This window comes from Nocardia asteroides (assembly GCA_019930625.1).
Lineage (GTDB): Bacteria > Actinomycetota > Actinomycetes > Mycobacteriales > Mycobacteriaceae > Nocardia > Nocardia sputi.
Map to the genome: position 1 here is coordinate 1,607,959 of CP082844.1, position 230,686 is coordinate 1,838,644.

Consider the following 230,686-nt stretch of genomic DNA (forward strand, 5'->3'; position numbering starts at 1 on the left):
AACCGTGACCGATCCCACGCGGGGAGAATCGAGAGGAGGGACGACCCGCCGCAAGACTTCGCATACAAGGGAGATGGATGGCATGCAGTTGGGAATGATCGGCCTCGGCCGGATGGGCGCCAACATCGTGCGTCGCATCGTCAGGGACGGACACACCGCCGTCGGGTACGAACGTCACTCCGCTCACATCGACGAACTGCGCGCCGAGCTCGGGGACAACTTCCGCGGCAGCACCGATCTCGCCGAATTCGTCGGCATGCTCGAGACCCCACGCGTGGTGTGGGTGATGATTCCCGCCGGCGCGACCGGTGCGGTGATCGAACAGGTCGCCGAACTACTCGAGCCGGACGACATCGTCATCGACGGCGGCAACAGCCGCTATCACGAGGACATCCGGCGCGCCGAGCAGCTGAAACCCAAGGGCATCCACTACGTGGACATCGGCACCTCGGGCGGGGTGTTCGGCCTGGCCCGCGGCTTCTGCCTGATGATCGGCGGAGAGACCGAGCCGGTGAAGTACCTGGACCCGCTGCTGAAGTCCATCGCACCGGGCCTCGAGGCGGCCGAACGGACCGCTGGACGCACCGGCGAGCCGTCCACCGCCGAACTGGGCTACCTGCACTGCGGGCCCGCGGGTGCGGGTCACTTCGTGAAGATGGTGCACAACGGCATCGAGTACGGGGCGATGGCCGCCTACGCCGAGGGGTTGAACATCCTCCAGAAGGCCAACTACGGAGCCGAGCACCCCGGCGAGTTCTCCGCGGAGGAGACACCGCTGGAGCACCCCGAGTACTACCGGTACGACATCAACGTGCCCGAGGTCACCGAGTTGTGGCGGCGAGGCTCGGTGGTCGCCTCCTGGTTGCTGGACCTCACCGCGGCCGCGCTGCACGCGGACCCGAACCTCGATTCCTACAGTGGCCGGGTCTCCGATTCCGGAGAGGGCCGCTGGACCGTCGATGCCGCCATCGACACCGGCGTACCCGTACCCGTCCTGGCCTCGGCCCTCTTCGCGCGCTTCTCCTCCCGAGGCGATGCCCAATACGCGGACAAAGTGCTCTCGGCGATGCGCAAAGCTTTCGGAGGGCACATCGAACTGCCCGGGAAATGAGGCGGTTTCCGCTCCGCGCATGAGCCCGAGAGCGGCGGACTACGGCCCGGTCCGCGAAATCGGCGGATTACTGCCGCCAACAACCTCTTGCCCGGCCTATGGGAGCCCGCCCCGCAGCGATCGGCGAAATACCGCTCACCGTTCTCACAGCTTACAGACGGCAAGGCGGTATGGGTCCGCTTCTTCGAACCCATACCGCCTTCGATGCCTACCTGCGAGGAGTGGTCTAGCGCTCGAGGATGGCGACGACGCCCTGGCCGCCCGCGGCGCAGATGGAGATCAGGGCTCGGCCGGAGCCCCTTTCGGCGAGCATCTTCGCGGTGGCGGCGACGATGCGGCCGCCGGTGGCGGCGAAGGGGTGGCCCGCGGCCAGCGACGAGCCGTTGACGTTGAGCTTGCTGCGGTCGATCGAGCCGAGCGCGCCGTCGAGGCCGAGGCGCTCCTTGCAGTAGGCGTCGGACTCCCACGCGGCCAGGGTGGCCAGGACCACCGAGGCGAAGGCCTCGTGGATCTCGTAGTAGTCGAAGTCCTGCAGGGTCAGGCCGTTGCGGGCGAGCAGGCGCGGCACCGCGTAGGTCGGCGCCATCAGCAGGCCGTCGGGACCGTGGATGTAGTCGACCGCGGCGACCTCGCTGTCGACCAGGTGGGCCAGCACCGGCAGCTTGCGCTCGGCCGCCCACTCCTCGCTGGACAGCAGCACCGCGGAGGCGCCGTCGGTCAGCGGAGTGGAGTTGCCCGCGGTCATGGTCGCGTCGCCCGCCTTGACGCCGAAGACCGGCTTCAGAGTGGCCAGCTTCTCGATCGAGGAGTTCGGCCGCAGGTTGTCGTCGCGGGTGAGACCGAGGAACGGCGTGATCAGGTCGTCGAAGAAACCGCGGTCGTAGGCGGCCGCCATGTTCTTGTGCGACAGGTAGGCCAGCTCGTCCTGCGCCTCGCGCGGGATGCCGAACTCCTTGGCGGTGATGGCGGCGTGCTCACCCATGGACAACCCGGTGCGCGGCTCGGCGTTGCGGGGGATCTCGATGCCCAGCATGCTCGGGCGCAGCTGGCCGACCAGTTTGAGGCGGTCTTTGTTGGTCTTGGCGCGGTTGGCGTCGAGCATCCACTCCCGCATGCCCTCGCTCACGCCGATCGGAGCGTCCGAGGTGGTGTCGGTGCCGCCGCCGACGCCGGCCTCGATGCGGCCCGCGGCGATCGCGTCACCGACGGTGACGATCGCCTGGAGCCCGGTGCCGCAGGCCAGCTGCAGGTCGTGCGCCGGGGTGTACGGGCTGAGCTTGCTGCCGAGCACGCTCTCCCGGATCAGCCCGTGCTCGCCGACCCGCTTCAGTACGGCGCCGCCGACGACCATGCCGAGCCGATCGCCCTGCAGGCCGAAGCGGCTGACGAGACCGTCCAGCGCGGCGGTGAACATGTCCTGGTTGGAGGCGTGCGCGTACGCCTTGTCCGAGCGAGCGAACGGAATCCGGTTGCCGCCCACGATCGCGACCGGGCGGGTGGTCTTACCGGTATTGGCGGTGCTCTTCGCCGAACGGGCTTTGCTAGTCACTCGAGTCTCCAAGGTCTCGTGGATGGATGTCCCGGTGGCCCGGTCCGGCGCGGACATTCCGCGCTGATCGGCGCCCCGTCGCGGTTGTTTACATTAAACTTACTCTGGAGTAAGTTTAATGTCGACACGTACCCCGCAAATGTGCGCCAGCAAACCACGCCGGGGCTACCCCAGACCCGAGAGACTGAACTCAGAAAAGGTAGGAATAGTGGCAGCCAGCAAGAGCAAGGGTGCTCCCAACCTCTACGGATCGTTCGTACACTCCGCACCTGGCGCGTTCCTGGCCAGCAAGCTCAACCTTCCGAAGCCGGAGGCATTGCGCCGCTACGTCAAGGGCGAGCCCGCGCTGCCGGGCCCGGTGCTGATCGGCGGCAAGGGCCGGGTCGCCGAGCCGGTGCGCGCGCTGCTGTCGGACTACACCTTCGCCGACGCGCTCAGCCCCGAAACCAAATACGGCGCATTGGTGTTCGACGCCACCGGCATCGGCACCATCGAGGACCTCTCGCAGCTGTTCGAATTCTTCCAGCCCGCCCTGCGCAGCCTCACCCCGTCCGGGCGCATCGTGGTCATCGGCACCACGCCCGAACTGGCGTCCGGCGTGGACCAGCAGATCGCGCAGCGCGCGCTGGAGGGCTTCACCCGCTCGGTGGCCAAGGAACTGCTGCGCGGCTCGACCGCTCAGCTGGTCTACCTGCACCCGGATGCGTCCGCCGCGGCGACCGGCTTGGAGTCGACCCTGCGCTTCCTGCTCTCGGCCAAGTCGGCGTTCGTCGACGGCCAGGTGATCCGGGTCGGCAAGGACGACGCGAGCGCGCCCGCCGACTGGGACCGCCCGCTGGACGGCAAGGTCGCCGTGGTCACCGGCGCGGCGCGCGGCATCGGCGCGACCATCGCCGAGGTGTTCGCCCGCGACGGGGCCCAGGTGATCGTGGCCGACATCCCAGCAGCGGGTGAAGCGCTGTCGGAGACCGCGAACAAAGTGGGCGGCACCGCGCTCGCGCTCGACGTGACCGCGCCCGACGCGGCGGAGAAGCTGGCCGAGTTCGCCACCGAGCGTTTCGGCGGCATCGACATCATCGTGCACAACGCGGGCATCACCCGCGACAAACTGCTGGCGAACATGGACGAGGGCCGCTGGAACGCGGTCATCAACGTCAATCTCGCCGCGCCGCACCGGATCACCGAGGGCCTGGTGGCCAGGGGCGCGCTGAAGGAGGGCGGTCGCGTGATCGACGTGTCCTCGATCGCGGGCATCGCGGGCAACCGCGGCCAGACCAACTACGGCGCCTCCAAGGCGGGCGTCATCGGTATGGTCGACGCCGAGGCGCCGAAGCTGGCGGAGAAGAACATCACCATCAACGCCGTCGCGCCCGGGTTCATCGAGACCGCGATGACCGCAGCCATCCCGCTGGCCACCCGGGAGGCGGGCCGGCTGATGAGTTCGCTGCTGCAGGGCGGTCAGACCGTCGACGTCGCCGAGACCATCGCCTACTTCGCGAGCCCGGCTTCCAACGCGGTGACCGGCAACGTGGTGCGGGTCTGCGGGCAGAGCCTGATCGGAGCATGATGACCCAGGCGCAGGCAGGCCGAGAGAAGACGCAGGTGATCGCCCTCACCGAACCGCCGAAGAACAGCCGCCTGTTCGCGAAGGCCGCACTCGGTGCGGTGCCGCTGCTCTCGGCGCGCAAGCCGACGCTGCCGGACCGGGCCGTGCAGCTCGAGGGCCTGCGGGTGGATCCGGATCATCTGGCCGCCTATTGCCGGGCTACCGGTCTTCGGTTCGGCGACGCGCTGCCGCTGACCTATCCGTTCATCCTGACCTTCCCGCTGGCGATGCAGCTGGTGGTGGCGCGGGATTTCCCGTTCGTGGCGGTGGGCGCGGTGCACGCGCAGAACGTCATCGAGCGCACCCGGGACATCTCGGTGAGCGAGCCGCTGGACATCCGCACGCACATCGAGAACCTTCGCGAGCACCCGAAGGGGCTGCTCGTCGACGCGATCAGCGATGTGAAGGTGGGGCGGGAACTGGTGTGGCACCAGGTCACCACGTTCCTGCACCAGCAGCGCACCTCGCTGTCGGGCGGGCCGAAGCAGGAGCCGAAGCCCGACGAGGTCCCGCCGCCGCCGCTGCGCACGTTGCGGGTGGATCAGAAGACGATCACCCGCTACGCCGCCGCGTCCGGTGACCACAACCCGATCCACACCTCGGCGTTGGGCGCCAAGGCGTTCGGCTTCCCGAGGTCGATCGCCCACGGCATGTGGTCGGCCGCGGCCATCCTCGGCGCCGTCGAGGGGCGCATCCCGGAACACACCACGTACTCGGTCAAGTTCGGTAAGCCGATTCTGCTGCCTTCCACCGTCAACGTGTATGCCGACCAGGCCGAAGGTGGTTGGGATCTGGCACTGCGCCACCCGAAGAAGGGATACCCGCATCTGACGGCGACCCTGCGCTGAACGATCCGCTGAGCCGCATCCCGATCTGGGTGAATCGGGATGCGGCTCAGTGCGTTCGGCGAGCTCTGCGGGTGCGGATCAGCAGTCGCAATTGCAGTTGCAGCAGCCGCAGTCACCGCAATTGCAGCAGCCGCAGTCACATTCGCCGCAATCGCCGCAGTCGCAATTCTTGATCCAGGCGTCCTTGCGTTCGCCGGTGCACGGCTGAGTGTGGTCGGCGCAGCACGCGTACCCGGTGCAGTAGCCGCCCAGGATGAGCGCGAGGGATTCGCCGACGCCCGGACGACGGGTCGGCGGACGGCTCCCGGTTCCCGGTACGCGGGCGCGAACCTCGGCGCGCGGCGAGCCTTCGGTATCGGGCGACGCCGAGCAGGTGTGGGCGGCGAAGGTCCCCAGACCGTGACCGAGCCGCCGCAGCACCGCGGTCAGCGGGTCCAGCAGCATCCAGCGGACGGTGGGCACCCGGCTCAGCTCGGCCGCCGCGACGGCCGCGCGCAGGCGCGAATTCGATTGCCGCAGCAGGTCGTAGGCCTCGGGCACGGTGATGCCGGTGATCGCGAGGGGGTTGAAGCGATCATGGGTGGCGTCGTCGTCGTAGTCGGCGACGGCATCGGCCAGATGCGCGATCCGGCCGAACTCCCACCCTGCCTGCCGCAACGCATCGATATTGCCCGGGCGGTCGGCCAGCACGGCGGTGTGCGCGAAGAACGACGAGGCGCACAGCTGGGTCGGCGCGGTCAAGCGGTCGAGCGGATCGGCCGACGGCCCCATCGCCGAGCGCCAATGCGGCGAAGCGGCAAGCGATTCCGGCTCGAACCCGGCCGACCCCGCCCTGCCCGAACCGCCCACCGCGACTTTCGCCTCCTGCTCCAGTCGCACCTGCGCGTTCAGCGCCGCGACGAGCGGTTCGACGTCGAGACCGATCCGCTCCGCGCCCGCGCGGGCCTCCCGGTCCCAGCGCGTCGCGGCTTTCGCCAGCGGCGCGCGGGCGAGCGCGGCAACCTCGCCGTCGTCCACGTGGTCGCGAATCTTGGCCGCCGCCAACAGTAGTGAGGCGGTGGTGGCGAGCTGAACGCCGGGCGAATCGGCGGTGGCCACCGACGCGCGGCGCATTCCCCGCAGCGGACACGGCGCCGCGGTGGTGCGTGCCGACGAACCGGACTGCGCCTCGGTGAGCATGCTCAGCACCAGCGCGTCCTTGTTGGTGGTGGCGCGGGCGAGCTGACCGTGCCCGTCCCGCAGCCCGAGACACAAACCGCACAGATGCGCACGCCACTCGGCCGCATCGATTCCGTACTTCTGAGCGCCGTGCGCACACGGCCTGAGCAACCCGAACACTTCCGCCCCGTTTCTCCCGGCTCGATCGAATGAGCCGGTCCGCGTTTTGCGAACTCACGCACTGTGGCAGGAGGGAGGCGCGGAAGCAACCAGGGTGGGAAAAAGGCGGGCTACTCGGTCTTCTTCCGGCCCGCCAGGCCGCGCCAGGCCAAGTCGTCCAGCAGGTCGACCGCCTCGGCGACTTCGATGCGGCCACTGGCCAGCCGGTCGGCGATGGCCTCGCCCGCGCCGATCACCGCGACCGCGACAACGTCGAAGTTCGTCCCCGGTTCGGCGTGCTTGGCGCTGGACTCCAGCAGTTTGGCGGTCAGCTCGATGACGCGTTCGCGCGCGTTCTCGATCTCCGAGGCGAACGCCTGCTGGCCGATGGCCTGCCGGTAGAGCACCTGCCAGGAGCGCCGGTTGCGGTCGACGAAACCGAGGAAGCCCTCCAGCGCGGTGCGCACCTGCTCGTGTGGTGTCAACAACGGGTTGCCCGCGGGCGCGACCGATTCGATGAACCGCAGCCCCTCCCGCTGGATGCAGGCACGGAATAGCTCGTCCTTGGAGCCGTAGTACAGATAGAGCATCGGCTTGGAGATCTTCGCCTCGGCGGCGATCGCGTCCATCGACGTGTCGTGGAAGCCTTTACGCGAGAAGACCTCCACGGCGGCGTCGAGCATCTGCTGCTCGCGTACAGCCCGCGGAAGTCGCTTCGTACCGCCCGCCATCAACACTCCTACCACAGGTGAATCTCATATATTACTCCAAGGTAAGTTCCGGCGGTCCGATTTGCTCACCAGTCGCCCGACTCGGCCGTGCGGCGCGCTCAGCAGCGCGGCAGCGCACCCTTGAACGCGGCCATGCGCAACACCGAGGCATCCACCTGCGCCATCGGCAGGCGCCCGCTCGACACGGCCTGCTCCAGCCGGTCGAGCACCTGAGGCACCGCATCGGTGGTGATCCACAGGGCATTGTCCGCGCCGGCGAGCAGCGCGGCTTCGACGGCGTCTTCGATCGACATCCGGCTGGTGATCGCCGCCATGCCGCCGAGATCGTCGGTGAAGATCGGTCCCTGGAACGCGGCGGCGCCGTAACCGGTGCCCTCGCGCAGCAAACGCATCGTTTCCGGGCTGATGCTGGCGGGGACGTCCGGTGTGGTCAGTCCGGGCACGTCCAAGTGACCGACCATGACGGCGGCGCCCGAACCGACCAGGTCGCGGAACGGCGCCAAGTCCACCGTCTGCATCTGCTCCAGCGGCGGGGTGCGCACCGCGCCGGTGTGCGAGTCGCCCGAGGCGGAACCGTGGCCGGGGAAGTGCTTCATCACCGTGCCGACGCCGACCTCGCGCATAGCCCGGACGTAGGCGTCCGCGTAGCGGGTGACCACCGCCGGATCGTCGGAGAAGGAGCGGTCGCCGATGACCGTGTCGTCGGGCTGGGAGCTGACGTCGACATCGGGGGCGAAGTTCACCGTCACGCCGAGGTCCTTCAGCGCCCGACCCCTGGCCAGCGTCGCGCTGTAGTACTGCTCGGGACTCATGGTCTGGGCCGTCTCCCGCGCCGACGGAGCCGGGCCGATCAGGTCGCGCACCCGCGAGACGCGGCCGCCTTCCTCATCGATGGTGACCATCAGCGGTACCTTGGCGGCCTGTGTCACCTGCGTGATCTGCCCGGAACCGAGCAGCGCCTCGTCGGTCCAGCCGCCCACGAAGATGCCGCCGATCTGCTCATCGCGCACCACGCCGGTGGCATCGGCGGCGCCGGTGACGCCGACGGTCAGCAACTGGGCGAGTTTCCCGCGGGTGGTGAACTGCGCGAGGTATCCGGCGTTGCAGTCCGGGGGCGCCGAGCCGGTGGCCGGGATCGCTGCGGTGGTCGCTTCCGGCGTGGTGGTGCTCGACGAGGCCGACTCGGTGGAGCCGCCGTTCGAGCAGGCGGTCGCGACGGCGGCGAGAACGGCGAGGACGAGCAGAGGCGTCTTCCGCATAGAGGCCAACCGTACTCGTCGCGAGGTGCGCGACCGCAGTCGCTCCAGCCCTACCGGGCAGGTAACTCGCGCGCGGCACCGAATGGCCGTCCCGGCGCGGGGCCGCCTCGGAGCGATTTCGTGTCGCCGCCCTCCGGCAGCGCGCCGGCGCCGGCCGCGCGCCGCCTGCCGTCGCTCACGCCCGGACGGGATACACCGGACATCACCGCGGCCGGGTTGGTCGCGGCCCGCGTTCTCGCAGGTGGAAGCCGGAAAACGAGCCGGTTGACGCGCGCCGCCGAGGGTAACCTCATGGTGTCGGCATGCGCCTGCCCAGGAGGTCATCGTGCCCTGCGATCTGATGCTCATCGCCTACGACGGCTCGGAGAACGCCAAACGCGCCGTCCAATACGCCGGGCGATTCCTCAGCGCGAATAGAGCCATCGTGCTGACCGCCTGGGAGCCCATGGTGCGTCAAGCCGCTCGCCTGTCCGGGCTTTCGGGCGTCATGCAACCGGAATGGGTGCCCGACGACCAGCTCGAGGACATCGCCTACGTCGACGCGCGCGCCACCAACGCCGAGGGCGTGCGGCTGGCCGAGTCGGCGGGACTGAACGCCGAGGCGCGCACCGCCGAATGCACCACGACCATCTGGAACGCCATCGTCGATTGCGCCGACGAGCTGGACGTCGACATCATCGTCGCAGGCACCCGTGGCGCCACCGGGATTCGCGCGCTCCTGCACAGCAGCGTCGCCGACGCCGTCCTCAAGCACTGCCACCGCCCCGTTCTACTGGTCCCACCGGGCAAGAACTCCCCGGCCGCGCACGCGTGAGATCTGGATCGCTCCAGCGCGATGGGGCGCGTCGACGGGGTTAGGTTGGGGTCATGGATGGGTTCCTGCTTGCTCGGGCCGACGGAGTTGTTCGGGGTCATGGGAGCCGCGTCTTCTTCGACGACGCGCGAAAAGCGCGGGCAGCGCTGCGGGAGGGCCGCGCGGAGCTGGTCGTCGGTGCGTTGCCCTTCGATCCACGCAAGCCCGCCGCGCTGTGTGTGCCGGAGCACGCCGAGCACACGGCGGGTCCCTGGCGGCCCGCCGCGCTGCCGGATCTGCCCGACGTGCGAGTGGTGGCCGAGATACCGAGCCCGGCCGAGCACGTGGCGCGCGTGACGAAGCTGGTCGAGCAGCTCAACGATCCCGCGCAACCACTCCGCAAAGTGGTCGCGGCGCGTTCGGTGCTGGCCGAGGCGCGTTCGGCGCTCGACCCGGAAGTCGTCGCCGGGCACCTGCTGACCAGGCATCCGCACGCGAACGTCTTCGCGGTCGACCTGACGCCCGCCGGACGCCCCGGCGCCACCCTGGTGGGGGCGACGCCGGAGGTGCTGATCGCTCGGCAGGGCGACATCGTGACGCTGCGCCCGCTCGCGGGCACCTCGCCGCGGCTGCCCGACCCGGATGCCGATGCCGCCCAGGCCCGGGAATTGCTGACCAGCACCAAGAATCGCGACGAGCACGCGTTCGTGATCGACTGGATCCGGGCGCGGCTCGGCCCGATCTGCGCCGAACTGTCGATTCCCGACACACCGGAGCTGGTCAGCACCCATGAGGTGTGGCACTTGGCGACGCCGATCACCGGCCGCCTGAGCGACGCCACGATCACCGCACTCGAGTTGGCGCTGCTGCTGCACCCGACGCCCGCGGTCTGCGGCACCCCCACCGATCTGGCTCTGGACACAATCACGCAGATCGAGGAAGACCGCGGGTTCTACGGCGGCGCTGTCGGCTGGTGCGACGCGGACGGCGACGGCGCCTGGGTGGTCGCGATCCGCTGTGCGGAACTCTCGGCCGACGGCCGTACCGTGCGGGCGCACGCGGGCGGCGGCATCGTCGCGGCCTCCGACCCGCAGGCGGAACTCGACGAGACGACCGCGAAACTGCGCACCCTCCTCGACGCGCTGCACTGCGCTCTGCCCTCGCGCTGAAGCGCCCGATCGGGACCGTCCGGCAGCAGCGTGCCGAGCTGCTCGGTGCGCTCCAGGCGGCGGTCCGCCGGACAAGCCGCCGGAGATTCGGCGGCCTGAACGCATACAAATACCGGACGCCCTGCTAGGTTGACCGGGAACGTGCCTGCATCGACGTATTGGAGTGCCGCGATGAAGTTTGCTGTCCCTGGTGTTGCGAGTGCCGTCGCGGGCGCCGTGCTGGGCGTTATCGGTGTCTTCCTGATCACCATGGCGATCCAGCAGAACACGCGACCGGACATCGACCGCAGCGGCGACAAGGACTCCTCGCTGCTGAACAACGTTGAGTACGGCAGCCGCTGACCCGCTGACCTCCGCTTCACCCGCCGACTCGCTCGGATCGCCCGTGGCGCCGGGGCAGCACAGCACCGCGCCGCTGGGCAGACGTTGGTTCGCCGCGACCGTCGTCGCGGCGTTCCTGCTGACCTTCGCGCAGGCGCCCGGCCTCACGGTCGCCGACACGAAATACGACCTGGCGCAGAATCCGCTCGGCTTTCTCGCACGCGCGAGCCATCTGTGGAGTAGCCAGGCGCCGATGGGCCAGGTGCAGAACCAGGCCTACGGATACTTCTTCCCGCACGGTGCGTTCTTCTCGCTCGGCCATGTGCTGAACGTGCCCGCCTGGGTGACGCAGCGGATCTGGTGGGCGCTGCTGCTGCTCGCTGGATTCTGGGGGATCGTCCGCCTCTGCGAAACGCTGGGCATCGGGACGCGCGGGTCGCGCGTCGTCGCCGCGCTCGCCTTCGCGATGTCGCCACGGGTACTGACCACCATCGGGTCGATCTCCTCGGAGACGCTGCCGATGATGCTGGCGCCGTGGGTGCTGCTGGCGCCCGCCGCGCTCGGCGTCGCCCGGCGCGACCGGCGGCGGGGCGGAGCCGCCTCGCCCGCCGGAAGCGCGCTGGCGCTGGCCTTGATGGGCTCGGTCAACGCGGTCGCGACGGTGGCCGCCTTCCTGCCCGCTCTGCTGTGGTGGGCGTCCTACCGGCCGAACCGGCGGTGGTGGCGTTTCACCGCGGCGTGGATCCCGTTGCTGGTGCTGGCCACGTTCTGGTGGGTGGTGCCGCTGCTGCTGCTCGGCAAGGTGAGCCCCCCGTTCCTGGACTACATCGAGTCCTCGGGCGTGACCACACAGTGGGCGTCGCTGGGCGAAGTGCTGCGCGGCACCGACAGTTGGACGCCGTTCGTCTCGCCGGAGCGTATCGCGGGCGCGGTGCTGGTGACCCAGCCTGCGGCGGTGCTGGCGACCGGGTTGGTCGCGGCGGCGGGCATGGCGGGCCTGGCTCTGCGGTCCATGCCGTATCGCGGCAGGCTCGTGCTGATCCTGTGTGTCGGGCTGGTCGGTATCTGCGCCGGATTCGTCGGTGAGCTGGGTGGACCGTTCGCGGAGTCGGTGCGCGTCTTCCTGGACTCCGGCGGCGCCCCGCTGCGCAACGTGCACAAGCTGGAGCCGCTGATCCGTATCCCGCTCGTGCTCGGGCTGGCTCAGCTGCTCGCCCGGGTTCCGCTGCCCGCCTCCGCGCCGCTGCCGGTCTGGCGCGGCGCGTTCGCGCACCCGGAACGGGACCGCGCGGTCGCGGTCGCGGCACTGATCCTCACCGCGCTCGCCCTGTCCACCTCACTGGCCTGGACCGGCAGACTCGCGCCGCGCGGCGCCTACGACCACGTGCCCGCGTACTGGCAGCAGACCGCCGACTGGCTGGCGGACAACGCCGTCGACACCCGCGCTCTGGTGGTGCCCGGCGCTCCCTTCGGCAGCCAGGTCTGGGGACTCACCCGCGACGAACCGCTGCAAGCGCTGGCCGAAACCCCCTGGGCGGTCCGCGACGCGGTGCCGCTGAACCCGCCCGGCACCATTCGCGCGATGGATTCGGTGCAGCGGCTCATCGCCGACGGCAGGCCCTCGGCGGGGCTCGCCGCGACACTGACGGCCCAGGGCATCGGCGTCGTCGTCCTGCGTAACGACCTCGACCCGGAGACTTCCCGCTCGACCCGGCCGATACTCGCCCACCAGGCGCTCGACGGCTCGCCCGGCCTGCGCAAGGTGGCCGAGTTCGGCGATCCGATCGAATCCGTGGTGATCGCCGACGACCTGGTGGCCGACGGCGACCTGCGCCCGCCGTACCCGGCCATCGAGATCTACCGGGTGGACGCGCCGGGACCGGGCACGCCCGCCGAGGTACGAGGCGGAACCGGCGCACCGGAGGCGTTCCCCGGCGCGTACACCGTTCCGCTGGGGGACGTTCCGGTCGTCCAGGGTGGACCGGAAGTGCTCGAGCGAATGCATCGTGACCCGGGCGCCAACCGGACCCCCACCTTGCTCGCCGCCGACGCGGCCGAGGCCGGGTTGCCGATCGGCCCGGTGACCGTCACGGACACGCCGATGGATCGCGAAGCCGATTTCGGCCGGGTGGACAATCACAACTCGGCGCTGCGCGCCCCCGACGACGCGCGCCGCACGCACAACCTGGTGCCCGATTATCCGGTGCCCGGCGCGGAACTGGTGCGCGGTGAATGGTCCGGCGCCACGATCACCGCGTCGAGTTCGGCCGCGGACGCCACCCAGCTCGGCGGAGCGGCGCCGGGCAGTTCGACCGCGGCCGTCGTCGACGGCGACCCGGCCACCGCGTGGATCAGCAACGGCATCGAACGCGCCCTCGGCCAGTGGCTCCGGCTCGATCTCGATCGCCCCATCCGAGCCGGGCAGCTCAGCATGACGACCAGTTCGGCCGCCATCGGCGACCCGATCAAGTGGATCGAAGTGCGCACCGCGAACGGCACCGTCTCGGTCCGGGTCTCCGAACCCGGTGTGCCGGTCTCGGTTTCACTGCCCGCGGGCCGCACCGAGTGGCTGACCATCACCGCCATTCGAACCGAAGGCGGCTCCGGCGGCGGGCAATTCGGCCTCAGCGAACTCGCGCTGGACGACTATTCGCAGCGCGACGCGCCCGTGCGGGTAGACATCCGGCACCGGACCGTGGTGCCGTCGGGTCCAGCCGACGCTCGCGTGCGGGCGTGGGATCTCGGCCAGGAATTCCCCGGCCGCAGCGCGTGTTTCGACGCGCCCGACCGGGTGCGTTGCAGCAAAGGTCTGGCCCTGGCGCCGGAGGAGCCCGGCACGTTCCAGCGCACGCTGACCGTTCCGGAGCCGATGGCGGTCTTCCCGGAACTGACCGTCCGCACCAGGCAGGGTCCGGCCCTGGAGGCGCTGCTCACCGACCGCGCCCGCCCGGTGGCCAGGGGCAAAGCCGACGTGGGCGATTTGCGCGGCGCCGCCTTCGCCGCGACCGACGGCGATCCGCGTACCAGCTGGACCGCACCGGAGGACTCGGTCCGCGAACTGACCGGCGGCAGGCCGACCCTCACGATCGAGCTGCCCGAGCCCGCGCTGGTGACCGGCCTGGAACTGACCCCATCGCTCGGCGGCCTGCCCGCGGCGCCCACCTCGGTGACGGTGAATCTCGGTGACGGTCCGCAAGTGCGCGAGCTGGACGACGGCGATCCGGGCGCGCCGACGCGAATCTCCCTGCACCCCACCGTGACCGATCGCATCGAGCTCAGCATGCGGACCTGGCGGCCGGTACTGGACAAGACCGCGCTCGGCTTCGTGCAGACCCAGCCGTCCGGCCTGGCGGAGGTGACGGTCCTGGGGCCGGACTACCCCACGGCCGCGCCACTGGACCGCGAGATCACCGTCCCGTGTGCGCTGGGCCCGACGATCGACGCCGGCGGGCGCACTTTGCGCACCACGGTCACCGCCACCGTCGGCGAATTGCGTTCCGGCGCACCGGTTCCCGCCCGGGTGTGCACCGACGACGCGGCCGAGCCGGAGTCCGGGGCACCGGGCGAGCTCGCGCTGCCGCAGGGCCGGGCCGACGTGGCGGTCGGGCCGACGGACCTGTTCTTCGTGGATCGGCTGCGCTTGAACCGCTCCGGGACGGAAACCTCCGCTCCGCCGGTGTCCGACGCCCGAACCCGCCTGCTCGTGCTGCCGCTGAGCACCAACGTCGGATGGCGCGCGACCAGCGCGGACGGGCGCGCGCTCGAACCGGTGGTGGTCGACGGCTGGCGGCAGGCCTGGCTGCTGCCTGCCGATGCCACCGGCCCGGTGACGGTCGCTTTCCCGGTCGATCGCTGGTATCGCCTCGGCATCTTCGGCGGCCTGCTGCTGCTCCTGCCGCTCGCTGTCCTGGCCGTCCCCCGTCGCGGCCGCGGATCGACCCGCACCGATGCGGTCGAATCCGAGCAGGTCCGCGCCGACACGCACTCCCCTGCCCCCGACGCGCGCGGCGAAGTGCCGGATACCTGGGGCCGCCGCTGGCTGGGCGCGGTGGGACTCGCCGGTGCGACCACCGTGATCGCCGGTCCGGTGGGCGCGGGCGTCACAGTGATCGCCTTGGCCGCGCATCGTTGGACGTCGTATCTCCCCGCCCGGGCCCTCGTCGTCGTCGCGGGTGTGGGCACGATGCTCTCGGCCGCCGTGCTGTCCACCGGTCCATGGCGCTCGTCCGAGGGTTATATGGGCGGGTCCTTGCTGGTGCAACTGCCCGCCCTGGTCGCGATCGTCGCGGTGGGAGTCGCGGCGCTGCCCCGGCCGAAACGCGCCGAACGAGCCGGTGGCGGCCGGTCGGAGGATGCCGAGCCTTCGGCGCCACCGCGCTGACCGCTCACCGGTCGTCGTCACGCGCCGACGCGCCGACCGGAACGCACGAACGGTCTCGGGTCGCCGAGGCGCCCATTCGCAATGCGACGCAACGGCACTGGTTGCTAACGTGACCACGCGTGAACACCTGTGCCGAATGCGGTTTCGTCTACGACTTGGCTTCGGCGGCCGACGTGCCGTCGCTGGCACGGGAGCACGCCGTGGAATACGCCGATCTGCTCGGTAGCGACAGCGGCAGACTACGACAGCGCGGCAAGCCCGATGTCTGGTCGCCCCTGGAATACGCCTGCCACATGCGCGATGTCCTGCTGGCCCAGCGCGAGCGCGTGCTGGAGGCCCGCCGCTCGGACAACCCGACCGTCACGCCGATGGGCCGGGACGAGCGCGTCGAGTACGACGGCTACGCCGAGCAGAATCCCGCGGACGTGGCCCGCCAGATCCGCGACGCCGCGCTGCTGTTCGCCAACGTGCTGGAGCGGCTCGGCGACGACGACTGGGAGCGCACGCTGCGTTTTCCCTACCCGGAGCCCGACGAGCGTTCGCTGCGCTGGCTCGCGGTGCACACCCTGCACGAGCTGCGCCACCACCTGGTGGACATGCACCGGCAACTGGACGGCTGACCGCGACGATCAGGGCGCGGGCTCGGGTTCCGCGGTTCGCCGGACCCGGTCCCGGCTGCGGACCCAGCGCCGCACCGGCTCCTCCACCAGCGCGTAACTGGCCGCGGCGACCGGAAGGGTGATGGCGACCGTGAGCACCAGGACGTAACCGAAGTCGCCTTGGAAGGGCAGGATGCCGAACACCGGGAACACGATCGACAGCACCGCGAGGTGCCAGATGAAGATGCCGTAGGACCAGCGCCCGAGCGCAGCGGCCACCGGCGACTCGAGCCAGCGGTGCCCGCGCGCCGCCGGATCCCGCAACACCAATGGCGCGAGCAAGGCGAACCCGATGACCGCGCCGAGTCCCATCTTCACCACGTACTGCCAAGGCTCGGCCCGAGTGAGCCCGGCGGGACCGGCCACATCGGTTGCCGCGAGCAGAAAGGCGGCCGTCGCGACCGTCCACATCAGGGGCTGATTCGCCCCGATTTTCCACCAGCGTGATAGCCGAACGCTATGTTCGGCGAGCTCCGCCAGGAGCATGCCCGCGGCGAACCAGGGCAGATAGCCGGGCAACCAGTTGTCCGCGTGGATCGCGTCCGGAGTCGGCACCGGAATGAAGTTCCAGCCGAGGCTGACGACGGCCACGGCGAGCAGCACCGGCACCCGCAGGCGCGCCGCTGACCCGCGCAGGCGCACCAGCGCGAACGCCAGCACGGGCAGCACCAAGTAGAAGGCCACCTCCACCGACAGACTCCACATCTGCGTGAGACCGTCGGTCAGCGTCAAGGGCACGTAGATCTGCAGCAGCGCCAGGTTCGACACCCACACCCGCAGGCCCGCGGTCCCGGCGGCGCTGGGCAGCAACACCAGGACCGCGCACACCACCACCCAGTAGGCGGGCAGGATGCGTGCGGCACGATGCCGCAGGTAGTAGCCGACGGGCGGCGCGGAGTCGAGTCCGCGCGCGGCCGCGGCGTGCGGCCGCCAGAGCAGGAACCCCGACAGCGCGAAGAACACCGCCACCGCCATGTCGAACCGTCCCCACACCCGGCCGACGACCGGCGTGCCGGATTCTCCGGTCTGGAAGGCGACGTGGGTCAGCAGCACGCCGAGCGCGGCCATCCCGCGCATGCCTTCCAGCGCGGGCACGAACGCGCGCGGGCGCACCCGTTCTCCGGCGGGCGTGGGGGTAGGCAGGGTCGCTGTCATCGGCTCCAGTCTGCCTTGCGAATCCACAGTTGATAACCCGACGTTTCAGATTTCGCGTTAGACTCGGGCGATTTCTCGGCCGTTTCCGGCCTCGACGCGGCATAGTACGACATCGGACTGTTAGTGTCGGGGCTCACGAGTGCCGCGGCCTGCCCGCAGTGCTCGCCGGAGCGACCTGTGTTCTACGACGAGGAGAGTTTGCATGGCACTGAGTGCCGGTACCAGAAGGACGGTGGCCTGCCTGCTCGTGGGTCTCGGCGCGTTGCTGATCGTCGCCGCAATCATGATCCCGACCTACACCGTCGACAAACTGGCGAAGACTCCCCTCGATCTGGAGATCACCACGATCGCGACGAATCAGCAGGGGGAGGACAGCCTCGTGCTCGACTCCAAGTCGCTGACCGCGCCGGAGGGCTCGGCCAAGGTCGATACCAACGTCCCGCTGGTCTCGCAGCGCTTCCTCACCGTCGAGGAGCCCGCCGACGCCCAGCAGATGACCGTGCAGGCGGGCCAGACGCTGCGGCGCATCGACAAGCAGGGCGACACCGGACTGCTGACCGCGACCATCGACCGGGTCACCATCGACCGCGTAACCGGCATGCCGGTCGACACGGACCCGAACGGCTCCATCGCGGTGACGACGAACCCCCAGGGCGAGAGCATCGCCGAGCCGGTGCAGCACACAGGTCTGCAGTACCGGTTCCCGATCGGCACCGAGAAGAAGAGCTACCCGTACTTCGACCTCAACACGCGTAAGACCTACGACGTGAACTTCATGGGCGAGACCGAGGTCAACAACACGAAGGTCTACCACTTCCAGATGTCGGTGCCCGCCACCAGCCTCTGGGACGTCGTGCAGGCGCCGACCAACCGGCTGAGCCTGCCCGCTGCCAAGTGGGGCGTCGAGGGCGGCGAGGCCCCGGTGACCATGACGCGCTACTACACCAACACCCGTGACCTGTGGGTCGAGCCGGAGACCGGCACCGTGGTCAAGGGCGGCGAGGCACTGCACCTGTACTACTCGCGCACCGCGGACAAGCCCGAGGTCACCGCGCTGAAGTCGCACCTGGTGTTCGACGAGAACACGATCGAGTCGCAGATCTCGGTGGCCAAGGAGAACATCGACAAGCTGTCGCTGTACGGCCGCGTCATGCCGATCGTCCTCGGCGTCCTCGGCGTGATCGCGCTGATCGCCGGTGTGGTTCTCGGTCTGCGCGGCGGCTCGGCTGCGCGGCCTGTACGGGCGGGCGGCGCCCCTGGCCAGCGTCCGAGCGGCGCGGCTTCATCCGGTCCCGCTCCGCGTGGTAACCGTGGCGCCGACGATGCGCCGACCGAGCAGATCCGGATCAACAAACAACCCTGATCCGGCTGACCGCCTCTGAATTCGGCTCCCCCGCCCTGCGGCTGGGGAGCCGAACTCGTTTCGGTGTCCGCGCGCTTCGGCGACACGAGCGTGCCTCGATTGATCGGCAGCATCGCGCCCGCACGCCGGGACGCGAGGCGGCCGAAGCCCGCTCGGCTATCTCGCCCTCGGGGTGGGATGGACACCCCCAACTCACTCGGCCCGGTGGCGAAACAGGCAGCCAACCGTCGTGGCGTCCTCCTTCGGGCATCACCAGACGGGGCGGAAGAATGCGCGGGCAGCGCCGTGATCGTCCGCGCTCGAAATGTCGACCGCGAACGATCTCCGGTCAGCCGACCGGGCGCAGCGGCTCCGGACGTGTGGTGTGATCGGCCGCGCGCAGGACGATGACGGCGACCACGAGGGTGGTGGTGGCCGCGACCGATACGGCCGTGATGATCAGCGCCGGTGTCGAGCGGGCCAGCGTGAGCATCAACGTGACTTCGACGACCAGGCCCAGCCAGGTGACCAGCGCGAGCGAAGTGCGGTCGACGGCGATGGCCGACAGCACCGCGCCTTGCAGCACGGCCAGCAGCGCGCCGTGCAGCGCGAACACCCACAGCAGATCCTGGATCGGGGCGTAGTCCTCGCCCGCCAGCAGCGGAGCGAGCGGCGCGGCGAGCACGGCGCCGAGCACCGCGATCAAGCCGATCCCGCTGAGCACCGCGAGCGCCGCCCGGATAGCGCCCGCCGAGTGCGTCGGCTGCGCCATCCGCGGATAGAGCACGACACCGACCGCTTGCGGCAACCAGAAGGCGATCTTGGTGGCGATGGTGCCGAGCGCGTAGCGGCTGGCGTCCACGTCGTCGAGCACCATCCGGACCACGATCAGGTCCGCCGACGACAGCGCCATCAGCGCCGCCTGCACCTGGGCGGCCCGCAGCACCGGCAACACGCCCGGGGCGGCGGCGACCGCGTCGGCTCTGACTCCGCCGGGGACGCGCGCGGACGCCACACCGGCGACGATCCTGGCGAGCAGAGCCGCCGCGGCGACCCCGCAGGCCGCCGCCCACAGCGCGAGCGTCGCGCCGCCGCCCAGCGCGAGGACGACCAGGGCGGGCGAAACCCGGGCGATCCCGGCGGCGCCGAGCACCATGCCCAAGGCGCGAAACCGCCTGCCGCCTTGCAGCACTCCCTGCTCGCCGGACAACAGCACCAGCGCAGGCGCCGCACCCAGCGCGGCCGCGGTGGCGGCCACCCCGACGTTCAACGCGACGGCGACCAGCGGCACCAGCACCGCGGCCACCGCGGCCACGATCACCGCGCACCGCCACTGGAGCCCCCGCAGCGCCGCCATTCCCGCCCCGCGCACGAGTTCCCGGGCGACCACGTTCTGCAACGCCAGCGCGGGCACCGCACACAGCAGCTGCACCGCGAGCAGACTCGCGAATTCGCTGTATCCGGTGACCCCGAGCCACCGCCCGGCCAGCAGCTGCAGCAGATACCCGGCGACGTTGGCGGTCATCGCACCCGCCGTCACCCACGTCAGATCCGCCACCACAGGAAACCGATGGACAGCAGACACGCCGCCCATCGTCCCACCCGCACACCCGGTCCCGCGTCCCGCCCCGCCGGACCACGCGACCTGCTCGCGGCGGACGCGACAGTTTCGGAGCGCGGTTCGGGCGCTCGCACACGGCAGGGCCGGTAACGCCAACGGCACGGCCCACGCGCGCTCGGCCCTGCGGCGGCGGTGATGGGGACGTACAGTGCTCAGGCGTGAGCGGGAGCGGTCGGGATCGAGCGGTGGCTGCGGTGTACAGCGCGGCCGGGGCTCTGCTCGTGACCGGGCCGTTGGCCGCGCCGGGGTATCTGCTGTTGCGGGACGCGGTGAGCACGCCGCGCAGCTATCCGACCGACTCGGCGCTCGGTCTCGGCGACGCGGCGCCGCGGGCGGTGCCGCAGGACGCGCTGCTCGCCGTGCTGTCGGCGTTCGTCGACGGTGGGGTGCTGGTGAAGGCGATCCTGATCGTCGCCCTGTGGGCCGCGGCGTACGGGGCGGCGACGCTCGCTCGCGTACTGCTGCGCGCGTCGCTCGGGCCACAACTGGTCGCCGCGACGGTGGCGCTGTGGAACCCGTACGTGGCCGAGCGCCTGCTACAGGGGCATTGGAGCCTGCTGGCCGGTTATGCCGCTCTGCCGTGGACAGCCCTGGCCGCCTACCGCCTCCGATCGACGGCCACCGCGAAGAAACGCGAGGGATTTCTGTCGCATCCACCGGCCCAGCCCGAGAACGACCTGGTAGCAGACCGCCCACCGCATGAAGCCGAGCACGTCGACAAAGCCCCGATCTCGGATACGACCGAGACCGGCGGGCAGACCGATGAAGCCCAACCGGTGGACGCACCGACAACCGGTTCGTCCGAACGCCTCGGCGCGGCCACAGCAGCCGACTCGACGGCACGTTTCCGCAACGGCGCGCGATCCGACGCGGCGCGCAGAGACCGGAGGAAACTGCCCATCGAGGCGGCGCAGCGCGGGAGTGCGCGAACGGCGACCGCCTGGGCGGCCCTGGCCGGATTCCTCGCCGCCGCGGGGCTCACACCGACCGGTGCGCTGTTGGCGGGCGCGACCGCGTTCGCCCTGGTCCATCGACGCCAACTGCCCGCTACGTTCGTCCTGTGGCTGGTCGGCTCGGCGCCATGGCTCGCCGCGACGGTGCTGTCGGGCGCGGGCAGTGAGCCGTCCGATCCCGCGGGCATCGCGGCCTTCGCCGCTCGTGCCGAACCCGGCCTCGGCACGCTCGGCAGCCTGGCCGGCCTCGGCGGGATCTGGAACTCCGAAGCGGTACCGGATTCGCGCGCCACGCCGCTGGCCACGATCGCGACGCTGCTGTTGCTGGTGATAGTCGCGCTGGGCGTGCGCTCCGTCGCCAAGGGCGGCGCCGACCCGGACAACCGCCATGTCCGCCGCGCGCTGCTCCTGCTCGCGGCGGTCGCGGTCCTGTTTCCCGCGCTCGGCGCGACGGCGTGGGGAATGCACGCACTGGAGTGGCTGGTCACCCACGTGCCCGGCGCGGGACTGCTGCGGGACACCCAGAAGTACGTGGCCCTCGCCATGCCCGCCTATGCCTTGTGCGCGGCGGCGGGATGCGCGGTGGCGGCCCGGCGCCTTTCGTCCGCACAGCGGTTCACGACAACAGATCGGCCTGCGGCGGCGCCTCCGGCCGTGACGTCCACGGTCGCGGCGGTATTCGTCGTCCTTCTCGTGTTGCCGTTCTACGACCTCGCGTGGGGCGTCGGCGGCGCCGTGCGGGCGGTGCACTATCCCGCCGGTTGGCAGCAGGTCGCCGAACGTATGGACGGCCCCGGCGACGTCGCGGTGCTGCCGGGCGGGATGTTCCGCAAGTTCCGCTACAGCGGACCGGCGCCCGTGCTCGACCCGGCGCCGCGCATGTTGCCCAACGACGTCCTGCAGACCGGTGAGCTTCCGGTGCGCGGGCGTACGGTGTCCGGCGAAGGTTCTCGCGCGCGAGAAACGGAAACACGTCTGCTCCACGGCGCCTCGGCTGCGGACTTGGCCGGCCTCGGAGTCGGCTGGGTCCTCGTCGAACGGACCACCCCCGGGCCGCTCGGCGCATCGGCGACGACTCTCGCCCAACTGGAGCGGATCTACGAGGACGCCGACCTGGCGCTGTATCGCGTGCCCGGTGTCATCGAGCGCGGTGGATCGACGACCGCGCAACGCTCCGTCACCGCCGCCGCCCATATGCTGTGGGCCGCGCTACTCGTCGCGGGCCCGCTGGTCGCTCTGAGTACGCGCGCCCGCGCCCGCGCCAGAACGCAGCGCTAGGACCGACCCGCACGCGACTGCCCGAGCAACGGCTCCCCGTGAGCACCGGCCTCCGCGACGAACACACCCGCGCTTCTCGGCGCGCTGGGTTCAGTCGACCGTCCGGGGCGCGATCAATCCGGTGACATGCTCACCGCGGGCAGCGGCGACCAGGACCTCGTACACGCCCTTTCCGGTTTGCTCCCAAGAGAATTCGCGAGCGCGGGCGCGGGCCTTCTCACCCATGACGGTGCGCGCTCCCGGATCGTCCAGCAGATCGCCGACGGCGTCGGCCAACTGGGCGACGTCGTCGACCAGGATGCCGGTGGCGCCGTCGACGATGGAATCGGTGAGCCCGCGCGAACTCCGGTATCCGACCGTCGGCACACCGTGCTGAGCGGCTTCGATCACCGCCAGGCCCCACCCTTCCTTCCGGGAAGGCAGCACGTGCACCCAGGCGCGGGCGAGCAGTTCGTGCTTGCGGCGCTCGTCCACGTGCCCGTGGAAGGTGACGGCGTCGGCGATGCCGAGTTCACGGGCGTTGTCACGCAGGTTGTCCGCCCACCAGCCGCCGCCGATCACGTCGAGACGCAGACCGGGAATACGGTCACGCAGCCGGGCCACGGCCGCGAGCGCGTCCTCGATCTGCTTGTGCGGCACCAGCCGGGACAACACCACGACAGTGGGTGCGGCAGTGCGGGTTTCCGCGGCGCCCGTCGGCGCGTCGATTGGAACCGGTTCGGCTCCGTTGCGGACCACCGCGATTCGCGCACGGTCCACACCGAGCGTGGCGAGTTCTTCCGCCGAGGGCAGCGAAACGGTCAGGTATTGGTTGCGCCGGTGCACGCGGGGCGACAGCCGCGACTCGATCCACCAGCCGATGCGACCGACCACCCGGCCCGCCACCGGCCACTGCTCGCGGTGTCCGTGGTGCACCAGCACCACCGACGGGGCCGTGGTGGCGGCGGCTGCGAAGAAGGGGATGCCGTTCTGGGTGTCGATCACCGCGTCGGGCCGCACGCCGCGCAACGAGCCGAGGCCGATTCTGGCGAGCAGGAGCGCGGCGAGCGCCCGCGGGTACACCGTGTAGCGTCCCCCCGCCCGGCTGATGTCGATGCCGTCGACACGTTCCCGCCGCGGCGCCCCGGGGTAGCGGGCGGTGCGCAGGGTGACTTTGACCCCGCGTGCCGCGAGCTGCGCGCCGACCTGCTCGAGGTACCGCTCGCTGCCGCCGCCCTGCGGGTGCCCGGTGTCACGCCAGCAGAGCAGGAGGACTTCGCGCACGGTGGAGCTTCTCTCGGTCAGTAGGTCCCGGTTGGGAACGTCGGATGTCGCGCTACACCCTAACCCGAGCACCCGCCCGAGAGGCCCACCATCGGGGTTGTGCGAGACTCGGCGCCGTGCTCAAAGCCGAAAAAACGCCGACGCGCGGCAGCTCGCCCCGGTTCGCCCGCCGGGCGACCCTGCGCCGGTCGCTGCGGCTGCTCGGTAGTTTCCGGTTCGAGCAGACCGACCCGGCGCTGTTCTACGGAGGTCTGGCGGCCGACACCGCGGCGATGATCGCCGACTTCTACGCCGACCTCACCGGCCGGTCGCTGGACGGCGCGACGATCCTCGACGTGGGCGGCGGACCGGGTTACTTCGCCGACGAGTTCGCCCACACGGGGGCCCGCTACATACCGGTGGAACCCGACCCGTCGGAGATGCACGCCGCCGGGCTCTCGGTGGCGGGCGCGGTGCGCGGGTCCGGGATGGCGCTGCCGTTCCGCGACGACGCGCTCGACATCTGTTTCTCGTCGAACGTCGCCGAGCACGTCTCGAAGCCGTGGGTGATGGCCGAGGAGATGGTGCGGGTGACCAGGCCCGGCGGGTTGATCGTGCTCTCCTACACGGTGTGGCACGGCCCGTTCGGCGGGCACGAGACCGGGCCGTGGCACTATCTCGGTGGCGAGTACGCCGCGCGCCGCTACCGGCGCAAGCACGGACGCGAACCCAAGAACAGGTTCGGCAGGTCGCTGTTCGCGGTGCGGGCCGCGGACGGATTGCGCTGGGCAGCAGGCACTCCGGCCGAGGTGCACACCGTCTTTCCGCGCTACCACCCCCACTGGGCGTGGTGGTTGGTCCGGGTACCCATGATGCGAGAGTTACTTGTGAGCAATCTGGTCGTTGTGGCAACTAAAAGTTAGCCGAGGTAAGGCTCCAGCCATCCTCGACGCCAGTGCCGCTTCCCGCACGGCGCGTGCACGGGCTCGCTCCACGGCGATTCCCGCATAGCCAACCCGACGGTCTCGAGCGTGGTCAGACCGACCATGTCGGCCAGCATCCCGACGGCGGCGACCGCCTCGGCTGCCTGCATAGCCGCAGTCGCCTGCTCGATCGTCAGGGTGCGGCCGGGTAGGAAGGAGACCACCCACCCACCGCTGCCGACACACTTAGCCTGATGCTCGGTTTGATCACTGGTCATCAGCGACCGGCCGATCACTTGCACCGCCATGACTCGGACTCCCCAGTTTGCGGTAACGGTTCGGTAATGGAGCAAGCCGATATGTCGCTACAGCATCCCCTTTCCAGCAACAGAACGCAATAGTGCGTTCTGCGAAAAGCGAACCGAGAGGTCGGGATTCACACCGGTCAGGGCCTCGCGATCGGCCAAAATTAGAACAGGTTACAGACAGAGGAGGGGGCAAAACTGTAACGTGTTCTCATGCATTACGACAGCTTGTTCATCGGCGGCCGCTGGACCGCTCCAGCCACCGCCGAGCGCATCCAGGTCATCTCGCCGGTCACGGTCGAGCCGGTGGGCAGCGTGCCCGCGGTGAGCCGGGCCGATGTGGACGCCGCGGTCGCCGCGGCCAGGCACGCCTTCGACCACGGCCCCTGGCCTGCCACGCCGCCGAAGGAGCGCGCCGCGGTGCTCACCCGCGTGGCCCGGCTGATCGAACAGCGCTCCGCCGATCTGCTCGCCGCGCTGACCGCCGAGGTCGGCGCACCGCAAATGATCGCGATGACGCTGAATCAGATCCCGGCGGTCGCCGCATTGGACGCCTACGCGGCTTTGGCCGAGTCCTTCCCCTGGCAGGAGACCCGGGTCGGCGGGTTCGGCACCACACGGGTCACCCGCGAGCCGCGCGGCGTCGTCGCGGCGGTCACCGCCTGGAACGTTCCACTGTTCCTCGCGGCCAACAAGCTCGCCCCCGCCCTGCTGGCCGGTTGCACCGTCGTACTGAAGCCGTCCCCGCTGACGCCGATCACGGCCAATATGCTCGCCGACATCTGCACCGAGGCCGGGCTGCCCGAAGGCGTGCTCTCGGTGCTGCCCGCCGAGCCCGACGCGGCCGAGTACCTCGTCTCCCATCCCGGTGTGGACAAGGTGACCTTCACCGGGAGCACTGCGGTCGGCCGCAAGATCGGCGCGATCGCCACCGGTCAGCTCAAGAGTGTCTCGCTCGAACTCGGTGGCAAGTCGGCGGCGATCCTGCTGCCGGACATGGACGTCGCGACAGGCATCCCGATGCTCGCGTTCTCCGGCCTGATGAACAGCGGTCAGGGCTGTGTCGCGCAGACCCGCATCCTCGTTCCGCGCAGCCGGTACGACGAAATACTCGACGCGCTGGTCGGACACGTGAAGACGATGAAGGTGGGCGACCCCAGCGATCCGAGCGTGCAACTGGGTCCGCTGATCTCCGAGCGACAGCGGGACCGGGTCGAGGGTTACATCGCCAAGGGAAAGGCGGAGGGCGCACGACTGGTGCTCGGGGGCGGCCGCCCGGAGGGCTTGGACCGCGGCTGGTTCATCGAGCCGACGATCTTCGCGGACGTGGACAACAAGTCGACCATCGCCCAGGAGGAGATCTTCGGGCCGGTGCTGTCGGTCATCCCGTACGAGACCGAGGACGAGGCCGTCGCCATCGCCAACGACTCGGTCTACGGCCTCGCCGGTTCGGTGTGGACGGCCGACGTCGAGCACGGCGCCGAGATCGCGGCGCGGGTGCGTACCGGCACCTACGCGATCAATTGGTATGCGTTCGACCCGACTTCGCCGTTCGGCGGCTACAAGGCCTCCGGGCTGGGACGCGAGAACGGCCCAGAGGGCTTGGATTCGTTCTGCGAGCAGAAGTCGCTGCTCATGCCGCTCGGCTGGACCGGATGATCAGTCGGGTGGCATGACCACCCGCAGGAGTGGGGCGCGGTTGCCGTAACGCGGGGGTGGGGCGTCGACGATCTCGACGCGCCACCCGGGGGGCAACACCGCGCGCAGCCGCTCCGCGACCCGGCGCAGCGGCGTGCTCGCGGTCGCCGAATCGAATTCGGCAACCATTGGGGCAAGGGACGTCGCCGTCTCCAGATCGGCCATGCTCCAACCACCTCTCGCGCGTCGATCTCGCCGTACGCCGCGGGCACCGCGGGTCCGACGTCGGAAGGGAAGTCGTTCAGTCGATCAGTTAACCGTCAGTAATCCGACTGTGTGATGCGGAAGGAAGAACACGCCAAGCATAAGTTACAACTACACGAAATCTCTTACCAAGATCATTACCCCATTCCATGCACTGGTAAACCCGTCGATCCGTGGAAATTTCGGGAATCCGCGCGCGACGGCACGACGCGACATGACACCGGCCACCGGACACCAACTGGTCGGATCGTTCGAAACGGTTCCCCGATAACGGCATTCGCCGAATCGTTCGGTTGCGTCGCCGCGCTCACCTGGCCAGTGATCGGCGGTACGCGGCCGGCGTGGCACCCGTGGCCGCGCGTAGGTGCACCCGCAGTGCGGTGACACTGCCGAAACCGGACTTCGCCGCAACGACTTCCACCGGCAAACGCGTGGTTTCCAGCAGTTCCCGGGCCCGAGCGGTGCGCTGCGCGTCCAGCCACCGCCGCGGCGTCGTGCCCACTTCCGCCTTGAACCGGCGGATGAAAGTGCGCTCGCTCATCAACGCGTGCGCGGCCAGCGCCGAAACGTCCACCGCTGCAGCGGGTTCGGCGATTGCCCAGGCCAGGGTGGCGGCGAGACCGCCGTCGACGGCTCGCACGCCCGGCCTGTCCGGAATGTACTGCGCCTGACCGCCCTCCCGGTGCGGAGCGGTGACGTTCCACCTGGCCAGCTCGGCCGCCGCGTGCGCGCCCAACTCCCTGCGGACCAGGTGCAGGCACAGGTCCAAGCCCGCCGACAGCCCAGCCGAGGTGAGTACGTCGCCGTCGTCGACATACAGCGCCGTCGGGTCCAGTTTCACCGCGGGATACAGCTGCGCGAACTCACCGCAGTAAGCCCAATGGGTGGTCGCGGGGCGTCCGTCCAGCAGACCCGCTTCGGCCAGGATGAACGCGCCGACGCAGATGCTCACCATGGTCGCGCCCTGTCTCGCGGCGTCGCGCAGTGCGTCCAGCGCCGCACGCGGCGTGGGCAGGGTGGGAATGCCGATCCCGGGCACGACGACGACGTCCGCCTCCGCGAGCGCCTCGAGCCCGTGCTCCACCCGCAGTTCGAAGCCGTTGGGCGTCCACACCGGACCCGGGCGCAACCCGCAGGTCCGCATCTCGAACCCGGACGGCTCGCCGGTCTTACCGGGACCGTGCCGGAACGCCTGGACGGCACACGCCAGGTCGAATGCCATGACGCCGTCCAGCGCCAGCGCCACGACCTGCTTCATCGCCTACCAGTTTGGCACGAATCCGAGTATTACTGTCAATCCCGCCACTCGTCGTGGATGTTGACACAGGCTTGACTTCAGTGCACACCGAGTTTCGAGGAAAAGGAGGGCAAAGTGGCCGGACCGACGGGCCTCGATTGGGCATGGGCCACCCGCACCGGTGGCGCGTTGTCGACCGAACAACGACTCAGGCTGGCGGTCGCGGCCGCCCGTTCGCTGCCCGCCATGGTGCCCAACCGGGTCCGGCTCGCGCTGGGCAGGCGGGGGCGCGGAAAGCTGGAGTTCGCCGGCCTACGGTTGCCCGACTCCAAGCTCGCCGTCGCGGCGGAGACGGAGGCGAGCGAGGCGCTTACTCCCCCCGTGCTCAATCACTCGCTGCGGACCTACTACTTCGGACGGGTCCTGGCCGATCTCGACGGCGCAGCCTATGACGACGAGCTGGTCTACGTCTCATGTCTGCTGCACGACCTGCAACTCGAACATCCCGCGCCGGGACGCTGTTTCGCGGTGACGGGCGGCGAACGGGCTGCCGCCCTCGCGCTCGATGCGGGCGCAGCCCAGGAACGCGCCACCGCTATCGGCGCGGCCATCGCCGCCCACGTCACACCCGGGGTCGCCGACGATCTCAGCGACCCCGGCGGGTTCGTCTCCGCGGGAGCGTCGGCGGACGTGCTCGGAACACGGCTGGCGGAGCTGGACGGGGATTGGGTCGACGAACTGCTGCGGCGTCATCCGCGACTGGGCTTCAAGCGGCACGTGGTCGCGGCGTTCCGAGCGGAAGCGAAAGCTGTGCCGAAGGGTCGGATCCATTGGCTCAACAGCGCGGGCTTCCTGGCCATGATCCGCCTGGCGCCGTTCACCGAATAACGCTGCGACTGTGACCGATTGCCGGACGAGGCAGGCAAATCCTCTGTCGCGCAGAACAAATCGCCCGCACCATCCTGCCGGATGGTGCGGGCGATGCTACTTTGGGTGGAGTGTCAGCCCAGACGCTGCTTGAGCGCCTCGAACTCGTCGCGCACGCCGGAAGGCAGCTTGTCACCGACGAACTCGAACCACTCTTCGATCAGCGGTATCTCCCTACGCCATTCCCCGGCGTCCACGGAAAGCGCCTCGTCGACATCCGCGGCGTCGACGTCCAGCCCGTCCAAGTCGAGATGCGCGGCGGTCGGCACGTTACCGATCGCGGTCGCCTCGGCATCGGCGGAACCCTCGATGCGGCCGATGATCCACTCGAGCACGCGGGAGTTCTCACCGAAGCCCGGCCACAGGAAGCGCCCGTCCTCGCCACGGCGGAACCAGTTGACGTAGAAGATCTTCGGGAGCTTGGCGGCGTCGGCGTTCTTGCCGACGTTGATCCAGTGCCCCAGGTAGTCGCCGACGTGGTAGCCCAGGAACGGCAGCATGGCCATCGGGTCGCGGCGCACGGTGCCGACCTTGCCCTCGGCGGCCGCGGTCTGCTCGGAGGACAGCGTCGCGCCCATGAACACGCCGTGCTGCCAGTCGAAGGACTCGGTGACCAGCGGGACGGTGGTCTTGCGGCGGCCACCGAAAAGGATCGCCGAGATCGGCACGCCCTGGGGGTCGTCCCACTCGGGCGCCAGGATCGGGCACTGCGCCATCGGCGTGCAGTAGCGGGAGTTGGGGTGAGCGGCCAGCGTCTCGGTCTCCCGCTGGTACCAGTCGTTGCCCTTCCAGTCGATCAGGTGATCGGGCTCGCCCTCCAAGCCCTCCCACCAGACGTCGTTGTTGTCGGTCAGCGCGACGTTGGTGTAGACGGTGTTGCCCGCCTCCAAAGTGGCCATGGCGTTCGGGTTCGAGCTGCGGTTGGTACCCGGCGCGACGCCGAAGAACCCGTACTCGGGGTTCACGGCATAGAGACGGCCGTCCTTGCCGAAGCGCATCCAGGCGATGTCGTCACCGAGGGTCTCCGCGCGCCAGCCCGGCACGGTCGGCTGGATCATGGCGAGGTTGGTCTTGCCGCAGGCGCTCGGGAACGCGGCGGCGATGTAGTACGCCTTGTTCTCGGGGGAGATCAGCTTGAGGATCAGCATGTGCTCGGCCAGCCAGCCCTCGTCGTGGGCCATCGCCGAGGCGATTCGCAGCGAGTAGCACTTCTTGCCCAGCAGCGCGTTGCCGCCGTAGCCGGAGCCGTAGCTCCAGATCTCGCGGTCCTCGGGGAAGTGGGTGATGTATTTGGTGTCGTTGCACGGCCACGGCACGTCGGCCTGGCCGTCGGCCAGCGGCGCGCCCACGGAGTGCAGCGCCTTCACGAACGGGCGGTCGGCGCCCAGCTTCTCCAGGGCGGCGGCGCCCATGCGGGTCATAACGCGCATCGACACCACGACGTACTCGGAGTCGGTGATCTCGACACCCAGCTTCGGATCCTCGGCGCCGAGCGGACCCATGCAGAACGGCACCACGTACATGGTGCGGCCCTTCATCGAGCCGCGGTAGAGCTCGGTCATCGTGGCACGCATCTGGGTCGGGTCGACCCAGTTGTTGGTCGGGCCGGCGTCGGCCTCGGACTTCGAACAGATGAATGTGCGGGATTCCACCCGGGCCACGTCGGAGGGGTCCGACAGGGCGAGGAAAGAGTTCGGCTTCTTCTTCTCGTCCAGCCGCTTGAACGTCCCCGCCGCGACGAGCTGGTCGGTCAGCCGCTCCCATTCCTCGTCGGAGCCGTCCGCCCACACCACTCGGTCCGGCTGGGTCAGTTCGGCGACTTCTTGTACCCAGGCGAGTAGTTCGCTGTGCTCGGTCGGCGCCTTGCCGTCGGATCCACGAAGACCAGGAATGGTCGCTGACGTCATGAAAACTCTCCTGAGATGGGCGACTACTCGCTGCTTCGCCGCCTGGCCCTAGGCCCATGACCAGCGCGAATGCACCGAGCGCCACCGTTGGCGGGAAGGCGCCCGCTCCGACCGGTCGAACGCGCACCCCAGGAGGGCGGCAGATCAGGACTTAGCGGACGCCTAAGTTCCTGAATAGAGGTTAACGCCATGTGACGACCGGTACGGTATCGGGTTCCTCACTGTGTACCCAATTGGTCGCTCGTTTCAACAGGCGAGATCCAGCGGTCGAGGATCCGGATGTCGCGCTCGCATGCGGCGAGTTGTCCCGGCTGCTCGGCCGCCAACCTGCGTAAATCGGCCTCCAGCCGGGCCACCCTGCGATCGGCCTCGATCATTCGCGCGGTGCTTGCTTGGACCACGTGGTCGGCCAGAACGGTCTCGGCTTCCACAAGCGCGGTCGCCACCCGCTGCTCTAGCTGCGCTTTTACATTGACCAGCGCGTCGGCCACCCATTGCCGGATGTGCGCTCGATCCGCCAGCTGGCCGCGAGCCCGCATCACCCACGCCGCCGCACCGCCGCCGAGCAGCAAAGTCACCGGCACGGTCGCCACGTCGAGGGCGGGTACGAGCGAGAACGGAGCAACCAGCAGGCGACCCAGCCCGACACCCGCCGACGCGCCGAGCGCGATCATAAGGTGATCTTCGACACCCCGATGGCGCGGATCCGGATCGGGGCCCACCCGCGGGGCCGGGTCACGCCGTCGCGGCGGCACACCCGCGTCCGCGCTCTCGACCCGGGCGCCCATTTCGGCGATCCGCAGATCGATGACGTGGTCGAGTTCACCGGTCAGTTCGGTGACGGCGTGTTGCAGCCGAGCGGGGTAGCCGGCGAGGTCGGCCGGGCGCAGCCGATCCAGTTCGGCGCGGGCGGCGGTGTGCAGCGCCCGGATTCTCGCGCCGATTTCGGTCATCAGGTCCACCCGCGCCAGGTGCAGCTGCCCGCGCAGGGCGGACATCGCCGTGGCTCGTCCGCCGTCGCGGCCGGCCAGTAGCACGGCACGTTGCTCACGCAGCCGCGCCACTTCGGCGCCCGAGCGCAAGGCGGCCACTTGCTCGACCACCCGGTGGCGCGTGTCGGCCAAGACTCTTCCGATGACCGCGTCCGACCGGCCCCCACCGGCGGCCGCCGCCGCGGTGAGCTGCGCGTGCAGGGCGCCGAGACCGGAGCGATCGAGCAATCCCGCGTCGCCCGCGGTTCGCGCGGCGGCCGCGAGCCGCGCCGAGACCGGCACGATGTCCAAGTCCGCGGCGCCTCGCTCGGCGAGCAGCTCCAGGTCACGCGCGCGTACCGCCTGCCAGTCCCGGTAGGCGTGGATGCCGTTCATGGCCAGCAGCAGGCGAGTGCCGTTCGCACGCAACCGGTCGATCACCCCCAGCATGTCCGCGCCGATGGTGGTGCCCGCGTCGAGCAGGATCAAAATGATCGCCGGTACGGCGGGCGAGGTGGTCTCCACCGCCGCGTTCCCGTCGGCGAGCGGCTCGGACAGCGTGACGCGCGGTTCGAACCGGGCCAGTTCGGTGCGCAACAAGGTCGTGTTGACATCGGGAGGACCGATCACAGTGACAACGCCCGCCTCGCCGGACCCGCGCACCGCGCGCAGCAGCGCCATACCCTGGGGATTCCATCGCTCGACCACGGCCGCGAGCTCGGGCGATGCGGCGAGGGCGGTCACCGGGGCCGGGCGACCGGACTCGCCATCGGCGGGCGAATCTCGATCGGCCCCGTCGCGACCGGCGCCCGAGACCGGATCCGTCCCGGGACCTGTGGTCGCCGCCGACGATTCCGGTGGTTCAGAGACCGGCACTGCTCATCCGTTCCCATAGTCGGACGTACCCGTTGTGCACCCGCAACGCGGCGCGGCGCGCGGCGGGGGGCATGTCGCTGGTGACGACGGCGCGCCAGCGGGTCGCGCGGGCAAGCGCATCGTCGGCGTCCGACGGCGCGGGTGCCGGATACCCCGCCGCGAGGTGGGCCACCTCGGGTCCGGCCAGGCCCGCGCAGAGTCCGAGCCAGAGAGCGTCGTCGCTGTAGAGATAGGACTCCAGGAGATCGCGCGCGCGGCCGCCCTCCTCCGGGACCGCGCGAGCGGCGAGGCGGGCCAGCTCGTCGAGCAGTTCACCGCCGCGCAACGCGGACACCTGCTCGTAGCGGCGGTGCAGCAGCCGGTGCAGCGCGTCGACGCCGCTGGCGGCGTGCAGAATCTGCAGCAGCGTCTGTGGAGCGAGGTCCGGATCGTGGCGCAGGGCGGCGCACGCGCAGGCCACGCCGTACAGGTCCCAGCGACGCAGCAGTTGCTCCCGCTCGGCGGCATCCGGTCCCGGCGCGACGAACAGTTCCGGCGAGAGGATCAGCGCGGGGTCGGCTTCGGCGGCGAGCTTGCGCAGCAGGTCCAGATCAGCGTCGGTCAGCACGCCGGCACGAGTGCGCACAGCCAGCGACGCGACCACCGGAACCACCGGAATCCGCAGTTGTGTGCCGTACTGCTCGGCCGCGGCCACCGCGTCGCCCCAGCGGGAGCCGATCGCGTCCGCCTTGTTCAATACCGCGATGGTGCGCTGCGGCGGCAGCGTAGCCAGCACCCTACGATCGGCGGGTGTCGGCGCCGCCGACAACACGTAGACGACGATGTCGGCGTCGAGTTCCGGATCGGGCGCCCCTGGCCGGTCCACCGGGTCGGTCTCCACCGCGGACATGAGCGCGAGCGCGTGCAGCACGGTGGTCCGCCCCGCGTGCGCGCGCCCGGTCACCTGGATGCGCGGCGGTTTGCGCCATGCGCTGACGGCCGCGGCGGCGGCATACCCGATCTGCGGGTCGCGCCCCGTCCCGAAGCGCAATTCGGCGAGCAGCTTATCGAGCTGATCGTGATCGGACGTGGGAACGCCCCGCTCCCGCAGCGGCCCATCGGAATCAGTGGCTGTCGGCATGCTGCACACCCCCTTTTACGGTGCGCAATTCTGTCAGAAGTCAGGCCATGGGACAGGCTGGACCGCTCAGCTGCCGCTGAAGTACTTGTTCGCGGTCCGCACCGCCCAGTTCGGCGCGTATTTCGCCACCGTCGCCAGTAGCTTCGCCTGCGTGCCGATCTCGTAGTGCACCTTCGGCAGCCGGGCGCGCTTGCGGGTGGCCTCCCAGATTCCGGCGGCCACGTCGTCGGCGCTCAGCCGCACCCCCAGCGACTTCGTCGTCCCCGTCGTCACGCCGTCCACCATGGCGGTGGCCACGAACAGCGGCCAGATCGCGAGCGCCCGGATGTCGTAGCGCTCCCATTCGAGGTCCAGTGCCTCGGTGAAACTCTTGACAGCCGCCTTGGTCGCACCGTAGCTGGCGAGTTCGGCTTGGCCGTAGATCGCCGAAGCCGAGCAGAGGTTGACCACCTGGGCGCCCGGGGTGTCTCGCAGGTAGCGGAACGCGCTGTGCGTTCCGGTGAGCACACCGACCAAGTTGACCTCGACGATCGCCCGGTGGGCGGACAGCTCGATCGACTCGAACCCCCCTGCGCACAGGATGCCCGCGTTGTTGACCAGGATGTCCAACCGTCCGGTCGCGGCGTGGAACTCCGCGAGCCGCTCCGCCCACTGGGTGTCGTTCGTCACATCGAGAACACCGGTGTGCACCGCGCCACCCTTGGCGGTGATGTCCCCGGAAAGCCTGGTCAGCCCCACTTCATCGATGTCATAAGCCCCGACATGGTATCCCTGCGCAGCGAAAAGCAAGGCCGTCGCCCGCCCGATACCGGCCGCCGCGCCGGTGATGAATACAGTCGGTCTGCTCATGCCGGGGAGTCTAGTGCCGCGGACGCCGTGTACTCCGGGGTTCCCAGACGCCCGGTCGGTCACTTACCCTGCTGAAGTGGTCGGCACCACAACCGGTGCGCAGCTTGGCCTTTCGCATGCGGCAACCGACCTCGACGATGAGGAGGTCGCGATGACCGCGGATGTCATCGGCGCTGTCGGCTCGCAGCCCGCTTGTCCCACCGAACGCAAGCCGTTGCTGCCCAGCGCGGACCCGTTCCATCGACCGCCGAAAGGCTTCGCGGCCAAGGCGCCCGGCGCCATCCTGCGCAGCAGGAAGATCGAGATCGCGCTGTTCGGGATCGTGCCGCAACAGGTGTCGGCCTGGCAGTTACTGTACCGCAGCTGTGATCTGCACGGGGCTCCCGAAGCGGCGATCACCACGGTCCTGCTGCCCGTCGACGCGGAACCGGACGAGGATCGTCCGCTGCTGGCCTTCCAGACCGCGATGGACGCGGTGAGCGAGAAGTGCTCCCCGTCCTACGCCCTGCGCTCCGGCGCGCGTGCGCTCGGCTCGATCACCCAGTTGGAATGGCTGCTGGTGGCGAACGCGCTGCGGCGCGGCTGGGCGGTGAGCATCGCCGATCACGAGGGTCCGCACGGTAATTTCGGTGCGCCGCGTGAGCCCGGTTACCGCGCGCTCGACGGCATCCGCGCCGCGCTGCGGTTCGGTCCGCTCGGTCTCGGCCCGCGAACCCGCGTCGCGGTGTGGGGCTACTCCGGCGGTGGCATGGCCAGCTCCTGGACGGTAGAGATGGCGCCGACGTACGCCCCCGAACTGGACATCGTCGGCGCGGTGCTCGGCGCCCCGGTCGGCGACCCGCGCCAGGTCTTCGACCGGTTGAACGGCACCCCCTACGCGGGACTGCCCGCCATCGTCATCGCCGCACTGCGCAGGCTGTACCCCGCGTTGAGCTCGCTGATCGACAACGAGCTGAGCCCGGACGGCCACCGGTTCGTCGTCCGCGCGGAGAACGCGACGCCGCTCGGCGCGATCCTCGGGCTGGCCAACAAGAAGGTGGACGACTTCTTGGACCGCCCGCTCGCCGAGGTGCTCGACACCCCGGAACTGAACGCGATGTTCGACGATCTGCGGCTCGGCAACACGACGCCGTCCTGCCCGCTGCTGGTTGTGCAACCCATCCACGACCAGATCATCCACATCTCGGGCGTCGACGAACAGGTGGCGCGCTACCGCCGCGGCGGCGCCGCGGTGACCTACGTGCGCGACCGGCTCAGCGAGCATTTCTCGCTGCTGCCGCTGTCCACCCCGATCAGCCTCGACTGGCTGGCCGACCGGTTCGCCGGGCAACCGGTGAGCGACGTCGGCGACACCACCGTATGGTCGGTCGCGGCCTCGCCGTCGGGGGTGCGCGGCCTGCTGGAAATGGCGGTCACAGCGGCCAAGGTCGCGCTGGGCAGGCCCCTGCGCCAGCAACAGCCGACCGCGCCCAGGATCGCCCCCGCGCGCGCCGCCTGACCTCCCGCTCAGCGAGCCGTGCACGACCGCTTACCGCACTGATCGCGGGATGCTGGACAATGGACGTCGTGAACGACGCCGCGAACCATACTGCCGAGTCAGTTCCGGGCCCGCCGTCCACAGCTTCGGCTCCGGCCGAGGGCGGGCCCCGGCACAAGACCGGCTCCCGCCTGTACCCCCGAGTCACCAGCTTCCGGTCGCGCAGGGGCGCGCTGACCGCGACCCAGCAGCAATCCTGGGACCGGATGTGGCCCTCGATCGGCCGCGAGGTCGCCGACGAGCCACTGGACGCGGCCGCGTGGTTCGGCCGCGACGCGCCGCTTGTCGTCGAGATCGGCTGCGGCACGGGCACCGCGACGGCCGCCATGGCGCAGGCCGAACCACACCTGAACCTGATCGGCATCGAGGTCTACCAGCCCGGCCTCGCGCAGTTGGTGCAGCGCATCGAGCGCGAAGGGATCGGCAATATCCGCCTGCTACGCGGAGACGCGGTCGACGTGCTGGAGAACATGATTGCCCCAGAGTCGCTCACCGGCGTCCGAGTGTTCTTTCCCGACCCGTGGCCGAAGGCGCGCCACCACAAGCGGCGGCTGCTGCAGCCCGCGACGGTCGCGTTGATCGCCGACCGCCTGAAGCCGGGGGGTGTGTTGCACGTCGCCACCGACCATGCCGGCTACGCCGAGCACATCCACGAGGTCGGCATGGCAGAGCCCCTGCTCAAAGGATTGAACGAGACCACGGGCGGGGTCAGCGAGGAGCATCGGGCCACGGCGCCCATCGGTTTCGAGCGTCCGGTCACCAAGTTCGAAGGCAAGGCACATCGCGCCGGTAGCGCCATCACCGAGCTCATATGGGGGAAGATCGACCGATGAGCGTCAGTGAGATGGCCCACGAAGTGGTCGATGTTGCCGGGGAGGTGCACGGGGGCGGAGCGGAAGGTCTGGGCGGCTCGACGCCGGACGTGCGCAGGGTCCTGTTGGTGTGGGACGCCCCGAACCTCGACATGGGCCTCGGCGCCATCCTCGGCGGTCGTCCGACCGCCGCCTATCGTCCGCGGTTCGACGCGCTCGGCCGCTGGCTGCTGGCCCGGACCGCCGAACTCTCGGTGGGCGCCGTGCATCGCGTGGAACCCGAGGCCACCGTCTTCACCAACATCGCGCCCGGCACCGCCGACGTCGTGCGGCCCTGGGTGGAAGCCCTGCGCAACGTGGGCTACGCGGTCTTCGCCAAACCCAAGATCGACGAGGATTCCGACGTCGACGCCGACATGCTGGCGCACATCGCGTTACGCAGTCGCGGCGCCGGTTTGGCGGGCATCATGGTGGCCTCGGCCGACGGCCAGGCGTTCCGCGAACCGCTGGAGGAACTCGCCGCCAAAGGCGTGCCGGTCCAGGTACTCGGCTTCCGTGAGCACGCGAGTTGGGCCGTCACATCCGATACTCTCGAATTCATCGACCTCGAGGACATTCCGGGCGTGTTCCGCGAACCGCTGCCCCGAGTTAGCCTCGACTCGCTGCCCGACGAGGGTGCCTGGCTGCAGCCGTTCCGGCCGCTGTCGGCACTGCTCACCTCTCGCCCCGCCCAAGGAGTCGCTTAGTGTTCACACGCTGGGGCGATCTGGTATACCGCCTGCGTTTTGCCGTCATCGGCGTCGTCGTGGCGGCCCTCCTGGCTTTGGGCGGTTACGGCCTCGGCTTGGAACACCATCTCAGCTCCAGCGGGTGGGACGATCCGACCTCGGAGTCCGCGCAGGCCGCGCGGATCGCCGACGCGGCGTTCGGCCGTGATCACAACAGCGACGTGATCCTGCTCTACACCGCGCCCGAGGGCAGAACGATCGATGACCCCGAATTCAGCGGCAAGGTCGTCGCCAATCTCGCGAGCCTGCCGCGCGAGCACCCGGACGAGATCACCAAGATCAACGGAACGTACTGGCGCAACGACGCCGGTATCCCCGCGCAGCCCAGCGTCTTCGGTGCGAAGGACAAGAAGCACGCCTTCGCCTCGGTGGCCATCAACGGCAACAACGACACCGAGATGGTGCGCAACTACCGCAAGGTGAAGGACGTCTTCTACATTCCGGGCGTCGATGTTCAAGTCACCGGGTTGCAGGCGGTGGCGGGCACGCTCAACGACACCATGGCTTCCGACCAGAAGCGCATGGAGATGCTGGCCATCCCCGCGGTGGCGGTGCTGTTGTTCTTCATCTTCGGCGGCCTGGTTGCCGCGGGCCTGCCGCTGGTGGTCGGCGGTCTCACCGTCATCGGCGCCAACGGCATCATCATGGTGCTGACGAAGTTCACGGAGGTGAACTCGTTCGTCTCGGGCGTGGTGTCGATGATCGGTCTCGGCCTCGCCATCGACTACGGGTTGTTCATCGTCAGTCGCTTCCGGGAGGAACTCGCCGAAGGTTACGACACCCGTGCGGCGGTGCGGCGGTCGGTGATGACGGCGGGACGCACGGTCGTGTTCTCCGCGACCATGATCATCGCCAGTCTCGGCGGCATGCTGCTGTTCCCGCAGGGCTTCTTGAAATCGGTGGCCTACGGCACGATCGCCACGGTCTCGCTGGCCGCGCTGACCGCCATCACGATCCTGCCCGCCATGCTCGGTGTACTCGGCCCGCGCGTGGACATGCTGGGCTTCAAGCGCTTCCGCCAGACGAAGACGGCCGAAGAGATCGAGCACGGTTTCTGGGGAAAGATCACTCAGTGGGTGATGAAGCATCCGCTGAAGATCGCCGTGCCGATCTGCATCGTCCTGCTGCTGCTGATCATCCCGGTGAAGAACCTCGCCTTCGGCGGCATCAACGAGCGATACCTGCCGCCGGACAACGCGACCCGCGTCGCGCTCGAGGACTTCTACCAGGTCTTCCCGCTGAAGAAGACCGACCCGGTGCAATTGGTGATGGTGTCCGAGGACAGCAACGCCGTCGGCAAGGTGTGGAAGGAGGCGGGACAGGCGCCCGGCCTCGCCAGCGCTTTCGACGTGCCGAGCCGCTCCACTACCGATCCGAACGTCTATCGCACCAGCGCGACACTCGCGGATTCGGAGAACGCCGACCCCACCATCGAGTACCTGCGGTCGATAGCGGTGCCCGACAGCGTCGATCTCTACGTGGGCGGCCAGCCGACCATCCAGAAGGACAGCATCGACGCGCTGCTGAACCGCATGCCCGCGATGATCGCGCTGGTGCTGTTCGTCACGACGCTGCTGATGTTCCTGACGTTCGGCTCGCTGGTGCTGCCCATCAAAGCCGCGCTGATGAGCGCGCTCGGCCTCGGCAGCACGCTGGGCATCCTGACGTGGATCTTCGTCGACGGGAACGGCGCGACGCCGCTGAACTTCACCCCCCAGCCGATCATGTCGCCGGTGCTGGTGCTGATCATCGCCGTGATCTACGGCTTGTCCACCGACTACGAGGTCTTCCTGCTCTCGCGCATGGTCGAGGCGCGCACCCAAGGCGCATCCACCACCGAGGCGGTGCGCGCGGGAACCGCGCACACCGGCCGCATCATCACCGCGGCCGCGCTCATCCTGCTCGTCGTGGTCGGCGCCTTCGCGTTCTCGGACCTGGTGATGATGCAGTACATCGCCTACGGCCTCATCGCGGCGCTGTTCATCGACGCGACCATCCTGCGGATGCTGCTGGTGCCCGCCACCATGAAGCTGCTCGGCGACGACTGCTGGTGGGCGCCCACCTGGATGAAGCGCATCCAGCAGAAGATCGGCCTCGGCGAGCCGATTCTCGACGACGAACGTCCCGGTGGCGGCGAGGTCGTCGACCTGGTCAAGACGACGCCGATCACCGACCCGGTGACGATGCAGATCCCCGCGGTCGCCGACGCCAACAAGGTGCCGCGCAGGCGCAAGCCGCGGACGGTCGCCGAGATCGAGGCGGAGGCGCCCACCAGGCGACTGGACCGCGTCCCGCCGCCGCCCGCACCGCAGGCGACGCCCGCGCCCGCGCCACTCGATCCGACCAGGAAGCGCCCGGAATCTCCGCGCAACGCCACGCCACCGCAGGGTGAGCCGATTCGCCCGCGGCGGATTCCGCAGGTCCCGAACCCCCCGCGCTACACGCCGGACCAGGCGGAGCGGCGACCGCAGTCGCCTCCGGCCGGCCCGCAAGGCCCCGCGGGGCCGCGACCGGCGCCGCCCACCGGCCTGCGGCAGGACCAGCACGGGCCGCACGCCGGTGTGCCATCGGTGATCTTCCCCGAGCACAGCGCGGAAGCGGTCGTCTCGCCGGTCACGCCGCCCGCGCCGCGCCCGACCCACGTGGCGGAATCGCTTCCGCTGTCCGGCCTCTCGCAGGAGCCGGCCGTCGACCTTCCCGGTGCGCCCCGTGCGGCGCGGTATCTCCCGCCCGACGCCGGGGCCGCTCTCGACGGTCCTGCCCACCGCGCACCCGAGCCCGAGGCGCCCGCGGAGCCGAACAATGGGCCCGACACCACCAATCGCAGCAGCATCGAGAGCTGGATGGCCGAACTACGCTCCTCGCGCCGCCACATCGGCAGGCCGGAGCAGGGGCGGCACCACGGCGGCGACGGCCGCACGGTGAGCGTCAACGAACTGCTGCGCCGCCGCGACCGCGAGTGAGCGGGTAGCCGCCGCGAAGAAGGTCGCCACGCCTGGTCGGGTGGTTCGGCCAGGAGGGAACGCGGCGGCCTTCTCGGCGGACGGTCCCGTGGTCAGGGTTGCCGCTGCGTTCCCGCATCGGCGAAGGCGCGGGCGTAGCGGGTACCGGCCAACAGCAGCAGGATGCCGACGATGAGGAAGGCAGCGACGCGGACCAGGCCGTCCAGGGTGGCCAGGTCGAAAAGGAACAGCTTGGCCAGAGCCGCTGCCGTGACCGGCAATCCGGAGCCCAAGGCGAGTTTGGCGACAGCGGGTTCGGTGGCGAGCTTGCGCAGGCCGAACAGCAGAGCGCCGGTCGCGCCTGCCATCCACAGGATGGTCGCGGCGCTGTGGCCGACGAGGAACCCGTTCGGGGTCCCGGCCGCGACGCCGATAGAGACCGTCACCGCGGTCACCGCGTAGAGCCCGGCGACGCTCGCGGTAATCCATTGCCACTCATTGCCCGTCGCCGAGCCGCGCAACCGCCGCGCGCTCCACAGCGCGACCGCGACCACCCCGAGGGCGAGTACCGCGCCGAGCACCGTCGCCACACCCAGATTCGCCTCCGAGCGATGCTGCGAGGCAAGCACTTCCGGTCCCGCGATATTCAGCAACCCGAAGCCGCCGAGCACCGCGAACGCCGCGCCGATGCCCGCCGCCGGGCGGGACATCCGCTGGCCCGCCACGGCGAGGAAGCCCAGCGCCACCACGAGCAGCGCCGTGGGCAGTGTCCGGGGCTGGGTCGCGCCGACGCACGCCTCGAGCAAGGCGATCGATCCCGCCACGGCCGCGACGAGCGCGGTATGTCCCGGAATGCGCACGTGCGCGTCCAGTTTCGGTACCGTGCTCACCGCGGCGACGAGCAATAGCAGCGCGGCGGCGGACGAGGCCACCACAACCGAAACGAGCCGTTGCTCGTACATCCCCGGGGCGATCAGCACCGGCACCAGCGCCGCCGCCATCGTCAGCGAGGCGGTGAGATCGGCGGGCCGACGACGGACGACGACGATCGTCCCGGCCAGCCCGACCAGCGCGACCGCCGCCGCGGCCACGAGCAGCCAGGTGCGTTCCTGCGCCGTAGGAGTTCCCACGGCCGCGCCCGCGACGAACACGAACGTCGCCAGTACGGCGGGCAATGTCCGCGCCACGTGCAGGTACGGCCAATCTCGCGTCCATTGCACCGGCACGCAGGCCAGTTGCAACACGATCAAGAACGCCAGCAGCACCAGCCGAGTGGTCAACACCGGTGACAGCACCGCGGCGGCCAGCACCACCAGCACCGCCAACGGCTGTGACCGCCACTGCATCGCCAGGGCGACGCCGCAGGCCGCGACGCCGAACGCGACCGCGAGCCCGAGCACCGGATGCAGCCAGTGATAAAGGGCGGTCACCGCCACCACGTCGAGATAAGCGCCCGCGATGCCGGTGGCGGCCAGCGCGATAGCGCCGACTCGTCCGCCGGTCCGCCCGAAGACCCGCACGCCCGCACCCACCAGCGCCGCCGAGAACACCGCTCCGGCGACCACTCTCGGCACCGGCCCGAAGAAACCCGCCTGAGCGGCCAACACCAGGAGCATCGCGACGCCGATCAACGTCACCGCGACACCAGCCAGCGCCAGGATCCGGCTGATCACCCCGTCACGCTGCCACCACGGAGTGTGCGGCACTCGCGGTTGGGCACGCGGCGGGACGGGCGGACGCGGCGGCACAGCTCCCGGCATCGGCCACGGTGCGTTCTGCGGCCACGGAGCTCCTCCGCCGGAAGCGCTGCCAGGCGGCGGTGCGAAACGTGGTGCGTATGCGGGTTGCGGCGGCGGAACCGGCATACCGGCTGTCGGCGAATGACCGGGCCAAGGCGGGATCATCGGCGGTACCGCTGCGGGCGCGGGCTCTGATCCCGCGAATCCCCCGCTCGCGGAGGCTTCCGTCGCACTCGACGACCCACCCGCAACTGGACGACCGGGCGCATCGGGTGCCGTTCCCCCGGGCATCCGGTCACCGGTCCCGCCCGGTACCGAGCCCTTCGGAGCCCCAGCGCCCGGCATCGACCCGGTCAGGGGCGCTTCCGTTGCGGCTGCGCCGGACTCCGCCTCGGCACCCGCCGAATCCGCGGCGATTTGCTCGCGCAGCAACCGCAGGTCCCGCCCGAGCACGCCCAGCTGCGTCCCCAGCGTGGTGAACTCGCTGGAGAGCCGGGCGAGCAGCGCCGGATCGATAGAGGTAGTCATGACTTCATGCTCGTCGCCGCGAAGCGAGCGAGCATGAGTAGTAACCCCTGTAGACAGCCGAGTTCTACCCGTACCGTGCGGGTACCCCGCCCGACCGACCCGCACCCGGGCAGTCGAGTGCGGGCCGGTCGCGCCGGATGGTCAGTGGGCGCGCAAGCCGATGACCTCGTGCACGGCGTCGATCACCGCCGAGCGAGGCGGCATGCGCAAGACGCCCGGCGCGGGTTCGCCCGCCCAGTGCCAGCCGAGGGCCGAGTCGGAACTGGGCAGCAGGACGATACGACCGCCGGGCACCACGGTGACCCCGTGTCCGGCGAGGCAGCGCCGGACCGGGACCTCGACCGGCCGAGCGGGGCTCGGCGGCGCGACGAGAAAGGTCCACGTGCGCTCGCCCGGGTCGGCGATCACCGGTGCGGCGTGGTTACGGTTCAACTGGGACAAGACCTTCCGGCCCAATTCCGGCGGCATGACGATAGCCCCGATAATAGAGCCGGTGGTGATGGTCGGGCGTCCGGCGAGAAGCTGAACCGGCAGCCCGTACCTATGCCGCAGCAGACGCGCGACTTCATGCGGAGAATGACAGCCCTCGAACATTCGCCTACCCCCGATCGATGACGTCGAATCCGATGGTGACGAGGGACTTTCGGGGTAGCGGCCCGTGCTGTTCGCGCATCCGCGTTCTGGCGTTCGCCGGTAGGGCGCTGACGTGGCGTACCGATCGAAATGTGCTGTGGCGCGCCGGTCGCGTGGTCTGTGCGGCGGGCCGGCACGCGCGATCGGCACGCCCGGCCTGCACGGTGGTATTCGGCATGATTTTCATCGCCGCCGCCCTTTGCAGTCAAAGTTGCAGAAAGGCAACGGTATTCCAACTCGGAGCCGACGAGTCGTACGCAATGTCCCACTTCGGTGGTCCCAGATAACATAGCGTCGTACTCTGAAACCCAGATTTAACAAAAGGACTTGGGTATGGACGAATCGTCGATCGGAGTTCGGATCCGCCAGTTCCGCGGCAAGGCGCTGACCCAGCGCCAGCTCGCCGACCAGGCGGGAGTGAGCGTGGATCTGGTGCGCAAACTCGAGCAGGGCGGTCGCCAGACCGCGTCCATCGCCAGCTTGCAGAAGATCGCGCGGGCCCTGGACGTGGACATCGCCGACCTGATCGGCAAGCGCCAGGGCGTGCCGTCCGCCAACCCGGACGCGGGCATCGTCGCTATCCGCCGAGCTTTGACACCGGTCGACGACCTGCTCGGCGAGACCGAAGAGGAGGCGGCGGTCAGCCTCGACGACGGGCGCAGGGCGGTCGACTACGCCTGGGGCGCTTACTGGTCGGGCCGTTACGAACTGCTGACCTCGATCCTGCCGCCCGGATTGACCCAGCTGCGTGCCACCGTGCACGCCGCCCGCAACGGTTCGGTAGCGCCCGCCAACGAGTTGCTGGCCAGGATGTATTGGGTAACCGGATGCACGCTGGTACATCTCGGCCAGACCGATCCGGCGTTCCTGGCGATCCGGCAGGCGCTCTCCGCCGCCGAGCTGGGCAACGACCCGCTGCTACTGGCCACCATCCGCGGTTCGGTTGCCTGGCAGCTGCTGGTGCAGGGCCGCTACGACGAGTCGCGCGGCGTCGCGCTGAACGCGGCGGCGACCCTGGAGCCCTCCGGCGAGGTCACGCCTGCGCACCTGTCCGCCTACGGATCGCTGGTGTTGCAGGGTGCGACCGCGGCGGGCCGGGCGCAGGACGTTCACGAAGCGTTGTCGCTGGTGGAGGCCGCGAGCGAGGTCGCGGTGCGGATCGGTCAGGATCGGCAGGACTACGAGACCTATTTCGGCCCTTCGCAGGTCGTCATGCAGACCGTCGATGTCAACGTCTCCTCCGAGCGTTACCCCGAGGCGCTGGCCGCCGCCAAGGACATGCCTGCCAACGGCAGTCTCCCGCAGGCGTCCCGGGCTCGGCACCTGGCCGACACGGCGGTCGCGCTGACCCGCACCGGCAGGCACCAGCGCGCGCTGGACGCCTTGCTGACCGCGGAGCGGGTGGGCGGCGCGGATTGGCTGAAGTACCAGACGCTGCCCCGCCATATCGTGTCCGAACTGCTCGACCACGACCGGAAGGTGCCCCTACGCGCGTTCGCCCGCCGGATCGGGGTCAACACCTAGCTCACCGACCGTTCCCCGGCTCGCTCGATCACCTCGTCCAGCACCTCCCGCGAGCGCAGGAGATCATCGATGGTACGGGTGATCCGCTCCCGCTCGGTCCGCAACTCGGCGACCAGCGCGGGAGTGGCGTGCTCGTTGGGACCACCGTCCGTATCGCGCATGCAGGGCAGGATCCGCGCGATCTTCTTGCTGGTGAGCCCCGCCGCGAGCAGTTCCTGAATGTGGATGACCCGGTCCACCGCCCGCTCCGGATAGTCTCGATGACCGCCGGGCGTGCGATCGGACGCCAGTATGCCTTGCTGCTCGTAGTAGCGCAGCGACCGCTCACTCACGCCGGTGCGCTCCGCGAGTTCCCCGATACGCATCCGCCATCCGGCCTTTCACGTTCCCCTTGAATCTCACATCTGTGTCAAGTTCTACCATCTCGCGCATGTGCGTCCCCCTCCCCGAGGACGGTGGCAGGCAAGCCGGGGTAAGGCGCAGCTACCGCGCGAGAAGTTGGTCGATCAGCGCCAGGTCGGCCTCGAGATGGGCGCGGCCGTTCGTCAGCAGCAGGGCGATGAGGTCGGCTTCGGCGAGGCCGCTTTTGGCGTCGGTGGCGGTGGACCACACTTCGAGTTCGGACCGGAGTCGGTCACGAAGACCGAGCAGTTCGTCACGTGGGAGCGGCTCGGCGAAAGTAAGCATCGTATAGAGGTCACGCGGGTAGCTGCCGCGGATCCGCCCCCAGCCCACCCTGAGCAGATCGGTCAACTCCGCCCGGCCGGCGGCGGTGATGCGGTAGACCTTGCGGGCTGTCGAGTCGCGGACAGACTCGGGCGTCTCGACCACCTCTGCCGTGCCGGCACGCTCGAGACTGGCCAGCGCGTGATACACCGAACCGCGTTTGACATCGGTCCACCGCTCGGCGTGGCTGGACTCCAACCAGCGCCGGATCTCGTATCCGTGCTTGGGTCCCTGCGCAAGCAGGCCGAGCACGAGAATCCGGGTAGCGGCACTCATGATCGGACGGTGTCGGCGAGTTCGGTCATCACGAACCAGCAGGAGGGGCCGCCATACCCGAAGGTCGTCGGGCGCTCGACCCGGATGCCGTGACGCTCCTCGGAAGCGGCGTCCATCCAGGACGTGTCGAAATCGCAGAACGTCGGCAATAGTTCCTCGGCGTCGGTGGCGATCAAGATCTGCTGGTAGTAGCACTTTCGGACGACCGCTATGTAGCCGTTCGCGTCGTCCTGGGGATGGTCGAAGCGGAAGGCGCCGCCGAAGAAGTCACGTTCGCGCTGTTTGGAACCTTCGCGCAGCACATCGAGCGGATTGCCCGAGGCGTCGAGCGCGGTCTCGGTATCGCGGCGGATCCAGTCGTAGAACGGGCCGAGGAATGCCGCGCGGAACTGCTCGATCGCTTCTTGCTGGGTGTTGCGGTGCCGCAAGCACCGATAGGCGGCGACCGACAGGGCGGTAAACCAGAGAATGTCGAGGGCCGGTTTGTCCACGGCGGTGTGTCGTTGTTCGTCGACGATACCTGCGGCATCGGCCACCACAGCGGCTTCATCGAGTGGGGCGAGGGCGGCGAGGAACGGCGTGCTGAACCAAGTGACATCAGTAGGAATCACGACACAAGGTTAGTCAAATTTGACCTATAGTCAAATTTGACTCATTGCTCCGTCATCCAGGGGTTCCGGTAGTGCAGCGCGGGAAACAACAGGTTTGGTGTAATCCGTTGATGGGGCACCCAGCACCCACGGCGTATCCGCCCGATTTTTCGGCCGACGCTACGGCTTCTCCAAGCCAGTTCGGCGGCGGCGCGGATTTGATCTCGCTGGGGCCGAGATCTTCCTTGCCGATCCGATCTGGTGGAACGGTTCCGCACGGGGGCGCCGCGGAACCCGGTGCGCGACGCGCACCGGATGTACGTGGGCTACACCGACCACCCGACGCCGTGGCCCCTGCGGCGGACTGACCCGGTCGGCTCAGCGCCCCATCAACTTGCGCCACTGCGCGATGAACGGGTGCTTCGCCGTAACCGATCCGAATCGCATCTTGCCGTGCACCACCAGATGCAGCGGGCCGAGCGGCGGGCCGGTGCGGACCTTGTTGTTCACGCTGGAACCGATCAGCTCCAGCCCGTTCAAGTCGACGGTGGCCTCCGCGGGCACGATCAGGGTGACCGAACCGCAGAAGTCGTCGACGCGCACCTCCACGACCTGGGTCGACATGATCGCCTCGGTGAAATCCAATGTGACGCCGGACATCCAGTTGTTCAGATACAGCGTGGGCGGCACCTGCCACGGACCACGGCGGTTCACCCCGGCCATGCGCGAACGGATCACGTTGCCCGCGGAGTTCGAGCCCGGCGCCGGATGGGCCCGCCCGGCGAAGGCGGGCGAGGAGTTCACGAACGTCGACGACGGCGCCGCGGGCTGCCCGACCAGACGGACACCGGGCAGATCGATCAGCACGGCGTTCAGTTCCCCGCGCGTCTTGGCGGCCAGCGCGGTGTCCATCCGCTCGGTGAACTCACCGAGCGAGAGCATGCCGAGGCCGACCGCGCGCTGCAACAGCTGACCGACATGTTCGCGCTCGGCATCCGACACGCGCAGTTCCCGGTCGCCCACCGCGCCGCCGGAGCCGACCGCATTGGATACCGATTCGGGCCCGCCCATGCGATCGAGGTTACCGAGCCCGCGCGCGGGGCCGCATCAGGGCGATCCCTGATTCGCGACCATCCGCCGGGACTACTCGAGCCCCTGTTCGATGGCGTAGCGAGTCAACTCGACCCGATTGGCCAGCTGCAGTTTGCGCAGCGTCGCCTGCACATGGTTCTCCACCGTGCGATGACTGAGTCCCAGCCGCGCAGCGATCTGTTTGGCCGACAGGCCCTTCGCCACCATCCGGAGTACCTCGGTCTCGCGCTCGGTGAGCGCGGGCCGGTGTGGCTCGTCGGGCCGTGTGGGCGCGGTCGCCATCCGCCGGTATTCGCCGAGCACCAGTCCCGCCAGCCCCGGTGTGAACACCGCTTGACCGGAGGCGGTGGCGCGCACGGCGTCGACCAGCTCGGCCGCCGACGCGCTCTTGACCAGGTAGCCCGATGCGCCCGCTTTGATCGCGTCGAGCACGTCGTCGCGTTCGGCCGACGCCGAGAGCACCAGCACCCGGCTCCGCGGCGACACCCGCAGCACCTCGGCGGTAGCCTGCGCTCCGTTCCCGTCGGGCAGTTGCATGTCCATCAGCACCACGTCCGGGCGCACCGCCGCGGCCCGCCTGGCCGCCGCGCCGACACCGTCGGCCGTCGCCGTCACCTGGAACCCGGCCTCGGTGAGATCGCGGGAGACTCCGTCCCGCCACATCGGGTGGTCGTCCACCACCATCACCGAAATCGGCTCTGCCGCCTGGTCTGTCATCCCCGCCTCCCATCTCTCATCTCGGCACCCGGAATTCCCATTCGGTGCCGAATCCGACGCCGCCGTCGATCTCGGTGAGCAGGTCCGCGCTGCCGCCGAGAGCCGCGATCCGCCCGACGATCGACCGGGAAACTCCCATCCGTCCCTCGGCTTCGGCCTCGGCCAGCCGGCCCGGCGGGATGCCGACGCCGTCGTCGCGCACGCTGATCACCAGTTCGTCACCGGTGTCCTCCAGTAGGACATAGGCTCGAGCATCCGGCCCGGCGTGCAATTCCACATTGGACAGCGCCGTGGCCACGGCCGAGGCGATCTCGTTCGCCACCCAGCGACCGATCCGTACCGGGTCGCCCGGCGTGGACACCGACACCGTGGGAGTGGATTGCGCGGTCAGCAGCGGCCGCAGGTCGACCTCGGCTCCGCCCACGTCCCGGTGATCGGCCTGCTCGGTGATCAGCACGCGCAGCGCCACCTCCTGCTCGCCGGCTCGCAGGGCCAACTCCTCGGTGGGGCCCCCGATCTCGCTGCCGCGGCGCTTGATGTAGCTGAGCACCTGCAACACCCCGTCGTGCACCTCGCGGGACAGTCGTTCGCGCTCTTCGGCCGCCGCGGTCAAGCGCACCGCCTGCTCCAGCTGGTCTTGGGCACGCCGCGCGGTGTTGGCGGCCAGGCCGAGCGCGAGGCCCACCGAGACCAGCACCGGCACCGTCGCATCCGTCCACACGTCCTCACCCCACTGATCGCGCACCGTCAGCGACACCGCGGCGATCAGGGCTCCCGACAGCACACCCGCGAACGGTCCGCGCAGGATCGCCGCGCCGATCACGGCGTTGGTGGCCCACAGCGTGGTCGGCAGCGTCTGATGTCCGTGGTACCAGCCGTAGTCGGCGACCAAGCGCGTCGCGGCCATCAACCCGATCACGACCACGTGGTCGCCGATCACCACCCACGTGCGCAGTCGGGCCACCTCGGGGACGCTCCACTGCGACAGCATGATCGCCGAGGCGCCCGACCACACCGCCATCAGCGCGATGAGCACCCAGCTCAACCGCTGGTTGGTGTAGTACGGCACCGAGGCGACCTGCTGGCCCACCGCGTACAGCAGCGTGACCAGGCGCAGCGCCTGCGCGGCCCGCCACAGCGGGGTGGTCGCCACGTCGGCCGAGCGCAGCTCAGTCCTTCGCCGTGCCGTCGTCGGCTTGCGCGCCGTCATCGGATTCCGCCTTCTGCTGCGCCGCTTTCCGCTCCACCGCCCGCTTCTTGGTCGCCTCCAGCAGTGTGGCGGCCACGTCGAACCGGCCGGGATCGGCTCGATCCGGATCGGCCGAATACAGCCCGCGATGCTCGTCACCGGTCTGCAGTTCCTCGTACAACTCCTCGGGACCTTCCAGCAACGACCGGATCGCGGTGTTCATCACCGCGACGAACGGCACCGCGAGCAGACCGCCCGCGATCCCGCCGAGCACCACGCCCGCCGTGATCGCCAGCACCACGGCGAGCGGATGGATGCTGACCGCCCGCCCGAGCAGCAACGGTTGCAGCACATGGCCCTCGAGCTGCATCACCGCGATGATGATGCCCAGCACGATCAAGGCGGTGACGAGGCCTTTGGTCACCAGCGCGATGAACACCGCGATGAACCCGGCGAGAAACGCGCCGATGATCGGGATGAACGCGCCGATGAACACCAGCGAGGCCAGCGGAAGCGCCAAGGGAACACCGAGAATGGCCAGCCCGGCTCCGATGCCGATGGCGTCCACGGCGGCGACCACGACCGTCGCGCGGACGAAACCGACCAGGGTGCCGAACCCGAGCCGCCCGGCGGTGCGCACCCGCTCACGGTGGTCGCTGGGCACGATCCTGGTGACGAACGCCCAGATCTGGTCGCCGCCGTAGAGGAAGAAGATGAGGATGAACAGCGTCAGGAACGCGCCCGTCAGCAGTTCGCCGATCACGGTCGCGGTGGTCAGCGCCCCGCTGGTCAGGCTGTCCTGATTGGACTGGATGGCCTTGACGATGGCGTCGCCGGCGTTGCGGATCTGCTCGTTGCTCAGATGCAGCCTGCCGTTGATCAGCCAATCCTGGATCTGATGGATGCTGTCGGTGAACTTGTCGGTCAGCTGCGGCACACCGGCGACGAACTGTTCGACGACGAAGGTCATGATGCCCGCGACCACACCGATCGAACCGACCAGCGCCACGAAGACACCGACCGCGCGCGGCACGCCCATTCGCTGGATCCAGTCCACCAGCGGCGCCAGCAGAGCCGCCGCCAGCAGCGCGATCGCCAGTGGGATGACCACGGTCGCCAGTTTCTGCACGATCGCCGTGATCGCGATCGCCAGGGCGAACAACACCAGCAGCCGCCAGCCCCACTCCGCCGATACCCGGACGACCGGGTGCACCGTGTCCGCGGCAGGCCGTGACAGCGTGATTTTCCGGTCTGGACTTGACTTCGGGTCGGTCACCTCCGTGAGCCTAACGGGCTCGGCCGACCCCTGTCCGCGATCGGCGCCGCAGCGTCGGCCGCCAGCGCCCGCACTGGCTGTGGGAGCGAAACGCTAGATTGGTCCTCGTGTCGGCGCCCTTGGAAGCGGTCAAACAGACCATGCGAACGCGCTGGCCGCTGTACCTGACATCGATGCTGCTGGCGAACGCTTTCGGCGCGGTTCTGGTGTGGGCGTTCATCCAATACGGGTTACCCGTTCCCGAGGGCGAGCCCTCCGGTGCCAGGCGCACCGGCCTGCTCATCCCGGGCGTCGTCTTCGTGGCGGGCGGCCTGCTCAGCATGGCCGCGTCCGCGCTGATGCTGCGCCCGGTCATGCGCTGGCAGATGCGCGGCGGACCTCCCAGTCGCCAGGAGCAGATGGCCGCGCTGCACGCACCGCTGCGCCAGGCGATCCTGCATCTCGCGCTGTGGCTGATCGGCGGAGCCGTGCTGGCCGCGCTGATCATCAGGGACACTCCCGCGCTGGCCGGTGCGGTCATCGTCACCGAGTGCATGGCCGCGACCATCGTGTTCGGCTTCACCTACATGCTGGGCGAGCGCATCCTGCGCCCGGTCGCGGCGCAGGCGCTGACCGAAGGCACCTTCGATCACACCCTCACCCCGGGCGTCGGCACCAGGATGGCGATGACCTGGGGCATGGGCACCTTCGCCCCCACCATCGCCATCGTGCTGCTGTGCGTCACCCAGATCTCCTCGGACGTGAAGTTCTCCGCGCAGTCGCTGGCCATCTCCATCCTGCTGCTGTGCGGCGTGGTGATCATGCAGGCCCTCGCGCTGTCCATGCTCACCGGATCGAGCATCTCCGATCCGGTGCGCCAGCTCAGCCAAGCCATCGACCGGGTCCAGGCCGGGGCGCGCGACGTGCAGGTCGAAGTCTTCGACGGCAGCGAGATCGGTCTGCTGCAAGTCGGCTTCAACCGGATGATGGAGGAGGCCGCCAAGCGCCGCCAGCTGCAGGAGTTGTTCGGTCAGCACGTCGGCGAGGAGGTGGCGCAGCGGGCGCTGGACTATGGCACCGAACTCGGCGGTGAGACGCGGTTCGTGGCGGTGCTGTTCGTCGACATGGTCGGCTCCACCGCCACCGCGGCCGAGCGCCCGCCCACCGAGGTGGTGAGCCTGCTCAACGAGTTCTTCCGCATCGTGGTCGACGTCATCGACCGCCATCACGGCTTCGTCAACAAATTCGTCGGCGACGCGGCGCTGGCCATCTTCGGCGCGCCGCTGGACCGCCCGGACGCGCCGACCGCAGCGCTCGCCGCCGCGCGCGAATTGCGTGAAACCCTTCGGGAAGTGCCCGGACTCGACATCGGGATCGGCGTTTCGGCCGGTTTGGCCGTCGCGGGAAACATCGGCGCGGCCAATCGATTCGAATACACCGTGATCGGAGATCCCGTCAACGAGGCGTCCCGGCTCACCGAACTGGCCAAAGAACGTCCCGGCCGGACGCTGGCCTCGGGCAGCGCGCTGTATTTCGCCGAGGAAAGCGAGCAGGACCAGTGGGAAACCGGCGACGAGGTACAGCTGCGCGGCAGGCGCAGGAAAACGCTCTTGGCCTGGCCACGAGAACGGGCCGACGCGCCCGGCGATACCGATGTCGAAACGGCGCGTTCGTTAGGCTGACCGCGTGACGGCCGACGGGGAACTGGCAGGAGATCCTGCGCCGCCGCCCACGGCGGGTTCCCGCCGTGGCAAATTTCGCTGGCTGAAATGGGTGCTCGGCGCCGCCCTGCTGGCCCTGCTGATCGCCGAGGGCGTGTATCTCTGGCCGCGCCTGCACGAATCCTGGCGCAAACTCACCGAAATCCACTGGGGCTGGGTGGCGGCCGCGATCTGGCTACAGGCATTGTCCATGAGCGGATTCGCCAGGGTGCAGAAACAACTGCTCAACGCGGGCGGCGTCGCGGTCAGTCAGCGAAAATCCGTCGCGGTGGTCTACGGTGCGACGGCGATGTCGGTGACCCTGCCCGCTGGTCAGGTGTTCTCCACCGCGTTCACCTATCGGCAGACCAGGCGCTGGGGCGCGAGTCCGATCGTCGCCTCCTGGCAGCTGGTGTTCTCCGGCGTGGTCGCCGCGGTGGGGCTGGCGCTGCTCGGTGTCGGCGGCACGCTGCTGGCGGGCGGGCGAGTCGGCCCGCTGCAGCTGATCCTCGCGCCTGCCGCCGTCGTCGCGCTGGTGTGGGCGGGCAATTACGTCTCACGCAATCCCGGTTCGCTGGCGGCGCTGCTGCGCCAACTGCTCGCGCTGGCCAACCGGCTGCGCAAACGCCCGCCCGACCACGGCGCGAACAAGATCGCCGACGTGCTCGATCAGCTGGAATCGGTGCAGCTCGGTAAGCGCGACGGCGTCTTGGTCGCGCTGTGGGCGCTGGTCCACCGCTTCGCCGACGTGGCCTGTCTCGGCGCGGCCTGCTACGCGGTCGGCGCCGACCCGCGCGTCGCCGGTCTGCTGCTCGCGTTCGCCGTCGGCAAGGCGGTGGGGTCCATCCCCTTCGCGCCCGGCGGCATCGTCTATGTCGACGCGACGCTGATCTACGGTCTCACCGCCGCCGCGGGCCTGCCCGCGGCGCAGGCGGTCGCCGCGGCGTTCGTCTATCGGATGGTGAGCTTCATCCTGGTCGCTGTCGTCGGCTGGATCGTCTTCTTGTTCATGTTCCGCACACGGCAGGCCGACGACGCGGAGTTCGAGAAGGAATTCGAGCAGCGGCGGCTGTGACCGTTCGCCGCGCGCCGGGGGCGCGACCTGGTCCGCAGCTACCCCGTTACGCTGGCTCGCGTGAGGAAACTGCTGCCCTTCGTCGCGGATGCGCTGCTCGTCGTCGTCTTCTGCGCGATCGGCAGGCGCAGCCACGACGAAGCGGTGCTCGCGGGCTTGCTGCGCACCCTGTGGCCGTTCGCGGCCGGGCTCGCCGCGGGCTGGGTCGTCGCCGCGGCGCTCGGGTCACGCGCCTCCGATGCCGCCGCACGATTCGACGCCACCGCGCTGTGGCCGACGGGCGTCGTGGTCTGGGCCTGCACCCTGGCCGGGGGCATGCTGCTGCGCGTGGTGAGCGGTCAGGGCACGGCGGTCAGCTTCGTGCTGGTGGCCGGTGTGGTGCTCGCCGTGTTCCTGCTCGGCTGGCGCGCGGTGTACAAAGCCGTGCGGTGATCACGGTTCCGGAGTAGCCAGCGCCTGCAGCATCCTGGCCGCCATCCGCGGGGTCGCGTCCTTGCTGTCCACATCGTTGATGTGGATCGCGAAGACCAGATCGCCCATCGACCCGATCAGCCATCCATCGCCGCCCGCGGTCGCGGCGAAGGCGTCCACGTCCCGGTAGCGCCGCACGCTCGCCAGCTCGGGCGCGTTCGTGGCGTCGCGCAGCATGGCACGCAGCCGGTCGGCGGTCTGCTGCGGCAGCGGCTCGAGCCGGGCGTCGGTGGCGCTGAGCCGTCCGGCCTCGATCATCGGCGGCGGCACCGTACCGCGCACGATCGTCGCCGCGGCGATGGCCATACCGAAGGGACTGGCCAGCACCGCGTCCGAACCACCGCCCTGGAGTACCTGCTCGGCGCTGCGTCCCGCGATGGCCAGGCGTCCGGTCACCTCATCGAGGCCCGGCACCTTGAAGTCGATGCCGACGCCCAGCGCGGTCGCCGCCTCGGCCGCGTCCTGTACGGGGATGTCCTGCGGCGCCTTGCCCTTCGCCGACGCCGCGACGGCGCGGAACAGCTCCATATTGCCGCCCACCGGGTACAGCCCGGTGAACGCCACCGGGCCGTGCTCGCTGGCCTGGCTGTTCTGCGCGACCGCCACCACCGCCCCGCTGGACGGCTGGATCGCCACGATCGAGGCGGGCGTGCCCACACTGACCACCGCGTCCTCGGCGGCGCGTTGCAAGCGCTGGTCCATCGTGCCCGCGATGTCCGGTCCGGGCGGACCCTGCTGACCGGCGAGCTGGGTGATGAAGCGCCCGTCCTGCTCGAACAGCTGGACGCCCCACCCGGAATGCGCCTCCTGGCTCTCCTGCTGCACCTTGCGCAACGCGTCCAGCATCGGCGACCAGACCCGGCGGTCGGCGGAGATCAACCGAGGCTGCTTCTCCATCACCACACCGGGGATCGGAGCCATCCGCGGTTCCAGGATCGCGAAGTCACCCTCGCGCAGGTTCACCGCGACGACCGGCTTGCCCTGCGAGGTGGCCAGCTGCTGCATCAGCGACGGCCCGGTGATCAGCGGCGCGACCGGTTCGATGGCCTCGGCCAGCGCGTTGGTCGACGCGACCGGATCGGGCATCTTGGTGGGATCGAGCTTGACGACATTGATGATCTGCTCGGTCATCAACGGCTCACCGGCGATGTCGTTGACCCGCGGCGCCGGCGTCGGATAGGTGCGCACCAGCCGCACGCTCCGGTTGTGCGCGAGCTGCGGCATCACTACCGCGGGCTCCCAGGAGACCCGCCAGCCGATGGCCAGCTTGCGGACATTGCCCTGCACGCTGTAGTTCCAGTTCTTGCGCTCGCCGAAGCTCCACTCGACGTCCATGCTGAAGATCCCCGACTCCGCGTCCAGCCCGATGAACTGGGTCTTGCGGTAGTCGACCTTGCCGCCCTGAAGCCCGTTGAACATTTGCTTCAAGGTTGCCGAAGCCGCAGTGGGGTACGACGTCAGGTCCGCCGCTTTGGTGTAGTCCTGATCGTCGAGCAGATCCGTGAAGCGCTCCACGACCGCTTCGGCTTCATTCTGCTTCTCGTGTATCCCGCACGACCCGATCCCGAGCGCGAGCGCCGCCACCCCCATGAGTGCCATTGCGCCGCGAACACGAAAGCGGCGGGATCCCCACACGTCCATGTCGCCCACTCTTCACTCTTGTCACTCCAGTAACAAGACCACCGTACCCGAAAAAGACCAGACCGCGATGCCTCCGTAGCGCGGACGTTACCCATGCTCAGCATCCCAATTGTGCCCCGAGATCTCGCACCTCGGGAGGTCTTTCATGATCATCGTCCAGCCGGTCGGGGGCAACCGGCGCCGTTACCGTACCGGCCTTCCGGAAAAGTCGCGCGGTTACCCCCGGACTGGACGTTTCGAATCAATAAATACCCCAAACGGTGCAGAACGAAGCAACCGGATCCGGGGTTCGCACAGAGCGGAACTCTTTGGCCTGTTTGCGCAGTAATCTTGTAATCACTGAAAGCACCACACCACAGTAAGTAGGTGACCCGTCATGAGAAACGCACACCGCGGCCGGGGTTTCGGACGGACAGGCGGTTGGCAGCAAGCCGACCTGCCGGACCCCTCGGACGTTCCCGACTGGTTCGCCGGGAGGTTGCCCAGTGAGTGGTTCACCGGTCCGCCGGTGATCGAGGTGGATCGCGACGAGATCGTCGTCATCGGTGAGCTGCCGATCCCGCGACCGGAGAAACCGGACACCACCAACGACCCTGCCGACCCTGCCGACGCTGCCGACGACGACAACGCTTCCGCCGACGACAACGCAGCCCCGACAGGGGAGGTACCGCGCGCGACCAAGGAGGGCGCGATCGCCCGCTTCCGCGAATCCACCCGGCCTGCCCGCATGCAGATCGCGAACGAAGCGCAGCACCGCTATCGGCGCAATGTGGCCTGGGGCGTCTCGGTGGACGGGGAACGCATCCTGTTCACCCACTTGGCCGTCCCCGTGATGACGCGGCTGCGCCAGCCGGAACGCAAGGTTCTCGACACCTTGGTCGACGCCGGTGTCGCCCGTTCCCGTGCCGACGCGCTGGCCTGGACGGTGAAGCTGGCGGGCAAGCACGCGGAGGCGTGGCTGGAGGAATTGCGCGAGGCCATGCGCAAGGTCGATGACCTGCGCTCGGAAGGTCCGCAGGGGCTGTAGGCGGTCGGGTCTAGTGTTGCGTGCATGGCTGTGACCGCTGACGCGACACCGGGCCCGATCCTCGTTCTGAACGGTCCGAACCTGAACATGCTCGGCATCCGGCAACCGGAGGTCTACGGGTCGGCGACGCTGGAGGATGTCGTGGAGTTGTGCAAGCGGACCGCGACGAAGTTCGATCGGGAGATCGTCGCCTTCCAGTCCAATTCCGAAGGCGCGCTCATCGACCGGATCCATCAGGCGCGGGGCGTGGAGTCGGGCATCGTGATCAATCCCGGCGGCCTGACCCACACCTCGGTGGCGCTACGGGACGCGCTGGTGATTCCGGAACTCCCCATCGTCGAGGTGCACATCAGCAATGTGCACGCACGTGAAGAGTTCCGGCACCACTCCTACATCTCTCCGATCGCGACCGCGGTGGTCGCGGGAATGGGCATACAGGGTTACGCCGCCGCTATCGAATTCCTGGCCCGCTCGGCCTGAGTTCACTTCAGCTGGAATACCGGAAACCCGGGCGCGATGGCGGCGAGTTCCTCGTCGGTGGCGTCCTTGGTCACGCCCTCGAAGAATCTGCCGACCTCCCAGCCCCACTTCCGCAGGTAGAGCCGCAGCAGGGGCACCTTGTCGGCATCGGCCACCTCGGCGGCGGTGAACGCTTCGACCTTGCGGCCGAGCCGCAGCTCGCCCCCGCCCGCCACGCGAAGGTTGCGCACCCACTGCGTGTGCCCACGGGGTGCGACGAGGAAGCGCTCGCCGTCCTCCCGCACCATGAGGTTGACCATCGTGGTGCGCCACTCGCCGCTCTTGCGCCCACGCACCGCGAGCAGTCGCGAACCCATGACACTGATGCCCAGCTTGGGCAGCAGATTGAAGATCCGGCTGAAGAACGCCTCGAGTCCGGCGGGGCCGATGTAGCGGGTGCTGTGGTCCATGACTACTCCTCTTTGTGAGCACTGCTCTCTATGGAGAGAAGTGTTCCACGATGGGCGCCACGGAGTCAAGAGCACTGCTCTCTATTGCTTCGGCATCGCCGCTCCACGCACGAGGCCTACTGCGACTGCGCGGCAGTCTCCGGCTCCGGCAGAACGTCTCCCGTCTCCAACAACGTCTTGAGGTTGGACAAAATGCTCGGCCAGCCGCCGCGGATCGCTTCCAGGACCGCACTGCCCGGTTCGAAGCCGTCGTGCACGACGGTCAGCTTGACGACCTCGCCCTTGGGCTCTATCTCGAACGCCACCTTGGAACGGGGCTCACGCGCCCACGCGGCGACATCGTCCGGGTTCAGCTCGAAGGCCTCGGCCAAGGCGGGGTCGAACGTGTGCCAGGTGTAGGACAGGCGGCGGTACGGCTCGGATTCGAGCACCACTTGCTCGGGGTCCTTGTGGGCCCAGCCCCGCTGCCGCCACTCCATCACCGAGCCCGGACGCCAATCCGTGTCGAAGCCGGTGCCCCAGTAACGATCGGTGAACACCGGGTCGGTGAGCGCCTGCCACAGCTTTTCGGGAGTGGTCTTGATGTAGGTCGTGTAGACGAATGCGTTGTCGCCCATGGGTTGTTCCTCCAGTGCTCTCTTCAGGTCGGCGAGGATGCCGACCCGCGCGCGGTCGTACCGGTTGATCCAGCGTTCGGCGATGGCGTTGATGGGCTCGGCATTGAGGTAGTGCAATTTCTCCCGGCCGCTGCGCCGGGTCGTGATGAGGTTGGCCGCCTCCAGCATCGCGAGATGCTTGCTCACCGACTGGCGGGCCGTCGCCAGTCCTGCGCACAACTCCCGCAGCGTCTGCCCGTTGCGGGCATTCAGGCTGTCGAGCAGCCGCCGCCGACTCGGATCGGCCAACGCCCGGAACACCTCGTCCATCGTCCACCTTCCCAACATGCAGCCGGTAGGCTGCCCATTTACTATAGGCAGCCTTATGGCTGCATATCAAGCCACGAAAAACCTCGCAGAGTCGGTCGGGTTTCTCGCCCGGCTGGGCGAGGAACCGACCGACTCTGCGAGGTCGGGGTATCAGGATGGATCGCGGAGCAGGGCGTAGGTGGAGACAGGGGTGCCGGCCTTCTCGCTGGCAGCGATGGCTTTACGCCAGAGGCCTTGGGCAGTGTGCGAGAGGATGGCGTCCACGCCGACTTCCTCACTCGCGTCGATGATGTGCTGCGCGCCCGCGTCCATCATCTTCAGGCTGGCCAAGGAGGCCCAGCCGCCGTTCTGGTTGGCGACCGAGAACTCCTCCATGAAGTAGGGAAAAGCGGCGGCCGAGCGAATCGCGAACGGGACGAACGCGGCGATGTCGTGGCCGGAGCGGTCGATCATGGCGGTGGCCTGGTCGAAGGCGAGCAACCACGGATGGAAGATGGTCAGCAGCCCCTGGTAGAAGACCTGCGCCAAGCCGTCGTCCGTGCCGAGGTACTCCTGCGGGCTCAGCGGGCGCAGCAGCTCGGCGTGCGCGTCGAACACCTCGCGAGGACCGCTGTAGAAGATGTAGGACGCCGGGTGCACGATGTTGTCCCCCGCCGACATGACGCCGCCGGAGATGAACTCCGCGCCGTGCGAGCGAACCCACTGCGCGCCCTTTCGCGCCTTCTCCGGCGAATCGGAGGACAGATTCGCGATCACCTTGCCCTTCAGATGACCGGCCGCCTGGCCCAGCACGTCGTACATGGCCGCGTAGTGGGTGAGGCTGAGCACGGTGACCTCGTTGGCGTCGAGCGCGTCGGCGACGGTGGCGGCGCGCTTCGCACCGAGTTCCACCATGGCGTCGACCTTCTCGGGGCTGCGGTTCCACACCGTCACCTCGACGCCGGCTTCCAGGAAAGCCCGGACCATCGCCTGACCCATCGGCCCCAAGCCGACGACGGAGACAGCGCGGGCGGGGGTCTGCTCGGACATGATGTGTTCCTTCGATTCTCGTTCGGATTTGCGTCGGCGCCGGGATCCATGGTCGTTCCCGCAGGTAGAGTCGGGAAGACCGAACGTCGAGGTGCGGTTGCTTACTTCGAGGTTCGAATCGAGGTCAAAGGAGCGCGGTGGGCATGAACAGTGACGCGGATCACGATGTATGCGGTATGACGGTCGCGATCGACGTTGTCGGCGGCAAGTGGAAACTGCACCTGATGTGGGTGCTCGGCACCGGCCCCCAGCGCTTCGGCCAGATCCGCAGGATGCTCGAGGGGGTCAGCGAGAAGGTGCTCGCCGAGAACCTGCGCCAGCTCGAGTCGACCGGCGTGGTGCATCGCGAGGTCTACCCCGAGGTCCCGCCCCGAGTCGAGTACTCGCTCACCCCGCTGGGCAAGGAGCTGGCCGTGGCGCTGCGTCCGCTCGAGGAGTGGGGCGAACGGCACCGGCACGAACTGGCCGCGAAACTGCTGGCGTCGGCGAGTTAGACCGATCGCTCGACGGCGATCCGCGCGCCGACGCGTTCGAGCAGCATCGCCGCCTCGGCCATCGAACGGTCCGGGTCGGGTTCCAGATCGGCGAGCGCATGGCAATCCGCGAAGCCCGCGGCCCGGATCTCGTCGGGTTCGAGCAGCGTGCGACCGACGACAGCGACCACCGGGACGTTCGCCTTCCGGGCAGCCGCGCACACGCCGACCGGGGCTTTGCCGTGCAGACTCTGTCGATCGAGTGAGCCTTCACCGGTGATGACCAAAGCGACGTCCGCGAGCAGATCGGGGAACTCGAGCAGTTCCAGAACGACCTCGATGCCGCTGCGCACCCGCGCGCCCAGCACGGCGAGCGCACCGAAACCGGTCCCGCCCGCCGCGCCCGCGCCCGGTTGCCGGGCGAAGCCGGATCCGACGAGTTCGGCCCAGGTGGCGAGCGCGGATTCGAGAACCTCGACTTCGGCGGGGCCCGCTCCCTTCTGCGGTGCGTAGACCGCGGCGGCGCCGGTGGGCCCGAGCAGCGGATTGTCGACATCGCAAGCGAGCGTGAACGACGTGCTCGCCACACCGGAATGCAGGCCGGAGCAGTCCAGCCGTGCAGCCCGGGTCAGCACCGCCGCGCCGCGCGGCAGTTCCCGGCCCTCGGCGTCCAGGACGCGCACGCCGAGTGCCTGCAGCATGCCCGCGCCGCCGTCGGTGGACGCGCTGCCGCCCAGCCCGAGCGTGATCTCTGCGACCCCATGGTCCATCGCGTGTGCCAGCACGACCCCGAGCCCGAACGTGCTCGCGTGCAACGGATCGAGCCGCCCCTCGGGCAGGGTCGCGAGACCGACGACCGCGGCCAGTTCGACGACCGCGGTCGCACCGCGCCGAGCATAGGCCGTACGAATGGGCACGCCGGTAGGTCCCGGAGCGGTCAGTTCCACACGCGTCCAACCGGCCGCGAGGAACGCCTCGACCGTGCCGTCACCGCCGTCTGCGACCGGCACCTGCCGGACCTCGGCATCGGGCGCGGCACGCCGCAACCCCGCGGCCAGTGCCGCCGCTACTTCCGGCGCGGTGAGCGACCCCTTGAACTTGTCCGGAGCGACGATCACTCGCGTGGCGGATGCTCGTGTCATCCCCACATTCTCGGACCCGGCCGGACCGGCCGCACCACACGGCGCGACCGCCGAGAGGAACGCCGTCAAGCCGCAGTGCCGAACGTCCGACCCGACACGCCGGTTATCCGGACCTGCTACTCGCACCTCTGCACAAAGGTGCCGGTCGCGTGCTGCGCGCATCCGCCCGGCCAAGAACCGCCGACCAGCCACGCGCGTGTGCCGCATCTCGCAGCGGCACACAGGTCCCGGGGACACGGCTCGACTCGGGCCGCGATGCCGTGCGCCCGCTCAAGTCGCGGGCAGTGGCGCCTGATCGGCTCGGGTGATGTCGACCTTCGCGGTGCGCAGATAGGTGAGCACGGCCTCGTCCACCGCGGGATTGCCGCGACCGAACGTGCCGTGGTCACCGCCCTCGACCACCACCAGCGCACCGCCCAGCGCCGCGGCCATGGCCGGGCCGCCTTCGTACTTGGTCAGCGCGTCGTGGCGGCTCTGCAGCACCAGCGGCGCGGTGCGCAGGCCGGCACCGGTGATCGGCACCGGTTTCGTCACGGGCTTCCATGACCCACAGGCCATTCCGGAGCGCACCAGGTCGGCGCGCGCGTCCATCGCGTTGCCGCCGGAAGCTATGGTGCCGACCGCTGCGCCGAGCAACTCCGGCCTGCCGCTCACGGCATTCTCGTTGCAGGTGATCGCGCTGAACACGAAACGCCCGGTGGGGTCGGTCGAGGTGGCGCCCTCGATGGCCCGCAGGCGCTGCACGTTCGCCGGATCGGCCGCCGCGTCGGCCATCGCGCGGGCGAAGGTCGGCCAGAAGGTGCGGGTGTAGGTGGCCACGGTGGTCGCGCCCAGCAACGGCACTTGCGCGGAGACACCGCCGGTCACCAGAGTGCGCAACAGGTTCTGCACTTTGCCGAGTTGCTCGACGCTGCCGTTGTAGCCGTCCCTCGCGATCTCGGCCAGCGGCTCGGGCAGCGCACCGGGCAGGTCGGCAACACTCGCGGGCGGTGGGGTCAGGTTGGCGTACCAGCCGCCCCCTTGCGCGGCCGCCAGCCGGACCCAGTTGCGGTAGACCTGCAAGGCGGTGTCGCCGAGGTGGTATTCGTCGTCGTGTTCGGCGATCCAAGTGAACAGATCGTCCAGGCGCTGTTTCCCCGCGACCTGCTGCTGGGCGAATTCCTCGGTCCACACCCAATCCGGGTGGACGTTGGAATCCAGGATCATGCGGTCCACCCGGTCGCCGAACAACGCGGCGTAGACCGCGCCGAGGTAGGTGCCGTAGGAGGTGCCGAGGTAGCCGATCCGCTCCAGCCCGAGCGCCGCGCGCACGGCGTCGATGTCACGCGCGGTGTTCTCGGTGGTGATGGTGGCCAGATATCCGGGCTGCGCCGCGTCGCACGCCTTCTTGATGGCGTCGCGGTTGCCGCCGCCCAACGATACCTGTTGCCCCTCACCATTTTTCGCACTCGCGCCGCATTCCAGCGGTGTCGCCCATCGCAGTCCGCGCGGCTGGACGGCGATCCGGTCGTAGCGCTCGGCGAGTTCGGCGGGGAACACGTTCAACCGGCGCGCCCAATAGTCCAGCGCGTCCGCACCGGGTCCGCCAGGGTTGGCGAACAGGACTCCCTGCCGTTCGCCGGTCGCGGCGATCCGGCTGACGGTCAGCTCGATCTTCGTCCCGTCCGGGTCGGCGTAGCTCATCGGAACACTGACGACGGCGCACTGCACGCCCCGGTCGGCGGGCACAGCCCCGTCGGGACACTTGCCGAACGCGACTCCCGGCGCGGCGCTCGCAACGCCGGTGGCGATCGATCCCCCGAGCAGGCCCACGGCGACGACGGTGGCCGCGGCCCGCGAAACACGCAGTGTCCTCAACATTTTCCGTACCTCCCCGGGCGTGCCCATCGCGTGCGACGACGGACCCGACCAAGAGCATTCTGCGCAGGCCCGGCGGGACAGACAAGTCGGTGGCGGGATTCCGCCCGGTCCGGTGTGTGATTTACCCGGACACGGGCGCACAGAGTAGCGTCGAGCCATGTCGACCGAGGTCAGCAATAACACCGCACTGGAACGTTTCGAGATCTACGTCGACGGTGCGATCGCCGGCTACGCCGAATACCAGGACACGGCCTCCGAGCGCGCGTTCGTGCACACCGAGATCTACCCGCGGTACGAGGGCCAGGGCTATGCGCGGCTGCTGGTGGAGACCGCGCTGAACAACACCCGCGAGGACAAGCTCGGCGCGCTGCCCATGTGCCGGACGGTCCACCATTTCATCGAGACCCGCCCCGAATACCTCACGATGGTGCCGCATTGGGCGCGCGACCGGCTCAACCTGCCGCAGTAGGCGTTCAGTACGCCGCGACGGCGCCGTCGAGCGCCTCCTGCAGATCGGTGCGCACCAACCGGGCGATGTCGCCGGGCCGGGTCGGCAGGTCGAGCACCGGGACATTGAAGTAGAAGCTGGCCCCCTTGACCTCCTCCTTCGTCGGCCGCACCGCGGGGTCCCGGCGCGGTCCGTAGCTCAGCGCCATGGACACCAGCACGGGCTCGGCGCCGAGCTTCATCGCACGGAACGCGATGTGCCCGATGCCGCTGCCGACCGCCTGCACCCGGGCCGGGTCGACGTCGTTGCAGGTGCCCTCCGGGAAGACCGCGACGCCGTCGCCGCGGGCCATCCGCTCCGCGCAGACGTCCATCATGCGCTGACCCGCGGCGTTCACCGCGCGGATGCCGTGGTCCTTGCCGCGGAACACCGGGATGCCGCCCATCATGTCGATCTTGCGCCGCTGATCGGGATCGACGAACAGTTCGTCCTTGGCCAGTACGCGCACCCGGCCGATCACCCGCCGTAGGCCGCTGCGCCACGCCGCCGCGGCCACGGTGTAGGGGTCGTTCTCGGAGAGATGGTTGATCGCGATCAGCAGCGGCCTGCCCTGCCTGACCACCGCACGGAGCGCTTCGCGGGCGCCGTCGGCGTAGGTGACGCGCGGATGGTAGCGGCGGCCGAGAATGGCGTAGGCCCCCCATGCCTTCAGGCGGTTCTGGCGATGATCGCGGTAGAAGTCGTACACGGTGTCGCTGTTCTCGAGGCGCACCTCGGGCGGTTCCATGGCCTGGACTCTACGATGTCGCCCCGGTAGCGCGACGCGCCGTCCGGCATCGGTCCCGGCCCGGCTCGGCAAATCGATAAGACAGAAGTCGGCCGCAGAAGGCGCATTGTGGGCGAACAGCTGCGATGATGTCCGAGTGGCACGCGCAGAAGACCCGGACGATCGGAAGACTCGCGGCGGGCACGGCGACCGTAGACGACGCGATTCCCGGCACGGCGAGCAGGTGGTTCGTGCCGGAACGCTGCTGGTATCGGCCACCGAACTGGTCGAGCCGACCTTCCGGCGCACCGTCGTCTACATCATCGAGCACAACGAGGCGGGCAGTCTCGGCGTCGTGCTCAACCGCCCGAGCGACACGGCTGTGCACGAGGTGCTGCCGCGCTGGACGGAGGCGGCCGCGGCGCCGCGCACACTGTTCATCGGCGGCCCCGTGAAACGGGATGCCGCGCTGTGCCTGGGCACCGTCCGGGTCGGCGCGCAGATCGAGGGCGTCCCCGGACTGCGCCGCATCGACGGGCGCGTCGTCCTGGTCGACCTGGACGCCGATCCCGAGCGGGTCGGCCCGCTCGTCGAGGGCATCCGGATCTTCGCGGGCTACGCGGGCTGGACCTTCGGCCAGCTGGAAGGCGAGCTGGAGAACAACGACTGGATCGTGGTGTCGGCGTTGCCGTCCGATCCGATCAGCACCGGCCGTCCCGATCTGTGGGCGCACGTGCTGCGCCGCCAGCCGCTTCCGCTGTCCCTGCTGGCGACACACCCGATTGAACTCGAACGCAACTGAGAACGTGTACTCCTCGTAGGACCAAAAGGAGACACGACATGGGACACGACAACTGAACCGGCAAGCGCATGGGTGACTCATCGGGTGCACCCACACGCCGGCCCCGCAATCCGAGCGGAGAGGTATCCAGTTGTGCGCAAGACACGCGGCGGGATGAGCCAGCCCGACGACCAGTCCGAATTGATGCGGACTCTCTATCGCGAACACGCCACCCCACTGTGGCGGTACACGCTCGGCTTGGTGCGAGATCCGGGACGGGCAGAGGACATCGTGCAGGAAACATTGCTGCGGGCCTGGCAACGCCCCAACGTCTTGGATCAGTCCACCATGTCGGCGCGGGCGTGGCTGTTCACCGTGGCGCGCAATCTCGCCGTGGATGAGCACCGCAGCGCCCGCAGCAGGCGCGAGTTCCGCACCGACAATCCGCCCGAACGGGCGGCTCCGGACCAGTCCGACCGCGCACTGGACGGCTGGCTGGTCGCCGACGCTCTCGGCAGGCTCAGCGCCGACCACCGCGAGGTGATCGTGCGGGCCTACTACCGGGGGCTGTCCACCCACCAGATCGCCGAGGAACTCGACGTCCCGGCGGGCACGGTGAAGTCACGGATGCACTACGGTATGCGCGCGTTGCGCCTGGCACTACAGGAGATGGGGGTGACGAATCAATGACGGACATCACCGACGACTACACCACGTGGGACGCCCCGTACGTGCTCGGCTCCCTCACCCGCGACGAGCGCCTGCGATACGAGAGCCATCTCGCCAGCTGCCCCGACTGCCAGGCGGCCGTGGGAGAACTCGCGGGCCTGCCGGGCATGCTCGCTCTCGTGGAGACCGAAGTCGCGACCGCGATGATCGAGTCGCGGACGAGCGAGGTCCCGGATTCGGCTCCACCGCCGATGCCGCCGCTCCCACCACCACCGCGGCTCGCCGACGCGGCCGAACGGAGGCGCCGCCGCAGCGGGTGGACCTCGGTCGGCATCGCGGTGGCCTCGGCCGCGGCGGCGGCGGCGATCGCGGTCCCCATCGCGGTCTCGGTGTCCGGGTCGGACGGCGCACCGGACCCGGGAACCAGTGAGCAGGCGTTCGTCGAACGTCAGATGAATCCGCTGGAGCCGACGCCGGTCTCGGCGAGCTTCAAACTCCTTCCGGCCGACGGCGACCGGACCCGCGTCGTGATGTCCTGCAGCTATCCGCCGGGCGAGCAGTTGCGCTACGACTGGAACCTCGCGCTGTACGTCACCCGCGCCGACGGGCAGCAGCAGCAACTCGACCAATGGCCCGCGGGCCCCGGCACCGAGCTGACCATCGACCGGACCATCGACGGCCCGCCCGACCAGGTCCGCTCGGTCGAGATCCGCGCGGCGAACTCCGGGAAGGTGCTGCTCGTCGGCACGGTCTGACCGGTTGAACGACCTCCGGGGCATTGTCCGCGGGGGTCGTCGGTCCGGCACCTGACGCTCGGGGCGGGCGCGGCGGCTAGATGTCCAAGTCCTCGATCTTCGGCCCCTCGGCCAGGTCCACCACCCGCCGATAGAGCATGTCGGGCAACTGCCCCTTCAACTCGTCGAGCGAATCCACGACGACGAAGATGAACTCACCCCAGTCCTGCTGCCCGAGACCGAGCAGGCGCCGCCAGCTTTTCGGGTCCTTCCAGTCCTTGAGCCAGCTCGTACCGGCGTCGGCGGGGTATTCGTCCCAATTCGAATACTGAGCGTGCATCACATACTTGCCCTTGCGCGTGCGATAGACCCGGACATGCTCGATCCGCGTATCGTTGACATCGCGCCACTCTCCGAGCAGGGTGCCGGAGAAGCGCACCTGTCGGACACCATCGCGACCGACCCCGAGCACGACCTCGTCGTAGCCTTCCAGCCGGCCCTCCTCGAGTTCGATGAACCGGCGCAGTGCCGTGACCACCGCCCCCGAGAGGTTGCCGCCGACGAGTTCCTGCGCACGCTGGAAGAGCGGCAGGTCGTCATCGGCAACATAGATCGTCTTGTTGGGCATGCCCCAACTATACGTAGATGTATACGTACACGCAAGCACGGCAGTCTCGCCCGCTGATCACCCGTTGAACCGTTCGGCGGCCGACTCCGTATCACTCATATACGCAGTCGAGTTTTCGTCAGCGGGGAAGGAGTGCCGATGCGGACTCGGGTCGTGGATTATCTGGTGCGAGCGGCTTCGACGCTGGGGGTGCGGCACATCTTCGGGGTGGACGGCGCCAATATCGAAGATCTGTACGACGCGATCTTCGACGCGCCGGGCGACGTGACGGGGGTGGTCGCCAAACACGAGTTCTCCGCGGCCACGATGGCCGACGGCTACGCCCGCACCACCGGCGGATTCGGCGTGGTCGCGGCGACCTCCGGCGGTGGCGCGATGAATCTGGTCGCCGGACTCGCCGAATCGTTCGCATCGCGAGTGCCCGTACTCGCGTTGGTCGGGCAGCCCCCGACCGCCTTGGAGGGCAGCGGCGCGTTCCAGGACACCAGCGGACGCGCGGGCGCCATCGACGCCGTCCGCCTCTTCGGTGCGGTCAGCACCTATTGCGCGCGGGTGGAGAACGCCGCCGACCTGCCCGATCAGCTCGACAGGGCGGTGACTGCGGCTCGGCGCGGCGGGCCGGCGGTACTGCTGCTGCCCAAAGACGTGCAGCAAGCCGATATGGGCGAGGTGGAGCCATTCCGTCCCAGCCCTAGGACGCATCGGTCCGATCACGCGGGAATCGCCCGCGTGCGCGCCGCGCTCACCACTGCCAGGCACACCGGGAAGATCGTGATCGTCGCGGGCGATCAGGTCGCGCGCGACGACGCTCGCGCCGAGCTGGCTCGCCTGGCCGCCGCACTGGACGCCACCGTGGGTGTCGCGCCGGACGCGAAGGACACCTATGACAACACCGATCCCGCTTTCTGCGGTGTCACGGGCAGCATGGGTCATCCCGAACTGGCCGCGGCCATCCGGTCCTCGGCGCTGTGCCTGCTGATCGGCACCCGATTGCCGGTCCCCACCCGCGCCGGCTTGGAGACTTCGCTCGCCGAGTGCACGGTGGCGAGCATCGGCGTGGCGCCGCCGTACCTGCCCGCCATCCACGCGACCAGTACCGATCTCTCCCGCACGCTCGCCGGCCTCGCCGACGAACTGGATGACGACAGCGCCGGATCCGAACGCGTCCGCGCGGCGCGACCGCCGACTGTCCTCCGCGTGCCGACCTCCTCCGGTCCCGGCCTGCGTTACCGGGATCTCGTCGAGACGATCGACGCCGCGTTGCCGGAAGGCACCGACGTCTTCGCCGACGCAGGCAATACCGGCGCGGCCGTCGTGCACCATCTCCAAGTCCCACGGGACGGACGGTTCGTGGTCGCGCTCGGCATGGGCGGGATGGGTTACGCGTTCGGCGCGGGCATCGGATCCGCGTTCGCGCGGCACGCGCGGACGGACGGCGTACGGCGCACGGTGGTCATCGCCGGGGACGGCGCGTTCTACATGCACGGCATGGAGCTGCACACCGCGATCGAGCATGCCCTGCCGGTCACCTTCGTCGTGCTGAACAACAACGCGCATGCGATGTGCGTGACCAGGGAGCAGCTGTACTACCGGGACCGCTACAGCTTCAACCGATTCCGTCCGGCCTATCTCGGGGCGGGCGTCGCCGCGATGTTCCCCGAACTGCCCGCGTTCTCGGTGCACACCGTCGGCGATCTCGCCGCCGCGCTACACCACTGCCTGGAGATCGAAGGGCCGTCGTTCCTTTCGATCGAATGCGACCCCGACGAGGTCCCTCCGTTCCTGCCGTTCCTGACCACCATCGAGCAATCCAGGAACCCCGGATGAACACCCGCTTCGCCGGCAACGGTGCCGCGCCCATGCCAGCCAAGAGGAGTATCACCATGACCACCAGTTCTGCCCCCGCCCTCGGTGACATCCCGGAAGGAGGGTTGCCGGGTGTGCTGCGCATCGAGAACTCCGACAAGGACGCGACCGAGCCGATCATCATCGACATGCTTCGGTCGGTGTATCCGCACGACCAGATCTACGGCGAATACTGTCCGGTGCAGGGATACATCGAGGCGCCGCCGCGAGAGGTCTACGAATACCTCGCCGACCCCCGGTCGATGGAGGAGTGGACCTACGGCCTGCGCGGGTTCGTCGAGACCGACGAACCAGGACTGTGGCTGGCCTACGACCGGCTCGGCGCGGAGACCAAGATCTACACCCGTACCGTCGCGAACCCCGACGCGATGACGGTCGACTACCACTGCGCGTGGGACCAGTCGAAACACCTGTGGATGATCTACCTGCTGCGCGTGATCGATGCGCAGGTGGTGTTCGACAGGCCGGGTTCGGTGGTGCTCTGGGTGAACTGCAAGCACCCCTTCTATGACAACAACCCCTTCCCCGAGACCGCGCCACCGGAGCGGCCGGAGTGGGTCGGCGACTTCTGGGAGATGTTCTCGGCAGGTCACCAGCTGGAGATGGACAACCTCAAGGCCATCTGCGAGTACCGGGCCGCGCACGGCCTGCCCGTCAAGCCCGACTGGATGAAGTGAGACGCCCGTGAACACCCCCATGCACCAGAACATGCCCGGCCTGCCGCCGGTCAGTCTCGTCGACGTGGCGAGCTACCTGCCCGGCGAGCCGGTCGGCACCGAGTACTTCACCCAGTTCGCGCGCTCGGACCGGATGGCGAAGAACGTCATGTTCCGCGCGCCCAAAGGCCGCCATCACGCGGCGCGCGACGAGACCGCGGTGGACATGGTCGAACGCGCAGTCGCGCCGCTGATCGAACGCAACGGCGCCGACGCCATCGCCGAGGTCGACGTTCTGATCACCCACACCCAGCTGCCGGACAATCCGGTGCTCGGCTGCGGGCCCGAGGTCGCGCGACGGCTCGGTATCCGTCCCTCGTTCGTCTACGACGTGCACAACAGCGGGTGCGCGGCGTTCGTGCACATGATGGCGATGGCCCGGATGATCCTGCAGAGCACCTCCGCCCGCACCGCGCTGATCGCGGCGACCCAGAACTGCGCGGGATCGGTGTTCACCCAGACCGAGATCCGCAAGCTGGCCCAGGCGCCGGTACCCGGCGACGGCTGCGGTGTGGGACTGCTCCGCAAGGACGACAGCGCGCCGATTCTCGACATCGAATGCCGTACCTATCCCGAATTCGCCGGCGACATGGCGTTTTCCACCCATGGCGTGCGCAAGTACTGGGAGCCGGGCGAGGGCCAGGCCAGCGTCAGCTTCACCGAGTCCAAGGTCGCCAAGGTGTTCTCCCGCGGCAACCGGCTGGTTCCGGAAGTGGCTCTCGCGGTGTGCGATCGGATCGGCGTGCGGGGACGTGACGTCGACACGTTCGTCACCAACCAACCCAACCGGCTGTTCCTGCGCAACTGGCACGACGCGCTGGAGCTTCCGCCGCAGCGGCATCCCGACACCTTCGACTCCTGCGGGAATCTGTTCGCCGCCGGTATCCCGGTGACCCTGGACGTGGAGAACCGGGCGGGACGGCTACCCAACGGATCGCTGGTTTTGATGGCGGCGTTCGCGCACGCGGGCGACTTCGCGGGCGCGGCCGCCGTCCGCTGGGGAGCGGCGCGATGAGCGTGCACGTCATCGACGGCACCCGGCCCTCCACCCGCCGGACGACCCGGGTGCCGCCCCGATTCGACCTCTCCCTGAGCGAAAATCCGTTCCCACCGCTGCCTTCGGTGCTGCGGGCCGTGCACATGACGCTCGCTCAGGCCAACCGGTACCCGGAGTTCCTCCCGCGGCGGCTGCCGACGCTGATCGCGGGCCACGTGGGCGTGCGGGCGGAGCAGATCGTGGTCGGTTCGGGCGCGACCGGCGTGGCGCTGCAGATCATGCAGACGTTGACCACGCCGGGAGCGGAGATCGTCTACAGCTCGCCGACATTCGACGGGTACCCGATCATGGCCGAGATGACCGGCCTCACGGCCGTGCCGGTGCCGCTGGACCCGACAGGCAAGCAGGACCTGCGGGCGATGCGCCGCGCCATCAACCGGCGAACCGCCCTGGTAGTGGTGTGCCGTCCGCACAACCCCACCGGAACGGTGATTCCGGCGGACGAGCTGAAAGCATTCCTGTCCGACGTGCCGACCCGCGTTCCGGTGATCCTGGACGAGGCATACGTCGAATTCCTCGGCGCCGCAGAACACGCCGACCCGCTGGCGCTGATCGCGAAGCATCCCGATCTGCTGATTGTGCGCACCTTCTCGAAGGCGTATGGCTTGGCAGGTCTGCGCATCGGCTACGCCGTCGGCCGAGCCGAGCTGATCGCGCGCGTCAACCGGCTGCAACTTCCTTTCGGGGTGGGCGCGGCGGCGGTGGCCGCGGTCGCGGCTTCCTACGCCGCCGAACCAGAACTCGCCGCACGAACCCTTCGCATCACCGAGCAGCGAGACGCGCTCCGCGGCGCACTACTGGCTCGCGGGTACGCGATACCGGAGAGCCACGCCAACTTCCTGTACGTCCCCGGCCCCGGCGCGACCACCGCCCTGCGCCGCGCGGGCATAGCCGCGAAGTCCTATCCCGACGGCAGTGCCCGGATCGCCGTCGGTGACCTCTCCGCCGACCATGCGGTCCTCCAAGCCCTCTCGACACGCACTCCTTGACCGGGGTTGGACGACAGTTCTTCACACTCCAGGCGTCGTATGCGCCAGACTCCCGTGCGCGCGCGTTCGCCGTTTGAGCAGCCAGGCATGAGGTGGTTCGATCGTGAAGGTGTGGCGCGAATTCGAGGCCAACGCGGCGCCTGCCCGAGGGACGGCGAGTCGTGTGCTGTTCCGGTTCGCCGTGGGGCGGTGGGCGTTCATCCTGCGTCAAACGGTCATCGAGCCCGGCGGCAGCAGCGGATGGCACTATCACGACGGGACACTGTTCGTGCTGGTCGCACGGGGGACCCTCGATCATCCGGGCGCGGATTGCGCGCCGGTCACCTACCGGCACCTGCGAGTCTTCCGTGAACCGAGTGGTCCGCGCTATCCGCACGTGGCGCGCAACCTCGGGCCGGTGCCGGTACTGCTTTGCGTGCTCTACGTCACCCCGGTCGGCAGCCCGCTGTCACGCGGTGTCGCGCCGCCGGAGTGCGCGCGAGACGCGGAGTGAACGCCCGCGCGCTCGAACCGGACCAGACCCGGCCGATCGGCGTCAGCCCGCGGGCTGGCAGGCGTCGCGAAGTGAGCAGGCGCCACAAGAGTTGCCGCATCCGCCGGTAGCGGGCGGCGGGGCGATGACTTCGGCCGCCTGCGCGGCGGCATTCGCGCCCGCGCCGAGGGTGAACAGCGCTATCACGGCGGCTCCAGCCGCGACCACGAGTCCGGCGATCCCGCCCGCGACCAGCGCGACGAGGCCACCGGCGAACAGCAGCGCCCCCGCCCCGATCGAGGTGGGAGCGGCGACACGGTTGGCGACGCGGAACGTCTCGTCGGTGGACAACGCGGCCTCGGTGTGGACCCCGAAGAAACGATTGCGGGGCAACCGGCCGATCAGTCCGAGTGCGCCGGTTGTGACGGCCACGACAGCCGACACGAACAGGACGAGAGCGACGACGAACACCCATGCAGGCTAGCGCATCGGTGCCGACCGGCCACCGACGGGCGGCCCGTCGGCGAACCGGCCGGAAGTCCAGGCCAGCCCGATTTCCGGTCCAGCCGAGGGGACGTTCTACCCTGATAGACGAAGTTTGTCGGGGATCGGCGACCACAAGAAGGCAGGACCGTGCAAGACACACGCGTAACCGAAAGCGATGTACCAGAGCACCGGTACAACGCGGAGCTTGCCGGCCGCATCGAGCGCCGGTGGCAGCGGACGTGGGACGAACGCGGAACCTTCCACGCACCGAACCCGGTGGGCCCGCTGGCCGGCCCGACTCCCCCGGACAAGCTGTTCATCCAGGACATGTTCCCGTACCCGTCCGGCGCGGGCCTGCACGTCGGGCACCCGCTCGGCTACATCGCCACCGACGTCTTCGCGCGCTATCACCGCATGCACGGCCGCAACGTGCTGCACGCTCTCGGCTACGACGCCTTCGGCCTGCCCGCCGAGCAGTACGCGGTGCAGACCGGCGCGCACCCGCGCGACACCACCGAGTCGAACATCGCCACGATGCAGCGCCAGCTCGACCGGCTGGGGCTCGGCCACGACCGGCGCCGCTCGTTCGCGACCACCGATCCCGAGTACTACCGCTGGACCCAGTGGATCTTCCTGCGCATCTACAACGCCTGGTACGACCAGGAAGCCGATCGCGCCCGCCCGATCGCCGAGCTGGAGGCCCAATTCGCCTCCGGGGCGCGGCCGGTTCCGGACGGCCGGGACTGGGCAACGCTGAGCACGGCCGAGCGTGGCGCGTTGCTGGACTCGTATCGACTGGTGTACCAGACCGATTCGGTCGTCAATTGGTGTCCCGGTCTGGGCACCGTGCTGGCCAACGAAGAAGTCACCGCCGACGGCCGCAGCGAACGCGGCAACTTCCCGGTGTTCCGTAAGCGGCTGCGGCAGTGGATGATGCGCATCACCGCCTATTCCGATCGGCTGGTCGACGACCTGGACCGATTGGACTGGCCGGACAACGTGAAGGCCATGCAGCGCAACTGGATCGGGCGATCCCGCGGCGCGCAGGTGAAGTTCGACGCCGACGGCGAGCAGATCGAGGTCTTCACCACTCGGCCCGACACCCTCTTCGGCGCCACCTATGTCGTGCTCGCCCCGGAACACGCGCTGGTCGACAAGCTGACCGCGGCCGCGTGGCCGGAAAGCACCGACTCCCGCTGGACCAATCACGGCGCCGCCACACCGGCAGACGCGGTCGCGGGCTACCGCAAGTCGATCGCCGCCAAATCGGATCTGGAGCGTCAAGAGAACAAGGAGAAGACCGGCGTCTTCCTCGGCACCTACGCGACCAACCCGGCCAACGGCAAGGCGGTGCCGATCTTCATCGCCGACTACGTGCTCAGCGGCTACGGCACCGGCGCCATCATGGCCGTGCCCGGACACGACCACCGTGACTGGGAGTTCGCCTCCGCTCTCGGGCTGCCGATCGTCGAGGTGATCAGCGGCGGCGACCTGGACAGCGGGGCGCACGCCGGCGAAGGCACGCTGGTGAACTCGGAGTACCTCGACGGGATGTCCGTCGAGGATGCCAAGGCGGCGATGATCGCCCGGCTGCAAACCGACGGGCACGGCACCGGCACCATCCAGTACAAGCTGCGCGATTGGCTGTTCGCCCGCCAGCGCTACTGGGGCGAGCCGTTCCCGATCGTGTACGACGAGCACGGCGCACCCCACGCGCTGCCGGAATCCATGCTGCCGGTGCGGCTTCCGGAGCTGGACGACTTCGCGCCGGTGACCTTCGATCCGGACGACGCGAACTCCGAACCGTCCCCGCCGCTGGCCAAGGCCACCGACTGGGTCGAAGTCGAGCTGGATCTGGGCGACGGGCCGAAGCGGTACCGCCGCGACACCAACGTCATGCCGCAGTGGGCGGGCAGCTCCTGGTACGAGATCCGCTACGCCGATCCGACGAACGCGGAGAAGTTCTGCGCGGAGGAGAACGAGGCCTACTGGCTGGGTCCGCGTCCCGCCGAACACGGCCCGAACGACCCGGGCGGCGTCGACCTGTACGTCGGCGGCGTCGAGCACGCCGTGTTGCACCTGCTGTACGCCCGGTTCTGGCAGAAAGTGCTGTTCGACCTGGGTCACGTCAGCGCGTCCGAGCCGTACCGGCGGCTGTTCAACCAGGGTTACATCCAGGCGCACGCCTACACCGACTCACGTGGCGCGTACGTGCCCGCCGCGGAGGTGGTGGAGCGCGAGGGCAAGTTCTTCTGGACCGACGCCACCGGAACCGAGATCGAGGTGTTCCAGGAGTACGGCAAGATCGGGAAGTCGCTGAAGAACGCCATCTCCCCGGACGAGATGTGCGATCTGTACGGCGCGGACACCTTCCGCTTCTACGAGATGGCGATGGGGCCGCTGGACACCTCGCGGCCGTGGGCCACCAAGGACGTCGTCGGCGCGCACCGGTTCCTGCAGCGGATATGGCGTCTGGTGGTGCAGGAGGAGACCGGCGCGCTGCGGGTCACCGACGCCGCGCCGGCCGAGAAGACGCTGCGCCTGCTGCACAAGACGATCGCGGGTGTGGACGAGGATCTCGCCGCACTGCGCGACAACACGGCCGGCGCCAAACTGATCGAGCTGACCAACCACCTGACCAAGAGCTACCCGGACGGCGCGCCCCGCTCGGTGGTGGAGCCGCTGGTGCTGATGTTGGCGCCGTTGGCCCCGCACATCGCCGAGGAACTGTGGGAACGCCTGGGGCACACCGAATCTCTGGCGCACGGCCCGTTCCCGGTCGCGGATCCCGCGCTGCTGGTGGAGGAATCGGTGGAGTACCCGATTCAGGTGAACGGCAAGGTGCGCAGCCGGGTCCGAGTGCCCGCGGATGCCGACAACGCGGCCATCGAGGCCGCCGCGCTGGCGGACGAGAAGATCGCCGCGCTGCTCAACGGTGCGGCGCCGCGCAAGCTGATCGTGGTGCCCGGGCGGCTGATCAATATCGTCGCCTGAGGCGTTCCGGTCACCGTGAGCGGCGTGCCCGCGGTGACCGGATCGGCAGCGTTCGTCCGCACGCGAACCCGCTTGTCCGCTCGAACCTCCGCAACGGGGAGCGGCGGAACCCGGACTCGCATCGGGCGTTCACAGGCCGCGACGGTGAGCCGACCTCGCACCGCCGCCCAGTTCGGCGCGCGCCCGTGGACGGAAGCCTGGTGGCGTCGGTGTTCAGTACGGCCGGAGTACGACCTCGGTGGGGTGCGCGTCGCGCGGGGTGTCGATGGCGCAACGCACCGCGTAAGCCACCGTCTCGGGTGTGAGGAACTCCTCGGCCCGGTACTCACGCCCCTCGCCCGCGATGATCTCCCGCTGCATGTCGGTGTCGATGCGCCCCGGATGGATCGAGGTCACCCGCAGTCGCGGCTCCTCGAGCCGCAACGCGTCACCGAAAGCGCGCAGCCCGAACTTGCTCGCCGCGTACGAGGCCCAGCCCGCGTTCGCGCGCAACCCCGCGCCGGAGTTGATCAGCACCACGTGGCCATCGCCCGCCCGCAGCGCGGGCAGCAGCAACCTGGTGAGCTCGGCGACCGCGATCAGATTGGCTTCCAACGTATTCCGCCACTGCTCGACGGTGGATTCCGCGATGGTGCCGAGGTCGGCGATGCCCGCATTGTGCACCAGCACGTTCAGGTTGCGAATCGGCGCGACCGCATCGGCCAGGGCCTGGTAATCGGTCAACTCGACCGGCCAGCCCTGCGCACCGGGCAACTCCGCCAGGACGCCGCGCAGCGACTCCCCCGATCGCGCACCGAGCAGCAGGTCGTGCGTGGGTGCGAGTTCGCGGGCGATCGCGGCGCCGAGGCCGCGGCTGGCGCCGGTGATCAACGCGGTCGGTTTCGGGGTCGCGGCGGAAGTCATGGGCCCCACCGTAACCAGGTGCGTGAGTAAGGCGTAAAAACCGGTAGCACTGGACGAATGACTAGCGATGCGGGCTAAATCGACCGAGAATCTCGAGCAACCAATCAGGGACGGGGCATTCGAGAGTGAGAACCGCCGAACACGATCCGGCCACGGGCCGAGGGGATGGGGCCGAAACGGACACCGCTGAGCGGGCATATCTGCGGGTGACATCGCAGAATAGGGGGATGGCGCATCCGGGCTTCACCCCCACCCAGCTCGCGGCCCGTGCTGCCTACCTGCTGCGCGGCAACGACCTGGGCACGATGACCAGCGCGGCGCCACGGCTGTACCCGCACATGTGGAGCTGGGACGCGGCCTTCGTCGCGGTCGGGCTGGCGCCGCTGAGCGTGGAGCGGGCGGTGGTCGAGCTGGACACTCTGCTCTCGGCGCAGTGGAAGAACGGCATGATCCCGCACATCGTCTTCGCCAACGGCGTGGACGGTTACTTTCCCGGCCCGGCCCGGTGGGAATGCCGGAAGCTGGCGATCAACGCGCCGGACGGCCCGGACACCTCGGGGATCACCCAGCCGCCGGTGCACGCCATCGCGGTACAGCGGATTCTCGACCACTCGCGCAGGCACGGCCGCAGTACCAGGGCGGTGGCCGAGGAGTTCCTCAACCGGCGCTGGCCGGACCTGGTGCGCTGGCACCGCTGGCTGGCGCACGCCCGCGATCCCAAGGAGACCGGCCGCATCACGCTGTATCACGGCTGGGAGTCCGGGATGGACAACTCGCCGCGCTGGGATCGCGCCTACGAGCACGTGGTCCCCGGCGACCTGCCGCCTTATCGCCGCGAGGACGTGCTGGTGGTCTCCGATCCGAGCCAGCGGCCCACCGATCGCGAGTACGACCGCTACCTGTGGCTGGTCGAGCAGATGCGTCGCGCCGGCTACGACGACTATCAGCTCGCCTCCACCATGAGCTTCGCGGTCGAGGACGTGTTCGTCACCGGGATCTTCGCGCTGGCCTGCGAAGTCCTGGCCAATATCGGTGAAGAGTACAAGCAGCCCCACGCCGACGTACGCGATCTCCATGCGTGGGCCGACCGGTTCCGTGCGGGCGTCGTCGCGACGGCCGACGCCCGCACGGGCGCTGCCCGTGACTTCGACGTGCGGTTACAGCGGTGGATCAACACCGAGACGCTCTCGATGTTCGCGCCGCTGCTGTGTGGCGGCCTGCCCCGCGACACCGAGCGCAGCTTGCTGCGATTGTTCGAAGGCCCGCGCTTCTGCGGGCATCCGGATCTGCGCTATGCGCTGCCGCCTTCGACTTCGCCGGTGTCCAAGGACTTCCGTTCCCGGGAGTACTGGCGCGGCCCGGTATGGCCGGTGATGAGCTGGCTGTTCTCCTGGGTCTTCGCCAGGCGCGGTTGGGCCGAGCGCTCGTTCATGCTGCGTGCCGAGGGCCTGCGCCAGGCCAGCGACGGCAGCTTCGCCGAGTACTACGAGCCGTTCACCGGCGAACCACTCGGCAGCATGCAGCAGTCGTGGACGGCGGCGTCGGTCCTGGATTGGCTCGGGTGACGGACTCCGGACAGTTCTGACACCCCGTCGACCACACGGGTCACAGTGGTCACAGTTAGAGCAAAAAGCTATCGTCGTTCGGCATGGACACCTGGCGATCGACCCTCCGCGGCACGGCGCTGTCGCTGATCACGCTGTCCGGCATCCTCACCGCCACGCTGCCCGCGAACGCCGCGCCGACCGGACCGGACGTCTCCTCCTGGCAGCACACCGACGGACGCCTGATCGACTGGTTCGCGGTCAAGCGTTCCGGCCACGACTTCGCCATGGTCAAGGCCACCGAAGGGCTCGGCTACATCAATCCCTACTTCGTGCCCGACAGCCTGTTGATGCGCGCGGCGGGCATGGCGCGCGGCACCTACCACTACGCCCGGCCCAACCTGCCGCCGGAACCGCAGGCCGCGATGTACGCGGCGGTGGCGCTCGGGCAGAACGGGCCGCTCGACCTGCCGCCGGTGCTGGACCTGGAGGACTCCGGGGGACTCGGGCCGGCCGCCCTGATCGACTGGACCCGCCGCTATCTCAGCACCGTGCAAGCACTCACCGGCCGTGTCCCGATCGTCTACACCTATCCCAACTTCTGGCGCACCGCGATGGCCGACACCGCCGAGTTCGCCGGATATCCCCTGTGGATCGCCGACTATCGCGGCAACGACCGACCCGAAGTCCCCGGCGGCTGGAGCACCTGGACGTTCTGGCAGACCACCGACCGCGGCGCCATCCCCGGCATAGCGGGCCGCGTCGACCTCAACGTCTACAGCGGAGCCCAGGGCGATTTCGCCCGATACGCGAACATGGGAGGGAGTGGAGCCGCTACCCGCCCAGTCGAGTAGCGGCTCCACCCGTGGGGAGAGCCGCGGGTGGTGGTCGGGCCTGGTTACAGGAGGCCGGTGGCGCGGCGGCTGCGGTCTCAGGCCCCGATGCGGCCGCCCGCCTTCTTCCACACCGCCACGACCGAGGGGCGGGGCTGGGCTGTGCCGCCGTCGGGCCAGTGCGACAGGGGGTTGTCGGGCGTGGCGTCGTCGGCCTCGCCGGGGTGCTGCACGCACACGATCACTCGCGATTCGGTGACCACCGGGCCGCAGGTCTCCGCACCACGGGGGACAGTGAGGAACTGTTTGGTCTGGCCGCGGTTCGGCCCGTCGAGCACCACCGCGAACAAGCCGTCGTTCGACTTCAGCGCGTTGCCGTCGGTGGAGATCCACAGGTTGCCGTACGGGTCGAAGGCCAGGTTGTCCGGGCAGGAGATCGGGCTGACTGCGGACTTGTCGTATCCCGCGAAGTAGGTATCGGCGGCCGCCGGATCGCCGCAGACCAGCAGCAGCGACCAGGTGAACGCGGTACCGGTGTGGTCGTCGTCGATCTCCAGGATCTGGCCGTTCTTGTTGAGCTTGCGCGGGTTCGCCTCGTCCGGCCCCTGCTTGCCTTCCGCGCCGCGGTTGTCGTTGTTGGTCAGCGCCACGTACACCTTCCCGGTGTAGGGGTTGGCCTCGAAGTCCTCCGGGCGGTCCATCTTGGTCGCGCCCACCTTGTCGGCGGCCAGGCGGGTGAAGACCGCGACCTCTTCCGCGCTCATCCCCTCGACCAGCGACTTGCCCTTGCCGTCCGCGCCGGTTTCCAGCAGCGGGATCCACTGGCCGGTACCGGTGAAGCCCTTGTCCGACGGCTTCGCGCCGGTGCCGTCGATCTTGTCCGGATGGTCGCCGGTGAGCTTGGCGACGTACAGGGTGCCCGCGTCCAGGATGGTCAGGTTGTGCCGCATGCTGGCCGCGCCGGTGCCCGGCTGGATCTTGCGCGAGGACACGAACTTGTACATGTAGTCGAACTTCTCGTCGTCCCCGGTATAGGAGACGACGTCACCGTTCTTCGTGACGTAGATGTTGGCGCCCTCGTGCTTGAGCCGCCCCATCGCGGAGTGCTTGATCGGCGTCGAGTTCGGATCCCACGGGTCGACCTCGACCACGTAACCGAATCGGTTGGCCTCGTTGGGTTCCTGGGCCAGGTCGAAACGCTTGTCCGCACGCTCCCACAAGTTGGCGGTCTTGCCGGTGGGGAACCCGTAGCGCTTGATCCGCGCGGCGGCGACGGGGTCGGTCACCTTGTCGCCGTTGGCGAAGTAGCCGTTGAAGTTCTCCTCGCCGGAAAGCACGGTGCCCCAGGGCGTCATGCCACCGGAGCAGTTGGCGAACGTGCCCAGCACCTTGGTGCCGGTGGGGTCGGCCGAAGTCTTCACGAAGCCGCTGCCCGCGGCGGGACCGGTCAGCTTGAACTCGGTGGTCGTGGTGATCCTGCGGTTGTACCTGCCGAAGGCGGGGACCAGCTTGCCCGAGCCGGGTTCACCCTGGACCTCGACGACGGTCAAGCCATGGGCTGCCATGGTGACCGCGAGCTGCTCGTCGGTCGGCGCGTCCTTGTTGTAACCCCGGAACATATGCGGGCTGGTGGTGTACTCGTGATTGACCACGAGCAGGTATTTGTTGGCCTGGCCCTCGATCGGCAGCAGAGCGGCGAAATCGTTGTTGTAGCCGAACTGTTTCGCCTGCGCGGCGGCGGTCTGCTTGTCGAAGTCGAAGGCGGGCGCGTCCGGGAACAACGGATCGCCCCAGCGGATCACGACGGACTGCTCGTAGCCGTCCGGGATCACCACGGCGTCTTCGGTGTTAGGCGCGACGGCAGTGAAGTCGGTGCCGGTTCCGGGCGGGCCCGCAGGCTTTGTGGACACCGCGGCGGTCGGCTCGTCGTCGTCACCGCAGGCCGCCAGGACGCTGCCCGCACCGACCGCGAGCACGGCGGCCGCACCGCCCTTGATCAGCCCGCGCCGGTTCAGCGAGCTGACGATGTCACCGAAGTAGGCTCCCGCGGACGTGTTCGGCGCTTCGTGGAAGCACGCGTTCGCGCACTTGTACTCACAGGTGACCGCGGCGCGCGACGATTGTCCGTCGTGCTGAACGAATAGGGCGAGTGGCTGAAGACTCACGGTGACTCCTGGGTTGGGCCGACGGCCGCACGGTAAACCATCCGGACAATCCCGAATAGACGACAAAGTGAACAGCCGCCCAATTAGGTAACCCTCAGATTGCCGGGCCGCCAGAGCTGGGAACAACGAATGCCGCGCCGACTCGATGATCTCGAATCGACGCGGCATTCGTCTCTCCAGGCGGCTGCCTCGAGTTCGATCGGCCCGGCCGCGGAATTCATCCGGCTCGCCCATCAGGCGTTGACCGGAAGGGCAATGACGACCTCGCTCTCTTTCTCCGGCAGGTAGTGCGCCCGGAGCACGCGGCCCACCTGCACTTGGCCGACCCCGGCGGGTGCGAGGAACTTCGTCACCCGGGTGGCGAAGGTCGATCCGTCCGGCCGGGTGACCACCAAGCCGAGCTCGACCTCGGAGTGCCCCTCGCGGATCGTGCCGGTGACCGACAGCGACTGCACCACCGCCTGGGTGGCGATGCCGCGCTCGGCGATGTCGAGCTTGTGCCGGGTGGTCATGCCCTTGCGGATCAGGGACTCGTTGATCGCGTGCTGCGCGGCGGACGCGTCGCCGGACAGGTCGACCTCGACCTTGTCGGTCCGCCCGGGCAGGTAGCGCACCGGAAGCACCACCCCGGCGCGCAGCAGGGCCAGTTCGGTGAACGGCACGATCATCTTCGCGGAGGAGTGGAAGATCTTGCCGTCCGCGCCTTCGACGCTGAACTCGATGTGCACCTGCGGCTGGTCGTTGACGGTGACGCCGGTCTGCCGCACCGATCGGACCGTGCCGAGACCGGTGAGACCGGCACGGAACTCCGCGCTGTTGCGGCCGGTCAGTGCGATCATGATGCCTTCCCCGGTGAAGGCGAAGACCATGATGACCATGGTGACCGCGAGAATCGGCAGCGCCATCTCGATGCCGAGCCAGCCCATCCCGGAGGGCTCGTATGCACTGGTGGGGACGTAGGTTACGGCGCGGTAGACGTAGAGGCCGATCGCCGCGGCGGCGATAGCGAGGGCGGCGAGACGGATCTTGTTCATGACATTTCCTTTTCGGTGCGAGATTCGGGTTCGCCGCGCCCCGTCATCCCGGTAGCTGACCGGGATGACGGGGGCGGATCGGGGGACATGCGGTGATCAGGCGCCGACGATGGACGAGCAGGCGAAGGTGATGTCGAACTTCGACGTCTTCGGCCCCGCCAGCGGGTTGGTCAGGTCGGGGGCGCCCACGCCCTCGCCGGTGATCTTGTAGGTGTTGCCGTCCTTCACGACCGCGGCGGAGCCGCCCGGCATGCCGTTGCCGAAGCCGACCGCGTAGGGCAGGCCGTTGTCGCCGCCCTTGCTGCCCGCGATCCCGACCGCCTGCACGGTGTCGGCGTCGGTGATGGTCGCGCTCACCGAGAGGTTGCCGTAGGCGGGGTTCTCGGCGTCGGTCAGCGCCAGCGCCAGGGTGCCGCCCTGCTTGGCGCAGGTGGTGGTGAACTTCGCGTCGAAGGCCTTGCCGTCGACCGAGGCGACCGACTTCCCCGCCGGGGCGGCCGGCTGCGCCGAAGAGGGCGCGGGCGCGGCCGGGGAGCTGCCCTTGCTGTCACCGCATCCGGTGAGCACCGCGACGGCGGCGGTGGCGGCGAAAGCGGCTGCGGCGAAGCGGAGCGAAGTGGCGTTCATGATGTGTCCTTGTCGTCGGTGGGGCGGCGCCCCTGGTTCTTTTTCCCGGCCTTCGTGTTGGGCCGATGAGAGAAAGGTAGGAACGATTCGCGCTCTACCGATCCCAGGTTTCCGGCATTTACGCAGGTAGATGACTTGCGGCTGCACCTGACACAACCTGGACCCCGCGTCCCGAACGCGGCGACACCTGCCGCTCGCGGGGCCGGGTCAGAACGCAGAAGGACCGGCCGCTCGGACCGGCCCTCTGGGTTCACTCGACAGAGACAACGAGGACGGCCCGGCTCAAATGTGATGCAAATCACGTCCGATTTGTCCGATTACCGGTGCTCGCGGGTCAGTGATGATGCCTCACGTATTCGATCCACGAAACGGAGGACATGTGACGACGGAGCGAGAAGTGACGTCCTGGAGAGAATTCCGAGACCACCTCGGCGTGGCGATCGTGCTGGCGGGCGGAGTGCTCGTCGGTGCGATCAACATCTATCTGGTAGGGAGCTTGTTGCCGAGCGCGGTCGCCGACATCGGCGGCGACAGGCTGTACGCGTGGAGTACGACGATCTTCTCGGTCGCGCAGGTGGCCGGCACACTGGCGGTGAGCCGGATGCTGTCTCTTCGCGGCACGGTCGGCTCGTATCTGATCGGATTCGGGGTCTTCGCGGCGGGTTCGGTGGTGTGTGCGGTGAGTCCTGTCATGGCGGTGTTCCTGATCGGCCGCGGGGTCCAGGGGCTGGGCGCGGGACTGCTCACCGGATTGGGTTTCGCGGCAGTGTATGTCGCACTGCCACAGTCGCTGTGGGTACGCGGGACCGCATTGATCTCGGCCATGTTCGGCGTCGGCACCATCGTCGGCCCGGCTATGGGGGGATTGTTCGCCCAGGTCGGTTTGTGGCGAGCCGCGTTCGTCGTCCTCGCCGTTGTGGGTGTGGCGGCAGCAGGTTCCGCGCCACGGGTCCTGCCCAAGAGTGACGACCGCCAGACCCCAGCACCGGTTCCGATCGTATCGCTGGCGCTGGTGGTCGGTGCCGCCACGGCGGTGAGCGTGGCCGGTGTTGTCTCAGGTGTCGCGGTGATGACGCTCGCGCTCGCGGTGGCCGTCGCTTCCGTGCTCGTGTTCCTGGCATGGGAAAGGCGTGCGGGGCAACGGATTCTCCCGGTCGCGACGTACCGCTCGGGCAGTCCGTTGCGGTGGGTGTATCTGACGATCGTCGTGCTGTCGGCCGGTGTGGGTGTGGAGATGTTCCTGCCCTTGTTCGGGCAACGCCTGGCCGGCTTGCCTCCGGTCGTGGCCGGATTCTTCGGTGCCGCCTTGTCTCTGGCCTGGCCGGTGAGTCAGATGCTCGTCGCATCGGTGCAGCAGGAAGCCACGATCCGGCGACTTCGAGTTGCCGGTCCGCTGCTGCTGGCGACCGGATTCCTGGGCCTGGCGTTGCTACAACGCAGCCAGGTCTCCCTGCCGATGATTCTGGCCTGGTTGCCGCTGCTTTTCCTGGCCGGGGCCGGCATCGGCATTGCCTGGCCACACTTGTCGGTGGCCGCGATGACCAGCGCTGCGGACCCAGAAGAAGGCCAGAAGGCCGCGGCAGCGATTGCAACGATCCTGACCATGTCGACAGCCTTCGGAGCCGCCGTCGCCGGTCTGCTGGTCAACCTCGGTGGATCCTCGCTGGTCGACTCGGCCCGCTACCTACTGGTGGGATTCACCGCCATCGCCGCACTCGGCATCCTGACAGCACTTCGCGTGAACCACACGCCACATATACCGGACCCCCGCAAAGACACCACTACGGTATAGCGCCAGCACAAAGCGGTACTTGAAGGTTCAGCGCATCGGTTGGTTTCTTGCCCTGCCGACGTGCATAGCTCGTTCGGCAGCGAGCGATTTTGTTACCCCGGATAACGTGCTGTTATCCGGGGTAATCCCGCCTGCGGCGATCCCGCCGCGGCCCGGGCGGTGAAGAACTCATCCCGTGCACCCTGTTCGGCTATCATCGCTGCCCGCAGGAGCGCGGGTCGCGACCGTTCGACACGACTCGCGAGTGATCCGCCAAAATCACCCCTGACATGCACTTTCACGCGCTCTGGCGATGTGCGGGGTTCGCTGGGAGACCAGCGTATTTCACCTGCCCTGGTTGGTGACGAACGCCTGTACGGCATCGAGGAACTCCGGGCCGCCCGCGGCGTATCCGCCGACGGTTCCACCGATCAGCACACCCACGGGGATGCTGACGCCCCATATCAGGGGCAGGCACGCCCCGAGGAGGCCGCCCACGATGGCACCTCCGACGACGCCGGGCATGTTCTTGTTGATCTGCTCCTTCAGCCGGTCGTAGGAGCTGATGTCTTCCAGCTGCGCGATATCGTCTGCCGTCGGGGTCGAGGTCAGGGTGCCGCCGTCCGCATCGATGTGCTGCGCAATCGCGAGTGAACTCCCGTCGACGGCATCCCCTTGCGGCACTTCGGCGACCGCCGCTCCGTCGCCGGACTCGAGCACCACCACACCGTTCTCGGTCACCGCAGTCGGCTGCGTCGTTACGCTCGGCTCCGCATGGGCGCTTGCCGCAGTGATACCCACGGCCGCGATGGCCATGAAAGCGGCAGCAGTGATTCTCTCGAACTTCATTCTTCGAATCCCTCCACTCAGCTGCCCCTGATGGGCGGACCGATTCAGACCTTAGGCGTCGAATCCGATGGTGTGTGGTACGCCACACACGGTTCGGAGTCACTGCATTCCTGTGACCGGCTGGAGCAGTACTCCGCGCATGCAGTGCGACAGCGCCGAAGAATCCGCCATGAGCGGGCCGTGAACCCGCCGGGACCGAGGCGCGGCAAATACACTGCACGCATGCGACGACCGCGCGCCATGGTGCTCGATGAGGTGTGGCGCAAGCTCGGCGGTGTCGAACCGCTCAGCGGCCCGCACGGCGGTCCGCTGCGCCGGACCGTGAAGCTTCTGCTCGACCCGCTGGTGATCCGTCCCGTGCAGAATCCACTGTGCGCGGGGCCGATCCTGACCGCCGACGGCGCGGTGTTGCTGGAGGCGCGCATCCAGGCGGCGGCCGATGTGTTGCGGGCGACGGCGGCCTGGTTCACCGTGCTCAAGCAGGTGCGGCGCACGCTGCGGATCACCGAGGGGCATCCGCAGGATCTGTATTTCCAGCGTTGTTTCGAGTTGGCGACCACCATGGGAATGCCGGATCCGGCGCGGGCGCGCGCGGTCGCGGAGGACGCGTTGCGCGAGATCCACGAGTACACCGCGGGACGCACCACGCAGGCGCTGAAGGAGTACCTGACCGACCGCGCACGGGAGCGCGAGTTGGCCGGGTTACTCGAGCTGGCCTGGCGGCGGCGCCCACCGACCGTGCCGCAGGGCGCCGACCACGCCGCCGAGGTGGACGCCCTGCTGGAGGCCTGCGCGACGGCACGCCTGGGCCGGGACGCCGCCGACGGACAGCCCGCACTGGACCGGCTGGTGGCCGACCATGCCGGTACACACACCGGAATCCGGCTGTGGCAGGACACCTCCGGCCGTTCGGCTCAGGAACTGGGTCTGACCGCGCATCCGGTGCCGCTGCGCCCGGCGATCGGCTCCTCGGCCTCCAAATCGACCCTCGGGCTCCCCTTCGATCGCACCGTGTACGAGCGCGTGTTCACCGTGCTGCAGGCCTCCACCGACCGCGCGGAGCTGCCGCCGATCCCCGAGCTGGTCGACGCCGAGATCGCCCGGAGCTGTGCACCGTGGGCGCTGCTGGACGAGTCGCTGCGCGTGGCCGCGACGGCGGGAACCGCGCTGGCGACCGGCTTGGCGCCCATCGATCACCACCGCGAGCCGACGAGCCGACCGCGGCCGCGTCCGGCCGAAACGGAATCGGGCGCGGCACGATCCACGGCGCACCAGGCGGTCAACAGCCGCTGGCAGCGGGAGGCGTACGTCCTACAGGCCCGGCGACTGGTGGTGTGCGCCGACGCCGCCGAGCCGCCGACGGGTCCGCTGGCCGCCATCGCCGCCGAGCTGATCACGCCGTGGCGGCCATATCTGCGCCGGTTGTGGGTTCGCCTGCACGGCAGGGATGTCCGGGAATTCGCGATCTACGATCCGGACGAGCTGTGGGATCTGCTCGACGGCGTGGCGCGGTCGGTCATCCTGGACCATCGCACGCGAGTCAAGCGGGCGCTGAGCGTCCGGGTGAACGCGGGTGAGCCGGACGCGGCGGAATCGAAGGCGAGCTGATGAGCACCACCGTACGCATCCGCCGTCGAAACGACCTGTGGATCATCGCGCCGGACGACGCTCCTACCGTCGTGGACGACACGGCCGGGATGGACGTACTCATCCTCGAAGTGGCGGGCGGGCATTTGACCTGGAGCCTGCTCGCCGGGCAGCCGACCCCGGCGGCGGTGATCGATGATCTCGTCCTCGCACAGGAGTGGATCTGGGCGGTGTACGGCCCGGAGGTGTCCCTCGCACTCGACGAAACACCGGGCGATGAAGGGGAATACCCGGCCGAACCCGCGCTGCCGGACATCACCGCGCGCGCTTGGCGGCTCGGCTACGCCCGTTGGGCGGCGCGCTGGTGGCCCGCATCGACATTGGACGGCATCGCCCCGCTGGACGAGCGCCTGCTGGAAGACGAGATCGCCGCCTTGAGCGAGGAATGCGACTTGATCGTCGACGGGGCCGACGCCGTGGCCGAGGAGCGCACATTCGTCGAGACGCTCGGGCGCGCGGAGGACTACGCGCTGGCCGCCGGACCGGCCACGGCCGTCGCGCCCGGCGCGCTGGTCGTGGCCAGAGGCACCGCGGGGTGGGACTGGAATCGCTGCCCGCCAGGTCTGCTCGACGCCTCGGAACGCGCCGTGTCCTGGGAAGTGGTGCGCGAGGCCGGTGCGACGATCGTGCGGGTGAGCGCGGTCGCCGCACCGTTCTCGGTCGCGGACGTCCCCGCGCACCTGCACCCCCGGGCCGGAATCCGCACCGCGGCCGACGCCGTCGACGTGCCATTGCTCCGCGATGGCGATCTCTGGCAGGCCGAGACCGCGGCTCCGGCCGGTGCGGAAGCGGGCGTCACCGTACGCGTCTACGTGCCGGGCGTCGGCGTGGACGAGCCGGAGCCGGATGCCGCGTCCCGCCGGGCACGGATTCGCGAGCTGGTCACGGCGCGGCTGCGCCGGACGGCCGACGCACCCGGCAACCCCGTCGACACGCTTCTGCTGGCGGAAATCGCCGCAGCAGCATCGGATTCGGATTTCTGACATGGCCGACGAGACCCCCGACGACGGCCGCGAACTGCTCGCCGCGGGCGCGGCCGCCTACACCCGCGGGGACACGGCCGAGGCCCAACGCCTGTTCGAGGACGCCGCCGAGCGAACCACCGGCGACATCCGGCTCGGCGCGATCATCAACGCCGCGAGCATGGCCGACGAACTCGGCGACCACGCCGCCTCGCTCGCCCTCTACCGCTCGGCGCTGGCCGAAATGCCGGAGCACGCACCGCGATTGCGGCCCAACGCCCTGGTCAACATGTCCCAGGCGCTACAACACCTCGGTGAACTCCACCAAGCGCAGGCGGCGCTGGAGCAGGCGCGGGCCTTGCTCGCCGATAACACCGACGCCGACCTGGGCGTGCTGCGCGTTGCTTGTTCGCTCTCCCTGACCGCCGTCGCGTTGCACCGGCAGAACTGGGCCTACGCCGCCGAACTGGCCACCGAATCGCTGGAGGCGGCGCGTCGTTTCGCGCCGCAACTGGCCGGCCATCCGCTGATGAATCTCGCGGCCACCTACTTCGAGACCGGACGCCACGACTTGGCCGTCGATTTCGCGCGGCAGGCGCTTGCCGCGTTCGAGTCGGCGGGCGATCGCAACGCGGTCGCCGAGACCGAACAGAATCTCGCCACCATGCTCGTGCGCCTCGAGCGGTACGACGAGGCACAGGCCCCGCTGCGATCCAGTCAGCGATATTTCGAACAGGCGGGGCTCGCGCACCGAGCCGGAATCGGTCTCAAGACCATCGGATTTCTGGCTGAGGGCCGCGGCGAACTGACGGATGCGCGGGATCTCTACGCGCGGAGCCTGGCGTATTTCATCGAGTCGGGCGCCGTGCTCGACGCGGCCGATCTGCGCATCCGTTCGGCCACCGCGGCTTTCAAGACGGGCCGAGTAGGCGAATGCGAGCAACTGCTGGCGGAAGCGTTCGCGATCTACGCCGAGCGCGGCCTCGGACTGCACTGCGCCCAGCTCGATTTCTGGCACGCGACGCTGCTGGAAGGCGCGATCGAAGCGGCCGAAGCGCCGACGGCACAGCTGCTCACGCAAGCGGTCGGCATCGCCGTTCCGGCCGCGCTGGCCATCGACGCCGTGCGCTACACGCTGCCGAACGGCACGCAGCGCGAACAGTGGAAACGCCGGATCGCCGACCCGGCGATGCGGTTGGCCTTCCGCTTCGCCTATCTGTCCGGCAACGGGCTCCTTGTCGCCGATCTGATCGAGACACAGAGTGCTGGAACGGCTTTAGCGCTCGATCGGGCCGAGCGGGTGACCCCTGCGCGGCTACCGCTCGAATTGCCGGACCCGCCCGAGGACTTCACCGATCATCCCGGCAGCGCCGCACTCCAACTGGGCGCCGCCCTGGCCGAGGTCGCCGCCGAGGTGGGCCTGCCGGTCGCGCCGCCGCCGCGCCTGGCACTGGCCGCGGAGGGACGGATCGCACTCGAACCGTTCATCGCCGCCGCCGAACAGCGTTACGGCCGGGTGATCCGCGACGATCGGGTGCTGACGGTATGACGCGACCGACCGTGCACATCCGCATGGCGGACGCGGGAGACGTCTACGTGTCGTGGCGGTGGACCGATGACAACGCGCCCCGCGGCGTGGGCGTGCTGCCGGAGGAGGCGGTCGTGCGGGCGGTCGGACTGCTCGCCGACGCGCTTCCACGACCCGCCGAGTCCGGTGGTCTCGAGCAGGCTCTCGCCTCCGGCGCATTCGCCGACTATGAGCGTGAGTACTCGATGGCACAGGCGCTTTCCCGCGCGCTGCTGCCCTACGGCCTGGCCGCGCAGCTCTACGAACTGTGGCAGCGCGGCGTGCGCCCGCACATCCGGTTGCAACCGTCACCGCGTCTTGCCCAGGTGCCGTGGGAACTCATCGCGCCGGACCGCGACGTCCGGCTGATCGACATCGCCGACGTCAGCCTGGTCGCTCCGGCGAGTGTCGTGCAGGCGCCGGGACGGATCGCGCGCACATGGGCCGAGACCGCCGCGAGCCCGGTCGTCGCGGTGCTGGATCCGCGAGTTCCCGGGTTCCGCGCCGATTCCACGCTCGGCTCGGTACTCGGCCGGATGACCGCCGAGGCGCCACTCGCGCAACGGATGGCCGGTTACGCCGCGAACGATCGACTGCGGCCCGCGGTGCGAAGCCCGGTGGACGCCTTCCGGCGCACCGATGTCGACCGCGTCTGGCTCGGCGCCGCCCTGCGCGCCGGCGCGAGTCGCTTGATCTACGTCGGGCATGTCACCGCCGCCGCGCCCGAATCCGGCCGTAGCGAGGACGCCGAATTGCACCTCGCCTGCACCGCCGACGCCATCGGCTTCGCCGAGCCATCCCGCACGCACCGCCCGCTCTCGGCCAAGGACCTGCTGCTCGGCACGTACACCCTCGACACCGATCCCGTGGCAGGAGCACAACTGTGGCCGATGCCGAGCCGGGTCGCGCTGATCGCCTGCGAGAGCGGCGGCGACCTGCGCTTCAGCGAGGCGCTGGGCCTGACTGCCGCGATGATCACCGGCGGCGCGGAACTGGTCACGGCCAGCAGATGGGCACTGCCTACCGATTTCGCCTTCCAGCGCATCGCGGGCGCACCGCCGCAAGCGCGGCCGCTCCAGGAGGCGGTCTGCGCCATCGACGGGTCGCACGAACAACCCGACCCGGTCACCGCGCTCGCCCAGTGGCAGCGCGGACGGCTTGCGGCGTGGCGTGACACCGGTGAAATCGAGTACTCCCCCGTGCTCTGGGCGGCATTCGCCACCGTGTGCGCCTGACCCGGGCAAACCGCACCCCAGTGCTTCCATATACCTCTCTACGTGCGGCGATGCCGTGAAAGCCGATCTAAATCGGGTAACGCTACTACTGCGCAAACTGACACTCGGCATCGAACGTGTGGATAAGCTCGAACGCCGTCACCCATCACGAGTTCTGATCAGGAGAAGTAGCTACACCAGTCGGATGACCGTCTCGACCGGCCTCTGAGGAGCCCACCAATGCGCTACTACGCCGTCTACGACAACGACGGAAACATCGCCACCATCCTCGGCCAACCCGACGACGCGCCGCCCCTGCGCCCCGCCGCCTTCGACCGGGGACAGCGGATCATCGAACTGGTTCTACCGGAAGGGGTCCTGGACCCCGCCGACCCGGACAACCTGACCGCCCTGCTCGCCCTGGTCGCGGACCGCCGAGCCGAGGCGACGGCTTCGCACCGGCCTTCCCGCACCCCTACCGACATGGGCGCCCGCTGATCGCGGGCCGATAGACGCGCGGCATCGCCGCCTGGTCACGCCCGCGTGAGAGCGACCACCGGGATGACGCGCGAAGTCTTCATCTCGTGTTCGGCGAAGAACGGATAGGCGTTCTTCAGCATGGCCCAGGTGCGGGCCCGGTCGTCGCCGGTGAGTGGTGTGGCCAGCGCCGAATAGGTCTCGTCGTCCACCTCGACGGTGACGTGCGGGTCTTTTCGCAGGTTCAAGTACCAGTCGGGGTGTCGGGGGGCACCGATGTTCGAACCGACGACCAACAGGCGATCACTCTCGCGGTGGAACATCATCGGGGTGGTGTACGGGGCGCCGGTTCTGCGGCCGATCGTGGTCAGCAGGACGAGACGGTCGCGGCGCATGCCGTCGATCTCGCCGCCCGCTCGGAATTGAGCGATGGTTCGCCGATTGATCTCCTTGACGTCCACGGTTCACCTCCCTTGCTGTGGGGACGAGGCTCAGCTTTCCCTCCGGCCGCGCGCGCTGTCCGGGGAACGCCGGGATCAACGGCGCCGCCTGCGCGTTCAGTCGCGATGGGCGAGCAGGTGCTGCATCAGCAGCCGGGTCAGCGCCTCGGACGCCTCCTCCGGAACCCAGTGCGAGACGTCCTCGAGCATTTCGAATCGGTACGGACCGGACACGTATTTCCCGGTGGCCAGTGCCGCGGTGGACCCGAAAACAGCGTCCTCGGTGCCCCACACGTACAGGGTGGGAACGCACGCCGGGCCGATCGAACCCGCGAGAGGCATGGCGCGATACCAGTTCAGTGCCGCGGTGAGGGCGCCCGGCAGCGCCAACCTGCGTACATACTCCTCGACGCGTTCCTCCGGGATCTTCCACTCGAAGATCCGGCGCAGCGCGGCACCGTCGTCGGCGAGTAAGCCGCGCTCCGCGGTGCGCGGCTGACGCAGCGTCGTCAGGTGGTGGGACCGCTGCGCTTGGTCCTCGTCCTCGGCGATCGCCTGCTGGAGCGCGGCCGGGTGCGGATGCGACACCGCGCTGAACGTACGGACCCGCTCCGGCAGCTCGGCCGCCGTCGCCCATCCGACCTGCGCGCCGCAGTCGTGCCCGATCAGGTCGAAGCGCTCCCACCCCAGCGCGTCGGCGATCGCCACCACGTCACCGACCAGTTCCTCCAGCCGGTACTCGGCGGCTCGCTCGGGTCGCACCCCGGGTGAGTATCCACGCTGATCGGGCGCTACGGCGTGGCACCCGCCGCCGCCCAGTGCGCCGAGCTGGAACTCCCACTCGCGCGCGCCCTCGGGAAACCCGTGCAGCAACAGCACCTCCCGGCCGCCGGGGGCGCCGGCGGCCAGTACGTCGAAGGTTCCCGCCGCGGTGCGAATCTCGAGTTCGTCGATCACCCGCCCGACTCTAGAACCGGGTACCGACGGTCGTCAGTGCTCGTCGAAGTGTCCGTCGTGGGGGGCGTGGCGGTGGCCGTCGTGCACGTAGTCGACATGATCCCCGTGCTGGACGGCCTCGTGACCGCAGTTGGGGCCGTGCTGATGCGGATGATCGGAGCACTCGGTATGCCCGGACCGCTCGCATTCGTCGTAGTGACCTTGGTGTTCGCGGTGCAGATGACCATCGTGGGCGTAGTCGATGTGATCGCCGTGCTGGAACGCCGTGTGCCCGCAGTCGGGGCCGTGGACATGATCGTGGCCGGTGTGCTGCGCATGTGCTGTGGTCATCGAATTCCCCTCTTTCCTGGCGCGGACAGCTGGAATCGTGATGAGGAATACATTAGCAGATGCGCATCAATAGCGATTACCCAGCGAGTGCTGACACGCCTCAGAGCACCTGGGACAGAAACCTCTGCAGTCTCGGCGTCTGCGCGTCGCCGAACAGGGCGTCGGGCGAGCCGGTTTCCACGACCTGCCCTTGATCCATGAAGACGACGCTGTCGGACACGGTGCGGGCGAAGCCCATCTCGTGCGTCACCACGACCATCGACATGCCGCCGGAAGCGAGGTCGGCCATCAGGGCGAGCACCCCCTTCACCAGCTCGGGGTCCAGGGCCGAGGTGGCCTCGTCGAAGAACATGATCTCCGGCCGCATCGCCAGCGCCCGCGCGATGGCGACACGCTGCTGTTGCCCGCCCGACAGATTGGCGGGCCGGGTATCGGCCTTGTCGGCCAAGCCGACGATCTCCAGTTGCTCGACCGCCAACGCCCGCGCCTGGTCCTTGGACAGGCCGCGCAACTTGCGTGGACCGAGCGCGACGTTCTCCGCGACGGTCTTGTGCGGAAACAGGTTGAATTGCTGGAACACCATGCCGATGCGCTGACGCAGCCGGTCCGGGTTCTCGGTGAGCACGGACTTGCCGTCCAGCAGCACGTCGCCCTGGTCCGGCTCGTACAGCCGGTTCAGCACGCGCAGCAGGGTCGACTTCCCCGACCCGGACGGCCCGATGACGGTGGCGGTCTTGCCCGCGTCGACGTGGATGTCGATCCCGCGCAGCACGTGGTTGTGCCCCAACGTCAGATGCAGTCCGGTACCGGTGAGGGAGGCACTCATCTATCCGCGCCCTTCCGTGATCGTGGCCGCCTCGACCTGGTCCAGCGGCCGGTCGGGTCGGCCGGTCCGCATTCGGCGGTCGATGTAGTTCACCAAGTGGGTGAGCGGGACGGTCAGGACCAGATAGACCAGTCCGGCGGCCACCAGTGGCGAGAGATTCCCGGTCTGCGCGTTGAGATCGCGGCCGACGGCGAACAGCTCGCGCTGGGTGGCGAGCAGGCCGAGGAAGTAGATCAGCGAGGAATCCTTGATGAGGGCGATGAACTGGTTCATCAAGGCCGGCAGCACCCGGCGCACCCCTTGCGGGATCACCACCAGCGTCATCGACTGGCGGTAACCGAAACCGATGGCGCGCGCCGCCTCCAGCTGACCGGCCTCGACGGATTGGATGCCGGAGCGGAAGATCTCGCCGATATACGCCGAGGCGAGCAACGCGAGCGCGACCGCACCGAGCCAGTACGGATTGTTGCCGGTGAGGTTGCGCACCACCGGGCCGACACCGAGACCGATCAGCAGGATGATCACCACGGCGGGCAGGCCGCGGAAGATGTCGGTGTACACCCGTGCGGGCCAGCGCAGCCACCGGGTTCGCGAGATACCGGCGACCGCGAGCAGCATGCCGATGGCGGTGCCGAGCGCACCCGAGACCACCGCCAGGATCAGCGTGTTCGGCAGGCCGGTCTTGATCAGTTCGGGGAAAGCCTTGCGGTACAGCGACCAGTCGAAGAACGTGTCCTTCAACTGCCGCAAGGTGGATTTCGGCGCGTTCTGCGCGAGCCGTCCCGGTTGCTCGTCCGCGGCGAGCGCGGCGAAGTCCGGCAGCTGCGGTGCGGGTGCGGCCTTGGAACCGGGCTTCCAGCCCGGAGGCAGCTGCCGTGGCACCCAGTCGCTGTAGAGCTTGGCGTAGGTGCCGTCCGCGATCACCGCGTCCAGGCCGCTGTTGAGCGCATCGATCAGCGGTTGGTTGTTCTTGGCGACCGCGTATCCGACGAAGTTGTCCAGGCTGAAGGTGTTCTGCGACACCGACGTTCCGTCACCCGGCTCGATCGCGCCTTCCGCTTGGGCGGACGGTGCGACCCATGCGTCCACCTGACCGGACTTCAAGTTCGCATAGGCGGTGTTGTAGTCCGGGAACTTCACCGGATCCAGCCCCAGCTGGTTCACCACGAACTCGTCCTGCACCGTGCCCTGGACCACGGCGATCCGAGTGCCCCGATCGAGATCGGAGAACTCCTTGATCGGGCTGCCGTTCGCCACCACCAGGGAGAAGTAACCGAAGTCGTAGCCGTTGGTGAAACCGACCAGCTGCCGCCGCGCGTCGGTGGTGGTGATGTTGGAGGAGCCGACGTCGAAGCGGCCGCCGGACACCTGGGCGAGCAGCCCGGCGAACTCCGTGCCGGAGAACTCCACCTGGAGACCGAGCTTGGCGCCGATCGCCTTCAGCAACTCGTTGTCGAAACCGGTGAACGCGCCCTGCCGGTCGACGCAGATGCTCGGCGGGGCGTCCGACAGCGTGCCGACGCTGAGCTTTCCGGGCGTGATCAAGCCGAGCTTCGAGACATCGATCGAGTTCAGCGGCACGGTGCTCGCCGTGGTGTAGCGGTCGCTGCCCGCGGCGGCCGAGGAGGCCAGGTTGGTGGGCGCGGCCGAGGCGGCGGCCAGGCCGGGCGGTGCGCAGAGATTGCGCTCCGTCGCCGAGTCCTCGGAGCCGGAGCCGCACGCCGTCGCGCTGAGACCGACGGCAAGCAATATCACGGCGATCAACGCACGAGAACGCACAACGGGCACAACAGCCATGACGGACAACCCTAGCCGTGAAAATCTGCTAATCCACAGCTACCCCTGGGGTCGGGCCGCGATCAGCCATGCCCGCGCGGTGGGTCGCCGGTTTCGATCATCCTGAGCCGAACTCCATGCGGGCCGCGCTCCGGTCGGCGGCAATCCGCTCAGGCCAGTCCACTGAGCGGTTCCGGATTGACCTCGTCGCGCCACCGGACGGCGGTCTGGACTTCGGCCAGGTCGTAGGCCGGTCCACTGATCCCGATGGTGAACGTCGTCACGCCCGCGTCGACGAAGGCGGGCGCCTTCTCCAAGCCGGGCCACTGCACGGAGCGCTCGATGCGCGCCTGGTCGGTGCCGACGGCGGCGCAGTGCTCGGCGAGCACCTTGTTCTTGCGCGCGAGCACGTCCAGGTCGGCGAAGGTGTGCCACATGTCGGCGTACTGCGCGACCAGCCGCAACGTCTTCTTCTCACCGCCTCCCCCGATCAGGATCGGCAGGTCGCGGATCGGGCGCGGCTCGAGTTTCGGGAGCCGGGCGCTGACCCGGGCCAAGGTCTCCTTCAACAGCGCCAGCCTGCTACCCGGGGTGCCGAAGTCGTAGCCGTACTCGTCGTAGTCCTTTTGGAACCAGCCCGCGCCGAGCCCCAGAATCAGCCGGCCGCCGCTGATGTGGTCGACCGTGCGCGCCATATCGGCCAGCAGGTCCGGATTGCGGTAACCGCCGCCGGTGACCAGCGCGCCGATCTCCACGCGCTCGGTCTGCTCGGCGAACGCGCCCAGCATCGTCCAGCACTCGAAGTGCGCGCCGTCGGGATCGCCGGTGAGCGGGTAGAAGTGGTCCCAGTTGAACACGATGTCGACACCCGCGTCCTCGCAGCGCAACACCGCGTCGCGGATGAGCCCGTATTCGGGCGCGTGCTGCGGCTGGAGCTGGACTCCGATACGAACTGGACGACTCATCACATGCTCCTCGTCGCTCGGCCTGCCCCCGTCCCGAGGCTACCGGCGCGGTCTGGTTCCCGCAGGCAGGCGCCCGCTGCCTCCGGCACGCGACGACGCGCCCGGCGCGGGCTAGGTTGGGGAGGCGATGCCCAGCCTGCGGAGGAGGTGTCGGGGTGGCCGACCGCGATGACGAGGTGGTTCGCGCGGTCGTCTCGGCGATTCTGCGTGATCGCGAGCAGCTGATCGCCGAGTTGTCGGCGATCATCCGCGCACAGGTCGAGGCGCTCGACCTGGACGCCCGGCTCCGCGATCTGTTCGAAGCGGGCACCACCGACAATTTGAAGTCTGTTCTCGACTTCGTCCAGAACGACGCCGCCGAGCACGAGGTGCACGCCCCGGCCCGAGCGCTGGTGTACGCGCGGACCCTCGCCCAGCGTGATGTCCCGTTGTCGGCGCTGATTCGCGCGTACCGCGTTGGGCAGGCCGGTTTTCTCGATCTCGCGATGCGCTACGCCGTGGACCTGGGCGGTCCCGACAGCGCGGCGGCCATCATCCGGATCGTCAACCGCACGGCGGTGTACATCGACCGGGTCTGCGAGCACGTCGGGGTGGCGTACGAACAGGAACGCGACCGGTGGGTGGGCAGTCGCAGCGGACTGCGACAGGAATGGGTGGCCCGGGTACTCGACGGCTCGGCCGACGACATCGGCCAGGCCGAGCAAGTGCTGCGCTATCCCCTCACCGGCCACCACGTCGCGGTGAACGCCTGGACCGACCCGCAGCTGTCGGCACGGACCGCGTTGGATGTCCTCGATGCCGTTCGCGCGGCGCTGGCTCCGCTGTTCGGCAACCCGCGCAGGGCGTTGCTGGTGCCGACCGACGAACGGGAAGTTCGGCTGTGGTTCTCGGCTTCCCGTGACCTGAAAATCGATGCCGACGCCATCGAGAGCTCGCTGGCGGCCATGTCGCTGCCGGTCCGGGTGGCGGTAGGCGGGCTCGGCGCAGACGTGGCGGGTTTCCGTCGCAGCCTGCGCCAAGCCGACCGAGTTCGCGAACTCGTGCTGCTCGCCGGTCCGGGGGCGCCCCGGGCGGTGTCACACGATCAGGTGGCAGCCGTCGCGCTGATGAGCGGCGACATAGAGGAACTGCGTCGATTCGTGGCCGACTGCCTGGGTGAGCTGGTCACCGACGACCAACGCAATCTCTGGCTGCGCGAAACCCTGCGTGTGTTCCTCGCCAACAACCGCAGTTACGCCGCGGCGGCCCAGGAATTGGCCGTGCACCGCAACACCATTCAGTACCGGGTGCGGCAGGCGCTCGACCTGATCGGTCACACCTTCGACGATCACGACCGCACGCTCCATCTGCACCTGGCGTTGCAGGCCGCGCGCTGGCTCGGGCCGGCGGTACTGCACCGAGTTCATTGATCCGAGCCGCGCCGCTCTGTGCGCTGCGCACGAAAGTTGTACATAGTTTCAGCGTCAGCGAATATGGCCTGCCTCACATTCCGGTTCGTAGCATTCCTCCGAACAGGCAGCTGAGATGAGGAGAAACCGCTGTGTCAACGCTGGAAACCGCGCGCGGGCCGATCGACACCACCGACCTCGGGGTGACGTTGATGCATGAGCACGTCTTCGTGCTCACGGGGGATATCCACCAGAACTATCCGGCCGAATGGGGCTCGGAAGAAGAACGTATCGCCGACGCCGTGCGGCGGTTGCGGGCCGCGTACGACGCGGGCGTCCGCACGGTCGTCGATCTGACGGTGGTCGGGCTGGGTCGCTACATTCCGCGGATTCAGCGGATCGCCGAGCAGTTGCCGCTGAACCTCGTGGTCGCGACCGGGGTCTACACCTATGACGATGTCCCCTTCTTCTTCCACTACCGCGGGCCCGCGTTGAACGAGATCGTCGGCGCGCAGGTCCCCGACCCGATGGTCGACATGTTCGTCGGCGACATCCGCGACGGCATCGCGGGCACGGGGGTGAAGGCGGGCATGCTGAAGTGCGCGATCGATCGGCAAGGGCTGACCGCGGGCGTCGAACGGGTGATGCGCGCGATCGCCAGGGCCCATCTCGAGACCGGCGTTCCGATCACCGTGCACACCCATCCGGAGTCGCGGACCGGGCTCGACGTCAAGCGCGTGATGTGCGACGAGGAAGGCGTCGACCCGGGCCGCATCGTGCTCGGTCACAGCGGCGACACCACCGATTGCGATCACCTCGCCGAGTTGGCCGATGCGGGCTTCGTCCTCGGCATGGACCGCTTCGGCATCAACCTCGACACCACCTTCGAAGCCCGCGCGGACACCCTGATCGAGATGGTGCGCCGCGGCTACACCGACCGAATGGTGCTCTCCCAGGACGCCAGCTGCTACCTCGACTGGATCGAGCCCGCCGCCATGGCCGCCCTGCCGCAATGGCACTACACCCACCTGTTCGACGACGTGTTCCCCTACGTGCTCGAACGCGGCGTCACCGAGAAACAGATCGACACCATGCTCGTCGACGTCCCGCGCGCGTTCTTCGAGGCGCGAACACGCTGACGTGGCCCGTCCCCGACCGGCCGGATAGTATCGCCGGACCCTTACTCGGATCGTCCGGCACGTTCCTGCCGGGATGGGATGTGAATTCGTCATGGCCACTGTGACCTTCGAGAACGCGACGCGGCTCTACCCGAGTTCCGCCAAACCCGCGGTGGATCGGTTGAACCTGGAGATCGAGGACGGTGAGTTCCTCGTTCTGGTCGGTCCCTCCGGCTGCGGGAAGTCGACTTCGCTGCGCATGCTCGCCGGACTGGAGGACGTCAACGGCGGCCGCATCCTGATCGGCGACAAGGACGTGACGCACGCCGAGCCGAAGGAGCGCGACATCGCCATGGTGTTCCAGAACTACGCGCTCTACCCGCACATGACCGTCGCGGAGAACATGGGCTTCGCGTTGAAGCTGGCCAAGGTTGCCAAGGCGGAGAAGCAGAAGAGGGTCCTGGAGGCGGCCAAGCTGCTCGATCTGGAGCCCTACCTGGATCGCAAGCCGAAGGCTCTGTCCGGCGGCCAGCGGCAGCGGGTCGCGATGGGCCGCGCGATCGTGCGCCAGCCGCAGGTGTTCCTGATGGACGAGCCGCTGTCCAACCTGGACGCCAAGTTGCGCGTGCAAACCCGCACCCAGATCGCCCAGTTGCAGCGCAGGCTCGCCACCACCACGGTGTACGTCACCCACGACCAGGTCGAGGCCATGACGATGGGCGACCGGGTAGCCGTACTGAAGGACGGCCTGTTGCAGCAGTGCGCCACGCCGCGCGACCTCTACCGCGATCCGGCCAACGTGTTCGTCGCGGGATTCATGGGCTCACCGGCCATGAACCTGTTCACGCTCCCGGTCGCCGACCGCCGGGTCGAGCTGGGCGGGCACGAGCTCGCGCTGCCGCGATCGGTCGCGGACGAGGCCGGAGCCACCGTGACGGTCGGTATCCGGCCGGAGCACTTCGAGCTGGGCGACGGCTCCGGCATCGAGATGGAGGTCGACGTGGTGGAGGAACTCGGATCCGACGCCTACATCTACGGCCGCACCATCGCCGATGGCGGCTCCGGCGGGGAAACCATTGTGGCGCGCGCGGATTGGCGCAATCCGCCCGCGAAGGGCGCCCGGCTGCGGCTGTCCACCGACCCGGAGCACATCTACTTCTTCGACACCGACGGGCGCCGGCTCAACTGAGCACGCCGCCGAGAGGCCCGCTCCTCAGCCGAAGCGCGGTGAGCGGGCCCGCGGCGATCAGGGCGTCGCGTCCGTTCGGCGGCCTTTCTCCGCTTCGGCATCGCCCGAGCGACGTTCGCGCGACTGCTGGACGTACTCCTGGTTGAGCCGCACGCCCAGTTCCTCGAGTTCGAGTTCGCGGCCGGATTCGCTGCGCACCTGAACCCGCACCGGAGCGCCGGTCGCCTCCTCGACCAAGAGCAGCGGCGCCGGCCCCGGCTGCAAGTAGGCATCGCCCCACTGCATGAGCGCGAGCACGGCGGGTAGCAGATCCCGTCCCATCCGGGTGAGCACGTATTCGTGCCTAGTGCGCTTGCCTTCCTCTTGGTACGGCTGTTTCGCCAGCACACCCGCCTCGGTGAGGTTGCGCAACTGGGCGGCGGCGGCCGCGTCCGTGATTCCGACCCGGCTGGCGAAACCGTCGAACCGCCGGGTCCCGTAGTACGCCTCGCGCAGGATGAGCACCGCCGAACGGGTGCCGACGATGTCGAGCGCTTTGGCGATCGAGCATTCCTCGGCTTTCCACGAACTCAGATCGGCCAACGGTCCTTCCATCACTGCTGCCATGACGAACATCATAACCGACCTGACTTGCTTCAACTATTGCCAGGTGTACTCTGACTATGTGTTGATAGAGCCAGGCATGGTGGCCGGGCTCTCCTCCGGAAGGAAGCACCATGAGAGACGCGGTGATTGTCGAGGCGGTACGGACCCCGATCGGCAAAGGCAAGCCGAACGGCGCACTGCACAACGTCAACGCGGTGGATCTGCTGGCCCACAGCCTGCGCGAGGTGGTGGACCGCAGCGGCATCGATCCCGCACTCATCGACGACGTGATCGGCGGCGTGGTCACACAGTTCGGTGAGCAGGGCGCGAATATGACCAGGCGGGCCGCGCTGGCCGCCGGCTATCCCGAATCCGTCCCGGCGACCACGGTCGACCGGCAGTGCGGCAGCAGCCAGCAGGCGATCCACTTCGCCGCGCAAGGCGTGATCGCGGGCGCTTACGACATCGTGGTCGCCGCGGGCGTGGAGTCGATGGGCCGGATTCCCATGGGCGCCAACCTGGTCGGCGCGCAGGACATCTCCGGGGTCGGTTTCGCCGAGCGATACCCGGAGGGCCTGGTGTCGCAGGGCATCAGCGCCGAGCTGATCGCCGCCAAGTGGGGCCTGACCCGCGGCCAACTGGACGAGTTCGCGCTCGCCAGCCACGAGAAGGCGGCGCTGGCCACCAAGAACGGGCTGTTCGCCAAAGAACTCGCGCCGATCAACGGACTCGCCACCGACGAGGGCATCCGGGTCGGCAGCACCTTGGAGACGCTGGCCGCACTCCGCCCGGCGTATTACGACCCGGCCATGGCCGCCCGCTTCCCGCAGATCGGCTGGGAGATCACGGCCGCCTCCGCCAGTCAGGTCAGCGATGGCAGCGCGGCGGTGCTCATCATGACCAGCGAGCGCGCCGAGCAACTCGGGCTGAAGCCGCTCGCCCGGCTGCACAGCTTCGCGGTGGCCGGTGACGACCCGCTGTTCATGCTCACCGCGGTGATCCCGGCGACCGAGAAAGTGTTGCGACGCGCCGGTCTGCGACTGTCCGACATCGACCTGTTCGAGATCAATGAAGCTTTCTCCCCGGTAGTGCTGGCCTGGGCGCACGACACCGGCGCAGACCTGGCGAAAGTCAACGTCAACGGCGGCGCGATCGCCATCGGACACCCGCTCGGAGCGTCCGGCGCCCGCCTGATGACCACCCTGGTGCACGCCATGCAGGACCGCGGCGCCCGCTACGGCCTGCAAACCATGTGCGAGGCAGGCGGTCTGGCGAACGCCACCATCATCGAACGAATCTGAGTGGTCGCGTGGTACCCGTCCCGGGACGGGTACCACGCTCAAATCGATACGAGCACTATGGCGATCAGGAAGCCGAGCAGCCAGCATTCGAGGATCAGCGGTACGGCGATGAGCGGGGTCCAGGCGATGGGCCTGCCGTGGCGCACTTTCTCCAGCGCCGAGACGACCGCCGCGAGAACCGATGCCGCTATGCCTGCCCAGGCGAGGACCTGCGCCCAGGGCAGATACCCGACGCCGCGGCCGTCGCGGCCGTCGCGTGCGAGCACATCGTAGAGCGGAACGAAAGACGCGATCAGCCAGGCGAGTCCGAAGACGATCACCCAACCCAGCGCCACGCGCAGGGCATCGGTCATTCGCCGCCGGAACTGCCGCGCCATACCTTCAGCATGACGGGCCTTCGCCCGCATGGCATCTCGACAGGCTCAGTGTCCCGTGTGCACCTGGGACGCCAGCGCCAGGCCACCGCAGAACGAGGCGACGATCAGCGCCATCGCGAGCATCGGCCAATACCACATGTACCAGCGCTTGACCGCGGCCACGATGAGCATCGCGGTCACGCCGACAATCGCGAACGCGGTGCCGCCCCAGGACACCGCGAACGCCCAGCCGAGGTAGTCGGTGCGACAGTTGTCCGGACCGCACGGATCGGTGGCGAAGGCGAAGAAGACGGTGAAGTAGGCGGCGGCCAAGCCGAGCGCCGCCGCGACGCAGTACAGCGAGACCGCGAGCACGACATCCCAGGTCCGCACCGGCTGCCGCGCGCCGGGGTGCGCGGGCATGCCGTGCTGCGGCCAGGGCTGCGGGGTACCGGTCTGAATCATGCTCTGACGATCCCGCTCAGCACGCGATGGCGCCTGCGGGAAAGTACTCGAGTCCGCATGCGCAATCCCCGATCCGCGGCAGCGGCCGAATAGGCTGGGTGGCGATGAGCGACTCCGCAGCGCAGAACATCGTCTACGCCATTCCGATGCGCACCCGTTTCCGTGGCATCACGGTGCGCGAGGGAATGCTGATCCGGGGACCGCTCGGGTGGGGTGAATTCTGCCCGTTTCCCGAATACGACGATCGGGAGGCCGCCGCCTGGTTGTCCACCGCCTTGGAGCAGGTGACGACAGGCTGGCCCGAGCCGGTGCGGGATCGGATCCCGATCAACTGCACCGTGCCTGCCGTGGACGCGGAGCAGGCGCACGCGATCGTGGCCCGCTCCGGCTGCCGCACCGCCAAGGTGAAGGTCGCCGACCACCCCGAATCGCTCGCGGAGGATCTGGCCCGGGTGGAGGCGGTGCGCGACGCGCTCGGCTCCGGCGGCGCCATCCGGGTCGACGCCAACGCGGTCTGGGATGTCGACACCGCCGTGCGCCACATCCAGCGGATCGATAAGGCCGCGGGCGGGCTGGAGTACGTCGAACAGCCGTGCCGGACCATCGAGGAACTCGCCGCGGTGCGCCGCCGCGTCGACGTCCGCATCGCCGCCGACGAATCCATCCGCCGCGCCGAAGACCCGCTGCGGGTCGCGGTCGCCGGGGCTGCGGACATCGCCGTCCTCAAGTGCACGCCGCTGGGCGGCGTCCGCCGCGCCCTCCAGGTGGCGGAGGCGGCGGGACTGCCCTGCGTGGTCTCCTCCGCCTTGGAGACCAGCGTCGGCCTCGCCGCGCAACTGGCGCTGGCCGGCGCGCTTCCCGAACTCGATTTCGCCTGCGGTCTGGGGACTTCGAGTCTGCTCACCGGTGACGTGACGCCGGGATTGCTGCGCCCCTCGGACGGTTATCTCCCGGTCCTGCGCACCCCGCCCCAGCCTGACCCCGAACTGATGGAACATCACCGTCATCCCGACCCCGCGCGCACGGCGTGGTGGCGGGAGCGGTTGGCCCGCGTCACCGCCTTGGTCGCACCGGCCCCGCCTCCCTGACAGCGCGAGAATCGCCCACCAACGGCAACACACGCCGGCCTGTGACGCCGGTCGTCGTTCCGGTCAGCGCGTCGCGCCACACACCATCGGTCCGAGACTCGGCGATGCACCGGCGGTCGCTCACCCGATTCGGACGCCGCAGCCGAGCATCGTCGTCCGCAAGAGCAACGCCGCCTCCGGGCCGACGACGCCGTCCACCAGTTCCACGTATCGGTCGCAGAATTCGGGGTCGTGCGCGGCCGCCGACCCGGGGACCGATTCCAGATGGTGCGCCAGTTCGTGCAGGATGACCAATTCCCGCAGCGCCCAGGCGGTGCCGCCGGTGTGCAGCGGAACCGCGAGGACGCCCTCGGCCGCCTCGTAGTGCGCAGCGGTGCTCCCCGCACGCGAGCGGACGCGCACGGCCACCGCGGCCCGTTCCCAGCGCGCCCGCACCCAATTGAGCGCCAGCACCTTGTCGGTATAGCTCTGCACGGATTCCACCGACGCGAAACGGCGCTCGATCGGCAAGGTGAGCTGCGAGCCGTAGAGCTCGACGGTGCGCACACCGTGCTCGTCTGCCCGATCGAACACCCCGCGGACCAGCTGCTCGGCGTCGTAGACCTTGGCGCGCTGGCTGTCGCGCACGGTCATCGCCGCGACGCCGCTCTCGCGGCGAGCATCAGCCGGTTGCCGAGCTGCGCCGACCGCGCCGCGTGCGGGCCACCCGATCGCCCAGTCCAGCTCGTGATATCCACGCTGGTCAACCGCCCTCGGAGGAGGTCAACTTCCTACGGGCGGCCGGAAGCTCGGGCGCGGTCCCGATTCGGGCGGCCCGGCCCGCGCGATCCCCCGCCGCCCGCGCCGCCGCCGAATGTCCCGCCGACGTCTGCGGCCCGCGCCAGGTGCCGCGCGCCTCCGACGTCCGGGCGTAGAAATCTGTGAGCTCGATCTCTTTGTCGCGCAACGCGAGCGCGGTGCCGACCACTTCGGTGTCGGCCGGCAACACCTGCGCTTCGACCTCCGCCTTTTCGACCTCCGCCTTTTCGACCTCCGCCTTTTCGACCTCCGCCTTTTCGACCTCCGCCTTCACCTCGGCCAGCCGCCGCCCGATCCGCGCCGCGAACGCCATCTGGAAGTTCAGCCGCGCCGTCACGCCCGCGACCGGCGCCTGCACCCGGCGCCGGACCTGGCGACCCCACCGCTTCTCCACCACGATCTTCTCGACGGTGGCCGATCGGTAGGCGCCGGACTTGATGTACTGGTCGGACGCGCGCACCATCTGCACGAGCAGACTGGCGTAGAGCGCCTCGCAAGTATCGATGTCGGAGTCGAATCCATAGGCGTAGACCTGCGTCGAAGTCCTGGCGACATCACAACGCACGTCGTTGGCCGCCGCGATCGCGACGAACAACTGCACGTAGGTGCGCAAGCCGCGCTTGCCCGGCTCGCCGATCGGGATGATCCGCTGCACCGGGGTGGGCCTGCGCTCGCGTCCCACGAAATGCGCCCGCGCCACCGCGAGGTCGATGGACGACTTCGTGGCCAGTCGCTGAGCCGCGGCGAGGAACGCTTCGGCCTCGTGCTCGTTGTCGGTGGACTCGGCCTTGCGCAGCAGCCCGCCGATACGTGTGAGCATCCGGTCGGGTACCGCGTTCGGCGAAGTCATCACGGCCAAGCGTAGCGAGCACTTCCCGCCACTCTCCCGCACGCCGTATCGACACCATGTATCTTGCCTTGTGCACCGGCAGGGTGTGCTGCCGCTCACGAATGATCCTGGAGTGTTTGCGATGGCTGTGAAGAAGGTGTCGTCTCTACGTTCGTCGCTCGTGCCACGGGCCGCGGTCGCGGTCGCATCGGTCGGGCTGCTGACCGCGACGTTCACCAGTGCCTGCTCCAGCGACAGCGGCGGCAGCCCGACCAGCCAGAACCTGACCGGGCGCGGCCCGATCACCTACGTCGAGGGCAAGGACACCACCGAGACCGGCGCGGTCAAGCAGCTGATCGAGCGCTGGAACGCCGCGCACCCGGACGAGCCGGTGACGTTCAAGGAGCAGTCGAACGACGCCTCACAGCAGTACGACGACCTGGTCGAGCACATGCGCTCCAAGCAGTCCAACTACGACGTGGTCGCCCTGGACGTGCCGTGGACCGCCGAGTTCGCCGCCAAGGGCTGGCTCCAGCCGCTGAAGGACTCCTTCGCCATCGACACCAGCGCGCTGCTGTCCCCGCCGGTCGCCAGCGCCACCTACAACAACACGCTCTACGCCGCGCCGCGCAACACCAACGGCGGCCTGCTGTTCTACCGCAAGGACCTGGTGCCGAACCCGCCCAAGACCTGGAGCGAACTGCTGGCCCAGTGCCCCATCGCGCGCCAGCAGAACATCGGGTGCTACGCGGGCCAGTTCGCACCCTACGAGGGCCTGACCGTGAACGCGGCCGAGGTCATCAACGCCTACGGCGGCAGCTTCGTCGGCGCCGACGGCAAGACCCCCACGGTGAACAGCCCGCAGTCCCGCTCCGGACTGAAGGTCCTGGTCGACGCGTACAACAACGGCGACATCCCCAAAGAGGCCATCACGTTCAAGGAGCCGGAATCCAGCAACGCCTTCGCGCAGGGCAAGCTACTGTTCCTGCGCTCGTGGCCGTCCACCTTCGGTGACGTCGGCGGCGAGGCCTCCGCCGTGAAGGACAAGTTCGCGGTCGCTCCGCTGCCCGGCGAGAACGGCGTCGGCGCCTCCACCCTCGGCGGCTACAACGCGGGGATCAGCGCGTACTCCAAGAACAAGGCCACCGCGCTGGACTTCCTGCGCTTCCTGATCAGTGAGGACGCCCAGCACATCGTCGCCTCCGGCGCGCTGCCCTCGGTGCGCGCGTCCATGTACGACGATCCGGCGCTGATCGCGAAGATGCCGTACCTGCCCGCGCTCAAGGACTCCATCGCCAGCGCGGTGCCGCGCCCGGTCACCCCGTTCTATCCCGCGGTGTCCAAGGCCATCCAGGACAACGCTTATGCTGCGTTGAACGGAACCAAGTCCGTCGACGACGCGATCACGGGTATGCAAAAGGGCATCGAGACCGCCGGATCGTGAGCCGTTGAGCACAACGGACCCGACGAACGAACCCGCAGGAGAGAGAACGGTGTCGGATCCTTCGGGAACGGCGGCCAGCGTGCCGAAAGACGAGTTCATTCCGGCCGAGCGTGGCCGAGCCGCGACGATAGCCTCGGAGTTGCGGCGTTCCGGGAAAGCCTGGCTCTTCGTCACGCCCGTGCTGATCGCGCTGGCGGTCGTCATCGGATATCCCGTGTTCCGGGCGCTGTGGATGTCCTTCCAGAAGGACGCCGGGCTCGACCCCGCGACCGGCATGTTCGTCGAAGGCGGCAACGCCGGGTTCTCCAACTACACGCACTGGCTGCTGCAACAGTGCCAGGTCGTCACGGGCGGGACCGTGCCGTGCCCGACCGGCAACCTCGGCTCGCAATTCTGGATGGCCATCGGGATCACGCTGTTCTTCACGGTCGTGACCGTCGCACTGGAAGCGACGCTGGGCCTGGGCATGGCCATGGTGATGGGCAAGACCTTCCGCGGCAGGGCGCTGCTGCGCGCCGCCGTGCTGATCCCGTGGGCCATCCCGACCGCCGTCACCGCGCGGTTGTGGGAGTTCATGTTCCAGTACGACGGCGTGGTGAACCGCGTGCTCGGCACGCACATCCTGTGGACCTCCGACGCGTGGCCGGCCCGATTCGCGGTGATCGCGGCCGACGTATGGAAGACCACGCCGTTCATGGCGTTGTTGCTGCTGGCCGGTCTGCAAGTGATCCCGGCCGACGTGTACGAGGCGGCTCGCGTCGACGGCGCGTCGGCCTGGCAGCGGTTCACCCAGATCACGCTGCCGCTGCTGAAGCCCGCGCTGCTGGTCGCGGTGCTGTTCCGGACCATGGACGCGCTGCGGATGTACGACCTGCCCGCGATCATGACGCTGGGCAACCCGTCCACCCGCACGGTGTCGATTCTTGTGGTCGATCAGGTCCGGCAAGGCCCCAACAGCGCGGCCGCGTTGTCGACGATCACCTTCCTTTTGATTTTCGCCGTGGCGTTCGTGCTGGTGAAGATTCTGGGCGCCAACGCCGTTCGCACCCAGGAAGAACAGCGGGAGGCGCACTGATGTCCGTGCAGACGGCGGAGAAGCCCGTGACCGACAAGCCCGTCGCGCAGCCGGTTTCATGGACCAAGCGCTTCGGCTCGGTGCGGCTGTATCTCGGCGCGCTGATCGTGCTCGTCTGGGGGCTCGCGCCGTTCTACTGGATGGCGGTGACCGCCTTCCGCGACCCCGACTACACCTTCGACAACACCCCATGGCCGACGCACATCACGTTGGAGAACTTCCGCAACGCGTTCGACACCAGTCGCGGCAACAACTTCGGCAAGGCGCTGGTCAACAGCATGATCCTCGGCTCGATCACCACGGTGATCGCGCTGGTGATCGGCGTGTTCGCCGCCTACGCGCTGGCCCGCCTCACCTTCCGCGGCAAGTACGTGGTGTCCGGACTGATCCTCAGCGCCTCGATGTTCCCGGTCGTCGTGCTGGTGACCCCGCTGTTCCAGCTCTTCACCAGTCTCGGCTGGATCGGCGAGTACCAGGCGATGATCATTCCGAACATCTCGTTCGTGCTGCCGATGACGGTCTACATCCTCGCCTCCTTCTTCGCCGAACTGCCGTGGGAACTCGAAGAAGCCGCGCGAATCGACGGCGCCACCAAGATGCAGGCGTTCCGTCTGGTCATGCTGCCTTTGGCCGCCCCCGCCGTATTCACCACCGCGATCCTCGCGTTCATCGCGGCGGTCAACGAATACCTGCTGGCACGTCTGCTTTCCAGCGACAAGACCGAACCGGTCACCGTCGCGATCGCCCGCTTCTCCGGCAACAATCCGCTGGTGCAGCCGTACGCCGCGATCATGGCGGCGGGCACCATGGTCACCATCCCGCTGGTCATCATGGTGCTGCTCTTCCAGCGCCGGATCATCTCGGGGCTCACCGCAGGCGGCGTCAAGAGCTGAGTTTTCGGCCGCGCGGGCGCGGCGGGTTCGCGGCCCCCTTGTGGCTCGCGGGCCGCGAACGGGACAATGCTCGATCTCGCTTCGCTCGAAACCGGGAGCTGGGCCGGAGTGGTTGCGTTTTGGGGAACCGCGAACACAAGGCTTCGCGGTTTCGTAGGAAACCGGCCGAGTGGTGCGTGTCCTTGGCCACGAACACCGCCCCAGACACCGCCACGGGCACGGGCAAGCACGGCGACTATCCCGGGTGTGGGTTGGGGCCGTCAAAGGATCGCCCGACGCGAGTGAGTGTCGGCGCACCGGCTGTTCTCGGGGGCGTGTCAACAGCCCGGAAAGTGGAAAGTCCGCGTGTGATGAACGGGGTAAACTTCCCTTCTCGATGCTCTTTTCCGTTCGTTCGTGCAGGTGAGTTCGTCCGACGCTCCGGGAGGAGATGATCGTGAGCTCGTTCCGCAAACCGCGAGAACGTAGACGCGGCGCCAAGGGGACACCCCCTACCGCACCGTATGCCTCGATCGCCGGCTGGACCGAGCGGCCGAATGCGGCGAGACCGACCGCGCGGACTCGGCGCGAACGCATGGCGGCCCGCCGGAAGGCGAACGCGCCCACCGCGCGCCCGGCGGCGCCGCCGAATCGGCCGCCGCGCAGCAGGGCCGAACGTGTGCGCCGCCTGCTGCTCGCTTTGTTCATCATCTTCGGGGTGCTGCCCGCACTGCTGTCGGTCCTGGCGTACTGGAGCGCGGAGATCCCCGATCCCGATGCGGTACAGACGAATCAGACCGCGACCATCTTCGCCGCCGACGGCAGCACGGTGATCGCGAAAATCGTGCCGCCGGACGGGAACCGGACACCGGTCCCGTTGTCCGACGTGCCGCAGCCCGTGCGCGACGCGGTGCTGTCCGCGGAGGACCGCAATTTCTACACCAATCCCGGTTATTCGACTTCCGGTTTTCTGCGCGCCGTGCGAGACAATCTGCTCGGCAAGGACAACGCGGGCGGCGGCTCCACGATCACCCAGCAGTACGTGAAGAACGCGTTCCTCGGCTCGGAGCGCACGGTCACACGCAAGATGCGCGAGCTGATCATCGCGGCGAAGATGGCGCGGCAGTGGAGCAAAGACGACATCCTCGCCGCCTACCTCAACACCATCTACTACGGCCGGGGGGCCTACGGCATCGCCGCGGCGGCCAAGGTCTACTTCGACAAACAGGTGAACCAGCTGACCCTCGCCGACGGCGCGGTGCTCGCGGCGCTGATCCGTACGCCCTCGATCCTGGACCCGGAAACCCATCTCCCGCAGTTGAAGGAGCGCTGGCGGTACGTGCTCGACGGGATGGTGGAGATGGACGTGCTCGCGCCGGGTGATCGAGACGCGACCACCTTTCCGCCGATCATCCCGCTGACGCAGATCCCGGACGACGACGTGGCCCGCGGACCGGAGGGCCTGATCCGCAACCAGGTGGTGCGCGAGTTGCGCGACTCGGGCATCAGCGAACGCGAGTTGAACAAGGGCGCTTTACACATCACCACCACCATCGACGCGAAGGCTCAGCAGGCGGTCCTGGGCGCGGTGCGCGACCGGCTCGGTCCGCAGCCACCGGAATTGCGCGCCGCGGTGGTGTCGATCGATCCGCGCTCCGGTGCGGTGCGCGCCTACTTCGGCGGCTACGACGGCATCGGCTTCGACTTCGCCCAGGCGCCGTTGCAGACCGGCTCGGCGTTCAAGGTCTTCGCGGCGATCGCCGCGCAGCAGCAGAGCATTCCGCTGTCGCGTGTACTCGACAGCTCGCCGGTGAGCGACCGCGGTACCCGGATCACCAACGTGGACGGCGAATCCTGCGGCAAATGCACCATGGCCGAGGCGCTGAAGCGGTCGCTGAACACCAGCTTCTACCGGTTGACCATGACGATGTTCGACGGGCCGCAGGCCATCGCGGACGCGGCGCACGCGGCCGGTATCCCGGAAGAACTGCCGGGCGTGCCTGGTAAGACGCTTACCGAGGACGGCGGGAAACCGCTGAACGGGATCGTCCTCGGGCAGTATCTGGTCCGGCCCATCGACATGGCCTCGGCCTACGCCACGATCGGCGCCTCAGGTGTGTACCACCGCCCCTATTTCGTGCAGCGGGTGGTGACCGGCGACGGACGAGTGCTCCTGGATCGCGGTGATCAACACGTCGGCGAGCAGCTTCCCGGCGGCGAACAGCGCATCCCCCGGACGATCGCGGAGAAAACCGTCGAGGCGATGCTCCCGATCGCGGCGTACTCCAACGGGCACGCGCTGAAGAACAACCGGCCCTCGGCCGCCAAGACCGGTACCACGCAGCTCGGCGAGAGCGACCTGAACAAAGACGCGTGGATGATCGGTTTCACCCCGTCGCTGTCCACGGCGGTGTGGATCGGAACCGAGCGCTCGCAACCGATCCGCACCGCACGCGGCGCCGACATCTACGGCTCCGGCCTGCCCGCCGACATCTGGAAGCAGGTCATGGACGACGCACTCGACGGCACACCCATCGAACAATTCGCTGGGACGCAGGCCCCGGCCCGGCCGAATCAGAGCAAGACGCCTTCCGGCGGGCCCTACGACATCCTCAATCCTCCGCAGCGGTCACCGCAGCGCGAGCCCGGAGTCGACATCCCGCCCAGCGCGCAACCGCCTAGAGAGGTGGAGATTTTTCCGGGACTGAGCATTCCGGTTCCTGGATAGCGACAATGCTGTGACCTTCCGTCGCCCGGTGGAACGCATGACGTGGCAGCATCGTTTGCCAGAGTGAGAGCGAACAGCGAGTGTGTCGGCACGGGCCGACGCCGAAACCGCGCAAACGATGCGGAAGGATATGCGCTCGAGCGACGACAGCGCGGCGCGAGCGACGGGCCCGGAGGCGGTAGCCTGCGTCACCATGGAGGGCACCGGGAGCGACGCCGATTGAAGACAGACGAGACATAGGGGCTACGCCGGTGGATTTCAATGTCGTTGACCAACCCGAGACGCTGGTGGCGGGAACAGTGCTTCGCAGCCCCGCGCTCGCGGTCGAGGGGCCGCGCCGCGCGAAAGTCGAAGAGGCGTGGAAGCGCAACCTGGCCCGCAAGCTGCCCGGACCGCCGACCACGGCGTATGTCGACCACGCGCCGGAGATCAATTCGTACCTGACCCATATCGTCGGCTACCGCTGCCACAGCCTGGCCGACCTGCTGCCCGGCGACGTGCTCGCCCGGGTGCCCGCCGGGCGCTTCGCCCGGTTCATCGCCAGCGGCGACAATCTCGGCGACACCATCGTGAGCATCTGGCGAGCGGTGTGGGACGCGGAGGCCGCGGGGCGGCTCGTGCGCGCCTACACCGGCGACTGGGAACACTATCCCGACGCACGGACGGTGGAAGTCTTCGTGGCATTGGCAGACGATCAGGGCAACGGGTAGGAACAGACAGTGGACTTCGAGATCGTCACATTGCCGCAGAGCATGGTCGCGGGCCTGACCGTGCCGTTGGCAGGCCGTGAGGTGACCGCGCGTGACCTCGACCTGGTGAACTTCACCTGGGATCGGTATCTGGCACGGGAGAAGAACGTGCCGCGGGTGGCCGCCTACATCGGCCAGAACGATCACGCCGTCGCGGTACTCGGCTACGAGATCGGCTCGATGGAGGAGCTGGACGACGGCGACGTGCTCACCATCATCCCGCAGGGCCGCTACGCCAAGTTCGTCGTCGCCGACAAGCCCTACGACCTGCTGCGCACCGCCTGGGCGCAGGTGGCGAAGGCCGAGAACGCGGGAACCATCACCCGCTCGCACACCGCCGAGGTCGAGCGCTACACAGGCCCCGCCTCGGTGGAGGTCTACGTCTCGCTGGACTGACGCACACTGATGTGTACACGATCACGTGTACACTTCAGGTATGTCGGAGATCAGTATCCGGGAGCTGCGCGCCAACCTCGCCGCTCACATCCGTGAAGCCGAATCCGGCGAGCAGGTGATCATCTTGCGAGACGGCGCGCCCGCCGCGGCGCTGGTGCCGTTGTCCATGGTCGAGGCGTTCGATGCGGCCGAGGACGAACTTCTCGCGCGTGAAGCCGAGGTCAGGCTCACGGCCGACGAGCGGACCTTCACCATGGCGGAGGTGCTGGCCGAGCTCTTCGAGGACGACCCGAGGTGAAGTACCGCTTCCGCTTCCTGGAGTCCGCGCGCCGAGAACTCCGCGCCATCGAGCGTCCGGACGCGATGCGGATCCTGACCGCGCTCACAGCACTCGGCGATGACCCCTACGCTCCCGGGCTGGACGTGAAGAAGTTGTCGGGCCACGATGACCTGTTCCGCCTGCGGGTCGGCAGATATCGGGTCGCCTACCGGGTGGACAACGGCGTGCTCGTGATCCTCGTGGTGAAGGTCGGCTGGCGAAAAGACGTCTACCGCGGCCTGTAGATCGAGGGGAGGTCGGCCGAGAGCATTTAGCCTTCGGCCGACCTCGTGCCCTGGTGCGGTGCTTATTCCGCGCCGATGATGAACGCTTCCAGTTGGGTGCGCGCGATGTCGTCGGCGAGCTGCTGGGGCGGGGACTTCATCAGGTAGGCCGAGGCCGGGATGACCGGTCCGCCGATGCCGCGGTCCTTGGCGATCTTCGCCGCGCGCACGGCGTCGATGATGATGCCAGCGGAGTTGGGCGAGTCCCACACCTCGAGCTTGTACTCCAGGTTCAGCGGCACGTCGCCGAAGGCGCGGCCCTCGAGGCGGACGTATGCCCACTTGCGGTCGTCGAGCCAGCCGACGTGGTCGGACGGGCCGATGTGCACGTCGTTGGCGCCGAGTTCCTTCTTCAGGTTGCTGGTGACGGCCTGAGTCTTGGAGATCTTCTTCGACTCCAAACGCTCACGCTCGAGCATGTTCTTGAAGTCCATGTTGCCGCCGACGTTGAGCTGCATGGTGCGGTCGAGCTGCACACCGCGATCCTCGAACAGCTTGGCCATCACGCGGTGGGTGATAGTCGCGCCGACCTGGCTCTTGATGTCGTCACCGACGATCGGCACACCGGCATCGGTGAACTTCTGCGCCCAGACCGGGTCGGAGGCGATGAACACCGGCAGCGCGTTGACGAACGCGACGCCCGCGTCGATGGCGCACTGCGCGTAGAACTTGTCGGCCTCCTCCGAACCCACCGGCAGGTAGGACACCAGCACGTCGACGTTGTTGTCCTTCAGCACCCGCACCACGTCGACCGGCTCGGCCTCCGACAGCTCGATGGTCTCCGCGTAGTACTTGCCGATGCCGTCGAGGGTCGGACCGCGCTGCACGACGACGTCGCTGGGCGGCACGTCGGAGATCTTGATCGTGTTGTTCTCGCTGGCGAAGATCGCCTCGGCCAGGTCGAAGCCGACCTTCTTCGCGTCCACGTCGAACGCGGCGACGAACTTGACGTCGCGGACGTGGTAGGGCCCGAACTTCACGTGCATCAGGCCGGGAACGGTCGCGGACTCGTCCGCGTCCCGGTAGTACTGCACGCCCTGGACCAGCGAAGAGGCGCAGTTACCCACACCTACGATGGCGACGCGAACCTCTGTGGCGTTGTCAGCCTTCTCGATGTCACTCATGGCCGATATTTCCCTCTTTCTGTGGTGCCGCCTTCGTCGATTGCTCCGCCGCAATCAACTCGTTGAGCCAGCGCACTTCGCGCTCGCTTGATTCGAGCCCGAGTTGATGAAGCTGCCGGGTGTAGCGATCCAGCGACCCGCTGGCTTTCTTTATCGCCTCCCGGAGCCCCTCTCGGCGCTCCTCGACTTGACGCCGCCTGCCCTCCAGGATCCGCATCCGCGCTTCCGCGGGAGTGCGGCTGAAGAAAGCCAGATGAACGCCGAAGCCGTCGTCGGTGTAGTTCTGCGGTCCGGTGTCGGCGAGCAGCTCGCTGAACCGCTCCCGCCCGGCCGGAGTCAGTTGGTAGACCCGTCGCGCACGGCGTGTCGTCGCGCCCGCGGGGATCTCCTCGGCGATCAGCCCGTCCGCCTGCATCCGCCGCAGCGTCGGATAGAGCGATCCGTAGGAGAAGGCCCGAAACGCCCCGAGCAGGCCGGTCAGCCGCTTGCGCAGCTCGTACCCGTGCATGGGCGCCTCGAGGAGCAGCCCGAGGATTGCCAATTCGAGCACGGGCTTCACCCCCTGACTGTGTTCAGACCTAACCGATGGATACGACTTCCCACTATATCGGAGCGATACATCTGTGCACAGTCGTCGTCCACGGGTGGACGCCGTACGGGTCAGCGAGAGGGCGGAAAGACTCCGAGCGGCTCGCCCGCGAAGTCGACCTCCACGTACCCGGATACGCCGCCTTTGTCTTTGACGTAGATATTCAGCACAGGACCGTGGTCGATCGTGCCGAGCGAGTCGAATTCCACGATGATGTGGGTGATCACGCCGTCCGGGGACTTCACCGTCTGCGGCGCGCCCGCCAGCAGCCGGGCGATCATCGGCACGTCGACGGTGGCGAGGTCGAAAGTGCGAGTCCCCGGTTTGCGCTCGGAGGTCGACGAGGCGCGAAAGCCGCCGTTGTAGCGATAGTCGCTGGTCTCGGAGGCGCGGCCGGGTGTCTGCCGATCCACCAGCGCGTACTCCGGATACAGCGTGACCTCGTCGGCGACCAGATCGCCGAACTCGGCTCGGTACTCCGCGAGGAAATGTGCCAGACCAGCCCCGGTGGTCAGATCGGGAACGTTCTCCGAGGACCCGGGCAGACCGACGCCGCAACGGCTGATCGCCCCGACCATCGCTCCCGCCACCAAGGCGGCGGTGATCATCGAGACCGGCGCCATCCAGCGCCGCGGACGACGCCGGTCCACGCGGACCACCGGGGCGTTCGCCAGTTCGTCCGGAATCTGCAGATCACCGATCAACGCGTCGAGGTCGCCGAAGGACTTGGCGCGCATGGCCTCGGCAGTCCGCGCCGCGTGCTCGTCGGCGGTGAGCTGTCCCTCGGCCAGCGCCGTGTCGAGCAGTCCGCACACGTCGGCGCGGTCGGTGTCGCGGGCGCGGATGCCGCTGTATCGGGTTGTCGCCATTGCCCTATCCCTCGAACGGCCAGACGCGGCGAACCTCGCCCGCCGGGGTCATCATGAAGTGGCCGTTCTCCTTGACGGAGTTGCTCACAAAGACCTCGATGATGGGTTGCCCGGCGGGAATGCCGTACTGGCCGTAGTACCTGACGTCGTTCACGCTCACCGCGAAATGCGATACGGCGCCGCCGGGAACCCGGGTGATGGCGGCCGCGTCCGCGAGCGCTCGACCGATCGCCTCCACGTTCAACAGGCCCAGATCCACCGACGGGGTGTCGGCCTTGCGCGTGGTGATCTCGCGGGACTGCGTGAAACCTCCGCGATAGTCGTACTCGACCTTCCGGTTGGGTTGGCCGGGCACCGCCCGGGCGAACGAGGCGTGCTGGGGGTGCATGGTCAGTTCGTCTACTCGGAGGTCCCCGAACTTCCGCTGGTAGTTACGCAGGAAGACGGCGACCCCGTCGGCGGTGACCAAACTCGGCGTTTCGATCACCAGCGGCTCTACCGCCCCGAGGTTCATCGCGGGCACGGCTTGCGCGGCGTGGCTCGGTTCCTCCGCCGCCCGGGTGACGGCGAGAAATCCGGCGCAGGCCGCCAGGACCGCGGCCACCGTGACCGTGCCCAGGTACCACTGGCGGCGGCGTGAACGCGGCGGACGGGGCACGGGAGCGACCTTGCCGGGTCGCTGCAGGTCGGCGACCAGATCCGCCAGGTCCCCCAGGGTGCGCGCCTCCGCGGCGAGTTCGGTGAGCGTGTCGTGCTCTTCCTCGGACAGCTGGCCGTCGGCGCGGGCGAGGTCGAGCAGCTCGCGAGTAGTGGCGCGATCGGCATCGCGCGCCCTGGTGTGACCGGGATAACTTCCTTTGGATCCCTGGGGGCGCAACGTTTTTCGCGTGGGCGATGAGCGATCCGCGGCGAACCCCCCGGCGGCGGCGGGGGTTTGCAGGTCGGCGGTGAGCGCGGCCAGTTCGCCGAGCGTTTTCGCCCCTGCGGCCTGCGCGATTCGGTCGTGGTACTCGTCGGCGCCGAGCTGTCCCTCGGCGTAGGCGGCATCCAGCAGACTGGACGCGCCTGCGCGGTCGAGGTCACGCGCTCGCGTGCGCCCGGATGCTGCGGTGGACACAGTCGGATGGTAGTCCTAGCAACGGCGCGACGCGCCGCTTCGCGGCTCGATCCGAAGCGGTCAATCCGCACAGCCAGGGGCGGCCCGATTCCAACACCGCTACTCTGGTTCTCGTGCGAATTCAGCGGCAAGTGGTCGACTACGCCCTCCGGCGCCGGTCGCTGCTGGCTGACGTCTATGCGGGCCGGGTCGATGTCGCCGAGGTGTGTGATGCGAATCCTTATCTCCTACGTGCGGCGAAGTTCCATGGCCGGGGGAGCGAGGTCACATGCCCCATCTGCCGGAAAGAACAACTGACCCTCGTATCCTGGGTCTTCGGCGACGGCCTCGGCCCGGTCGCCGGGTCGGCTCGCACACCCGAGGAGCTGGTGCGCCTCGCCGAGACTCGCGAGGAGTTCTCGGTCCATGTCGTCGAGGTATGCCGGACCTGCAGCTGGAATCATCTGGTGCAGTCCTATGTGCTCGGTTCCGCGCCGGCGCCGCCGCGCCGCCGCACCGGGACACGCGTGAACCGGCGCACTGCCGCCGAATGAAGTGCCTGGTCATCTGTCCCTCGGGTGACTCGCGCAGCCGGCCTGCGTCCGCCGCGGTGTCGACTACCGCTGATAGCCACCTGGACCGCTACGAGTTATGGAGATCTTGTCAGTGAATTCGCCCTACGAGACTTCCCCCTACGGCGATGAGCCACATGGCGGCCGTCCTCCACGGAGTTCACAACCAAGTCCCAACCCGTATCAGAATCCCCGACCCGGGCCCCCGCCCGGCGCACGTCCGGGTCCGCCGCCCGGTAGACGTCCCGCCGGTCCCCCCTTGCCCGGTGAGCCGCGCGGTCCGCAACCGCCGCGCCGACCCGGTCCTCCGCCGCAGGGGCGGCCGCCGCAGGGCGGTCGTCCACCTCAACCCGGCCGACCGCCGCAACCTGATCGCGGCGTGCCCAATGGCGGCGCTCCCGGGCCGCAGCCGACCAAGAAGATCCAGCACCCCGGCTCGTCGACCGAGGCAGTGGCCGAACGCAACCGCCGCGGCCCCGCCACCGGGCCGCGGCCGGTCACCGGTGCGCGTCCGGCGCTGGACCGCGACGGGCGTCGCATCCCCGGCAACGGACCCACCACCGGCGAACGCAGGCGCACTGCGGGCGGTCCCCCCTCCGGCCCGCCACCGCGCCGTGGCGGCGGCAGTGGTGACGGCTCCGACGGGCCGGGCAGGCGGCGGCCCGCCCCGCAGAAGAAGAAGTCGCCGTGGCGCATCGTGCGCCGCACCCTCTACGTCCTGGTCGCGTTGGCCATCCTCGTGCCCAGCGGCATCTTCCTGGCCGCGTACACCACGGTGTCGGTGCCGCAGCCGGGCGACCTGAAGACCAACCAGGTGGCGACCATTCTCGCCTCCGACGGCACCACGGTGCTCAGCAAAGTAGTGCCGCCGGAAGGCAACCGGACAGACGTCACCATCGAGCAGATCCCGCCACACGTGCGCAACGCGGTCATGGCGGCCGAGGACCGGGACTTCTACACCAATCCCGGCTTCTCGATCTCCGGCTTCGCGCGCGCGGCCAGGGACAACATCCTCGGCAAGGAGAGCGCGGGCGGTGGCTCGACGATCACCCAGCAGTACGTGAAGAACGCGCTGGTCGGTGACGAGCGCTCGCTGACGCGCAAGATGCACGAGCTGGTCATCTCGGCCAAGATGGCGCGGCAGTGGAGCAAGGACGAGATCCTCGCGGCCTACCTCAACACCATCTACTTCGGTCGTGGCGCCTATGGAATCGACGCGGCGTCCAAGGCGTACTTCGGCAAGCCGGTGCAGGAGCTGACCGTCGCCGAGGGCGCGGTGCTGGCCGCCACCATCCAGCTGCCCTCCAGCCTGGACCCGGAGAAGAACCCCGAGGGCGCGAAGACCCGGTGGAACTACGTGCTCGACGGCATGGTCTCCGGCGGCAACCTGAGCGCGGGCGAGCGGCAGGGCTTGCAGTACCCGCAGGTCGTCCCGCTCGCATCGACCCGGGACAAGGAACAGGACTCCGGCCCCGAGGGCTTGGTCAAGACTCAGGTGCTCAAGGAACTCGCCGCGGCCGGCATCAGCGAGCAGCAGCTGAACACCTCGGGTCTGCAGATCACCACCACGATCGACCCGAAGGCGCAGCAGGCGGCCATCGACGCGGTCACCAAGAACATGGACGGCGAGCCGGAGAACCTGCGCACCGCCGTGGTCTCCGTCGATCCGCGCACGGGCGCCGTGCGGGCGTACTACGGCGGCAACGACGGCCAGGGGTACGACTTCGCGAACGCCGGCCTGCAGACCGGTTCCTCGTTCAAGGTCATCGGCCTCGCGGCCAACCTGGAGATGGGTATCCCGCTGTCGCAGCTGTACGACAGCTCACCGCTGACGGTGAACGGCATCAAGATCACCAACGTCGAAGGTGAGCAGTGCGGCATGTGCACCATCGCCGAGGCGCTGAAGCGTTCGCTGAACACCAGCTTCTACCGGATGCAGCTGGACATGCAGAACGGTCCGCGCAAGATCGCCGACATGGGTCACAAGCTGGGCATTCCGGAGACCATCCCGGGTGTGGGCAAGACGCTCACCGAGCCGGACGGCTCCGGCCCGAACAACGGCATCGTGCTCGGTCAGTACCAGGCCCGACCGCTGGACATGGCCTCCGCGTACGCGACGCTTGCGGCCTCCGGCGTCTACCATGCGCCGCATTTCGTGTCGAAGGTGGTGACCGCCGACGGTCAGGTTCTGCTCGACCGCGGTGAGGTGGCCGGCGAGCAGCGCATCTCCGCCGCGGTGGCCGACAACGTCACCGCCGCGATGAAGCCCATCGCCGGCTACTCGCGCAACCACGGCTTGGCGGGCGGCCGCGAGTCGGCAGCCAAGACGGGCACCGCGCAGCTCGGCGACACGGGTGAGAACAAAGACGCGTGGATGGTCGGTTACACCCCGTCTTTGTCGACCGCAGTCTGGGTCGGCACCGAGCAGGGCGATCGACTGCGCAACGCCAGTGGCGGCATGATCTACGGATCGGGCCTGCCGTCCGATATCTGGAAAGCCACCATGGACGGTGCGCTGAAGGGCAGCTCCAACGAGACCTTCCCGAAGCCCGCGCCGATCAAGGGGCAAGCCGGTGTGCCGGAGTGGTCGGCGCCGTATACCCCGCCGTCCACGGTTGATACTCCGCTCCTGCCCCCGGTGGTGGTCGCGCCGACGCAGGTGGAGATCCTGCCCGGCATCACCATCCCGGTCCCCGGCGTGCAGCCCGCTCCGCAGCAGCAGCGGCCGCAGCAGCAGCGTCAGCAGGATTCGGGTCCGATGCCCGGCCAGCCGGTCGCACCGACGGATGGCGCGTCACCGACGGCCACCGGGCAACCCCGGCCGGGCACCCAGCGCAGTGATGACGACTCCGGTCAAGAGAACGAGACACCGCCGACACGTAGCAGATAGTCGACATCCGAAGATCGGGCCGGTCACATCGTGGCCGGCCCGATCTCGTTCGAGCCCGGATCGACTCGGTCTCCTACCGGTCCCACAGCCCAGGTAGCCTCGGGTTCCGTGACCGATCAGCAGCTGGTGGAGCCGCAGAGGAACCGGAGGGTGCCACTATCGGACCAGGCGGGGTTCGGCGGGGCGTATTACGCCGCCCCGGCGCCGCTCGCCTCTGATCTCCGGTCGGCGGACGCGCGGGACCGGCCGAGTCGCAACGACTCCCTCACCGCGCAATTGTCCACGGTGATCGGCGGTCCGGTCGGTGATCACGCCCTGATCGGGCGGGTGCGGTTCTGGACGCCCATGCGGGTGCTGCTGGCCTTCGCGGTGGTGTTCCTTGCGCTCGGCTGGTTCGGCAAGGCAGGTTGCATCCAGCAGACCACGGGCCCGGACGGTCCCACGCTCGACTGGAACAACGGTCGCCAGTACGTCGCGATGTGCTACTCGGACACCGTGCCGCTCTACGGCGCGGAACGACTGAACGAGGGCGCCTTTCCGTACAAGAAGCAGTGGACCGAGCAGACCCCCGACGGTGGCCGCGAGACCCGATACATGGAGTATCCGGTGCTCTCGGGCCTGTACCAGTACCTCGCGATGCGGATCGCCAAGAGCTGGGACGCGTCGCCGCTGCCCGGCGCGCTCCAGGTGGTGATCTACTTCAACGTCGTCGCGTTCGGTCTCGCGGTCGCCTGGCTGATCACGGTGTGGGCGTCCGCCCTGCTGGCCGGCCGCCGGGTCTGGGACGTGGCATTGATCGCCTGTTCGCCTTTGGTGCTTGTGCACGCGTTCACGAATTTCGACGCGCTCGCAACAGCCTTCGCCGCGACCGGCTTGCTCGCCTGGGCCCGGCGCAAACCCGTGCTGGCGGGGATACTGCTCGGTCTGGGCGGCGCGGCCAAACTCTATCCGCTACTGCTGCTGGGCCCCATCGTCGTGCTGTGCCTGCGCACCGAGACGATGCAGCGCACACCGCGCACGCACCTGGGCCTGCGCATCCGCGACATCGACGGCTGGCCGACCTTCCTGGCGTGGGTGCGTGAGACGCCCTACCGCGTCCAGTTCCTCAGCGCCCGTCCGCTCGGCGCCGCGGCTGTCACGGTGGGCGCGACCCTGGCGACCTGGCTGGCGGTGAACCTGCCGATCGCCGCGCTGTTTCCCAACGGCTGGCGAGAGTTCTTCCGGCTCAACACCACCCGGCACGCCGACCCGGACTCGATCTACAACGTGATCTCCTCGTTCACCGGCTGGCGCGGCTTCGACGGCGTGCTCGCGCACGGGGAGCAGCCCGCCGTCCTGAACGCCGTCTCGCTGCTGGCGTTCGTCGCGGCCTGCGCGGTGATCGCCTACATCGGTCTCACCGCGCCGCAGCGGCCGCGGCTGGCGCAGCTGTGCTTCCTCGTGGTCGCGGCGTTCCTGCTGACGAACAAGGTGTGGAGTCCGCAGTACTCACTGTGGCTGGTGCCGCTCGCCGTCCTGGCGCTGCCGCACCGGCGCGTCCTGCTGGCCTGGATGACCGTCGACGCGCTGGTCTGGGTGCCGCGCATGTTCTACTACCTCGGCTTGGACCGCAAAGGCCTGCCCGAACAGTGGTTCACCGGCACCGTGGCGCTGCGGGACCTCGCGGTGGTCGGGCTGTGCGCCCTGATCGTGCGCCAGATCTACCGCCCGGAGGAGGACTTGGTGCGACGCGACTTCGTCGACGATCCCGTCGGCGGGGTCGTCGATCGCACGCCGGACCCGCTGCTGCCCTGGCTGCCGGAGCCGCTGCGGCCGCGAGTGGCGGTCGCACGCGGCTGACCGGCGGCCGCGGCGGATCAGGCGTTCATTTGGTGCGCAGGAAATGCGCCTGACGTTCCGGCTCCTGCGGCAACATGTCCAGATCGAGCTGCCACGCGCTGCCGGTCCACGGATCGAACAGCGGTGTGCCGCCGACCGTCGGCAGATGACGGCACGACTGTGACACCATCGCCACGGTGGTGTCGGCCGAATCGGATTCGTTGGCGCCGACGATCACCACGGACAATCCGATCAGCTCGCCGCGCGTGATCAACGCGCCGATCCGCTGTGCGTCCGAGCTCTGGTAGCCGTGCGGGAAATCCGCGGCCAACAGGACCCGATGCTCGCTGGGCGGCGTGAACGCACCACTCGTGTAGGCCAACTCGGCCAGCTCGGCCGCATCCACCAGCGCTTGCAACCGCGCCGAGATGTCGGCGTGGTCGGTGATCGGCGGGCCGTTCAGCACGGGAGCGAGCAGGCCGGTGAAGCCGCTGAACGCGTCGGTCAGGTCGATGATGTCCAGCAGCGTCCGCCGCTGCGGCGCCGTGGCCAGCAGCCGCGCCAGCAACGCGCCCACCACGGGCGCGACCGCACGGGTCGATTCGGTATCGATCCACAGCGGCCGATTCAGCGGAATCGGAACGCAATACGGAATGCGCAGCGGCCCCCGGTCGAGCGCGTACAACTCGCCGAGACGGATGCCGTCGCTCGGCGCGGACGGCTTGTCCCAGGCGGGCGAGTCCCAGGAGGCCAGAGCGGGCGGCAGTACCTGGTCCGCCTCGGCGAGCTCACGCATCAGTTGCTCGGCGTCGCGCTGGTGGTTGCGCTCGGCGATGTCGATCAATTCGTCGTGGCGTTGCTGCGCGTCACGACGTGCCTGCTCGGCTGCCGGAGTGTTCCTGGTCGCCGGATCGGACACCGCCAGCGACAGTTCGTGATCCAACCGCTTGGCCGCGTACTCGCGCGCCGAGGTCAGCGCGGCGGCCGACCGCGCCGCGTCCTCGAACACCATCCACAACCGTTCCAACCCGTGACCGACTTCCAGCGGCACACCGGCGGTGGCGATCTGCGCGTCACCCGCCAGGGGACCGGCCATGGTGTGCGTACCGGGCTGGTCGGATTGCTCCGGCTCCGGGGACGCATCGTCGATCTCCACACCGTGGGCCGTGAGCAGCACGGCCAACCCACCCGCGTAACCCTGGCCGACGGCCCGCAGCTTCCAGGCGGGGCCGCGCCGGTACACCTCGAGGCAGATCAACGCCGTCTCACCGGACGACGGGGTGATCGCGAATTCGGCGGTCACACTGTCGTTCTCGGACAGGGCCGCCGTAACCGGCCCGAGTCCCTCGGCCCGCGCGGGCGCGGCCGGGTCAGCGCTGACCACCAAGAGCACGGCCTTCGCGTCGGCGCGCACCTCGGTGAGCGTGATCGTGACCCCGTCGGCCGCCAAGGCGACCCCCGGCGTGGCGGGCTGGTTGTAGAAGACGAAATCGTCGCTGGAGAACACCTTCAGGTTCTCCGCGACCACCAGCGCGGAAACATCGAGGGCCGCCTCGGCTTTCGCGCTGAAACGAACGACCTCACCGGTCAGCGGGATGTTCTGACCGGCTCTCAGTTGAATCACGTTGTCTGCCCTGCTGTCGCGCTGCGGGTCAACCGTTGACGAGGAACCGGCCGAGCTGCGGCACCGCCTCGCCCGGATGCTTTGCCTGGAAACCCTCGCCGAGCGCCTGCAATTTCCAGTCGCTGCCCACCCGGTACAACTTGGACATCGCCATCGCGGTGAACGGCATGCCACCGGCCAGCGTGTATCTGGCCAACTCGCCGTTGTTCGTCCCGTCGACCAGGCGGCAGAACGCGTTCTGCACCTGCTCGAAGGTGTGGCCCTTGTAGGAGGTCACGACGAACACCAGCGTGGTGATGTGCGGGGGGATGCGGGTCAGGTCGACCAGGATCATCTCGTCGTCGCCCGCGCCCTCGCCGGTGAGGTTGTCGCCCTGGTGGCGGATGGAGCCGTCCTTGGACGTCAGCTGACCGTAGTAGGCGACGTCCACCGGGTTCATGTCGGCGAACATGATGACCGAGGCGTCGAGGTCGATGTCGACCGTGCGGTTGCCGAACATGCCGCGGCTGCGCACCGGGTCCCAGCCGAGACCCATCTTGACGAAGGTGAGCGCGGCGCCTTCCTTGCGCAGCGTGACCCGCTGACCCTTGACCAGGCTGACCGGGCGGTCCTTGCTCAGGCTGACCTCGGCGGGCGCCTGCTGCGGCTGCGGCGGCGCGGGCTGGCCGGGCGGCGGGTAACCGGGGCCGGGGCCGGGCGGCGGCGGGTAACCCGGACCGGGCGGTGGGTAACCCGGGCCGCCTTGTGGCGGTTGACCCGGCCCACCCTGCGGCGGATACCCGGGACCGGGCGGCGGCGGGTATCCACCGGTCGGCGCGTACTGCGATGCCTGCGGCTGGGTCGGGTACGCCGGGGTGGTCGGCGGCTGCTGCACCGGCGGCTGCTGTACCGGCGGCGGAGGCGGCGGGGCCTGCGCGGGCTGCGGAGCCTGGGCGGGGGAATCGTCGACGGTGACGCCGTGATCGGTGACCAGCGCGGCGAAACCGCCCGCGTAGCCCTGTCCGACCGCACGCACCTTCCACGAGCCCTGGCGACGGTAGAGCTCGAGCGCGATCACGATCGACTCGGTGTTCAGCCCTTCGATCCGGTACTCGTACAGCTGGTTACCGGCCGCGTCCGACACGATCGCCGTGGGGGCGGGGAAGCTGCCGAAATTGCTGTTCGCGTCGTCCAGCGTGATCACCGCGCGAATCTGGTCGATGTCGGCGGGCACCGCGTTCAACGACACCGCCAGCGACGCGGGCTGGCCGGCGGGTGCGGGCTGAAGGTTGACGCCGGGGCCGCTGGGCTGGTTGAAGAAGACGAAGTCGGCGTCGGAACGGACCTTGCCCCGCTCGGTGACCAATAGCGCCGACAGATCCGCCGGCGCCGAGAGCTGGATGGAGATCACCACGTCATTGGTGGCCAGTGGACCGTTCTGACCCTTGGCGAGTGTTGCGGACAAGTTCGACCCTTCGCTTGTCGGTGCGTTCGCCTGACACTCTACGAGAAACGCGCCGCGCGCCGCTTGTACTGAACGGACGCGCTGCCCCGACACCCCCGTGAGTATCGGTTAGGGTGACGGCACGCAAATGGAATGCGGCGATCCCCCGTGTTCCCGATCAAGACAGCAGGCAAACACTCCATGGCGCAACTGTTCGAGCAATCGAAGAAGGTGATCGAGGCTCATCTGGCCGGAACCAGCCTCCGCGCGATCTCCGGTTCGATGATTGCCTACGAAGGAAACGTGCAGTTCAAGGCGGCCGGTTTCGGCGGAGGCGATGGTGTGGTCGCCGGGCTGAAGCGCAAGGCCACCGGTGAGAAATTGTCGCTGATGGAGTGCGGCGGTCACGGTCGGGTGTTCTTCGCGGTCAACGGCCAGAACGTCACCGTCGTCGACTTGAACAACGAGACGTTGCAGGTGGAGTCGCAACAACTGCTCGCGTTCGCCGGAAACCTGCGCACCGACGTGCGTTTCGCCGGATTGCGCGGTGCGTCCAGCGGGCAGGGCCTGTTCACGACGACCGTGTCCGGCCAGGGGCAGGTCGCGCTGCTCTCCGCGGGCGGTCCGCTCATCCACCTGGAGGTTTCCCCGCAGTACCCGCTGATCGTGGATCCGGACGCGTTCGTCGCGGCGCGCGGCAACCTCAACCAGTCCTTCGTCTCGGACGTGTCGTGGCGCAGTTTCGTCGGCCAGGACGCGGGTGAGGCGTTCTCGCTGCGCTGGGACGGTCAGGGCGTGGTGTTGATCCAACCGGCGGAACGGTAGGGCGAGCGGTGTTCGAAAAGGTCAACAGCAAAGTCGTCAAAGTAAACGTCGGAATGGCGGGCGGGGTGGTCGCGCGCAACGGCGCGATGCTGTTCTACACCGGCGATATTTCGTTTGCGCCCCACCAGATTCCGGGAGCGCAGGGTATGGGCGGCATGGGCGGGCTGATGGGTCTCGCGGGCCGCGCCATGGCAGGCGAGCACGAGCGCACCATGTTGGCGCAGGGCAACGGCGAGGTGCACTACGGATTCGCTGGGCTGGAGGTCCAGGTGGTGCACATGCAGCCGGGCGCCGCGTTGCGGGTCGAGGCTTCGCGCCTGCTGGCCAACACCGCCGGGTTGCAGAGTTCGGTGGTCTCGGTGATGAGTTCGGGCGGTGGAAGCGGTGGTGGCGGCGGCCTGATGGGAGCGCTGCGTGGCGCCGCCTCAGGGGCGTTGACCGGACAGGGCATGTTCACCACCCAGCTGTCCGGGCAGGGCGCGGCGGTGCTGCTCGCGCACGGCGGATTCCTGGAACTGCAAGTGGGCGGCCCGAATCCGATCGTGGTCGACCCGCAGGCTTTCGTCGCCGCCTACGGCAACGTGCAGACCGAGCTCAAGACGGCGCTGAGCTGGCGAGACGCCGTGGGCCGCGGTTCCGGCGAGGCCATGCAGTTGCATTGCACCGGGCAGGGCGTCGTTTACGTGCAGGCCTCCGAAGAGAAGTTGTGAGCAGGGGTATGTCCCAGATCCTCAATCCCATGAATCTCGGTGAGAGCGACAACATCCCGGGAAACAGCTACGCGTACTGCATCGACCTGAACAAGCCGTGGTTCATGCGTAAGGGCGCGATGATCGCCTACTACGGCGACATGCGGTTCCAGGTGCTCTCCCACGGGTTGCAGGGCGGCTTGCTGCACATGGTGTCGCAACAGTTCTCGGCGCCGCTGTTCACCGGCGACTACGTCGTCGCCGAGGGCCACGGCAAGCTGATCATCGGCGACCGCGGCTACGACATCAATTCCTATGACCTCGAGGACAACGGCAACCTGACCATCCGGGCGGCGAACCTGCTGGCCTTCGAGCCGGGGTTGTCGCTCAACCAATCCATCGTGCCCGGGTTCCTCACCCTCATCGGCACCGGCAAGTTCCTCGCCTCGTCCAACGGGCCGGTCATGTTCGCCGAGCCGCCGCTGCGCGTGGACCCGGAATCGCTGGTCGGCTGGGCGGACTGCCCTTCCCCGAGCCATCACTACGACCAGCGGTGGGTCACCGACTTCCTGGCCGCCGGTGCGGCGCGCCTCGGCGTCAACTCCGGTGAGGAGCGTCAATTCGAGTTCACCGGCGCGGGCACCGTACTGATCCAGTCCAGCGAGAAGGTGCTCAGCGACTCGATGCTGGTGCGCACCATCGAGGGACAGATCCAGAGCGGCATCACCGTCGGTGGCCTGCAACGACTGCAAGGGCTCATCGCGCAGCAGTTGGCCGGGCAGCAGCAGTACTGAAACGCGTGGAACATGCGCGGCGGACTCGTGTCCGACGGCGGGTGAATCTCCGTGAGCGGGCGAACCGCGTCAGAACAACCAGCGCTCGCGGGCGGATCACATACGGACAGCAAAGGATTCGCGACGGAACGGTGAACTCGTCCCGATCCGCACCGGCGCCGGGCCACGGTCGGCGCAGAATCGGGTCATGGCTGACGTGGCGCTCTCGCCGCAGCGTCGCACGGCGCTGACGAACCTGGTCCAGGACGAATCCACCTTCGCGACGGCGTATCCGCGAGTGGCCGACTATTGGTCCACCGCATGCGGGTTGCCCGGCACCGGAGACGACATCGCCGACGCCACGTTCGACCTACACCTGCTGCACTACTTGACCGGCGGCGCCAGCACGAATCCCTACTGGGACATCGTCGCCGCCGCGGTCTCACCCGGGCCGCGGGAGCGTGCCAACCGTCCGGAGGTGAACTGCGGAAACCCGAAAGGCAGTGCGCGGCTGGCCTATGCGCAGATCGTGTTGCAAGCGGCCTACGCCTACGCGATTCCCTCTCCGGCGACATTGCGCTGGGTAGCGGATGTCGCGCAAGGCAGGCCCGTGCTGGAAATAGGTTCGGGTCGCGGCTATTGGGCGCATCAGCTCTCCCGAATCGGCGTTCCGACCAGCGCTTTCGACTCGCACCCACCGGATCGCGCGATCAACGCGGCGTTCCCTGCCGCCGCCGGGCAAACCGCGACGTGGCATCCCACCGCCACGCCGCCTTCCTCCACGGCGGATCTCGTCGCCGCCCATGCCGAAGACGTCTTGTTCCTCTGCTGGCCGCCCGGCTGGGAAAACCCCATGGCCTCGTCGTCTCTCACTGCCTACCAGGAGGCAGGTGGCTCACTGCTGCTCTACATCGGCGAACCACGCGGCGGGCGCACGGCCGACGAGACCTTCTTCGACACGTTGGAGGCCGGATGGACCCTGCTCGACCAGGACCCGGACTACGTCTCGTGGTGGAATCTCGGCGACACGGCACAGTGCTGGCAGCGGCGACGGTGACCCCACGTCAGCGGAGGCGCTGGAATTCCCAGGGATCGTGCGCGCTGATCAAGGTGACTTCGTGACCGTGATCGCGGCGTAGTTCGCGCAACCGTGCCTGGGTGCCCACTCGCAGATCGTGATGGACCTCGGAGGAGGTCTGCACGATGTCCAGGATCGGGTGCGGCTGCGGCCGCGCGTCGAGTTCGCGGTGGTAGTAGTAGGCGTCGCCACAGTGCAGCAGCCAACGTTCCCCGTCGCGGACGGCGACCCCGGTGTGGCCCGCGGTATGGCCGCCCAGCGGGATGAGCTGGAAGTCATCGGGCAGGTCTTTCGGCTGGATCGCGTTGAAGCCGAACCATTGTCCGGTCGGGTCCGAGGGGTAGGTGACCCAGTGCGGATCGTGTGCCCAGTGCGCGGGCCGGTAACGGAAGTTCGGAGCTTCCGCTTTCGCCGCCGCGAGTTCGGCGGCGAGGACATGGACCCGCGCGTGCGGGAAGTCGGGCAATCCGCCGCAGTGATCCACGTCGAGATGAGTGAGGATGACGTGCCGCACGTCTTCGGGGTCGTAACCGAGACGCCGCACCTGCCGGACGGCGGTCTCGTCCTCGGACAGGACCGGCTGCGACAGCGCGACCCAGTCGGCGCCGAGCGTGCCCGCCGGGTCGCGGACGTCCTCCAGTCCGATGCCCGTCTCGACCAGCACCAGACCCGCGGATGCCGTCTCGACCAGCAAGCAGTGGTTCACGGCGTGGGCGGGCGCGGGTCCGTCGTAGGTGGGCTCGATCTGCCGTACCGATCCGCAATTGAGGTGATGAACTGTCATGCGGGCTAGTCTGTGACTTGAAGCGCGGTTCAAGTCAAGGAGAATCGATGACCGACCTGCTCGATATCGCCGAGGTCGCCGACCACGCCGGCCTCGCGCCCTCCGCACTGCGTTTCTACGAGAAGCGCGGGCTCATCGCCGCCACCGGCCGCAATGGCCTGCGCCGCACCTACCACCCCGACATCCTCGGCCGCCTCGCCCTGATCGCCTGCGCCCGCGGCGCCGGTTTCACCCTCGCCGAGATCGCCCGCTTCCTGCGCGCCTCCCCCTCCGACGCCGAACTACGCACCCGCATGGCGCAGAAAGCACAGCAACTCGACGACGACATCACCCGCCTCATCCGCATGCGCGACAGCCTCCGCCACGCCTCCACCTGCACCCACGACCCCCTCGTCGAATGCCCGAACTTCAAATCCACCTTCGACAGCGCCGCCGACTCGACGACTACTCGTGGGACGCTGGAGCTGCCTTGATGAGCCAGTTGATGATTTCCTCGCCCGCGAGGATGCCGGTGGCTCGGGTGATGGTGAGGTTGGGGTGGGTCCAGTTGAGTTGTTCGAGTTCGCCGTGGCGGGGGCGGATGGCGGAGTCGGCCGCGCGCAGCATTTCGGCGTCGAGAGCGCCGTCGCCCGCGGCGAGCGTGCGCGCGGAGTCGGCGAGTTCCCCGCTGTCCCAGAGACGTTTGCGCACCTCGGAGACCGCGCGGCTCTTGCAGACCGCCTGCGGCATGGTGTAGATCTTGCGGCCCTGCTGGGAGGCCGACCAGCCGCGTGGACGGCACCAGTCGTCCCACTCGGCCAAGAATCCCTCGGGGATGTCTTTGGGCTTCACCACCAGGTAGCAGAACAGGTGGTCGGCCACGCGGAACTTGGTGACCCACGAGTCATCGATGCGGGCGTGCAGTTCCTTGCTCACCTCGGAGAGAGTGGCGCCGCCCGCGCGCACCTTGGCGTCGATATCGATGCGCCAGCTCAGGTCGGGGACGCCGTCGACCAGGATGTTTCCGCCGTTGCTGGTGATCGCGTAGCGCCACGGCGCCCCGGGCAGGCGAATGCGCCCGAATTGTTTGATGGTGCGGGTGGTGGTGGGAATGACGGCGGCGGGTTCGGTCAGGGTCTGCATCCGCAGCGCCGCGGTGGTGGTCATGAACGACAGCGGCGCGCCTTCCAGATGCTCCACGCAGACCGTCGGCACCTCGGCGGTGGTGCTGAAGGCGTTACGCGAGTAGATCATCGTCCGGTCCAGGTCGGTGGCGATCAGCGCACGTCTTCGGTGTGTTCTCGGAGATAGGTTCACTGCTGCACGTCCTTGATCAATCCCATGCATGAATATGCCAGGTCGGCGACGACTTCGACGGGGACACCCCGGGCGGCGGCCAGCATCCGGATGTGCGCGTGCTCCGGTGCGTCCGCCTCGCGCACCAGCACCCGCCACGGCACCCGCCGCAGCAGCACCCGCGTGGTCTCGCCGACGCCGGGCTTCACGAAGTTCACGCTGGAAATGCCGTACTGCTCGCGCACCTGTTCCACCGATGCCCACCCGGTCCAGGTGGGCGTGCGGTCACTCGCGCGGATCGCGGCCACTTCGGCGGGCACCCGATCGCGGATCGCACCGAAAGCGCCGCTCACGGTGTCCAGCAGACGCGTGGACACGTCGTCACCGGCCAACTCACGGTAGAACTTGGCGCCATGGAAATCGCCTGGGCCGATCAGGGTGTCGTTGAGGACGGTGCGCGAGATCAAGCCGGAGACCGTCGAGTTCAGGCAGGCCGAGGCGATCAGGAAATCGTCGCGGGTGCCGTAGGTGCGCACGCAGTGGCCAGGGTCGGCCAGCACAACCAACTCGTCGTCGAAGCGCGGACCACCGGCCGCGTGGTAGGCCTCCAGCGCCTCGGTCAACTCGCGGGTGATCGCGCCCTTGCCCGTCCACCCGTCCACGAACACGACGGAGGACGGATCGTGATGTTCGGCCAGGTAGTCCAGCGCCACCGTGTCGATGCCCCGATCTCGCACGATCGACACCGCGTAGTGCGGCACCTCGAGATCCGGGCGCCGCGCACGCAGCCAACGGCGCATCAGAATGCCGACCGGCGTGCCGGCTCGCGCCAGCGACACCAGGACGACGTCATCGCCCCGTTCGGCGACGACCAGTTCGGACACGGTCGCCACGGCCAGCGCGAGCCGTTCGGCGCTTTCGGCGAGCACCTCGTCGAACAGCGACCGATACGACGCGTCCGGCTGATACTCGATCGGCAGCGACTCCGCGTAGTGCGCCTTCCCGGCCTGGATCTTCCGCTCCCGCTCGGCGACGTCGGCCTCGAGATCGACGTTCGACAAGTCCTTCAGCAGCCAGGAAACCTCATCGGCCGCGTAGGAGCCGAATTCCGGGCCATGTAGCGGAGTGGGCAGCGCCCCTACTCTGGTACTCGTCACGCCCGGGTCACCTCCGCGCGTTCGGCGTGCAGCCGCCGCGGGTCGGCCTCCCGCAGTGCCGCGAGCAGCACGTCCGCCCCGGAGGCGGTCAGCACGTCGACCAGCCCGTTCTCCGCCGTCAACGCCGCGGTGTCGGCAGGCGAATCGACCACGACGACGAGCACCGGATTCGCCGCACGCTCGCCCGCCACCGCATCACTCGTGGCGACGACATCGCCACCCTCCGGAGCCGGATCGGCGAACGATTCGTCGAGCCCCGCCAGGTCCGCCTCGAACAGGTCGAGCGAATCCGCCGGCCAATGCGCGTTGTACAGATAGCGGGGGGCGGTATCACCCGGCTCGGGTGCGATGAACCGGAACCCCCGCCGCAGCGGATACCCCGGCTCGTCCAGCACGTACGCGGGTGATCGCGTGGTGGTCTGGAAGCGCGTGGGTGTCCCCGACTCGGCGAGCAGCGCCGCCAACCGAAGTGGCAGATACATCAGCTCTTCGTGCCCGAGCACGATGGCGGCCCGGCCCGGGAATTCGGCGCCGAGCCGGGCGGAGAGCACCTCGCCCGCCTCCAGCAGCGCCGCCTCGAACGCTTCGGTGTCGGAGGCGAGGATGCCGTGCCTGCCGCCCTCCGGGACCGAAGCGGGCCAGGGCAGTTCGACCCGCTGGAACGAACCGATATGCCGGGCAGTCGGATTGAGCCGTGGTTCGGGAAGTGCGCCGACCGCTTCGACCAGCCCTTCGGGCAGCGACGCCCGGCCGGTGGCGAGGCAGACCGTGTCGATCCGGGCCCCGAGTCGCTCGGCGGCGGCGTCGAATTCGGCACGGTCGGCGCCATCGCGCAGATCGACCAGCGACGCGAGCACGTAATGGGTGCGGGGCGAGAAGGCGTGCAGCGCGCGCACCGCATCGAGCGCGGTGGCGCCGGTCGAGATCTCGTCGTCGACCAGCACCAGCGGCAGATCGTTGACGAAGACCTCCGCGGGTGCGGGTTGCAGCAGGTGCGAGGTGGCGTGCGAATGCCCTTCCTCGAATCCGGCGAGCGTCTGCGCGTGCGGCACCTCGCGCCGGGTCGAATGGAGATAGCAACTCGCGCCGATCCGGGCAGCCACACAGTGACCCAGCCCCGTCGCGGTCTCGGCGAACCCGAGCACGACGGCTTCGCGGTCCCCGAGCACCGCGCGCACCAGATCGCCCAGGTGATCGCCCGCCCCGAGCACGACCCGCGGATCGGTGGGCAGGTGCTTGCCGAGCACGGTGGACACCAGCAGGTGCGCCCGGCGCCGATTGTTGCGGCGAACGCCCGGCTGCACCAGGGCCGTGATCGGCAATCGCGCCGAACGCAGCCGATCCGAATCAAGTTCGCGCACCGGATCGTGATGCAGATCGATGCCCAAATTCCTTGTCGCCCAAGGTATCTCGTTGTTACCCAGTTCGGTGCCGGTCCGGCTCATACGGTGACCAACGCCGTCAGCAGATCCACGAAGGACACTCCCTTGTTCGCCACTCCGAAGACTCGCGCGCGCAACAGGGTCTGGCGCGCCCAGCTGCGATGCGGCCGCATCTCGTTCATCTTGTTCCGGTAGCCGGAGGCCGCCACGCCCCCTGCGTCCTCCCGGAGGATGTCCAGCGCGTCCGAGTACTCCTCGTGCGTCACCACCGACAGCGCGTGCACGGCGGCCACGTGCGACGGATGGATCACCGTCTTGCCCTGAATGCCGTTGGCCCGGTCCAGCGTGATCTCCCGCAGCAAGCCGTCGAGGTCGCGGCTGACCAGGTACTGCCGGAACGGCACCGCGTCGGATTCCTCGAACGGCGCGGTCCGCAGCAGCGGCCGGAACATCCGTTCGTGGTCGGCGAAGTACTCCCACACCGGCCCGGTGATGATGAACCCCGTTCCATCCGCACGTCCCAGGTAGTTCACGATGTCGGCGATGACATCGGCGACCACGCGCACGTCGTAGATGGTCAGGTCGCGGTCGCGCCGGATGCCGAACGTCGAGCACATGTCGGTCGCGCCGACCCGCACCGCGAGCACCCGCTCCCGGTGCGCGGCCAGCAGCGCCGCGATCTGGGTGAGCTCGTAATCGCGAGTCTCCCGATGCACCAGCCCCGGCGACTCCAGCACCGGCATCCCGTACAGCGGCCGGTCCACCCGCTGGGCCGCGATGTTCAGCGCGTTGAGGTACTTCGGTCCGGTGACGCTGTCGAACTTCGGGAACACGAAGCCGGTCAGCACCTCGGCACCCCGTCCGAGCTGCTCGATGAGCTCGGTGATCGTGTCCGCGTCGCGCACCCGCACGAACAACAGGGGGTTGGCGTCGTGGCTGTCGGCGAGCAGATCCAGCGCGGCGACGGTCTGCTGCTTGGCGTACTCCACCTCGTGATCGGCCACCGCGTCCTCGAGGTCGATCACCATCGAACACACACCGTGCCCGGCGCGCCTGCCGATGGTCAGCGCGAGGTCGGGCCTGGTCGCGGGCGCGTACAGCGTCGCGCCGAGCCCGATCGCGAGTAGCTCGCGGTCGGTGTGGTCGTCGCCGAACGGCTCGGGCTGCCGGTGGAAGAGTCGCCTCGCCTCTGGGCCGTGCAACTGCCGGAAGTGGCGCAGCGGCATTCGCTTCCGCAGGGAAACCTCCTGCTGGACGGCGATGCCTGCGGTCATCGTTGCCCCATCCTCATTCTCGTCGTGGTCCTGCTTGTTTTCTCATTCGATCCACTACCCCGGCTATGAAGTCGGTGACGGCATCCAATTCCGCCACATAGGCCCAGTAGTCGGGGTGACGCCCCGACAGTGTTTCGCTGATTCGGTCGATCCGTACTGCTTGCGCGTCGAGCACCGAACCCCATTCGGCGACCAGCCCGCGGCTCACCGCGAGCATCTGCGCGTCCCGCAGCCGGAATCGTACGGCCTTGGCGTGTTCTTGCGGGTCGGACCGGATCGCACGCAGCAAAGTGAGCCGCTTGGTGACGGCGTCGACCCGCTGCTCGGCCTCGGTGAGGAACCCGCGCGCGGAGGTGGTCAGATCAAGTGCAAACTCCGGATTGTTCTCTGCCGCCGCCGCACGCGCCCTGCCCAGGGCCGCGTCCGCGGCCTCGATGGCTCGCTGGCTTTCCCGCTCATTGTTAGCCAGATCGGCCGAACTCGCAGCATTGAACTCGCGCAGCAGCGCCGAGAACGCGGGCGGAACTCCTTCCGCCCTGGTCCGGACGGCGGCAAGCCGGGTTGTCACCGAGGAGATCGCGGTGTTTGCGGCCGCGGCGCGAGATGGAGCTTGCGCCAACGCATCCGCCAACTCCTTGGTGGCCGCCTCCAGCCGATTCGCCGCCTCCCGCACCGTGCCCGCGGGCGTGGCGGAACTTGTCGCCTCCAATGTGACCAGCGCCTCATCGACCGCGGTGGCGCGTTCACGCACCGAGGGATAGTTCGCGAACTCCGATTCGGCGGCCTGGGCGCGCACGCCGGCCGCGGCGCTCTTCACCTGCTGAGCCAACCGCGGCACCGCCCCGAGCACGGCGACCGCCTCCTCCAGCCGGATCTGGTCACCGCGATAGAACTCGTCGACCGCGCGCGCCGCCTCGGCCAGTTGCCGTACCACGGCGTCGACGCGCTGCTGCCCCTGCGGTATCGGCGGGCCGCCGTGCTGCGCGGTCTCCAATTCCGCGCTCAGCGTCAGGTACGCCTCCCCGGCGGCATAGCATCCGCGGCGCACCGGTTCCCAGCGCGCGCCCGACCCTCGCTGGGGGAAAACCTGATCGGCTGCGTGCACCGCCGCGTCGGACGCGCTCTGGCGCCGGTCCATGTCGAGAAACGCGGAGGCCAGCCTAGCGCGGGCGTGCTCGATCCACTCGTCGTTTCCCGACGAACGGAACCATCCGCGCCTCCGGCCAGCCACGCCCCGATGGTAGGAGATCTTCCTGTTCGGCGAGGGTTACGCCGGTTCCTACGCAAGTTCGCGGAAACCTACTACTGTCGTAAGGCGTACCCGGCGATTCGGACATGCTGGGAACCAATGACGGACTATTGAAAGGGAATCCCGCATGGGTGTCAGTTTGTCCAAGGGCGGCAATGTCTCGCTGACCAAGGCGGCGCCTAACCTCACTGCTGTTGCAGTCGGCCTCGGGTGGGATGTGCGGACCACCACCGGCACCGACTTCGACCTCGACGCCAGCGCCATCGCGACCGGCGCGGACAAGAAGGTCCTGTCCGACCAGCACTTCGTCTTCTTCAACAACCTGCGTTCCCCCGAGGGCGCGATCGAGCACGTCGGCGACAACCGGACGGGCGAAGGTGAGGGCGACGACGAGGTCATCAACGTCGACCTGACGAACACCCCGCCCACGATCGAGAGCATCTTCTTCCCGGTCTCGATCTACGACGCCGACTCCCGGTCGCAGTCCTTCGGACAGGTCCGCAACGCCTACATCCGCGTCGTGGACCGCAGCAACGGCGAGGAGCTGGCCCGCTACGACCTCACCGAAGACGCCTCGACCGAGACCGCCATGGTCTTCGGCGAGCTGTACCGTAACGGTGCGGAGTGGAAGTTCCGCGCAATCGGCCAGGGCTACGCCTCCGGGCTGGCCGGCATCGCCCGTGACTACGGTGTGAACGTCTGAGGAACCTCGCTGTTCGCAGGGGGCCCGGCGACGGGCCCCCTTCGTCGTGCGACCCTGGCATGCCGGCGCCCGGGGGCAGCGTTGGACAACCGGCGATCCAGCAGCCACGCTGGTAGCAAACGTCGCCGCCTCGTTTTCACTTCATGAAAGGTCCCAGCGTGGTCCTGCGCATATTCGGCATGTCCTTCCTCGTCACGGCGGTCTCCCTGGTCGTGGCGGTGTTGTACGGCGGACCGACCGCCCTCGCGCTCGTCGTCATCCTCGGCATCCTCGAGGTGTCGCTGTCGTTCGACAACGCCGTGATCAACGCCACCGTGCTCGAACGCATGAGTGCCTTCTGGCAACGGATCTTCCTCACGATCGGCGTGTTGATCGCCGTGTTCGGCATGCGGCTGGTCTTTCCGCTGGCCATCGTGTGGATCACGGCGGGCCTGAATCCCGTGGAAGCCTTCGACCTGGCCCTCAACCCGCCCCCGGACGACGCCCTCACCTTCCCGGACGGCAGCCCGAGCTACGAGAAACTGCTCACCGACGCGCACCCGCAGATCGCGGCGTTCGGCGGCATGTTCCTGGCGCTGCTGTTCCTCAACTTCATCTTCGAGGAGCGCGAAGTCACCTGGCTGTCCTGGCTGGAGCGGCCGCTGGCCAAGGCGGGCAAGTTGGACATGCTCTCGGTGGTCGTCGCGGGCGGCGGCCTGATCCTCACCGCGGAATTCCTCGCCGACGAGGCGCACCGTTCGACCGTGCTGGCGGCGGGCCTGCTCGGCATGATCACCTACATCGCGGTGGACGGTCTGGGCTCGATGTTCCACACCGAGGAGTACACCGAAGGCGGTCCCTCCAAGCTGGCCAAGGCCACCGGTAAAGCGGGCTTCTTCCTGTTCCTGTACCTCGAGGTGCTCGACGCGTCGTTCTCCTTCGACGGCGTGATCGGCGCGTTCGCCATCACCTCCGACCCGATCATCATCGCGCTCGGCCTGGGCCTGATCGGCGCCATGTTCGTCCGGTCCATCACGGTGTACCTGGTCCGCAAGGGCACCCTGTCGGAGTACGTCTACCTCGAGCACGGCGCGCACTGGGCGATCGGTGCGCTGGCGGCGATCCTGCTGATCTCGATCGGGGTGCACGTCAACGAGCTCGTCACCGGCCTCATCGGCGTCGCGTTCATCGGTGCGGCGTTCATCACCAGCATCGTCCGCAACCGTGGTGCGGAGGAAGAAGAACTGGACAGCGAACGGGAACCGACGCCGGTAGGCTGATTCCCGGCAAGCAGCCGAAAGACCCGTTGCGGCAGCGGCCCCATCCCGAGGGATGGCCGCTGCCGCTCTCGTTTCCACGGAGGGGATCGCCATGGCGATCGGCAACAACCCCGGCGGCGCGAACCTGTCCAAGGTGACCCTGTCGAAGGCGACGCCGAGCATCAACCTGACCAAGCCGGGTGAGCAGCAGGGCACCATGCGGGTCAACCTGAACTGGTCGAGCGGATCCAAAGGGTTCTTTCGCCGCTCCAAGCCCGTCGACCTGGACCTCGGCTGTCTCTACGAACTCGCCAACGGCGCCAAAGGCGTCGTCCAGGCGATCGGCCGGAATTTCGGCGCACTGGAGGTCGAGCCGTACATCGAGCTGGACGGCGACGATCGCAGCGGTTCCGCCACGACGGGCGAGAACATGCACATCAACCTCGCCCGGCCCGAGCTGTTCCGGCGCATCCTGATCTTCGCCCTCATCTACGACGGGGTGCCCAACTGGGCGGCAGCCGACGGCGTGGTGACGCTCTACCCCACCTCGGGGCCGCAGATCGAGGTCCGCCTCGATTCACCGGTGGACGGCGCTCGCTCATGCGCGATCGCCCTGCTGCAGAACCAGGGGGCAGGCATCACCGTGCACCGGGAAGTGCATTACGTACACGGTGCCCAGCGCGAACTCGACCAGGCCTACCAATGGGGCATGCAGTGGCAGAGCGGGCGCAAATAGGTCAGCGCACCGCGGCCACGGGCTCATCCGCCGCGACCCTCGACCGCACTGGGGTGCGTGCGGCGAACACCAGGCCGATCAAGCCGATGCCGAGCCCGGCGACCGTCAGCAGACGCAACGGCTGATCGATCAGCAGCCACGCGAGGATCGCGGTCACCGCGGGCGTCGCGAAGAACAGCTTGCCCACCCTGGTCGCGTCCCACCGGCGCAGCATGGCGTTGAGCAGCAGGAACGCGGCGACGGAGTTCACCAGAACCATCCAGGTGAGCGAACCGGCGAACCGGCCCGCGTCCGACACGTGCACTTGGCCCGACAGCCAGGCCAGCGCTCCCGCGATCGGCGCGCTGACCACCACGTGCAGCGCCGTGGAAGCGCGGGGATCGACCGTGGGCGTGAACCGCTTCTGGTACACGGTGCCGATGCTCAGGCCGAGCAGCCCCACGACGCACAACAGCAACCCGAGCACGGAGAAGTGGGATTGGTCGAACACGGCCAGTGCTACGCCGATTCCGCCGATGCCGAAGCCGAACCACTGCCGCATCGTGACGGTCTCGCCGATCAGTCCGGCGCACAGCGCGATGACCACCGGATTCAAGCCCTGGACCAACGCGATCACCGCCGCCGGGACATGCTCGGCCATCGCCGTGTAGAAGGCGCCGAACTGGACCATCTGCACCGACAACCCGGCGACGAACACGTGGCGCAGCTGGTTGCCCCGCGGCCAGGTGACCCGGGTCGCGACAGCGTAGGCCGTGAGCAGCACTCCGGCGATGGCGAAGCGTGCGAACAACACCAGTAGCGGTGGCGCGGCGCCGACTCCGATCACACCGGCGACGAAGGCACTGCTCCACAGCACGACGAACAGCGGCTGCGTTGCCACCATCGCGAATCGACTCTGCACGGCGCCTCCCTGAATAACCACCTCGGGTGGTTATCACGGTGACAGTAGACAGACTAACCTGTCAAGGCGGTTAGCATGAGAGGATGTTCACCTTCGTGAGCGGCAACCTCGCTTTGGACTTCGCGGGCACTGTCAAGGCGCGCTCGACCACGTTCGATGACGTCCTCGTCGCTCCCGCCGCGCTCGCCGACTGGATCGTCGCCGCGGGCCTGCTCGACCATCCCCCGCACAGTGACGCCGGCACCCTCGCGCGGGCGGTGCGCCTCCGCGAGGCGGTCTATCGCGCAGCGCTCGCCGCCGCACAGGGGAACCCCTGCACCGACACCGACCGCCGGACCGTCAACGATTTCGCCGACGGCGCACCGCCCTCGATCAGCCTGCGCGCCGACGGCAGCGTCAGCCACCGCGGCGACGCCGACGCGGCCTTGGCCGCCGTCGCCCGGTCCGCGATCGAGTTACTGGGCAGCACGGCACTGATCAAGGAGTGCGGCAGACCCGCGTGCACCCGGCTGTACGTGGACACCTCCCGGGGCGGCTCCCGCCGCTGGTGCGACATGACGCTGTGCGGTAACCGCGCCAAGAGCGCCGCCTTCCGGGCCCGGCACGGTGGCCCTTAGACCACCGGCACCAGATTGCGCGGGTCGGACCGCGACGCCGGGCGCGACCTCGCGCGGTAACCGCGCGGCCACGCCCACAAGAACACGAAGAACAGCACGATCAGCAGGCTCGCGCGCCCCCACACACCGAATTGGACGACGTTCTCCATCACCTCTACCGAGGTGCCCGAACCCATCGAGTAGAAGTAGCGGAAGACCCCCACCCCGATGGCCGCGTCGGCGACGAGATAGCTGCCGATCAACCACCAGGGCACCTCGAGCAGCACCAGGAACGGCACCAGCCACAAGGTGTACTGCGGCGAATGCACCTTGTGGAACAGCAGGAACCCACACAGCATCGCCCCGCTCACCCCGACCCACCCGAACACCCCGGTCCTCAGGTAACGCTTCCAGCCCAGCCACATGGCCAACGCGAACGCCGCGATCACCAGCAGCGGCGAGGCGACCGAGACCACCTGCTGGAACGCCGCCTCGCTGTGCGCGTCCGGCCCGAACATCGGCCGCAGTCCCCAATACCAGATGGAATTCGTGGTGATATCGGCCTGACGCAATTGCTGGAAGGTGATCGACGCGCGCCAGCCCTCGTAACCCACCACCGCGAACGGCAGGTTCACCGCGACGACGGTGCCGATCGCCGCGGCCGCGGTGAGCAGAGCGCCACGGACGTCGAGCCCGCCGTCGGGCTGTTCCGGGTCGCGTTCGTCGCCTCCGGTGAGCACATACGCCAGCAGCGGCAACACGAAGATTCCCGGGTACAGCTTGAGACAGAACCCGAGGCCGAGCAGCACTGCGGCCACGATTCCCCTGGTACGCACGGAGTAGCGCGTCAGCGCCGCCATCACGTAGACGGCCGCCACCGCCGTGCAGACGACCGGCAGTTCCCAGTTGTGGAAGGCATACAGCACCAGCGGAGGTCCGGCCGCCCACAGCAGGGCGGCGCCTCCGGCCAGGCGAGCCAGCATCCACGCGGTCAGCAGCGCGAAGGGCGCCAGCAGCAGCGCGGAGTACCGCAGGAAATCGGCGTCGTTGTCCGCTCCGACCGCGCCGAGCCACATCAGCACGCCGCTGAGCACCGGGTATTCCACCGCGCCGCCGACCAGGGCGCCGTCGCCGGTGATGCCGCCACTCACATATGGGAAGACGTGCTCGTTGATGTCTCTGCCGAGCCAGAGGTACTGGATGTCCGAGTAGCAGACGTCCGAATCCTTGATGACGTCGAATGCCGTGCTGCGACCGTCTCGATCGAACGGCTCCCCCGCACACCGCGCCTTGTTCGCGTACGCCAGCGCCAGAACGAGACCACAGAGCAAGACCACCACCGCGGCCAGCGCCGCGCGGCGTCGCACACCGCCCGCGGGCAGGTCGCTGGCGGCGGGTCCGGTCGGCATGGATCCACCCTAAGCGGACCCGCTCGGCCGTGCCTCCATTCCCTCCCTACGAATGCGAACTCCAGGACCGACCTCACGCGCCCACGGGCGCCCGGCCCGGGGCGATTTCACTGCTCAGGCGCCGCTCATGTAGCCTGTTCGGGTTGCTGACGCAACGAACCCTCCTGCCACGGACCGTCCGTGGCCGTTTCCTAGTCCACAGGAGGTGATTGGTCCGTGCGTCATTACGAAGTGATGGTCATTCTCGATCCGAGCCTGGACGAGCGCACTGTTGGTCCGTCGCTGGACAACCTGCTCAGTGTCGTTCGCACCGAAGGCGGCAAGATCGACAAGGTCGACATCTGGGGCCGCCGCCGGCTCGCCTACGAGATCGCCAAGCACGCCGAGGGCATCTACGCCGTGGTCGATCTGACCGCCGAGCCCGCCACCGTGAGCGAACTCGACCGCCAGCTCGGTCTCAACGAGTCGGTGCTGCGCACCAAGGTTCTGCGCCACGACAAGTAGTCCGGCAACCCTCGTTTGCGTCGGAGCCTGTGCTTAGGCTCTAGCGCAACAGCGAGACGCGGACTGCACACCGAGCAGGAGGAACCACATGGCAGGCGACACGGTCATCACGGTCATCGGCAATCTGACGGCCGACCCGGAGCTTCGATTCACACCGGCGGGAGCGGCGGTGGCGAATTTCACCGTCGCGTCGACCCCTCGGGTGTTCGACCGTAATTCGAACGAATGGAAAGACGGCGAAGCGCTGTTCCTGCGCTGCAATATCTGGCGCGAGGCCGCCGAAAATGTCGCCGAAAGCCTGACCAGAGGTTCCCGTGTCATCGTGAGCGGACGACTCAAGCAGCGCTCCTACGAAACCCGCGAGGGTGAGAAGCGCACGGTCGTCGAGCTCGAGGTCGACGAGGTCGGTCCCTCGCTGCGCTACGCCACCGCGAAGGTCAACAAGACCAGTCGCGGCAGCGGTGGCGGCGGCTTCGGGGCCGGCTCCGGGTCCGGCAGCGGTGGCAACTACGCCTCCTCCGGTGGTAGCGGTGGGCGTTCCGGCGGTGCCGAGGACGACCCTTGGGGCAGTGCGCCCGCGGCCGGCTCCTTCGGGGGCGGCGGCCGCATGGATGACGAACCGCCGTTCTGAGAACGGCCACAACGGCCCGCTCGAATAGGGCCATCACTGATTACGGAGTACAAGACCATGCCTAAAGCGCCCGCGCGCGAAAAGGTGCTCAAGAAGAAGGCTTGCTCGTTCTGCAAGGAGAGCAAGACCGGAACTGTCACGATCGATTACAAGGACACGGCGTTGCTGCGCAAGTACGTCAGCGACCGCGGCAAGATCCGCGCCCGCCGCGTCACCGGCAACTGCGTGCAGCACCAGCGCGATGTCGCGGTTGCGGTCAAGAACTCGCGTGAGGTCGCGCTGCTGCCTTACGTGTCGACGGCTCGCTGAGAAAGGGGAGCACGCAAATGAAGTTGATTCTGACTGCTGATGTGGACAACCTCGGTGCCCCCGGCGACACCGTGGAGGTCAAGGACGGCTACGGCCGCAACTACCTGCTGCCGCGCGGCCTGGCGATCGTGGCCAGCCGTGGCGCGCAGAAGCAGGTCGAGGGCATCCGCCGGGCGCAGGAAGCCCGTCGGGTCCGCGACCTGGACCACGCCAACGAACTGAAGCAGGCCCTCGAGGGCCTGGAGTCGGTCTCGCTGGCGGTCAAGACCGCGGGCACCGGCAAGCTGTTCGGCTCGGTGACCCAGTCGGACGTCGCCGCGGCCGTCAAGGCGGCGGGTGGCCCCGTCGTCGACAAGCGCAGCATCGAGCTGCCGAAGGCGCACATCAAGACGACCGGCAAGCACGCCATCGTGGTGCACCTGCACCCGGATGTGGTGGCGAAGTTCGACCTCACGGTCACCGCCGCCTGATCCAGGCATTACGTCGAGGACCGCTCCCCTCTTTCGGATGGGAGTGGTCTTCGGCTGTGCCCTGCTGCCCGGAACCGATTGATAGCCAATTGTTTGCCAAACATTAGACGGCGCTATTCGGGACAATCTGGGCCTCGCCACACTTCGCGCCGGTACTTCATTTCCCAGCCTGTGGATTACTGACCGAACCGACCGCCCGCAATGTGATTCAAGCCATAAGTGGCTCACGTGCTGTTAACCCAACACGCCCGGCTGTTCAACTTGGCCGACACGCCGGTACTTCATTAATCCACACGGGGATGAACGCGGAAGTCGCTATCTATCTGCGTATTCGAGCCTGCCCACCTGGGTTTTCCCCAAGTTGTACACAGGGGGTGCACACCGTTGGGTGAACTCTCCCCAAGTTATCCACAGCTGTGTGCACACCTCGGTTTGGTACACACCCGCTGAGTCGCCTAGGTTCGTCGCATCGCCGTGCGCGGACCGGTCCCGACCGCGTGCACGGATGGGTGCCACGTCGGTAGCTGGAGCCCTGGTCAGCGGCTTCGGTGAACGTGTCGGTGCCCGGGAGTAGAACGAGTCAACGGGGTGAAACCCGGTCGTGGGGTAGAGAGGACGGTCGAGTCTGGTGACAACCACCGATGACCGCGGGCATACGGGATTCCCGCCCGAACCCCCCGGCGAAGACTTCGGCCGCCAGCCTCCGCACGACATGGCGGCCGAGCAGTCGGTGCTCGGCGGCATGCTGTTGAGCAAGGACGCCATCGCCGACGTCGTCGAGGTGATTCGTCCCGGCGATTTCTACCGTCCCGCCCACCAGGCTGTCTACGACACGATCCTCGATCTCTACGGGCGCGGGGAGCCCGCCGACCCGGTAACCGTCGCCGCGGGCCTGGACCGGCGTGGCGAGCTCAAGCGCATCGGCGGCGCGCCCTATCTGGTCACCCTCACACAGACTGTGCCCACCGCGGCCAACGCCAGCTACTACGCGGAAATCGTTGCGGAAAAAGCCATTCTGCGCCGCCTCGTCGAGGCAGGCACTCGCATCGTCCAGTACGGCTACGCGGGCGCCGACGGCCATGACATCGCCGAGGTGGTCGACCGCGCGCAAGCCGAGGTCTACGAAGTCACCGAACGCCGCACCAGCGAAGACTTCCTCCCCCTCGAAGAACTGCTCCAGCCCACGATGGACGAGATCGACTCCATCGCCAGCCGCGGCGGCATCTCCCTCGGCGTCCCCACCGGTTTCACCGAACTCGACGAGATCACCAACGGCCTGCACCCGGGCCAGATGATCATCGTCGCGGCCCGGCCTGGGGTTGGCAAATCGACCCTAGGAATGGATTTCATGCGTAGTTGCTCGATCAAGCATGGCTTGGCGAGTGTCATTTTCTCGTTGGAGATGAGTCGTACCGAGATCGTCATGCGGTTGTTGTCGGCGGAGGCGAAGATCAAGCTCGGGGATATGCGCTCCGGGCGGATGAGCGACGACGACTGGACCAAGCTGGCGCGGCGGATGAGTGAGATCAGCGAGGCGCCGTTGTTCGTGGACGATTCGCCGAACCTGACCATGATGGAGATCCGGGCCAAAGCGCGGCGTCTCAAGCAACGCCACGACCTCAAACTCGTTGTGGTGGACTACCTCCAGCTGATGACCTCCGGTAAGAAGGTCGAATCCCGCCAGCAGGAAGTCTCGGATTTCTCCCGCAATTTGAAGCTCCTGGCCAAGGAACTCGAAGTTCCCGTCGTCGCGATCAGCCAGCTCAACCGCGGTCCCGAACAGCGAACCGACAAGCGCCCCATGGTGTCCGATCTCCGCGAGTCCGGGAGTTTGGAACAGGATGCCGATATGGTCATCCTGTTGCATCGGCCCGATGCCTTCGAGCGCGACGACCCGCGCGGCGGTGAGGCCGACCTGATCTTGGGGAAGCACCGTAACGGCCCTACCGCGACGATCACCGTCGCACACCAGCTGCATTTGTCGCGCTTCGTGGATATGGCACGAGGCTGACGGCAGCAGCAAAGCAGCTATTGTAGGGTCCGATCCTCCTTCATATTTCCGCACAACTCATCTCAGCTGCAGTTATGTAGCGGTTCCGCATCAAGATGCGCGGGATTCCGGACCCTGGTTTCGGTGAGATCGAATGCGTTACCTCCATTGCGCAGTACCGGTCAAATCTGCGTGGCGCGATCACCCATCCATGGCATATCGGCCGAGGAGGATTCGACTATGACGACGTATGCGCCTGTCACCATCCAGCAAGCACAGTTCCCGATCGTCGAATCGTTCACCCAGGACACCGTGACCAACCCGCACTGGCAGTTGCTGGGCAGCGCGCGGCTGAGCGGCGGCAGCCTGGAGCTCACCCCCAACGCCAATTCCCAGGCCGGGACGGCGTTTCTCGATCAGCCGTTCTCGTCCACGCTCGGCGTCACCATCGACTTCGACTACTCCTGTGAGGGAGGAGCCACGCTCGGCGACGGATTCAGCGTCTACGTGATCGACGGCGCGCACACGACACAGCCCGGCGGCCTCGGCGGCGCGCTCGGCTACTCCTTCACGAAGTCGTCACCGACGCACATCGTCGCGCCGGGAGTCACAGCCGGGTTCGTGGGCGTCGGCTTCGACAACTTCGGGAATTTCGGCACGCCGCTCGCCGGTACGGAAGGCGGCGCGCAACGACCCAATACCGTCGGGGTACGCGGAGCCGGCAGCCTGCGGGAGGGGTTCCGCTGGCTCACCGGCGTTCAGGTACCGGGCGGATTCCGCGGGTCGTGGGAGCACGGCGCTCACATCCAGATCTCCATCATCGGCGGCCGACTGACCGTTCGCCATGCCGACAAAGCCAACCCCAACGGCACCGTGTTGATCGACAACTTCGATCTCGCAGGCGCTGCCGGTCAGCCACCCGTGCCGGAGACCTTCAAGCTGGGCTTCGCGGCCGGAACGGGCAGCGCGACCGCGTCTCACCGGATCAAGAACCTCAAGGTGACCCTGCCCGCGGAAATGCCGCTGCAGATGAGCGGCCCACAGACGGCGCAATCGGGCCACCGGATCGCCTACACCATCGGCGTACAGAATCTCGGCCCCAACGACGCCCCCGACGCCATGCTGGAGGGCGCTGTCCCGACGGAGCTGACCGACCTGGAGCTGACCTGCCAGGCCGAGAACGGTGCCGTCTGCGGCCCCGGTTCGGTCCGGAACGGCTTGCACGTGCCGATCGACCTGCCCAAGGGTGGCAAGGCGATCATCAACCTGGCAGGCACCATCGACCCGCAGTACGAGGGCAGGCTCACCTGCACCAGCCTGATCACCTCCCCGTCCCGGGCCAATACCGCCAAGCAGCACTCCGGCTCGGTCACCACCGAGGTCGATCGGCCTCCCGTCACCGTCATGCCCGTGATCATGGGGCAGTGGGCCCAGACGTGGCCAGAGGACGCGCAGGGGTGGATCATCAGCTATGAGCTCACGCTGGCCGCCCACGAGCAGCGGGTGGTGTGGTGGGAGATCCGCTTCGACGTACCGCCCGGAACCCGCATCAATCCTCAGCAGACTCAGTGGTACAAGGTGATCAAGGACGGAACCGACGGATCCGTCGTCATCGCTGCGCCGGACGACACCCACACGATCGAGCCCGGCACGCCGCTGCCTGTGTCCGTGCAACTGCTCTACCCGTCCCAGTACGAGGCCGGTGACGGCACCCTGCGCAACCTCCACGCCACCGAAGTAACCCGCCCATAGGAGACGCCACACAAGACCGCTGCCTCATATGAGGCAGCGGTCTTGCCATGCGCGGAATGCGTGCTCAGGAGAGTCGCCGTCCGCTGGCTCGATTCCGTCCCCAGTAACGCTCGCGGACCCGACCACGACGTCCTCGGTGACGTATGGCCCGTCGGGGGGCTTGTCCGTCCACTTTTGTCGGTGTATGGAATGGGGATCAGGACATGGCTCTTCGCGAGCTCTTCGCGCGGCATCGCATAGCTTCGGCTGCTGCCGCACCGGCAGTGCTGGGGGTGGCGGCGGTGGTCGCCGCCTCGTTGGCACTGACATCTACGCCGGAAACCAGGGATACGCAGCTCACCACGTCCGTGACGGAATGCCACGACATGGTGACCATCTCGGTGGCCGGACGCAACGACACTCCTGTGGCGGGGACCACAAAAATGCTCGTGGACGCCAACGGTGATCCGTTGCCCGCCGCGCTGTCGGGTGACCACAGCAGTGAATGGGTGGATCCGGTCGTCAACGCACCGGCCGACGATGTCGAACCCGGCGCGTACGCCGCGGTGTACATCGCGTATCCGGCGAACATGGCCACCTACGAAGACGCCGTCAACGCGGGTGTCGCGAACACCGAGCAGGTGATGCGGGAGATCTCGCAGGCTTGCCCCGACACCAAGTTCTCGATCGTCGGATACAGCGAGGGCGCCGACGTCGTGCGCCGTGTCGCGATGAAGATCGGCCATCAGGAGGCCGGTCAGGACGGTGCATACGGAATCGTCGATCCGGCCGACGTCGTAGGTGTCGTCATCCTCGCCGATTCGGGCCGCTCGGCCGGAGACGGGCCGTTCCCCGGATCCAAGGACCCGTTCGGCAACCCCGATGGCTTCGACCAGCAGTATCAGAACGGCACGAAACCGGTACCCGGACAAGGTGCGGTGCAGGGGACCAGCGGTGACTTCGGCGCACTGAACGGCAAGATCGCGTCGTTCTGCTCCGACGGAGACCTCACCTGCGCGGCCCCGGAGAACATCTCACTTCTGCAGTTGGTGGTCAACGTGGGCAGGCAGTTGAACGTCGACGCGCTGGAACGAGACGGGCTCACGCCTGCGACCGGGCAGGACGTCGCTGTGGCGCTCAGCCGGATCGCGCTGGCGGCGTTCGCCGATATCCAGTCGCAGCCGAACTGGATGCAGAGTGACGAGACGTTCTTGGAAGTGCTGCTGCGAGTGTCGGATCCGGCGTACAAGCCGGGTGAGACGAAGACCCCTGCGAAGGCGGACTCGATTTCGACCAGCGAAATGTCACCGCTGGCCTACCTGCCGCAGAAGGTGCTCAATGAGATCATCGGTCTGATCGTCACGAACCAGAACACGATTCCCGTGATTCTGAGCGACCCGTACAACCTCACGCTCGGACCCAACCACAGCGGTCACCACTTCGACTACTGGCACGACGCCGACCCTGCCGCGGGCAAGCCGCTGACGTCCGCGGAGTACGCGGCTGCCTGGCTCACCCACCTGGCGAAGCAGGCGCAGGCCGGTAAGCAGGTCGACCCGACGACCAAGCCGCAAGAGGCGGATCTCGCGGCCGTGTACAAGGCGGTGGAGACTTCCTCGGCGGTCCCGACGACGGAACCCGTGAAGACCACGTCACCGACGACCACCAGCACCGCTCCCACGACGACCGATGCCGCTGACCGGCCGACGACGACGGTCCCGTCGTCGAGCGCCCCGAGCGCTACCTCGTCACCGGTGGTCACCACGCCGCCGGCTCCGTCTCCGGTCGCGTCGCCGGTGCAGACCACGGCGCCCACCACCACCATCGAACCGACGACGACCACGCAATTCGCGGCACCGACCACCAGTACGACCGCGCGAACAACGAATTGATCGACCCGTCGGCCGCGATCGCGAAACGTGATCGCGGCCGACGGCGTTCGGTCGGACGAGCCGCAGTCGGCGCGTGTTCTGACTGCTCGACAGCGCAGCCGCGACATCGCTTCGGCGAGTGGTGATCCGACCGGGGCCGTCGCCGTGCTTGCCGAACGGCGGACAGAGTCACACGTCAGGCGATGGCGTCGCGCAGGTGGCGGGCCAGCACTTCGACGCGGCGCTGTTGGAGATCGGCGAATTCTTCCGGGTGGTGGATCTCCACGCTCAGCCGTCCGGCGAAGGTGCTGATCACGCAGGTGCCGCCGCCCGGTTGCTGGGGGCGGCGGCCGGTCAGGTCCGGTTTCGCGAGCATGGTGGAGTGGAAGTCGTCGACGCGCAGCCCGTCGTGCTCGGGTAGCGGCGGGATGGTGCCCCAGTTGGTCGCGATGACGACGCCGGGCAGGGCGGGCCTGGGTGCGGCAGCCATGTCGGGGATGCTCAAGGGCGTGCGTTGCACGATGCCCGCGGCCAATCCGGCGTGCAGAGCTTCGCTGATGCCGCGCGCCGACTCCACCAATGTCACCTCCGATTCCGGTGACAGGTAGTTGGCGAAGCCGAGGACGTTCGTCCCTTCGGTGGCGTCGATTTCGGGGCTCACTCTGCCGCGCAGGTCGACGGAGTACAGGTAGAGCAGCCCCGTCAGCGGTAGTTCGCGAATCTCGGCTTCGGTACGCAACAGCGCCGCCGACACCAGGCCGTGCACCGTGACGTTCTCTCGATGTCCGAGTGCGACCAGCGCCGCGGTCTCTTCCTGGCTGAGTCGGCACCGGGTGGTGCGCAGGATCGGGTAGTCGTCGTCGCGCGGCTGCGGAACCGACGCGGCGGCGGGGGCTTCGCCGGGCGGCACAGAGCCGGGCAAAGCCATCTTCTCGATGCCTCGCGCCGCCAGCAGGTGCTCCACTGGGTCGGGAAAGGCGTGCACCGGCAGTTCGGGGGTACCACCGCCGACCGCGTCCCGATACCCGGTCCAGAGCTCGGTGACGATGACGAACGCGTGATAGGCGTCGGCGACGCTGTGATGGATCATGAGCGTGACGCTCGCGGTATCGCCGTCGCGCACCACGCACAGCCCGCAAACGCCTCCGCGCTGGTCGAATTTGGCGCCGGTGAGCGCGAATTCGGGGTCGGCGTCGGCGACGAAGATCTCGGGCGTGGCATCCGTTACGGCGAAGACGTGACCGCCCTGTTCCGAGGACTCGATGCGGGCGCGCAGGATGGGATGCGCCCGGGAGACGGCCTCGAAGGCGGCCGTCAACGCCCGCAGGTCCAACCGGCCGCATACCCGTGCCGAATAACCGATGAAGACCTCGCCCGCGGCGAACATTTCCTCGCTCGGGGCAAGCCGGCGGATGACGTCGACCACGATGATGCATTCCCTTCGCTCCCGGCGAGACTAGCCCGAACATCTTGCCCGCGCGCGCTATTCGCCGAAATCGGGCGAACGGGACAGCGACCGGACTTGTCACAAGCGGGAACCGGATCTGTCGGTCCCGTGGATAAGCTCCGAGTGGTCGAAAGGGAGGGGAGTATGTCGCGATCCGAGCGGCTTCGATCCGGCACCGAGCCGGTCGTCGGCCCGCGCCGAACGGCGGTCGCGCGATGACGCGCCGCGGGTGGGCGCTGTTCCTGGCGATGGGCGTTATCTGGGGCGTGCCGTACGCGATGATCCGCATCGCGGTGGAGGACCTCGACCCGATCGTGGTCGCGTTCGGCCGCACGCTGATCGGCGGCCTGCTGCTCGCGCCGGTCGCGCTGTATTCCGGCGTGCTGGTCCCGGTGTTGCGGCGGTGGCGGCCGCTGCTGCTCTACACCTTGGTGGAGATCAGCGGTCCGTGGTTGCTGATCGGGTACGCCGAGACCACGCTGAACAGCTCGACCGTCGGCTTGCTGATCGCCGCGGTGCCGCTGATCGCCGTGGTGATCGTGACCGTGCTCGGCCACGACCGGTTCGACGCACGCCGGATCACCGGCCTGCTCGTCGGATTCGCGGGTGTCGCCGCGCTCGTCGGCCTGGACGTCGACCTGGGGAATCCGGCGGCGATCGCCGCGATCGGCCTGACCACGATCGGATACGCGGTGGGCCCCATCGTGATCGACCGGGCGCTGGCCGACCTGCCTCCGCTCGGTGTGGTGACCGGCTCGCTGCTGCTGGCTGCGGTGATCTACGCGCCGTTCGCGGGCCTGCGGTGGCCGTCGCACATCACCGCCGATTCGGCCTGGTCGGTACTCGGCCTCGCGGTGATCTGCACGGCCGTGGCGTTCCTGTTCTTCTTCGCGCTGATCGCCGAGGTCGGCCCGGCGCGCGCGACGGTGATCACCTACCTCAATCCCGCGGTGGCGATTCTGCTCGGCGTCACGGCGCTCGACGAGCCGCTGACCGCGGGCATGGCGATCGGCTTTCCGCTGGTCATCCTCGGTTCGGTGCTGGGCACCGCAGGGGGGCGCGGCCGGCGGGCGCTCGAGGAATCGACCGCGGCAGCCGCCCCGGAGGCAGCCGTTCCATTACCCGAGAGGTAATCGCCACCAAGCGCGTGCGCGCTGAGAATCAGTGCGTGCCGCACGATTGCGCGGCGTTGCCCGAAAGGACCCGGCAGTGTCGGTCACCACGCCGACCACGCGAATGGTGGTCGAAGAGTTGTTGCGGCGAATCGGTTCCGGCGATCCGGAAGCCATCGCCGAGATGTACGCCGAAAAAGTCGATTGGCGGCTGGATTGGCCGGAGGCTGAGCACGGCCGCGCGGCGACGCCCTGGATCCGGCACCGTTCGACCCGGGCCGACGCCGCAGAGCATTTCCGCTCGATCGCCGAACATCATGTGCCGGAGGAGGTGGCCACCACCGTCGACGGCGTGCTCGTCGACGGCGCCGACGCCGTGGTGCTCGGGGAGATCCGGCAGACCGCGCGCCGCACCGGGCGTGCTTACCGCGCGCGGTTCGCGCTGCACCTGACGGTGCGGGATGGCCTGGTCATCCGGCACCACGTCTACGAGGACAGTCTCGCCGTCGCCCAGGCATTCGATCCGGTGGGATGAGTACGTAATACGCTGTTCGGAGTGCTGGACTCGAACGAAGACTTCGCAGACGAACTCGCCGATGTGACCGCCACCCGTACCGCGTACGACGAGGTGGCCGACCTCTATACCGACCTTGTCCGGCATCAACTCGCCGGCCAACCGCTCGACCGGGCGATGCTGGCCGTGTTCGCGGAATCGGTGGCCGACAACGGGTCCGGACCGATCGCCGATCTCGGTTGCGGGCCGGGTCGGATCACCGCACATCTGGCGTCGCTGGGGGCGGAGGTGTTCGGCCTCGATCTCTCGCCGCGCATGATCGAGCTGGCCCGCGCGCAATATCCACAGCTGTCGTTCGAGCAAGGTTCCCTCGAGCAGCTACCGATGGGCAATGAAACCCTCGGCGGCATAGTGGCTTGGTATTCGTTGATCCACACCCCGCCGGAACGCGTGCCGCATGTGTTAGGCGAGTTCCATCGGGTACTCGCGAGCAAAGGTCACGTGTTGCTGGCTTTCCAGGCGGCCGACTTGCCCGACACGGTGGAAGCGTTCGACCACAAGGTGACTCGCGCCTACCGGTGGGCGCCCAAACGCCTCGCGCGTCTGCTCGGCGCCGCCGGGTTCACCATGATCGCTCGCATGGTGCGCGAGCCGCGTCCCGAGGAGCGGTTCGGGCAGGCCTACCTGCTGGCTTCGAAGGATCGGTGATTCGCCGAACGCGGTTCATTCCGTCCGGGTAGGTTTGTCGTGTCGCGGCGGTTTCATGGCTGCGCGGGCCCGCCGACAACGTGGTCGATCTGAAATCCGAACTCTTCACCATGTCGTCAGGGGGCGACTCATCATGGAATTCATCGCGCCGGTCGATTCCGTCTTCTTGCTCGCCGAATCCCGCGAACAGCCGATGCACGTCGGTTCGCTGCAATTGTTCGAGCCGCCGGAGCAGGCGGGGAAGGACTTCGCCGCGCAAGTCCACGAGGAACTATTGCGCAACACCGACGTGGATCGGGTCTTTCGCAAGCATCCAGCGACGATCTTCGGATCACCGCAGATGGCTTGGACGTATGCCGAGGACGTGGAACTCGCCTATCACGTGCGGCGGCTGGCCGTGCCCGGTCCGGGCCGCATGGACCAAATCGTCGAGCTGGCGTCCGGGTTGCACAGCAGCTTGCTCGACCGGCATCGCCCGCTGTGGGAGTTCCATCTGATCGAGGGCCTCGCCGATGGCAGGTTCGCGCTGTATTCCAAAATGCATCACGCCTTGATCGACGGCATCTCCGCGCAACGCCTTCTGCGGCGCACGCTGACCAGCGATCCGTCCTCCACCGCGACACGGGTGCCGTGGCACCTGCCACGGGAAAAGCGCAGGGCCGGGTCCGGCTCGGGCGGTACGGCGCGGAATCTGATCTCCGCGGCGTCGTCCGGCGCGTCGCTGCTGCGCGCGGCGCGTACGGCCCTGGTGCGCCAGCAGCTGACCTTGCCGTTCGCCGCCCCACGCACCATGTTCAACGTGCCCATCGGCGGCGCGCGCCGCTCGGCCGTCCGATCCTGGCCGTTGGAGCGGCTGGAGCAGGTCAAGAAGGCAACCGGCTCGACGCTCAACGATGTGGTGCTCACCATGTCGGCGGGCGCACTGCGGCGGTACCTGATCGAACGGGACGCGTTGCCCGACAAACCGTTGATCGCGATGGTGCCGATGTCGCTGCGCGCCGAGGACGACGAGACCAACGGCGTGAAGGTGGGGGCGGTGCTGTGCAACCTCGGCACCGATATCGCCGATCCGCTGGAGCGCCTGCAGGTGGTCAGCGCGTCGATGCGGGACGGGAAGGACGTCTACCGCACGTTGTCGTGCAACCAGACGATGGCGCTGTCCGCGCTGATGCTCAGCCCGCTGGCCCTCAACCTCGTGCCCGCGCTGATTCCCTGGACGAATCCCACCTTCAACCTCGTCATCTCGAACGTGCCGGGACCGCGCGAACCCATGTACTGGAACGGTGCGCGCCTCGACGCGAGCTACCCGCTGTCCATCCCGTTCGACGGCCAGGCGATGAACATCACGCTGACCTCCAACGCGGGCAATCTCGATTTCGGCCTGGTCGGCTGCCGCCGCAGTGTTCCGCAGCTGCCCCGCTTGCTCGATCACCTGGAGCAGTCCCTTGCCGAACTGGAGCGGGCCACCCCCTGACTCAGCATCGCATTCCGCAGAAAACTAGAACGTGTTACTGTCGATGCATGGTGCGAAGGCCAGTCGAGGAAGCCGCGGCCGCTTCATGGCGATATCTGCGGCTCGCGGTGGACTCGACGCGCAGCGGCCGCGCCGCGCCGAGCGTCACTTATGCAACTCGTTCTAGTACATCTGCGCCGCGCCGTTCGCGGCGGAGCAGTTAGGGAGACCAGCACGCCATGCGAACCGAAATCTGCGAACGGCTCGGGATCGAATTCCCCATCTTCGCCTTCACCCACTGCCGCGACGTGGCGGCCGCGGTCAGCAACGCGGGCGGACTCGGCGTGCTCGGCGCCGTCGGCTTCACCGCCGAACAGCTCGAGGTGGAGCTGGCCTGGCTGGACGAGCATGTGCAGGGCGTGTACGGCGTCGACCTGGTGATCCCCTCCAAGTACGAAGGCAAGGGCATCGATGGCCTGACTCCCGAGGAACTGGAAGCCAAACTCGCCGAGATGGTCCCGCAGGATCATCGCGACTTCGCGGAGAAGATCCTCGCCGACCACGGCGTGCCCAAGCTGCCGGACGGCGAGCACCACAACCAACTGCTCGGCTGGACCGCCACCACGGCGGGGCCGCAGGTGGAGGTGATTCTCCGGCATCCGAAGGCCAAGCTGGTCGCCAACGCCCTGGGCACACCGCCCGAGGACGTCGTCAAGCAGGTGCAGGATTCCGGCAGGCTGATCGGCGCGCTGTGCGGATCGGTCAAGCACGCGCTCAATCACAAGCGGGCGGGCCTGGACTTCGTGGTCTGCCAGGGCACCGAGGGCGGCGGCCACTGCGGCGAGGTGTCCTCGCTGGTGCTGTGGCCGCAGGTCATAGATGCCGTCGGCGATCTACCGGTGCTCGCCGCGGGTGGTATCGGCAACGGTCGTCAGGTGGCCGCCGCGATGGCGATGGGCGCCGCGGGCGCGTGGACCGGTTCGGTGTGGTTGACCGTCGAGGAGGCCAACGTCCCCCCCGCGCAGATGCAGAGCTACATCGAAGCCACCAGCCACGACACCGTTCGCTCGCGCGCCTGGACGGGTAAGCCCGCCCGCATGCTGCGCAACGATTGGACCGACGCGTGGGAGCAGGCCGACACTCCCGACCCGCTGCCGATGCCGTTGCAGATGATGGTCGCGTTGGACGGCGTGAAGCGCGGCCATCGTTATCCCGAGGCCGCCAAGGACGTCAACTTCAATCCGGTCGGCCAGATCGTCGGCATGATGAACCGGGTGGAACGCTCCGCCGACGTGGTGAACCGGCTGATCCAGGAGTATGTCGAGGCGTGCGAGCGCCTCGACAAGCTCAACGGCGGGGCCTGAGCTCGCGCTCGCACGTCGATGATGCCGTGCGGATCGGCCGCGCGGCATCCCACCGGCCGGATCCGGGTCACTCGGTAGCACACGAGCGTACGCCGCATCGTCGTGCGGCGCGCGCTGTGATTGCTTGCCTCTGAGTCGGATTCATCTCGACCGGTGTCGGCCTCGGCAGTCCGTCTCCGCTATACGCATGCCCACCACATCACACACTGGAGACCAAAACTGTCTGGGACAGGCTGCTGCGGCCGAGGCTGCGCACTCTCGCGCTTCGGCGCGCTGAGGAGACCTGACGAGAACGAGCTCCCACATCTGTCCCAGACGAGTTGTGCAGTGTACGAAAACTAGGCGGTGGCGGCGTGGGATTCGGCGGCGCGGTCCCCGATCCCTGCCACCGATTCCTCGAACCGCGCGATGACCTTCTCGTGGTACATGCCGAACAGATCCTCGAACAGCGCCAGCTGAGCATCGCTGGGCCCGGCGCCGGAATCCCACACGGCGGCCAGCGCCCGCCAGATCAAAACGTGCAGGTCCGGTGCGCCCGCGAAATACGCATCGACCGCTTCCGGCACCTCGAGCACCATCTCGCCGATCGAGTTCAAGATCGCGCGCTGCATAGGGAGACCGAGCACGGTCAGCAATCTGCGCACCAGCGCGACCTCGAGCGCCAAAAGCTGCCGCAAGTCGGGAACATCTTGCCGAGCAATCGATTCGAGTTCATCGATGGCGGCCTTCAGTTCGGCCGAATCGATCCGTTGTTCGCCACCGGTGTAGGCGAGCAGCGTTTCGAGCACGAGATTGCGCTCGACGTCCACGATGTCGCGGAACATCTCTATCGCGATGTCCGGCATGGGAATCGAGAAACGGAACAGGTGGCGGTACACGTCCATCCCGCCGGTCTCCCGGACGTCACGAATCGTGAATCCCTTGCCGCGCCGGGCTTCGACGAAGCCGTAGGACTCCAGCCGGCCGAGAGTCAGCTGCGCGGTCGCGCGGTTCATGTCGAATTCCTCGGCGACCTGACGCACCGACGGCATGAGATCCCCAGGCTGATATTCCCCCGCGGCAACCCGGCGCGCCAGCTCGTCGGCAACGTCGGCGACCACCGTCTGGGAACCCATCGAAGTCACCTTTCGACTACTTTCGAATACGTCCCAGACAGTCTAAGCCCTACTGTCCGGTACTGCATCTGTGTCACACTTGTGCGCGCGACTGTGAGGTGAGGCATGACCATCCGGCCCATCGGAGAGCGCCCCGAGGAGGGGTCCACGGGCAAGCGATCCCGGCTTTTCGCGTCGCGTTCTCATGGCAAACCTCCTGTTCACAGCGCTGTTCGCGGCGCGAAACTCGCCGCGCTGCCGATGGCGTTGGCCGGGCGACAGGCCGCGGGGGTCGGCAAGAGGGCACTCGGCAGATCGGCCGAAGAAGTCAATCGCGACATCCAGCTCCGCACCGCCCAGCACATTTTCGAGGTGCTCGGCGAGCTGAAAGGGTGTGCCGCGAAGCTGGGGCAGCTACTGGCCATCTACGAGCTGGCCCTGCCGCCGGACGTTGCGGAGCCGTACCGGATCGCGCTCAGCAGGCTGCAGGACGCCGCGCCCGCCATGCTGCCGCACATGGTGCATGCCGCCATGGCCGAAAGCATGGGCGCGGATTGGCGTTCCCGCTTCCGCGAATTCGACGATCGGCGCGCCGCCGCGGCCTCGCTCGGGCAGGTGCACCGCGCGGTCTGGCACGACGGCAGGCCGGTCGCGGTCAAGGTGATGTACCCCGGCGGCAGGCAGGCGGTGGCGCGCGATCTGGATCAGCTGCGCCGGATCTCCTATCTGGCAGCGGTATTCCTGCCCGGCGCGGACGTGAAGGCGGTGACCGAGGCGATCTGCGCGTCGGTGACCGGCGAGCTCGACTACGCGGCGGAGGCAATCCATCAGCGAGCTTTCGCCGCCGCCTACGCCGACGATCCGGACTTCTTCGTCCCGAATGTCGTCGCACAGCAGGGCGACGTACTGATCAGCGAATGGATCGACGGCACCCCGGTGCCGCGCATCGTCGCTTCCGGCACACGGGCAGAGCGCGACCGGGTCGGCATGCTCATGGTCCGTTTCGTGACCTCCGGCTGGGGCCGTCACGGTCTGCTGTACGCCGATCCGCACCCGGGCAACTTCCGGGTGCTGCCCGACGGACGGCTCGGCGTAGTCGATTTCGGCGCGTGCTGCGCTTGGCCGCCCGCGGGCTTCGACGAGCTGACGCTCGAATGCTGCAAGGCGATCTTCCGAGGCGGGCCCGGCGAATTGGCCGCGGCCACGCGCAGGCACGGTTTCGTGGAAACCGGACGGGACCTCGACAGCGAGGCACTCTACGCCGCGATCACACCCTGCGGTGAACCGCTACGGCACGCCACCTACCGGCTCACCACGCGCTGGCTGCGCCGACAAGTGTTGCGCACCACGAACCCTCGCCTGACCAATGTGGTCCGTCAGATGACCATGCCCGCCTACTTCACGCCGTTCGCACGCTCGTTCCTCACCCTGGTAGGAGTGCTCGGTCAACTGGAGACCGAAGGGCCTTTTCGCGACGAGATCGTCCGCTGGCTACCGGAATTGGGCGAGGCGTTCACCCCGGACGAAGCACCGGCGACCCTTCCGGTGACGGTAGACCTGGACACAGCGCGCAAGCGGCGGGCCGAGGCGGGCAACGGCGGCATGCCGGTCAGTTGAGCCCGATCCGCCAGGCCCGCAAGCTCATTCGATATGCTGACCCTCGGACTCCTGCGAACCCAGCCGTAGGCAGCTCGCTGTCCCAGACAGAAGTCACGCTCTGGCTCGACCGAATCCGTGAGGCACCCGGAAACAGGCACGTCACCGAGACAACCACTCACGCCAGTGTGGCGCGATCAGCGCGGTGATCTCGTCGTAGCCCCTGGCCCCGGGATGCGCACCGTCGCCCGCGCGTACCTCGGCGGCCCACACCGTGTTGTCGCGCAACGCCTCGTGCATGCGCACAAAGGGCACGTCCGAAACGGCGCATGCCCGCGAGAACCGCTCCTCCAGCGCGGCGGTGCGGGCGTTGTGCTCGTCGTCCGCGATCGGCGGCGGGGCGACCATCAAGATGGGCCAGTGCCGCTCGGCCGCCTGTCCGAGCAGCGCGAGCAGGTTGGCCACCGACTCCTCGGGGCTCACCCGCGGGCCGCCGTTTTCGTGCATTGCGTCGTTCACGCCGAACGAGAGCACGACCCTGCCGTCCGTGCCCTCCGGCAGCCGGGACGCGCATTCTGCGCCGAAGCGCTCCAGGATCTCGCTCGAGGTCTGCCCGCGCACCCCCAGGTTGTAGGCGGTCAGCGGCACGCCCTCCGCGTGCGCCGCGGACGCGAGCCGGCCTGCCCAGCCCAGGCAGCGCGGGTCGCCGACACCGGCGACGAACGAATCCCCGACGAAACACACACGCAGATCACGGCTCATCGCACGATCCTCGCAACGCGGAGACCGGCCCGCGCGCACCGGGTGCGGCCAATATGATCACGAGGTTCGACCGGGAGGGAGCAATGGTGACAACCGACTCGGAGCGCGCAGCGCCGGTTCCGCAGTGGTTCGCGGAGTTGTTCGCCCATCGACGTTGGATTCGCCGCAGCCGACCGTTTCCGCACGTGTACGCCCGCGACGTCTTCGTTCCCGAGTTCTATCAGCGGTTGGCCGACGAGCTGGAGCGGGTTCGCCGGGAGAGCCCGCAGCTGTTCGGTTCCGTCGCCGACGGTTACAGCGCCGACGGCATCCGATTGGCCGACCTGCGTGACGGCCCGATGGCGCTGTTCAGCTCGCGTGAATGGCACGACCTGGTCGCCCGGCTCGGCGGAGTCGACGCGACCGGCGACGTCGAGGGGTCGGTGCACCATCACGGGCCGGGCAGCCCGTTCGGCTGGTCGCACAACGACCTCAATCCGGCCTGGTTCCCCGGGCCGCCACCAGGCCGGGACGAAGTGCGCCTGCCCGACGGCACGGTCGACACCAAGACCGGAGCGCGAGCGCCCGGCGTCCGCGCGCGCGAGACCGTGCGGGCCGTCGCGGTGCTGTTCTATCTGGGCAATCCGGGATGGCAGCCGGGCGATGGCGGCGAGACCGCGCTGTACGACCACGTCGCCGAGGCGGCCGCGCTGCCGTCGGTGACCCTCGTGCCACCGCTGGACAATTCGCTCGTGCTGTTCGAAGTCACCCCGCGCAGCTGGCACACCTTCGCGGGTAACAATGTCCGAGATCGCAACAGTGTGGTGATGTGGGTGCATCGCACCCGGGCGGACGCCGAACGGCGCTGGGGAGGAGACAAGATTGTCCACTGGTGAACGCCGCGTCTGCCTGCTGACCGGGGCGAGCGGCACCCTGGGCGACGCCTTCTGCCAGGCCTACTATCGCGACTACGACATCGTCGCCGTGTGCCGCACGCGCACACCCGCGGTGCCGTCACAGCTGGAGTGGTACGTCGATCCGCTCGCGCCGGACGCGCCCGTTCCAGAGAACGATTCGCGCGTCTTCGTGGTCCGGTCGGATCTGACCCAGCCCGGCGAGGTGGAACGGGTGGTTGACCTGGCACTGGCCCGGTTCGGCCGGGTCGACTTGCTGGTGAACAACGCCGCGCACGTCCGGCTGCATCCGCGCGGCATCGTCGACGGCGACGCGGCGCTGGACGACTTCGATCCTCACTTCACCCTGAACGTCGCCGTGCCGCTGCGTTTTTCGACACGGCTGGCGCAGCGGTGCTGGTTGCACGCGGGCCAGGAGAATCGCGCGCGCAACCGCAACATCGTCAACGTATCGAGCATTTCCGGGTCGGAGGTCTATCCGGGGCAGACCTTGTACTCCGCGTCGAAAGCCGCGCTCGATCAGCTCACCCGCAACCTCGCCGCCGAGTTCGCCGAGTTCGGCGTGCGCGTGAACGCGATCGCGCCCACCACTTTTCCCGTACTGGTCCCCACCGAGCGAGTCGCCCGCGCGATCGTCGAGCTCGACGCGGGCGACCGGTCCGGCGGCGTGTACGGGGTCGGCCTCGACCCGGACCGAGCCGACAGCGTCTCCCTGCGGCTCGCCGACGCCGAAACGTAAGCCGTATGCCGATTATTCGCTCGACGCGAGCCCGGTGGCCTGCTCGGACAGCGTCCACAATCGCCGCGCGAGATCGGCGTCGACCGCCTGCTTGTTGCTCGGCGCCTCCAGTTCGAAGCGGTGGAAGTACCGGCCGTTGATCGCCGCGCCGTCGGCGGTGGTGGCCAGGTGCACCAGCGGCTCGGCGCCCTTGTCCGGGCGGATGAAGAACGGGCGCGCCAGGGGAGACCGGATGAACCAGCCGAGGCCGAAGGGGGCGTTGTCGTAGACGTGGGTGGCGACCACACCGGGATGGAAGGCCGCGGTGGTGAGTCCGGTGCCCTCCGTGCGGCGGGCCAATTCCCTGGTGAACAGGATGTTCGCCAGTTTGGATGCGCCGTACGCGCCGAGCTGGCTGAACGAGCCCGTCGCCGCGTTCGCCGTGTCGAGGTTCAGCTCGGCCATCCGGTAGGTCATGCTCGCGGTGTTGACCACCCTGGCCTGCGCCTGGGTCAAGCGCTCCAGCAGCAGGTTGGTCAGCAGGAACGGCGCCAGGTGGTTGACCTGGAAGGTGAGTTCGTTGCCGTCGTCGGTGACGGTGCGCTTGGGCCACGCGCCGCCGGCGTTGTTGGCCAGCACATCGATCCTGGGGTAGCGGTCGAGCAGCTGATCGGCCAGCTTGCGCACGTCGTCGAGCCGGGCGAAGTCTGCTACGAACGGCTGCGCGCCCGCCTTCGCCGCCACCTCGGCCGTCCGCTCCGGCGATCGGCCGACGACCGCGACGGTGGCCCCGCGCGCCGCGAGCCGCTGCGCCGCCGCCGCGCCGATGCCCGAGCTGGCGCCGGTCACCACCACTGTCTTTCCGGTCAGGTCCTGCTGTAGCTGGTCCTGCGCTGCCATTCCTGCCTCCCGAGCATCGTTTACCTGACCCGATCGTCTTCGGCTCGCGTGTATTCGGCAAGCACCGACGCGCCCGAGCAGTGCTCGGCGATCTCGTCGCTGGTCGTCAGCCATACCCCCGGGTGATTCGCCACGTAGTCGAGCGCCTGATCGAGGTATTTGATCCGGAACGCCTGCCCGATCACGAACGGGTGCAGGGCCAACGCCATGACCCGGCCGCTGTCGGCCGACTCGGCGTAGAGCTGGTCGAGTTGATCGCGGACGATCCGCACGAAGTCCGGTCCACTGGTGGCCTTGCCCAGGAAAAGCGTGTTGTCGTTGAGTTCCACCGAGTAGGGGACGCTGAGCAGGCCGGGTACCGACAGCGGATAAGGCTGGTCGTCGTTGGTCCAGTCGAGCACGTAGCCGAGGCCGAGTTCGGCCAGCAGCGCCGGGGTCTGGAAGGACTCGGTGAGCGCGGGCCCCATCCAGCCGCGCGGCCTGCTGCTGGTCGCCCGTTCGATGGTCGCGACCACGTCGGTGAGATACGCCCGCTCCTCGTCCACCGGAAGGTCGGCCTGGAGGATCGAGTTGTTCTTCCCGTGCGCGACCCACGCCCAGTTCCGACGCACACCGGCCGCCACGATCTGCGGATTGTGTTCGACGACATCGGAATTGAGCAGCGCGCTGGCACGGACGCCGTGCCGGTCGAGGACTTCGATCACCCGCCAGATGCCGACTCGCGGTCCGTAATCCCGCCAGCCGTAGTTCAGCGGGTCGGGCGCGAGCCCGGCGGTGCCGGGAAAGATGCTCGTCGACGGACGGTCCACCTGATAGTGCTCGACGTTGAGCCCCACATAGAACGCGACACGAGCGTCGCCGGGCCACCGCAGCGGCGGGCGGTCGACGATCGGGCTGTAGTGGAAAAGTTCGTTGTCCATGCCCTCATGCTCGAACTTGACACTGGTGTGAGGATCAACCTGGAAGATAGTGATATAGGCCACATCCGCTGAGCGATACACGCCACCACCGGCGCGTCGTCGTGTCTATCGGCCGGTATCGTGCAGCGAACCTACAAACCGGTACGGCCTGAAGTGCCGGAGAGGCGGAGGAGCACCGGAACGCGGGTCCCGCGCCACCCTGACCGGTACGGCCTGAAACCCGGAGAGGCTGGGAAGCATGCGAGTGGACGGGCGGGAGATCCCGGTCACGGGGAGCCTGCTGCAGCCGCTGATCCGCCGGACGAGCGATATCGTCCGCGTCGTCCTGGCGGCGATCTGGGTGGCGGTCGTGATCGCGGCGTCGCTGATCACCCGCCCGGAGTGGCTGGATTTGGAGCGCTCGGTCTCCAACATCGTCGGTTTCCTCAATCCGGACCAGTCGAACCTGGTGTATCTGGTCTACGGCATGGCGATTCTCGCGTTGCCGTTCGCGATCTTGATCGAGCTGATCATCGGCAGGCAGTGGAAGCTGCTCGCCGGCTATGCCGCGGCCGGGGCCGTCGCCGGACTGCTGCTGTCCATCACCGGCACCGGGCTGTCCGCGCCGAAATGGCATCTGCAGGTGCCGGACCGGCTGGACACCTTCCTGTCCCAGTTCCTGGACGATCCGCGCTGGATCGCGATGATCGCCGCGATGCTCACCGTCGCCAGCCCGTGGCTGCCCATCCGGCCGCGCCGCTGGCTGTGGTTCCTGCTGCTGGCGTTCGCGCCGATCCACCTCGTGGTCAGCACCGTCGTGCCCGCGCGGGCGATGTTCGGCCTGGCGGTCGGCTGGCTGGTCGGCGCGGTGATCGTGCTGGTGGTCGGCACGCCCGCGCTGGAGGTGCCACTCGACGCCGCCGTTCGGGTGCTGGCCGGACGCGGCCACACGGTCACCGCGTTCACCGTGGTGCATCCGGCGGGGCGCGGGCCGTTGCTGCTCGCCGCCGCCACCGAGGGCCCGGAGCGTGAGCTGGTCATCGAGATGTTCGGTAAGAACCAGCGCAGCTTCGGCGCGCTGCGACAGTTGTGGCGCTGGCTGACGTTCCGCTCCAGTGAGACCGCTGCCATTCACGGCTCCATGTACCGGGTGGTCGAGCACCGCGCACTCATGGCGATCGCGGTCGGCGAACTCGGTCTGGGCAGCGGTAGCCCCGTCGCGGTAGCCGCGCTCTCCCGTGGCTGGATGTTGTACGCGCGCACCCGGCCCCGGGGCAAGCCCCTCACCGAACAGCCCGCCGAGGTGCTGCCGGGCGTGTGGCGAGCGCTCGACACCTTGCACCGGAAACAGATCTCGCACGGCGACCTGCGACCGATCGACATCCGCGTCGAGGACGGGGTCACGCTGTTCTGCGGCTTCGGCAACGCCGAGTACGGAGCCTCGGACCCGCAGCTGCAATCCGATATCGCCCAGCTGCTGGTGACGACCACCGCGACGTTCGGCAAGGAGCCCGCGGTGCGCGCGGCTATCGAAACCCTCGGCGCCGCGCGGGTGCTCGCCGCGGCGAGCCGATTGACCAAGTCGGCCATACCGACCGGGATCCGCAAGGCGGTCCCCGGATGGAAGGCCGCGCTGTCGGACGCACGCGACGAGGTACGCAAGCAGACCGGGCAGGATCGGATCGAAGCCGAGCAGATCACCCGGTTCTCCCGGAACCAGATCATCCAGCTGGTGCTGCTGATCGCGCTGGTGTATGTCGCCTACCCGTTCATCAGCGCGGTGCCGACCTTCTTCACCCAGTTGCGAACGGCGAACTGGTGGTGGGCGTGGTTCGGGCTCGCGGTCTCGGCGTTGACCTATGTCGGCGCGGCGGCGGCGCTGTGGGCCTGTGCCTCCGGTGCGGTGAGCTTCCGCAATCTGGTGATCATGCAGGTCGCCAACACCTTCGCCGCGACGACCACCCCCGCGCGGGTCGGAGGGCTGGCGCTGAGCGTGCGCTTCCTGCAGAAGGCAGGCGTGGGCGCGGTGCGTGCCACGGCCGCGGTGGCGCTGCAACAGGCCGTACAGGTGATCACCCACGTCAGCCTGCTCCTCGCGTTCAGCATCCTGGCCGGTACCTCGACGGATCTCTCGCACTTCGTCCCCGACGCCACGGTGCTGTATCTGGCGGCCGGTGTCGGCGTCGGCATCGTCGGCACGTTCATGTTCGTGCCGAAACTGCGCCGCTGGCTGAACAACGCGGTGCGGCCGCAACTGCAGGAAGTGCTCGGCGAGCTCGCCGACCTCGCCCGCGACCCCAAACGGTCGGCGGTGATCGTGCTCGGCTGCGCGGCGATCACCCTCGGCATGGCCGGCGCGTTGTGGGCGAGTGTGGAGGCGTTCGGCGGCGGTACCACCTTCATCACCGTCACCATCGTCACCATGATCGGCGGCACCCTGGCCTCGGCTGCGCCGACCCCGGGCGGCGTCGGCGCCGTCGAGGCCGCGCTGATCGGTGGTCTGGCCGCCTTCGGCCTGCCGGCGAACATCGCGGTGCCCTCCGTGCTGCTGTATCGCGTGCTGACCTGCTGGCTTCCGGTGTTCTGCGGCTGGGCCACCATGCGCTGGATGGCGAAGAAGGATCTGATCTGAGCGAGCCGCCCCGCGCGTGGACGGGCTCGCCCGACCACGCCCTTACGGCTTGGTAGCCAGCAGAACACCGGTCGACGGACGCACCGCGACGAAGTCGACGTCCTCGAATCCGTTCGAGCACAGCATGTCTCGATACCGGCGAATGTCGATGCCGTCCACTGGATCACCATGGTCGGTCGTGTTGTCGTGCGTGCGGTGGGCCGCGAACCGTGCCATGACGCGCACCGTGGCGGTGAGCAACGGACCGGTCGGATGCGTGTCGGCGAGCAACAGTCGACCGCCCGGCCGCAGCACCCGGAACATCTGCGCGATGGCGTCGCCACGGTGTGCCGCCGGAATGTGATGCATCGCGAAAGTCGAGGTCACCAGGTCCACGGACGAGTCGGGCAGCGGAAGCGCTTGCGCCGTACCGAGCTCGAATCGGCAGTTCTCCAGGTCACGGGTGCGCGCGGTCGCATAGTCGATCATCTGCGGCGACGGGTCGACTCCTGTGACCCGGCCCGCGCGCCGGGCAAGCACGCGAGCGAAGTCACCGGGGCCGCAGCCGACGTCGGCGACCTCGGCGCCGGGAGCCGGACAGGCCAGCTCCGCGAGCCGGGCGTCGAGGCGACCGCCGCGGCCGAGCAGGAAAGCGGCCTTGAACGCGCGGTAGCGGCGCGGCTGGGTGAGCAGCACGCCGATGTCGTCGTGGGAGTTGGTGGCAGACTGGAGTTCGTTTCCGGACATAAGTTCAGGATCGGTCGATATCGCCGCGCCGACCAGGGCCAATGTCACCGAAAAGGTCCGGAAGCGGACGCATACGAGACATTTGTTCGGGAGGTGCCGTGCCGGGAGAGCAGGACATCGCCGAGGGCGCGGATCGCCGGGTCCGGCGCACTCGGGCGCTGCTGCACAGGGCGCTGGTCGAGCTCATGGTCGAAGGCAATTACGACCGGATCACCGTCCGCGACATCCTGGAACGGGCGGACGTCGGGCGATCGACGTTCTACGCGCATTATCGGGACAAAGACGATCTGCTGCTGCGCAGCAGCACCGACTACCTGCGCGCCGCCATGTCCGCGGCGGAAACGGGAAAGGAATCCACCGAACTGCTCGCGCCGGTACGCACGCTGTTCGGGCTGGCGGTCGACAATCCCGAGATCTACCGCGCACTACTCGGCCGCAAGAGCGGGACCGTGCTGCTGCGCACGACCAGGGTGATGGTCGCGCAGATCCTCGCCGAGCGGCTGGAGCACCGGCTGGACATGCCGGAGGACGAGTTCACGACCACCGTGACCTTCCTGTCCTGGGGTGTCGTCGGCCTGCTCGGGGCGATCGCGGAGGGAACTCCACCGCTCTCGGCAGAGGAGGCGTACCACCGAGTGGTCGGCCTGATCGGTCCCGGATTGACCGATCGCGCGCGACTGAATCGGATACCGCCGCCTTGATCAGCCACGACAAGACGAATCGGCCAGGGCGAGCGGCCCTGGGGACTACGCCGTCGCGGCGAGAACTCTGGTCAGCGGCTGACCAGTTCCAGCGCCTCTGCGGCGCTCACGCTGCCCGCCGTGACGAGTTCGAGGTTGCCCAGCGCGGCTTCGTGTGCTTCGGCGGTGGCGGCGGCCACGCAATCGGCCACCGGGTGCACGATGAAGCCGAGATCGGTACCGTGCCTGGCGGTCTGCTCGACGGTGAGATTGGTCGCGACGCCCGTGACGAAGAGCGTCTCGATACTCTGATCCGCCAACCACTCCGGCAGTTTGCTGCCCGCGAGGCCGGACAGTTTCTGGTTGTCGAAGACTTCCGTCGGCTGCGCTGCCATCTCCGGAATGATCGCGGCGCCCGGCGCCTCGGGCCGGAACTCGGTCTGCGCCGCGCCGACCGAGCGCATGAATCCGGTATTGCGCACCAGCTCACCCTCGCCGACCGGAATGGTGAACCGGGTGAAGATCACCGGCAGCTGCGCGGCGAGCGCGGCGGCGTGGAAGTCCGCCGCCCGCGCCACCACGCCGCTCGCCGCCACGGGTGCGGCCAGCATGGGACCGAAGAAGCCCTCGGGCCGAATGACATTCACCTGCCAGTGCAACGCCAGCACGGCGGCGCGGATGCGTCGGATCGCCATATGACGACCTTACGCATCCACGCCTGCGCGCATCGTCCGATTCACGTGAAACGAACGCACCCGACGTTCAGGACGAATAGTCCTTGCGCAATTGCACTTTCACCACCTTGCCGCTGGCGTTGCGCGGCAGCTCGGACACCAGCACCAGATCCTTGGGATGCTTGTAACGGGCCAGGTTCTCGTTGAGGAACGGCTCCAGCTCGGCGAGGGTCAGCTCGTCGTCCGGCTTGTGCAGCGCGACCACCGCGACCGGCACTTCACCCCACTTCTCGTGCGCGCGGCCCAGCACCGCCGCCTCCCGGATCTTCGGGTGTGCGAACAGGACGTTCTCCACCTCGGCGCAGTAGATGTTCTCGCCACCGGAGATGATCATGTCCTTCTTGCGGTCCACTACGTAGACGAAGCCTTCCTCGTCCTGACGGACCAGATCGCCGGAGTGGAACCAGCCGCCCGCGAACGCCTCGGCGGTCGCCTCCGGCTTGTTCCAGTAGCCCTGCATGAGAGTCGGCCCGCGGTAGACGATCTCACCCACCTCGCCGGGGGCGACGTCGTTCATCTCGTCGTCGACGATGCGCGCCTGGATGGTCGGGATGGGCTTGCCGACCGAGCCGAGCTTGCGGATCGCGTCCTTGCCCTCCAGCACACAGGTGATCGGCGACATCTCCGTCTGCCCGAACACCGCGACGTTGAACGCGTGCGGGAAGCAGTCGGCCATCGCGCGCAGCACCGTGTCCGAGGCGGGCGCGGCGCCCCAGCTGAGCACCTCCAGCGCGAGCTTGCGCTCCTTCACGGTCGGATGGTCGCAGACCAGCTGCCACTGCGCGGGCACGCAGAAGGCGGTGGTGGCCTGCTCCTGCTCGAGCGCGTCCAAGAACTCACCCGCGTCGAAGGCTCCGAGCGGGTGCAGCACCGTCTTCGAACCGAGCAGGAAAGCCGGGGCGAGACTGCCGAGTCCGGCGATGTGGAACAGCGGCGAGGTGCACAACCCGATCGAGTCCGGTTGCAGCGCCAGCGCCCGGATGCAGGTCAGCGCCTGGGCGTTCATGTTCGCGTGGGTCAGCACCGCGCCTTTCGGGCTGCCGGTGGTGCCGGAGGTGTACATGATGAGACTGGGGGTGTCCTCGGGAATGTCCAGCGGAGTGTGCGGCTCACCGGCTTCGGCGATCAGGTCGTCGAAACCGACCACGCCGTCGGCGGACCGCCCGCCGATCACCACGCAGGTCTCCAGCGCGGGCGCCTGCGCCCGCACGGCGGTGGCCAGCGGCTGCAGCACGGTGTCGGTGACGACCGCCTTGGCTCCGCTGTCGCTGACGATGTAGGCGACCTCCGGCGGCGTGAGCCGGAAGTTCACCGGGACCGCGATCGCGCCCAGCGCGTTGATGCCGAACACTGCCTCGAGGTACTCCGGGTAGTTCAGCGCCAGGATCAGCACCCGGTCGCCGAACCCGACACCCCGGCGCGCCAATCCGTCGGCGAACTTCAGCGACCGCTCGTGCAACTGCCGCCAGGTGGTGTCCACGCCGCGGAACCGCACCGCGACCGCGTCCGGGCGCATCTGCGCGTGCACGGCGACCTGGTTGTTCCAGTGGTTACGCCGCGACCTGATCGGCTCGTCGAGCACTACTGCCCCGGTGGTCATTGCCACGAACTCCTCTCGGACCGCCATCGGCCCGCCAGGATGTCCGACGGCGGCGACGGGCTGAATCGGGAGCAGAATAGCAACTAACATAATCGCGCGGCAAGAGATTGCCGTATGAATCCCGGTTAATCAGCCCGTCCCGGTGATCCACTTCGAATTCGAGCTTTCTAGCAGGCCATTTGATCTCGCATGGAGGCGAGGCGCAGCGGAAACCGACCCGGAGAAGATCATCGAACATGCGAACCTCGGCTCACTTATAAGTTGAATACTCGGTGATTCCCGTGTCACCATCGACCGCAACGGGCGAACCGGCACGCCCGCGCGAGATACAGGAGAAGCGCAATGCTGCGGACCAGGTTCACCGAGAAGTTCGGGGTGCGACACCCGATCGTGCAGGGCGGCATGATGTGGGTCGGGCGGGCCGAGCTCGTCGCGGCCGTCGCCAACGCGGGCGGGCTCGGCTTCATCACCGCCCTGACCCAGCCGACCCCGGACGACCTGCGCCGCGAGATCGCGCGCACCAGAGAACTGACCGACAAGCCCTTCGGCGTGAACGTCACCATTTTGCCGTCGATCAACCCGCCGCCGTACGCGGAGTACGTGCGGGCGATCATCGACAGCGGCGTCGGGATCGTCGAGACGGCGGGTAGCAACCCGGAGCCGTTCCTGCCGTCTTACAAGGACGCGGGCATCAAGGTGCTGCACAAGTGCACCAGCGTGCGGCACGCGCTGAAGGCGGAGCGGATCGGCGTGGACGGAGTGAGCATCGACGGTTTCGAATGCGCGGGCCATCCCGGTGAGGACGACGTCCCCGGCCTCGTCCTCATCCCGGCCGCCGCCCGCGAGCTGAGCATTCCGATGATCGCCTCCGGCGGGATCGCCGACGCCCGCGGGCTGGTCGCCGCGCTCGCCCTAGGCGCGGACGGCGTCAACATGGGCACCCGATTCCTGTGCACCCAGGAGTCCTCGATCGATCAGAAGGTCAAGGAGAAGATCGTCGCGAATTCCGAGCGCGACACCCAGCTCATCTTCCGCACCATGCGCAACACGGCGCGTGTCGCGGACAACGAGGTCAGCCGCAAGGTCGTCGAGATCGAGAAGGCCGGCGGGACCTTCGACGACGTGCGGGATCTGGTCGCGGGAGCGCGCGGCCGTCGAGTGTTCGACGAGGGCGACCTGGACGCGGGCATCTGGTCGGTCGGCCTGTGCCAGGGCTTGATCCACGACATCCCGACCTGCGCCGAGCTGATCGGCCGGATGGTCACCGAGGCCGAGCAGCTGATCACAGCCCGCCTTGCCGAAACCGTCGTGGTGAGCTGAGACTCATTTCGCCGCGCGGGTGGTGACGGCTGCGTAGTCGTGGCTCGCGACCAGTTCGATGCCGTCGGGCAGCGCGTGCAAGCGGTGGATGGTGGTGAAGGCGGCATCCCGGTCGGCGTCGAACAGCTTGCCCGGCATCGGCGCCTTCTCCCGCAGCAGATCTACCTGCAGCTTGCTCCAGACGGCGTCGCCCGCGAACAGCACGCGGGTGCCGTCGTCCACCGCCAGCAACACGCCGATGCTGCCGGGCGTATGGCCCGCGAGATCGACCAGCAGCACCGAACCGTCGCCGAAGAGGTCTTTGCTGCGCGGGAACGTCAGCACCGGCGGTCCGTCCAGCTCGAAGCGGTCGAAGGCGCGGCCCCGCAGCGGGCCGCGCGCCACACCGGCTGGTGCGTGCGGGCCGCCCATCGCCCAGTCGTACTCGGCCGCGGGTAACCGCACCTCGACCGAGGCGGGCAATTCCAGCAGGCCCGAGACGTGATCCCAGTGCAGGTGAGTCGGCACCACGAAATCTATGTCGGCACCCGCGATGCCGTGCGCGGCGAGCGCGTCGGACAGACCGAGCACCGGCTTGTCCGGCGCCACGAGCAGCGGAATCGGGAACGGCAGTTCGGGCAGCACGCGCTCGTGCACGCCCGCGCACAAGGCGGGATCGACCAGGAAACGCGCCTTCGGATGCTCGACCAGGAACGCCGCCATCGACAGCCGCATCTCCCGCAGGCTGCGCACGCCCTCGGCCACGATGGTGGTTGGCGCGGACATGGTGGCCTGGGTCAGCACGGTGAGCCGGACCGTGGCGCTCGCTGCGGGCAGCGGCCGTACCTCGAGGCCTGCCAGCAGCGCGGTGTCGGGGCGGCGGGGCCGTAGCAACCGGCCCGGCGTGGCCGCCAGCGCGGCGCAGCAGCGCAGCAGGATGGGCAGAGTCGGAGTGCGCTCGGCACGGGTGGCGGCACCGCTGTCCGGTTCGGTCACGATGCCACGGTATGTGATCGCCGCCGGTTCGCGAAAGAGGCGGGCTGGCAGCGCAAACGCGACCTTGCCCCGGACGATTTCTCCGGCATAATCGCGTGGGTACCGTTCTTACGTTGGTAACAGCAGCCGGGAGACGGGGAGGGAAAACGCGATGCGGCCCAGTCTTCCCGACGGGCACAGGGGTGCGCAGGAGAACGACGGTCCGCTCGGCTACCACCGACGCACCGCGCTCACTTCCGCCGCCGTCCTTGCTGTCGCGGATCTACTAGGCGTCGACGCCGCCACGGTGTCGACCAGCTCGCCCTTCACCGATCTCGGCCTCGGTTCCACCCAGCTTGCGAGGCTGACCGCCCATCTCGAAGACGCTATGGGAGTCGAGGTTCCGCTGACCGCGATCTACGACCATCCGGACATCGAACAGCTTGTCGAGTATCTCGCGATGCGATGAGCAGCGCGCCTACTGATTCCGCAGGCTCGCATCCTCCCGTCTCCATCATCGGCATCGGCTGCCGATTGCCCGGAGCGGCGAGCGTAGCCGAGTTCTGGCAGCTGTTGGTAGAGGGCCGCGACGCCACGTCCACCCCGCCCGCAGGACGGCTGGGCTCCCGGCGCGGCGGGTACCTCGACGACGTCGAGTCCTTCGACAACGACTGGTTCGCCATCTCCGAGCGCGAGGCCGCGGTCATGGATCCGCAGCAGCGGCTCGCGCTGGAAGTCGCCGTCGAGGCGCTCGACGACGCCGGGATCGGTTATCGCGCCCGCGGTTCCGGCGCCGCCGTCGTGTTCGGCGCGTCAGGATACGACCACGGCATCGCGGTGCTCGGCCGGGCCGGCCACGACGCCCCCTACGCGGTGACCGGTTCCGCGCTCAGCATCATCGCCAACCGGCTGTCCTACGTGCTCGATCTGCGCGGTCCGAGCCTGGTGCTCGACAGCGCCTGCTCGTCCTCGCTCGCCGCGGTGGACCTCGCGGTGCGTCTGCTCGCCGACGGCACGGTGCCGTTCGCCATCGTGGGCGGGGTCAATCTCGTATTGCTGGAACATACGACGAACTACCTGGCCGAGGGGGGTTTCCTGTCGCCAGGCGGACGCACGACGCCGTTCGACGCCACGGCGGACGGCTACACCCGCGGCGACGGCTGCGCCGTGGTGGTCCTGCAGCGCAGCGCGGACGCAATGCGCGAAGGCAACCGGGTGTACGCGGAGATCATCGGCGCCGCCGTCGGGTCGGACGGGCGCTCGAACGGCCTGTACGCCCCGAACGGCCGCGCCCAGCAGGAGACGGTGCGCGCGGCGTGGTCGAGGGCCGGACGCCCGCCCAGCAGTGCTGGCTACATCGAATGCCACGGCACCGGCACGCCGTTGGGCGACGCGGTGGAAGTCGGCGCGCTCGCGGCCGCGCTCGGCGGTGGCGCGGACGATCCGATCTGGATCGGTTCGGTGAAGTCCAATATCGGACATCTGGAGGCCGCCGCGGGCGTCACCGGGATGGTGAAGACCGCGCTGTCCATCCACCACGGCGTGATCGCGCCGACGATCAACGTCCACGTCGAGCATCCCCTGCTGCATTTGGCCGAACGCGGGCTGCGCGTGCCGACCGAGCCGGTCGACTGGAGCCGCGTGACCGCGCCGCAGCGCGTGGCGGGTGTCAGTTCCTTCGGGTTCGGCGGCACGATCGCACACATCGTCCTGCGGGGCGTCACGCCCGCCGTGCCCGAGCGCGACGAACACTTCCCGCTGCTGCTGCCGCTCACGGGCCGCGACGACGAGGAATTGCGCGAGCGCGCACTGCGGCTGGCCGATGAACTGGACACGGTGCGGCCACCGCTGCGTGCCCCGGCATCCGCCACGGCGCGGCTGCTTCCCGAGTCGGCCCGGGCCGCGGTCCTCGCGCACGATCACGGTGACGTGGTGCACCGGCTGCGCGCCTTCGCCCACGGCGACACCGACGCGGCGCTCGGCCCCGTGGCGAACCGCCGCCGCGGCGGCCTGCTGTTCCTGTTCTCCGGACAGGGCGGTCAACATCCGCAAATGGGCCGCGCGCTGGCGGCTCGGTACCCGGTCTTCGCCGCCGCGCTCGCCGAGACGACCGAAGCGATCGTGGTGGCGGGCGGTCCACGGATCTGGACGCCGCGCCACGGTTTCACCTCCGCGGGGGACGCGCAAGCCACCGATCTGGTGCAACCGGCGTTGTTCGCGTTCCAGGTGGCGCTGGTGAAGCTGTTGGCGGCATGGGGGATTCGTCCCGACGCCGTGGCCGGACACAGTTTGGGGGAGATCGCGGCGGCGGCGGTGAGCGGCGCGCTCTCGCTCACGGACGCGGCCCGCGTGGTGGTGCTGCGTAGCGCGACCCTCGCGCATCTGGACGGACGCGGCGCGATGGCGGTGCTGGAGGCGGACCCGGACGAAGCGGCGAAACTCGTGGAACCGATGCGCGCGGAGGTGGCGATCGCCGCCGTCAACGGCCCACGGTCGGTGGTCGTATCCGGCACCCCCCGGTATGTCGACACGCTGGTGCGCCGGGCCACGCGCCGGAACATGTTCGCGCGCAAGCTCGCCGTCGACTTCGCCGCGCACAGCCCTCAGGTCGCCACCGTGCTCGCGCCCTTCGTCACGGCGTTGACCGAAATCACCCCGCTGGCGCCGCGCGTGCCGGTGTACTCCACCGCCCGGCGCGGCGCGAAGCTCACCACCGCGGCCATGGACCGCGATTATTGGGCCGAGAATGCGGCGGGCACAGTGGAATTGGCGGCCGCCATGGAGCGCGCGGCCGAAGACGGGATCTCGACCGTGGTCGAAATCGGCCCGCACCCCGTGTTGCTCTCGGCGGTGCGGGAGTATCCGGACTTCCGCGACGGCGCGCATTCGGTAGCCCTGCGCGATGACGAAGCGAGCGGCTTTCTCACGGGTGTGGCGTGGTTGTACCTGGAGGGGCGGCCGGTCGACTGGTCGGCGCTGGGCCCGTTCACCGCGCCCGCACCGCGGCAGTGGCGCAAGCGTGAGTTCCCGCTGCTGGTGGCTGGGCCCGCGAGCGCGCACGTACCGGAATCCGCTTTCGCCGCCGAAGATCTCGCCCATCACGTGATACACGGCGACAGCGCCGTCCCCGCCGTCTTCTGGCTGCGGAGGCTGCTGCACCTGGCTCGGGACACCTCCGCGACGGCCACCTTGGCCGATTTCGCCGTGCACGAGCGGACCGATCCGAGCGCACTGCCCGAGGTGGTCTATCGCGGCCCGGGTGTGGAGCAAAGCGTGCGGGCGGAGGTCACGGGCACCGGGACGCTGGCTTCGGCCCGGCCCGCCGGTGACCCCACACCCGCGGATATCGTCGCATGGATGCGGGTGGTCGACGCAAATCGAGCCGCCCGGCACCAGATGCGGGTCATCACCACCGGCGCCTTCTACCAGGAATTGCGCCGCAGGCGGCTGGAGTACGGTCCCCGGTTCCGTGCGCTGCGCGGCATCGCCGTGGGCACCGGACGGGCACTGGGCCTGTTCGACGCCGCGGAATTGCATCGCACCGCAACGCTGGACGGCTGCCTGCAAGTGCTCGCCGCGGCGGTATTCGACGACTTGCCCACGCCTTCGATTCCGCTGCCGATCGGCATGGACTCGGCCTGGTTGTCGCACGAGCCGAACCGCCACGTGCTCGAGGTGCACGCGCTGATCCGGGAGCGCAGCGACACCGGGCTGGTCGGTGATGTCATCGCGACCGATCAGCACGGCGTGCCCTGTCTCGCCTTCTCCGGTGTGCACATCCGCTACGCCGAACCCGGCGCCGAGGAGGAGCGCGGCGCACTTCGCTCGGCACGTGCCGAGCACGACAACCAGACCGCGCCATTCCGCCAGGAGGCTTGGGAGCCGCGGGATCCCGAATCGCTCGGGCTCGGCGACGCGCCCGGGGCCGGAACCCTCGTACGCCGTGCGGTGGTGGTCGGCGCCTCCGACCTCGCGGTGCGGCTCGCCCGCGCACTGGACGCCGAGGTGCCGACCGAACGGATCGCACGGGAACCGGACGACGCGAGCCCCATCGTCACCGCAGTGCTGACCGGTCGCGGCGGCGGCCACGCCGTAGCGGTGGTCTGGCCCGCCGACTCCGGCGCACGCGACGGCGAGAGCGCCGCCGCGACCAGTCGGATCCTGGAACTGCTGCAACTGCTCTCGGCCCATGACGCCACCGCGTCCGTGACGGTCTTCCTGCCCCTGGAGACGGCCCGATCACACTCGCGGCCCGACGAGCCCGGTACGCAGACCTCGGTCGAGGCTGGGGCGATCGCGGGGCTGGTGCGCTCGCTTCAGCTCGAGACGGGCCGTACGGTGCGGCTGGTCTGGACCGATCCCGGCGTCGGGAACTTGCCGCTACTCACCCGGCTGGTGGCGGATACCGACAGGAGGATCCCCGGCGAGCTGCGCCTGTGGTCGGGCGACATAGCCGTCCGGCGCTTCATACCCGCGCGAGCGCGAGCCTTGCCGGTCGCGGGCATCGACGCGGGCGGGACCTACGTCGTCACCGGCGGGCTCGGCGTCCTCGGCTCGGTCGCCGTGCGCTGGTTGCTCGACGCGGGCGCACGAGACGTGGTGGTGCTGACCCGTGCCCCCCGCCCGGTGCCCGCGCTGCTCGACGGCTTGGAGGACCGCATCGTCGTGGTGCGCTGCGACGCCGCCGACCGGGACGATCTGGCCAACGCGCTCAGCGATATCCGAGCGTCCGACTCGGCGATCCGCGGGGTCGTGCACGCGGCGGGCGTGCTCGAGGACGCCGCGTTCGACGCCGTCACCGCGGGTCAGCTGGCCAGGATGTTCCTGCCCAAGCCCACCGCCGCGGGCAACCTGATCGAGCTCACCGCGACCGACGCCACCGACTTCGTCCTGTTGTTCTCCTCCGCCACCGGCGCGCTGGGAGCGCCGGGGCAGGCGGCCTACGCCGCCGCCAACGCGGCGATGGACGCTCTGGCACACCGTCACCCGGGCAGACGGATTCTCAGCATCGGCTGGGGACTGTGGGATTCCGGCCTCGCCGCGGCGGCAGGCGGGGCGAGCCACCTGCGGCGAGCGGGCGTCGGGGCGATCGACCTGCGGCGCGGAAGCGCCGTGCTGGCCCAGGTCTTGCGCTATGACGGACCCTATCTGCTCGCGCTGAATCACACCCCGACCACCGACACCTCACCAGTAGCTCTGCGCTTGACGGATCTGCTCGACTCGAGTCCCGCTTCACCCCGGGACAACGCGTCCGCCCGCACGCCCGCGCCACCGGAGCCCGCCGAACCGCTGACCACGACTATCCGCCGCGTCCTGGCGAGCACGCTCGATCTGCCCGCCGAGCACATCGACCCGGCGGCCGACTTCAACGACCTGGGGCTGACCTCACTGCTCGCGATCGAGATGCGACGGAACCTGGAATCCCGGTTGCGCGTCCGGATCGCCACCGCCGAGTTGTTCAAGCACCCGACCATCACCGCCCTCGGCGCCGCCCTGCTGGAGCGGGTCGCCGCGAACACCGGCGACACATCGTGACCGGCGACCGGAGCACCGGGAATGGTCTCGCGACTTCGGTAGCCAGATGGGCGGCCACCGGGCCGGATGAACCCGCCTTCACCGAACTGCGCTTCCAGGCGCGGGAACGCGTGCCGGTCACGCTGACCTATTCCGGACTGCATGCCGCGGCCGGCGCGCTGGCCGCTCGGCTGCGGCAGGAGAGCGCGCCAGGTGATCGCGTGGCCATCCTCTGCGCCCACGGAATCGACTACGCGGTGGCATTTCTCGCCTGTCTGTACAGCAACAGGGTAGCGGTGCCGCTGTTCCCGGCCACGGGCGCGCGCAACCGAGACCGCCTGCAGGCCGTCCTGGCCGATGCCCGTCCCACGATCGGCCTGCTCTCGGCCCACGACGAGATCACCGCACCGATCCTCGGACCGGCATTGGGTCGCGTGGTCGCTCTGCCGCCGGAACTGTCCGGACCCGAACGGGAACCGACGGAGCAAGTCGCCTCGACCGTGGATCCTGTGCCGATGGCGGCGAGTACCGCTGACGCGATTGCACGGCACGCGGGGTCGCTGCGAACACGTTCGGCCGCACCGGACACCCGGGCGGTCGCGCGGGTGACGGATCCGGCGGCGGTCGCACCCATCATTGATCCGGTTTGCGACGAGCTGGCGTACCTGCAGTACACCTCCGGATCGACCAAGTCGCCCGCCGGCGTCCAGGTCACACACGAGAACCTCGCCACGGCCTTGACGCAGCTCGGGCACGCCGTGTCGACCGCGGCCGATCGGCCCGTCGTAACCTGGCTGCCGTTCTTTCACGACATGGGTTTGATCCTCGGCCTGGCACTGCCGCTGTCGTTGGGCGTGCACGGCATCACACTGGCGCCCGCGGAGTTCGTCAAGCGCCCCGTCCGCTGGCTGCGCGCGATCGCCGACTACCGCGCCGGCACCACGGGATGCCCCAATTTCGGTCTGCAGCTGGCGATTTCGGGCACCACGCCCGCGGAACGGGCCGGGCTGGATCTGTCCGGCCTGGACCTCCTGCTCAACGGCTCCGAGCCCGTCCGCGCCGACGCGCTCGACGAATTCACCGAGACCTTCGGCCCCTACGGCTTCCGCCATCACGCGCACACCCCGGGCTTCGGCTTGGCCGAGGCCACCCTCACGGTCACGGTCTGCGGCCAGAACGAGGTCCCGGTGTGGCACCGCTTCGACCGTGCCGCACTGGCCGAAGGTCGCGCGGTCGTGCTGGCCGATGCCGCGCCGGGAACCCAGGAGGGTGTGCCGTTGGTCGGATGCGGCGCACCGGTGGGTCAGGAACTGCGGATCGTCGACCCGGTGGCGGGGACAGTGCTGCCCGCGGGCCGGGTCGGTGAGATCTGGGTGTCCGGAAGCAATGTGTGCGCCGGGTATTTCGGCAGGCCGGATGCCACCGACGAAGTCTTCGGCGCCACGCTGCCGGGAAGCGTTGCGCGCTGGCTGCGCACCGGCGATCTGGGGTTCCAGCACGAGGGACAGCTCTACATCGCCGGCCGCCGCAAGGACGTCATCGTGGTCGACGGACGCAATCACTATCCCGCCGACATCGAGGCGACGGTGCAGGCGTGTGCGGCGGAGATCAGGCCGGGTCATGTGACGGCGTTCGGTCACGACGACGGGCTGCGCGAAGACCTGGTCGTGGTCGCCGAACTGGTCACGGCGAGCGGCGGCGAGCCCATCGAACTGTTCACATTGGCCCGGCGCATCCGCACCGCGATCGCGTCCACCCATGAGGTGATGCCCGGTGCGGTACTGCTCGTCGAGCCGGGACGGATTCCCAAGACCAGCAGCGGGAAGGTCCGCCGCGGCGAGTGCAGAGCCCGTTATCTGGCGGGTCACCTGAGTCCGGTGGCGATGATCTGAAGAACGCGCTCTCGCGGGCTTTCGTTCAGTGCTCGGGTCGGCCCATGAGGCGATCGGTCTCGCGACGCTCCCGCTTGGTGGGGCGCCCCGCGCCGCGGTCGCGTCGGGGCATGCTCGCCACTATTTCCCGCGGCGGAGGCGGTGGACTTCGATCGATCAGGCATTGGGCGGCGATGGGTGCGCCGACGCGCTTGGTGACGATCCGCTCCACGACGACAATGCGCTCGATACCGCTGATCCGGATGCGTACCTCGTCACCAGGGCGCACGGGCTGCGCGGGCTTGGCCGTCGCGCCGTTTACCCGGACGTGCCCGCCGCGACAAGCCTCCGCGGCGGCGGATCTGGTTTTGAACAGACGCACCGCCCAGGTCCACGAATCGACGCGGGCCTGGGTCGCGCTGCTCTGGATGCCGGATTCGGCGCGGGCCACTCGTCAGACGATACGGCGTGCGGTGACCACCATGTCAGGGCGCAGCGGCGTGTAGGACACCGGCGTACCCGACTGCACCGCATTCAGCAGTTTGTTGTCGCCGGCGTAGATGCCTGCGTGACCGCCGCCGTTGGTGATGACGATGTCGCCCGGCTGCAGTTCGTGGTAAGCGACCGGAGCGCCCACGTGCGACTGCTCGAAGCTGGTGCGGGGCAGTTCGACGCCCGCCTGGCGGAACGCCCACTGGACTAGGCCGGAGCAGTCGAAGGCGCGGGGCCCAGCTGCGCCCCAGGAGTACTGGGCGCCGACCTTGGTCTTCGCGGCATCGAGGGCGATCTCACCCGCGGTGTTGCTCTGCTGCTGGCCGAACAGGCCCGGGAGCATCGGTGCGAAGTTGGGAGCCTGGGGAGCGACTTCCTGCGGCGCCTGGGGGGCGGCGGGAACAGCCGCGAGTGCCTGCTGGATCTGCTGATTGAGCTGCTGAACCGGCTGTTCCCATTCCTGCGGAACGTCGAAGTTGCCGACACCGGGAACGTTGATGGTTGCGGCCATGGCCGGAATCGCAGGCATGGCGCCGGTCGCGGCCACCGCACCCATGACAATCGCACCCTTGACGGAATTCGGTACCCGAGAATCCCGCTGCAAGCTGTGTTTACCCACCGAGCTACGTCTCCGATCTTGCTGCTCTTCCGCCGACCGGGTTAGCTGACGGGTTCGGACCGGGAGAACGGCCCTACCTGGCGGCCGAAAGCGGCCGCAAGGATTCACCCCAGACGAACCTGTGGGTCCCCGGCACGACAGCCGAGACCGGTTGGCCCCGACAGCCGTTAAGGCGGTAACTAGTGGCGCCGTTTCTCTTACGAAGCGACTGGTTCCACTAAGTCACGAGAAGATTACGGTGCAGACGCGATGTTGTCCAGCGCACAGAGCTGCATCTTTTCCATAGCTGCCGCGCCCGCGGCGCACGGGACGAAAAGCAGTGGTCTGTGGTCCGGTCACGATTCGATCTCACTCGGGCGTCGACAGGTCACCGACGGACAACGCATCCGCTATGCCAGCACCGCGCTCAAGCCTGCGTTCCGTGCACCGCGCGCTCGAGCTCATCGATCCTGCGGCGCGCCTCGGCCAATTCGACCTCGAGTCCGCCGAGCGCCATGACCAGCGGGCCGACCGCGAGATCGGCGACCAGTTGGGGATCGTCGTAGCCGCGTTCGATCGCGATGAGGATGTTGGACCGGATGCGCTGGGCCACCGTGGCGCCCACGGGGACATTCCAGGATCTCACCACTTCAGCGAGGCCGACGGGAGCCGGTTCGTCGGACATGCCCCTCCGTTCCCGCGCGCCGTGCGCGCGACCATTCTGGCGAACCGCCACAGCCTAGAGAACCCACGGCGAGAGCAATAGTGCGATACCGGCCGCTAGGGCTCTCTAGGACACACCGTAGATGTGCCCAGACTATCCGGACGAAACGCGCTACGGTGTCGGGGCATGGACCCCGTGCGGAATCCGTATGCCCCTGGAGCGGGACAGCGCCCACCCGAATTGGCCGGGCGCGACAAGCAACTCACGGCTTTCGACATCGTGCTCGAACGCGTCGCGCGCGGTCGCCCGGAACGCAGCGTCGTGCTCACCGGTCTGCGCGGAGTCGGAAAGACTGTGCTGCTCAACCAACTTCGCTCCGCCGCGATATCGCGCGGCTGGGGCACCGGCAAAATCGAAGCGCGGCCGGACCAGGAACTGCGCCGCCCGCTGTCCTCGGCGCTGCACATGGCCGCACGGGCGATCGCCACCTCGCACCGCAATCCGGAGCGGGTGGACGATTTCCTCGGCATTCTCAAGGCTTTCGCGTTGCGGGCAACCGCGGAGAAGGGCATGCGGGAACGCTGGCAACCCGGTATCGACGTGCCCGCGGTGAGCGGCCGGGCCGATTCCGGCGACATCGAGATCGATCTGGTGGAACTGCTGGTCGAGGCGGCGGCGCTGGCCGGTGACATCGGCGTCGGCATCGCGATCTTCATCGATGAGATGCAGGATCTCGGACCCGCCGACATCTCCGCCATCTGCGGCGCCTGCCACGAACTGAGCCAGGACGCCGCCCCGCTGATCGTGGTCGGGGCGGGGCTGCCGCATCTGCCCGCCGTGCTGTCCGCCTCGAAGAGCTACTCGGAGCGGCTGTTCAGCTATCACCGCATCGACCGTTTGGACCGGGAATCCGCCGACCAAGCGCTGATCGCGCCCGCCCGGCGCGAAGACGTGAAGTTCACCGACGCCGCGCTGGACGCGCTGTATCGCAAAGCCGATGGTTACCCATATTTCGTGCAGGCGTACGGCAAAGCCACATGGGATCAAGCGCCGGAGAGCCCGATAACCGCCGAGGACGTCGAGGTGGCCTCGCCTGCCGCCGAGGAGGAGTTGGCGGTCGGGTTCTTCGGTTCCCGCTACGAGCGGGCAACGCCCGCGGAACGCGAATACATGCGCGCCATGGCCGATCTGTCCGGCGACGACGGCCCGGTCGCGACCGCGGCGGTGGCCAACGAACTCGGCCGCAAACCGGCTTCCCTCTCGCCCGCGCGCGACGGCTTGATCAAGAAGGGCCTCATCTACTCCGCCGAGCGCGGAACCATCGGCTTCACCGTGCCGCACTTCGGCCGCTATCTACGCTCGGTGTGAGCCTGCCCGGACCCTCGTCCGGGGCTGGTCGCTGTCCATTTGCTCATCTAACAAGATCAATAGATATTCGTAGATTTATGTCGACCAGCAGGCCTACCGATGGGTAACAAACACTCCTACACTCGGATGTGATCCTGATCACGTCCGAGGGAGGACATCATGGCGAAAGCCGCGAAAGTCGACGCCACCGAAGAACAGGCCCGCGCACTGGTCGAGGAGTCCCGGGAAACGAGCTGGGTCAAGCCGTCATTCGCCAAGGAGATGTTCCTGGGACGGTTCCGTCTGGACCTCATCCACCCGTATCCGCAACCCAGCCCCGAGGATGCCGAACGAACCGATGCGTTCCTGGCCCGGCTGCGGACGTTGTGCGAGTCCATGGACGGAGCGGTCATCGAGGCGGAGGGACGGATTCCGGACGAGTACGTCAAAGGCTTGGCCGAACTCGGCTGCTTCGGCCTGAAGATCCCGCAATCGTATGGCGGTCAAGGCCTTTCCCAGTTGGGCTACAACCGAGCTCTGATGCTGGTCGGTTCGACGCACCCGAGCCTCGGCGTCCTGCTCTCGGCGCACCAGTCCATCGGGGTGCCCGAACCGCTCAAGCTGGCCGGCACCCCGGAGCAGAAAGCCGAGTTCCTGCCGCGCTGCGCGGCCGGAGCGGTCAGCGCGTTCCTGCTCACCGAGCCCGATGTCGGCTCCGACCCGGCCAGAATGGCCAGTACCGCGACGCCCACCGAGGACGGCGAGGCCTACGTGCTCAACGGCGTGAAGCTGTGGACCACCAACGGCGTGGTCGCCGAACTGCTGGTGGTGATGGCGCGCGTACCCAAGAGCGAGGGGCACCGCGGCGGCATCTCGGCGTTCGTGGTCGAGGCCGACTCGCCGGGCATCACGGTGGAGCGGCGCAACTCCTTCATGGGCTTGCGCGGCATCGAGAACGGCCTGACCCGGATGCACGACGTCCGGGTGCCCAAGCGCAATCTGATCGGGCGTGAGGGCGACGGTCTCAAGATCGCGCTGACCACACTGAACGCGGGCAGGCTCGCCATACCCGCGCTGTGCACCGCCGCCGCCAAGTGGTCGCTGAAGATCGCGCGGGAGTGGAGCACCCAGCGCGTGCAGTGGGGCAGGCCCGTCGGGGAGCACGCCGCCGTCGGCCAGAAGATCGCGTTCATCGCGGCCACCACGTTCGCGCTGGAAGCCGCGCTCGACCTTTCGGCCACCATGGCCGACGAGGGACGCAACGACATCCGGATCGAGGCGGCGCTGGCGAAGTTGTGGGCCAGCGAGATGAGCTGTCAGATCGCCGACGAACTCGTGCAGATTCGCGGCGGCCGCGGTTACGAGACGGCGGCCTCGCTCGCCGCACGGGGAGAGCGGGCCGTCCCCGCCGAGCAGTTGGTGCGCGATCTGCGCATCAACCGCATCTTCGAAGGCTCCAGCGAGATCATGCGGCTGCTGATCGCGCGGGAGATGGCCGACGCCCACATGGCGGCCGCGGGCGCGCTGGTCGACCGCAAGGCCGAGTTCAAAGACAAGGCGAAGGCGGCGGTCGGCGCGACGGGTTTCTACGCCAAGTGGTTCCCGCAGCTGGCGGTCGGGGCGGGTACGGTGCCCGCGGCGTACACCGAGTTCGGTGTGCTGGCACGGCACCTGCGGTTCGTCGAGCGTAGTGCGCGCAAACAGGCGAGGTCGCTGATGTACGCGATGGGCCGCTGGCAGGCCGGCCTGGAGTACCGGCAGAACTTCCTCGGCCGGATCGTCGACATCGGAGCCGAACTGTTCGCCATGTCGGCGGCCTGCGGTCGCGCCCAGGCATTACTCGCGGCGGGCGCGCCGGAGGGCAAGGCGGCCGAGGAACTGGCGGACACCTTCTGCAGGCAGTCGCGACTGCGCGTGCGCAAACTCTTCGACGCGCTGTGGGACAACACCGACGACGACGACCGCACCCTCACCCGCGGCGTGCTCGACGGCCGTTACGACTGGCTGGAGGACGGCGTGCTCGACCCGAGCGAGGGGACCGGGCCGTGGATCGCGGAGTGGCAGATGGGTCCGTCGACCGAGGAGAACCTCTTGCGTCCGTTCCTGCCCTCTACGCGAACCCGCGCACAGGCCTGATCGAGGAGCGAGCCCGTCGTCGCCCCCGGATGTTCGGCCCCGGGTGCGGGACGGGCTGCTCGCTCACAAAAATATTCGCCATTCTTTAATTTTTCCTAGAGAGGCAAATATTGCCAACGCGGCACCTCATATATCCCGAAGCGGACAGAGCAATATCAGTGAATCTAGTTCTAGAGCTATCTGTGTCTAGATTTTCATACGCACACGGCGGCGAGCGCCCGATGGACTGGCAGCCTCGATTGGACAACGTGTGCATAACGGCAGGTGTGGGGCGCTAACGGCGCGGAAATCCAGTTCGACAACTGGGCAGGAAGTGCTTGACCAGGTACCTCGTCGAGGAGGGTGCCATGTCCACGACCATCGCCCGCCGCGCCGCCGATTACGACGGCCACCGAGTGACGGTGTCGGCCCAGGACGGTGTCCCCCTCGCGGTCCACGTCTTCGGCGCCGAGGCCGCCACCGCGACCGTCGTCTTCGTCCATGGTCACTGCTTGCGCGCGGAATCCTGGTCCTACCTGCGCGACCGGCTGCTCGGACAGTGGGGAGACGACACCAGGATGGTGTTCTACGACCACCGCGGCCACGGCGAATCCGGGGTGGCGCATCCCTCGACCTACACCATCGAGCAACTGGGCCACGACCTGGACACCGTGTTGCGGACGGTCGCGCCGACCGGGCCGGTGATCCTGGTCGGCCACTCGATGGGCGCGATGGTCTTGCTCGCTTACGCCCGGCTCCACCCGGAGGCGATCGGCACGCGCATAGTCGGCGTGGGCCTGCTCGCGGCCGCGGCCAACGGGATCACCGAGGTGGGGCTGGCGCGCCTGCTGAACCGGCGAGCGGTGAACTCGCTGCTAGCGGCCGTCACCCGCGCACCGAGGGTCCTGCAGGCATCGAAGCTCCTGACCCGCCGCCTGTTCGCGCCGCTCATGCGCGAGGCCGACTTCGGCGCCAGGAAGGTGAACCCCCGGATCGCCGCACTTGCCACCGCGATGATGAACGACACGCCGCTGCTGACCATGGCGGGCTTCCTGCACTCGCTGATCACCTTCGACGAGACGGCTACCCTGCACCGGCTCGGCGCGATACCCGCGCTGGTGCTGGCGGGCTCGGCGGACATCATCTTCCCGTTCGCGCACTCGGTGGCACTGGCTTCCCAGCTGACCGGTTCCGAGCTGGTGCGCCTGGAAGGCGCCGGGCACAGCGTGATGCTCGAGCGGGCCGAAGAGGTCGCGCTGTCCATCGCGGGACTCGTAGAACGCGCCTTCGCCGCGGCTCGCTCCTGCACCGAGTACGCCGCCACCGGCTGACCTTCGCCAACCCAGCGGCTATCAGCGAGTTCCGACCTTGCACGAGCCAGGAACGAATTCTTTCGGTACTGTGTTGTAGATCACGTTGTGTGGTGGGTCACACGACTCGGTGACGTGCGGTTCAAGGCAGACGGAAACCGCGCATCACAGCCCCGAGTTCGTATGTCCGCCAGTCAATACAGGAGGTATCGATGACACGCAGCGAATTCGCGGAACTACGCTACGCGGTCGGCCAGCTCCGGCAATCCGTCACCGCGCTGCGTACGCAGTACGGTGACGCCAGCACGGTGCGCCGGTTGGAGAACGACCTCGAGCGCCTCGTCATCGACGCCGACGAACTCGAGCAGTCACCGCCCCCGGAGGTGCACCGCCGCCCTCAGGACGTCATCTACGTGCCGGACAGCAAGTCCGACGAGGCCGCCTGGATGGGGGCGCAGGACGAAGGCCTCGGCTTCCACTCCCGGCCGCGGACGAAGTAACCGGGATGGGCGGCGGGGGCCGCCCATCCGCGATGTGTTCGGGCCGGTGTCTGCCGTGACGGCGCACCGGCCGCTCCCTGAGGAACCCAGCGGCCGGACCGCCGGTATTCGCAGGCGCGCCGCCTGCGGTGATGCCTGGAAGCAGCCACGGTCTCCACAGGAGTCTGTACGCACCCGGCGACGTCGTCACGGTGGGCCGGACCGGCCGCACCCGATCGGATGTCCGAACTCGACCATCGCACCGTTCGCATCGAGCACGGCCCGAGTTTCATGGCGCCTGTGCCGCCGCCTCCGCTGAGCAGTTTCTCCTGAGTTCGATCGAATACCGGTAAGCGAATCTCCTGCTATCGGCTATTTCGCACGCAGGCGCAGACCTGAGCCGCGCCACCGGGACCAAATCCGGCTGCGGCCCAGCCGTCAGGAAGCCCACCGGGACGAGCCCGAGTTCCGCTACCCGCTTCACGCCGACCCCGAACCGAGCTTGCACCGTCGTACCTGGTACCGGGCTGCGATCGCGCCCGCTTCTCGTTCCTGGCGACTCGGCAAGCAGCTGCTGCGGGGCTGTTGGAATGGCAATCCACGGACCCCGCTTTCGTCCGATCAGACCTACTTCGAACTCGTTCCGCTCGGGCCGAGTTCGAAAAGTCCGGTTAGCTCCCTACCGGGCGCAAGCAATCAGGAGCCACCCTGAATGTGGCGCAAATCATACGGTTGACAGCGGGGCGGGTTTGTGGAGACCCCGCTCGATCAATAGCGGACGTGTCGTATGGTGCTCAGCATCACATTCGATTGCGGAGGTAACGATGACCACCCGCACACAAGATCAGCGAGGCATCCACCAGTGAGTGCCGCACCGACCGCCGCCCCGGAAGCGGGCACCGGCGTATTCAGCAGAACAAGGGCCCGGATCTCGGAACGCACGTTGCGCACCGACCGATGGTGGATCCCCCCACTGGTCACGGTGCTCGGACTAGGTGCGTTCCTTGTCTACGGTTTGATCAGATCGTATGTGCGCACGGCATATTGGGTTCCTGAATACCACTACCTGACGCCCTTCTACTCGCCGTGCCTGAGCACCTCCTGCGTGGAGGGTTCGAGTCATTTCGGGACGCCGTTCGGTGAGCTGCCCGCGATCCTGCCGCTCGGCTTCGTGGTGCTGCCCTTCCTGCTCGGCTTCCGCCTGACCTGCTACTACTACCGCAAGGCCTACTACCGGTCGGTGTGGTTCTCCCCGCCCGCCTGCGCGGTGGCCGAGCCGCACGCGAAGTACACCGGCGAGACCAGGCTGCCGCTGATCGTCCAGAACGCGCACCGCTACTTCTTCTATGTGGCCGTGCTGGTTTCGGTGATCAACACCTACGACGCCATCGCCGCTTTCCACGGCAAGTCCGGCGGTTTCGGTTTCGGTCTCGGCAATATCGTGCTGCTCGGCAACGTCATCCTGTTGTGGGGGTACACACTGTCGTGTCACTCGTGCAGGCACATCGCGGGTGGACGGCTCAAGCACTTCTCCGCGCACCCGGTGCGCTACTGGTTCTGGACTCAGGTCTCCAAGCTGAACACCCGGCACATGACGCTGGCCTGGACCACCCTCGGCACGCTCGTGCTGACCGACTTCTACGTCATGTTGGTTGCCAGCAAGACGATTTCGGACCTGCGGTTCATCGACTGACCGCCTCACTGAGGAGTTTCTCTGCATGGCAGAAGTGGAACGGCACAAATACGACGTCGTCGTGATCGGAGCGGGCGGCGCCGGATTGCGAGCGGTCATCGAAGCCAGGGAGCACGGGCTGTCCGTCGCGGTGGTGTGCAAGTCACTGTTCGGCAAGGCCCACACCGTGATGGCCGAAGGCGGCTGTGCGGCGGCGATGGGCAACGTCAACGAGAAAGACAATTGGCAGGTCCATTTCCGGGACACGATGCGCGGCGGCAAGTTCCTGAACAACTGGCGCATGGCCGAATTGCATGCCCAGGAAGCGCCCGATCGGGTGTGGGAGCTGGAAACCTATGGGGCCCTGTTCGATCGGACTCCGGACGGTCGCATCAGCCAGCGCAATTTCGGTGGCCACACCTACCCGCGCCTCGCGCACGTCGGCGACCGGACCGGTCTCGAGATCATCCGCACCATGCAGCAGAAGATCGTCTCGCTGCAGCAGGAGGATTTCGCCGAGACGGGTGACTACGAAAAGCGCATCAAGGTGTTCGCCGAATGCACCATCACCGAACTGCTCAAGGACGGCGACCGCATCGCCGGCGCCTTCGGCTATTGGCGGGAATCCGGCCGCTTCATCTTGTTCGAGTCTCCCGCAGTGGTGCTGGCGACCGGCGGCATCGGCAAGTCGTACAAGGTGACCTCGAACTCCTGGGAGTACACCGGCGACGGGCACGCGCTGGCGCTGCGCGCGGGCGCGACCCTGATCAACATGGAGTTCCTCCAGTTCCACCCGACCGGCATGGTCTGGCCGCCCAGCGTGAAGGGAATCCTCGTCACCGAGGGCGTGCGCGGCGACGGCGGGGTGCTGAAGAACACCGAGGGCAAGCGGTTCATGTTCGACTACATTCCGCCGGTCTTCAAGGGCCAGTACGCCGAGACCGAGGAAGAGGCCGACCAGTGGCTGCGCGACAACGACTCCGCGCGCCGCACGCCGGATCTGCTGCCGCGTGACGAGGTCGCGCGCGCCATCAACGAAGAGGTCAAGGCCGGGCGCGGCACCGAGCACGGCGGCGTGTTCCTCGACATCGCCTCCCGCATGCCCGCCGAGGAGATCGTGCGGCGGCTTCCCTCGATGCACCATCAGTTCAAAGAGCTCGCGGACGTGGACATCACCAAGGAGCCGATGGAGGTCGGTCCGACCTGCCACTACGTGATGGGCGGGATCGAAGTCGAGCCGGACACCGGTGCGGCCACGGTGCCAGGACTGTTCGCCGCGGGGGAGTGTTCCGGCGGCATGCACGGCTCCAATCGTCTGGGTGGCAACTCGCTGTCCGACCTGCTGGTGTTCGGCCGCAGGGCCGGACTCGGCGCCGCCGCCTATGTGGAACAGCTCGGCGAGCGGCCGTCGGTCTCGGATGACGACGTCGCCGAAGCCGCGAAGGCCGCCGTAGCGCCGTTCGATCCCCCCGCCGACGGCAACGGTGAGAACCCCTACACATTGCACACCGATTTGCAGCAGACGATGAACGACCTGGTCGGCATCATCCGCAAGGAGCATGAGGTGCGGGAGGCCATCGACAAGCTCGCCGAGCTGCGCGCCCGGTTCCGTCACGTGACCGTGGAGGGCCATCGCCAGTTCAATCCAGGCTGGCACCTGGCGCTCGACCTGCAGAACATGCTGCTGGTCAGCGAATGCGTGGCCCAGGCGGCGCTGCTGCGGACGGAGAGCCGTGGCGGGCACACCCGGGACGACCACCCGTCGATGGATCCGACCTGGCGCAACCAGTTGCTGGTCTGCGCGGTGGAACCGAACACGGCCGGTGAACCGATCCCCGAGGTCACCGTCACGCGCAAGGAACAGCCCCCGATGCGATCGGACCTGCTCGCCCTTTTCGATCTCGGCGAGCTCGAAAAGTACTACACACCGGATGAACTCGCCGGGCACCCGGCCGCGGCCGGGCATTCGACGGAGCGAGAGGCGTAACGATGGGTTACGACGCCAAATTCCGCGTATGGCGCGGCGATCTCGACGGCGGAGAACTGCACGATTTCACCGTTCTGGTGAACGAGGGCGAGGTGGTGCTCGACATCATCCACCGGCTACAGGCCACGCAAGCGCCCGACCTGGCCGTGCGCTGGAACTGTAAGGCGGGCAAGTGCGGTTCGTGTTCGGCCGAGGTGAACGGCCGGCCGCGTCTGCTGTGCATGACGCGGATGTCCACCTTCACCCAGGACGAAGTGATCACGGTGACGCCGATGCGTACCTTCCCCGTGATCAAGGACCTCGTGACGGATGTGTCGTTCAATTACGAAAAGGCGCGGGAGATACCGGCTTTCACGCCGCCCGCCGATCTGAAACCGGGTGACTACCGGATGAAGCAGATCGATGTGGAGCGTTCCCAGGAATTCCGCAAATGCATCGAATGCTTCCTGTGCCAGGACACCTGTCACGTGGTGCGGGACCACGAGGAGAACAAGCAAGCCTTCGCGGGACCGCGCTATCTGATGCGGATCACCGAATTGGAGATGCATCCGCTGGACGTCGGCGACCGCACCGACCTCGCCCAGGATGAGCACGGTCTCGGCCTGTGCAATATCACCAAGTGCTGTACCGAGGTCTGCCCGGAACACATCAAGATCACCGACAACGCGTTGATCCCGATGAAGGAGCGGGTGGCCGATCGGAAATACGACCCGCTGGTGTGGCTGGGCAACAAGCTGTTCCGCCGCTAGACCGCCGAGGACGACCGGCCGGGAGATTCCCGGCCGGTCGGCGCACCCTTACAGAGTTGCCACTACACCGAGGGCGACGATCCACACCAGCAAGCCGACGAACAGAGCCGACAGCAACGAGTTGGTGAGGACGAAGACTCCGACCGCCGACACCGCGAACAACAGTGCGACGATCAGCCATTCCACCCAATCGCCAGGCCGCAATTTCTTGTACCGGGAATGGGAGCTTTTGAGCCCTCGGTCCACGCATAAAGAAATACCCGTGCTCGGCCTCGGCAAACGCCTTTTCGTTGCCGAAAAAGTGTCGTTTCGTGATCCTCGGACGCCTTCGTGCCCTACTGCGGCCGGTCGAACTCACCGTCGTGCACACCAGCCGTGAACGCGGCCCACTCCCCGGGCGTGAAGATCAGCACCGGCCCGTCGGGGTCCTTCCCGTTGCGTAGACCCACGTGTCCGTCGGCGAGCAGCGCCACCTCCACGCTGTCGTTCCCCTCGCCTTCCCCCGCCCTCCGCCACGTGGCGCCGGTCAGGTCTATGTTCGCGTTCCCCTGAATGCTCACGAATTGCACTCCTTCGCTGTCTGCCGTGGCAGACGTGTACGGACCGAGAACCCAGCACTCCTGCTGGACGCACTCACGCGCGCCCGATAGTACCGCCGCTGACCGGCACTGTCGGGCGAAAATCCGGTCGCATGAATCGGCCGGTACGTCGAGCGGCAACGATGATTCCGTTCGATGATTTCAGCGGCACCGCCGGCTCAGCGGCGGCGCGACGGCGGCCCTGCCCAAGCGCGAATGGCCGCGACCACAACTCGGCCGGAGGGACGAAACCTGTTTCGCGGCGGGACGATCCAGCAGCGGATCGCGCCGACCGACGCGGTCGGCGACGGCAACGCGATCGTCGATCCGGTGCGGGATACCGACACGTTCAGCCGGAACAGCTCCGCGAACAGCCGCGTATCGCTCTCGGGCAAGTCCGGGGCGATCAGGAAAGTCCATCGATTCGAGCGAGGGTGCGCCAGGATCGGGCCCAGCCGGACGCGTGTGCTCTGCATGTGCGCCTTGACCGCCTGTCCGAGGCTGCTCGGCATGGTCAACGCCCATACCGATCCGGCACGCATCACGATCCGCCCTAGTTCGGGCGGGTCGACCACGGCGGGCAGATCACATTCGCGCCGATAGAACTGACATCTGGACCGTGGTGTATCCCTGAGCGAGCTCTGTTCCACTGACAACCCCCTGCAGTTGTGTGGTTCGCCATTTAGGTGCGCGCCATACCGGAGCCCCTACGTTCCGACAGTGGCTCCCGCTCGCGTACCGATGAGAATGCGGCGATGACCGAGTGTGGCGCGACTACCTCTAGTTTCGCGTCGCGCCGACCGGGATCGACTGATAAAGAATGGGCAAAACTGGGAAAAATAGCGGTGGCACGGTGCGCATGTGAATGATGGGGACTCAGTGCCTGCTGTGATCCGTCAGCGCGGTGCGCGGACCGAACTTGGGTTTGTGAAAGTGGCCGCTGATTTCCAGCAGGCGGATCGCCCGATAACGGTGCGGACGAAGCGGTTCCAGATATTCGACCATCGCGTCGTCATCGAGCGGTCGGCCGAGCAGGGTCCAACCGACGGCGGCGGCCAGGTGGTAATCGCCGACCGACAACGCGTCCGCGTCGCCGAAAGCCCGCTGTGCGATCTCCGCGGCAGTCCACACCCCGATACCGGGGACAGTGCGCAGCATGCGGGCCGCCTCCGCGGGATCGACCCGCGCCGCGCGCTCCAACGACTCGGCGATCCGAGCCGCACGCACGATGGTCTGTGCGCGCTGCGGTCCGACATTGGCCCGGTGGTAGACCCAGGAAGGAATCCGCCGCCAAGTACCGGCGTCCGGCGGCAGCCGCATTCCTTCCGGAGCGGGACCCGGCGCGGGTTCGCCGTACTGCCGCACCAGCTTGCGCCACGACGCCCGCGCTGAGATGGTGTGCACCTTTTGTTCCAGCACGGCGGGCACCAAGGCTTCGAACACCAGTCCCGTGCGCAACATGCGCAGGCCGGGGAAGCGGTGACAAGCATCGACGAGCTTCGGATGATCCGGGAGGAACGCCGAGACGTCCTCGTCCAGACAGAGCATGTGCTCGAGACCATCGAGGAATTCCGCCGCGCCCGGCCCCCAGGCGCGGGCCTGCACCGTGCACGGACCGGACTGGGTCAATCGGTAGGTTACCGGCCCGGTCGGCAGGCGGGAGGCGTGCCAGTGCGCGCCGTCGCCGGTCACCCGGTGGCACGGATCGCCGGTGCCGCGGCCGAGTGGAGCGACGGTGGACGCCAGATCGATCGGCCGATCCGTGATCACGGTCCGGCTCGCTCCCGGCTCGACCGTCAGGTTGCGCACCGCATCATTCTGCCCGGTGCGGCGCGCGGTGCCGCGTCCCCCTCCACCCGGGGGACACGGATTATTATCCGAGACACACCATAAGCCTTTTCATACCGCTTGCGCATAATCACAGTCCCCCGAATCGGATGTAACGGTACGGGATTCACCGCGATATTGATCTCGATCGGCAAATAGCTGGCTGTAGCCATGACGGAGGTTCTCTGATGATCACCAATGTGCTCAACTGGTTGCTCAACGCCTGGGGCGGGCTTTTCGCGGGCAGCTCGGGTTACCAGATTCCGCCGGGCACCCTGCCGTTCGGCAGCTGAACCATGCGGCGCGCCCGCTCGAGTTCTCGGCGGGCGCGCGAAATGGTCACTTACCCCAGAGGAACTGCGCGATATGGCGTGCGTTTCGCCCTGCTAGGGCAGCGGCTTGGGTACGACAGGAGAAGCCGTCGGCGAGGAAGATCGCGTCCTCGCCCGCGGCGCGCAGGGCGGGCAGCATGCCGTTCTCCGCTATCGCCATTGAAATGTCGTAATGGCCGGCCTGCATTCCGAAGTTTCCCGCCAGACCGCAGCATCCAGTGATTTCCGTCACTCGAAGGCCCATACCGGCTAGAAGTCGGCGATCGGCATCGAATCCGAAAATCGCGTGCTGGTGACAATGCGGCTGAATCACCACCGACTGTCCGGTTCGCGTCGGCGGCCGCCAAGTCGGCTGTTCGGTGAGGAACTCCGCGAGGGTGCGCACGGCGGCGGCGGTCCGGGCCGATCTCGGGTCTTCCGGCAACAGTTCCGTCAGGTCCGCGCGCAGGACCGCGGTGCAGGACGGTTCCAGTCCCACGACCAGACCACCCGCCTCGACATGCTCCTCCAGCGCGGTCAACGTGGACCGTAACCGGGCACGTGCGCCCTCGAGCTGCCCGGTGCTGATCCAGGTGAGTCCGCAGCAGACACGGCGCTCGGGAATCCGGACGCGGTATCCGAGGGTGGTCAGCAACCGTGCCGCGGCCAGCGCGATCTCCGGATCGAACGCGTCGGTGAAGGAGTCGATCCAGAGCATCACCTCGCCCGAGCCGCTTCCGGCCCGCTCCTGGGGGGCATACGACGACTCGGCCAGCAAGGCGCCCTCGTCGAGATCGCGCCAGATCCGGCGGAACGTGCGCTGGGCCAGGCGTGGCACGTCACGGCGCGGGTCGATGCCCGCCACTCGCAAACCGGCTCGACGCAGCACGGCCCGGTCTGCCAGCGCGTTGACGACGCGCGGCATGCGACTCGCCGCGGACAACCAGCGCGGCAGCCAGCCCAGTGCGTAGTGATCGATGGGGCGCGGCCGACGGCGGTAGCGGCGATGCAGCGTCTCCGACTTGTAGGTGGCCATGTCCACGCCCGCCGGACAGTCCGATCGGCACGCCCGGCACGACAGGCAGAGATCGAGCGACTCGGCGACCGCCTCCGAAGACCAGGGCAGCGCGCCGCGCACCACCTCCTGCAGGACGCGGGCCCGCCCGCGCGTGCTGTCCTTCTCGTCCCGGGTGGCCAGGTAGGACGGGCACATGAAACCGCCGTCGGCGCGGCATTTTCCGACACCGACACAGCGATGGACCGCGACGCCCACATCGCCGTCGTCATCTCCGAACGCGTAACCGCTCGACGGCCGGACGCGCGGAAGTCCGGCCAGCCGCAGGTCGGCATCGATCGGACGCGGCGCGACCAGCACACCTGGATTCAGGATGTCCTCGGGGTCGAACAGCCCCTTGTAGCCGGAGAAGACGTCGAGCACCGCCGGGGAGTACATCACCGAGAGCAACTCCGAGCGAGCCCGGCCGTCGCCGTGCTCGCCGGAGAGCGAACCGCCGTACCGGACCACCAGCTCCGCCGCGTCGAAGAGGAACGCACGGAATCGATTCGGCGCGTCGGCGATCGGAAGATCGAGGCGGACGTGGATGCAGCCGTCGCCGATGTGCCCGTACAGCAGCCCATCGACGCCGTGGTCGCGGGTCAGCGCGGCGAAATCACGCAGGTAGGCGCCCAGCCGCGCGGGTGGGACGGCCGCGTCTTCCCACCCCGGCCACGCCGGTCGCCCGTCGGGTGTGCGACCCGCGAGCCCCGCGCCGTCGGCTCGGATCCGCCAGAGCGCGGCCGCGGCCCCGGGGTCGGTGACGATCCGGGTGTCCACCGCCCCCGCCGTCCGGCACAGGCGCTGCGCGACGGCCAGCGCGTCGGCCGGTGACCGGCCCACGGTCTCCACGAAGAGCCAACCGCCGCCGCGCGGCAGGTCGGGAACCCGTCCGCCGTGCGCGCGGACCACGTCGACCAGCCGCGCATCGATGCCTTCGACCGCGATCGGCGCGCAGGCCAGCACGGCGGCAACGTCGTCGGCGGCGGTGGCGATGTCCGGGTATCCGAGCACCGTGAGCACGGTGGCCGTGGGCAGCTCGACCAGCTCGACCGTCGCCTCCAGCAGCAGACCGCAGGTGCCCTCGCTCCCGACGAACGCCTTCGCCGCCGACGCGCCCCGTTCGGGCCGCAGGTGTTCCAAGCCGTATCCGGATGCCTGCCGGTCGAAGCGTCCGAGATCGGTGCGCAGCACGGCGAGATGCGCCCTGCTGAATTCCGCGAGACCCGGCACCGCGGACAGGTCGGCGGCCAGCCTGCGTTCGACGCCGGTGCCGTCCAGGATGCGCAGCTCGCGCACGGTGTCGGAGGTGCGCCCCCACGCGACGGCGCGCGGGCCACAGGCATTGTTGCCGATCATGCCGCCCAAGGTGCAGCGATCCTGCGTCGAGGGATCCGGTCCGAAGCGCAGGCCGTGCGGCCGGGCCGCACGCTGCAATCGCGAAAGCACCACGCCCGGCTGCACGGTGGCGACATGCTCGACGGGATCGATCGCCACGATCCTGTTCATGTGCTTGCTGAAGTCGAGCACCAACCCGGAGCCGATCGCGTTGCCCGCCACCGAGGTTCCCGCGCCACGCGCGGTCACCGGTAAACCGTGGCCACGGGCGAATTCCAGCGTGAGCGCGATGTCCTCATCGGTCCGAGGGAAGACGATCGCGGCGGGGAGAACCCGGTAGTTCGACGCGTCCGAGGAGTACTCCGCCCGCCGGCGCTCGGACGTGTCGACCTCACCCGCGATCCTGCCGCGTAGTGCCGCCATCCGGTTCTCGGTCACTCCGCCAGCCTAGGTGGTGTCGGTTTTCCAGCGCCGCCCCAGCTCAGCTCGGCGTGGCTGGTCCCGTGGCGTTTCCACCGCCATATGGTCTCGTTCGGCATCCGCACCTCTGGTTCTGGCGGGCCGCTACTCGCGGTTTCATTGCCTCTCTGCCGCGGTGTGGCGTCTTCCGTATCGGGGCGTCGGCACGGCCGTTCGCGCGGCCCTCGCCCATGTGCCGGTCCTTCGAACGATCTCGGTTTCGCCCTCGGCGGAAACGCCCTGCGGGCGGAATCGACTTGAACTGAACCATTGTTGAGGTCTTAGTGTCGGTGGCCAGGTCTTTGATGGGGCGGGGAGCGAGAGGAAGAAGAACGTGAGCATCGAATCCGTGGCGTGGAGCCAGATGTACCGACGGGCGAACGCGCCGCAGGAACAGCGGCCGTTCCGCCTGGCCACCGCCAAGCGCATCATCCGGTTCGCCGCGCGGCACCAACGGAGGATCGGCGCGTTCCTCCTGCTCAGCGTCGTGTCCGCGGTGCTCGCCGTGGCGACGCCGGTGCTGGCGGGCCGGGTGGTCGACGCGATCGTCGGCGGCGACGCGCCACGGGTGGTCGTCCTGCTCGCCGCGATGATCGGTGTGCTCGCGGTGTTCGACGCCGGGCTCGGGCTGGCGATTCGATGGATGTCGGCGCGGATCGGTGAAGGGCTCATTCTCGATCTGCGCACCGCCGTGTTCGACCACGTGCAGAAGATGCCGGTCGCGTTCTTCACCCGGACCAGGACCGGTGCGCTGGTCAGCCGCCTGAACAACGACGTCATCGGCGCCCAGCGCGCGTTCAGCGACACCCTGTCCGGCGTGGTGGCCAACTTGGTGACCCTCGCGCTGACGCTCGCCGTGATGGTCAGCATCTCCTGGCAGATCACCGTGCTCGCGCTGGTGCTGCTCCCGGTGTTCGTGCTCCCCGCGCGCCGGATGGGCAACCGCCTGGCGGACATGCAGCGGGAAGCGGCCCGGTTGAACGCCTCGATGAGCACCCAGATGACCGAGCGTTTCTCCGCGCCGGGTGCGACGCTGGTCAAACTCTTCGGCCGTCCGGAGCAGGAGTCCTCGGAATTCGCACTGCGGGCGCGCCGGGTGCGCGACATCGGCGTGCGCACCGCGATGTTGCAGACCGTCTTCGTCACCTCGCTCACGCTGGTTTCCGCGCTGGCGATCGCGTTGGTGTACGGGCTCGGCGGCTGGTACGCGTTGCGCGGACAGTTGGACGCGGGCGCGGTCGTGTCGCTGTCGCTGCTGTTGACCAGGCTCTACTCGCCGCTGACCGCGCTGGCCAGCGCCCGCATGGAGATCATGTCCGCGCTGGTGAGCTTCGAGCGCGTCTTCGAAGTGCTCGACCTGAAACCGCTGATCGAGGACGCGCCGGACGCGAAATCGGTTCCGGAGGGCCCGGTCGCGGTGGAATTGGACGCGGTGAGCTTCGGCTACCCGTCGGCCGACAAGGTGTCGCTGGCCTCGCTGGAGGACGTGGCGAACCTGGACACTCGCGGCGGGGTGGAGGTGCTGCACCAGGTATCGCTGCGGGCCGAACCCGGTCAGCTGATCGCACTGGTCGGCTCGTCCGGCGCGGGCAAATCCACCATCGCCCAGCTGGTCTCGCGGCTCTACGACGTCGAGGGCGGCGCGGTGCGGTTGAACGGCGCCGACGTGCGCGAGCTGACCAGCCGGTCGATCCGCGAAACGGTCGGGCTCGTCACTCAGGACGGGCACCTGTTCCACGACACCATCCGGGCCAACCTGCTGCTCGCGCGGCCCGAGGCCACCGAGGACGAACTCTGGGACGCGCTGGAACGCGCCCGCCTGCGAGAGCTGGTCGCTTCCTTGCCGGACGGGCTGGAGACCGTGGTCGGCGAGCGCGGCTACCGGCTCTCCGGCGGTGAGCGCCAGCGTCTGACCATCGCGCGCCTTCTGCTCAAGCAGCCGCGCGTGGTGATCCTGGACGAGGCGACCGCGTCGTTGGACTCGACCTCGGAAGCCGCCGTGCAGGAAGCGCTGTCCGAAGCGCTCGAGGGCAGGACCGCGCTGGTGATCGCACACCGGCTGTCGACGATCCGCGCCGCCGACCAGATCTTGGTGCTCGAGCAGGGACGGATCGTGGAGCGTGGCACGCACACCCAACTGCTGGCCGCCGACGGCCGCTACGCGGAGCTGTACCGCACCCAGTTCGCCGAGGAGCCCGTCACGGCCGCGGCCTGACCGCGGCTACCGGCTAGCTCGCAGTCTGGTCCGCGGTGCAGGTGGTGTCGGTGTCCGGCAGCACCCCCGCGCCGAAGTAGGTGTTGATCGCGTCGTTCACGCAACTGCTCAATTCGGGCCGGAACGTCATATGGATACGGACATCGCGCAGAGTGACCATGCGCGACTCGGACAGATGCTGATGCAGTCGAACCCCGTGGGCGTAAGGGGTGCGTGGATCTCCCGTCGCCTGCACGATGAGCGCGGGCACCGCGTTCCGGACCACCGTCGGAGGTTCGACCGGGCGAGGCCAGAAGGCGCACGGCTGGATGTTGCCCGCCAGCGCGCCGAACACCGGTTGCGTGGCCCGGTTCTCTTCGATGGTGCGCCAGTACCAGGTGGGATCGATCGGTGCGCCGACATCGCCGCAGGCGATCTGCGCCAGCACGGAGTTCTCGTTGTCCCGGAGCGCCTGCACAATGGCGCGCAACCGGGGCGTACGCGAGGTCGTCGGCGGGCCGCCCGCGGCATCGGCGATCTCACGCACCGTCGCGGCCAACGGCTCGTTCAACCGGAAGTTCGTCAGCAAGGCGTGCAGGATGAACGGAAGCCAGTGGTCATCGATCGCGAACCCATCGATGACGATCGGTTGCCGTGCGGCGATGCGCACCAGTTCCTCGACCTTCGCCCGCACCTGCTGCGCAGTCGCGCCGAGCCGGAACTCGTCGTCCCGGGCGGCGGCCCACACGGCCCAGTCGTCCAGCGCGATCTCGTCGGCGGGACCCCAGTCCTGCACCAAGCCGGTCCAGTACCGGTCCGGGTCGATCGCGCTGTCGAGCACGATTCGATCCGTGCGCTCGGGAAACATCTGCGTGAACACCGCGCCGAGGTAGGTGCCGTAGGACAAGCCGTAGAAGTTGACCTTCTGCTCGCCCAAGACGGCCCGGACGATGTCCATGTCGCGCGCCGTGTTGCGAGTGGTGAACTGCCGCACCAAGTCCGGATCGCGGATGACGCAGCTCGCGGCCATGCCCGCGGACTGCACGGTGTCGTGCACAAAACCCAGCGGTTCCAAGCCCGCCGAGCGCACCATCTCGCCGACCGGCCACCCGCACCGGGGACTGCGGCTGGATTCGCCGACCCCGCGCGGGTCCATCCCGATCAGGTCGTAACTCGCCAGCACATCCGGCGACAGCACGTCACCGAGCAGATCCACGCTGTCCAGGCCCGGCCCGCCGGGACCGCCGGGATTCGACAGCAGGACTCCCCGGCGCCGTGCCGGATCGCCCGCCTTCACCCGGGATATCGCCACGGTGATCGTGCGATCGCCAGGCCGCCCGTAGTCCAGCGGCACCAGAACGTCGGCGCACTCGCCACCAGCTTTGTCCAGATTCTCGACACCGCAAGGCTTCCACTCGGGCAGCTGACGATAGAACCGGTCCAGGCCGGCCGGGTACTGGTCGGCCACCGGCTCGGCCTGGCTGTAGGCGGGCACGGCCAGCAGCACGGACACCGCCGCTATCGAAATCGAACGCCAGAACGGCTTCGCGGGCAACAGACTTCGCCTCTCGACCGGAGCGAGCACGTGGGTGGATGCGGAAGAACCGTATCGGATCGGAGCCTTCGATGGTGGCACCCTTCCCACGCGCGGCGTCGCGCGAGGTGCGCGTCAGGTGGCCCGGCGTGCGTCGAGCCCGTCCAGCACCCGGTCCAGTCCGTAGCGGAACTTCCGCTCGCGCAACCGTTCTGGATCCTGGTTCCAGTTCTCCTGCGCGACTCGCGGAAACTCGCGCGCCGCCGCTTCGACGGCCGGGCGCAGCTCGGCCAGCCACTCCTTCTCCGTCTTCCCGCTGCGAGTCAGCATGCTCAGATACGCCGCCTCGGTGATGCCGATACCGACCACGTAGCTGATGACGGCGCCGATGGCGTCGCCCGCCTCCTCGGCGGGGAAGCCACCGGCTTCGAACAGCCCGACCATCCGGTCGTTGAGCCGCATAACGTTCGGGCCCAGATAGGACAGCCCGACCTGGCCCAGGGTCGAGGCCATCCACGGATGCCGCAGGATCATCGCGCGCAGGCTCGTTGCGCACTCCTGCGCCGCGGCGCGCCATTGCGCCGGGTCATCGATCCGTGGGACGTCGATCTCACCGTAGACCTCGTCGACCACCAGTTCGATCAGCTCGTCCCGATTGGCCACGTGGCGGTAGAGGGAGGTGGCGCCTGCGTTCAGGCGAGCGCCGAGCTGACGCATGCTCAGCGCCTCCATGCCCTCCGCGTCCAATAGCGCGACCGCTTCGGCCACGATCTGTTCCCTGGTCAGCGCCGGTTGCTCCCGGCCGCGCCGCGGGCGCGTCCACACCGATCCCACCGGCTGCTTCTCCGCGGGCATGGCACTCCTTTCGTCCATCTCCAGCGTAGCGCACGGTGTTCGCGAATGCGTACAACGCTCGCCGGTGCCGATGCGGGACCGAACCCCGGCCCGTCAACCACCGAAATCCGGCTCGAACGGATCGAGCCGGGCCTCGTCACGGCGCGCGCCGCATGCGTCCGGTCCGGGTTCCGCGAGCGCTACCCGGGCCCGCCGAGCGCAGGCACGCAGGTGACGATCAGAATTCGCCCGAGACGCCGAGAACGGTTCGGCCCCGGTGGCTGCCTTTCTGAATGGAGCGCAGCACCTTCTCCACCTCGGTGATCGGAGCGTGGTTCGCCAGGGTCGAAAGATGCTGAGGGCGCAAGTCCTTGCCGAGCTGGGACCATACTTCGCGACGGCGCTCGATCGGGAGGTTGACCGAATCGATGCCCTCCAGGGCGACGCCGCGCAGGATGAACGGCATCACCGTGGTGGGCAGCTCGGATCCGCCGGTGAGGCCGCTGGCCGCGACCACGCCGCCGTAGCCGATGGCGCTGAGAACGTAGGCGAGCGAGGCGCCGCCGACACTGTCCACGGCCGCGGCCCACCGCGCCTTCGTCAGGGGCCGCGGCTTGGCGCTCGGCTCCTCGGGCAGCCTTCCGATCACCTCGTTCGCGCCGATCTCACTGAGCAGGTCGCCCGCATCGGTCTTGCCGGTGGAAGCGATAACTTCGAAGCCGAGCCCGGAGAGGATGTCGATACTCACGCTGCCGACTCCACCCGTCGCGCCCGTGACCAGCACCGGGCCCGCGTCCGGGGTGAGACCGCGATCGAGCAGTGCCTGCACGCTGAGGGCCGCGGTGAAACCGGCGGTGCCGAGCGCGGCGGCGTCACGAAGGCTCAGATCCTCCAGCTTGACCACCCATTCGGCGGGCACCCTGGCGTATTCGGCGAAGCCGCCGTTGTGTGCAACGCCGATGTCGTATCCGTGCGCGATCACCGGGTCACCCGGGGCGAAATCGTCGTCGGCGGACTCGACCACTTCGCCCACGAGATCGATTCCGGGCACGATCGGGTAGTTGCGGACCACTCCGCCGCCCTTGGTGATCGCCAGAGCGTCCTTGTAGTTCGCGCTCGAGTAGTGCACTTTGATCGTCACGTCGCCCGGCCCGAGGAAATCCTCGCCGACCTGCTGCCGGGTCAGGACGATCCCGCTATCCGATTCGTGTGCCACCATCGCCCAGAACTCCATGCGGACGAGCATACGAGTGTCCGGACGGGTCCGGGAGCTACTGCGGCACGAGTTCCAGCCGGACGCCGAGCAGACGAACCGGCCGGTCGAGGTCGAACCGGTCGACGATCCGCAGCGCGGTCTCGGCGATCCGCGCGACGTCGATGGTCGGTTCGGGGAGTTTCTCCTGTTTACTGCGGGTATAGAAGGTGTTGGTGCGCACCGTCACGGAAACACGGGTGCCGATCCGGCCTGCCGCGGCCATCTCCTCGGCGACCTCGGTGGCCAGTCGCGCGACTTGGGCGCGGATCTCGCCGGGATCGGTCAGATCGTGCGGGAAGGTCTCGGATTTGCTGCGACCTACGGGGATTCGCGGTTCGGTGGTGACATCCGTATCGCCCTTGCCGTGGCCGAGCACCCGGAGATACGGCCCGGTGTTCGGCCCGAACTCCGCGGCGAGACGATGCCGGTCGGCCGCCATCAGGTCGCCGACGGTTCGGATGCCGAGGTCGGCGAGACGCGCGGCGATTCGGTCGCCGATACCCCACAGCGCGTTCGTCGGGCGATGGGCCATCACTTCGGTCCAGTTCGCCGCGGTGAGCCGGAAGACGCCCGTGGCGGCGCCCGCGCCGGCCACGGGCTCGGCCGAGGACTTGCCCGCCGATTTGGCGAAACCGGTCGCGAGCTTGGCGGTGAGCTTGTTGTCACCGATGCCGATGGAGCAGGTCAGTTCCAGTCCGGCGATGGCGGCGCGCACCTGGTGCGCGAGGGCCTCAGGGTCGTCGGTGTCGGCGGCGAGGAACGCCTCGTCCCAGCCCCACACCTCGACCCGCCCGGGAAACGTCCGCAGCAGCGCCATGACCTCGTCGGAGGCGTCCTCGTAGGCGGTCATGTCCAAGGGAAGGAAGACGCCGTCGGGGCACTTGCGCTGGGCGCTGCGCAACGGCATCCCGGCCCGCACGCCGAACGCGCGTGCCGGATAGGACGCGCAGGTCACCACCTTGCGCGCCTCGGTGGGATCGCCGTGGCCGCCGACGATGACCGGCAGTCCCCGCAGTTCCGGATGACGGCGGAATTCCACCGCCGCCTGGAACTGGTCGAGATCGACGTGCAACAGCCATCTGGCCACATGCCGTTCTTACCGCAGTGCTGCGACACCATGCGTAATTCCAGTGCGAATCGGCGGCCGACCGGCGTTTCCACCGCGCCGCGAGCGTGCGTGTGTCCCGCGGACACCTCGCTGGACCGTTCCCAGGGTGCCGGACCCGCCATGGGTGCGAACTGCCCGCCGCTGCCAGGCAGATCCGCCGATGTTCGCCCGGCAGTCCCATGCCGTCGAGGAAGCACGTCTCGCCATGCGCATTGCGCTGCCCGAGAAACAGAATTAAATTCGGTATATGAAGATTCGAGATCGGTTACTGCTGGCGGCCGAGCGCCAGTTCGCCGAGCACGGTGCGCTCGACGCGACGCTGACGCAGATCCGGGACGCGGCGGGTGCCAGCGTGGGGGCGCTCTACCACCACTTCCCGGACAAGGCCGACCTCTACCGGCAGGTGTGGGCCAACGCGCTGACGGACTACCAGAAGCATTTCTGGGCGGTAGTGGGCGACAGCACCGACGCGCGTGCGGGCGTCACCTCCGGCGTGCGCGAGCACTTGCGGTGGGTGAGCGAGAACCAGTACCGGGCCACGGTGCTCACCTCCGCCCGTCCGCCAGGAGTGCGCGAGAGCGAGAGCAATCGCCGCTTCTTGTCCGATGTGACGCGTTGGTGGCGCACGCACGCCGGATACGGGGTGGTGCGTGATCTGCCGATCGATCTGGTCTACGCGCTGTGGCTGGGCCCCGCGCAGGAATACACGCGGCAGTGGCTGGGCGGCGAGATGCGCATCGCCCCGGCCGAAGTCGCGGGCGAACTCGCCGACGCCGCATGGCTCGCCCTCGCCGCCGATCGCATCCGAGCCGCGCAAGAGGTATCCCGATGACAACAACCATGAGCCTCGACAGCGCCAGGAAAGTGCTGGCCGCACAGCCTTTTGCCGACCTGGTCGGCACCGAGATCACCGCCTTCGGCGACGGAGCCGCCACCCTGATCATCCCGCTGCGCCGCGAACTGACCCAGCAGTTCGGCTACGTGCACGGCGGCGTGCTCGCCTACGCCGCCGACAACGCCCTCACCTTCGCCGCGGGGACGGTTCTCGGCGCGAACGTGCTCACCGGCGGTTTCACCATCACCTACCTGCGACCGGCCGCGGGCACTCGGTTGCGCGCCGAGGCATCCGTCACCGGGTCGACGCGCCGCCAGGCGGTTGCCCACTGCCGGATCTACGCGGAGAGCGCCGACCGTGAACCGATCCTGTGCGCGGTGGCACAAGGCACCACCCGGCTCGCGGAAAGCGACCTGACGAACTCGAACCCCGCCTGACTCGCCCCACGCGCGAATCGGTCGTGGACCCAGTGCGCCCAGCTCGCGCGCCATGCGGCAGACGAAAGGCCGGGCACGGAGCATTCTCCGTGCCCGGCCCTTCCAGCACAGGTCAGGCGGTTGCCGCGTAGGCAGGACCCAAAGCCGGTTCGGTGACCGGTTCGATGGCGTAGGCCAGGATGTCGGCCACGTCGGCGACGGGGCGGACATCCAGCGCGGCCAGCACTTCCGCCGGGACGTCATCCAGATCCGGCTCGTTGCGCGCCGGGATGAAGACCGTCTTCAACCCCGCCCGCTGGGCGGCGAGCAGCTTCTGCTTCACGCCGCCGATCGGCAGCACCCGGCCGTTCAGCGTGACCTCACCGGTCATGCCGACATCCGATCGCACCTGACGACCCAGCGCCAGCGACACCAGAGCGGTGACCATCGTGACGCCCGCGGACGGCCCGTCCTTCGGCACCGCGCCCGCCGGGAAGTGGATGTGGATGTTGCGATCGAGCACCGACGGCTCGATCCCGATTTCCTCCAGGTGGGAGCGCACGTAGGTCAGCGCGATCTGCGCGGACTCCTTCATGACGTCGCCGAGCTGGCCGGTGAGCGTCAGGGAGCGCTCGCCCTCGGCGGCGTTCGCCTCGATGTAGAGGACGTCGCCGCCCGCGCCGGTGACGGCGAGGCCGGTGGCCACACCCGGGACGGCGGTGCGTTCCACCGAATCGGGGGTGAAGCGCGGACGACCCAGGTAGTCCTTCAGGTCGTCCAATCCGATCGTCAGTGCTTCCTCGACCGGCACCTCGTAGCCCAGTTCGGGGTCGTAACCCGCCGCAGCGGGAACACTCTCGCGCTCCGACAGCCGAGTGGCGGCCTTGCGCAACGCTTTCGCGATCAGCCGCTCCATCTGCCGGACCCCGGCCTCCCTGGTGTAGTTGGCCGCGATTTCCCGCAGGGCCTCCTCGCTGACCGTCACCTCGTCGGCGGTCAACGCGTTGCGCTCGAGCTGCCGCGGCACCAGGAAGTCGCGCGCGATGGCCACCTTGTCGTCCTCGGTGTAGCCATCGACGGTGATCAGCTCCATCCGGTCCAGCAGCGGGCCGGGGATGGTCTCCATCACGTTCGCCGTGGCGATGAACAGCACGTCGGACAGGTCCAGGTCCAGATCGAGGTAGTGATCGCGGAACGTATGGTTCTGCGCCGGGTCCAGCACCTCGAGCAGGGCGGCCGCCGGGTCGCCGCGGAAGTCCGAGCCGACCTTGTCGATCTCGTCCAGCAGGACGACCGGGTTCATCGAACCGGCTTCCTTCATGGCGCGGACGATGCGACCGGGCAGTGCGCCGACGTAGGTCCGGCGGTGGCCACGGATCTCGGCCTCGTCGCGTACGCCACCCAGAGCCACGCGGACGAACTTGCGGCCCAGCGCCCGCGCCACGGACTCACCCAGCGATGTCTTGCCGACGCCGGGCGGCCCGACCAGCACCAGCACCGCGCCGGAGCCGCGTCCGCCGACGACCTCCAGGCCCCGGGCCGCACGGCGAGCCCGGACGGCCAGGTACTCCACCATGCGGTCCTTGACCTCGTCCAGACCGTGGTGGTCGGCGTCCAGGACCGCGCGGGCGGCCGACACATCGGTGCTGTCGGTGGTCTTCACCGTCCACGGCAGCTCGAGCACCGTGTCCAGCCAAGTCCGGATCCAGCCGGATTCCGGACTCTGATCGCTGGCTCGCTCCAGCCTGCCGACCTCGCGCAGCGCCGCTTCGCGAACCGTGTCGGGTAGATCGGCCTGCTCGACGCGGGTGCGGTAATCGTCGGCGCCGTCCGGCTCGTCCTCACCGAGTTCCTTGCGGATGGCGTTGAGCTGCTGGCGCAGCAGGAATTCGCGCTGGCTCTTCTCCATGCCCTCGCGCACGTCTTCGCTGATCTTCTCGCTGATCTCGGCCTCGGCGATGTGCGCTTTGGTCCACTCGATCAGGGTGGCGAGCCGCTTGGCCACCTCGGGGGTCTCGAGCAGTTCACGCTTCTGCTCGGAAGTGAGGTACGTGGCGTAACCCGCGGTGTCGGCGATGGCCGACGGATCGGTCAACTGATTGACCGCATCGATGATCTGCCACGCCTCGCGGCGCTGCAGCACCGAGACGACCAGCTTCTTGTATTCGGCGGCCAGTTCCTTGGTGCGGCCGTCCGGGGCTGAAGTCTCGACCGGCTCCGCCTCGACCCACAAGGCCGCGCCGGGGCCGGTGACCCCGTGCCCGATCTTTGCGCGCCGTTCGGCCTTGAGGACGGCCGCCGGAGCACCGCCGCGCATCCGGCCGACCTGTTCGATGGTGGCGACCACACCGTAGGTGGCGTAGCCCTCGTTCAGGCGCGGCGCGAGCAGCACGGCGTCGGTCCCGGCGGCGCGCGCGGCATCGATCGCGGCCTGCGCCGATTCGTCCAGTTCGATGGGCACGACCATGCCCGGCAGCACGATCGGATCGGTCAGGAACAGCACCGGCAGGTTCTGTGGTGTAGTCACGTCTTCGACCCTTCCAAAAGTTGAGCGATGCCTACTCAACCCGCGATGGTTCGGGTTTGTTCCGTCCCCGACCGAACGTTCGCCGACGGCGAATTCCCCACTCGGAACTGTGACGCGCGCCACGGACGCGGACACCGAGCCTCTTCGGATCCTCGCCCCGCCATTCGACTTCCGATTCGCCGGATACTCCTCGTTGACACCCCGTCCAAGGCAATGAGAACGTGGGGGCCTTGATATCTCATACCGGCGGTACCGCCGGATCGGCTTAGGGAGTCCTATCCATGTCGTCGCTCGCCGCTGGCGTGTTCCTCGACTGGGAAGGATTGACCGGGCAGCCGAAATTCGTGGTCGACCTGATCACGTTCCCGATCTTCAGCGCGCTGGCCGGTTGGCTGACCAACTGGACCGGCGTGCTGATGCTGTTCTGGCCGATCCGGTTCCGCGGCATCCGGATCCCGGGCCTGCACGTGCTCTATCCCTACTTCCCGCGCCGGGTCCAGGTGTTGCCCACCTTCTCCGGCGACGGCCGCCGCCTCGGATTCCAGGGCTTCATACCGGCGCGTGCGGAAAAGATGGCCAGCATCTGCGTGGACAAGGCGCTGATGCGGATCGGGAGCCCGAAGGACTTCATCCACGAACTCGACCTCGACGGCATCGCCGACTACGTCGCGGTGCTCGCGCGCCAGCAGGTGCGGCCGCTGGTCGACGAGCTGATGTACCGGGAGAACCCGGACCTGTGGCGCACGGTGCCGCGCGCCGCCAAACAGCTGATCTACCAGCGGGTGGATCGCGAACTGCCCGCGCTGTCACGCCGCGCTTTCGCCTCGCTCGGCGACAACGTCGACCAGCTCATCGATATCAAGAGCTTCGTGATCCGCTACCTCCAGCAGAACCCGGCCATCCTGAAGGACCTGACCACCACCATCGCGGCGCCCGAGCTGCGCTTCATGGTGCGCATCGGCTTGCTCGGCGCTCCCTTCGGCGTGCTGCTGGCCCTGTATCTGCATGTACACCAGCACATTCCGGTATTCGGCTGGGTTCCGGGCTGGGTGATCGTCCTGCTCGCCTCGGCGGCGATCGGTGTGATCGTCAACGTCATCGCGGTGAAGATGGTGTTCGAGCCCGGCGACCCGGAACCGAGGTACAAGTACCTGTGGAAGCAGGCGCTGCTGGCGAAACGACAGCCGCAGGCGGCGACCGATCTGGCCCATATCCTGGCCTACCAGGTGTTGACGCTGCCGAACCTGTCCGAGGAACTGCTGGAGGGCCCGAACGGGGACAAGACCAGGCAACTGCTGGAACGGTTGATCGCCGACGAGATCAATCGTCAACTCGGGCCGACCACCACACTGGTGCGGGCGGCTCTGGGTCGTCGCCAGTTCGACAACCTCACGGTGGGCGCGGCGGGCGCCGCGGTCGGTCTGGCTCCGACCCTGACCGAGGACGAAGAATTCACCCTAGAGCAGGCCAAGACCATCGATGGATTCGCGGCGCGCAAATTGCGAGACCTTACGCCGGGGGAGTTCATGGAGATGTTCTACGCGTCCGTGGAACAGGACGCCTGGCTGCTGTATCTGCACGGCGCGGTGCTCGGCCTCGTCGTCGGGGCGGCCCACCTGGTGGCTTTCGGCTGGTAGCGAGGCTCTTTGCGGGCAAGATAAAACAAGCATGCTTGCCTTTTTTTGGTCCCGCTGCGATGCTGGACGGCGGCGGCGCACGAGGCGGTGCGCCCGGATCGGTAGGGGAACGGATGGCTGACCTCGAGGCGCTGCTCGGCGATTTCGCCGACGAATGCGCGGACCTGGAACGACTCGTCGGCCCGTTGGCCGTCGAGGAGTGGGCGCGCGCCACACCCGCGGCCGGCTGGACCATCGCCCATCAGATCGGCCATCTGGCCTGGACCGACGAGGTCGCGACGATCGCCGCCGCGGACGCCGAAGGCTTTCAGAAGCTGCTGGCCGAGGCCGGCCCTCGTGCGCTCACGTTCGTCGACGAGGCGGCTGAGAAAGCCGCCACCGAACCCCCGGCCGACCTGCTCGATCGATGGCGGCGTGGCCGCGCGTCGCTCACCGCCGCGCTGCGCGCCGTGCCCGCGGGGGTCAAACTCCCGTGGTTCGGTCCGCCGATGAGCGCCGCGTCGATGATCACCGCCCGCATCATGGAGACCTGGGCGCACGGGCAGGACGTGGCCGACGCGCTCGGCGTGTACCGCAGGCCGACGGAGCGCCTGCGCACCGTGGCCCATATCGGCGTCCGCACCAGGAACTTCGCCTACACCGTGCACGGAAAGACCGCCCCGGCGGCGGAATTCCGGGTCGAGCTGATCGCGCCTGATCGCACGATCTGGTCGTGGGGCCCCGAGACCGCCGAGCAGCGCGTGACCGGGCCTGCGCTCGACTTCTGCCTACTGGTGACCCAGCGCCGCCATCCGGACGACCTGGCGCTCGCGGCGCACGGCGACGACGCCGCGGAATGGCTCACTATCGCGCAGGCTTTCGCAGGTCCGACGGGTGCGGGGCGGACAGCGGGCCAGTTCGCCTGACCCGCCCACACCCGACCCGATCGATGACGATTCGGGAGCGGGCGAGCGCCACACTTGGGTGCGCCGTGTTCATGTCGACGGCCGGACGCCGTTGGCCGGGTGTCTCGAGGTGGCAGTCGAGAATGACGCTCGCCAGCTGAATGATATTTACCCGCCGCTGCGTTCGCGGAAACATCGACGACATGTCCATGGTGGGGACCTGTGATTTTTCGGCCTTACGACCGAGCGTCGATGTGATCCCGCTCTCTTCGACGCGGCACTCTCCCCGATCCCACAGGTAATCTGGACGAGCGTACAGCTTCCCATGGTGCTGGTCGCCTGTGGGAGCAGCATCGCAGGGAAAGGAACGCATCGTGACAGCACACCGTCCTGCCCAGGTCGCGCGGCATGCCGCCGTCGTGCTCGCCGGTGCCGCCAGCTTGAGCCTGACCGCCGCGGCCGGCGCTTATGTCGTCCAACAGATCGCCGACTCACAGCGCCCCGATACCCGGCTCGCCGCGCCGACAGCCCCGCAGACCCCGCACGAGCCCGACCAGGGACACAGAGCCGTCCCCTATCCGGCATTGACCGGCAGCAGCTTCGCCTTGCCCGCGGCGGTTTCCGCTCCACGTGCCGCCGAGCCGGAAACCTCTGCCCCGCATATTATTTCGCCGACAGAGCCGACCGCGCCGACCGCGCCCGCACCTATCGGCGGCAAAATCCGGCTCGGCGACGCCTATGTCGGTGCGCAGGTCGCGGAAGTCCAGCACGACACCGTCTCCGTCACCGTGGACACGAACGCCTTCACGATGCTGACGGATTTCCTCCATTCCGAACCCGCGCCGCAGCAGCCGGACGAGTCCGCTGTCACCACTATGCGCACCGACGTCGACACTCGGAGCGGTGAAGTGCGACTGGCGTTCTCCGATCCGAAGCTCGGCGAGCACGATCTGCGCCTCGATCGTCACGCCGCGCCCGCCGCAACCCCATCGCCGGACGGAGACCGCCGCCAGCACCCCGCCGAACCCGCGCTCGGGACAGCGAATTCCGTGGCGGTGTGACCTACCGTTTACCCTGCTCGGCATGAGCGCCTACGACTTCTGCGTCATCGGCGGCGGCATAGTCGGCGTCGCGACCGCGCACCGGATTCTGGCGCGCAACCCCGGTGCGAGCCTGGTGCTGCTGGAAAAAGCGCAGCATCTGGCCGCCCACCAAACCGGGCACAACAGCGGCGTCATCCACTCCGGCATCTACTATCCGCCGGACAGCCTGAAAGCCACGCTGTGCCGCCGGGGTGCGCGCTGGACCAAGGATTTCGCCGCGCGCCACGACATCCCGTATCGGGTGTGCGGCAAACTCCTGGTCGCCACCGACGACGCCGAATCCGGACGCATGCTCGCGCTCCACGAACGATCGATCACCAATGGCGTGTCCGTCGAGCTGATCGATGCGGCGGAACTCGCTCGGCGCGAGCCGCGCGTCACCGGGGTCGGCGCACTGTTCGTTCCCGACACCGGCATCGTCGACTTCAGCCGGGTGACCGAAACGCTCGCCGATGAAGTTCGTCGCGCGGGTGGGGAATTCGTGCTCGGCACCGAAATCACCGCGCTCACCGAGAACTCGGACGCGGTGGTCGCCGCAGGCCCGACCGGCTCGTGGACGGCACGCCGCCTGGTGGTCTGCGCTGGTCTGCAGGCGGACCGGATGGCTCGAGCTGCCGGGCTGCGCACCGACTTTCGCATCGTTCCCTTCCGCGGTGAGTACTACCAGCTGCCGCCGGAGCGGCACGGACTGGTCAACACGTTGATCTATCCAATCCCGGACCCCGAATTGCCGTTCCTCGGAGTGCATTTGAGCCCGACGATCGACGGAGCGCTGACCGTGGGCCCGAACGCGGTGCTCGGCCTCGCCAGGGAGGGCTACGGCAAAGGCAGTCTCGACCTCAGGGATGCGCGAGAAATTCTCGCGTTTCCCGGATTTCACCGGGTCGCCAAGGCGAACGTACGCACCGGCCTGCGTGAACTGCGCAACTCGTTGTTCAAGCGCGGATATCTCGCGCAGTGCCGCCGCTACTGTCCGGAGCTGACGCTCACCGATCTGCTCCCGCGGGAAGCGGGTATTCGCGCGCAGGCGGTTCTGCGAGACGGAACTTTGGTGCACGACTTCATGATCGAGCGCACCGAGCGCTCGGTCCATCTGCTCAATGCCCCCTCACCTGCGGCGACTTCGGCCATGCCGATCGCCGAGCACATCGTCGATCAGCTCTGAGCAGGCGCCGGACCAAACCCTTCCCAACCAACCATTCGGTCGAATCCGGCAAAACGGCGCACCGAATCGCGCAGAGCCCTCGAATAAATAGGAGAGCTGTAGTACTTTTAACGCCAGTCGTGGGACAGGGAGGGCCTATGGGCCACATCAAGTACGCGAGTGACGTCGGAGCGCCCGTCGAGGTCGCTTTCAACTACACGGACAACCATCTGTTCGTACCGGATTGGATGTTCGGCATCGCGGACTTCGTGCCGACCAGCGATCAGGACCGCGGACTCGGCGCGACTTTCGCCACCACCACACGCCTCGCGCTGTGGCGGCCGACTTCCGCCTGCGAGATCACCGAATACCGCCGCAATGCGGTGATCGAGTATACGTTGCGGGGGCGATTGTCCGGAACGCTGAGACTGCGTTTCGACCCGTTGGGTTACGGACGCTCGGTGCTGACCTCCGAGGCGGAGTACAGTCCACCTCGCGGAGTCACCGGGCGACTCGGCGCCGGCCTTGTCGACGCCGCGGTCAAATCGGCGCTACGGCGTACCGAGTCCCGGTTACGGAGGGAGATAGAGGAATTCCACGGTACCGATCTTGTCGGTCGGATTGCGTAGGGTGCCAGCCATGATCATCGTGAGCACCGACGGATCCTGCCTCCGCAATCCCGGCGGCGCCATCGGCTGGGCTTGGGTCAATCATCAGGGCTCCTCGGCGAGCGGAGGAGCCGCGTCCGGAACCAACCAGGTCGCGGAGTTGCGCGCGGTGCTGGAGGCGATCGTCGCCCATCCCGGGTCCGAACCCCTGCTCATCGAGAGCGATTCGCTCTATGCGATCAAGTGCGCCTCGGAATGGGTGGCAGGGTGGCGGGTCAACGGCTGGCGCACGTCCACCGGTGGCGCGGTGAAGAATGTCGAACTCGTCCGGCAGATCGATCGGGCCATCGCGAGCAGGCCGGGCCCGGTCCGGTTCCGTTGGGTTCGGGGACATGTCGGTAACTACTTCAACGAGCAGGCCGACGCACTGGCCGGAGAAGCGGCTCGGCAGGCCGCGGTCACCGCGGCTGTCGCCGAGGCGAACACCGTGGAAATGCTCGCGGTGACTGTGGAGGAAGCGTCGACGGCGCCGGAAGCGCCGAAGGACAAGGCCGCGGGGAAGGCGGCCGCGCCGTCGGCGCCACAGACTTTGACGCTGTTCTGATGCACCCGAATCGCCGAAAGCTGCCCGAATGACCTCCGGCGGTGGTGGCTCGGCCCACCGCCGGAGGCGCTCGGCTAGTTGCCCGGCTGCGGTGCGGGTTGACCAGACGGTGCGGGCTGCGGAGCTCCGCCCGGCGCGGGAGCGCCCGGCAGTCCGGTGCCCGCACCCTTCAGCATCGGCGAATCGAGCTTCTCGACCAGCCACTTGTCGCCCGATTTCTGCAGCTGGGCGATCACTACGACGAACTGGCGCTCGGGGTTGGTCTGGGTGAAGTTGGTCCGGAACTGCGTGAGGGTCACCAGCACTTTGGCCGAGGTCGTGTCACCCGACTGGTAGCCGCATTGCACGTCATCGACCCACGACTTGACCTGCGCCTGCGTCATCGCGTCCTTCAACGCCTTGGTCGCGTCGTCGAACTCCTTGAGGAACTCGCCCGTCGAGCCGGCCTTCACCTTGGTGAAGTAGTCGTCGAGGTTCTTCGAATAGTCGTAGACCGAGACGTCCTTGCCGAAGGTGCACGCGGCGTTGGTCGAGTCGCGGATCGCGTCGAGCTTGTCGCCGCGGTCCTTGCCCTGCATGAAGAACACGACCACCGCGGTGATCGCCGCGACCGCGAGCACACCGGCCACGAACGCGGCCACCAGCGGGAGCGACGTGGATTTCCCGGAGGGCGCGGCCGCCTTGGGCGAGTCACGCTTCGCGGCCGGCTCGGATTTGTCTGCCTTCTCCGCCTTGGACATCTCGGGCTTCGCCGCGCCAGCGGCATCCTCCGACTTCCCGGTCACCGCGTCGGTGTCCTTGTCGGAGGCGGCGGCCATGCTCTCGGCGTCCTTGTCGGTCGCGGCGTCGTCGGTAGACATCGATAAAACCTGCACTTTCCCGGCGCGCGTCGATGCGCCCCGATTGGCTTCAGCGGCTCGCGAGAGCGAGCCTTGGGCGTTCCACCAGCGAGTATGCCCGGCCGACGGGATGGCCGCCGGGCCGGGTGCGACTCACCGCACCGGAGGCAGGGTCCGCTCGTTCGGATCCACACCCGGCGGCATGTGCGCGCCGTTGTTCGGCACGTCGGGCCGCGGCGCGTTCGCGGCGCCGCGGATCAACTGACCCGGCGGAGGGTTCTCACAGTAGTTCCACTTCGGGATCGTGCCGTCCTGCACGACCTCGTTGCGGATCTTCGGGGTGTCGTAGGTGCAGAACGGCCGCGGCCAGATGTCGATCATGGCGTGGAATTCGCCGTTGTGGGCCGGGACGCCGAGCGCTTCGCCTCCGAGTGCGAGCGAGGGGAACAGTGCGCGCAGCGCGGGCAGCCGCAGCTGCGCCGCCTTGGTGATCGCCTGGAAGTTGGTCGCGAGGCTGGTGATCGGATCGGCCGTCCGGTCCACCACCGCACCGAGGCTGGTGAGCTGACCCGGCGCCTGCTCGAGCACGCGTTGCAGTTCCGCGTTCGCGTTGTTGAACTGCTCGAACAGCACTCCCGAGTTGCTGGTCAGAGTGGCGAGATCAGGCTGCGCGTTGGACGTCGTGTTGGCGATGGTACGCAGGTTGGTGATCAGGTTCGTGGTCTGGGGGAGCAATGAGTCCAGGCCGGCCATCGCCAGACTGATCCCGTTGATCATGCCGCGCAGCTGATCCGGACCCCCGCTGAGCGCGATGTCCAGCTCGTTCAGGATGACCTGGAAGTGGTCCGGATTGATCTGCGCGATCAGTGCGCTGGAGTTGTCCAGCACCGACCACACCGGCGTGGGCGTGTAGATCTTCTCCGGATCGAACTTGATCACCGCGCCGTTGGCCAGGTACGGCCCCTGCTCGGCGTTGGGCCGGAAGTCGATGTACTGCTCACCCGCGCCGGACAGCGCCTGCACCGCGATCCGGGTGTCCAACGGAATCTTGTACTTGGACTCGATCTGCGCGGTAGCGGCGATGGCCTGACCGCGATCGGTCAGCTCGATCGAGGTCACCTTGCCGATCCGCCACCCGCGCAGCGTCACGTCGTTGCCGGGCTGTAGACCGCCGGAGCGGTCCAGGTTCACCGTCACCGTGTAGTCGGACGCCAACGGGTTGACCCGCATGACGTTCACCATCAGGTAGGTCGCGCCGATCAGCAGCACGAGCACCAAGCCCACGTTCGACAGGAATATCTTGTGTCCGAGCAATTTGCGCAGGGAACTCATCGCTGTCCTCCCGCGATTCGGCCCTGCACCAGTTGCAGCACCTGGATGAGGCTGCCCGCGAAGTCCTGCAAGTCGTGCAGATCCTGGAACTTGCCGTGCTCCGGATCGGTGAGCGCGCTGATGTCCAGGTTGGTCGCGGTCGCGTACACCGCGAAGCTGCTGCCGCGGAAGGTCGCGTCGACCTTCGGCCGGATCTCCCGCAGCCGGTCCAGCAGTACGCCGAAGCCGTCACCGGTCTTGGCTATCGCGTCCATCAGCTGGCGGGTGTTCTCCAGCAGTCCGGTCAGCTGTTCGCTGGAGGTGTCGGCGTAATTGCCGAGTGCGGCGCTGGCCGTCGACAACTTGGTCAGCAGATCGCCGATGGCCCGGTTGTTCTCGGCGACGGCGCCGATCATCTGCGGCAGCGTGTCGGCCACTTCGCCCAGTTGTGCCCGCCTGCCCTCGAGCGTGTTGGCGAGAGTGCTGAACTCGCCGAGCACGCTGTCGATCCGGGCGGAGTTGGCGTTCAAGCTGCCCACCACGCCGGTCAGCTCGGTGATCAGGTGGGCCAGCTGCTCGCCGCGGCCGCCGACGATGGAGTCCAGCTCGGAGCCCAGCTTGGACAGGCTGGCGATGCCGCCGCCGTTGAACAGCATGGAGACCGAGATGAGCAACTGCTCGACGGTCGCGCCCGCGGAGGTGCTGTCGAGGGTGAGCGTGTCGCCGTCGTTCAGCATTTCCGCGCCGGGCTCGGTCTTGGGCTTGGACACCGCGACGAACACGTCGCCGAGGGGGGTGGCCTGCCGCAGCTCCGCCGTGCTGCCCTTGGGCAACTCGATGTCCTTGCTGATGGTCAGGTCCACGATGGCCTGGAAGTTCTTCGTCTTGATGTCGGTGACCACGCCGACGTCCGAGCCGCCGATCTTCACCTTCGCCTGATCGGGCAGGTTCAGCGCGTTCTCGAAGACCGCGTGGATGGTGTAGGTCTCTCCGGCCAGACCCGGTTTCGGCAGCGGCAGCTTCTCCACGGTGAGCCCGCAGCCGGAGGTGACCGCCACACCGGCCACCGCGGCCACGGCGACCAGCGCCCTGCGTGCCTTGATCGTCATTCGGTACGTCATTTCGTCAGTCCGAGCAGTGCGGCGGTGAGCCCGTAGTCGGGTCCGAAGTCCTGCATGTTCCCGGTGCGGCAGCCGTCGGCCTTCATTTGGATGCGTTCGCAGAACAGGCTGACGATCTCACCCGACAGCGCGGTGCCGATCACCGCGTGCAGCCGGACGTACCCGTGCTCGCGGTTGACGATCCCGTCGATGTTCTGCATGACCATCGGCGCCAGGTCGGCGACTTCGGTGAGGCCGTAAGCGTTGTCGCGCAGCTGCTGGGTCACGTTGGTCAGGCCGGTCATGGTCCCCGACAACTGATCCTCGTACTGGGTCAACGTGGTGCTGGTGTTCCGCAGGAAGGCGAGCAGTTGGTCGAGCGTGGCCTGCAGGCCGGGGGCCTGCTCGGCGAGCAGGCCGGTCATCTGGGTGACCCGGTTGCTGAAGTCGCGCACCGACTGGTCGTTCTCGGCCAGCATGGTGGTGAGATCGTTCAGCTTGATGATGATGCTGGAGATCGCGTCCTTGTTGTCCACACCGACCTTCAGCGCACTCGACAGCGCGTTGAGGGTGTCGCGAATCTTCTCGCCGTTGCCGTTGAGCATGGGGTAGAGCACCCGGCCGGACAGCGGGCCGATGCCCTCCTGGCCCGGCTCCGGCTTCAGCGCGGCCGCGAACTGGTCGATGGTCTTGATCATCGTGTCCAGCTCGACCGGCGTCTTGGTACGGGCCTTGGGCAGGTGCGCGCCGTCGGACAAGGTCTCGCCGCCGGTGTAGACGGGGGTGAGCTCGATGTGCCGGTCGGTCACGATGGACGGCGAGATGATCGCGGCGACCGCGTCCTTCGGGACCTTCACGTCCTTGTCGATCGACATGTGCACCTCGACCAGAGTGCCCTTGGGCACGATCTTGTCGACCTTGCCGACGTCGAGCCCGAGCACCGTGATCGGGTTGCCCTCGTAGATGCCCGCGATGTTGTCGAAGTCCGCGGTGATCTGGAGGGTATTACCCAATGCGTCGTTCACCGAGCTCGGCAGCAGCGAGCAACTGCCGACCGTCAGCGCGGCGGCGCTGATCATCAGCGTCTTCGCGACGGTCTCGGGCCGAAAGCCCATGCGGAATCTCATCCCTGGCACCCCTCGATAACTTCGGCGAAGCACAACCAGTTGTCCGGGAACAGCCACGGCAGGCCGACGTCACCGTACGGACCGCTGCCACCCCAGGAGTTCGCCAGGTAGCGCACGGTCGGCGGCATGAGCGACAGCATCCGGTCCAGGTTGTCCTTGTTCTTCTGCAAGCCTTCGGCCATGGTGTTCAGCTGCTGGATGGTCGGGCCGAGCTGATCGTTGTTCTCCGCGCCGATCACCTCCAGCTGCTTGGTCAGGGCGGCGATGTTGTCCAGCAGCTGGCGCAGCAGTGCCTGGCGCTCCATCACCCGATTCGCGATGGCCTCGCCTTGGGTGATCACCAGCAGAATGCTGTTGCGGTTGTCGCCGAGGATCTGGGTGACGCGGTCCAAATCCTTGAGCAGGATGTCCACCTCGGCCTTGCGGCTATCGATCACTTTGGCCAGTGCGCCGACGCTGTCCAGCGCCTGGGCGGTGAGCTGAGGCGAGCCGTTCATCTGCTCGTTGATCAGGTTCAGCGACTCGGCCAGCTTCCTGGTGTCGAGCGCTTCGAACTTCGGGGTGCCGACCTGCACCACGTCGGCCAGGTTGTACGGAACCGCGGTGTTGGAGACCGGGATCCGCTTGCCCTTCAGGCCCGAGCCGTCGCCCGGCTCCAGGTCGACGTACCTGGCGCCGAGCAGCGTGGCCATCTTGATCGAGGCGCGGGCGTCCGGGCCGAGCTTCACGTCGTCGCTGAGGCTCAGCGTGAGCAGCACGTGGCTGCCCTCCAGTTCGGCGTCGACGACCCGGCCGGAGGACACGCCCGCGATGTTCACCTTGTCGCCGACCTTGATGCCCGCGGCCTGCACGAACTCGGCTTTGATCGACTGCTCGCCGACGCCGATGAGCTTGTACACGCTGGACACCAGCAGCAGCACCACGATGAGGACGCCGCCGATGATGCCCAACCAGAAGTACCGGTTGCTTTCGAACCTGGACCTGAGTCTGGTCATCATGGGCGGCACACCGCCGAGTGCGAGGTTCCGCCGATCTGGGAGAACAGACCGCGGGGGAAGAGGATGCCGTAGAGCGACACGTCCAGCCCGCACAGGTAGGCGTTGGCGTAGGCGCCCTCGGAGGTGTGCCTGCCCGCCGCCGACAAGACGTTCGGCAGGTCGATCGCCGCCTGGTCGAGTTTGGCGCCGTTGTCCAGCAACAGCGTCAGCGCCGCGCTGGTGGAGTTCTGCGCGTTGCGCAAGCTCGGCTGGATCTGGTCCATCATGCCGACCAGTGACGTGGTCGCGCTCGCGATCTGCTCGGTGGATGCGAGCAAGGACTGTCCTTGCTCGTACAGCCCGCCGATCAAGGCCCGGGTCTGGGTTACCAGGGTCTCCAATTCATCTCCTCGTTTCGCCAACCCCGACATCACGCCCGACAGGTTGGTGATCACATCGGACAGGATCGCGTCTCTGCGCTGGAAGTCGGTGGCCAGCTGGGCAGCCTGGACGATGAACGCGCTCAATGAGACGCCGTCCCCCTGCAATGCCTGGATGAACGTCTCCGACAGCCGGTTGACCTGCTCCGGCTGCAACACCTGGAACAGGGGCTGGAAGCCGTTGAGCAGACCCGACACGTCGAACGACGGCTCGGTGCGGTCGATCGGGATCGAACCGTTGTTCCTCAGCGGCGCGGGGTTCGGCGCCTTGCCGGGAGCCAGCGCCACATACCGCTGGCCGATCAGGTTCTGGTAACGGACCAGCGCCTTGGTGTCGTCGTAGATCGTCTGGTCGCGCTGCACGACGAAGGTGACCTTCGCGACCGATTTCTTCAGGTTCGCGTCCCGGCCCCGCTCGATCTTCTCGACCTTGCCGACCCGCACGCCCGCCATGCGGACGTCGTCGCCTTCGTGCAAACCGAGCACGTCGGAGAACGTCGCGGAATAGGTGTAGGTGTCACCGCTGACGATGCGCGCCAGCGTGTTCCACACCACCACCGTCACCAGGATCGACACGATGGCGAAGATGCTGAATCCGATCAGCGGTTTGCGAATGCTCATCGTCGGGCACCGTTGTCGGACACCTGCATGGTTCCGCCCTTCAGAATCGAGCTCAGCAGCAGATATTCGGCGGTGGTCGGCTTGCGGCCGAGCAGCGCGGTGATCGCCGAGTCGCCCCGGTAGGAGATCGGCGCCGCCGACGGCGTGCCCTCGGGCGCGGCGGCCGGAGCGGCGGGCGCCGGTGCCGCGGCGGGCGGGAGCAAGCCCGGCGGCAGCATCGGGAACAGACCTTCGAGCGGGGTGCCCGCGAACGGCGCGGGCACGCCGCCGGTGGGGGCGGCCGCGGTGGCGCGGTTCGGGTCCGGGGTGGTGACGCCGGGAATCAGCGGCAGACCGGGCATGGGCACCACCGGCGGGAGCCCGGCGGCCGAGTCCAGCGCGCGCGGCTTCAGCTGTTCGGGCAGCTCGCCGACGTCGGCGACGGCGGGTGCGGTGTAGCAGCTCGGGCCGACCATCTCGCCGTAGCGCGGGCAGTCGGCCACGGTGTACGGGCGGTACGGGGTGAGCGTGAGACCGGCGTCCCAGACCTGCTGCCTCTGCGGACCCCAGGTGAACGTGGTGTCCATCCGCCGCATCGTCTCGCTCAGGTTCAACAGGCTCCTGGTGATCGCGTCCGGGTCCGCGGCGAGTGCGCCGAACATGTCGTTCGTACCGGCGGTGACCTCGATGCCGACGTTGGGGTTGCGGGCGAACAGGTCGTTGACCGTCTCGATGGTTCCGGCGGTGCCGGTAATCAGGGAGACCAGCTCACTGCGGCGGTCTGCGATGGTGCGCGCGGTCTGCACCGAGCTGCCGAGCACGTCGACCAGCTCGGGCGCGGACTGGTTGAGCGCGTTGAACGAAGCGGAGAAGTCGCTCAGCAGCACACCGAGATCCGGGATGGACTCATCGACGGCCAGCAGCCAGCGGTCCAGCCGCTCGACGGTGGAGCCGGGCATCCGGCCGCTGCCGTCCAACGCCTGGGACAGGGTGCCGAGGACCCGGCCGAATTGCACCGGATCGATCTTGTCGAGGATGTTGCGCACCGTGGTGAGCGTGTCCTGCAGCGCGATGGTTCCCTTGCTGCGGTCCTCCTCGATGACCGAACCCTCGTGCAGGTACTGGTCGGCCGGGCCGTTGAAGACGAGTTCGACCGAGGTGACGGCGAAGAGATTGCTCGGCACCACGCGGGCGGTCACGTTGGCCGGGATGTCGCCGGCGAATTCCGGCTTCATCTCGATCCGGACCTGCTGCAGCTCACCCTTGGCCGCGACATCGACGGTCTTCACCGCGCCGACGAGCACGCCGCGGAACTTGACGTCGGCCTGCTCGGGCAGACCGTCACCCGTGGTGGTCAGGTTCGCCGTGACGTTGATCTTCTCCTGGAAATACCCCTGGTAGCGCAACATCAGGAAGCCGAGCACCAACGCGAAGACGACCAGACCGCACACGCCTGCGATCAGCAACTGTCGCATCGTGGGCCCGCGCCCACTGGGATCGATGATCATCTGGTATTTACCCCGAGATCCGAATGCCTGGGTTGACACCCCAGATAGCCAATGTCATGAACAGGTTCGCGAAAACGACCGCGATGATGCACATCTTGATCGCACGGCCCGCGGCCACGCCGACGCCCTCGGGGCCACCGGAGGCGAAGAAGCCGTAGTAGCACTGGATGAACGTGGTGATCGCTACGAACAGGATCGCCTTGATCAGCGAGTAGATGACGTCGGTCGGGATGAGGAACTGATAGAAGTAGTGCTGGTAGGTGCCGGTGGCGGTGCCGCCGATCAGCTGCACGGTCAGCGCGCAGGAGACGTAGGCCATGGTGAGGCCGAGGCAGTAGAGCGGAATGATGGCCACCATCGCCGCGAACATCCTGGTGCTGATCAGATAGGGCAGCGGCCGGATGGCGATGGATTCCAGCGCGTCGATCTCCTCGGAGATGCGCATGGCGCCCAGCTGCGCGGTGAACCGGCAGCCGGCCTGGGCGGCGAAGGCCAGTGTCGCCAGCAGCGGGCCGAGTTCGCGGGTGGTCGCGAACGCCGAGATCGCACCGGTGATCGGACTCAGGCCGAGCAGGTTCAACGAGTTGTAACCCTGGATGCCCACGGTCATGCCGCCGAAGGCGCTCAGAATGACGACGACGCCGATGGTGCCGCCACCGACGATGAGATTGCCGTTGCCCCAGGTGACGTCCGACAGCAGGCGCCACACTTCCTTGGGGTAATGCTTGAGCGCCAGCGGAATCGACCCGATCGAGCGCAACAGGAAGAACACCTGGTGGCCGAGCCTGGCGAGCAGATCGACCGGTGCGTGCGCGGATTTCCGGATCGTCTGGAGAGGCCGCAGCAGCGGCGGTACATAGGTTGATGACACCGGCTCAGACCACCTGTGACGGGAATAGTGCGTTGTAAACCTGGGTGATGATGAGGTTCACCCCGAACAGCATGATGGCGGAACTCACCACCGCGGAATTCACCGAGTTGGCGACACCGCCGGGGCCGCCCCGGGTGTTCAATCCGGTATCGCAGGCGATGATTGCCGCGAGCAGGCCGAAAATCAGCGATTTCCCGAGAGCGACAAGCAGATCGGTGGTCACCGCGAACGACGAGAAGGTGCCGACGTAGGAGCCGGGCGTGCCGTTCTGCGCGAAGATATTGAAGATGTAGCCGGTCAAGAATCCGACGAAGACCACGAAGCCGCACAGCAGCACGCTCACCAGCATCGCGGCGCCCAGGCGCGGAGCCACCAGCCTGCGCAGCGGGTCGACGCCCATGACCTTCATGGCGTCGATCTCCTCGCGGATGGTGCGCGAGCCGAGGTCGGCGCAGACCGCGGAGCCGACGGCGCCCGCGATCATCAGCGAGGTGACCAGCGGGGCGCCCTGCTGAATGATGCCGAGGCCGTTGGCCGCGCCGATGAACGAGGTGGCGCCGACCTGACCGGCGACCGATCCGACCTGGATGGAGACGATCACGCCGATGGGGATGGCGACCAGCAGCGTCGGCGCCGCGGAGACACTGGCCATGAACGCGCATTGCCGGACGAACTCGCCGAAGGGAAAGCGCCTGCGGAAAATCGAGACGAACAGTTCGGCGACGGCGGCGAAGCCCATGGTGATCTGCCTGCCGAAAGTCTCCAGCGAACGCTTCGGATGATCTTGCCAGTAAGACCTCGTCCAATCGACCGCATCACTGAACCGTGACCCTGATGGTGGACTCTCGGTCGACTGCACTGGCTAATCCTCCTCGACGCCGGTTGGCTGCCCCGACGACTCGTTTGCTTGACGCACCTTACTACGGAGTAGTGCGGAACACACCACCCCCTTGTGATCGCAGTCATAGATGTCGCTCACTGTTGCCGGAAAGCAATGGTCGACGCCTGGAAACACTGGGAACGAGCCCAAAGTCAGGTGCCCGACCTCTAGCACAAGCCACAGCCCACCTGCGCGAATCCGCAGCTATGCCGAGCGGATCTACGAATTACTTGGAGATTTATCATCGAAAATCAATTTTGTTTCCGGAGACCAACACGACGACTCCTTACTATCACCGAATCACTAACGGCCACGGGATTTTCACAAATGCGATAGCCGAATGCTATCGAAGAGGTAAGATACGTTTGATCAAGAATGTATTAAATAGGGTTGAAGCGCCGAGCATTGGGGACAACCCCGGAGTAGGTGACGCGCCCGAGGTCGATTACTGACACGATGGGTGCGACAGATTGATATCGTGCGGGCTTCCGACGTCTGGAGGGACATGTTCAGCAAACTCGCCAAGGTGGCCAACGCCGCCTTCGCCGTCGCCCTGGGCGCGGCGCTGCTCGGCACGGGCGCTGGGGCCGCTAACGCCCAAACGGGCCCGCCGGTGTTGGGCGGTGGATCCGGCATCATCATCGACAACCAATTCGAATGCACGGTCACGACTGTCGGCCACGACAACGCGGGGCGTCTGGTCGGACTGACCGCGGGCCACTGCGGCGACCCGGGCGCACAGGTCTACGCCGAAGCCGATCGGGGCGCGGGCGTGATCGGCCGGTTCGTCTACTCCAACCACGACCTCGACTACGCCGTCATCCAGTTCGATCCGGGCAGGATCACCCCGGTGAACCGGATCGGCAACGTCACCATCACCGGACTCGGCGCACCGGCCACCTTCCCGCAGATCGTCTGCAAGGAAGGGCGCACCACCGGTAACACCTGCGGTATCGCGTGGGGCGACGTGTTCCGGACGAATGTCGAGACCTGGAGCCAGATGTGCGTGGTGGAAGGCGACTCCGGTGCTCCGGTCGTCGTCGGCTCGACGCTGGTGGGCATGGTGAACGCCTACCTGGCTCTGGCTTGCTTCGGTCCTGAGGTCGGCACCAACATGAGCGCGATCATGGCCGACGTCAACGGACGCGGGGGCGTCGGCGCGGGCTACATTCCGATCTGAATCGAATACCGACCTGAATCGAACACCGACGCCATTCGATGAGCGGCCCGAGCGGACAGCGATCCGTTCGGGCCGCTTATTTCTCGCTTCCGGCCGGCGCCACCGCCGGACCGGCGACCGCGCACTGCGGCATGCAGTCGACGCTGTCCAATGTGGGCGCGCGCCGCTCCGGACGTAGCAGCACCGCTGCGAGTGATGCCCCGGTCACCAGCAGTCCGGCGCACAGCCACATCGCGGCGGCGAAGCCGTCGTCGAAGGCTGCCGGATCATCCAGGGCATCCGAGATACCGACGAGCCCGGGCAGCGCCGCGACGGCGAGCAGTTGCGCGGTCCGCGCCACGGCATTGTTCACGCCCGAGGCGATGCCCGCCTCACCGGCCGGGACCGCGCCGAGCACCGCTCCGGTCAGCGGCGCGACCAGCACCGCGAGCCCCAGCCCGAAGACGAGGACGCCGGGCAGCACATCGGTCAGGTACCCGGTGTCGGGTCCGATGCGCAGCAACAGCACCAGACCCGCCGCCGCCAGCAGCGGGCCGGCGGTCATCGGGATTCGCGGCCCGTGCACTTGCGCCCAGCGCCCGGCCGGAGCCGAGAGCACGAGCATGATCAACGTGACCGGCACGGTCGCGACGCCGGACATCAGCGGCGAGTATCCCGCCACCAACTGCAGTTCCAGCACCAGCAGGAAGAACACGCCCCCGAGTGCGGCGTAGACCGCCAGCGTCACGAGATTCGCGGCGGTGAACACCCGGGAACTGAACAGCGACGGCGGCACCAGCGGGTGGTCACTGCGCAATTCGATCAGAACGAAGGCCCCGAGCAGCACCACACCGGCCACGATGAGCAGGGGCATGGTGTCGATCAGTCCCAGGGTCAGCGCACCGAGCGCGACCGCCACCACCAGCGCGCCGGGCACGTCGAGCTTCCCCGCCGCGTTCGGATCGCGGCTTTCCGGCACATGTCTCAGCGCGACCAGCACCACGACCAGGGCGAGCGGAATGTTGAGGAAGAAGATGGACCGCCACCCCGCGACCTCGATGAGCCAGCCACCGAGAAACGGCCCGAGCGCGCCCGCCACACCACCGAATCCGGACCACAGGCCGATCGCCGCGCCCTGGTCGCGCCGATCGATCGATGAGGAGATCAGGGCCAGGCTGCCCGGGGTGAGCATCGCGCCCGCGACGCCCTGCAGGATCCGGGCCCCGACCAGCATTTCGATGCTCGTCGCGGCGCCGCAGAGCACGGACGCGATCGCGAAGGCCACGGTTCCCCACACGAAGACCCGGCGGCGGCCGAGTTTGTCGCCGAGCGAGCCGCCGAGCAGGATGAACGAGGCGAGGGTGAGGGTGTACCCGTTCAGCGTCCATTGCAGCCCGGCCACATCCGTATGCAGCGATTCGCCGATCCGCGGCAGCGCGATGTTCACGACCGTCGCGTCGAGCGAGGCCACCGACGATCCGAGGATGGTGGCCAGCAGAATCCAACGACCGCTGCCGGACCGCAGCCGCGGTAGCTCGGTGGTGCTCACCAACTCAACTTAGCGGTCCACCGGCGATGGGAAGTTCCGGTCAGAGTTCCTGGACACAGACGACGAAACGGCGCTTGTCATAGACGTACCCGGTGCCGCTGCCGCAGACGCTGACGTCGTCGGCGCCCTGCTGGATCTTGACCACCTTCACACCCTTCGCGGGCGACGAACCGGCGCAGTCGATGCGCTTGGGATCATCGCCGCCGACGTCCATGCAGCCACCGACCACCCAGTCGATGTCCAGGCAGAACGCGCCTTGTTCGATGCCGTTGATCGTCTCGGCGTAGTAGTTGTCGGCGTCGCTGCTGCACTGCGAGCTCTTGGCCTTCTTGTCGATCACCTTGTAGTTCGAGGCGCGACTACCGCAGGACGCCTTCTCGATGGTGGCGTTGGTGGTGGTGCCGCCGAGTGTCACGCAGTCACCGACCTCGGCCTGGAAGTCGGTGTCGCCGCTGGGCTTGCTCGTCGTCGGCTTGCCGGTGCTCGGGGTGGGTTTGCCGGACGACGGTTTCGGCGTGTTGGTCACCGAGACCGCGTCGATCGTGCCGTTGTCGACGGCGGGCTGGGCGGTACCGTTGATCGTGGAACTGCACCCGACCAACGTCAGCCCGGCCGCGATGGCGAGACCGGCGAAGGCGAGACGACCCCAGGTCAGTTGACGAGACACGTACAGTCCTCCCGAGCTGTAACGCTTTGGCGAACTCACGCCCCCGGAATCCGAAGTTGCCATGGCTGTGCTTGAAATACCACGCCATGAATACACCATGGACCGAGCGCACGTCGAGCCGGAGCCGGAAACGCGCGGCGGTCAATAGGTCTGGGTATGGTGGGATTTCTGGTGCGAGAGGAGTCCCCGGTGAAGCTGATCAGCGCAATCGCGTGTTCCACCGCCGCGATCGGAGGCTCCCTCGTCTTTCCGGGAACGGCTGCCGCTGTCGATGTGCACTGCCGATCCGAACACGGGACCGACATCACCGTCATCGACGGGGAGACGGCCTGCCGAGCGGCGACCGACAGTCACGGCCGAGCCACGGCCACAGCCACCGGCATCGACGGGGTCGGCTACGCCAACGCGACCCTCGGCGCGACGGCCATCGGCATCGGCGCGGCGGGAGGCGTCGGCGCGAGTTCGGGTGCCGGTGGAGTTCCGGTGGCGGTCGGCCTCGGCCCGGACGCCGTCGCGCTGACCTCGACCACCGACGATCCCGAGGCGCGGACGTTCGCGGTCTCGATCGCGTTCGAAGGGTCGCGAGCGGGGGTGGAGACCGCCGAACAAGCGGTCGTCTGCCTGGGCGTGGCTGCCTTCGCGTGGAACGCCGGTACCGGCGACGCGTGCCTGGCCACGCCTTTCGGGCTCTGGCAGACCGACTGAACGAGTTACCCTGGTTGACCAGCCCGGATAACGGCGGTCAGGAGGTGACCCCATGGTTTCGGCAATGGCGGCGGACGGCTTCGAGCCCGCTGATTCCACGCGCGCGAAACTGGCGGCCCCGCGCGAAATGCTGGTCGACCCGCGTTTCATCCGGCTGGCCGATCAGTTCTTCGGCATGTTCGCCCAGCCCGCGCGCGGGGGCGGCGCGCTGGCGGTCTACCTCGACGGCCGCCCCGTGGTCGACATCTGGGCCGGCTGGGCGGACAAGGAGCGCCGCTGGAACGGCGAAACCGTCGCGCTGACCTTCTCCACCGGCAAGGGCGTGGCCTCGACCGTGGTGCATCGCCTGGCCGAACGCGGGCTGATCGGCTACGACACACCGGTCGCCGAATACTGGCCGGAGTTCGCCGCGCACGGCAAAGACGACATCACGGTTCGTGACGTGCTGTGTCACCGCGCCGGCTTGCACCGGGTGCGCGGCCTGGTCCCCGGCCGCGAAGGCATCCTGAACTACGACGCCGTGGTGCGGGCGCTGGCCGACAGCCCGCCGGACCCCCGGCGCATCCGCACCTCCGGCTATCACGCGATCACCTTCGGCTGGCTGGTCGCCGAAATCGTGCAACGGGTGACGGGCGCGTCGTTCACCGATGTGCTGCGCAGCGAGATCGCCGAGCCGCTCGGCCTGGACGAGTACTGGTTCCGCGTCCCGGAATCCGAACGACACCGGATCGCCAAGATCTTCCGCCCCCTTGGTCCGCCGGGCATTCGCTGGAACACGGCCTCTTCGGTGCTGTCCTGGGTGCGGCCGGTGCGCGGGCTGGCCGAGGCCGGCATGCCGGAGAGCTTCGACGAGCTGGTCCGCGACCCCCGGGTGCACGACTCGGTGATGCCGGGCTGGAACGGGGTGTTCTCGGCGCGCGCGCTGGCGCGGATGTACGGGGCCTTGGCCAACGGCGGAGTCGTCTACGCGGGCCGGGCGGATCGGGGCGTGTACGGTGTCGGCGCGGCCGAATCAGAGCGGGTCGTGCGATTCCTGGACCCGAAAACGATCGAGACGATCGGTCGGGTGCAGCCCGCCCACAGCCGCGACTACGTGCTCGGCGTGCCGATTCGCTTCACGCTCGGCTATCACCGTCCGGTGCTGATGTCCAAGCAGCAACCACACCATGCGTTCGGCCATTACGGGGTGGGCGGCTCGGGCGCGTACGCCGACCTGGATCTCGGCATGTCGATCGCGTTCGTGACCAACGGGCTCGGCAGCATGGTGACCGCGCTCGGCGACGCCAGGCTGGCGCGACTGGCGGCAACAGCGCAGACCACGGTGCACAAGCACAAGCACAAGCAGGCCGCACACTAGGCTCGGCCGCTTCTGCGAGGCTGCCGGGCGCACCGAACCGGTGTGGGCGCGGGCTCTGCGCCGCACACCATCACTACCGGTCCGTATCGCCCGATTTCGTCCGCCATCGTCAGTGAGCTTCATCACTAACAGGTTTGTGGCGAACCATATTTCGCGACCGCTCGGCTACCGACTCGGCGCTGCGCGATCCCGCGTGACCGGGACGTTTCCCCTCATCTATACCCGACGTAATCAATTGTGACCTGAGCCACAACAACTCCCTGTGGTGAATAACTCTGAAATGCAACTGGCTTCGGTACGCGCCGGGACGGTAGGAATGGACAACGGGTCGGGCCGTCGAGACCAGTGGGGCCGCTCTTCTGACTCCGCGCTGAAATGAAAGATCTCGCTACGCGTGCGTCTGCGTGCGCGCGAGAGATGGAATGGACGATTAACCTATGCATGCCGCTTTGCACACCGGGTCGTTGCCTGCTCGCCGCAGGGGAGCGCGGCTGACCCGCCGGATGCGCGAGGGCGTCCTGCTGTCCGCCGCGATCGCGACGGCCGGTGTTCTGCTCGTCGCGCCCGCGCACGCCGAACCGATCCCGGGGATCGGCACCGGCTCGGCCGCCGCGGCCACCGAGCCCACCCCGCAGGCGAACTTCGCGCCGCCCTCGATCAACATCGCCGACGGCGAGGTCGTCGGCGTCGCACAGCCGATCATCATCACCTTCAAGGAACCGGTGACCGACCACGCCACCGCCGAGAAGGCCATTCAGATCACCTCGTCGAAGCCTGTTCCCGGCCACTTCTACTGGCGCGGCGACAAGCAGGTGCGCTGGCGGCCGAACGACTTCTGGCCGGACAACACCGACGTGCAGGTGCAGGCGGGCGGCACCACCAGCTCGTTCCGCATCGGTGACGCGTTCGTTGCAACCGCCGACGACGAGACCCACACCATCACCGTCACCCGCAACGGGGAGGTGGTGCGGGAAATGCCCACCTCGATGGGCAAGCCCAAGCACGAGACGCCGAACGGCATCTACATCGTCGGCGAGCAGCAGCGCAAGATGATCATGGACTCGTCGACCTACGGCGTGCCGATCACCGACCCCGAGGGCTACAAGCTCGAGGTCGAGTACGCCACCCGCATCTCCAACAGCGGCATCTTCGTGCACGCGGCTCCCTGGTCGGTCGCGCAGCAGGGCGTCTCCAACGCCAGCCACGGCTGCCTGAACGTCAGCACCGAAGACGGCAAGTGGTTCTTCGAGAACGCGCGGCGGGGCGACCCGGTGATCGTGCAGAACACCCAGGGCGGCACGCTCAGCGCGAGCGACGGATTGGGCGACTGGAACTGAGGGTCCGGCAACCCCGGGTCCACCTGAAGCCGAACACTACGAACGATTGCTCGAGGCGATCGGTCGTAGTGTTCGGCTTTTGCTTTCTTCAAGACCGCTCGGGCCCGGCGATCACCAGATCTTCACGCGCTCAGCGGGTTCCAGGTACAGCGCATCGCCGGGTTCGACGCCGAACGCCTCGTGGAAGCTGTCGATATTGCGCACGACGGCATTGCAGCGGAACTCCGGCGGCGAGTGCGGATCGGTCGCCAGGCGCCGAATGGCTTCCTCTGTGCGGGCTTTCGTGCGCCACACTTGCGCCCAGCCGTAGAACACCCGTTGCAGGCCGGTGAGCCCGTCGATCTCCGGCGCGTCGGCGCCGCCGAGCGAGATCTTGTACGCCTCCAGCGCGATGGAGAGGCCGCCGAGGTCACCGATGTTCTCGCCGATGGTGAACTGGCCGTTCACGGTGTGCTCGTCCGGCAGATCCTTGGGGGAGAGCACGTCGTACTGATCGATCAACGCCTTTGTCCGCTTGCCGAATTCGGCGCGGTCCTCGTCGGTCCACCAGTCGACCATGTTGCCGTCGCCGTCGTACTTCGCGCCCTGGTCGTCGAAGCCGTGCCCGATCTCGTGACCGATCACCGCGCCGATGCCGCCGTAGTTGGCCGCGTCGTCGGCGTTCATGTCGAAAAACGGCGGCTGGAGAATGGCGGCCGGGAAGACGATCTCGTTCATACCCGGGTTGTAGTAGGCGTTCACCGTCTGGGGCGTCATGAACCACTCGTCCCGGTCGACCGGACCGCCGAGCTTGCTCAACTCCCGATCGTGCTCGGCGGCGTAGCCTCTGCGGTAGTTGCCGACCAGGTCGGCCGGGTCGATCACCACGCCCGAGTAGTCCCGCCACTTGTCCGGATAGCCGATCTTCGGGGTGAACTTCTCCAGTTTCTCCAGCGCGGCGATCCTGGTGCCCTGGCCCATCCACTCCAGCTCGGCGATGTTGCGGCGGTAGGCCTCCTGCAGATTGGCCACCAGCTCGACCATCCGTGCCTTGGCCTGCGGCGGGAAGTGTTCGGCCACATACAGTTTGCCGACCGCCTCGCCCAGCAGGTCCTGCACCAGCGTGACGCCGCGCTTCCAGCGCTCCCGATTCTCCTCCGCGCCGGTGAGCGTGCGGCCGTAGAAGTCGAAGTTCTCCTCGACCACCTCGTCGGTCAGATACGGTGCACGCGAGCGCAGCACCCGCCACGCCGCCCATGCCCGCCAGTTCGCGAGCGGCTCGTCGGCCCAGAGCCGGGCGAACGTGCGCAGATAATCCGGCTGGCGGACGACCACCTCGGCGAACAGCTCGGACCCTGCCCCCTCGACGCCTTCGGCCAGCGCGGAAGTCCACGCGGCCCAGTCGAACTCGGGGTTTTCGGCGGCCAACGCGTCGAAGGTGGTCAGGTTGTACCTGAGTTCGGCGTCACGGCGGCGTACCACGTCCCAGTGCCCGGCGGCCAGTTTCCGCTCCAGCGCGAAGACGCGCTCGCCCACGGTGTCGAGTTCGTCCGGCAGCAGCCCGGCGACCTGCGGGTCGGCGGCAGCCAGGGCGAACATGCGGTTGATGTGCACGATGTACTTCGCGCGGATCTCGGCGAACTCGTCCTGCCGGTAATACGACTCGTCGGGCAGGCCGATGCCGGACTGGGTGGCGTGCACCAGATAGCGGTCGGAGTCCTTGTCGTCGGTGTCGACGAACACGGCGACGGCGCCACCGACGCCGGTGCGCTGCAACCAGCCGAGCAGCGACGCGAAAGCCACCTTGTCGCCGACCTCGGCGATCGCGGCGAGTTCGGCGGCGATCGGCGCGAGCCCGGCGGCGGCCACCGCGTCGGTGTCCATGAAGCTGGAGTACAGGTCACCGATCTTGCGGGCGTCGCTGCCCGGCTCGGCGCCGGCGTCCGCGGCATTCTGGATGATTGCCTTGACGTCCAGTTCCGCCTGGTCGTACAGCGCGCGGAAGGCGCCGTCCACGGCCCGGTCGGCCGGGATCTTGTGCTCGGCCAGCCATTTGCCGTTTACGTGCGCGAACAAGTCGTCCTGCACCCGCACGC

At 68.2% G+C, this 230,686-nt stretch carries 203 protein-coding genes and 2 pseudogenes (1 of these 205 cut by a window edge); 108 read left to right on the forward strand and 97 right to left on the reverse strand.

Going from position 1 to position 230,686, the window contains the following annotated elements; translation table 11 throughout:
• Positions 1-82: 82 nt before the first annotated feature.
• Positions 83-1,111: a decarboxylating 6-phosphogluconate dehydrogenase gene (gnd, locus tag K8O92_07550; protein UAK33780.1), complete on the forward strand. Its 1,029-nt coding sequence runs from the start codon at positions 83-85 to the stop codon at positions 1,109-1,111.
• A gap of 226 nt (positions 1,112-1,337) precedes the next feature.
• Here the strand turns inward: gnd and K8O92_07555 are convergent, their stop codons facing one another.
• Positions 1,338-2,660, reverse strand: a complete 1,323-nt coding sequence (locus tag K8O92_07555) for an acetyl-CoA C-acetyltransferase (protein ID UAK33781.1) — start codon at positions 2,658-2,660, stop codon at positions 1,338-1,340.
• Positions 2,661-2,868: 208 nt separating this feature from the next.
• On the opposite strand from K8O92_07555, the gene K8O92_07560 reads away from it, so the two are divergent.
• Together K8O92_07560 and K8O92_07565 are read left to right on the forward strand one after the other, a co-directional pair.
• Positions 2,869-4,227 (forward strand): 3-oxoacyl-ACP reductase, encoded by a 1,359-nt coding sequence (locus tag K8O92_07560; GenBank protein ID UAK33782.1) that lies wholly within the window; start codon positions 2,869-2,871, stop codon positions 4,225-4,227.
• Complete coding sequence (locus K8O92_07565; protein ID UAK35502.1) at positions 4,227-5,114, forward strand: dehydratase; 888 nt, start codon at positions 4,227-4,229, stop codon at positions 5,112-5,114. The genes K8O92_07560 and K8O92_07565 overlap by 1 nt, the downstream gene beginning before the upstream one ends.
• Before the next feature lie 78 nt (positions 5,115-5,192).
• Here K8O92_07565 and K8O92_07570 read toward each other — a convergent pair whose 3' ends face one another.
• The 3 genes from K8O92_07570 to K8O92_07580 form a co-directional block, all read right to left on the reverse strand.
• Positions 5,193-6,452 carry a DUF5685 family protein gene (locus tag K8O92_07570; GenBank protein UAK33783.1) on the reverse strand — a complete coding sequence of 420 codons (1,260 nt, stop codon included), beginning with the start codon at positions 6,450-6,452 and terminating at the stop codon, positions 5,193-5,195.
• Positions 6,453-6,562: 110 nt separating this feature from the next.
• Positions 6,563-7,162: a TetR/AcrR family transcriptional regulator gene (locus K8O92_07575; GenBank protein UAK33784.1), complete on the reverse strand. Its 600-nt coding sequence runs from the start codon at positions 7,160-7,162 to the stop codon at positions 6,563-6,565.
• 98 nt (positions 7,163-7,260) lie between these two features.
• The gene (locus tag K8O92_07580) at positions 7,261-8,421 is read right to left on the reverse strand and encodes a glycoside hydrolase family 3 protein (protein UAK33785.1); all 1,161 of its coding nucleotides are present in this window, start codon (positions 8,419-8,421) and stop codon (positions 7,261-7,263) included.
• Positions 8,422-8,746: 325 nt separating this feature from the next.
• On the opposite strand from K8O92_07580, the gene K8O92_07585 reads away from it, so the two are divergent.
• From K8O92_07585 to K8O92_07605, 5 genes are all read left to right on the forward strand, one after another.
• The gene (locus K8O92_07585) at positions 8,747-9,235 is read left to right on the forward strand and encodes a universal stress protein (protein ID UAK33786.1); all 489 of its coding nucleotides are present in this window, start codon (positions 8,747-8,749) and stop codon (positions 9,233-9,235) included.
• Between the two features lie 53 nt (positions 9,236-9,288).
• On the forward strand, positions 9,289-10,383 hold the full coding sequence (locus K8O92_07590; GenBank protein ID UAK33787.1) for an isochorismate synthase: 1,095 nt from the start codon (positions 9,289-9,291) through the stop codon (positions 10,381-10,383).
• Positions 10,384-10,554: 171 nt separating this feature from the next.
• Positions 10,555-10,725, forward strand: a complete 171-nt coding sequence (locus K8O92_07595; GenBank protein ID UAK33788.1) for a DUF2613 domain-containing protein — start codon at positions 10,555-10,557, stop codon at positions 10,723-10,725.
• Positions 10,706-15,085: an alpha-(1->3)-arabinofuranosyltransferase gene (locus K8O92_07600; GenBank protein ID UAK33789.1), complete on the forward strand. Its 4,380-nt coding sequence runs from the start codon at positions 10,706-10,708 to the stop codon at positions 15,083-15,085. Before K8O92_07595 ends, K8O92_07600 begins: the two co-directional genes overlap by 20 nt.
• Before the next feature lie 119 nt (positions 15,086-15,204).
• Positions 15,205-15,705 (forward strand): DinB family protein, encoded by a 501-nt coding sequence (locus tag K8O92_07605; GenBank protein ID UAK33790.1) that lies wholly within the window; start codon positions 15,205-15,207, stop codon positions 15,703-15,705.
• Positions 15,706-15,714: 9 nt separating this feature from the next.
• Here the strand turns inward: K8O92_07605 and K8O92_07610 are convergent, their stop codons facing one another.
• Positions 15,715-16,899 carry an acyltransferase gene (locus tag K8O92_07610; protein ID UAK33791.1) on the reverse strand — a complete coding sequence of 395 codons (1,185 nt, stop codon included), beginning with the start codon at positions 16,897-16,899 and terminating at the stop codon, positions 15,715-15,717.
• A 202-nt stretch (positions 16,900-17,101) separates the two neighbouring features.
• On the opposite strand from K8O92_07610, the gene K8O92_07615 reads away from it, so the two are divergent.
• Complete coding sequence (locus tag K8O92_07615; protein ID UAK33792.1) at positions 17,102-18,262, forward strand: DUF3068 domain-containing protein; 1,161 nt, start codon at positions 17,102-17,104, stop codon at positions 18,260-18,262.
• A 328-nt stretch (positions 18,263-18,590) separates the two neighbouring features.
• On the opposite strand, the gene K8O92_07620 is transcribed toward K8O92_07615, so the two are convergent.
• The gene (locus K8O92_07620) at positions 18,591-19,835 is read right to left on the reverse strand and encodes a polysaccharide biosynthesis protein (protein UAK33793.1); all 1,245 of its coding nucleotides are present in this window, start codon (positions 19,833-19,835) and stop codon (positions 18,591-18,593) included.
• Between the two features lie 185 nt (positions 19,836-20,020).
• On the opposite strand from K8O92_07620, the pseudogene K8O92_07625 reads away from it, so the two are divergent.
• A pseudogene (locus K8O92_07625) lies at positions 20,021-20,473 on the forward strand (hypothetical protein).
• Positions 20,474-22,183: 1,710 nt separating this feature from the next.
• Here the strand turns inward: K8O92_07625 and K8O92_07630 are convergent.
• Positions 22,184-23,356, reverse strand: a complete 1,173-nt coding sequence (locus K8O92_07630) for a glycosyltransferase family 4 protein (protein UAK33794.1) — start codon at positions 23,354-23,356, stop codon at positions 22,184-22,186.
• Positions 23,357-23,472: 116 nt separating this feature from the next.
• Here K8O92_07630 and K8O92_07635 point away from each other — a divergent pair, with 116 nt between their 5' ends.
• Complete coding sequence (locus K8O92_07635; protein UAK33795.1) at positions 23,473-24,258, forward strand: class I SAM-dependent methyltransferase; 786 nt, start codon at positions 23,473-23,475, stop codon at positions 24,256-24,258.
• Here K8O92_07635 and K8O92_07640 read toward each other — a convergent pair.
• Complete coding sequence (locus K8O92_07640; protein ID UAK33796.1) at positions 24,255-24,566, reverse strand: hypothetical protein; 312 nt, start codon at positions 24,564-24,566, stop codon at positions 24,255-24,257. The genes K8O92_07635 and K8O92_07640 overlap by 4 nt on opposite strands.
• Before the next feature lie 210 nt (positions 24,567-24,776).
• On the opposite strand from K8O92_07640, the gene K8O92_07645 reads away from it, so the two are divergent.
• Complete coding sequence (locus K8O92_07645) at positions 24,777-26,222, forward strand: aldehyde dehydrogenase (protein ID UAK33797.1); 1,446 nt, start codon at positions 24,777-24,779, stop codon at positions 26,220-26,222.
• On the opposite strand, the gene K8O92_07650 is transcribed toward K8O92_07645, so the two are convergent.
• Entirely contained in the window at positions 26,223-26,426 is a 204-nt protein-coding gene (locus K8O92_07650; protein ID UAK36116.1) for a hypothetical protein, read from the reverse strand.
• 346 nt (positions 26,427-26,772) lie between these two features.
• Complete coding sequence (locus K8O92_07655) at positions 26,773-27,723, reverse strand: helix-turn-helix domain-containing protein (GenBank protein ID UAK33798.1); 951 nt, start codon at positions 27,721-27,723, stop codon at positions 26,773-26,775.
• A gap of 114 nt (positions 27,724-27,837) precedes the next feature.
• On the opposite strand from K8O92_07655, the gene K8O92_07660 reads away from it, so the two are divergent.
• Positions 27,838-28,590 carry a phosphohydrolase gene (locus K8O92_07660; GenBank protein ID UAK33799.1) on the forward strand — a complete coding sequence of 251 codons (753 nt, stop codon included), beginning with the start codon at positions 27,838-27,840 and terminating at the stop codon, positions 28,588-28,590.
• A gap of 113 nt (positions 28,591-28,703) precedes the next feature.
• Here K8O92_07660 and K8O92_07665 read toward each other — a convergent pair whose 3' ends face one another.
• From K8O92_07665 to K8O92_07680, 4 genes are all read right to left on the reverse strand, one after another.
• Entirely contained in the window at positions 28,704-30,536 is a 1,833-nt protein-coding gene (locus tag K8O92_07665; GenBank protein UAK33800.1) for a phosphoenolpyruvate carboxykinase (GTP), read from the reverse strand.
• 218 nt (positions 30,537-30,754) lie between these two features.
• A complete protein-coding gene (locus K8O92_07670) occupies positions 30,755-32,188 on the reverse strand; it encodes a hypothetical protein (GenBank protein UAK35503.1) in 1,434 nt (477 codons plus the stop codon).
• A 181-nt stretch (positions 32,189-32,369) separates the two neighbouring features.
• Positions 32,370-33,503: a hypothetical protein gene (locus K8O92_07675; GenBank protein UAK33801.1), complete on the reverse strand. Its 1,134-nt coding sequence runs from the start codon at positions 33,501-33,503 to the stop codon at positions 32,370-32,372.
• A 66-nt stretch (positions 33,504-33,569) separates the two neighbouring features.
• A complete protein-coding gene (locus K8O92_07680) occupies positions 33,570-34,352 on the reverse strand; it encodes an SDR family oxidoreductase (protein ID UAK33802.1) in 783 nt (260 codons plus the stop codon).
• Positions 34,353-34,503: 151 nt separating this feature from the next.
• Here K8O92_07680 and K8O92_07685 point away from each other — a divergent pair, with 151 nt between their 5' ends.
• Genes K8O92_07685 through K8O92_07700 form a run of 4 tightly spaced genes read left to right on the forward strand, consistent with a single transcriptional unit; the run spans position 34,504 to position 40,452 of the window.
• A complete protein-coding gene (locus tag K8O92_07685; GenBank protein ID UAK33803.1) occupies positions 34,504-35,850 on the forward strand; it encodes a lipase family protein in 1,347 nt (448 codons plus the stop codon).
• Between the two features lie 59 nt (positions 35,851-35,909).
• Positions 35,910-36,722, forward strand: a complete 813-nt coding sequence (trmB, locus tag K8O92_07690) for a tRNA (guanosine(46)-N7)-methyltransferase TrmB (protein ID UAK33804.1) — start codon at positions 35,910-35,912, stop codon at positions 36,720-36,722.
• Complete coding sequence (locus K8O92_07695) at positions 36,719-37,447, forward strand: NYN domain-containing protein (protein UAK33805.1); 729 nt, start codon at positions 36,719-36,721, stop codon at positions 37,445-37,447. Before trmB ends, K8O92_07695 begins: the two co-directional genes overlap by 4 nt.
• Complete coding sequence (locus K8O92_07700; GenBank protein ID UAK33806.1) at positions 37,447-40,452, forward strand: MMPL family transporter; 3,006 nt, start codon at positions 37,447-37,449, stop codon at positions 40,450-40,452. The genes K8O92_07695 and K8O92_07700 overlap by 1 nt, the downstream gene beginning before the upstream one ends.
• Before the next feature lie 92 nt (positions 40,453-40,544).
• Here the strand turns inward: K8O92_07700 and K8O92_07705 are convergent, their stop codons facing one another.
• Positions 40,545-42,191 (reverse strand): DUF2339 domain-containing protein, encoded by a 1,647-nt coding sequence (locus K8O92_07705; protein UAK35504.1) that lies wholly within the window; start codon positions 42,189-42,191, stop codon positions 40,545-40,547.
• 648 nt (positions 42,192-42,839) lie between these two features.
• The gene (locus K8O92_07710) at positions 42,840-43,292 is read right to left on the reverse strand and encodes a hypothetical protein (GenBank protein ID UAK33807.1); all 453 of its coding nucleotides are present in this window, start codon (positions 43,290-43,292) and stop codon (positions 42,840-42,842) included.
• Between the two features lie 372 nt (positions 43,293-43,664).
• Here K8O92_07710 and K8O92_07715 point away from each other — a divergent pair, with 372 nt between their 5' ends.
• Positions 43,665-44,855: a helix-turn-helix transcriptional regulator gene (locus K8O92_07715; GenBank protein UAK33808.1), complete on the forward strand. Its 1,191-nt coding sequence runs from the start codon at positions 43,665-43,667 to the stop codon at positions 44,853-44,855.
• On the opposite strand, the gene K8O92_07720 is transcribed toward K8O92_07715, so the two are convergent.
• From K8O92_07720 to K8O92_07750, 7 genes are all read right to left on the reverse strand, one after another.
• Positions 44,852-45,220: a MerR family transcriptional regulator gene (locus K8O92_07720; GenBank protein UAK33809.1), complete on the reverse strand. Its 369-nt coding sequence runs from the start codon at positions 45,218-45,220 to the stop codon at positions 44,852-44,854. The two genes, K8O92_07715 and K8O92_07720, sit on opposite strands and share 4 nt — an antisense overlap.
• Positions 45,221-45,338: 118 nt before the next feature.
• A complete protein-coding gene (locus tag K8O92_07725) occupies positions 45,339-45,857 on the reverse strand; it encodes a PadR family transcriptional regulator (GenBank protein ID UAK33810.1) in 519 nt (172 codons plus the stop codon).
• A complete protein-coding gene (locus K8O92_07730) occupies positions 45,854-46,468 on the reverse strand; it encodes an L-2-amino-thiazoline-4-carboxylic acid hydrolase (GenBank protein UAK33811.1) in 615 nt (204 codons plus the stop codon). The genes K8O92_07725 and K8O92_07730 overlap by 4 nt, the downstream gene beginning before the upstream one ends.
• A gap of 357 nt (positions 46,469-46,825) precedes the next feature.
• Positions 46,826-47,470 carry a DUF1707 domain-containing protein gene (locus tag K8O92_07735; protein UAK35505.1) on the reverse strand — a complete coding sequence of 215 codons (645 nt, stop codon included), beginning with the start codon at positions 47,468-47,470 and terminating at the stop codon, positions 46,826-46,828.
• Positions 47,471-47,590: 120 nt separating this feature from the next.
• Positions 47,591-48,256 (reverse strand): response regulator transcription factor, encoded by a 666-nt coding sequence (locus tag K8O92_07740; protein ID UAK33812.1) that lies wholly within the window; start codon positions 48,254-48,256, stop codon positions 47,591-47,593.
• Positions 48,257-48,272: 16 nt separating this feature from the next.
• Positions 48,273-49,466, reverse strand: coding sequence for a DUF5931 domain-containing protein (locus K8O92_07745; protein UAK33813.1), 1,194 nt, complete (start codon positions 49,464-49,466; stop codon positions 48,273-48,275).
• A complete protein-coding gene (locus K8O92_07750) occupies positions 49,426-50,658 on the reverse strand; it encodes an AI-2E family transporter (GenBank protein ID UAK35506.1) in 1,233 nt (410 codons plus the stop codon). The genes K8O92_07745 and K8O92_07750 overlap by 41 nt, the downstream gene beginning before the upstream one ends.
• 203 nt (positions 50,659-50,861) lie before the next feature.
• Between K8O92_07750 and K8O92_07755 the strand changes: the two genes are divergently transcribed.
• The 3 genes from K8O92_07755 to K8O92_07765 are packed head-to-tail and all read left to right on the forward strand — an operon-like array spanning position 50,862 to position 53,907.
• Positions 50,862-52,382: a HAMP domain-containing protein gene (locus tag K8O92_07755; protein UAK35507.1), complete on the forward strand. Its 1,521-nt coding sequence runs from the start codon at positions 50,862-50,864 to the stop codon at positions 52,380-52,382.
• Positions 52,383-52,386: 4 nt separating this feature from the next.
• Positions 52,387-53,475 carry a YbhN family protein gene (locus tag K8O92_07760; GenBank protein UAK33814.1) on the forward strand — a complete coding sequence of 363 codons (1,089 nt, stop codon included), beginning with the start codon at positions 52,387-52,389 and terminating at the stop codon, positions 53,473-53,475.
• A 60-nt stretch (positions 53,476-53,535) separates the two neighbouring features.
• Entirely contained in the window at positions 53,536-53,907 is a 372-nt protein-coding gene (locus K8O92_07765) for a DUF3054 domain-containing protein (protein UAK33815.1), read from the forward strand.
• Here the strand turns inward: K8O92_07765 and K8O92_07770 are convergent, their stop codons facing one another.
• The gene (locus tag K8O92_07770) at positions 53,908-55,545 is read right to left on the reverse strand and encodes a penicillin-binding protein (protein UAK35508.1); all 1,638 of its coding nucleotides are present in this window, start codon (positions 55,543-55,545) and stop codon (positions 53,908-53,910) included. It lies immediately after the preceding gene.
• A gap of 418 nt (positions 55,546-55,963) precedes the next feature.
• Here K8O92_07770 and K8O92_07775 point away from each other — a divergent pair, with 418 nt between their 5' ends.
• Positions 55,964-56,614, forward strand: coding sequence for a hypothetical protein (locus tag K8O92_07775; protein UAK33816.1), 651 nt, complete (start codon positions 55,964-55,966; stop codon positions 56,612-56,614).
• 24 nt (positions 56,615-56,638) lie between these two features.
• Positions 56,639-57,094, forward strand: coding sequence for a type II 3-dehydroquinate dehydratase (gene aroQ / locus K8O92_07780; protein UAK33817.1), 456 nt, complete (start codon positions 56,639-56,641; stop codon positions 57,092-57,094).
• Between the two features lie 2 nt (positions 57,095-57,096).
• On the opposite strand, the gene K8O92_07785 is transcribed toward aroQ, so the two are convergent.
• The 3 genes from K8O92_07785 to K8O92_07795 form a co-directional block, all read right to left on the reverse strand.
• Complete coding sequence (locus K8O92_07785; protein ID UAK33818.1) at positions 57,097-57,543, reverse strand: nitroreductase family deazaflavin-dependent oxidoreductase; 447 nt, start codon at positions 57,541-57,543, stop codon at positions 57,097-57,099.
• Between the two features lie 116 nt (positions 57,544-57,659).
• The gene (locus K8O92_07790; GenBank protein UAK33819.1) at positions 57,660-58,469 is read right to left on the reverse strand and encodes a metalloregulator ArsR/SmtB family transcription factor; all 810 of its coding nucleotides are present in this window, start codon (positions 58,467-58,469) and stop codon (positions 57,660-57,662) included.
• A gap of 150 nt (positions 58,470-58,619) precedes the next feature.
• A complete protein-coding gene (locus K8O92_07795; GenBank protein ID UAK33820.1) occupies positions 58,620-59,498 on the reverse strand; it encodes an NAD(P)-binding domain-containing protein in 879 nt (292 codons plus the stop codon).
• 137 nt (positions 59,499-59,635) lie between these two features.
• Between K8O92_07795 and K8O92_07800 the strand changes: the two genes are divergently transcribed.
• A complete protein-coding gene (locus tag K8O92_07800; protein UAK33821.1) occupies positions 59,636-59,992 on the forward strand; it encodes a helix-turn-helix transcriptional regulator in 357 nt (118 codons plus the stop codon).
• On the opposite strand, the gene K8O92_07805 is transcribed toward K8O92_07800, so the two are convergent.
• On the reverse strand, positions 59,989-61,113 hold the full coding sequence (locus K8O92_07805; protein ID UAK33822.1) for a glycerate kinase: 1,125 nt from the start codon (positions 61,111-61,113) through the stop codon (positions 59,989-59,991). The genes K8O92_07800 and K8O92_07805 overlap by 4 nt on opposite strands.
• 270 nt (positions 61,114-61,383) lie before the next feature.
• A complete protein-coding gene (locus tag K8O92_07810) occupies positions 61,384-62,973 on the reverse strand; it encodes an alpha/beta hydrolase (GenBank protein ID UAK33823.1) in 1,590 nt (529 codons plus the stop codon).
• Between the two features lie 157 nt (positions 62,974-63,130).
• On the opposite strand from K8O92_07810, the gene K8O92_07815 reads away from it, so the two are divergent.
• Entirely contained in the window at positions 63,131-63,442 is a 312-nt protein-coding gene (locus K8O92_07815) for an N-acetyltransferase (protein UAK33824.1), read from the forward strand.
• Positions 63,443-63,446: 4 nt separating this feature from the next.
• On the opposite strand, the gene K8O92_07820 is transcribed toward K8O92_07815, so the two are convergent.
• On the reverse strand, positions 63,447-64,208 hold the full coding sequence (locus tag K8O92_07820; protein UAK33825.1) for a 1-acyl-sn-glycerol-3-phosphate acyltransferase: 762 nt from the start codon (positions 64,206-64,208) through the stop codon (positions 63,447-63,449).
• 136 nt (positions 64,209-64,344) lie between these two features.
• Here K8O92_07820 and K8O92_07825 point away from each other — a divergent pair, with 136 nt between their 5' ends.
• The 3 genes from K8O92_07825 to K8O92_07835 all read left to right on the forward strand — a co-directional run bounded on the left by K8O92_07825 (position 64,345) and on the right by K8O92_07835 (position 66,392).
• Complete coding sequence (locus tag K8O92_07825) at positions 64,345-64,989, forward strand: YqgE/AlgH family protein (GenBank protein ID UAK33826.1); 645 nt, start codon at positions 64,345-64,347, stop codon at positions 64,987-64,989.
• A 153-nt stretch (positions 64,990-65,142) separates the two neighbouring features.
• Positions 65,143-65,658: a sigma-70 family RNA polymerase sigma factor gene (locus K8O92_07830; protein ID UAK35509.1), complete on the forward strand. Its 516-nt coding sequence runs from the start codon at positions 65,143-65,145 to the stop codon at positions 65,656-65,658.
• The gene (locus tag K8O92_07835; GenBank protein ID UAK33827.1) at positions 65,655-66,392 is read left to right on the forward strand and encodes a zf-HC2 domain-containing protein; all 738 of its coding nucleotides are present in this window, start codon (positions 65,655-65,657) and stop codon (positions 66,390-66,392) included. The genes K8O92_07830 and K8O92_07835 overlap by 4 nt, the downstream gene beginning before the upstream one ends.
• Before the next feature lie 76 nt (positions 66,393-66,468).
• On the opposite strand, the gene K8O92_07840 is transcribed toward K8O92_07835, so the two are convergent.
• Positions 66,469-66,999 carry an EXLDI protein gene (locus K8O92_07840; GenBank protein ID UAK33828.1) on the reverse strand — a complete coding sequence of 177 codons (531 nt, stop codon included), beginning with the start codon at positions 66,997-66,999 and terminating at the stop codon, positions 66,469-66,471.
• Between the two features lie 138 nt (positions 67,000-67,137).
• Here K8O92_07840 and K8O92_07845 point away from each other — a divergent pair, with 138 nt between their 5' ends.
• The 5 genes from K8O92_07845 to K8O92_07865 all read left to right on the forward strand — a co-directional run bounded on the left by K8O92_07845 (position 67,138) and on the right by K8O92_07865 (position 72,120).
• Positions 67,138-68,826, forward strand: a complete 1,689-nt coding sequence (locus tag K8O92_07845; protein ID UAK33829.1) for a thiamine pyrophosphate-binding protein — start codon at positions 67,138-67,140, stop codon at positions 68,824-68,826.
• 56 nt (positions 68,827-68,882) lie between these two features.
• Positions 68,883-69,542: an SRPBCC family protein gene (locus K8O92_07850; GenBank protein UAK33830.1), complete on the forward strand. Its 660-nt coding sequence runs from the start codon at positions 68,883-68,885 to the stop codon at positions 69,540-69,542.
• A gap of 31 nt (positions 69,543-69,573) precedes the next feature.
• Positions 69,574-70,596, forward strand: a complete 1,023-nt coding sequence (locus tag K8O92_07855) for a 3-oxoacyl-ACP synthase (protein UAK35510.1) — start codon at positions 69,574-69,576, stop codon at positions 70,594-70,596.
• The gene (locus K8O92_07860; GenBank protein ID UAK33831.1) at positions 70,593-71,627 is read left to right on the forward strand and encodes an aminotransferase class I/II-fold pyridoxal phosphate-dependent enzyme; all 1,035 of its coding nucleotides are present in this window, start codon (positions 70,593-70,595) and stop codon (positions 71,625-71,627) included. Before K8O92_07855 ends, K8O92_07860 begins: the two co-directional genes overlap by 4 nt.
• Positions 71,628-71,727: 100 nt before the next feature.
• Positions 71,728-72,120: a hypothetical protein gene (locus K8O92_07865; protein ID UAK35511.1), complete on the forward strand. Its 393-nt coding sequence runs from the start codon at positions 71,728-71,730 to the stop codon at positions 72,118-72,120.
• A gap of 42 nt (positions 72,121-72,162) precedes the next feature.
• Here K8O92_07865 and K8O92_07870 read toward each other — a convergent pair whose 3' ends face one another.
• Positions 72,163-72,570 carry an SdpI family protein gene (locus K8O92_07870; protein UAK33832.1) on the reverse strand — a complete coding sequence of 136 codons (408 nt, stop codon included), beginning with the start codon at positions 72,568-72,570 and terminating at the stop codon, positions 72,163-72,165.
• Positions 72,571-72,732: 162 nt separating this feature from the next.
• Here K8O92_07870 and leuS point away from each other — a divergent pair, with 162 nt between their 5' ends.
• Positions 72,733-75,579, forward strand: coding sequence for a leucine--tRNA ligase (gene leuS / locus K8O92_07875; GenBank protein ID UAK33833.1), 2,847 nt, complete (start codon positions 72,733-72,735; stop codon positions 75,577-75,579).
• A 213-nt stretch (positions 75,580-75,792) separates the two neighbouring features.
• Here the strand turns inward: leuS and K8O92_07880 are convergent, their stop codons facing one another.
• Positions 75,793-76,482, reverse strand: coding sequence for an SDR family oxidoreductase (locus K8O92_07880; GenBank protein ID UAK33834.1), 690 nt, complete (start codon positions 76,480-76,482; stop codon positions 75,793-75,795).
• Positions 76,483-76,709: 227 nt separating this feature from the next.
• Here K8O92_07880 and K8O92_07885 point away from each other — a divergent pair, with 227 nt between their 5' ends.
• The gene (locus K8O92_07885) at positions 76,710-78,047 is read left to right on the forward strand and encodes a glycogen debranching protein (protein UAK33835.1); all 1,338 of its coding nucleotides are present in this window, start codon (positions 76,710-76,712) and stop codon (positions 78,045-78,047) included.
• 83 nt (positions 78,048-78,130) lie between these two features.
• Positions 78,131-78,880, forward strand: coding sequence for a glycoside hydrolase family 25 protein (locus K8O92_07890; GenBank protein ID UAK33836.1), 750 nt, complete (start codon positions 78,131-78,133; stop codon positions 78,878-78,880).
• A 77-nt stretch (positions 78,881-78,957) separates the two neighbouring features.
• Here the strand turns inward: K8O92_07890 and K8O92_07895 are convergent, their stop codons facing one another.
• From K8O92_07895 to K8O92_07905, 3 genes are all read right to left on the reverse strand, one after another.
• Positions 78,958-81,024, reverse strand: a complete 2,067-nt coding sequence (locus tag K8O92_07895; GenBank protein ID UAK33837.1) for a PhoX family phosphatase — start codon at positions 81,022-81,024, stop codon at positions 78,958-78,960.
• Between the two features lie 233 nt (positions 81,025-81,257).
• The gene (locus tag K8O92_07900; GenBank protein ID UAK33838.1) at positions 81,258-82,058 is read right to left on the reverse strand and encodes a hypothetical protein; all 801 of its coding nucleotides are present in this window, start codon (positions 82,056-82,058) and stop codon (positions 81,258-81,260) included.
• A gap of 96 nt (positions 82,059-82,154) precedes the next feature.
• Positions 82,155-82,685: a lipoprotein LpqH gene (locus K8O92_07905; GenBank protein ID UAK33839.1), complete on the reverse strand. Its 531-nt coding sequence runs from the start codon at positions 82,683-82,685 to the stop codon at positions 82,155-82,157.
• 343 nt (positions 82,686-83,028) lie between these two features.
• Here K8O92_07905 and K8O92_07910 point away from each other — a divergent pair, with 343 nt between their 5' ends.
• Positions 83,029-84,477, forward strand: coding sequence for an MFS transporter (locus K8O92_07910; protein UAK35512.1), 1,449 nt, complete (start codon positions 83,029-83,031; stop codon positions 84,475-84,477).
• Between the two features lie 324 nt (positions 84,478-84,801).
• Here K8O92_07910 and K8O92_07915 read toward each other — a convergent pair whose 3' ends face one another.
• The gene (locus K8O92_07915) at positions 84,802-85,305 is read right to left on the reverse strand and encodes a hypothetical protein (GenBank protein UAK33840.1); all 504 of its coding nucleotides are present in this window, start codon (positions 85,303-85,305) and stop codon (positions 84,802-84,804) included.
• A 240-nt stretch (positions 85,306-85,545) separates the two neighbouring features.
• On the opposite strand from K8O92_07915, the gene K8O92_07920 reads away from it, so the two are divergent.
• From K8O92_07920 to K8O92_07940, 5 genes are all read left to right on the forward strand, one after another.
• Positions 85,546-86,913 (forward strand): hypothetical protein, encoded by a 1,368-nt coding sequence (locus K8O92_07920; protein UAK35513.1) that lies wholly within the window; start codon positions 85,546-85,548, stop codon positions 86,911-86,913.
• The gene (locus K8O92_07925) at positions 86,910-87,935 is read left to right on the forward strand and encodes a hypothetical protein (protein ID UAK35514.1); all 1,026 of its coding nucleotides are present in this window, start codon (positions 86,910-86,912) and stop codon (positions 87,933-87,935) included. The genes K8O92_07920 and K8O92_07925 overlap by 4 nt, the downstream gene beginning before the upstream one ends.
• Position 87,936: 1 nt before the next feature.
• Positions 87,937-89,463, forward strand: coding sequence for a tetratricopeptide repeat protein (locus K8O92_07930; GenBank protein UAK33841.1), 1,527 nt, complete (start codon positions 87,937-87,939; stop codon positions 89,461-89,463).
• A complete protein-coding gene (locus tag K8O92_07935) occupies positions 89,460-90,716 on the forward strand; it encodes a CHAT domain-containing protein (GenBank protein UAK33842.1) in 1,257 nt (418 codons plus the stop codon). The genes K8O92_07930 and K8O92_07935 overlap by 4 nt, the downstream gene beginning before the upstream one ends.
• Positions 90,717-90,935: 219 nt before the next feature.
• Complete coding sequence (locus K8O92_07940; GenBank protein ID UAK33843.1) at positions 90,936-91,193, forward strand: hypothetical protein; 258 nt, start codon at positions 90,936-90,938, stop codon at positions 91,191-91,193.
• 35 nt (positions 91,194-91,228) lie between these two features.
• Here the strand turns inward: K8O92_07940 and K8O92_07945 are convergent, their stop codons facing one another.
• The 6 genes from K8O92_07945 to K8O92_07970 all read right to left on the reverse strand — a co-directional run bounded on the left by K8O92_07945 (position 91,229) and on the right by K8O92_07970 (position 96,466).
• Complete coding sequence (locus K8O92_07945) at positions 91,229-91,633, reverse strand: nitroreductase family deazaflavin-dependent oxidoreductase (protein ID UAK33844.1); 405 nt, start codon at positions 91,631-91,633, stop codon at positions 91,229-91,231.
• 96 nt (positions 91,634-91,729) lie between these two features.
• Positions 91,730-92,488: an alpha/beta hydrolase gene (locus K8O92_07950; protein UAK35515.1), complete on the reverse strand. Its 759-nt coding sequence runs from the start codon at positions 92,486-92,488 to the stop codon at positions 91,730-91,732.
• A gap of 114 nt (positions 92,489-92,602) precedes the next feature.
• Positions 92,603-92,899, reverse strand: a complete 297-nt coding sequence (locus K8O92_07955) for a hypothetical protein (GenBank protein ID UAK33845.1) — start codon at positions 92,897-92,899, stop codon at positions 92,603-92,605.
• A gap of 100 nt (positions 92,900-92,999) precedes the next feature.
• Positions 93,000-93,725, reverse strand: a complete 726-nt coding sequence (locus K8O92_07960; protein UAK33846.1) for an amino acid ABC transporter ATP-binding protein — start codon at positions 93,723-93,725, stop codon at positions 93,000-93,002.
• Positions 93,726-95,522, reverse strand: coding sequence for an ABC transporter substrate-binding protein/permease (locus K8O92_07965; protein ID UAK33847.1), 1,797 nt, complete (start codon positions 95,520-95,522; stop codon positions 93,726-93,728).
• A gap of 149 nt (positions 95,523-95,671) precedes the next feature.
• Positions 95,672-96,466, reverse strand: a complete 795-nt coding sequence (locus K8O92_07970) for an LLM class F420-dependent oxidoreductase (GenBank protein ID UAK33848.1) — start codon at positions 96,464-96,466, stop codon at positions 95,672-95,674.
• 155 nt (positions 96,467-96,621) lie between these two features.
• On the opposite strand from K8O92_07970, the gene K8O92_07975 reads away from it, so the two are divergent.
• From K8O92_07975 to ugpC, 3 genes are all read left to right on the forward strand, one after another.
• Positions 96,622-97,875: a helix-turn-helix domain-containing protein gene (locus tag K8O92_07975; protein ID UAK33849.1), complete on the forward strand. Its 1,254-nt coding sequence runs from the start codon at positions 96,622-96,624 to the stop codon at positions 97,873-97,875.
• A gap of 131 nt (positions 97,876-98,006) precedes the next feature.
• Positions 98,007-98,993, forward strand: a complete 987-nt coding sequence (locus K8O92_07980) for a phosphotriesterase-related protein (GenBank protein UAK33850.1) — start codon at positions 98,007-98,009, stop codon at positions 98,991-98,993.
• A 91-nt stretch (positions 98,994-99,084) separates the two neighbouring features.
• A complete protein-coding gene (gene ugpC, locus K8O92_07985) occupies positions 99,085-100,161 on the forward strand; it encodes a sn-glycerol-3-phosphate ABC transporter ATP-binding protein UgpC (GenBank protein UAK33851.1) in 1,077 nt (358 codons plus the stop codon).
• Positions 100,162-100,218: 57 nt separating this feature from the next.
• Here the strand turns inward: ugpC and K8O92_07990 are convergent, their stop codons facing one another.
• The gene (locus tag K8O92_07990; protein UAK33852.1) at positions 100,219-100,779 is read right to left on the reverse strand and encodes a helix-turn-helix transcriptional regulator; all 561 of its coding nucleotides are present in this window, start codon (positions 100,777-100,779) and stop codon (positions 100,219-100,221) included.
• Between the two features lie 98 nt (positions 100,780-100,877).
• Here K8O92_07990 and K8O92_07995 point away from each other — a divergent pair, with 98 nt between their 5' ends.
• On the forward strand, positions 100,878-102,047 hold the full coding sequence (locus tag K8O92_07995) for an acetyl-CoA C-acyltransferase (GenBank protein UAK33853.1): 1,170 nt from the start codon (positions 100,878-100,880) through the stop codon (positions 102,045-102,047).
• A 38-nt stretch (positions 102,048-102,085) separates the two neighbouring features.
• Here K8O92_07995 and K8O92_08000 read toward each other — a convergent pair whose 3' ends face one another.
• Both K8O92_08000 and K8O92_08005 read right to left on the reverse strand, forming a co-directional pair.
• Positions 102,086-102,424 carry a hypothetical protein gene (locus K8O92_08000; GenBank protein UAK33854.1) on the reverse strand — a complete coding sequence of 113 codons (339 nt, stop codon included), beginning with the start codon at positions 102,422-102,424 and terminating at the stop codon, positions 102,086-102,088.
• 45 nt (positions 102,425-102,469) lie between these two features.
• Entirely contained in the window at positions 102,470-102,868 is a 399-nt protein-coding gene (locus K8O92_08005; GenBank protein ID UAK33855.1) for a hypothetical protein, read from the reverse strand.
• 104 nt (positions 102,869-102,972) lie between these two features.
• On the opposite strand from K8O92_08005, the gene K8O92_08010 reads away from it, so the two are divergent.
• Positions 102,973-103,956 (forward strand): o-succinylbenzoate synthase, encoded by a 984-nt coding sequence (locus K8O92_08010; GenBank protein ID UAK33856.1) that lies wholly within the window; start codon positions 102,973-102,975, stop codon positions 103,954-103,956.
• 120 nt (positions 103,957-104,076) lie between these two features.
• On the opposite strand, the gene K8O92_08015 is transcribed toward K8O92_08010, so the two are convergent.
• Both K8O92_08015 and K8O92_08020 read right to left on the reverse strand, forming a co-directional pair.
• Positions 104,077-104,589: a TIGR04338 family metallohydrolase gene (locus K8O92_08015; protein UAK33857.1), complete on the reverse strand. Its 513-nt coding sequence runs from the start codon at positions 104,587-104,589 to the stop codon at positions 104,077-104,079.
• Between the two features lie 109 nt (positions 104,590-104,698).
• Entirely contained in the window at positions 104,699-105,574 is an 876-nt protein-coding gene (locus tag K8O92_08020; protein UAK35516.1) for a DUF2786 domain-containing protein, read from the reverse strand.
• 151 nt (positions 105,575-105,725) lie between these two features.
• On the opposite strand from K8O92_08020, the gene K8O92_08025 reads away from it, so the two are divergent.
• The 8 genes from K8O92_08025 (at position 105,726) to K8O92_08060 (ending at position 113,411) form a co-directional block, all read left to right on the forward strand.
• Positions 105,726-107,027, forward strand: a complete 1,302-nt coding sequence (locus tag K8O92_08025) for an ABC transporter substrate-binding protein (GenBank protein ID UAK33858.1) — start codon at positions 105,726-105,728, stop codon at positions 107,025-107,027.
• Between the two features lie 49 nt (positions 107,028-107,076).
• Entirely contained in the window at positions 107,077-108,102 is a 1,026-nt protein-coding gene (locus K8O92_08030) for a sugar ABC transporter permease (GenBank protein ID UAK33859.1), read from the forward strand.
• A 26-nt stretch (positions 108,103-108,128) separates the two neighbouring features.
• Complete coding sequence (locus tag K8O92_08035) at positions 108,129-108,995, forward strand: carbohydrate ABC transporter permease (protein ID UAK35517.1); 867 nt, start codon at positions 108,129-108,131, stop codon at positions 108,993-108,995.
• A gap of 430 nt (positions 108,996-109,425) precedes the next feature.
• The gene (locus K8O92_08040) at positions 109,426-111,702 is read left to right on the forward strand and encodes a penicillin-binding protein (GenBank protein ID UAK33860.1); all 2,277 of its coding nucleotides are present in this window, start codon (positions 109,426-109,428) and stop codon (positions 111,700-111,702) included.
• A gap of 251 nt (positions 111,703-111,953) precedes the next feature.
• Positions 111,954-112,412 carry a GyrI-like domain-containing protein gene (locus K8O92_08045; GenBank protein UAK33861.1) on the forward strand — a complete coding sequence of 153 codons (459 nt, stop codon included), beginning with the start codon at positions 111,954-111,956 and terminating at the stop codon, positions 112,410-112,412.
• Positions 112,413-112,421: 9 nt separating this feature from the next.
• Positions 112,422-112,847 carry a GyrI-like domain-containing protein gene (locus K8O92_08050; protein UAK33862.1) on the forward strand — a complete coding sequence of 142 codons (426 nt, stop codon included), beginning with the start codon at positions 112,422-112,424 and terminating at the stop codon, positions 112,845-112,847.
• 40 nt (positions 112,848-112,887) lie between these two features.
• Positions 112,888-113,145, forward strand: coding sequence for a type II toxin-antitoxin system Phd/YefM family antitoxin (locus tag K8O92_08055; GenBank protein ID UAK33863.1), 258 nt, complete (start codon positions 112,888-112,890; stop codon positions 113,143-113,145).
• A complete protein-coding gene (locus K8O92_08060; protein UAK33864.1) occupies positions 113,142-113,411 on the forward strand; it encodes a type II toxin-antitoxin system RelE/ParE family toxin in 270 nt (89 codons plus the stop codon). Before K8O92_08055 ends, K8O92_08060 begins: the two co-directional genes overlap by 4 nt.
• A gap of 62 nt (positions 113,412-113,473) precedes the next feature.
• Here the strand turns inward: K8O92_08060 and K8O92_08065 are convergent, their stop codons facing one another.
• The 5 genes and pseudogenes from K8O92_08065 to K8O92_08085 all read right to left on the reverse strand — a co-directional run bounded on the left by K8O92_08065 (position 113,474) and on the right by K8O92_08085 (position 117,149).
• The gene (locus K8O92_08065; GenBank protein UAK33865.1) at positions 113,474-114,574 is read right to left on the reverse strand and encodes an inositol-3-phosphate synthase; all 1,101 of its coding nucleotides are present in this window, start codon (positions 114,572-114,574) and stop codon (positions 113,474-113,476) included.
• Positions 114,567-115,124 carry a PadR family transcriptional regulator gene (locus K8O92_08070; protein UAK35518.1) on the reverse strand — a complete coding sequence of 186 codons (558 nt, stop codon included), beginning with the start codon at positions 115,122-115,124 and terminating at the stop codon, positions 114,567-114,569. The genes K8O92_08065 and K8O92_08070 overlap by 8 nt, the downstream gene beginning before the upstream one ends.
• A gap of 110 nt (positions 115,125-115,234) precedes the next feature.
• The gene (locus K8O92_08075; GenBank protein ID UAK33866.1) at positions 115,235-116,032 is read right to left on the reverse strand and encodes a DUF1707 domain-containing protein; all 798 of its coding nucleotides are present in this window, start codon (positions 116,030-116,032) and stop codon (positions 115,235-115,237) included.
• Between the two features lie 4 nt (positions 116,033-116,036).
• A complete protein-coding gene (locus K8O92_08080) occupies positions 116,037-116,909 on the reverse strand; it encodes a DUF1707 domain-containing protein (protein ID UAK35519.1) in 873 nt (290 codons plus the stop codon).
• Positions 116,910-116,954: 45 nt separating this feature from the next.
• A pseudogene (locus K8O92_08085) lies at positions 116,955-117,149 on the reverse strand (DUF1707 domain-containing protein).
• Between the two features lie 113 nt (positions 117,150-117,262).
• Here K8O92_08085 and K8O92_08090 point away from each other — a divergent pair.
• The 3 genes from K8O92_08090 to K8O92_08100 all read left to right on the forward strand — a co-directional run bounded on the left by K8O92_08090 (position 117,263) and on the right by K8O92_08100 (position 122,429).
• Complete coding sequence (locus K8O92_08090) at positions 117,263-117,682, forward strand: DUF5318 domain-containing protein (GenBank protein UAK33867.1); 420 nt, start codon at positions 117,263-117,265, stop codon at positions 117,680-117,682.
• A 535-nt stretch (positions 117,683-118,217) separates the two neighbouring features.
• Positions 118,218-120,590, forward strand: coding sequence for a penicillin-binding protein (locus K8O92_08095; GenBank protein ID UAK35520.1), 2,373 nt, complete (start codon positions 118,218-118,220; stop codon positions 120,588-120,590).
• A 150-nt stretch (positions 120,591-120,740) separates the two neighbouring features.
• Entirely contained in the window at positions 120,741-122,429 is a 1,689-nt protein-coding gene (locus tag K8O92_08100) for a glycosyltransferase 87 family protein (protein ID UAK33868.1), read from the forward strand.
• A 25-nt stretch (positions 122,430-122,454) separates the two neighbouring features.
• Here the strand turns inward: K8O92_08100 and K8O92_08105 are convergent, their stop codons facing one another.
• Together K8O92_08105 and K8O92_08110 are read right to left on the reverse strand one after the other, a co-directional pair.
• Positions 122,455-124,032, reverse strand: a complete 1,578-nt coding sequence (locus tag K8O92_08105) for a TerD family protein (GenBank protein ID UAK33869.1) — start codon at positions 124,030-124,032, stop codon at positions 122,455-122,457.
• 28 nt (positions 124,033-124,060) lie between these two features.
• The gene (locus K8O92_08110) at positions 124,061-125,476 is read right to left on the reverse strand and encodes a TerD family protein (protein ID UAK33870.1); all 1,416 of its coding nucleotides are present in this window, start codon (positions 125,474-125,476) and stop codon (positions 124,061-124,063) included.
• Positions 125,477-125,656: 180 nt separating this feature from the next.
• Between K8O92_08110 and K8O92_08115 the strand changes: the two genes are divergently transcribed.
• From K8O92_08115 to K8O92_08130, 4 genes are all read left to right on the forward strand, one after another.
• On the forward strand, positions 125,657-126,280 hold the full coding sequence (locus K8O92_08115; GenBank protein ID UAK35521.1) for an AIM24 family protein: 624 nt from the start codon (positions 125,657-125,659) through the stop codon (positions 126,278-126,280).
• 8 nt (positions 126,281-126,288) lie between these two features.
• On the forward strand, positions 126,289-126,990 hold the full coding sequence (locus K8O92_08120) for an AIM24 family protein (protein ID UAK33871.1): 702 nt from the start codon (positions 126,289-126,291) through the stop codon (positions 126,988-126,990).
• Between the two features lie 8 nt (positions 126,991-126,998).
• Positions 126,999-127,763, forward strand: a complete 765-nt coding sequence (locus K8O92_08125) for an AIM24 family protein (GenBank protein UAK35522.1) — start codon at positions 126,999-127,001, stop codon at positions 127,761-127,763.
• Positions 127,764-127,950: 187 nt separating this feature from the next.
• On the forward strand, positions 127,951-128,799 hold the full coding sequence (locus K8O92_08130) for a hypothetical protein (GenBank protein UAK33872.1): 849 nt from the start codon (positions 127,951-127,953) through the stop codon (positions 128,797-128,799).
• A 7-nt stretch (positions 128,800-128,806) separates the two neighbouring features.
• Here K8O92_08130 and K8O92_08135 read toward each other — a convergent pair whose 3' ends face one another.
• Positions 128,807-129,604, reverse strand: coding sequence for an MBL fold metallo-hydrolase (locus K8O92_08135; protein UAK33873.1), 798 nt, complete (start codon positions 129,602-129,604; stop codon positions 128,807-128,809).
• A gap of 47 nt (positions 129,605-129,651) precedes the next feature.
• Between K8O92_08135 and K8O92_08140 the strand changes: the two genes are divergently transcribed.
• The gene (locus K8O92_08140; GenBank protein ID UAK33874.1) at positions 129,652-130,077 is read left to right on the forward strand and encodes a MerR family transcriptional regulator; all 426 of its coding nucleotides are present in this window, start codon (positions 129,652-129,654) and stop codon (positions 130,075-130,077) included.
• On the opposite strand, the gene K8O92_08145 is transcribed toward K8O92_08140, so the two are convergent.
• The 5 genes from K8O92_08145 to K8O92_08165 are packed head-to-tail and all read right to left on the reverse strand — an operon-like array spanning position 130,049 to position 135,830.
• Positions 130,049-130,837, reverse strand: coding sequence for an HAD family hydrolase (locus K8O92_08145; GenBank protein UAK33875.1), 789 nt, complete (start codon positions 130,835-130,837; stop codon positions 130,049-130,051). The two genes, K8O92_08140 and K8O92_08145, sit on opposite strands and share 29 nt — an antisense overlap.
• Before the next feature lie 59 nt (positions 130,838-130,896).
• A complete protein-coding gene (locus K8O92_08150; protein UAK35523.1) occupies positions 130,897-132,012 on the reverse strand; it encodes a cysteine protease StiP family protein in 1,116 nt (371 codons plus the stop codon).
• A gap of 20 nt (positions 132,013-132,032) precedes the next feature.
• Positions 132,033-133,481, reverse strand: a complete 1,449-nt coding sequence (locus K8O92_08155; protein ID UAK33876.1) for a phosphoribosyltransferase family protein — start codon at positions 133,479-133,481, stop codon at positions 132,033-132,035.
• Positions 133,478-134,692, reverse strand: a complete 1,215-nt coding sequence (locus tag K8O92_08160; protein UAK33877.1) for an HpcH/HpaI aldolase/citrate lyase family protein — start codon at positions 134,690-134,692, stop codon at positions 133,478-133,480. The genes K8O92_08155 and K8O92_08160 overlap by 4 nt, the downstream gene beginning before the upstream one ends.
• Positions 134,693-134,705: 13 nt before the next feature.
• Positions 134,706-135,830, reverse strand: a complete 1,125-nt coding sequence (locus tag K8O92_08165; GenBank protein ID UAK35524.1) for a hypothetical protein — start codon at positions 135,828-135,830, stop codon at positions 134,706-134,708.
• Between the two features lie 238 nt (positions 135,831-136,068).
• Between K8O92_08165 and K8O92_08170 the strand changes: the two genes are divergently transcribed.
• The 3 genes from K8O92_08170 (at position 136,069) to K8O92_08180 (ending at position 138,618) form a co-directional block, all read left to right on the forward strand.
• Complete coding sequence (locus tag K8O92_08170; GenBank protein ID UAK33878.1) at positions 136,069-136,644, forward strand: TerD family protein; 576 nt, start codon at positions 136,069-136,071, stop codon at positions 136,642-136,644.
• Positions 136,645-136,802: 158 nt separating this feature from the next.
• Entirely contained in the window at positions 136,803-137,903 is a 1,101-nt protein-coding gene (locus K8O92_08175; protein UAK35525.1) for a DUF475 domain-containing protein, read from the forward strand.
• Between the two features lie 91 nt (positions 137,904-137,994).
• Positions 137,995-138,618, forward strand: a complete 624-nt coding sequence (locus K8O92_08180; GenBank protein ID UAK33879.1) for a Tellurium resistance — start codon at positions 137,995-137,997, stop codon at positions 138,616-138,618.
• Position 138,619: 1 nt separating this feature from the next.
• Here the strand turns inward: K8O92_08180 and K8O92_08185 are convergent, their stop codons facing one another.
• Positions 138,620-139,498 carry a DMT family transporter gene (locus tag K8O92_08185; protein ID UAK35526.1) on the reverse strand — a complete coding sequence of 293 codons (879 nt, stop codon included), beginning with the start codon at positions 139,496-139,498 and terminating at the stop codon, positions 138,620-138,622.
• A 104-nt stretch (positions 139,499-139,602) separates the two neighbouring features.
• On the opposite strand from K8O92_08185, the gene K8O92_08190 reads away from it, so the two are divergent.
• On the forward strand, positions 139,603-140,136 hold the full coding sequence (locus tag K8O92_08190; GenBank protein ID UAK33880.1) for a CGNR zinc finger domain-containing protein: 534 nt from the start codon (positions 139,603-139,605) through the stop codon (positions 140,134-140,136).
• Here the strand turns inward: K8O92_08190 and K8O92_08195 are convergent.
• Positions 140,133-141,524, reverse strand: coding sequence for a hypothetical protein (locus K8O92_08195; GenBank protein ID UAK33881.1), 1,392 nt, complete (start codon positions 141,522-141,524; stop codon positions 140,133-140,135). The genes K8O92_08190 and K8O92_08195 overlap by 4 nt on opposite strands.
• A 216-nt stretch (positions 141,525-141,740) precedes the next feature.
• Here K8O92_08195 and rpsF point away from each other — a divergent pair, with 216 nt between their 5' ends.
• The 7 genes from rpsF (at position 141,741) to K8O92_08230 (ending at position 149,051) form a co-directional block, all read left to right on the forward strand.
• Entirely contained in the window at positions 141,741-142,028 is a 288-nt protein-coding gene (gene rpsF, locus K8O92_08200; protein ID UAK33882.1) for a 30S ribosomal protein S6, read from the forward strand.
• Positions 142,029-142,116: 88 nt separating this feature from the next.
• The gene (locus K8O92_08205) at positions 142,117-142,659 is read left to right on the forward strand and encodes a single-stranded DNA-binding protein (GenBank protein UAK33883.1); all 543 of its coding nucleotides are present in this window, start codon (positions 142,117-142,119) and stop codon (positions 142,657-142,659) included.
• A gap of 57 nt (positions 142,660-142,716) precedes the next feature.
• Positions 142,717-142,968: a 30S ribosomal protein S18 gene (gene rpsR / locus K8O92_08210; GenBank protein UAK33884.1), complete on the forward strand. Its 252-nt coding sequence runs from the start codon at positions 142,717-142,719 to the stop codon at positions 142,966-142,968.
• 17 nt (positions 142,969-142,985) lie between these two features.
• Positions 142,986-143,438, forward strand: a complete 453-nt coding sequence (gene rplI / locus K8O92_08215; GenBank protein ID UAK33885.1) for a 50S ribosomal protein L9 — start codon at positions 142,986-142,988, stop codon at positions 143,436-143,438.
• Between the two features lie 628 nt (positions 143,439-144,066).
• Positions 144,067-145,449: a replicative DNA helicase gene (dnaB, locus tag K8O92_08220; GenBank protein UAK33886.1), complete on the forward strand. Its 1,383-nt coding sequence runs from the start codon at positions 144,067-144,069 to the stop codon at positions 145,447-145,449.
• Positions 145,450-145,668: 219 nt separating this feature from the next.
• Positions 145,669-147,180: a DUF11 domain-containing protein gene (locus K8O92_08225; protein ID UAK33887.1), complete on the forward strand. Its 1,512-nt coding sequence runs from the start codon at positions 145,669-145,671 to the stop codon at positions 147,178-147,180.
• A gap of 203 nt (positions 147,181-147,383) precedes the next feature.
• A complete protein-coding gene (locus tag K8O92_08230) occupies positions 147,384-149,051 on the forward strand; it encodes a cutinase family protein (protein UAK33888.1) in 1,668 nt (555 codons plus the stop codon).
• 175 nt (positions 149,052-149,226) lie between these two features.
• Here K8O92_08230 and K8O92_08235 read toward each other — a convergent pair whose 3' ends face one another.
• Positions 149,227-150,456, reverse strand: coding sequence for a hypothetical protein (locus K8O92_08235; protein UAK33889.1), 1,230 nt, complete (start codon positions 150,454-150,456; stop codon positions 149,227-149,229).
• Positions 150,457-150,692: 236 nt separating this feature from the next.
• Between K8O92_08235 and K8O92_08240 the strand changes: the two genes are divergently transcribed.
• From K8O92_08240 to K8O92_08260, 5 genes are all read left to right on the forward strand, one after another.
• A complete protein-coding gene (locus tag K8O92_08240; protein UAK33890.1) occupies positions 150,693-151,610 on the forward strand; it encodes a DMT family transporter in 918 nt (305 codons plus the stop codon).
• 103 nt (positions 151,611-151,713) lie between these two features.
• Positions 151,714-152,124 (forward strand): nuclear transport factor 2 family protein, encoded by a 411-nt coding sequence (locus K8O92_08245; GenBank protein ID UAK35527.1) that lies wholly within the window; start codon positions 151,714-151,716, stop codon positions 152,122-152,124.
• Between the two features lie 21 nt (positions 152,125-152,145).
• Complete coding sequence (locus tag K8O92_08250; GenBank protein ID UAK33891.1) at positions 152,146-152,811, forward strand: class I SAM-dependent methyltransferase; 666 nt, start codon at positions 152,146-152,148, stop codon at positions 152,809-152,811.
• Between the two features lie 133 nt (positions 152,812-152,944).
• On the forward strand, positions 152,945-154,285 hold the full coding sequence (locus K8O92_08255) for a wax ester/triacylglycerol synthase family O-acyltransferase (protein UAK33892.1): 1,341 nt from the start codon (positions 152,945-152,947) through the stop codon (positions 154,283-154,285).
• 218 nt (positions 154,286-154,503) lie between these two features.
• Positions 154,504-155,628 carry a nitronate monooxygenase family protein gene (locus tag K8O92_08260; protein ID UAK33893.1) on the forward strand — a complete coding sequence of 375 codons (1,125 nt, stop codon included), beginning with the start codon at positions 154,504-154,506 and terminating at the stop codon, positions 155,626-155,628.
• 338 nt (positions 155,629-155,966) lie between these two features.
• On the opposite strand, the gene K8O92_08265 is transcribed toward K8O92_08260, so the two are convergent.
• On the reverse strand, positions 155,967-156,743 hold the full coding sequence (locus tag K8O92_08265) for a GntR family transcriptional regulator (GenBank protein UAK33894.1): 777 nt from the start codon (positions 156,741-156,743) through the stop codon (positions 155,967-155,969).
• Positions 156,744-156,983: 240 nt separating this feature from the next.
• Here K8O92_08265 and K8O92_08270 point away from each other — a divergent pair, with 240 nt between their 5' ends.
• The gene (locus tag K8O92_08270) at positions 156,984-158,339 is read left to right on the forward strand and encodes an AarF/ABC1/UbiB kinase family protein (protein ID UAK35528.1); all 1,356 of its coding nucleotides are present in this window, start codon (positions 156,984-156,986) and stop codon (positions 158,337-158,339) included.
• Positions 158,340-158,480: 141 nt separating this feature from the next.
• Here K8O92_08270 and K8O92_08275 read toward each other — a convergent pair whose 3' ends face one another.
• On the reverse strand, positions 158,481-159,080 hold the full coding sequence (locus K8O92_08275; protein UAK33895.1) for a G-D-S-L family lipolytic protein: 600 nt from the start codon (positions 159,078-159,080) through the stop codon (positions 158,481-158,483).
• Between the two features lie 83 nt (positions 159,081-159,163).
• Between K8O92_08275 and K8O92_08280 the strand changes: the two genes are divergently transcribed.
• Positions 159,164-159,955: a 2OG-Fe(II) oxygenase gene (locus K8O92_08280; GenBank protein ID UAK33896.1), complete on the forward strand. Its 792-nt coding sequence runs from the start codon at positions 159,164-159,166 to the stop codon at positions 159,953-159,955.
• Between the two features lie 13 nt (positions 159,956-159,968).
• Entirely contained in the window at positions 159,969-160,712 is a 744-nt protein-coding gene (locus K8O92_08285) for an SDR family oxidoreductase (protein ID UAK35529.1), read from the forward strand.
• A gap of 12 nt (positions 160,713-160,724) precedes the next feature.
• Here K8O92_08285 and K8O92_08290 read toward each other — a convergent pair whose 3' ends face one another.
• Positions 160,725-161,561: an SDR family NAD(P)-dependent oxidoreductase gene (locus K8O92_08290; protein UAK35530.1), complete on the reverse strand. Its 837-nt coding sequence runs from the start codon at positions 161,559-161,561 to the stop codon at positions 160,725-160,727.
• Positions 161,562-161,611: 50 nt separating this feature from the next.
• The gene (locus tag K8O92_08295) at positions 161,612-162,511 is read right to left on the reverse strand and encodes a polysaccharide deacetylase family protein (protein ID UAK33897.1); all 900 of its coding nucleotides are present in this window, start codon (positions 162,509-162,511) and stop codon (positions 161,612-161,614) included.
• A 238-nt stretch (positions 162,512-162,749) separates the two neighbouring features.
• Between K8O92_08295 and K8O92_08300 the strand changes: the two genes are divergently transcribed.
• A complete protein-coding gene (locus K8O92_08300; protein UAK33898.1) occupies positions 162,750-165,122 on the forward strand; it encodes a flippase-like domain-containing protein in 2,373 nt (790 codons plus the stop codon).
• A 42-nt stretch (positions 165,123-165,164) separates the two neighbouring features.
• On the opposite strand, the gene K8O92_08305 is transcribed toward K8O92_08300, so the two are convergent.
• Positions 165,165-165,848, reverse strand: a complete 684-nt coding sequence (locus K8O92_08305) for a class I SAM-dependent methyltransferase (protein ID UAK33899.1) — start codon at positions 165,846-165,848, stop codon at positions 165,165-165,167.
• Positions 165,849-165,889: 41 nt separating this feature from the next.
• Between K8O92_08305 and K8O92_08310 the strand changes: the two genes are divergently transcribed.
• Entirely contained in the window at positions 165,890-166,549 is a 660-nt protein-coding gene (locus K8O92_08310; GenBank protein UAK33900.1) for a TetR/AcrR family transcriptional regulator, read from the forward strand.
• 71 nt (positions 166,550-166,620) lie between these two features.
• Here the strand turns inward: K8O92_08310 and K8O92_08315 are convergent, their stop codons facing one another.
• Both K8O92_08315 and fadD5 read right to left on the reverse strand, forming a co-directional pair.
• Entirely contained in the window at positions 166,621-167,223 is a 603-nt protein-coding gene (locus K8O92_08315; GenBank protein UAK33901.1) for a cysteine hydrolase, read from the reverse strand.
• 67 nt (positions 167,224-167,290) lie between these two features.
• Positions 167,291-168,862, reverse strand: coding sequence for a fatty-acid--CoA ligase FadD5 (gene fadD5 / locus K8O92_08320; protein ID UAK33902.1), 1,572 nt, complete (start codon positions 168,860-168,862; stop codon positions 167,291-167,293).
• A gap of 342 nt (positions 168,863-169,204) precedes the next feature.
• Between fadD5 and K8O92_08325 the strand changes: the two genes are divergently transcribed.
• Positions 169,205-170,182 carry a nitronate monooxygenase family protein gene (locus K8O92_08325; protein UAK33903.1) on the forward strand — a complete coding sequence of 326 codons (978 nt, stop codon included), beginning with the start codon at positions 169,205-169,207 and terminating at the stop codon, positions 170,180-170,182.
• A 3-nt stretch (positions 170,183-170,185) separates the two neighbouring features.
• Here the strand turns inward: K8O92_08325 and K8O92_08330 are convergent, their stop codons facing one another.
• Positions 170,186-171,160 carry an MBL fold metallo-hydrolase gene (locus K8O92_08330; protein ID UAK35531.1) on the reverse strand — a complete coding sequence of 325 codons (975 nt, stop codon included), beginning with the start codon at positions 171,158-171,160 and terminating at the stop codon, positions 170,186-170,188.
• A gap of 148 nt (positions 171,161-171,308) precedes the next feature.
• Between K8O92_08330 and K8O92_08335 the strand changes: the two genes are divergently transcribed.
• From K8O92_08335 to K8O92_08345, 3 genes are read left to right on the forward strand one after another with little or no spacing between them, the layout of a single operon-like run.
• Positions 171,309-171,605, forward strand: coding sequence for an acyl carrier protein (locus tag K8O92_08335; protein UAK33904.1), 297 nt, complete (start codon positions 171,309-171,311; stop codon positions 171,603-171,605).
• Positions 171,602-176,671 carry an SDR family NAD(P)-dependent oxidoreductase gene (locus K8O92_08340; GenBank protein UAK33905.1) on the forward strand — a complete coding sequence of 1,690 codons (5,070 nt, stop codon included), beginning with the start codon at positions 171,602-171,604 and terminating at the stop codon, positions 176,669-176,671. Before K8O92_08335 ends, K8O92_08340 begins: the two co-directional genes overlap by 4 nt.
• Positions 176,665-178,542 carry a fatty acyl-AMP ligase gene (locus K8O92_08345; protein UAK35532.1) on the forward strand — a complete coding sequence of 626 codons (1,878 nt, stop codon included), beginning with the start codon at positions 176,665-176,667 and terminating at the stop codon, positions 178,540-178,542. The genes K8O92_08340 and K8O92_08345 overlap by 7 nt, the downstream gene beginning before the upstream one ends.
• Positions 178,543-178,567: 25 nt before the next feature.
• On the opposite strand, the gene K8O92_08350 is transcribed toward K8O92_08345, so the two are convergent.
• The 3 genes from K8O92_08350 to K8O92_08360 form a co-directional block, all read right to left on the reverse strand.
• On the reverse strand, positions 178,568-178,951 hold the full coding sequence (locus tag K8O92_08350; GenBank protein UAK35533.1) for an RNA-binding S4 domain-containing protein: 384 nt from the start codon (positions 178,949-178,951) through the stop codon (positions 178,568-178,570).
• A gap of 24 nt (positions 178,952-178,975) precedes the next feature.
• Positions 178,976-179,569 carry a C40 family peptidase gene (locus K8O92_08355; protein ID UAK33906.1) on the reverse strand — a complete coding sequence of 198 codons (594 nt, stop codon included), beginning with the start codon at positions 179,567-179,569 and terminating at the stop codon, positions 178,976-178,978.
• Positions 179,570-180,038: 469 nt separating this feature from the next.
• Positions 180,039-180,296 (reverse strand): hypothetical protein, encoded by a 258-nt coding sequence (locus K8O92_08360; GenBank protein ID UAK33907.1) that lies wholly within the window; start codon positions 180,294-180,296, stop codon positions 180,039-180,041.
• Between the two features lie 165 nt (positions 180,297-180,461).
• Between K8O92_08360 and K8O92_08365 the strand changes: the two genes are divergently transcribed.
• The 7 genes from K8O92_08365 to K8O92_08395 all read left to right on the forward strand — a co-directional run bounded on the left by K8O92_08365 (position 180,462) and on the right by K8O92_08395 (position 189,934).
• Positions 180,462-181,643, forward strand: a complete 1,182-nt coding sequence (locus tag K8O92_08365) for an ATP-binding protein (protein UAK33908.1) — start codon at positions 180,462-180,464, stop codon at positions 181,641-181,643.
• A 159-nt stretch (positions 181,644-181,802) separates the two neighbouring features.
• Complete coding sequence (locus tag K8O92_08370) at positions 181,803-183,758, forward strand: acyl-CoA dehydrogenase family protein (protein ID UAK33909.1); 1,956 nt, start codon at positions 181,803-181,805, stop codon at positions 183,756-183,758.
• A gap of 347 nt (positions 183,759-184,105) precedes the next feature.
• Complete coding sequence (locus tag K8O92_08375; GenBank protein UAK33910.1) at positions 184,106-185,068, forward strand: alpha/beta hydrolase; 963 nt, start codon at positions 184,106-184,108, stop codon at positions 185,066-185,068.
• A gap of 191 nt (positions 185,069-185,259) precedes the next feature.
• Complete coding sequence (locus K8O92_08380; protein ID UAK33911.1) at positions 185,260-185,547, forward strand: hypothetical protein; 288 nt, start codon at positions 185,260-185,262, stop codon at positions 185,545-185,547.
• An 841-nt stretch (positions 185,548-186,388) separates the two neighbouring features.
• On the forward strand, positions 186,389-187,219 hold the full coding sequence (locus tag K8O92_08385; protein ID UAK33912.1) for a hypothetical protein: 831 nt from the start codon (positions 186,389-186,391) through the stop codon (positions 187,217-187,219).
• A 25-nt stretch (positions 187,220-187,244) separates the two neighbouring features.
• The gene (locus K8O92_08390) at positions 187,245-189,185 is read left to right on the forward strand and encodes a fumarate reductase/succinate dehydrogenase flavoprotein subunit (protein ID UAK33913.1); all 1,941 of its coding nucleotides are present in this window, start codon (positions 187,245-187,247) and stop codon (positions 189,183-189,185) included.
• Positions 189,186-189,187: 2 nt separating this feature from the next.
• Positions 189,188-189,934, forward strand: coding sequence for a succinate dehydrogenase/fumarate reductase iron-sulfur subunit (locus tag K8O92_08395; GenBank protein ID UAK33914.1), 747 nt, complete (start codon positions 189,188-189,190; stop codon positions 189,932-189,934).
• Between the two features lie 48 nt (positions 189,935-189,982).
• Here the strand turns inward: K8O92_08395 and K8O92_08400 are convergent, their stop codons facing one another.
• From K8O92_08400 to K8O92_08420, 5 genes are all read right to left on the reverse strand, one after another.
• On the reverse strand, positions 189,983-190,180 hold the full coding sequence (locus tag K8O92_08400; protein UAK33915.1) for a hypothetical protein: 198 nt from the start codon (positions 190,178-190,180) through the stop codon (positions 189,983-189,985).
• Positions 190,181-190,269: 89 nt separating this feature from the next.
• Positions 190,270-190,494: a DUF397 domain-containing protein gene (locus tag K8O92_08405; protein UAK33916.1), complete on the reverse strand. Its 225-nt coding sequence runs from the start codon at positions 190,492-190,494 to the stop codon at positions 190,270-190,272.
• Positions 190,495-190,691: 197 nt separating this feature from the next.
• Entirely contained in the window at positions 190,692-191,162 is a 471-nt protein-coding gene (locus K8O92_08410; protein UAK33917.1) for a DNA-directed RNA polymerase subunit beta, read from the reverse strand.
• Between the two features lie 226 nt (positions 191,163-191,388).
• Complete coding sequence (locus K8O92_08415; protein ID UAK35534.1) at positions 191,389-192,312, reverse strand: DNA-3-methyladenine glycosylase 2 family protein; 924 nt, start codon at positions 192,310-192,312, stop codon at positions 191,389-191,391.
• A 366-nt stretch (positions 192,313-192,678) separates the two neighbouring features.
• The gene (locus tag K8O92_08420) at positions 192,679-195,465 is read right to left on the reverse strand and encodes an FAD-binding oxidoreductase (GenBank protein ID UAK35535.1); all 2,787 of its coding nucleotides are present in this window, start codon (positions 195,463-195,465) and stop codon (positions 192,679-192,681) included.
• Between the two features lie 370 nt (positions 195,466-195,835).
• On the opposite strand from K8O92_08420, the gene K8O92_08425 reads away from it, so the two are divergent.
• A complete protein-coding gene (locus K8O92_08425) occupies positions 195,836-197,716 on the forward strand; it encodes an ABC transporter ATP-binding protein/permease (GenBank protein UAK33918.1) in 1,881 nt (626 codons plus the stop codon).
• A 13-nt stretch (positions 197,717-197,729) separates the two neighbouring features.
• Here the strand turns inward: K8O92_08425 and K8O92_08430 are convergent, their stop codons facing one another.
• The 4 genes from K8O92_08430 to K8O92_08445 form a co-directional block, all read right to left on the reverse strand.
• Positions 197,730-199,253, reverse strand: coding sequence for an alpha/beta hydrolase (locus K8O92_08430; GenBank protein ID UAK35536.1), 1,524 nt, complete (start codon positions 199,251-199,253; stop codon positions 197,730-197,732).
• Between the two features lie 111 nt (positions 199,254-199,364).
• Entirely contained in the window at positions 199,365-200,084 is a 720-nt protein-coding gene (locus K8O92_08435; protein UAK33919.1) for a TetR/AcrR family transcriptional regulator, read from the reverse strand.
• 217 nt (positions 200,085-200,301) lie between these two features.
• Entirely contained in the window at positions 200,302-201,297 is a 996-nt protein-coding gene (locus tag K8O92_08440; GenBank protein ID UAK33920.1) for an oxidoreductase, read from the reverse strand.
• Positions 201,298-201,334: 37 nt separating this feature from the next.
• Positions 201,335-202,405: a DNA polymerase IV gene (locus tag K8O92_08445; GenBank protein ID UAK33921.1), complete on the reverse strand. Its 1,071-nt coding sequence runs from the start codon at positions 202,403-202,405 to the stop codon at positions 201,335-201,337.
• A 268-nt stretch (positions 202,406-202,673) separates the two neighbouring features.
• Between K8O92_08445 and K8O92_08450 the strand changes: the two genes are divergently transcribed.
• Positions 202,674-203,258, forward strand: coding sequence for a TetR family transcriptional regulator (locus K8O92_08450; protein UAK33922.1), 585 nt, complete (start codon positions 202,674-202,676; stop codon positions 203,256-203,258).
• On the forward strand, positions 203,255-203,698 hold the full coding sequence (locus K8O92_08455; protein UAK33923.1) for a PaaI family thioesterase: 444 nt from the start codon (positions 203,255-203,257) through the stop codon (positions 203,696-203,698). The genes K8O92_08450 and K8O92_08455 overlap by 4 nt, the downstream gene beginning before the upstream one ends.
• 112 nt (positions 203,699-203,810) lie before the next feature.
• Here K8O92_08455 and lon read toward each other — a convergent pair whose 3' ends face one another.
• Complete coding sequence (lon, locus tag K8O92_08460; protein UAK35537.1) at positions 203,811-206,180, reverse strand: endopeptidase La; 2,370 nt, start codon at positions 206,178-206,180, stop codon at positions 203,811-203,813.
• Between the two features lie 305 nt (positions 206,181-206,485).
• Here lon and K8O92_08465 point away from each other — a divergent pair, with 305 nt between their 5' ends.
• The 6 genes from K8O92_08465 (at position 206,486) to K8O92_08490 (ending at position 212,184) form a co-directional block, all read left to right on the forward strand.
• A complete protein-coding gene (locus K8O92_08465; GenBank protein UAK33924.1) occupies positions 206,486-207,841 on the forward strand; it encodes a hypothetical protein in 1,356 nt (451 codons plus the stop codon).
• Between the two features lie 113 nt (positions 207,842-207,954).
• Entirely contained in the window at positions 207,955-208,746 is a 792-nt protein-coding gene (locus tag K8O92_08470) for a TIGR03084 family protein (protein UAK33925.1), read from the forward strand.
• 353 nt (positions 208,747-209,099) lie between these two features.
• Positions 209,100-209,786, forward strand: coding sequence for a hypothetical protein (locus tag K8O92_08475; GenBank protein UAK33926.1), 687 nt, complete (start codon positions 209,100-209,102; stop codon positions 209,784-209,786).
• A 22-nt stretch (positions 209,787-209,808) separates the two neighbouring features.
• Positions 209,809-210,993 carry an L-2-hydroxyglutarate oxidase gene (lhgO, locus tag K8O92_08480; protein ID UAK33927.1) on the forward strand — a complete coding sequence of 395 codons (1,185 nt, stop codon included), beginning with the start codon at positions 209,809-209,811 and terminating at the stop codon, positions 210,991-210,993.
• A gap of 137 nt (positions 210,994-211,130) precedes the next feature.
• The gene (locus K8O92_08485) at positions 211,131-211,601 is read left to right on the forward strand and encodes an SRPBCC family protein (GenBank protein ID UAK33928.1); all 471 of its coding nucleotides are present in this window, start codon (positions 211,131-211,133) and stop codon (positions 211,599-211,601) included.
• 10 nt (positions 211,602-211,611) lie between these two features.
• Positions 211,612-212,184 (forward strand): ribonuclease HI, encoded by a 573-nt coding sequence (locus tag K8O92_08490; protein UAK33929.1) that lies wholly within the window; start codon positions 211,612-211,614, stop codon positions 212,182-212,184.
• 74 nt (positions 212,185-212,258) lie between these two features.
• Here K8O92_08490 and K8O92_08495 read toward each other — a convergent pair whose 3' ends face one another.
• The 9 genes from K8O92_08495 to K8O92_08535 form a co-directional block, all read right to left on the reverse strand.
• Complete coding sequence (locus tag K8O92_08495) at positions 212,259-213,044, reverse strand: hypothetical protein (GenBank protein ID UAK33930.1); 786 nt, start codon at positions 213,042-213,044, stop codon at positions 212,259-212,261.
• A 132-nt stretch (positions 213,045-213,176) separates the two neighbouring features.
• Positions 213,177-214,355: an MCE family protein gene (locus K8O92_08500; protein UAK33931.1), complete on the reverse strand. Its 1,179-nt coding sequence runs from the start codon at positions 214,353-214,355 to the stop codon at positions 213,177-213,179.
• On the reverse strand, positions 214,352-215,443 hold the full coding sequence (locus tag K8O92_08505; GenBank protein ID UAK33932.1) for an MCE family protein: 1,092 nt from the start codon (positions 215,441-215,443) through the stop codon (positions 214,352-214,354). The genes K8O92_08500 and K8O92_08505 overlap by 4 nt, the downstream gene beginning before the upstream one ends.
• A gap of 8 nt (positions 215,444-215,451) precedes the next feature.
• The gene (locus K8O92_08510; protein ID UAK33933.1) at positions 215,452-216,561 is read right to left on the reverse strand and encodes an MCE family protein; all 1,110 of its coding nucleotides are present in this window, start codon (positions 216,559-216,561) and stop codon (positions 215,452-215,454) included.
• Positions 216,558-217,556 (reverse strand): MCE family protein, encoded by a 999-nt coding sequence (locus K8O92_08515; GenBank protein ID UAK35538.1) that lies wholly within the window; start codon positions 217,554-217,556, stop codon positions 216,558-216,560. Before K8O92_08515 ends, K8O92_08510 begins: the two co-directional genes overlap by 4 nt.
• On the reverse strand, positions 217,556-218,599 hold the full coding sequence (locus K8O92_08520; protein UAK33934.1) for an MCE family protein: 1,044 nt from the start codon (positions 218,597-218,599) through the stop codon (positions 217,556-217,558). The genes K8O92_08515 and K8O92_08520 overlap by 1 nt, the downstream gene beginning before the upstream one ends.
• Positions 218,596-220,086 (reverse strand): MCE family protein, encoded by a 1,491-nt coding sequence (locus K8O92_08525; GenBank protein UAK33935.1) that lies wholly within the window; start codon positions 220,084-220,086, stop codon positions 218,596-218,598. Before K8O92_08525 ends, K8O92_08520 begins: the two co-directional genes overlap by 4 nt.
• 7 nt (positions 220,087-220,093) lie before the next feature.
• Positions 220,094-220,957: an ABC transporter permease gene (locus tag K8O92_08530; protein ID UAK33936.1), complete on the reverse strand. Its 864-nt coding sequence runs from the start codon at positions 220,955-220,957 to the stop codon at positions 220,094-220,096.
• Between the two features lie 4 nt (positions 220,958-220,961).
• A complete protein-coding gene (locus K8O92_08535) occupies positions 220,962-221,816 on the reverse strand; it encodes an ABC transporter permease (GenBank protein UAK33937.1) in 855 nt (284 codons plus the stop codon).
• A 526-nt stretch (positions 221,817-222,342) separates the two neighbouring features.
• Here K8O92_08535 and K8O92_08540 point away from each other — a divergent pair.
• Positions 222,343-223,017, forward strand: a complete 675-nt coding sequence (locus K8O92_08540; protein ID UAK33938.1) for a S1 family peptidase — start codon at positions 222,343-222,345, stop codon at positions 223,015-223,017.
• A 76-nt stretch (positions 223,018-223,093) separates the two neighbouring features.
• On the opposite strand, the gene K8O92_08545 is transcribed toward K8O92_08540, so the two are convergent.
• Together K8O92_08545 and K8O92_08550 are read right to left on the reverse strand one after the other, a co-directional pair.
• Positions 223,094-224,545: an MFS transporter gene (locus K8O92_08545; GenBank protein ID UAK33939.1), complete on the reverse strand. Its 1,452-nt coding sequence runs from the start codon at positions 224,543-224,545 to the stop codon at positions 223,094-223,096.
• A 40-nt stretch (positions 224,546-224,585) separates the two neighbouring features.
• Positions 224,586-225,212, reverse strand: coding sequence for a hypothetical protein (locus K8O92_08550; GenBank protein ID UAK33940.1), 627 nt, complete (start codon positions 225,210-225,212; stop codon positions 224,586-224,588).
• 189 nt (positions 225,213-225,401) lie between these two features.
• On the opposite strand from K8O92_08550, the gene K8O92_08555 reads away from it, so the two are divergent.
• The 3 genes from K8O92_08555 (at position 225,402) to K8O92_08565 (ending at position 228,611) form a co-directional block, all read left to right on the forward strand.
• Positions 225,402-225,917: a hypothetical protein gene (locus K8O92_08555; protein ID UAK33941.1), complete on the forward strand. Its 516-nt coding sequence runs from the start codon at positions 225,402-225,404 to the stop codon at positions 225,915-225,917.
• A 64-nt stretch (positions 225,918-225,981) separates the two neighbouring features.
• Positions 225,982-227,274, forward strand: a complete 1,293-nt coding sequence (locus K8O92_08560; protein ID UAK35539.1) for a beta-lactamase family protein — start codon at positions 225,982-225,984, stop codon at positions 227,272-227,274.
• A 437-nt stretch (positions 227,275-227,711) separates the two neighbouring features.
• On the forward strand, positions 227,712-228,611 hold the full coding sequence (locus K8O92_08565; GenBank protein ID UAK33942.1) for a L,D-transpeptidase: 900 nt from the start codon (positions 227,712-227,714) through the stop codon (positions 228,609-228,611).
• 111 nt (positions 228,612-228,722) lie between these two features.
• On the opposite strand, the gene K8O92_08570 is transcribed toward K8O92_08565, so the two are convergent.
• Positions 228,723-230,686, reverse strand: partial view of a peptidase M13 gene (locus K8O92_08570; protein ID UAK33943.1) — the 3' portion only. 55 nt of this gene lie beyond the right edge of the window; the window shows 1,964 of its 2,019 coding nt (coding positions 56-2,019); its start codon lies off the right edge, out of view — the gene reads right to left on this strand; the stop codon is at positions 228,723-228,725.

Coding starts and splice junctions, on each gene's coding strand:
- gnd (UAK33780.1), top strand. CDS start 83: ATGCAGTTGGGAATGATCGGCCTCGGCCGGATGGGCGCCAACATCGTG.
- K8O92_07565 (UAK35502.1), top strand. CDS start 4,227: ATGACCCAGGCGCAGGCAGGCCGAGAGAAGACGCAGGTGATCGCCCTC.
- K8O92_07575 (UAK33784.1), bottom strand. CDS start 7,162: ATGGCGGGCGGTACGAAGCGACTTCCGCGGGCTGTACGCGAGCAGCAG.
- K8O92_07580 (UAK33785.1), bottom strand. CDS start 8,421: ATGCGGAAGACGCCTCTGCTCGTCCTCGCCGTTCTCGCCGCCGTCGCG.
- K8O92_07590 (UAK33787.1), top strand. CDS start 9,289: ATGGATGGGTTCCTGCTTGCTCGGGCCGACGGAGTTGTTCGGGGTCAT.
- K8O92_07595 (UAK33788.1), top strand. CDS start 10,555: ATGAAGTTTGCTGTCCCTGGTGTTGCGAGTGCCGTCGCGGGCGCCGTG.
- K8O92_07610 (UAK33791.1), bottom strand. CDS start 16,899: ATGACAGCGACCCTGCCTACCCCCACGCCCGCCGGAGAACGGGTGCGC.
- K8O92_07615 (UAK33792.1), top strand. CDS start 17,102: ATGGCACTGAGTGCCGGTACCAGAAGGACGGTGGCCTGCCTGCTCGTG.
- K8O92_07620 (UAK33793.1), bottom strand. CDS start 19,835: ATGGGCGGCGTGTCTGCTGTCCATCGGTTTCCTGTGGTGGCGGATCTG.
- K8O92_07640 (UAK33796.1), bottom strand. CDS start 24,566: ATGGCGGTGCAAGTGATCGGCCGGTCGCTGATGACCAGTGATCAAACC.
- K8O92_07645 (UAK33797.1), top strand. CDS start 24,777: ATGCATTACGACAGCTTGTTCATCGGCGGCCGCTGGACCGCTCCAGCC.
- K8O92_07650 (UAK36116.1), bottom strand. CDS start 26,426: ATGGCCGATCTGGAGACGGCGACGTCCCTTGCCCCAATGGTTGCCGAA.
- K8O92_07655 (UAK33798.1), bottom strand. CDS start 27,723: ATGAAGCAGGTCGTGGCGCTGGCGCTGGACGGCGTCATGGCATTCGAC.
- K8O92_07665 (UAK33800.1), bottom strand. CDS start 30,536: ATGACGTCAGCGACCATTCCTGGTCTTCGTGGATCCGACGGCAAGGCG.
- K8O92_07670 (UAK35503.1), bottom strand. CDS start 32,188: ATGGCGCTGCTGCGCGCGGTGCGCGGGTCCGGCGAGGCGGGCGTTGTC.
- K8O92_07675 (UAK33801.1), bottom strand. CDS start 33,503: ATGCCGACAGCCACTGATTCCGATGGGCCGCTGCGGGAGCGGGGCGTT.
- K8O92_07680 (UAK33802.1), bottom strand. CDS start 34,352: ATGAGCAGACCGACTGTATTCATCACCGGCGCGGCGGCCGGTATCGGG.
- K8O92_07685 (UAK33803.1), top strand. CDS start 34,504: ATGACCGCGGATGTCATCGGCGCTGTCGGCTCGCAGCCCGCTTGTCCC.
- trmB (UAK33804.1), top strand. CDS start 35,910: ATGGACGTCGTGAACGACGCCGCGAACCATACTGCCGAGTCAGTTCCG.
- K8O92_07695 (UAK33805.1), top strand. CDS start 36,719: ATGAGCGTCAGTGAGATGGCCCACGAAGTGGTCGATGTTGCCGGGGAG.
- K8O92_07705 (UAK35504.1), bottom strand. CDS start 42,191: ATGCCGGGAGCTGTGCCGCCGCGTCCGCCCGTCCCGCCGCGTGCCCAA.
- K8O92_07710 (UAK33807.1), bottom strand. CDS start 43,292: ATGTTCGAGGGCTGTCATTCTCCGCATGAAGTCGCGCGTCTGCTGCGG.
- K8O92_07715 (UAK33808.1), top strand. CDS start 43,665: ATGGACGAATCGTCGATCGGAGTTCGGATCCGCCAGTTCCGCGGCAAG.
- K8O92_07720 (UAK33809.1), bottom strand. CDS start 45,220: ATGCGTATCGGGGAACTCGCGGAGCGCACCGGCGTGAGTGAGCGGTCG.
- K8O92_07725 (UAK33810.1), bottom strand. CDS start 45,857: ATGAGTGCCGCTACCCGGATTCTCGTGCTCGGCCTGCTTGCGCAGGGA.
- K8O92_07740 (UAK33812.1), bottom strand. CDS start 48,256: ATGACAGACCAGGCGGCAGAGCCGATTTCGGTGATGGTGGTGGACGAC.
- K8O92_07745 (UAK33813.1), bottom strand. CDS start 49,466: ATGACGGCGCGCAAGCCGACGACGGCACGGCGAAGGACTGAGCTGCGC.
- K8O92_07755 (UAK35507.1), top strand. CDS start 50,862: ATGCGAACGCGCTGGCCGCTGTACCTGACATCGATGCTGCTGGCGAAC.
- K8O92_07770 (UAK35508.1), bottom strand. CDS start 55,545: ATGGCACTCATGGGGGTGGCGGCGCTCGCGCTCGGGATCGGGTCGTGC.
- K8O92_07775 (UAK33816.1), top strand. CDS start 55,964: ATGAGAAACGCACACCGCGGCCGGGGTTTCGGACGGACAGGCGGTTGG.
- aroQ (UAK33817.1), top strand. CDS start 56,639: ATGGCTGTGACCGCTGACGCGACACCGGGCCCGATCCTCGTTCTGAAC.
- K8O92_07785 (UAK33818.1), bottom strand. CDS start 57,543: ATGGACCACAGCACCCGCTACATCGGCCCCGCCGGACTCGAGGCGTTC.
- K8O92_07790 (UAK33819.1), bottom strand. CDS start 58,469: ATGGACGAGGTGTTCCGGGCGTTGGCCGATCCGAGTCGGCGGCGGCTG.
- K8O92_07795 (UAK33820.1), bottom strand. CDS start 59,498: ATGTCCGAGCAGACCCCCGCCCGCGCTGTCTCCGTCGTCGGCTTGGGG.
- K8O92_07805 (UAK33822.1), bottom strand. CDS start 61,113: ATGACACGAGCATCCGCCACGCGAGTGATCGTCGCTCCGGACAAGTTC.
- K8O92_07810 (UAK33823.1), bottom strand. CDS start 62,973: ATGTTGAGGACACTGCGTGTTTCGCGGGCCGCGGCCACCGTCGTCGCC.
- K8O92_07815 (UAK33824.1), top strand. CDS start 63,131: ATGTCGACCGAGGTCAGCAATAACACCGCACTGGAACGTTTCGAGATC.
- K8O92_07820 (UAK33825.1), bottom strand. CDS start 64,208: ATGGAACCGCCCGAGGTGCGCCTCGAGAACAGCGACACCGTGTACGAC.
- K8O92_07830 (UAK35509.1), top strand. CDS start 65,143: ATGAGCCAGCCCGACGACCAGTCCGAATTGATGCGGACTCTCTATCGC.
- K8O92_07835 (UAK33827.1), top strand. CDS start 65,655: ATGACGGACATCACCGACGACTACACCACGTGGGACGCCCCGTACGTG.
- K8O92_07840 (UAK33828.1), bottom strand. CDS start 66,999: ATGCCCAACAAGACGATCTATGTTGCCGATGACGACCTGCCGCTCTTC.
- K8O92_07845 (UAK33829.1), top strand. CDS start 67,138: ATGCGGACTCGGGTCGTGGATTATCTGGTGCGAGCGGCTTCGACGCTG.
- K8O92_07850 (UAK33830.1), top strand. CDS start 68,883: ATGACCACCAGTTCTGCCCCCGCCCTCGGTGACATCCCGGAAGGAGGG.
- K8O92_07855 (UAK35510.1), top strand. CDS start 69,574: ATGCCCGGCCTGCCGCCGGTCAGTCTCGTCGACGTGGCGAGCTACCTG.
- K8O92_07860 (UAK33831.1), top strand. CDS start 70,593: ATGAGCGTGCACGTCATCGACGGCACCCGGCCCTCCACCCGCCGGACG.
- K8O92_07880 (UAK33834.1), bottom strand. CDS start 76,482: ATGACTTCCGCCGCGACCCCGAAACCGACCGCGTTGATCACCGGCGCC.
- K8O92_07885 (UAK33835.1), top strand. CDS start 76,710: ATGGCGCATCCGGGCTTCACCCCCACCCAGCTCGCGGCCCGTGCTGCC.
- K8O92_07890 (UAK33836.1), top strand. CDS start 78,131: ATGGACACCTGGCGATCGACCCTCCGCGGCACGGCGCTGTCGCTGATC.
- K8O92_07900 (UAK33838.1), bottom strand. CDS start 82,058: ATGAACAAGATCCGTCTCGCCGCCCTCGCTATCGCCGCCGCGGCGATC.
- K8O92_07905 (UAK33839.1), bottom strand. CDS start 82,685: ATGAACGCCACTTCGCTCCGCTTCGCCGCAGCCGCTTTCGCCGCCACC.
- K8O92_07910 (UAK35512.1), top strand. CDS start 83,029: ATGCCTCACGTATTCGATCCACGAAACGGAGGACATGTGACGACGGAG.
- K8O92_07915 (UAK33840.1), bottom strand. CDS start 85,305: ATGAAGTTCGAGAGAATCACTGCTGCCGCTTTCATGGCCATCGCGGCC.
- K8O92_07920 (UAK35513.1), top strand. CDS start 85,546: ATGGTGCTCGATGAGGTGTGGCGCAAGCTCGGCGGTGTCGAACCGCTC.
- K8O92_07930 (UAK33841.1), top strand. CDS start 87,937: ATGGCCGACGAGACCCCCGACGACGGCCGCGAACTGCTCGCCGCGGGC.
- K8O92_07935 (UAK33842.1), top strand. CDS start 89,460: ATGACGCGACCGACCGTGCACATCCGCATGGCGGACGCGGGAGACGTC.
- K8O92_07940 (UAK33843.1), top strand. CDS start 90,936: ATGCGCTACTACGCCGTCTACGACAACGACGGAAACATCGCCACCATC.
- K8O92_07955 (UAK33845.1), bottom strand. CDS start 92,899: ATGACCACAGCACATGCGCAGCACACCGGCCACGATCATGTCCACGGC.
- K8O92_07960 (UAK33846.1), bottom strand. CDS start 93,725: ATGAGTGCCTCCCTCACCGGTACCGGACTGCATCTGACGTTGGGGCAC.
- K8O92_07965 (UAK33847.1), bottom strand. CDS start 95,522: ATGGCTGTTGTGCCCGTTGTGCGTTCTCGTGCGTTGATCGCCGTGATA.
- K8O92_07970 (UAK33848.1), bottom strand. CDS start 96,466: ATGAGTCGTCCAGTTCGTATCGGAGTCCAGCTCCAGCCGCAGCACGCG.
- ugpC (UAK33851.1), top strand. CDS start 99,085: ATGGCCACTGTGACCTTCGAGAACGCGACGCGGCTCTACCCGAGTTCC.
- K8O92_07990 (UAK33852.1), bottom strand. CDS start 100,779: ATGATGTTCGTCATGGCAGCAGTGATGGAAGGACCGTTGGCCGATCTG.
- K8O92_07995 (UAK33853.1), top strand. CDS start 100,878: ATGAGAGACGCGGTGATTGTCGAGGCGGTACGGACCCCGATCGGCAAA.
- K8O92_08000 (UAK33854.1), bottom strand. CDS start 102,424: ATGGCGCGGCAGTTCCGGCGGCGAATGACCGATGCCCTGCGCGTGGCG.
- K8O92_08005 (UAK33855.1), bottom strand. CDS start 102,868: ATGATTCAGACCGGTACCCCGCAGCCCTGGCCGCAGCACGGCATGCCC.
- K8O92_08010 (UAK33856.1), top strand. CDS start 102,973: ATGAGCGACTCCGCAGCGCAGAACATCGTCTACGCCATTCCGATGCGC.
- K8O92_08015 (UAK33857.1), bottom strand. CDS start 104,589: ATGACCGTGCGCGACAGCCAGCGCGCCAAGGTCTACGACGCCGAGCAG.
- K8O92_08020 (UAK35516.1), bottom strand. CDS start 105,574: ATGCTCACACGTATCGGCGGGCTGCTGCGCAAGGCCGAGTCCACCGAC.
- K8O92_08025 (UAK33858.1), top strand. CDS start 105,726: ATGGCTGTGAAGAAGGTGTCGTCTCTACGTTCGTCGCTCGTGCCACGG.
- K8O92_08040 (UAK33860.1), top strand. CDS start 109,426: ATGATCGTGAGCTCGTTCCGCAAACCGCGAGAACGTAGACGCGGCGCC.
- K8O92_08055 (UAK33863.1), top strand. CDS start 112,888: ATGTCGGAGATCAGTATCCGGGAGCTGCGCGCCAACCTCGCCGCTCAC.
- K8O92_08065 (UAK33865.1), bottom strand. CDS start 114,574: ATGAGTGACATCGAGAAGGCTGACAACGCCACAGAGGTTCGCGTCGCC.
- K8O92_08075 (UAK33866.1), bottom strand. CDS start 116,032: ATGGCGACAACCCGATACAGCGGCATCCGCGCCCGCGACACCGACCGC.
- K8O92_08115 (UAK35521.1), top strand. CDS start 125,657: ATGGCGCAACTGTTCGAGCAATCGAAGAAGGTGATCGAGGCTCATCTG.
- K8O92_08125 (UAK35522.1), top strand. CDS start 126,999: ATGTCCCAGATCCTCAATCCCATGAATCTCGGTGAGAGCGACAACATC.
- K8O92_08130 (UAK33872.1), top strand. CDS start 127,951: ATGGCTGACGTGGCGCTCTCGCCGCAGCGTCGCACGGCGCTGACGAAC.
- K8O92_08135 (UAK33873.1), bottom strand. CDS start 129,604: ATGACAGTTCATCACCTCAATTGCGGATCGGTACGGCAGATCGAGCCC.
- K8O92_08140 (UAK33874.1), top strand. CDS start 129,652: ATGACCGACCTGCTCGATATCGCCGAGGTCGCCGACCACGCCGGCCTC.
- K8O92_08145 (UAK33875.1), bottom strand. CDS start 130,837: ATGATCTACTCGCGTAACGCCTTCAGCACCACCGCCGAGGTGCCGACG.
- K8O92_08155 (UAK33876.1), bottom strand. CDS start 133,481: ATGAGCCGGACCGGCACCGAACTGGGTAACAACGAGATACCTTGGGCG.
- K8O92_08160 (UAK33877.1), bottom strand. CDS start 134,692: ATGACCGCAGGCATCGCCGTCCAGCAGGAGGTTTCCCTGCGGAAGCGA.
- K8O92_08165 (UAK35524.1), bottom strand. CDS start 135,830: ATGGACCGGCGCCAGAGCGCGTCCGACGCGGCGGTGCACGCAGCCGAT.
- K8O92_08170 (UAK33878.1), top strand. CDS start 136,069: ATGGGTGTCAGTTTGTCCAAGGGCGGCAATGTCTCGCTGACCAAGGCG.
- K8O92_08180 (UAK33879.1), top strand. CDS start 137,995: ATGGCGATCGGCAACAACCCCGGCGGCGCGAACCTGTCCAAGGTGACC.
- K8O92_08190 (UAK33880.1), top strand. CDS start 139,603: ATGTTCACCTTCGTGAGCGGCAACCTCGCTTTGGACTTCGCGGGCACT.
- K8O92_08195 (UAK33881.1), bottom strand. CDS start 141,524: ATGCCGACCGGACCCGCCGCCAGCGACCTGCCCGCGGGCGGTGTGCGA.
- K8O92_08205 (UAK33883.1), top strand. CDS start 142,117: ATGGCAGGCGACACGGTCATCACGGTCATCGGCAATCTGACGGCCGAC.
- rpsR (UAK33884.1), top strand. CDS start 142,717: ATGCCTAAAGCGCCCGCGCGCGAAAAGGTGCTCAAGAAGAAGGCTTGC.
- rplI (UAK33885.1), top strand. CDS start 142,986: ATGAAGTTGATTCTGACTGCTGATGTGGACAACCTCGGTGCCCCCGGC.
- K8O92_08225 (UAK33887.1), top strand. CDS start 145,669: ATGACGACGTATGCGCCTGTCACCATCCAGCAAGCACAGTTCCCGATC.
- K8O92_08230 (UAK33888.1), top strand. CDS start 147,384: ATGGCTCTTCGCGAGCTCTTCGCGCGGCATCGCATAGCTTCGGCTGCT.
- K8O92_08240 (UAK33890.1), top strand. CDS start 150,693: ATGACGCGCCGCGGGTGGGCGCTGTTCCTGGCGATGGGCGTTATCTGG.
- K8O92_08245 (UAK35527.1), top strand. CDS start 151,714: ATGGTGGTCGAAGAGTTGTTGCGGCGAATCGGTTCCGGCGATCCGGAA.
- K8O92_08255 (UAK33892.1), top strand. CDS start 152,945: ATGGAATTCATCGCGCCGGTCGATTCCGTCTTCTTGCTCGCCGAATCC.
- K8O92_08260 (UAK33893.1), top strand. CDS start 154,504: ATGCGAACCGAAATCTGCGAACGGCTCGGGATCGAATTCCCCATCTTC.
- K8O92_08265 (UAK33894.1), bottom strand. CDS start 156,743: ATGGGTTCCCAGACGGTGGTCGCCGACGTTGCCGACGAGCTGGCGCGC.
- K8O92_08270 (UAK35528.1), top strand. CDS start 156,984: ATGGCGTTGGCCGGGCGACAGGCCGCGGGGGTCGGCAAGAGGGCACTC.
- K8O92_08275 (UAK33895.1), bottom strand. CDS start 159,080: ATGAGCCGTGATCTGCGTGTGTGTTTCGTCGGGGATTCGTTCGTCGCC.
- K8O92_08280 (UAK33896.1), top strand. CDS start 159,164: ATGGTGACAACCGACTCGGAGCGCGCAGCGCCGGTTCCGCAGTGGTTC.
- K8O92_08295 (UAK33897.1), bottom strand. CDS start 162,511: ATGGACAACGAACTTTTCCACTACAGCCCGATCGTCGACCGCCCGCCG.
- K8O92_08300 (UAK33898.1), top strand. CDS start 162,750: ATGCGAGTGGACGGGCGGGAGATCCCGGTCACGGGGAGCCTGCTGCAG.
- K8O92_08305 (UAK33899.1), bottom strand. CDS start 165,848: ATGTCCGGAAACGAACTCCAGTCTGCCACCAACTCCCACGACGACATC.
- K8O92_08310 (UAK33900.1), top strand. CDS start 165,890: ATGTCACCGAAAAGGTCCGGAAGCGGACGCATACGAGACATTTGTTCG.
- K8O92_08315 (UAK33901.1), bottom strand. CDS start 167,223: ATGGCGATCCGACGCATCCGCGCCGCCGTGCTGGCGTTGCACTGGCAG.
- fadD5 (UAK33902.1), bottom strand. CDS start 168,862: ATGACCACCGGGGCAGTAGTGCTCGACGAGCCGATCAGGTCGCGGCGT.
- K8O92_08325 (UAK33903.1), top strand. CDS start 169,205: ATGCTGCGGACCAGGTTCACCGAGAAGTTCGGGGTGCGACACCCGATC.
- K8O92_08335 (UAK33904.1), top strand. CDS start 171,309: ATGCGGCCCAGTCTTCCCGACGGGCACAGGGGTGCGCAGGAGAACGAC.
- K8O92_08340 (UAK33905.1), top strand. CDS start 171,602: ATGAGCAGCGCGCCTACTGATTCCGCAGGCTCGCATCCTCCCGTCTCC.
- K8O92_08355 (UAK33906.1), bottom strand. CDS start 179,569: ATGGGTGCGGTGGCCGCGACCGGCGCCATGCCTGCGATTCCGGCCATG.
- K8O92_08360 (UAK33907.1), bottom strand. CDS start 180,296: ATGTCCGACGAACCGGCTCCCGTCGGCCTCGCTGAAGTGGTGAGATCC.
- K8O92_08365 (UAK33908.1), top strand. CDS start 180,462: ATGGACCCCGTGCGGAATCCGTATGCCCCTGGAGCGGGACAGCGCCCA.
- K8O92_08370 (UAK33909.1), top strand. CDS start 181,803: ATGGCGAAAGCCGCGAAAGTCGACGCCACCGAAGAACAGGCCCGCGCA.
- K8O92_08375 (UAK33910.1), top strand. CDS start 184,106: ATGTCCACGACCATCGCCCGCCGCGCCGCCGATTACGACGGCCACCGA.
- K8O92_08380 (UAK33911.1), top strand. CDS start 185,260: ATGACACGCAGCGAATTCGCGGAACTACGCTACGCGGTCGGCCAGCTC.
- K8O92_08390 (UAK33913.1), top strand. CDS start 187,245: ATGGCAGAAGTGGAACGGCACAAATACGACGTCGTCGTGATCGGAGCG.
- K8O92_08395 (UAK33914.1), top strand. CDS start 189,188: ATGGGTTACGACGCCAAATTCCGCGTATGGCGCGGCGATCTCGACGGC.
- K8O92_08420 (UAK35535.1), bottom strand. CDS start 195,465: ATGGCGGCACTACGCGGCAGGATCGCGGGTGAGGTCGACACGTCCGAG.
- K8O92_08435 (UAK33919.1), bottom strand. CDS start 200,084: ATGCCCGCGGAGAAGCAGCCGGTGGGATCGGTGTGGACGCGCCCGCGG.
- K8O92_08440 (UAK33920.1), bottom strand. CDS start 201,297: ATGGAGTTCTGGGCGATGGTGGCACACGAATCGGATAGCGGGATCGTC.
- K8O92_08450 (UAK33922.1), top strand. CDS start 202,674: ATGAAGATTCGAGATCGGTTACTGCTGGCGGCCGAGCGCCAGTTCGCC.
- K8O92_08455 (UAK33923.1), top strand. CDS start 203,255: ATGACAACAACCATGAGCCTCGACAGCGCCAGGAAAGTGCTGGCCGCA.
- K8O92_08465 (UAK33924.1), top strand. CDS start 206,486: ATGTCGTCGCTCGCCGCTGGCGTGTTCCTCGACTGGGAAGGATTGACC.
- K8O92_08470 (UAK33925.1), top strand. CDS start 207,955: ATGGCTGACCTCGAGGCGCTGCTCGGCGATTTCGCCGACGAATGCGCG.
- lhgO (UAK33927.1), top strand. CDS start 209,809: ATGAGCGCCTACGACTTCTGCGTCATCGGCGGCGGCATAGTCGGCGTC.
- K8O92_08485 (UAK33928.1), top strand. CDS start 211,131: ATGGGCCACATCAAGTACGCGAGTGACGTCGGAGCGCCCGTCGAGGTC.
- K8O92_08490 (UAK33929.1), top strand. CDS start 211,612: ATGATCATCGTGAGCACCGACGGATCCTGCCTCCGCAATCCCGGCGGC.
- K8O92_08495 (UAK33930.1), bottom strand. CDS start 213,044: ATGTCTACCGACGACGCCGCGACCGACAAGGACGCCGAGAGCATGGCC.
- K8O92_08500 (UAK33931.1), bottom strand. CDS start 214,355: ATGAGTTCCCTGCGCAAATTGCTCGGACACAAGATATTCCTGTCGAAC.
- K8O92_08505 (UAK33932.1), bottom strand. CDS start 215,443: ATGACGATCAAGGCACGCAGGGCGCTGGTCGCCGTGGCCGCGGTGGCC.
- K8O92_08510 (UAK33933.1), bottom strand. CDS start 216,561: ATGAGATTCCGCATGGGCTTTCGGCCCGAGACCGTCGCGAAGACGCTG.
- K8O92_08515 (UAK35538.1), bottom strand. CDS start 217,556: ATGACCAGACTCAGGTCCAGGTTCGAAAGCAACCGGTACTTCTGGTTG.
- K8O92_08520 (UAK33934.1), bottom strand. CDS start 218,599: ATGAGCATTCGCAAACCGCTGATCGGATTCAGCATCTTCGCCATCGTG.
- K8O92_08525 (UAK33935.1), bottom strand. CDS start 220,086: ATGATCATCGATCCCAGTGGGCGCGGGCCCACGATGCGACAGTTGCTG.
- K8O92_08540 (UAK33938.1), top strand. CDS start 222,343: ATGTTCAGCAAACTCGCCAAGGTGGCCAACGCCGCCTTCGCCGTCGCC.
- K8O92_08560 (UAK35539.1), top strand. CDS start 225,982: ATGGCGGCGGACGGCTTCGAGCCCGCTGATTCCACGCGCGCGAAACTG.
- K8O92_08565 (UAK33942.1), top strand. CDS start 227,712: ATGCATGCCGCTTTGCACACCGGGTCGTTGCCTGCTCGCCGCAGGGGA.